General features: G+C 71.1%; 219 protein-coding genes and 4 pseudogenes (2 of these 223 cut by a window edge). 103 read left to right on the top strand and 120 right to left on the bottom strand.

The window, feature by feature from the left end; genetic code table 11:
- The 31 genes from EDC02_RS29140 to EDC02_RS29010 all read right to left on the bottom strand — a co-directional run.
- Positions 1-877: the 5' portion of a major capsid protein gene (locus EDC02_RS29140; protein WP_123605521.1), read on the bottom strand. The gene continues 125 nt to the left of window position 1, outside the view; the window shows 877 of its 1002 coding nt (coding positions 1-877); its start codon is at positions 875-877; its stop codon lies off the left edge, out of view.
- A 28-nt stretch (positions 878-905) separates the two neighbouring features.
- On the bottom strand, positions 906-1619 hold the full coding sequence (locus EDC02_RS29135) for a hypothetical protein (protein ID WP_123605520.1): 714 nt from the start codon (positions 1617-1619) through the stop codon (positions 906-908).
- A gap of 69 nt (positions 1620-1688) precedes the next feature.
- On the bottom strand, positions 1689-1850 hold the full coding sequence (locus tag EDC02_RS40480) for a hypothetical protein (RefSeq protein WP_158632349.1): 162 nt from the start codon (positions 1848-1850) through the stop codon (positions 1689-1691).
- Positions 1847-3901, bottom strand: a complete 2055-nt coding sequence (locus EDC02_RS41050; protein WP_199757957.1) for a phage minor capsid protein — start codon at positions 3899-3901, stop codon at positions 1847-1849. Before EDC02_RS41050 ends, EDC02_RS40480 begins: the two co-directional genes overlap by 4 nt.
- Positions 3902-3904: 3 nt before the next feature.
- The gene (locus EDC02_RS29125) at positions 3905-5488 is read right to left on the bottom strand and encodes a phage capsid protein (RefSeq protein WP_123605519.1); all 1584 of its coding nucleotides are present in this window, start codon (positions 5486-5488) and stop codon (positions 3905-3907) included.
- Positions 5489-5570: 82 nt separating this feature from the next.
- Positions 5571-6851: a PBSX family phage terminase large subunit gene (locus EDC02_RS29120; protein ID WP_233606499.1), complete on the bottom strand. Its 1281-nt coding sequence runs from the start codon at positions 6849-6851 to the stop codon at positions 5571-5573.
- Positions 6848-7366 (bottom strand): helix-turn-helix domain-containing protein, encoded by a 519-nt coding sequence (locus EDC02_RS29115; RefSeq protein ID WP_123605518.1) that lies wholly within the window; start codon positions 7364-7366, stop codon positions 6848-6850. The genes EDC02_RS29120 and EDC02_RS29115 overlap by 4 nt, the downstream gene beginning before the upstream one ends.
- 225 nt (positions 7367-7591) lie before the next feature.
- A complete protein-coding gene (locus EDC02_RS29110; protein WP_233606691.1) occupies positions 7592-7852 on the bottom strand; it encodes a hypothetical protein in 261 nt (86 codons plus the stop codon).
- A 148-nt stretch (positions 7853-8000) separates the two neighbouring features.
- Positions 8001-8798, bottom strand: a complete 798-nt coding sequence (locus EDC02_RS29105) for a hypothetical protein (protein ID WP_123605516.1) — start codon at positions 8796-8798, stop codon at positions 8001-8003.
- Between the two features lie 29 nt (positions 8799-8827).
- A complete protein-coding gene (locus EDC02_RS29100) occupies positions 8828-9025 on the bottom strand; it encodes a hypothetical protein (protein WP_148083678.1) in 198 nt (65 codons plus the stop codon).
- Positions 9025-9345, bottom strand: a complete 321-nt coding sequence (locus tag EDC02_RS29095; RefSeq protein WP_123605514.1) for a hypothetical protein — start codon at positions 9343-9345, stop codon at positions 9025-9027. Before EDC02_RS29095 ends, EDC02_RS29100 begins: the two co-directional genes overlap by 1 nt.
- A gap of 5 nt (positions 9346-9350) precedes the next feature.
- A complete protein-coding gene (locus EDC02_RS40475) occupies positions 9351-9521 on the bottom strand; it encodes a hypothetical protein (RefSeq protein ID WP_158632348.1) in 171 nt (56 codons plus the stop codon).
- Positions 9514-9681, bottom strand: a complete 168-nt coding sequence (locus tag EDC02_RS40470) for a hypothetical protein (RefSeq protein ID WP_158632347.1) — start codon at positions 9679-9681, stop codon at positions 9514-9516. Before EDC02_RS40470 ends, EDC02_RS40475 begins: the two co-directional genes overlap by 8 nt.
- Before the next feature lie 109 nt (positions 9682-9790).
- Positions 9791-10309: a hypothetical protein gene (locus tag EDC02_RS29090; RefSeq protein WP_123605513.1), complete on the bottom strand. Its 519-nt coding sequence runs from the start codon at positions 10307-10309 to the stop codon at positions 9791-9793.
- Positions 10310-10484: 175 nt separating this feature from the next.
- A complete protein-coding gene (locus EDC02_RS29085; protein ID WP_199757956.1) occupies positions 10485-10973 on the bottom strand; it encodes a RusA family crossover junction endodeoxyribonuclease in 489 nt (162 codons plus the stop codon).
- 2 nt (positions 10974-10975) lie between these two features.
- Positions 10976-11335, bottom strand: a complete 360-nt coding sequence (locus EDC02_RS39810; protein ID WP_148083677.1) for a hypothetical protein — start codon at positions 11333-11335, stop codon at positions 10976-10978.
- Between the two features lie 116 nt (positions 11336-11451).
- Positions 11452-14265: a hypothetical protein gene (locus tag EDC02_RS29080; RefSeq protein ID WP_123605511.1), complete on the bottom strand. Its 2814-nt coding sequence runs from the start codon at positions 14263-14265 to the stop codon at positions 11452-11454.
- 84 nt (positions 14266-14349) lie between these two features.
- Positions 14350-14631, bottom strand: coding sequence for a hypothetical protein (locus EDC02_RS29075; RefSeq protein WP_123605510.1), 282 nt, complete (start codon positions 14629-14631; stop codon positions 14350-14352).
- 83 nt (positions 14632-14714) lie between these two features.
- Complete coding sequence (locus tag EDC02_RS29070; protein ID WP_148083676.1) at positions 14715-15449, bottom strand: hypothetical protein; 735 nt, start codon at positions 15447-15449, stop codon at positions 14715-14717.
- 33 nt (positions 15450-15482) lie between these two features.
- On the bottom strand, positions 15483-16526 hold the full coding sequence (locus EDC02_RS29065; RefSeq protein ID WP_233606498.1) for a hypothetical protein: 1044 nt from the start codon (positions 16524-16526) through the stop codon (positions 15483-15485).
- Complete coding sequence (locus tag EDC02_RS29060) at positions 16523-16846, bottom strand: LuxR C-terminal-related transcriptional regulator (RefSeq protein WP_199757955.1); 324 nt, start codon at positions 16844-16846, stop codon at positions 16523-16525. Before EDC02_RS29060 ends, EDC02_RS29065 begins: the two co-directional genes overlap by 4 nt.
- Positions 16843-18249 carry an ATP-dependent RecD-like DNA helicase gene (locus EDC02_RS29055; protein WP_123605508.1) on the bottom strand — a complete coding sequence of 469 codons (1407 nt, stop codon included), beginning with the start codon at positions 18247-18249 and terminating at the stop codon, positions 16843-16845. Before EDC02_RS29055 ends, EDC02_RS29060 begins: the two co-directional genes overlap by 4 nt.
- On the bottom strand, positions 18249-18740 hold the full coding sequence (locus tag EDC02_RS29050; protein WP_123605507.1) for a hypothetical protein: 492 nt from the start codon (positions 18738-18740) through the stop codon (positions 18249-18251). Before EDC02_RS29050 ends, EDC02_RS29055 begins: the two co-directional genes overlap by 1 nt.
- Before the next feature lie 3 nt (positions 18741-18743).
- Positions 18744-19583, bottom strand: coding sequence for a hypothetical protein (locus tag EDC02_RS41045; protein WP_199757954.1), 840 nt, complete (start codon positions 19581-19583; stop codon positions 18744-18746).
- 1 nt (position 19584) lies between these two features.
- A complete protein-coding gene (locus EDC02_RS29040) occupies positions 19585-20112 on the bottom strand; it encodes a hypothetical protein (RefSeq protein WP_123605506.1) in 528 nt (175 codons plus the stop codon).
- Positions 20109-20324, bottom strand: coding sequence for a hypothetical protein (locus EDC02_RS29035; protein WP_148083675.1), 216 nt, complete (start codon positions 20322-20324; stop codon positions 20109-20111). Before EDC02_RS29035 ends, EDC02_RS29040 begins: the two co-directional genes overlap by 4 nt.
- Positions 20321-21292 carry a hypothetical protein gene (locus EDC02_RS29030; protein ID WP_123605504.1) on the bottom strand — a complete coding sequence of 324 codons (972 nt, stop codon included), beginning with the start codon at positions 21290-21292 and terminating at the stop codon, positions 20321-20323. Before EDC02_RS29030 ends, EDC02_RS29035 begins: the two co-directional genes overlap by 4 nt.
- Entirely contained in the window at positions 21289-21981 is a 693-nt protein-coding gene (locus EDC02_RS29025; RefSeq protein WP_123605503.1) for a hypothetical protein, read from the bottom strand. Before EDC02_RS29025 ends, EDC02_RS29030 begins: the two co-directional genes overlap by 4 nt.
- A 62-nt stretch (positions 21982-22043) precedes the next feature.
- The gene (locus EDC02_RS29020) at positions 22044-22880 is read right to left on the bottom strand and encodes a hypothetical protein (RefSeq protein ID WP_123605502.1); all 837 of its coding nucleotides are present in this window, start codon (positions 22878-22880) and stop codon (positions 22044-22046) included.
- An 83-nt stretch (positions 22881-22963) separates the two neighbouring features.
- Entirely contained in the window at positions 22964-23185 is a 222-nt protein-coding gene (locus EDC02_RS29015) for a hypothetical protein (RefSeq protein WP_148083674.1), read from the bottom strand.
- The gene (locus EDC02_RS29010) at positions 23182-23427 is read right to left on the bottom strand and encodes a helix-turn-helix transcriptional regulator (RefSeq protein ID WP_123605500.1); all 246 of its coding nucleotides are present in this window, start codon (positions 23425-23427) and stop codon (positions 23182-23184) included. Before EDC02_RS29010 ends, EDC02_RS29015 begins: the two co-directional genes overlap by 4 nt.
- A 99-nt stretch (positions 23428-23526) precedes the next feature.
- On the opposite strand from EDC02_RS29010, the gene EDC02_RS29005 reads away from it, so the two are divergent.
- From EDC02_RS29005 to EDC02_RS28970, 8 genes are all read left to right on the top strand, one after another.
- Positions 23527-23793, top strand: a complete 267-nt coding sequence (locus EDC02_RS29005; RefSeq protein WP_123605499.1) for a helix-turn-helix domain-containing protein — start codon at positions 23527-23529, stop codon at positions 23791-23793.
- Between the two features lie 160 nt (positions 23794-23953).
- A complete protein-coding gene (locus EDC02_RS29000; RefSeq protein WP_123605498.1) occupies positions 23954-25030 on the top strand; it encodes a BMP family protein in 1077 nt (358 codons plus the stop codon).
- Between the two features lie 155 nt (positions 25031-25185).
- Positions 25186-26715 carry an ABC transporter ATP-binding protein gene (locus tag EDC02_RS28995; protein WP_233606690.1) on the top strand — a complete coding sequence of 510 codons (1530 nt, stop codon included), beginning with the start codon at positions 25186-25188 and terminating at the stop codon, positions 26713-26715.
- Complete coding sequence (locus EDC02_RS28990) at positions 26712-27989, top strand: ABC transporter permease (protein ID WP_123605496.1); 1278 nt, start codon at positions 26712-26714, stop codon at positions 27987-27989. Before EDC02_RS28995 ends, EDC02_RS28990 begins: the two co-directional genes overlap by 4 nt.
- Positions 27990-27994: 5 nt before the next feature.
- A complete protein-coding gene (locus EDC02_RS28985; protein ID WP_370461614.1) occupies positions 27995-29272 on the top strand; it encodes an ABC transporter permease in 1278 nt (425 codons plus the stop codon).
- A gap of 100 nt (positions 29273-29372) precedes the next feature.
- Positions 29373-30194 carry a cytidine deaminase gene (locus EDC02_RS28980; RefSeq protein WP_123605495.1) on the top strand — a complete coding sequence of 274 codons (822 nt, stop codon included), beginning with the start codon at positions 29373-29375 and terminating at the stop codon, positions 30192-30194.
- Positions 30195-30319: 125 nt separating this feature from the next.
- Entirely contained in the window at positions 30320-31633 is a 1314-nt protein-coding gene (locus EDC02_RS28975; RefSeq protein WP_370461613.1) for a thymidine phosphorylase, read from the top strand.
- 123 nt (positions 31634-31756) lie between these two features.
- Complete coding sequence (locus tag EDC02_RS28970; protein WP_123605494.1) at positions 31757-32437, top strand: DUF4272 domain-containing protein; 681 nt, start codon at positions 31757-31759, stop codon at positions 32435-32437.
- Positions 32438-32441: 4 nt separating this feature from the next.
- Here EDC02_RS28970 and EDC02_RS28965 read toward each other — a convergent pair whose 3' ends face one another.
- The gene (locus EDC02_RS28965; protein WP_123607198.1) at positions 32442-33362 is read right to left on the bottom strand and encodes a putative RNA methyltransferase; all 921 of its coding nucleotides are present in this window, start codon (positions 33360-33362) and stop codon (positions 32442-32444) included.
- A gap of 101 nt (positions 33363-33463) precedes the next feature.
- Here EDC02_RS28965 and EDC02_RS28960 point away from each other — a divergent pair, with 101 nt between their 5' ends.
- The 5 genes from EDC02_RS28960 (at position 33464) to EDC02_RS28940 (ending at position 39971) form a co-directional block, all read left to right on the top strand.
- Positions 33464-34543: an adenosine deaminase gene (locus EDC02_RS28960; protein WP_123607197.1), complete on the top strand. Its 1080-nt coding sequence runs from the start codon at positions 33464-33466 to the stop codon at positions 34541-34543.
- A 420-nt stretch (positions 34544-34963) separates the two neighbouring features.
- Positions 34964-38485: a sensor histidine kinase gene (locus EDC02_RS28955; protein WP_123607196.1), complete on the top strand. Its 3522-nt coding sequence runs from the start codon at positions 34964-34966 to the stop codon at positions 38483-38485.
- Positions 38482-38886 (top strand): roadblock/LC7 domain-containing protein, encoded by a 405-nt coding sequence (locus EDC02_RS28950; RefSeq protein WP_123605493.1) that lies wholly within the window; start codon positions 38482-38484, stop codon positions 38884-38886. The genes EDC02_RS28955 and EDC02_RS28950 overlap by 4 nt, the downstream gene beginning before the upstream one ends.
- Before the next feature lie 118 nt (positions 38887-39004).
- Positions 39005-39382: a DUF742 domain-containing protein gene (locus EDC02_RS28945; RefSeq protein WP_123605492.1), complete on the top strand. Its 378-nt coding sequence runs from the start codon at positions 39005-39007 to the stop codon at positions 39380-39382.
- A gap of 1 nt (position 39383) precedes the next feature.
- On the top strand, positions 39384-39971 hold the full coding sequence (locus EDC02_RS28940; protein ID WP_123605491.1) for an ATP/GTP-binding protein: 588 nt from the start codon (positions 39384-39386) through the stop codon (positions 39969-39971).
- Positions 39972-40222: 251 nt separating this feature from the next.
- Here the strand turns inward: EDC02_RS28940 and EDC02_RS28935 are convergent, their stop codons facing one another.
- The 6 genes from EDC02_RS28935 to EDC02_RS28910 all read right to left on the bottom strand — a co-directional run bounded on the left by EDC02_RS28935 (position 40223) and on the right by EDC02_RS28910 (position 48826).
- A complete protein-coding gene (locus EDC02_RS28935) occupies positions 40223-42700 on the bottom strand; it encodes a transposase (RefSeq protein WP_123605490.1) in 2478 nt (825 codons plus the stop codon).
- A gap of 29 nt (positions 42701-42729) precedes the next feature.
- Positions 42730-43734, bottom strand: coding sequence for a DNA primase (locus EDC02_RS28930; RefSeq protein ID WP_370461579.1), 1005 nt, complete (start codon positions 43732-43734; stop codon positions 42730-42732).
- A 116-nt stretch (positions 43735-43850) separates the two neighbouring features.
- On the bottom strand, positions 43851-45692 hold the full coding sequence (gene cydC / locus EDC02_RS28925; RefSeq protein ID WP_123605489.1) for a thiol reductant ABC exporter subunit CydC: 1842 nt from the start codon (positions 45690-45692) through the stop codon (positions 43851-43853).
- Positions 45689-47479 carry a thiol reductant ABC exporter subunit CydD gene (gene cydD, locus EDC02_RS28920; protein WP_123605488.1) on the bottom strand — a complete coding sequence of 597 codons (1791 nt, stop codon included), beginning with the start codon at positions 47477-47479 and terminating at the stop codon, positions 45689-45691. The genes cydC and cydD overlap by 4 nt, the downstream gene beginning before the upstream one ends.
- Positions 47476-48438, bottom strand: coding sequence for a M56 family metallopeptidase (locus EDC02_RS28915; RefSeq protein WP_123605487.1), 963 nt, complete (start codon positions 48436-48438; stop codon positions 47476-47478). The genes cydD and EDC02_RS28915 overlap by 4 nt, the downstream gene beginning before the upstream one ends.
- 7 nt (positions 48439-48445) lie before the next feature.
- The gene (locus EDC02_RS28910; protein ID WP_123605486.1) at positions 48446-48826 is read right to left on the bottom strand and encodes a BlaI/MecI/CopY family transcriptional regulator; all 381 of its coding nucleotides are present in this window, start codon (positions 48824-48826) and stop codon (positions 48446-48448) included.
- 68 nt (positions 48827-48894) lie between these two features.
- Between EDC02_RS28910 and EDC02_RS28905 the strand changes: the two genes are divergently transcribed.
- Positions 48895-49644, top strand: coding sequence for a peptidase E (locus tag EDC02_RS28905; RefSeq protein ID WP_123605485.1), 750 nt, complete (start codon positions 48895-48897; stop codon positions 49642-49644).
- A gap of 4 nt (positions 49645-49648) precedes the next feature.
- Here the strand turns inward: EDC02_RS28905 and EDC02_RS28900 are convergent, their stop codons facing one another.
- On the bottom strand, positions 49649-49828 hold the full coding sequence (locus tag EDC02_RS28900; protein WP_123605484.1) for a DUF6767 domain-containing protein: 180 nt from the start codon (positions 49826-49828) through the stop codon (positions 49649-49651).
- 139 nt (positions 49829-49967) lie between these two features.
- Here EDC02_RS28900 and EDC02_RS28895 point away from each other — a divergent pair, with 139 nt between their 5' ends.
- Both EDC02_RS28895 and EDC02_RS28890 read left to right on the top strand, forming a co-directional pair.
- Entirely contained in the window at positions 49968-50378 is a 411-nt protein-coding gene (locus tag EDC02_RS28895; RefSeq protein WP_199757953.1) for a hypothetical protein, read from the top strand.
- A complete protein-coding gene (locus tag EDC02_RS28890; protein WP_158632346.1) occupies positions 50375-50962 on the top strand; it encodes a DUF4232 domain-containing protein in 588 nt (195 codons plus the stop codon). The genes EDC02_RS28895 and EDC02_RS28890 overlap by 4 nt, the downstream gene beginning before the upstream one ends.
- Positions 50963-50986: 24 nt before the next feature.
- On the opposite strand, the gene EDC02_RS28885 is transcribed toward EDC02_RS28890, so the two are convergent.
- From EDC02_RS28885 to EDC02_RS28865, 5 genes are all read right to left on the bottom strand, one after another.
- Entirely contained in the window at positions 50987-51457 is a 471-nt protein-coding gene (locus EDC02_RS28885; RefSeq protein ID WP_123605482.1) for a hemerythrin domain-containing protein, read from the bottom strand.
- A gap of 780 nt (positions 51458-52237) precedes the next feature.
- Positions 52238-53203 (bottom strand): hypothetical protein, encoded by a 966-nt coding sequence (locus EDC02_RS28880; RefSeq protein ID WP_148083673.1) that lies wholly within the window; start codon positions 53201-53203, stop codon positions 52238-52240.
- A gap of 306 nt (positions 53204-53509) precedes the next feature.
- Positions 53510-54070: a hypothetical protein gene (locus EDC02_RS28875; RefSeq protein WP_233606495.1), complete on the bottom strand. Its 561-nt coding sequence runs from the start codon at positions 54068-54070 to the stop codon at positions 53510-53512.
- Positions 54067-54837 (bottom strand): alpha/beta hydrolase family protein, encoded by a 771-nt coding sequence (locus EDC02_RS28870; RefSeq protein WP_123605479.1) that lies wholly within the window; start codon positions 54835-54837, stop codon positions 54067-54069. The genes EDC02_RS28875 and EDC02_RS28870 overlap by 4 nt, the downstream gene beginning before the upstream one ends.
- Before the next feature lie 60 nt (positions 54838-54897).
- Positions 54898-55839 carry an AraC family transcriptional regulator gene (locus tag EDC02_RS28865; protein WP_199757952.1) on the bottom strand — a complete coding sequence of 314 codons (942 nt, stop codon included), beginning with the start codon at positions 55837-55839 and terminating at the stop codon, positions 54898-54900.
- 207 nt (positions 55840-56046) lie between these two features.
- On the opposite strand from EDC02_RS28865, the gene EDC02_RS28860 reads away from it, so the two are divergent.
- Both EDC02_RS28860 and EDC02_RS28855 read left to right on the top strand, forming a co-directional pair.
- Positions 56047-56868 (top strand): NAD(P)H-binding protein, encoded by an 822-nt coding sequence (locus EDC02_RS28860; protein ID WP_123605477.1) that lies wholly within the window; start codon positions 56047-56049, stop codon positions 56866-56868.
- Positions 56856-57305, top strand: coding sequence for a DUF4345 domain-containing protein (locus EDC02_RS28855; RefSeq protein WP_158632345.1), 450 nt, complete (start codon positions 56856-56858; stop codon positions 57303-57305). The genes EDC02_RS28860 and EDC02_RS28855 overlap by 13 nt, the downstream gene beginning before the upstream one ends.
- Positions 57306-57328: 23 nt before the next feature.
- Here EDC02_RS28855 and EDC02_RS28850 read toward each other — a convergent pair whose 3' ends face one another.
- Together EDC02_RS28850 and EDC02_RS28845 are read right to left on the bottom strand one after the other, a co-directional pair.
- Positions 57329-58639 (bottom strand): hypothetical protein, encoded by a 1311-nt coding sequence (locus EDC02_RS28850; protein ID WP_123605475.1) that lies wholly within the window; start codon positions 58637-58639, stop codon positions 57329-57331.
- Positions 58636-59262, bottom strand: a complete 627-nt coding sequence (locus tag EDC02_RS28845) for a DUF1349 domain-containing protein (RefSeq protein ID WP_123605474.1) — start codon at positions 59260-59262, stop codon at positions 58636-58638. The genes EDC02_RS28850 and EDC02_RS28845 overlap by 4 nt, the downstream gene beginning before the upstream one ends.
- Positions 59263-59456: 194 nt before the next feature.
- Between EDC02_RS28845 and EDC02_RS28840 the strand changes: the two genes are divergently transcribed.
- From EDC02_RS28840 to EDC02_RS28825, 4 genes are all read left to right on the top strand, one after another.
- Positions 59457-60539 carry a MerR family transcriptional regulator gene (locus tag EDC02_RS28840; RefSeq protein WP_123607193.1) on the top strand — a complete coding sequence of 361 codons (1083 nt, stop codon included), beginning with the start codon at positions 59457-59459 and terminating at the stop codon, positions 60537-60539.
- Positions 60540-60623: 84 nt separating this feature from the next.
- Positions 60624-61214, top strand: a complete 591-nt coding sequence (locus EDC02_RS28835; protein ID WP_123605473.1) for a DUF1707 domain-containing protein — start codon at positions 60624-60626, stop codon at positions 61212-61214.
- A gap of 448 nt (positions 61215-61662) precedes the next feature.
- On the top strand, positions 61663-63726 hold the full coding sequence (locus tag EDC02_RS28830) for a family 43 glycosylhydrolase (RefSeq protein WP_123607192.1): 2064 nt from the start codon (positions 61663-61665) through the stop codon (positions 63724-63726).
- An 18-nt stretch (positions 63727-63744) separates the two neighbouring features.
- Entirely contained in the window at positions 63745-66501 is a 2757-nt protein-coding gene (locus tag EDC02_RS28825; protein WP_123605472.1) for a beta-L-arabinofuranosidase domain-containing protein, read from the top strand.
- A 167-nt stretch (positions 66502-66668) separates the two neighbouring features.
- On the opposite strand, the gene EDC02_RS28820 is transcribed toward EDC02_RS28825, so the two are convergent.
- From EDC02_RS28820 to EDC02_RS28800, 5 genes are all read right to left on the bottom strand, one after another.
- Positions 66669-67598 (bottom strand): diacylglycerol kinase family protein, encoded by a 930-nt coding sequence (locus EDC02_RS28820; protein WP_123605471.1) that lies wholly within the window; start codon positions 67596-67598, stop codon positions 66669-66671.
- Positions 67599-67682: 84 nt separating this feature from the next.
- Entirely contained in the window at positions 67683-71987 is a 4305-nt protein-coding gene (locus tag EDC02_RS28815) for a S8 family serine peptidase (RefSeq protein WP_148083672.1), read from the bottom strand.
- 193 nt (positions 71988-72180) lie between these two features.
- Positions 72181-73251 carry a protein kinase family protein gene (locus EDC02_RS28810; protein WP_123605469.1) on the bottom strand — a complete coding sequence of 357 codons (1071 nt, stop codon included), beginning with the start codon at positions 73249-73251 and terminating at the stop codon, positions 72181-72183.
- Positions 73248-73889: a hypothetical protein gene (locus tag EDC02_RS28805; RefSeq protein ID WP_148083671.1), complete on the bottom strand. Its 642-nt coding sequence runs from the start codon at positions 73887-73889 to the stop codon at positions 73248-73250. Before EDC02_RS28805 ends, EDC02_RS28810 begins: the two co-directional genes overlap by 4 nt.
- A 64-nt stretch (positions 73890-73953) precedes the next feature.
- Positions 73954-75273, bottom strand: a complete 1320-nt coding sequence (locus EDC02_RS28800; protein WP_123605467.1) for a hypothetical protein — start codon at positions 75271-75273, stop codon at positions 73954-73956.
- Positions 75274-75481: 208 nt separating this feature from the next.
- Here EDC02_RS28800 and EDC02_RS28795 point away from each other — a divergent pair, with 208 nt between their 5' ends.
- Genes EDC02_RS28795 through EDC02_RS28785 form a run of 3 tightly spaced genes read left to right on the top strand, consistent with a single transcriptional unit; the run spans position 75482 to position 77335 of the window.
- On the top strand, positions 75482-76108 hold the full coding sequence (locus EDC02_RS28795) for a GNAT family N-acetyltransferase (protein WP_233606493.1): 627 nt from the start codon (positions 75482-75484) through the stop codon (positions 76106-76108).
- Positions 76109-76146: 38 nt separating this feature from the next.
- The gene (locus EDC02_RS28790) at positions 76147-76932 is read left to right on the top strand and encodes a trans-aconitate 2-methyltransferase (RefSeq protein WP_123607191.1); all 786 of its coding nucleotides are present in this window, start codon (positions 76147-76149) and stop codon (positions 76930-76932) included.
- 40 nt (positions 76933-76972) lie between these two features.
- A complete protein-coding gene (locus EDC02_RS28785; protein WP_123607190.1) occupies positions 76973-77335 on the top strand; it encodes an MmcQ/YjbR family DNA-binding protein in 363 nt (120 codons plus the stop codon).
- 95 nt (positions 77336-77430) lie between these two features.
- Here EDC02_RS28785 and EDC02_RS28780 read toward each other — a convergent pair whose 3' ends face one another.
- Positions 77431-78480, bottom strand: coding sequence for a hypothetical protein (locus tag EDC02_RS28780; protein ID WP_199757951.1), 1050 nt, complete (start codon positions 78478-78480; stop codon positions 77431-77433).
- Positions 78481-78660: 180 nt separating this feature from the next.
- Between EDC02_RS28780 and EDC02_RS28775 the strand changes: the two genes are divergently transcribed.
- On the top strand, positions 78661-79710 hold the full coding sequence (locus EDC02_RS28775; RefSeq protein ID WP_199757950.1) for a hypothetical protein: 1050 nt from the start codon (positions 78661-78663) through the stop codon (positions 79708-79710).
- A gap of 78 nt (positions 79711-79788) precedes the next feature.
- Here the strand turns inward: EDC02_RS28775 and EDC02_RS28770 are convergent, their stop codons facing one another.
- Both EDC02_RS28770 and EDC02_RS28765 read right to left on the bottom strand, forming a co-directional pair.
- Complete coding sequence (locus EDC02_RS28770) at positions 79789-80232, bottom strand: hypothetical protein (RefSeq protein WP_123605464.1); 444 nt, start codon at positions 80230-80232, stop codon at positions 79789-79791.
- Positions 80233-80505: 273 nt separating this feature from the next.
- Positions 80506-80994 (bottom strand): hypothetical protein, encoded by a 489-nt coding sequence (locus EDC02_RS28765; protein ID WP_123605463.1) that lies wholly within the window; start codon positions 80992-80994, stop codon positions 80506-80508.
- Between the two features lie 83 nt (positions 80995-81077).
- Here EDC02_RS28765 and EDC02_RS28760 point away from each other — a divergent pair, with 83 nt between their 5' ends.
- From EDC02_RS28760 to EDC02_RS28750, 3 genes are all read left to right on the top strand, one after another.
- Entirely contained in the window at positions 81078-81815 is a 738-nt protein-coding gene (locus EDC02_RS28760; protein ID WP_123605462.1) for a hypothetical protein, read from the top strand.
- A gap of 33 nt (positions 81816-81848) precedes the next feature.
- Positions 81849-82145: a hypothetical protein gene (locus EDC02_RS28755; RefSeq protein ID WP_123605461.1), complete on the top strand. Its 297-nt coding sequence runs from the start codon at positions 81849-81851 to the stop codon at positions 82143-82145.
- Between the two features lie 71 nt (positions 82146-82216).
- Entirely contained in the window at positions 82217-83128 is a 912-nt protein-coding gene (locus EDC02_RS28750; protein ID WP_123605460.1) for an alpha/beta fold hydrolase, read from the top strand.
- A 46-nt stretch (positions 83129-83174) separates the two neighbouring features.
- Here EDC02_RS28750 and EDC02_RS28745 read toward each other — a convergent pair whose 3' ends face one another.
- Complete coding sequence (locus EDC02_RS28745) at positions 83175-84008, bottom strand: redoxin domain-containing protein (RefSeq protein WP_123605459.1); 834 nt, start codon at positions 84006-84008, stop codon at positions 83175-83177.
- Between the two features lie 93 nt (positions 84009-84101).
- On the bottom strand, positions 84102-84695 hold the full coding sequence (locus EDC02_RS28740) for a TetR/AcrR family transcriptional regulator (protein ID WP_123605458.1): 594 nt from the start codon (positions 84693-84695) through the stop codon (positions 84102-84104).
- Between the two features lie 110 nt (positions 84696-84805).
- Here EDC02_RS28740 and EDC02_RS28735 point away from each other — a divergent pair, with 110 nt between their 5' ends.
- The 3 genes from EDC02_RS28735 to EDC02_RS28725 all read left to right on the top strand — a co-directional run bounded on the left by EDC02_RS28735 (position 84806) and on the right by EDC02_RS28725 (position 86157).
- Positions 84806-85405, top strand: a complete 600-nt coding sequence (locus tag EDC02_RS28735) for a TIGR03086 family metal-binding protein (protein ID WP_123605457.1) — start codon at positions 84806-84808, stop codon at positions 85403-85405.
- A gap of 78 nt (positions 85406-85483) precedes the next feature.
- Positions 85484-85768 (top strand): helix-turn-helix transcriptional regulator, encoded by a 285-nt coding sequence (locus EDC02_RS28730; RefSeq protein ID WP_255500594.1) that lies wholly within the window; start codon positions 85484-85486, stop codon positions 85766-85768.
- The gene (locus EDC02_RS28725) at positions 85765-86157 is read left to right on the top strand and encodes a VOC family protein (RefSeq protein WP_123605456.1); all 393 of its coding nucleotides are present in this window, start codon (positions 85765-85767) and stop codon (positions 86155-86157) included. Before EDC02_RS28730 ends, EDC02_RS28725 begins: the two co-directional genes overlap by 4 nt.
- Before the next feature lie 240 nt (positions 86158-86397).
- On the opposite strand, the gene EDC02_RS28720 is transcribed toward EDC02_RS28725, so the two are convergent.
- Both EDC02_RS28720 and EDC02_RS28715 read right to left on the bottom strand, forming a co-directional pair.
- Positions 86398-86595: a DUF397 domain-containing protein gene (locus EDC02_RS28720; RefSeq protein ID WP_123605455.1), complete on the bottom strand. Its 198-nt coding sequence runs from the start codon at positions 86593-86595 to the stop codon at positions 86398-86400.
- Positions 86596-86620: 25 nt separating this feature from the next.
- Positions 86621-87475 carry a helix-turn-helix transcriptional regulator gene (locus EDC02_RS28715; RefSeq protein ID WP_123605454.1) on the bottom strand — a complete coding sequence of 285 codons (855 nt, stop codon included), beginning with the start codon at positions 87473-87475 and terminating at the stop codon, positions 86621-86623.
- A 165-nt stretch (positions 87476-87640) separates the two neighbouring features.
- Between EDC02_RS28715 and EDC02_RS28710 the strand changes: the two genes are divergently transcribed.
- The 4 genes from EDC02_RS28710 to EDC02_RS28695 all read left to right on the top strand — a co-directional run bounded on the left by EDC02_RS28710 (position 87641) and on the right by EDC02_RS28695 (position 89137).
- Entirely contained in the window at positions 87641-88267 is a 627-nt protein-coding gene (locus EDC02_RS28710) for a hypothetical protein (protein ID WP_123607187.1), read from the top strand.
- On the top strand, positions 88264-88479 hold the full coding sequence (locus EDC02_RS28705; protein WP_233606492.1) for a hypothetical protein: 216 nt from the start codon (positions 88264-88266) through the stop codon (positions 88477-88479). The genes EDC02_RS28710 and EDC02_RS28705 overlap by 4 nt, the downstream gene beginning before the upstream one ends.
- Before the next feature lie 137 nt (positions 88480-88616).
- Positions 88617-88823, top strand: coding sequence for a ribbon-helix-helix domain-containing protein (locus EDC02_RS28700; RefSeq protein ID WP_123605452.1), 207 nt, complete (start codon positions 88617-88619; stop codon positions 88821-88823).
- A gap of 11 nt (positions 88824-88834) precedes the next feature.
- Positions 88835-89137, top strand: a complete 303-nt coding sequence (locus tag EDC02_RS28695) for a type II toxin-antitoxin system PemK/MazF family toxin (protein WP_148083670.1) — start codon at positions 88835-88837, stop codon at positions 89135-89137.
- Between the two features lie 26 nt (positions 89138-89163).
- Here the strand turns inward: EDC02_RS28695 and EDC02_RS28690 are convergent, their stop codons facing one another.
- Both EDC02_RS28690 and EDC02_RS28685 read right to left on the bottom strand, forming a co-directional pair.
- The gene (locus EDC02_RS28690) at positions 89164-89829 is read right to left on the bottom strand and encodes a response regulator transcription factor (protein WP_123605450.1); all 666 of its coding nucleotides are present in this window, start codon (positions 89827-89829) and stop codon (positions 89164-89166) included.
- Positions 89830-89857: 28 nt separating this feature from the next.
- Positions 89858-91099 carry a sensor histidine kinase gene (locus tag EDC02_RS28685; RefSeq protein ID WP_123605449.1) on the bottom strand — a complete coding sequence of 414 codons (1242 nt, stop codon included), beginning with the start codon at positions 91097-91099 and terminating at the stop codon, positions 89858-89860.
- 193 nt (positions 91100-91292) lie between these two features.
- On the opposite strand from EDC02_RS28685, the gene EDC02_RS28680 reads away from it, so the two are divergent.
- Both EDC02_RS28680 and EDC02_RS28675 read left to right on the top strand, forming a co-directional pair.
- On the top strand, positions 91293-92291 hold the full coding sequence (locus tag EDC02_RS28680) for an NAD(P)-dependent alcohol dehydrogenase (protein ID WP_123605448.1): 999 nt from the start codon (positions 91293-91295) through the stop codon (positions 92289-92291).
- Between the two features lie 383 nt (positions 92292-92674).
- A complete protein-coding gene (locus EDC02_RS28675) occupies positions 92675-93580 on the top strand; it encodes a LysR family transcriptional regulator (RefSeq protein ID WP_123605447.1) in 906 nt (301 codons plus the stop codon).
- Between the two features lie 14 nt (positions 93581-93594).
- Here EDC02_RS28675 and EDC02_RS28670 read toward each other — a convergent pair whose 3' ends face one another.
- From EDC02_RS28670 to EDC02_RS28635, 8 genes are all read right to left on the bottom strand, one after another.
- The gene (locus tag EDC02_RS28670) at positions 93595-94449 is read right to left on the bottom strand and encodes an alpha/beta fold hydrolase (RefSeq protein ID WP_123605446.1); all 855 of its coding nucleotides are present in this window, start codon (positions 94447-94449) and stop codon (positions 93595-93597) included.
- A 2-nt stretch (positions 94450-94451) separates the two neighbouring features.
- Positions 94452-95225 (bottom strand): alpha/beta fold hydrolase, encoded by a 774-nt coding sequence (locus EDC02_RS28665; RefSeq protein WP_158632344.1) that lies wholly within the window; start codon positions 95223-95225, stop codon positions 94452-94454.
- 4 nt (positions 95226-95229) lie between these two features.
- The gene (locus tag EDC02_RS28660) at positions 95230-96843 is read right to left on the bottom strand and encodes an AMP-binding protein (protein ID WP_123605444.1); all 1614 of its coding nucleotides are present in this window, start codon (positions 96841-96843) and stop codon (positions 95230-95232) included.
- Positions 96840-97496, bottom strand: coding sequence for an iron-containing redox enzyme family protein (locus tag EDC02_RS28655; protein WP_123605443.1), 657 nt, complete (start codon positions 97494-97496; stop codon positions 96840-96842). The genes EDC02_RS28660 and EDC02_RS28655 overlap by 4 nt, the downstream gene beginning before the upstream one ends.
- A gap of 3 nt (positions 97497-97499) precedes the next feature.
- On the bottom strand, positions 97500-98213 hold the full coding sequence (locus EDC02_RS28650; protein ID WP_123605442.1) for a hypothetical protein: 714 nt from the start codon (positions 98211-98213) through the stop codon (positions 97500-97502).
- Between the two features lie 10 nt (positions 98214-98223).
- On the bottom strand, positions 98224-98787 hold the full coding sequence (locus EDC02_RS28645) for a carboxymuconolactone decarboxylase family protein (protein WP_123605441.1): 564 nt from the start codon (positions 98785-98787) through the stop codon (positions 98224-98226).
- Positions 98788-98796: 9 nt separating this feature from the next.
- Entirely contained in the window at positions 98797-100377 is a 1581-nt protein-coding gene (locus EDC02_RS28640) for a tryptophan 7-halogenase (protein WP_148083669.1), read from the bottom strand.
- A 95-nt stretch (positions 100378-100472) separates the two neighbouring features.
- Entirely contained in the window at positions 100473-101147 is a 675-nt protein-coding gene (locus EDC02_RS28635; RefSeq protein WP_233606686.1) for a GNAT family N-acyltransferase, read from the bottom strand.
- 424 nt (positions 101148-101571) lie between these two features.
- On the opposite strand from EDC02_RS28635, the gene EDC02_RS28630 reads away from it, so the two are divergent.
- The 3 genes from EDC02_RS28630 to EDC02_RS28620 are packed head-to-tail and all read left to right on the top strand — an operon-like array spanning position 101572 to position 104903.
- Positions 101572-102603, top strand: a complete 1032-nt coding sequence (locus EDC02_RS28630) for a DMT family transporter (RefSeq protein ID WP_199757949.1) — start codon at positions 101572-101574, stop codon at positions 102601-102603.
- Positions 102600-103415: a hypothetical protein gene (locus tag EDC02_RS28625; protein ID WP_148083668.1), complete on the top strand. Its 816-nt coding sequence runs from the start codon at positions 102600-102602 to the stop codon at positions 103413-103415. The genes EDC02_RS28630 and EDC02_RS28625 overlap by 4 nt, the downstream gene beginning before the upstream one ends.
- 6 nt (positions 103416-103421) lie before the next feature.
- A complete protein-coding gene (locus EDC02_RS28620; protein WP_123605437.1) occupies positions 103422-104903 on the top strand; it encodes a peptide ligase PGM1-related protein in 1482 nt (493 codons plus the stop codon).
- 108 nt (positions 104904-105011) lie between these two features.
- Here EDC02_RS28620 and EDC02_RS28615 read toward each other — a convergent pair whose 3' ends face one another.
- From EDC02_RS28615 to deoC, 3 genes are read right to left on the bottom strand one after another with little or no spacing between them, the layout of a single operon-like run.
- On the bottom strand, positions 105012-105854 hold the full coding sequence (locus EDC02_RS28615; RefSeq protein ID WP_123605436.1) for an aldehyde dehydrogenase family protein: 843 nt from the start codon (positions 105852-105854) through the stop codon (positions 105012-105014).
- On the bottom strand, positions 105847-107277 hold the full coding sequence (locus EDC02_RS28610; RefSeq protein WP_123605435.1) for an aldehyde dehydrogenase family protein: 1431 nt from the start codon (positions 107275-107277) through the stop codon (positions 105847-105849). The genes EDC02_RS28615 and EDC02_RS28610 overlap by 8 nt, the downstream gene beginning before the upstream one ends.
- A gap of 5 nt (positions 107278-107282) precedes the next feature.
- Positions 107283-108266 carry a deoxyribose-phosphate aldolase gene (gene deoC / locus EDC02_RS28605; protein ID WP_123605434.1) on the bottom strand — a complete coding sequence of 328 codons (984 nt, stop codon included), beginning with the start codon at positions 108264-108266 and terminating at the stop codon, positions 107283-107285.
- A 125-nt stretch (positions 108267-108391) separates the two neighbouring features.
- Here deoC and EDC02_RS28600 point away from each other — a divergent pair, with 125 nt between their 5' ends.
- Both EDC02_RS28600 and upp read left to right on the top strand, forming a co-directional pair.
- Positions 108392-109693 (top strand): glycosyltransferase, encoded by a 1302-nt coding sequence (locus tag EDC02_RS28600; protein WP_158632342.1) that lies wholly within the window; start codon positions 108392-108394, stop codon positions 109691-109693.
- Positions 109674-110306 (top strand): uracil phosphoribosyltransferase, encoded by a 633-nt coding sequence (gene upp / locus EDC02_RS28595; protein WP_123605432.1) that lies wholly within the window; start codon positions 109674-109676, stop codon positions 110304-110306. The genes EDC02_RS28600 and upp overlap by 20 nt, the downstream gene beginning before the upstream one ends.
- Before the next feature lie 8 nt (positions 110307-110314).
- On the opposite strand, the gene EDC02_RS28590 is transcribed toward upp, so the two are convergent.
- Genes EDC02_RS28590 through EDC02_RS28575 form a run of 4 tightly spaced genes read right to left on the bottom strand, consistent with a single transcriptional unit; the run spans position 110315 to position 116653 of the window.
- Positions 110315-110806 carry an 8-oxo-dGTP diphosphatase gene (locus EDC02_RS28590; RefSeq protein ID WP_123605431.1) on the bottom strand — a complete coding sequence of 164 codons (492 nt, stop codon included), beginning with the start codon at positions 110804-110806 and terminating at the stop codon, positions 110315-110317.
- A gap of 28 nt (positions 110807-110834) precedes the next feature.
- Entirely contained in the window at positions 110835-112808 is a 1974-nt protein-coding gene (locus EDC02_RS28585) for a hypothetical protein (RefSeq protein ID WP_123605430.1), read from the bottom strand.
- 56 nt (positions 112809-112864) lie between these two features.
- Entirely contained in the window at positions 112865-114619 is a 1755-nt protein-coding gene (locus EDC02_RS28580; RefSeq protein ID WP_123605429.1) for a phospho-sugar mutase, read from the bottom strand.
- A 3-nt stretch (positions 114620-114622) separates the two neighbouring features.
- Complete coding sequence (locus tag EDC02_RS28575) at positions 114623-116653, bottom strand: serine/threonine-protein kinase (RefSeq protein WP_123605428.1); 2031 nt, start codon at positions 116651-116653, stop codon at positions 114623-114625.
- A gap of 472 nt (positions 116654-117125) precedes the next feature.
- On the opposite strand from EDC02_RS28575, the gene EDC02_RS28570 reads away from it, so the two are divergent.
- A complete protein-coding gene (locus tag EDC02_RS28570) occupies positions 117126-118385 on the top strand; it encodes an amidohydrolase (protein WP_123605427.1) in 1260 nt (419 codons plus the stop codon).
- 8 nt (positions 118386-118393) lie between these two features.
- Here the strand turns inward: EDC02_RS28570 and EDC02_RS28565 are convergent, their stop codons facing one another.
- Positions 118394-119542, bottom strand: coding sequence for a DUF4349 domain-containing protein (locus tag EDC02_RS28565; RefSeq protein WP_158632341.1), 1149 nt, complete (start codon positions 119540-119542; stop codon positions 118394-118396).
- A 127-nt stretch (positions 119543-119669) separates the two neighbouring features.
- On the opposite strand from EDC02_RS28565, the gene EDC02_RS28560 reads away from it, so the two are divergent.
- From EDC02_RS28560 to EDC02_RS28550, 3 genes are read left to right on the top strand one after another with little or no spacing between them, the layout of a single operon-like run.
- Entirely contained in the window at positions 119670-120299 is a 630-nt protein-coding gene (locus EDC02_RS28560; protein ID WP_123607185.1) for an MBL fold metallo-hydrolase, read from the top strand.
- A gap of 11 nt (positions 120300-120310) precedes the next feature.
- Entirely contained in the window at positions 120311-121267 is a 957-nt protein-coding gene (locus EDC02_RS28555; RefSeq protein ID WP_123605425.1) for a hypothetical protein, read from the top strand.
- 55 nt (positions 121268-121322) lie between these two features.
- Complete coding sequence (locus EDC02_RS28550) at positions 121323-122081, top strand: hypothetical protein (RefSeq protein WP_123605424.1); 759 nt, start codon at positions 121323-121325, stop codon at positions 122079-122081.
- Positions 122082-122126: 45 nt separating this feature from the next.
- On the opposite strand, the gene EDC02_RS28545 is transcribed toward EDC02_RS28550, so the two are convergent.
- Positions 122127-122582 carry a gamma-glutamylcyclotransferase family protein gene (locus EDC02_RS28545; RefSeq protein WP_123605423.1) on the bottom strand — a complete coding sequence of 152 codons (456 nt, stop codon included), beginning with the start codon at positions 122580-122582 and terminating at the stop codon, positions 122127-122129.
- A gap of 133 nt (positions 122583-122715) precedes the next feature.
- Here EDC02_RS28545 and EDC02_RS28540 point away from each other — a divergent pair, with 133 nt between their 5' ends.
- The 9 genes and pseudogenes from EDC02_RS28540 (at position 122716) to EDC02_RS28505 (ending at position 130836) form a co-directional block, all read left to right on the top strand.
- Positions 122716-124119, top strand: a complete 1404-nt coding sequence (locus EDC02_RS28540; RefSeq protein ID WP_123605422.1) for an NAD(P)H-quinone dehydrogenase — start codon at positions 122716-122718, stop codon at positions 124117-124119.
- A 425-nt stretch (positions 124120-124544) separates the two neighbouring features.
- On the top strand, positions 124545-125756 hold the full coding sequence (locus tag EDC02_RS28535; RefSeq protein WP_158632340.1) for a helix-turn-helix domain-containing protein: 1212 nt from the start codon (positions 124545-124547) through the stop codon (positions 125754-125756).
- Positions 125757-126054: 298 nt separating this feature from the next.
- The gene (locus EDC02_RS40465) at positions 126055-126228 is read left to right on the top strand and encodes a hypothetical protein (protein WP_158632339.1); all 174 of its coding nucleotides are present in this window, start codon (positions 126055-126057) and stop codon (positions 126226-126228) included.
- Positions 126225-126614, top strand: coding sequence for a hypothetical protein (locus EDC02_RS28530; protein WP_123605420.1), 390 nt, complete (start codon positions 126225-126227; stop codon positions 126612-126614). The genes EDC02_RS40465 and EDC02_RS28530 overlap by 4 nt, the downstream gene beginning before the upstream one ends.
- Positions 126615-126839: 225 nt before the next feature.
- Entirely contained in the window at positions 126840-127130 is a 291-nt protein-coding gene (locus EDC02_RS28525; protein ID WP_123605419.1) for a type II toxin-antitoxin system Phd/YefM family antitoxin, read from the top strand.
- Positions 127127-127420: a type II toxin-antitoxin system RelE/ParE family toxin gene (locus EDC02_RS42560; protein ID WP_305036225.1), complete on the top strand. Its 294-nt coding sequence runs from the start codon at positions 127127-127129 to the stop codon at positions 127418-127420. The genes EDC02_RS28525 and EDC02_RS42560 overlap by 4 nt, the downstream gene beginning before the upstream one ends.
- Positions 127421-127593: 173 nt before the next feature.
- Positions 127594-129029 (top strand): annotated as a pseudogene (locus EDC02_RS28515) (circularly permuted type 2 ATP-grasp protein).
- Entirely contained in the window at positions 129023-129976 is a 954-nt protein-coding gene (locus EDC02_RS28510) for an alpha-E domain-containing protein (protein ID WP_123605418.1), read from the top strand. The pseudogene EDC02_RS28515 and the gene EDC02_RS28510 overlap by 7 nt, the downstream one beginning before the upstream one ends.
- The gene (locus EDC02_RS28505) at positions 129973-130836 is read left to right on the top strand and encodes a transglutaminase family protein (RefSeq protein ID WP_233606489.1); all 864 of its coding nucleotides are present in this window, start codon (positions 129973-129975) and stop codon (positions 130834-130836) included. Before EDC02_RS28510 ends, EDC02_RS28505 begins: the two co-directional genes overlap by 4 nt.
- Before the next feature lie 25 nt (positions 130837-130861).
- Here EDC02_RS28505 and EDC02_RS28500 read toward each other — a convergent pair whose 3' ends face one another.
- Together EDC02_RS28500 and EDC02_RS28495 are read right to left on the bottom strand one after the other, a co-directional pair.
- Positions 130862-132307: a GuaB1 family IMP dehydrogenase-related protein gene (locus tag EDC02_RS28500; protein ID WP_123607183.1), complete on the bottom strand. Its 1446-nt coding sequence runs from the start codon at positions 132305-132307 to the stop codon at positions 130862-130864.
- A gap of 31 nt (positions 132308-132338) precedes the next feature.
- Positions 132339-134084: a biotin carboxylase N-terminal domain-containing protein gene (locus tag EDC02_RS28495; protein WP_123605416.1), complete on the bottom strand. Its 1746-nt coding sequence runs from the start codon at positions 134082-134084 to the stop codon at positions 132339-132341.
- A gap of 106 nt (positions 134085-134190) precedes the next feature.
- Between EDC02_RS28495 and EDC02_RS28490 the strand changes: the two genes are divergently transcribed.
- The 3 genes from EDC02_RS28490 (at position 134191) to EDC02_RS28480 (ending at position 136711) form a co-directional block, all read left to right on the top strand.
- On the top strand, positions 134191-134838 hold the full coding sequence (locus EDC02_RS28490; RefSeq protein ID WP_233606487.1) for a PadR family transcriptional regulator: 648 nt from the start codon (positions 134191-134193) through the stop codon (positions 134836-134838).
- 118 nt (positions 134839-134956) lie between these two features.
- The gene (locus EDC02_RS28485) at positions 134957-135916 is read left to right on the top strand and encodes an ATP-binding cassette domain-containing protein (RefSeq protein WP_123605414.1); all 960 of its coding nucleotides are present in this window, start codon (positions 134957-134959) and stop codon (positions 135914-135916) included.
- A gap of 30 nt (positions 135917-135946) precedes the next feature.
- Positions 135947-136711, top strand: a complete 765-nt coding sequence (locus tag EDC02_RS28480; RefSeq protein ID WP_123605413.1) for an ABC transporter permease — start codon at positions 135947-135949, stop codon at positions 136709-136711.
- Positions 136712-136832: 121 nt separating this feature from the next.
- Here EDC02_RS28480 and EDC02_RS28475 read toward each other — a convergent pair whose 3' ends face one another.
- Genes EDC02_RS28475 through EDC02_RS28465 form a run of 3 tightly spaced genes read right to left on the bottom strand, consistent with a single transcriptional unit; the run spans position 136833 to position 138421 of the window.
- On the bottom strand, positions 136833-137486 hold the full coding sequence (locus EDC02_RS28475) for an O-methyltransferase (RefSeq protein ID WP_123605412.1): 654 nt from the start codon (positions 137484-137486) through the stop codon (positions 136833-136835).
- Positions 137487-137505: 19 nt separating this feature from the next.
- Entirely contained in the window at positions 137506-138150 is a 645-nt protein-coding gene (locus EDC02_RS28470) for a nucleoside triphosphate pyrophosphatase (RefSeq protein ID WP_123605411.1), read from the bottom strand.
- 49 nt (positions 138151-138199) lie between these two features.
- On the bottom strand, positions 138200-138421 hold the full coding sequence (locus EDC02_RS28465; protein ID WP_123605410.1) for an acyl-CoA carboxylase subunit epsilon: 222 nt from the start codon (positions 138419-138421) through the stop codon (positions 138200-138202).
- A 162-nt stretch (positions 138422-138583) separates the two neighbouring features.
- Here EDC02_RS28465 and EDC02_RS28460 point away from each other — a divergent pair, with 162 nt between their 5' ends.
- The 3 genes from EDC02_RS28460 (at position 138584) to EDC02_RS28450 (ending at position 141908) form a co-directional block, all read left to right on the top strand.
- Positions 138584-140824, top strand: a complete 2241-nt coding sequence (locus tag EDC02_RS28460) for a serine/threonine-protein kinase (protein WP_123605409.1) — start codon at positions 138584-138586, stop codon at positions 140822-140824.
- Positions 140825-140894: 70 nt separating this feature from the next.
- Positions 140895-141140 (top strand): hypothetical protein, encoded by a 246-nt coding sequence (locus EDC02_RS28455; RefSeq protein WP_123605408.1) that lies wholly within the window; start codon positions 140895-140897, stop codon positions 141138-141140.
- Positions 141141-141179: 39 nt separating this feature from the next.
- Positions 141180-141908 carry a M50 family metallopeptidase gene (locus EDC02_RS28450; RefSeq protein WP_123607182.1) on the top strand — a complete coding sequence of 243 codons (729 nt, stop codon included), beginning with the start codon at positions 141180-141182 and terminating at the stop codon, positions 141906-141908.
- 63 nt (positions 141909-141971) lie between these two features.
- Here EDC02_RS28450 and EDC02_RS28445 read toward each other — a convergent pair whose 3' ends face one another.
- The 3 genes from EDC02_RS28445 to EDC02_RS28435 all read right to left on the bottom strand — a co-directional run bounded on the left by EDC02_RS28445 (position 141972) and on the right by EDC02_RS28435 (position 148210).
- Entirely contained in the window at positions 141972-142385 is a 414-nt protein-coding gene (locus EDC02_RS28445) for a hypothetical protein (RefSeq protein WP_123605407.1), read from the bottom strand.
- A gap of 168 nt (positions 142386-142553) precedes the next feature.
- Positions 142554-146495 carry a helix-turn-helix domain-containing protein gene (locus EDC02_RS28440; RefSeq protein WP_123605406.1) on the bottom strand — a complete coding sequence of 1314 codons (3942 nt, stop codon included), beginning with the start codon at positions 146493-146495 and terminating at the stop codon, positions 142554-142556.
- Between the two features lie 122 nt (positions 146496-146617).
- Positions 146618-148210: an acyl-CoA carboxylase subunit beta gene (locus EDC02_RS28435; RefSeq protein ID WP_123607181.1), complete on the bottom strand. Its 1593-nt coding sequence runs from the start codon at positions 148208-148210 to the stop codon at positions 146618-146620.
- 160 nt (positions 148211-148370) lie between these two features.
- Here EDC02_RS28435 and EDC02_RS39805 point away from each other — a divergent pair, with 160 nt between their 5' ends.
- Positions 148371-148931: a hypothetical protein gene (locus tag EDC02_RS39805; protein WP_148083666.1), complete on the top strand. Its 561-nt coding sequence runs from the start codon at positions 148371-148373 to the stop codon at positions 148929-148931.
- Between the two features lie 199 nt (positions 148932-149130).
- Here EDC02_RS39805 and EDC02_RS28425 read toward each other — a convergent pair whose 3' ends face one another.
- Complete coding sequence (locus EDC02_RS28425; protein ID WP_123605404.1) at positions 149131-150093, bottom strand: hypothetical protein; 963 nt, start codon at positions 150091-150093, stop codon at positions 149131-149133.
- 338 nt (positions 150094-150431) lie between these two features.
- A complete protein-coding gene (locus EDC02_RS39800; protein ID WP_148083665.1) occupies positions 150432-150827 on the bottom strand; it encodes a hypothetical protein in 396 nt (131 codons plus the stop codon).
- A 38-nt stretch (positions 150828-150865) separates the two neighbouring features.
- On the opposite strand from EDC02_RS39800, the gene EDC02_RS28415 reads away from it, so the two are divergent.
- From EDC02_RS28415 to EDC02_RS28405, 3 genes are all read left to right on the top strand, one after another.
- The gene (locus tag EDC02_RS28415; protein ID WP_123601180.1) at positions 150866-151780 is read left to right on the top strand and encodes an IS982 family transposase; all 915 of its coding nucleotides are present in this window, start codon (positions 150866-150868) and stop codon (positions 151778-151780) included.
- A 241-nt stretch (positions 151781-152021) separates the two neighbouring features.
- Positions 152022-152924 carry a biotin--[acetyl-CoA-carboxylase] ligase gene (locus EDC02_RS28410; RefSeq protein ID WP_123605402.1) on the top strand — a complete coding sequence of 301 codons (903 nt, stop codon included), beginning with the start codon at positions 152022-152024 and terminating at the stop codon, positions 152922-152924.
- 95 nt (positions 152925-153019) lie between these two features.
- A complete protein-coding gene (locus tag EDC02_RS28405) occupies positions 153020-153616 on the top strand; it encodes a PH domain-containing protein (RefSeq protein ID WP_123607180.1) in 597 nt (198 codons plus the stop codon).
- A gap of 60 nt (positions 153617-153676) precedes the next feature.
- Here the strand turns inward: EDC02_RS28405 and EDC02_RS28400 are convergent, their stop codons facing one another.
- The 3 genes from EDC02_RS28400 to EDC02_RS28390 all read right to left on the bottom strand — a co-directional run bounded on the left by EDC02_RS28400 (position 153677) and on the right by EDC02_RS28390 (position 155466).
- Positions 153677-154168, bottom strand: coding sequence for a MaoC/PaaZ C-terminal domain-containing protein (locus EDC02_RS28400; RefSeq protein ID WP_123605401.1), 492 nt, complete (start codon positions 154166-154168; stop codon positions 153677-153679).
- A gap of 9 nt (positions 154169-154177) precedes the next feature.
- On the bottom strand, positions 154178-154861 hold the full coding sequence (locus tag EDC02_RS28395) for a GtrA family protein (RefSeq protein WP_123605400.1): 684 nt from the start codon (positions 154859-154861) through the stop codon (positions 154178-154180).
- Positions 154862-154929: 68 nt separating this feature from the next.
- Complete coding sequence (locus EDC02_RS28390) at positions 154930-155466, bottom strand: GtrA family protein (protein ID WP_233606486.1); 537 nt, start codon at positions 155464-155466, stop codon at positions 154930-154932.
- Between the two features lie 351 nt (positions 155467-155817).
- On the opposite strand from EDC02_RS28390, the gene EDC02_RS28385 reads away from it, so the two are divergent.
- From EDC02_RS28385 to EDC02_RS28370, 4 genes are read left to right on the top strand one after another with little or no spacing between them, the layout of a single operon-like run.
- A complete protein-coding gene (locus EDC02_RS28385; protein ID WP_123607179.1) occupies positions 155818-157665 on the top strand; it encodes a phosphoenolpyruvate carboxykinase (GTP) in 1848 nt (615 codons plus the stop codon).
- A gap of 20 nt (positions 157666-157685) precedes the next feature.
- Positions 157686-158543 carry a hypothetical protein gene (locus EDC02_RS28380; RefSeq protein ID WP_123605398.1) on the top strand — a complete coding sequence of 286 codons (858 nt, stop codon included), beginning with the start codon at positions 157686-157688 and terminating at the stop codon, positions 158541-158543.
- A gap of 12 nt (positions 158544-158555) precedes the next feature.
- The gene (locus tag EDC02_RS28375; RefSeq protein ID WP_123605397.1) at positions 158556-159728 is read left to right on the top strand and encodes a geranylgeranyl reductase family protein; all 1173 of its coding nucleotides are present in this window, start codon (positions 158556-158558) and stop codon (positions 159726-159728) included.
- Positions 159729-159738: 10 nt separating this feature from the next.
- Positions 159739-160509 carry an isoprenyl transferase gene (locus tag EDC02_RS28370; protein ID WP_123607178.1) on the top strand — a complete coding sequence of 257 codons (771 nt, stop codon included), beginning with the start codon at positions 159739-159741 and terminating at the stop codon, positions 160507-160509.
- Between the two features lie 78 nt (positions 160510-160587).
- On the opposite strand, the gene otsB is transcribed toward EDC02_RS28370, so the two are convergent.
- From otsB to EDC02_RS28355, 3 genes are all read right to left on the bottom strand, one after another.
- Positions 160588-161412, bottom strand: a complete 825-nt coding sequence (gene otsB, locus EDC02_RS28365) for a trehalose-phosphatase (RefSeq protein ID WP_123605396.1) — start codon at positions 161410-161412, stop codon at positions 160588-160590.
- 105 nt (positions 161413-161517) lie between these two features.
- A complete protein-coding gene (locus EDC02_RS28360; RefSeq protein ID WP_123605395.1) occupies positions 161518-161892 on the bottom strand; it encodes a hypothetical protein in 375 nt (124 codons plus the stop codon).
- Between the two features lie 174 nt (positions 161893-162066).
- A complete protein-coding gene (locus EDC02_RS28355) occupies positions 162067-162507 on the bottom strand; it encodes an XRE family transcriptional regulator (RefSeq protein WP_123605394.1) in 441 nt (146 codons plus the stop codon).
- Between the two features lie 264 nt (positions 162508-162771).
- Here EDC02_RS28355 and EDC02_RS28350 point away from each other — a divergent pair, with 264 nt between their 5' ends.
- The 5 genes from EDC02_RS28350 (at position 162772) to EDC02_RS28330 (ending at position 167237) form a co-directional block, all read left to right on the top strand.
- Entirely contained in the window at positions 162772-163116 is a 345-nt protein-coding gene (locus EDC02_RS28350) for a hypothetical protein (protein ID WP_123605393.1), read from the top strand.
- Positions 163117-163138: 22 nt separating this feature from the next.
- Entirely contained in the window at positions 163139-163510 is a 372-nt protein-coding gene (locus tag EDC02_RS41945) for a hypothetical protein (RefSeq protein WP_233606485.1), read from the top strand.
- A gap of 428 nt (positions 163511-163938) precedes the next feature.
- On the top strand, positions 163939-165381 hold the full coding sequence (locus EDC02_RS28340) for a PhoH family protein (RefSeq protein ID WP_123605392.1): 1443 nt from the start codon (positions 163939-163941) through the stop codon (positions 165379-165381).
- 382 nt (positions 165382-165763) lie between these two features.
- Positions 165764-166444, top strand: a complete 681-nt coding sequence (locus tag EDC02_RS28335) for a transglycosylase SLT domain-containing protein (protein ID WP_123607177.1) — start codon at positions 165764-165766, stop codon at positions 166442-166444.
- Between the two features lie 154 nt (positions 166445-166598).
- Positions 166599-167237, top strand: coding sequence for a rhomboid family intramembrane serine protease (locus EDC02_RS28330; protein WP_370461577.1), 639 nt, complete (start codon positions 166599-166601; stop codon positions 167235-167237).
- 12 nt (positions 167238-167249) lie between these two features.
- Here the strand turns inward: EDC02_RS28330 and glpX are convergent, their stop codons facing one another.
- Positions 167250-168284: a class II fructose-bisphosphatase gene (gene glpX / locus EDC02_RS28325; protein WP_123605390.1), complete on the bottom strand. Its 1035-nt coding sequence runs from the start codon at positions 168282-168284 to the stop codon at positions 167250-167252.
- 168 nt (positions 168285-168452) lie between these two features.
- Between glpX and EDC02_RS28320 the strand changes: the two genes are divergently transcribed.
- From EDC02_RS28320 to hpxZ, 5 genes are all read left to right on the top strand, one after another.
- Entirely contained in the window at positions 168453-169007 is a 555-nt protein-coding gene (locus tag EDC02_RS28320) for a DUF4245 domain-containing protein (RefSeq protein ID WP_123605389.1), read from the top strand.
- A gap of 83 nt (positions 169008-169090) precedes the next feature.
- Positions 169091-169756, top strand: coding sequence for a GntR family transcriptional regulator (locus EDC02_RS28315; RefSeq protein WP_123605388.1), 666 nt, complete (start codon positions 169091-169093; stop codon positions 169754-169756).
- Positions 169757-169876: 120 nt separating this feature from the next.
- Positions 169877-170566, top strand: a complete 690-nt coding sequence (locus EDC02_RS28310; RefSeq protein WP_199757948.1) for a cysteine hydrolase family protein — start codon at positions 169877-169879, stop codon at positions 170564-170566.
- Positions 170567-170589: 23 nt separating this feature from the next.
- Positions 170590-171261: a cysteine hydrolase family protein gene (locus tag EDC02_RS28305; RefSeq protein WP_233606484.1), complete on the top strand. Its 672-nt coding sequence runs from the start codon at positions 170590-170592 to the stop codon at positions 171259-171261.
- The gene (hpxZ, locus tag EDC02_RS28300) at positions 171261-171689 is read left to right on the top strand and encodes an oxalurate catabolism protein HpxZ (RefSeq protein ID WP_123605386.1); all 429 of its coding nucleotides are present in this window, start codon (positions 171261-171263) and stop codon (positions 171687-171689) included. Before EDC02_RS28305 ends, hpxZ begins: the two co-directional genes overlap by 1 nt.
- Positions 171690-172226: 537 nt before the next feature.
- Here hpxZ and EDC02_RS28295 read toward each other — a convergent pair.
- From EDC02_RS28295 to xseA, 3 genes and pseudogenes are all read right to left on the bottom strand, one after another.
- Positions 172227-173792 (bottom strand): annotated as a pseudogene (locus tag EDC02_RS28295) (carbohydrate-binding protein); the annotation flags it as partial.
- A 454-nt stretch (positions 173793-174246) separates the two neighbouring features.
- The gene (locus EDC02_RS28290; protein ID WP_123607175.1) at positions 174247-174438 is read right to left on the bottom strand and encodes an exodeoxyribonuclease VII small subunit; all 192 of its coding nucleotides are present in this window, start codon (positions 174436-174438) and stop codon (positions 174247-174249) included.
- A 132-nt stretch (positions 174439-174570) separates the two neighbouring features.
- Positions 174571-175803, bottom strand: a complete 1233-nt coding sequence (gene xseA, locus EDC02_RS28285; protein WP_123607174.1) for an exodeoxyribonuclease VII large subunit — start codon at positions 175801-175803, stop codon at positions 174571-174573.
- Positions 175804-175936: 133 nt separating this feature from the next.
- Here xseA and EDC02_RS28280 point away from each other — a divergent pair, with 133 nt between their 5' ends.
- Together EDC02_RS28280 and EDC02_RS28275 are read left to right on the top strand one after the other, a co-directional pair.
- Positions 175937-176944 (top strand): 4-hydroxy-3-methylbut-2-enyl diphosphate reductase, encoded by a 1008-nt coding sequence (locus EDC02_RS28280; protein WP_123605384.1) that lies wholly within the window; start codon positions 175937-175939, stop codon positions 176942-176944.
- A gap of 5 nt (positions 176945-176949) precedes the next feature.
- Complete coding sequence (locus EDC02_RS28275) at positions 176950-177414, top strand: hypothetical protein (protein ID WP_123605383.1); 465 nt, start codon at positions 176950-176952, stop codon at positions 177412-177414.
- 147 nt (positions 177415-177561) lie between these two features.
- Here the strand turns inward: EDC02_RS28275 and EDC02_RS28270 are convergent, their stop codons facing one another.
- Positions 177562-180819 (bottom strand): S8 family serine peptidase, encoded by a 3258-nt coding sequence (locus EDC02_RS28270; RefSeq protein ID WP_123605382.1) that lies wholly within the window; start codon positions 180817-180819, stop codon positions 177562-177564.
- A 192-nt stretch (positions 180820-181011) separates the two neighbouring features.
- Positions 181012-182211: a DNA recombination protein RmuC gene (locus EDC02_RS28265; RefSeq protein WP_123607173.1), complete on the bottom strand. Its 1200-nt coding sequence runs from the start codon at positions 182209-182211 to the stop codon at positions 181012-181014.
- A gap of 89 nt (positions 182212-182300) precedes the next feature.
- Here EDC02_RS28265 and EDC02_RS28260 point away from each other — a divergent pair, with 89 nt between their 5' ends.
- Both EDC02_RS28260 and EDC02_RS28255 read left to right on the top strand, forming a co-directional pair.
- Positions 182301-183071, top strand: a complete 771-nt coding sequence (locus EDC02_RS28260) for a hypothetical protein (RefSeq protein ID WP_123605381.1) — start codon at positions 182301-182303, stop codon at positions 183069-183071.
- Positions 183072-183131: 60 nt separating this feature from the next.
- A complete protein-coding gene (locus tag EDC02_RS28255; RefSeq protein WP_199757947.1) occupies positions 183132-183749 on the top strand; it encodes a hypothetical protein in 618 nt (205 codons plus the stop codon).
- Positions 183750-183795: 46 nt separating this feature from the next.
- On the opposite strand, the gene EDC02_RS28250 is transcribed toward EDC02_RS28255, so the two are convergent.
- Positions 183796-184548 (bottom strand): SGNH/GDSL hydrolase family protein, encoded by a 753-nt coding sequence (locus EDC02_RS28250; protein WP_123605380.1) that lies wholly within the window; start codon positions 184546-184548, stop codon positions 183796-183798.
- Positions 184549-184786: 238 nt separating this feature from the next.
- Between EDC02_RS28250 and EDC02_RS28245 the strand changes: the two genes are divergently transcribed.
- Positions 184787-185614, top strand: a complete 828-nt coding sequence (locus EDC02_RS28245) for a bifunctional 2-polyprenyl-6-hydroxyphenol methylase/3-demethylubiquinol 3-O-methyltransferase UbiG (RefSeq protein ID WP_123607172.1) — start codon at positions 184787-184789, stop codon at positions 185612-185614.
- Here EDC02_RS28245 and EDC02_RS28240 read toward each other — a convergent pair.
- From EDC02_RS28240 to EDC02_RS28220, 5 genes are read right to left on the bottom strand one after another with little or no spacing between them, the layout of a single operon-like run.
- A complete protein-coding gene (locus tag EDC02_RS28240) occupies positions 185607-187586 on the bottom strand; it encodes an ABC transporter ATP-binding protein (protein WP_123605379.1) in 1980 nt (659 codons plus the stop codon). The two genes, EDC02_RS28245 and EDC02_RS28240, sit on opposite strands and share 8 nt — an antisense overlap.
- Positions 187583-189367: an ABC transporter ATP-binding protein gene (locus tag EDC02_RS28235; RefSeq protein ID WP_123605378.1), complete on the bottom strand. Its 1785-nt coding sequence runs from the start codon at positions 189365-189367 to the stop codon at positions 187583-187585. Before EDC02_RS28235 ends, EDC02_RS28240 begins: the two co-directional genes overlap by 4 nt.
- Positions 189368-189397: 30 nt before the next feature.
- A complete protein-coding gene (locus tag EDC02_RS28230) occupies positions 189398-189922 on the bottom strand; it encodes a methylated-DNA--[protein]-cysteine S-methyltransferase (RefSeq protein WP_123605377.1) in 525 nt (174 codons plus the stop codon).
- Positions 189923-189925: 3 nt separating this feature from the next.
- On the bottom strand, positions 189926-191413 hold the full coding sequence (locus EDC02_RS28225; protein ID WP_123605376.1) for an AlkA N-terminal domain-containing protein: 1488 nt from the start codon (positions 191411-191413) through the stop codon (positions 189926-189928).
- A gap of 55 nt (positions 191414-191468) precedes the next feature.
- Complete coding sequence (locus tag EDC02_RS28220) at positions 191469-192713, bottom strand: MFS transporter (RefSeq protein WP_199757945.1); 1245 nt, start codon at positions 192711-192713, stop codon at positions 191469-191471.
- A 262-nt stretch (positions 192714-192975) separates the two neighbouring features.
- Between EDC02_RS28220 and EDC02_RS28215 the strand changes: the two genes are divergently transcribed.
- The 7 genes from EDC02_RS28215 (at position 192976) to EDC02_RS28185 (ending at position 198532) form a co-directional block, all read left to right on the top strand.
- Positions 192976-193878 carry an ABC transporter ATP-binding protein gene (locus EDC02_RS28215; RefSeq protein WP_233606483.1) on the top strand — a complete coding sequence of 301 codons (903 nt, stop codon included), beginning with the start codon at positions 192976-192978 and terminating at the stop codon, positions 193876-193878.
- A complete protein-coding gene (locus tag EDC02_RS28210) occupies positions 193875-195461 on the top strand; it encodes an ABC transporter permease (RefSeq protein ID WP_123605375.1) in 1587 nt (528 codons plus the stop codon). Before EDC02_RS28215 ends, EDC02_RS28210 begins: the two co-directional genes overlap by 4 nt.
- A 148-nt stretch (positions 195462-195609) precedes the next feature.
- Complete coding sequence (locus EDC02_RS28205) at positions 195610-196080, top strand: hypothetical protein (RefSeq protein WP_123605374.1); 471 nt, start codon at positions 195610-195612, stop codon at positions 196078-196080.
- Between the two features lie 83 nt (positions 196081-196163).
- Complete coding sequence (locus EDC02_RS40460; RefSeq protein WP_158632338.1) at positions 196164-196670, top strand: hypothetical protein; 507 nt, start codon at positions 196164-196166, stop codon at positions 196668-196670.
- A gap of 33 nt (positions 196671-196703) precedes the next feature.
- Complete coding sequence (ychF, locus tag EDC02_RS28195) at positions 196704-197789, top strand: redox-regulated ATPase YchF (protein ID WP_123605372.1); 1086 nt, start codon at positions 196704-196706, stop codon at positions 197787-197789.
- A 111-nt stretch (positions 197790-197900) separates the two neighbouring features.
- Positions 197901-198140, top strand: coding sequence for a hypothetical protein (locus EDC02_RS28190; protein WP_123605371.1), 240 nt, complete (start codon positions 197901-197903; stop codon positions 198138-198140).
- Positions 198137-198532: a DNA-binding protein gene (locus EDC02_RS28185; protein ID WP_123605370.1), complete on the top strand. Its 396-nt coding sequence runs from the start codon at positions 198137-198139 to the stop codon at positions 198530-198532. The genes EDC02_RS28190 and EDC02_RS28185 overlap by 4 nt, the downstream gene beginning before the upstream one ends.
- A 161-nt stretch (positions 198533-198693) precedes the next feature.
- Here EDC02_RS28185 and EDC02_RS28180 read toward each other — a convergent pair whose 3' ends face one another.
- Positions 198694-200187, bottom strand: coding sequence for an IS4 family transposase (locus EDC02_RS28180; protein ID WP_158632025.1), 1494 nt, complete (start codon positions 200185-200187; stop codon positions 198694-198696).
- Between the two features lie 393 nt (positions 200188-200580).
- Complete coding sequence (locus EDC02_RS28175; RefSeq protein WP_123605369.1) at positions 200581-201162, bottom strand: Uma2 family endonuclease; 582 nt, start codon at positions 201160-201162, stop codon at positions 200581-200583.
- A gap of 737 nt (positions 201163-201899) precedes the next feature.
- Between EDC02_RS28175 and EDC02_RS28170 the strand changes: the two genes are divergently transcribed.
- Positions 201900-202145 (top strand): GntR family transcriptional regulator, encoded by a 246-nt coding sequence (locus tag EDC02_RS28170; protein ID WP_233606482.1) that lies wholly within the window; start codon positions 201900-201902, stop codon positions 202143-202145.
- Positions 202146-202438: 293 nt separating this feature from the next.
- Here the strand turns inward: EDC02_RS28170 and EDC02_RS28165 are convergent, their stop codons facing one another.
- The 3 genes from EDC02_RS28165 to EDC02_RS28155 all read right to left on the bottom strand — a co-directional run bounded on the left by EDC02_RS28165 (position 202439) and on the right by EDC02_RS28155 (position 204371).
- Entirely contained in the window at positions 202439-203554 is a 1116-nt protein-coding gene (locus tag EDC02_RS28165) for an XRE family transcriptional regulator (protein WP_199757944.1), read from the bottom strand.
- Between the two features lie 56 nt (positions 203555-203610).
- Positions 203611-203973 (bottom strand): PH domain-containing protein, encoded by a 363-nt coding sequence (locus EDC02_RS28160; RefSeq protein WP_123605368.1) that lies wholly within the window; start codon positions 203971-203973, stop codon positions 203611-203613.
- 86 nt (positions 203974-204059) lie between these two features.
- A complete protein-coding gene (locus EDC02_RS28155) occupies positions 204060-204371 on the bottom strand; it encodes a 4a-hydroxytetrahydrobiopterin dehydratase (protein ID WP_123605367.1) in 312 nt (103 codons plus the stop codon).
- Positions 204372-204526: 155 nt separating this feature from the next.
- On the opposite strand from EDC02_RS28155, the gene EDC02_RS28150 reads away from it, so the two are divergent.
- On the top strand, positions 204527-204988 hold the full coding sequence (locus EDC02_RS28150; RefSeq protein ID WP_123605366.1) for a (deoxy)nucleoside triphosphate pyrophosphohydrolase: 462 nt from the start codon (positions 204527-204529) through the stop codon (positions 204986-204988).
- Positions 204989-205021: 33 nt separating this feature from the next.
- Here the strand turns inward: EDC02_RS28150 and EDC02_RS28145 are convergent, their stop codons facing one another.
- Positions 205022-206014 (bottom strand): AraC family transcriptional regulator, encoded by a 993-nt coding sequence (locus EDC02_RS28145; RefSeq protein WP_123605365.1) that lies wholly within the window; start codon positions 206012-206014, stop codon positions 205022-205024.
- 119 nt (positions 206015-206133) lie between these two features.
- Here EDC02_RS28145 and EDC02_RS28140 point away from each other — a divergent pair, with 119 nt between their 5' ends.
- Positions 206134-206796: an NAD(P)-dependent oxidoreductase gene (locus EDC02_RS28140; RefSeq protein ID WP_123605364.1), complete on the top strand. Its 663-nt coding sequence runs from the start codon at positions 206134-206136 to the stop codon at positions 206794-206796.
- 19 nt (positions 206797-206815) lie between these two features.
- On the opposite strand, the gene EDC02_RS28135 is transcribed toward EDC02_RS28140, so the two are convergent.
- The 8 genes and pseudogenes from EDC02_RS28135 to EDC02_RS28105 all read right to left on the bottom strand — a co-directional run bounded on the left by EDC02_RS28135 (position 206816) and on the right by EDC02_RS28105 (position 217267).
- The gene (locus EDC02_RS28135; RefSeq protein WP_123605363.1) at positions 206816-207598 is read right to left on the bottom strand and encodes a glycoside hydrolase; all 783 of its coding nucleotides are present in this window, start codon (positions 207596-207598) and stop codon (positions 206816-206818) included.
- Between the two features lie 283 nt (positions 207599-207881).
- Positions 207882-208088: pseudogene (locus EDC02_RS42940) on the bottom strand (succinate dehydrogenase/fumarate reductase iron-sulfur subunit); the annotation flags it as partial.
- Between the two features lie 93 nt (positions 208089-208181).
- Positions 208182-208934, bottom strand: a pseudogene (locus EDC02_RS28130) (succinate dehydrogenase/fumarate reductase iron-sulfur subunit); the annotation flags it as partial.
- A complete protein-coding gene (locus EDC02_RS28125; RefSeq protein ID WP_123605361.1) occupies positions 208934-210871 on the bottom strand; it encodes a fumarate reductase/succinate dehydrogenase flavoprotein subunit in 1938 nt (645 codons plus the stop codon). The gene EDC02_RS28125 and the pseudogene EDC02_RS28130, both read right to left, overlap by 1 nt.
- Before the next feature lie 13 nt (positions 210872-210884).
- Complete coding sequence (locus EDC02_RS28120) at positions 210885-211691, bottom strand: hypothetical protein (protein ID WP_123605360.1); 807 nt, start codon at positions 211689-211691, stop codon at positions 210885-210887.
- 416 nt (positions 211692-212107) lie between these two features.
- On the bottom strand, positions 212108-213517 hold the full coding sequence (locus EDC02_RS28115; protein ID WP_123607168.1) for a TldD/PmbA family protein: 1410 nt from the start codon (positions 213515-213517) through the stop codon (positions 212108-212110).
- A gap of 14 nt (positions 213518-213531) precedes the next feature.
- Entirely contained in the window at positions 213532-214968 is a 1437-nt protein-coding gene (locus tag EDC02_RS28110) for a TldD/PmbA family protein (RefSeq protein ID WP_123605359.1), read from the bottom strand.
- A gap of 160 nt (positions 214969-215128) precedes the next feature.
- Positions 215129-217267, bottom strand: a complete 2139-nt coding sequence (locus tag EDC02_RS28105) for a prolyl oligopeptidase family serine peptidase (RefSeq protein WP_123607167.1) — start codon at positions 217265-217267, stop codon at positions 215129-215131.
- 78 nt (positions 217268-217345) lie between these two features.
- Here EDC02_RS28105 and mshB point away from each other — a divergent pair, with 78 nt between their 5' ends.
- From mshB to EDC02_RS28090, 3 genes are all read left to right on the top strand, one after another.
- Positions 217346-218239: an N-acetyl-1-D-myo-inositol-2-amino-2-deoxy-alpha-D-glucopyranoside deacetylase gene (gene mshB / locus EDC02_RS28100; RefSeq protein ID WP_123605358.1), complete on the top strand. Its 894-nt coding sequence runs from the start codon at positions 217346-217348 to the stop codon at positions 218237-218239.
- Positions 218236-218709 (top strand): hypothetical protein, encoded by a 474-nt coding sequence (locus EDC02_RS28095; protein WP_233606481.1) that lies wholly within the window; start codon positions 218236-218238, stop codon positions 218707-218709. The genes mshB and EDC02_RS28095 overlap by 4 nt, the downstream gene beginning before the upstream one ends.
- Before the next feature lie 113 nt (positions 218710-218822).
- The gene (locus EDC02_RS28090; protein ID WP_123607165.1) at positions 218823-219287 is read left to right on the top strand and encodes a hypothetical protein; all 465 of its coding nucleotides are present in this window, start codon (positions 218823-218825) and stop codon (positions 219285-219287) included.
- Here EDC02_RS28090 and EDC02_RS28085 read toward each other — a convergent pair.
- On the bottom strand, positions 219256-220323 hold the full coding sequence (locus EDC02_RS28085) for a GNAT family N-acetyltransferase (protein ID WP_123605357.1): 1068 nt from the start codon (positions 220321-220323) through the stop codon (positions 219256-219258). The two genes, EDC02_RS28090 and EDC02_RS28085, sit on opposite strands and share 32 nt — an antisense overlap.
- An 80-nt stretch (positions 220324-220403) precedes the next feature.
- Between EDC02_RS28085 and fdxA the strand changes: the two genes are divergently transcribed.
- The 5 genes from fdxA to EDC02_RS28060 form a co-directional block, all read left to right on the top strand.
- Positions 220404-220730 (top strand): ferredoxin, encoded by a 327-nt coding sequence (fdxA, locus tag EDC02_RS28080; RefSeq protein WP_233606480.1) that lies wholly within the window; start codon positions 220404-220406, stop codon positions 220728-220730.
- A gap of 71 nt (positions 220731-220801) precedes the next feature.
- A complete protein-coding gene (gene dapC / locus EDC02_RS28075; RefSeq protein WP_233606685.1) occupies positions 220802-221875 on the top strand; it encodes a succinyldiaminopimelate transaminase in 1074 nt (357 codons plus the stop codon).
- 9 nt (positions 221876-221884) lie between these two features.
- Positions 221885-222547: an SIMPL domain-containing protein gene (locus tag EDC02_RS28070; RefSeq protein ID WP_123605355.1), complete on the top strand. Its 663-nt coding sequence runs from the start codon at positions 221885-221887 to the stop codon at positions 222545-222547.
- Positions 222548-222739: 192 nt separating this feature from the next.
- A complete protein-coding gene (locus EDC02_RS28065; RefSeq protein ID WP_123605354.1) occupies positions 222740-225862 on the top strand; it encodes a bifunctional diguanylate cyclase/phosphodiesterase in 3123 nt (1040 codons plus the stop codon).
- Between the two features lie 154 nt (positions 225863-226016).
- Positions 226017-227299, top strand: partial view of a S8 family serine peptidase gene (locus tag EDC02_RS28060; RefSeq protein ID WP_123605353.1) — the beginning only. It continues 2128 nt past the right edge of the window; only the first 1283 of its 3411 coding nucleotides appear in the window; the start codon lies at positions 226017-226019; its stop codon lies off the right edge, out of view.

Below are 227299 nucleotides of genomic sequence, written 5' to 3'. Positions count from 1 at the left end.
TGTACACCATCTGGGAGCCGACGGTGGTGACGCCGTGGAAGCCGTCCAGGCCGACCCGGTAGGCGTACAGGTCGGTCAGGTTGGTCTGCGCGCCGCCGATGTCGCGGGTCTCGACCGGGATGATCGGGTCGTTGGTGCCGGCCTTCTCTCCCGGGTCGGCGAAGACGACACCACCGTAGGACTCGCGGACGATCGGCCGACCGTCCTGCCCGACCAGCCCTTCGATCGGGTCGCGAACGTACAGGCCGGTGCGGCGGACGATGCCCCGGATCTTCGCCAGGAGCTGCTTGTTGCCGACGAGGACGGTCGGGGTGCCGTCGAGCAGCTGCAGGAACTCGTCGAGGGCGTCGAGGGCGGTGAACTTGGTCGCCGCCGAGGTGTCGAGGTCGGACCAGTTGGTAACCGACGCGGCCCGGAACTCGGTGGACGAGCCGGTGAGGGCCTTGTCGAGGCCGTCGAAGGAGTTGGTGTCGACGTTGGTGTCGCCGTTGATGACCTCGTCCTGGAACTTGGTGCGGGTCGCCTTGATCTTCTGCCGCATGTTCAGGGCGACGCCGGCGCTGGCCTGGGGGCCGATCCGTGCGGTCACCCGGTCGATCGAGAACGCGCCACCCATGACGGCGAGGGTGGTGGTGTAGTGCTGGGTGGTGACGTTCTGCGCCACGTACTCGGTGTTCAGCTCACGAGTCGCGGCGGTGGGCTGGGTGATCTGCCGGCGGTAGCCGTAGGTCATGGTGGCGCCGCCGCCGGCCGGGTTGACCGCGTCGTCGAACATCAGCGAATCCATGATGGCGGATTCCTTGCGGAATTCGTCGATGGCTGCGACGTCGAGGTCGGTCTGGGCGTTGCGGGACGCCTCTTCGAGGCTGACAGGCATCTCTGCCTCCAATGTGGTCGAGGGTCGGTCAGCCGCCGAACGCTTTCCGTACGGCGGCGTCGAGGCCGCCAGCCCGGCGGGGCTGGTTGTTGCCTCCGGTGTGGTCGGCTCCCTGGCGACCGGTGCCGGACCCTTGGCCGGTGGTGCCTGCAGCGAGCTTGGGGTTGGCCTTGACGGCGGCCTTGACCGCGTCGCGGACCTTGTCGGTGAAGTCGCGGTCCTCGGGGTCGAGGTCGGCGACAGAAGTTGCGAAGCCGCGTGAGTCGAGTAGGGCGTCGGGGTCTGCGCCGGCCTTGCCAGCGACCTTGTAGACGGCCAACTCGACGGCGGTCTGCCGGGCGGCCTGGGTGGCCTTCTCGGCCGCTTCGGTGGCGGCCTTGAGCTGCTCGGCCGGGTCCTTGGAGCCGTCGGGTGCGAGTCCGGCGGCCTTGAGGATGGCGGCGACCTGGTCCTTGGCGGCCTTGGCGTCGCCCTTGGCTTTCTTCTCTGCCTCGCGGGCGGCAGCGATAGCCTTCCGAGCGCGTTCGGGGTCGAAGTCGCCGTCGATCTTCGGCCCGTCGTCGTTGCCGGCCTTGCCAGCGTCGTCGTCCGAGCCGCTTCCGCCACCGTTGTTGTGGGCGGTGGTGTCGCCGGTGTCGCCCGGGTCATCCCGCCGCCAGCCGGCCCGTGGGGCACGCAGGGTGGGGATGCCGGACAGCGGACAGCAGACGGCTGCCCGGAGGGTGCGGTTGGTGCGGTGCATCGATCGGCCTCCTTGAGGCGGTCGCGGTTGGGGTGGTGCTCGCCGCGGCCTGCCTTGAGGCCACGGAGGTCAGTCGGCTTCGAGCCGCTCAACCAGGCGCCGGATAGGCTCCGGCAGCTGGTCGAAGGTGCGCGCCTGCTGGGCGGCGGCGATGACACGCTCACGCTGCTCGGGCGTGGCGGCACCGATGTCGAGGGCGCGGGCGAGCCGGCGGGACAGGTCGGGGGTCACGGCACGTCCTCCGCCCGTTGGATCAACATGACCGTCCGGTTGAGGATGACGTACTGCGGGGCTTGTGGGGCGCTGACGTCATCTTCCGACGTCTCCCAGCCGGGGTACAGGGCGCCGTCACCCTCACCAGTGATGCGGAGGATGTCGTAGCCGGCGCCGGCCGCGTACCGGCCGGGGTTGGTCAGCACTGCGGCGACCGCCGGATCAGTCGCGTCGACGCCGGACGCGCGGATCTGCCGCTGGATGTCGGCCAGGTCGACGATGCGCGCGTTGGGGTCGATGGCGATCCGCAGCAGACTGTCCGGCTCGACGTCGCCCTCGTAGTCGGACGGCTCGAAATCCAGCGCATCCGGGCGGGCCGGTTGGTCGGTGCGCGGGTCTCTGCCCCGATAGGTTTCGGCGGTCTGCCAGCGGGTGCTGGTGTAGTAGCCGTTGCCGTACATGCCCCGGCCTGGCTCGTACGGTCCGGCGCGCAGGTCGGCGTTGATCTGCGCAGCAGTCTTGCCGGTCCGAGAGGCGACGACACCGCGCCACACTTCCGTCCAGCCGGACGCCACGGCGACGTCCAATTCAGCGCGGGTGCCTACCTGCGGTAGGCCGTCGAAGCCCTGCATCTGGCCGACCCGGCGCAGGTGCAGGTCGACCGGAGTCGAATTGCCGCTGAGCTGCCGGAGTTCGACCTGTTCGGCGTCGGTGGTGAGTTGGGCGGCGATGTCCCACGGGTCGGTGGTGTTTGCGGGCTGTCGGCGGCTGACCGGCTGCGGTGTCGGGGCTGCCGCTGGCTGGGGTGCAGCTGGTGGAGGTGCCGGCGGTGAGGTGGGCGCGGGTGGTGCTGGTGCGGCCGGCTGCTGAGGATCTGGCAGACCGAGGTCTTCGGCGGTGATCGGACCGTCCGGGCGAGGCCTTCGCGGCATGTTCCCGGCGCCGATGGACTCGCGATAGCGCAACCGCTTCAGCTCCGGGTTGGCGTCGAGGTGCTGCCTCATCGCGCCCTGCCACTGGCGGACCTTCGCCCGGGCCGCCGTCTTCGCTTCCGGGGTGAGGGCGGCCTGCTCGCGTTCCTTCCACCGGCGGATGTTCCGTTCGATGGCGCGCTGCCGGTCCTTGGCTTCGTAGCCTTGCGGGTTGGAGGTGTCGCCGGCCGGGATGCGGGTCGCGCCGGGCAGGAAGCTGCGCGCACTATGAGTGCAATTAGGGTGAAATAGCCCGGCTGCGCGCGCTTCGGTCAGGGTGCCAGCGACGTCCACGGTGACCGTTCCAGGGCCGACCATCGACGGCAGCTCCTGCCGACCGCGCGGCGTGCTCCCGGAAATCGAGTAGATGCGGTTCTCGTGAGGTCTGCACAGTGGACATTCGCGCGGGCTGTTGCTGATGATCACCAGATCCACGCCACGGCTGGTGAGCCGGTCAGTCTGGCCCTGCACGGCGGCGCGTTGGGTGACCGTCCTGGTCGCCATCTCCACGTAGGAGGAGAGTCGCCAGCGGCGGCCGGACACGTCGCGGAAGCTGACCACGCCCTGGTCGACGAACTTGGCGTAGGCGTGCTGCGAGGCCTGCAGCCGGGTCATGCCGCCAGCGATGGACACAGCCGTGGCCTGCTGAATCACCGACCGGTACACGTCCAGCACGTTGCGCAGGACGTTGCCCGACTTGGCCCCGACGTCCGCCACCGTGGCGGCGGCGAGGGACTCCATCGCAGCCACCCGAGGCACCGTGGCCACAGCAGATCGGGCGCCACCGAGGTCCGGATCACCCGGCACCAGCCAGGACGGCAGCTGCGTGGTGGCGAGCGCTGTGCCGCTGCGGTAGGCGGATGCGATGGCGTCGCGGATCGACCAGCCGGCCGCCGTACTGGTGAGCTCGAGGATCCGCTCGACCGCGCGCCTCAGCTGGGCGACTGCGCCGAGCCGTTCCACCGCCCAGTCCGGAGCGTCGCCGGCTCCGGCGGCAAGCCGGCGGGTGACTTCCCGGACGATCGCTGACTCTGCCTCCCGGTAGAGGTCGGCGGAGGCGCGGGAGACGGCGTCGAGCTGGTCGGCGTCGAGCGCCATGGCCTACTCCTCAGGCTGCTCTTCCTGCTCGTCGCCCTGGCCCTCGTCGGCTGGCGGGCCGTTGCCGGCCAGCGCACCCAGCGCCGGACCGACCTCGACCGGTGCCGGCTGATCACCCTTGATCTCGGCGACCTCCTCGGCCACCTGCTCGGGTGTCCAGTCGGGATGCAGCATCATGACCTTGGTACGGGTCGACGCCGCCTCAGCCGCAGCCACCAGCTGCAGAGTGCGTGCGATCGTCTCCGGGCTTTCGGCGACCCCGTCAGGCCACGCGACACTCGGCCGCTCCGGCGTGGTACCACCGAAGTGAATGGCGTCGAGCATCAGGTGCAGTTCGGTGTAGTCGGCGATTCCCGGCTCAAAGCTGTTTTGCCGGTCGCCTTGCGTCACAAAGCTTTGGCGTTCGCGGGCGTGGGCTTCGGTGGCAGTCATCGCCACGTCGCCCTCTTCGCCGAGCGTCTGCGCGGAGAGGCCGGCGTGGCGCATCGCCGTCTGCATCAGCTCGTCGATGGTCGCCTTGTGCTCGACGTGGCGGATGGCGAACTGGGTGACCGTCAGCCCGACGTTCTGATCGGGTAGCGCGTTGACGGCGGAGTAGACCTCGCGGTCGGCGTCCCACGTCGCGCCAGCGCCCCGCCCGTTGGATTGCAGCATGTAGTCGGGGACGGTGATGCGTCCTCGGCCGTTGCGGATGTCCTGCATCCACGACGTCCACACTTCGTCGATGCGGTCGAACAGGGGTTCGTTGCCATCGAAATCGGACCTGCCGTGGTACTTCAGCGGTCCCAGCTTGCGCCAGCGGCGTTGTGGGCCGGCGTTGGCCACCCTCACGATGTCGAGCCGGTCGAGGCCGGTCGACTGGTAGCCGTCGGCGTCGACCAGGGCGGCAGCCCACTCGGCATCGGGGTGTTCGGTGAGCGGGATCGGCCGGCCGAGGTTTTCGGGGGTGCCTTCGAACAGCCGGTACTCGATCCGCCCGACACCCGACACTACGTCGTGGTGCTCGAGCAGGCGGACAACGGTGCCACCCGAGTCCGTGAGAGTCGACCACAAGGTGGCTTCGACGAGTTTGCCCCAGCGGATGGTGGGGATCACCGCGTCGGCCGGCACCGCGGTCGGGATGGCGGTGGTGGGTGAGATCTCGGGGTCGACGACCGGCCGGAGGTAGACGTCACCGAGGACGGAGCCGAGTTCGGCGGCGTGCCGGAGCATGACGGTGAGCCCGGTGGCGGCGAGCTGGTCGACGGCGTCCTGGGCCGCGGTCGACTTGCACGTCAGCGTAGGGGCCTCGCTGAACAGCATGCCGGCGCTCGTGGCGGCCAGGTCGGCCGGCACTGGGACGTGGAGGCGGGTGTCGCGTTGGTCGGAGCGGACGGGTTGGCCCCACATCCAGCGGGACAGCAACCCGACGAGTCCGCCGGCCATCTGGGATGGGCGGATGCGGTGTGTGGTGACGCCACGGCGTTGGTAGACGTCGGCCAACTCTGCGGGATCGCCAACGAACCAGGCGTCCCAGTCGGTGTATGCCTGGTAGGCCGGGGCGTGTGCGGCGGGTGGCCATTCGGAGCCGTTGGTGGGCATCGGCATGACGCTGCTGCCCTCCTCGGGTCCAGGGTGGATGACACCATAACGGTGGCTATGGTGTGTGGATGAAACGGTACGATTCGGGTCAGGGTGCGGCGAGGGCGTAGTCAGTGCGCAGCATCTTCCGCCACACCACCTCAGGGGTCTTGATCGCGTACCGGCCACCGTCAAGGCTGTGATCGCGCTGCTTGAGCGGCTTATCCTCGCCCAGCAGAGCGGCCTTGTCGTCCCACACGTAGCCGGGGGCTTCGTCGATCCAGCCCTCACACGACTCGTGGACGTACAGCAGCCCTTCGGCGAGCAGGCTGTTGACGAGCTGCACCCCAGCGACCACCGCGTTGTCCGCACCGACCGGAGTGAAGCCCTGATCGAACATCGCCCGGGTGAAGTAGGTTGCAGACGGGTCGACGCAGATCCACTCCGGGCGGACCTGCTGGTCGGCCAGCCACCGCGTGAGACGGCGGGAGTACTCGGCATCGGACAGCTGCTGCATCTGCTTCTTCGAGTCCCACCGCCACTCACGGACCAGGTACAGTTTTCCGTCGGCGCCGACGCCCAGGAGCAGCGCCGCGAACGGGGACACCACGCCGTGGTCGATCCCGAGGCTGACCCAGCGGACAATCTGCGGCAGGGTCTTGACGACGTGGGTTGCCGGGTCCCAGCTCGACAGCACAGCACCCTCAGCCAGGCACCACTCGCCCAGGATCATCCGCCGATACCACAGCCCCTTGTACTGGCGGCGGTACCGCTCCTTGCCCCGCTCGGATAGAGCCGGGTTGTCGTCGAGGAAGAACTTCAGCACGTACCAGTCGGCGGAGAGCCGACCGCCGGGTTTGGCTTCGTCGATGCCGTCTGCCTTCAGCCAGTGTCCGGGGTTGTCGGGGTTGGTGTTGCCGAAGATCTGGGCGCCGTCGACGGAGCAGCGGCCGAGGAGCTGCTCGTGGAACGGCTGCTGCATCAGTGACCACTCATCGACGTAGGCGCCGCGGCAGGTCATGCCTCGAAGGCGTTCCTCTGCGCGGGCGTCGTTGAAGGTGACGACTTCGACCGTGTGTCCGAGGATCTGCGCGGTCGACGCGCCTCGGGTGTAGCTGGTGGCCTTGGCGAGCGGGCCGAACAGGGCGGGGTCGCGGAGCGGGTTGAAGATGTTCCTGACGGCGGTGTCGTACGTCTTGGCGGTGACGAGGAGGTCGCCGGTGCGGGGGGTTTTCGGATCGGCCAGGTACATGAGCCAGCGAAGCAGGCCGGAGGCGGTCTTGCCGGAGCGGATGGCGCCTTCGGCGAGGTTGACGAAGTAGTTCGATTCGCAGACGTACTCGATCTGCTTTTCGCTGATCGGCAGGTTGCGGAGGTCGATGCCGCTCACGGTTCTGCCGGAGGAGCTGCGGTGCGGCGGACGACGAGGAGGGCTTCGCGGAGGTCGACGAGCATGGACTTGTCGTCTTCGGTGCCGGTGTCCTTGTCGTATTCGTCGAGCTTGACGGCGCGGTCGACGGCGATGCCGACCGATTGCATGATCTTGGCTTTGTCGGCGAAGGTCGGCTCGTCCATGGTCCAGTCGCGGCGTTCGAATTCTTTGCCGCCGTGGTCGACGTAGGAGGCCGCTTCCCAGAGTTGGGCGCGGAGGCGGGCGGCGTCGTCCAGCAAGGCCAGGGCGAGGGTGGCGCGGCGTTCGCGGGCGGTGGCCTGCTTGGCTGCGGTCGCTTCTCGCGTCCTCTCGGCGTGGAAGCTGAGGCCCATCTCGGCGGCGAGCCGGCTGACAGTGCGGGTGCCCCGCTGCATCGTCGTCGCGATCTTGTTCCGGCTGAGGCCTTGGGCGTGCAGCTCGCGGACCTGGTCGTAGTCGGCCTCGGTGACGGGGCGGGTAGGTGGTCGGGGCATGGGTCACCTCACGGGCGGCTCACCTCGCCGGTGTCGGGGGTAGGGGTGCTGGCTGGTGCTGCGGTGGTGTGGGCGGGCCCGGTTGCCGAGCCGGGGGGTCCGATGTGCCGGGCCCGCCGTCCCTCCACCACCACGTGGACGCCCTCAACGGCGGCGGCCCCGGGACCATCGCTGGTCGTCCGGGGCCGCTACCTGAAAACGGGCACACTGCACCTGATCGCAGTGTTATAGCGATCTTAGACCAGGCTCGGTCAGCTGCGCTACTCGGGCCACGTCCTGGAAGCGGTACAGGGTCGGCCCGGTCCTGGGTCCCTTACCGCGTACGGACGGGAGCAGGCCGGCGAGCCGGTCGCCCGGTTGCCTGCTGCGCCAGGCCCACTGTCGGATCACGAGCGCCGTAATCGGGCGGTTGGGGATGGCGAGGGCGGCGGCGCAGGCGGCGGCGGTGCCCCACTCCTCCCACGTAGGGGTGGGGGCGTGCAGCATGGTGGTCACCGGCCCTCGACCGCCCGCCGCTTGATCTCGTCCCGCTCCGCCTGCAACGCAGCGGCCAGGGCCTGCCGGTAGCCGGGTACGAACGCGACGGCGGCCATGACGCCAGCCTTGGCCAGTGGCGTGCCCGAAGTCAGCCGGGCTATGCGGGCGCCGAGCCGTATCCGAGGGACGTACAAGCTGCCACCCCCTCGACGTCGCCCCGGTCGTCGACGACCACGGTACGGCCGGACCGGACCCGGCGGCGGGGCAGCTGCCGCAGCAGCCCGTCGACCAGCTGCGTGCTGCGGTCCCAGATGTGGCCGGCGCCGAAACCCTGGACGGGCATGCCGCAGCGGCAGGACCGGTTGCCGGAGCACATGCAGTCCGGGTTGGTGCAGACGATCACCCAGCCGGCCGAGTCGGGGGCGGAGGTGACGATGCGCAGCATCCGCAGCCCGCAGGCTGGACAGGCGAGGTTGCCCGGCACCGGCAGATGGTCCGGCAGGAGGCCGAGGGTGCGGCGGATCTTGTCGTCGGCCTCGACCAGCCAGCGGCCAACGTGGGCGGCCGCTGCTGCTGGACGTCGCAGGTTGGGCAGGTCTTCCCGGATGACGGTCAACGGGTCGAGGTTTCCGTCGTAGTGTCCGCCGGTGACGATGCGGGCCAGCCACCCGATGGTGGTGTCAATGGAGTCGGCGAGTCGGGCCATCGGGCCGGCCCGGTCGCCGGTCGGCGTGGTGTCGATGCGTCCTGCGACGGGGTCGGCGTGGCCGCCCAGCTGGTGGCGGCGGCCGAGCACCTGGCTGCGCAACCCGTCACGGGTATCGGTAGCAGCGCGGGCGGCCCGGTCAAGTGCCTCCTCCTGGACGACGTGGGCGAGATGCTGCCGGCTCTTGGCGAGCTGGTGGCAGGAGGTGATCGCGTGTAGGACGGCCGGGTGGTGGTGGCTGCTGGTCATGCTGGGGTGGCCTCCTCGGGCGTTGGTGGTTACAGGGATCGGCCGGTGCGGGGGTCGTACGGCACCGGGATGACGCGGATGTCAGGCGGACCGGACGTGATGTGCAGGGTGGTCTGACCCTGGCTGGCCATCCGGTAGATCAGGTCAACGAGGCGGTCGTCGGGTTGGGGATGGCCGTGCTGGTCAGCCCAGTCACGTGCAGCGCGGTACACCGCCATTGGTGTCATCAGGCTGCTCCGGTCGGGGCCGGCGGTTGCATCAGCGGATCACCTGCTTCAAGCAGCTGCCCGGTTGTCGGGTGAATCTCGGCCGGCTGGTGCCCGTAGTGCAGGTTCCGGCCGGCTATGGCGTCCCACAGTGAGGTGCGGGCGTCGTACCACTCGGGTGTCCAGCGGTCGGCCGCCACCATGGCCATGTCGGCGCGGATGGGCAGGGTGACGGGGTGTGGCCGGCCAGGGCACGGCGCGAACCGGTCGCCGACGGGCGGGCGTCCGCAGCGGGGCTCCGATATCGGGCCGTGGTGCAGGTGCGGGGTGATGGGCAGCATGGCGGTCAGTCCTGGATGTGGTCGGCTGCGTCCAGCGCCATCACCCGTAGCGTCTCGATCAACTCTTGCTGCTCGTCGATGAGGGCGTCGCGGATGGCGCACTGGGCTTCGGCGATAGCGGCGGCCGCCCGTGCGAGGTCGCGCTCTTCGCGTAGCCGGGCGATTGGGTCATCCATGGCGGTACCACCCCTTTCGGAGATAGATGGGCTTGAGTTGGGCGAGTAGGGCGGCCCGGTCGGCGGTGCCCGACTCGGCCTGCGCGGCCAGGGCGGCAGCGCGCTGCCGGGCGAGCTGATCGACGGTCGGCCGGGATTTGGGCGGGCGGCGGCGTCTCACCGGGCACCCCACAGGACGGTGACCACGGCAGCGATGGCGGTCATCGCTGCGATCAGGAGCTCGCCGCAACCGCGGTTGTGGGGCACCTTGCCGGTGGGCTGGTTGGTGCTCATCGGGTGCTCTCCGGGGCGGTGCCGTGGGGTGTGGCTGCCACGCAGCGGACGTCGTGACGGTGACCGGCCATGCCGTCACCGGGGCAGGTGGCTGCCCGGTAGCCCTCGACGGTGCGGCCGGTGCCGGTGGTGAGCCGCACCGGCTCGCCGTCGAGGAGCCGGATGACCAGGGGGGTTTCGCCGATGGCGATGGTGCCGGAGACGGCCGGGGTGGTTTCGGCGGCCTGTTGCTCTCGGCGTGCGGTCGCCGGCGACGGCTCCCCGGTCCGCAGCCAATACCGGATCTCGCCGACCGTGATCGTCTCCTCGTCGAGCATCTGGTGGGTGAGGGAGTCGAGCAGCTGGATGCGGTGAGCGATCACGCCGTGGGCAGCCTGGACGGAGTGCATCAGCGTCTCTGCGGCGGTGAGGTCGGCGCGGAGGGTGCCGCTCGCCTTCCGGTAGCGGTCCCGGGTGGCCCGGCACACGTCCAACTCGTCGACCAGCACGTCACGCTGCAGGCGTAGCTCCTGCACCCTGGTAGCGATTATGGACGCAGCTGCCCCGGCGGGTAGGCCGGCGGCCTGGGCGATGTTGTCAGCACCGTCTCGGCGAGAGCGCGGTTCCAGCCATCCTGCGCGCGCCGCTGGAACCGATGCCGGCGCCGCAGTGGTGGGCTGTTGGGTGGTGGGTTCGGTCATGGCGGTCTCCTCAGAGCAGGTCGGACGACGGGCTGATGGTGGTGATCGAGATGTAGGGCTGGATGACGATCAGCGCCCCGGGCCGGTCCAGGGCTTCGGGGTCTTCGCCGCACCACACCTTCGCGGCGCGGGCGATCTCGACGAGGCGGGCGTCGTCGGCCCACACCCCTGCTGCGGTGAGTGCGTCTTCGGTGGAGCGGATGAGTTTGGACAGGTCGGGTGTGGTGGCCGGGCGGGGCGGCGCGTTGTCGCGGAAGAGGTGGGCGTTGCGGCCGGTGCGGTAGTGCGCCTTCGGCCGGGGCAGGCTGAAGATGATGCGGGCGGTGACCGGCCCGTTGATGCGCAGCTGCCGGTTCTCCCGCAGTGCCGTTTCGGCGGCGTTCTTGACGTCGGTGCGCCACGGCTGCACTTTCTTGCTGGATTCGACCATGACGCCTTTGCCGACATGCCGCTTGCTGCCTTGGGGTGCGGGCTGGCCGTAGACAACAATTCTCAGCATTGTCAGTTGCTCCATAGCTCGAGTTGGGCGGGGCGGGTCTTTCGCTGGCAGGTGTGTTGTTGGTGGAGGTCGCCTTTCAGTAGGCCGCCGCGGATGCGGTCGGGTTCGCGGTAGACGAGTTCGCCGCACTGCAGCCGGGTGTACGTTTTTCGGCCCGATAGGAGGGCGCGGATTTCTTCGGCCGGTGGGATGGCGGCCAGGTCGACGACGGCGCGCAAGCCTTCGTCCAGGGCGACGAGGACGGGTGTCTTGCAGCGGGGGCAGGTAGTCAGCTTGGCGGGGGTGGAGACGAGGTGCTTGGTGCGCCGGTCTTCAAGATCAACCGGGTTTCGACCTTTCTCGGGTTTTCTGCGGCCGGTCATGGAACGCACCCCACGACTCCGTTACGCGCTGTAGTTGCGTCGTTAGATCCCACGCGCGCGTAGGCTGAGAGAAACCGGAAAAACTCCGAAACCCGGATGATCATGGTCTGCCGCCCCTACTCCGTGTCCTGCTCTGTCCGGATCTGCCACAACTTGGCCTTATCCGATGCCTCGCCGACACAGCGGACCGCCAGACCACCCGCCCACCGGCCCTCTCGGTTGCGCAGCCACCACCCCAAGCTCTTCGCGATGCCCACCGGACCGCGCCCCGCCCTCGCCGCCTTCGCCGCCAACTCATCCGGCAACGCATCCGCAGGAATCGGCGCAGGATTCATCAGATTGCCCGTATCGACATCGGCGAGAAGTTCCTTCGCCGTCCACTTCCGTACCCCGTACGCCCGATGCACAGCGGCCAGGAACATGGCCCAGTCGTCATCATCGGTGCCGAGATCAACGCGCGTGGACGGGTGGTCGAACTGGCCGCCGATCCCGGCGTGCGTGACGATTCCTTCAACGGTCCGGGTCCATCTGCTGTACCCGTCCGATGCCCGTTCCGGCGGCAGCGGCCGGCCGGCGACGACCCAGGCGCGGATGATGGCCAGCAGCGCATGAAGCAGTTCCCCCCGCCGCTGTATCACCCACTCTTCCAAGTTCGGGATGGCGAATCCGGTACGCAACTCTGGGTTTGGTTGTTGGGGGTCGATGACGGTGCGGATGGTGCGGCGGGGCAGGTCGCCTCCGATGGCGAGGTTGTTGCCGGTGATGGTCCACAGCCGGTCGTTGCTGGCCCGGGTGATCGCGGTGGCGCCGAGGGGGCGGTCGTCCCACACGTCCGCGGTGAGGAGCCCGGCCAGGGTGGACGACTGCAGCTTGCCGGCGACGTTGTCGAGGATGACCACCGATCCGGTCGTTACCGTCAGGATCGCGGTGATCTGCTTCCGCAGCTCGGCGTCGTCTTCGGGCAGCTCGGCGCGGAACACGCCGCCGTGGATGTGTCGTGACAGCTGGGCGAGGAGGGTCTTGCCTGAGCCGGGTTGGTGGGCTTCGACGGCGTGCATCTTGTACGGCGGTGGGCAGACGGCGCGGAGCAGCGGGGTGAGCAGGTTCCCGATGTAGTTGGCCTTGTAGTGCTGGTTGACGAACGGGAACCCGGCGAGCATCTCGTCGACCAGGGCGACGGCGGCGGCAACGTCGGCGGCGGCCGGCTGGTCGGGTACCGCCGGTACGGTCAGCCCGGGTTCGGGCAGGTGCAGCAGTCCGGTGCCGGGGTCGTAGCCCGGTGCGACGAGGAGGGTGCCGTCGGCGCGGACGAGTGGGGTGTGGATGACGCCGCGGAGGTGCCGAAGGTTGGGGAGCATGTCGGGGACGTCGACGCTGATGCGTGCGGCGCCGCGGGGGAAGGTGGCCTGGACCGGTTCAGGTTTCCCGTCGCGTTTGACGATGCGGTAGCAGCCGTAGGTGAAGGTGATTCGGCTGGCGAGGGTGGAGTCGTTGACGGCGCGGATTTGGGCGGGTCCGTCGTTGTTGAAGCCGTTGGCGGTGAGGGGGATGTAGCCGTCTTCGCCTTCGCGGGGGGTGTGGACGACTTGGTCGTGTCGGATGAACAGGCCGGCGAGGCGGCCGCGGCCGGCTTCTTCGCGGAGCCAGTCGGCGGCGACGGCGGTGGTGGTGACGTCGACTTCGGGGGCCCAGATCCGGATCGGTGTCTCGGCCGGTGCGGCTGGTGCTGGCGGTGTGGTGGGCGCCGGCGGGTCGGCGGGCTGCTGGACCGGTGCCGGTACGGCCGGGCTGGTCGCCGGGGTGGGGCCGAGGATGTCGGCGATCAGCTGTGCCTGGTCCGCACCGGGCTCCGGTAGGGGTGTGCCGAAGCCTTGCCGGGCGAGCTGCTTGGCGGCGGCGTGGTGGTCTCCGCCGTAGTGCAACGCCGCGTACGTGCCGGCTTTCGAGTAGGACTCGCCGCCGTCGAGCGGTGCGGCGCCGGTGGTGAACACGTGGAGCCGGTCGGTGCCGAGCGCGTTGGTCGACGCGGAGATGCCGGTTTGCTTGCCGGGCCTGGTCCAGTAGGTGACGTCGTCTGCCCGGTAGTGCTCTCGCCAGCCGGCAGGCCCGAGCACCTGAGTCCAGGTGGCGCGGGCGTTGAAGTCGTCGAGGGGTGTGATCTCGCCGGGGCGGCGGTCCCGGTTGGGGGTGATCAGGCTGCTGCCGACCGTGGTAGCGGGTTCGGGTGCGATGCGCGTCTTGGCGGCGGCCAACGCGTCAGTGAGGTGGCGGGTGGTGTAGCGGTAGCCGGCGCCGCCGATGATGCGGCACGGCCGGGCCAGGCCTTCCTTGCGGTTGATGGTGCCGGGGATACGGAGGACGCGGGCGAGGTCGCCGACGCCGCGGCCGTACCGCCACCCGTGGGAGGCGGCGGCGTGCTCGATCACGGCCTGCCAGTCCTTCGCCAAGGCCTTCGCGGCGTCGAGCTGGTCGGAGTCGGTCAGCTGCCACGGCTGGTCGAGGAGCCAGATGGGGTACAGGCCGCCACCGGAGTGGATCCAGATGGACGGGTCGGGTAGGCCGCTGGTGGTGATGACCTGGCGGGCGGCTGTCTCGTCGGGGGGGAGGTCTTGTTCGGCGTGGCCGGGGCCGGCGATGTCGAGGTCAGCCCAGAGGGCGGGCAGGCTTGCTGAGTCGGTGGCGCCACCGCGGCGGCCGGGGGCGAGCGGTTCCTTGAGGCTGGTGATGCGGAGGTAGATGCCCTCACGGCCGTCGAGCTGGGCGATGTAGGCGGCGGCCTGGTCGAGTTGGTTGGTGGGGTAGGTGTGGCCGGTCCAGTCGCCGGTAGAGCAGATGTGCAGGTGTCCGGGGGTGGCCGCGTGGAGGATGCCGAGCCACGCGACCCATTGGGCCGGGTCTGCTGCGGCGGTTGGTGCTGTGATTGTGGTCAATGCGGCTCCCGTGGTGACACCGGGGCAGCACCGAAGGGTGGTCGGTGCTGGCCCGGCAGGATCGAACAGGTCGGCGACGGCTGGTTAGTCGGCGGCGGGTTGTTCGGCGAGCAGTGCCCGCCACCGGTCCACGTCGGCAGTAGCCGGCATGTCTTCGGGCTTGCCGGTGCACGACCGGTTGAGCTGGGCCAGGACCTCGCGTAGCGCCTGGTTGAGTTCGTCGGCGCGCTGCTCGGCGATGAGACGTCGGGCCGCGTCCTCGTTGCCGCCGCGCTGGAATGCGTCGGTGACGAGGGTGAGGTCGTTGTGCATGCGGTGGAGGGCGATGCGGGCGAGGGCGGACGCCTCAGCGGGACTGCTGGCCACGGTGCTCCCTTCCTGTCGGGTTGGCCGGCCTGGGGGTGACGTCACCCCCAGGCCGGCCGGACTCGGGCGGGTTAGAAGGCGGGTTAGAAGGCGGGCTGGCCGGCGGGGGCCATGGCGGCGAGGATGGCCTGCCGCTGAATGTCGGGCAGGGCGGCCCACGTCGCTGGGTCGATGCCGGCCGGGACCGGCGGCGGGGGTGCGGCCGGGGTGGCGGGGGCGACGGCGGCGAGGATGGCCTGCCGCTGGGCGGGGGTCATCTGCGCCCACACGTTCGCGTCGACACCCGGGGGCGGCGGCGGAACAGCGGCGGCCGCACCGTTGGTTGCCGGTGCCGGGCTGGTTGCCGCCGCCGGCTGCTGGGCGGGCAGCAGCGCCCCCGGATCTACGCTGGGCGGCGAGTACCGGCAGGTGTACAGCTTCGGTCCGCCGTCTTGGGTGCCGGCACCGGACGACCAGGTGACCGTGACGGTGCCGCCGATCGCGAGCCCCTTGGCTCCGGACGCCTTGACGGCGTCGCGCATCGCGCCCTGGATGCGGGAGTGGATGTAGAGGATGCGGCGGCCATCGTCGTCCGGGTCGGCCCGCTGCTCGGTCTGGACGGTGAGGACGATCTGCCGCTTCGTCTCCCCCGACGGCCACTTGTCGAGTTCGTCGGTGCGCTCCCAGCGGCGGGCCTGGGCGTCGAACTTCATCTTGTAGCAGTCCTCGACCTTGGGCTGGTCGACGATCTGACCGGTGCAGGTGTCGCCGAGCTGGTTGAACTGGAAGGAGCGGACCCCGCCGCCCATGAGAAGCTCATTCGCGTCATCGAGTGACATTTTGTTCCTTTCGCTTGTTGTGTTTGGTGGTGGTTATGCGATGAGTCCGGCCATGGTGGTGGCCGTGACTTTCTCGGTGGTGCGGTCTCCGGGGCAGCCGCCCCAGTTGGCGGGCTGGTCGGGGCGCAGGAACGGGCACCATTTGCAGGTGTCGCGGTTCGGGGTGGCGGGTACGGCGGCGACCAGGTCGCCGATGTTGGTCTTGCCGCCGAGCGCGCCGATCAGGTCGTGGGTGGCGTAGTAGCGGTCGATCGCGGCGATGGCGATGTCCGGGTTGTAGGCCTCGGTCCACTCAGCTGACTCGTCGAAGTTGTGGCTGCGGGCCAGCAGCACCAGCCGCACCCAGCGCACCGGTCGCCCTTTCTTGGCGTGCCCGTAGCCGTACAGATGCCCTTGGACGCGGTACTCCGGTGACACCTGCTCGGCCGGCGGCTTGCGCATCCGCTGGGCGCGGAGCAGCTTCTCCCGGGCGGTCTTCCCGGTGTGTTTCCAGTCGACGACCATGTCGTGGTCGGTGTCGAACGCGTCGCCGTTGCCTTCGACCGGGTCGACGCCGTCCATGCCGGGGTCGACGAGGAGCCGATCCTCGGCCAGCCACCGTTCCCGGCCGAGCTGCTGATTCCAGAACGCGACGACCTCTTCCATCGACCGGTGAACGGCGGTGCCCTGGAACGGCGCCCACGCCGGGGCGGTGATCGGCCGTCGTGGTGCGCCGACCAGCTTTCGGGCGATCTGCTGCTGGCACGGCGTGCCAAGCTCGGAGGGGCCGAGGGCGACTTGCATGGACCGGGGGCGGCTGTTCTCGTAGTCGACGAGGACGGGCCGGAGTTCGCCGATGGTGGCCGGTGGCGGGCCGACCGGCTTGGCCGGTGCGGGGGCGGCCATCGACGCGCCGCCGGTCGACCCGGCCATGTGCTCCACCGCCGACCAGCCGCACGCCTGCGCGGTGCCCGAACAGAACATGTCGTCGCACGGGTGCGGCCGCTTGACCGGTGCCGGGGCGTGCGGTGTGGTGGTGCCGGCGGTGAGCCGGCCGATCAGGGCTTGCAGGTCGGTGTCGCTGATACCGGTGGTCACCGCAGTGCTCCAATCTTGCGGAGTCGTGCCCGGTGTCGGACGACGGTCCGCTGGTCGATGCCGAGCCGGTCGGCGATCAGCTGGGAGGTGCAGCCGGCGGCCGTCATCTGCGCGACGGCGGCGGCCCGTTCGGCCAAGGTGAGCGGCTGGTTGAGGTCGCCGCGGATTGCACGTTGGACGGCTACGGGGTCGATGTCGGTGCTGACGGTCCGGCCGGCGTTGCGGTGTGCGCGTCGGGCGGCGACGGCGTCGGGGCAGCGGCATCCCCACCTTCGGTACATCCAGGCGGTGCCGTGCCTCTCGGCGATGCAGCTGGTCATGCGGTGATCACCCCGTTCAGGGACGGCACGATCACAGCCCGCTCAGCGGCACGGGTCACCGAGGTGTACAGCCAGCGGCGGCCGTTGACGTGTCCTTCGATCGCCGCGACTTCGCGGCCGGCCGTCTTCTCGTGTTCGCGGTACGCGGCGCCGTAGAACACGGACGACTCGTCGACGACCAGCACTGACGGCCACTGCGACCCTTGGCTCTTGTGGGTGGTGATGGCTTGGCCGTAGGTGGCGGCGACGATGGTGCCGCGGCCGTTGCGCTTGGCTTCGCGTTCGCCGTCGAGGTCCTTGAAGCCGGACGCCCAGGTGGTGAGGTGCCGGGTGTTGCCTTCGTCGTCTTGGACGATGAGGTGGTAGCGGTCGTTGCGTCCGGTCGGATCGTCGCGCCGGTCGAGGACGTCGAACTGCTGCCCGTTGAACACCTGACACTCAGAGCTGTTGGCGAGGACGATGATCCGGTCACCGGGCTGCGGCGGTCCGATCAGTCCGCGCAACGCCCGTAGAAGGTGGACGGCTTGCCAGCGGGTGGCGTTACGCCCGACGAGGACCTGGTCGAAGGTGAGCAGATCTTGCAGGGTGAGCTGGTTGACGCGTCCGCTGGTGCCGTCCGGACCGGACACCCCGTAGTCGCGTTCGCCCGGGGCCGAGTTTCGGATCGCGGTCGCCATCCTCGTCACCGGGGAGTCGAGGGCGGATCGGTGGAGTTCCGTCAGTAGATGGTTCGGCTGGGCGTTGATGAACCATCCGCCCCCGTCAACCGGGGGCAGCTGCGCCGGATCGCCGAGGCACAGGATCTTGCACCCGTAGCCGAGGAGGTCCTTGGCCATGCGTTCGCCCACCATGGACACCTCGTCCAAGACGAGCAGCTGGGTGTCTTCCAGCTCCGATGCGTCTTTGAGGATCCAGTCCGGGCTGTCGGCCTTGTGCTGCTGCCGGCGGATTTCGGCGAGGAGTTCGGCACGCTCGTCCGGGTCGTGGGTGTCCGGCAGCTGACGACGTAGCTTGTTGAGCTCTTCGACGACCTTCTCGACGGGCTGATAGATCAGCGAGTGGACGGTCGACGCCCCGAAGCAGCCGCGTTGGCGCAACACATAGGCGGCCTTGCCCGTGAAGGCGGCGTAGTGGACGGTGCGCAGTCCGAGCTGGTCGACGATGCTGCGCGCGGTGCTGGTTTTGCCGGTGCCGGCGTACCCGAACAACCTGAAGACCTGCGCGCTGTCGCTGTCGTCGGCGTACCAGTCGCGGATCTTGTCGGCGGCTTCGGTCTGCTGCCCGGACAGGACCAGGCCACCGGTGGCCGGTGTCGGCTCGGTGTCGACTGGTGGCGCCGGTTCGTGGTCGGTGTCGGTGCCGACGAGGTCGGCGAGCCGCAGTTCGTTGTCGGTGCTGATCATCAGGCGCGCACCGCCGGCATCTGCGCGGTGCTGTCGACCATGGCGGCGATCCGGTGCGGGCCGATGGGTGGCATCCAGCCGGCGGGGACGATCCGCATCTCGATGGACTCGTCGGAGTGCCGGCCCTCGTAGCGGGCGGTGGGCTGCAGCTGCGGGATGTCGTCGGCGATCAACTCCCGCCAGTCGTCCCGCAGCCGACGCTGCACGCGGGGCAGCTCCCGGGCCCGCTCCGTCACCGCCTGGTGCAGTACGCCGGCCCACTCGTCATCCGCCCCGGTGTGGTCCACGGTGCCGATGTGGGTGTCGATGCTGGCCTGTTGGGCGGGCAGCAGTTCGGTGGCGTCGCCGGCCTGGTCGACGTCGACAACCGGCCCGTCGTCGGGGGTGGGCAGGCTGGCGGTGACGATCGCGTTGGTGGCGTAGCCGAGCCCGCCGAGGATGAGCAGGCCGATGGCGACGATGAGCACGATGATGGGCAGGTCAGTCGACATGGGTCAGTCCTCCGTCGGCTGGATCATGCGGCGGTACAGGTCGATGGCGGACTGCTGCAGCTGGTCGACGGTGGGTGCGAGCCGCTCCCCGGCGGCCCCGGCGGCCCCGGCAGCCCTGGCGGCATCCCCGGCGGCGGCCCCGGCGGCCCAGGCGGCCCCGGCATCCCAGGCGGCGGCCCCGGCGGCCCAGGCGGCGGCCCCGGCGGCCCCGGCGGCGGCCCCGGCGGCCCCGGCGGCGGCCCCGGCGGCCCCGGCGGCCCAGGCGGCCCCGGCGGCCCAGGCGGCATCCCAGGCGGCCCTGGCGGCGGCCCCGGCGGCGGCCCCGGCGGCCCTGGCGGCATCCCCGGCGGCCCAGGCGGCATCCCAGGCGGCACGCGCCCGCTCACGGCCCGCACGCACCACCGGCCCGGCCACCTCAGCAGCAGCCAGGTCGACGATCCGCCGCAGATCCCGCAGCGCCTGCGCCTCCACCGACAGCCCGGCCAGGTCCAGCCAGGTCGGGGTGCAGGTGCGGATCAGCCAGTCCAGCGCCAGGTAGCCACGCTGCTCGTCCAGGCCGTCACCGGCCGTCCCCGCCAGCTGCGGGATCAGCGGGATCAGCTCTTGCCGGCGGGCGCGCGGCAAGACGTCGTTCAGGCTGCGGCCGCCGGCGGCCAGCACCCGCGACACGCAGGCCGGGCTGTCCGAGTGCGGCTCGTCGGCCCACCAGGCGACTGCCTCCAGCAGGCAGACGCCTTCGTCTCGGGCGGCGTGGCCGCCCTTGTCCAGGGTGATCGTGGTCAGGTCGATGCTCATCGGGTGGTGGCCTTTCGGGCGGTGGTGATCGGGCGGGGGCAGGGGCATGTCAGGACTCCTGCGGGGTGGTCGGGGTCGGGTGCAGCAGCTCGTCGGCGCGGCACGTCGCGGCGGCGTCGAGCTCGACCACCAGCAGCTCGCGCAGCTGGTCGGCGTCGAGGCGGTGGAGCTCGCGGTACGCGCGGGCCCGCCACTGGGTGGCGATGTCGTCGCCCAGGTCGAGCCGGGTCGCGACGATCGCGCTGGCGAGGTGTTCGATGGCGTCGGCGATGACCGGTCCGGGCTCGGCGGGTGGGCCGGGCACGACCGGCACCGCGTCGGGCAGGGCGTCGGGGGTGAGCGCGGCGGTCGCGGTGCGGGCCAGGTGCTCCGGGCTGGTGGCCGGGTCGAGCGCAGCGGTCGCGGCGTGGTCGGCCTCCCGCTCGTCGCGGGCGGTGTCGTCGGCGCGGGCGTCGCGCAGCCACAGCCACGCGAGGGCGAGCGCCCCGGCGGCGGTCAGCACCAGGCCGACGATCACCATGCTGTCGATGCCGCTGCCGAGCGGGCCGCTCGACCAGAAGTGCGAGGCGGCGCTCATCGGGTCAGCTCCCCGACCAGCGCCATCACCACGACGATGACGGCGAAGGGCGAGGCGACCAGGGCGGCTGCCGCGATGGACCACCGGCAGTCTCGGCGGGCGTCGTGCCAGCGCTGGCGCTCTCGCCAGCCGTACCGGCCGGCACGGTCGCAGCGGCGGCAGGGCCACTGGGCGCAGGTGGTGGTGGCGCGCCACCAGAGTCGACGGATCATCGCGGACCACCCAGGGCCGGGCACTGCGACGCCCGGTGCATCTGGCGCATCGTCTTCGCGCGCCGCATCGGGTGGTGCTCGCACGCGTGGTTGATGCTGTCGTCGGTCAGCTCGACCAGCCCGCACGCCGCGAGCCGGCAGCCGCACTGCTGCTCGATCACCGTGCCGGAACTGGCCCGCCCGACGTGCCACGGGTCCGGGTCGACGGTCGCGGGCGGTGCGGACACCGGCCGACCCGACCACGACGGCGGCGACGACACCGAGATGCCCTCGATGCCGGGCGGCGGCGGCGTGACGGTGATGCCGATGTCGCGGCCCGACGCCATCGGGTCCTCGGCCGGCGTCGGCACCGGGTCACCCGGCTTCCAGCCGGCCGCCACCAGCTCACGAACCGCGTCCTGCTTCGCGTTGTACGTGGCCATGTCCTCTTCGGGCACGTACAACGCGACGAAGGTCAGCCCGGCGAACTCGCGGGTCGTGTCCGGTCGGTACGCGCCCGCGTCGTGGTCGACGCCCAGGGCGGCGGCGACCTCGGCGACGGTCGCGCGGCCGGCGTCGTCGTCCTCGGTGTTCACGCAGTGGCGGAATTCCGGGTACTCCGGCAGCGGTGCGCCGGGGTTGGCCTCGTACCAGTCGGCGAGCTGCCGCAGGCCGGCGACCAGTTGGGCGCGGTGGTCGTCCGGCGCGGCGACGCTCTCCCCGTCAGCCAGGTCCGCCGCACCGCACCGCGAGCCGGTCGGCGCCCACGGCGGCGACAGCTCGTAGCCGGTCAGCTCGCCGGTGCCGCGCAGCTCGGTCATCAGCCGGTCCAGGTCGGCGGCGCACACCCGCACGATCGCGGCGGCGTCGGGGTCGGTGACTCCGGTCGGGTCGGTGTGGCCGGTGCGAACCAGCACGGTGCGGGCGGCCGGGCCGCCGCAGCACTGCCGCAGGGCGCTGCGCAGCGCGGACACGTGCCGGGCGCTCACCGGGTCACCGCCGGCCGCGTCGCCGTCAGGGCGATCCGCACCGCGCCGAGCACCAGGCCGGTCAGCGCGTCTCGGTCGGCCGGGTCCGGGCGGCGGCGAACCGCGCCGAGCACGGTCGACAGCGACACTCCGACGCCCGCGCCCAGCGAGCAGGCCAGCGGAAGCACGATGAACTGCTGGTCGGTGGTGACGTCCCGGACCGCGTCGCCGTCGAGGTCGGCGGCCAGGGCATGCCAGTCGACGGCGATGCGGGAGACGGTGCCGATCCGACGCACGATGGCCGGGTGCTCGTGCAGGTCGACGCCGATGAGGAGCTCGATCGCGGCGAGCTCGGACGGACTGTCCGCCTCGGCGCGCAGGTCGGTGGCGAGGTCGGCCGAGATGTCCTCGGCGCGCGGCTGGGCGGTGCGCTCGGCGTCGACCTCGGCCTGTGCCTCGGCGTCGTGCTCGCGGCCGGTGGCGGCGTCCTCCATCGACGTCAGGGTGTCGTGCAGGTCCGGGGCGGCCGGCCTGCTGGCCGCGTCCAGCGCCAGCAGGATCAGGCGGATCTCCGCGACCGTGGCGGCGTCCGGGATGTGCGGGCGCAGCACGGCCGACTCGATCAGGGCGAGCGCGTCGGCGGTGGCCAGCTGCCAGCTGCCCGCTGCCCGCTCCCGCAGATGCGCGGTGAGGTCGGATAGGGTGTGCATCGAGACTCCGTCTCTCTGGTGGTGGGCCCCGGTCGGTGACGTCGACCGGGGCTCGGTCTTTGTCAGGCGGTCAGAACGGCGGGACGGTCGTCGTAGTCGGCCGCGTACCAGCGCGACCAGACGGCGTCGAACAGCGGCCGGTGCCGCTCCGTCCACGCCCGGGTCTCCCGCAGCTGCCCGTTCGGCAGCTCCGACGTGCGGGTCTCCGGCAGTTCGATCCCGTCCGCCTCGGCGAGTGCGACCAGGCGGCGGCCGAACCAGGACTGGATCGACGCCAGGTCCCGCTTGCTGGTGACGCCGCGCTCGCGCAGGTAGTCGGGGACGTACAGCGGCTTGTCGGCGGGGTCGAGCTCCGGCTCTTCGCCGAGCCCGCGAGCGATGACGACCTTGGTCTTCGCGCGCAGCCACGCCTGGTCGACGAGTCCCTCGGCGGCGCGCAGCACCCGCACCTGCGCGTGGGAGATAGCGGCCCGTTCGATGGCCTCGTGGCGCAGGTCGGCGGGGGCGATCTCTTCGACGTCGAGGAGGTAGGCGCGAACGCGCTGGGCGATCGCGCTGCCGGTGAGGAGCTGACCGACGTTGAGAATCGTGCGGCGGGTGAACAAGGTCAGCGCCCGCCGGTTCTTCGACTCCGTCAGGTTGACGGAGTCGAACTCCCGCAGTTCGGTGCCCCGGATGACCCGGAGCCCGTTCTCCGCGAGCTCGTCACGGTTGCGGCGGACGACGCTCTCGACTGCATCGGCGTCGACACCGTAGTAGCCGGCGACGATGTCGATCGTGGCGTGCACGCCGTCCGGCAGCAGGGTCAGCGCCTTGACGCGGTCGAGCACGTCGACGCGGGTGGCGTGCTGCGCCCGCAGCGTGCGGGACTCGGTCAGTGCCTGTTCGGCGATGCTCACCGGTCTCTCCTCTCGCGGTGGGTGGGTGGGTTGGTGCCCGGCCGGTGCGCGGCCCTCCCTGGCGTGCGCGCACCGGCCGGGGGTCACAGGCCGTACGGCAGGCTGGTGGCGACCAGGACGGCGAGGATCAGCGCCTGCAGCAGCGCGGACAGGCGGCGCGGGTACGCCGCGTGGAGGCCGGTGAGCTTGGTGGGGCGCGGGTTCGGGCGCGGTTTGGGTCGGGGTGCGCCCTTGGGCCTGGGATTCGTGGGGCGGCCGGGGTCGGTGCCGGGCTTCATCCAGCCGGGCCACCAGGGAGGGCTCACGCGGCGTGCTCCCCGGTGTGAGCAAAGAAGTTCGTCACCGGTACGCCGAGCACCTCGGCGACCAGCGCCAGCTCCTCGGCCCTGAACGACCGGCGCCCGACCAGCCGGATCTGCAGCACCTGCTGCGGCATCCCCAGGGCGGCCGCCATGTCGCGTTGCGACTTCTGTTGCCGCGCCATCTCGGCGCGGACCTCGGCGGCGATCGCCTCGACCGTCCGTCTCAGGTCGTCGTTGGTTGGCATGCACTGATGCTGTCGCAAACACTGCGACATTGTCAACCCCACTAGTCCGTTCGTCTGGTTAGGGTTGACTTGACATCGTGGTGATGTCATCGTTTGGGCATGACGGACAACGCCAACGGAGCGCGGACGCGCCTGACTGACCTGGTAGCCGAGGAGATCCGCGCGCTGCAGGGACGTCGCAGAGTGAGCGGCAGGGAGCTGGCCCGCCGACTGGGCGAGACGCCCTCGTGGGTGAACTACCGGCTGACGGGGGTGACGCCCATCAACCTGAACGACCTTGAGCGGATCGCCACCGCACTCGGCGTTACCGTGGTGGACTTGCTGCCGACCCCCGCTACCTCGGCGGCAAGAGTTACGCGAGGGTAACGGCGGCTCAACAGTCGTGCACGATTGTCGGCCGGTGGACGGGACCGCGCGTACGCTCCCGTCCAAAGTACGTCCGGTCCGACCGGCCGGGTGGGGACGCGATGCCGCGACAGTCTGCGGTGTGCAATGGAAGGAGACCGTCTTGCGCGCTACGCGTGGGATGCGGATCGTCTCGATGTTCGCGGCGGGTGGGCTGGCGCTCACCGCTGCCGCGTGTGGCGAGGCACCCGATAACGAAGGCACGGACGGCACCGGTGGCGAGCCCACCGAGGCGTACTCGGCCTGCATGGTGACCGACGTCGGCGGCATCGACGACCGGTCCTTCAACGCCTCGGCCTGGGCCGGGATCGAGGCGGCGCAGAGCGAGAACGACGCGGTCAAGGGGGACTACGTCGCCTCCAGCGCCGAAGCCGACTACGAGCCGAACCTGACCGGCTACGTCAACGGGGACTGCGACTTCATCCTCGCCGTCGGCGGCCTGATGGGCGACGCCACCACCGCCGTCGCCGAGGCCAACCCGGACCAGCAGTTCGGCATCGTCGACGCCACGACCGGCCAGGCCAACGTCTACCCGATGCAGTTCGACACCGCCCAGGCCGCGTTCCTCGCCGGCTACCTGGCGGCCGGCTTCTCCGAGAGCGGCGTCGTCGGCACCTACGGCGGCCTGCCGATCCCGCCGGTGACCATCTTCATGGACGGCTTCGTCGACGGCGTCGCCCACTACAACGAGGTCAAGAGCGCCGACGTGCAGGTGCTGGGCTGGGACAAGGCGACCCAGAACGGCTCGTTCACCAACGACTTCGTCAAGCAGGACGAGGGCAAGAAGGTCGGCGACAGCCTGGTCGCCCAGGGCGCCGACGTGATCATGCCGGTCGCCGGTGGCGCCGGGCTCGGTACCGCCGCCGCCGCGCAGGCCGCCGGTGGCGCGTACAGCGTGATCTGGGTCGACGTCGACGGCTGCCAGAGCGCCGAGCAGTACTGCGACACCTTCCTGACCACCGTGGTCAAGAACATCCCGGACGCGGTGAAGCAGGCCGTGCTGGCCGGCGCGAACGGCGACGAGCTCAGCGCCGACCCGGGCTACCTGGGGAACCTGGAGAACAACGGCGTCTCGCTGGCCCCGTACAACGAGTTCGACGACCGCGTCTCCGACGAGCTGAAGGCCGAGGTCGAGCAGCTCAAGGCGGACATCATCGCCGGCACCATCGAGGTCACCTCCGACGCGCAGCCGGAGTAACCGGCGGCCGGCGTGCCGGGGCTGCCCGGGCACGCCTCGCGAGCGACACCCCGCCCCTGTCACCGGGGTCCACAGACCCCGGTGACAGGGGCGGCCTCAGCCATCGACCCCTCCGGGCACCCGCCGGTGGCCCGGAGTCTCCCCGGGAGGCTCCGCTGAGACTCGAACTGCGCGGCATCACCAAACGCTTCGGCGACCTGGTCGCCAACGACCACATCGACCTGACCGTCGAGCCCGGCGAGATCCACGCCCTGCTGGGCGAGAACGGCGCCGGCAAGTCGACCCTGATGAACGTCCTCTACGGGCTGCTGCAGCCGGACGAGGGCGAGATCCTGGTGGACGGCACCCCGATCAAGATCCGCAGCCCACGGGACGCCATCACCGCCGGCATCGGCATGGTGCACCAGCATTTCATGCTGGTGCCGGTGCTCACCGTGGCGGAGAACGTCATGCTCGGCGCCGAACGGACCCGGGGCGGGCTGCTCGGCTTCCTCGACCAGCGCCGGGCCCGCGCCGAGGTGGTCGACGTCTCCAACCGGTACGGCCTGGCGGTCGAGCCGGACGCGGTGATCGAGGACCTGCCGGTCGGCATCCAGCAGCGGGTGGAGATCGTCAAGGCGCTGACCCGCGACGTCGACCTGCTGATCCTCGACGAGCCGACCGCCGTGCTCACCCCACAGGAGACCGAGGAACTGCTGACCGTCATGCGGTCGCTGAAGGCGGCCGGCAAGTCGATCGTCTTCATCACCCACAAGCTCGGCGAGGTGAAGGCGATCGCCGACCGGATCACGGTGATCCGACGAGGCCGTACGGTCGCCACCGCCGAGCCGACCGCGAGCCGCGACGAACTGGCCGCGCTGATGGTCGGCCGCAGCGTCAGCCTCACCGTGGACAAGACCCCGGCGCAGCCCGGCGGCCCGGTGCTCGAAGTGGCCGGCCTGGTCGTCGACGACGAGCGCGGCGTACGGGTGGTCGACGGGGTCGACCTGACCGTACGGGCCGGTGAGGTGCTCGGCATCGCCGGAGTGCAGGGCAACGGTCAGACCGAACTCGTCGAGGCGATCATGGGTCTGCTGCCGGCGGCGGCCGGCACGGTCACCCTCAACGGCGAGCGCATCGACGGCTGGAGCACCAAACGGGTGCTCCGCGCCGGGGTCGGCTACGTGCCGGAGGACCGCAGCGTCGACGGCGTGGTCAAGGAGTTCAGCGTCGCCGAGAACCTGGTGCTCGACCTGTACGACCAGCCGCCGTTCGGCTCCGGTCTGGCGCTGCGGCCGGCGGCCATCGCCGCCTCCGCGGCCGAGCGGATCGCCCAGTTCGACATCCGTACGTCGTCGGGTCAGGCGGCGGTCGGCACTCTGTCCGGCGGCAACCAGCAGAAGGTGATCGTGGCCCGGGAGCTGAGCCGGCCGCTGAAGCTGTTCATCGCCGCCCAGCCGACCCGGGGCGTCGATGTCGGCTCCATCGAGTTCATCCACGGCCGGATCGTCGACGAACGCGACGCCGGCACCGGCGTCCTGGTCGTCTCCAGCGAGCTGGACGAGGTGATCGGGCTGGCCGACCGGATCGCGGTGATGTACCGCGGCCGGATCATCGCCGTGGTCGGACCGGACACCCCACGGGAACAGATCGGCCTGCTGATGGCCGGGGTCACCGGCAGGACCGAGCAAGAGGGGACGCAATGAGCAGCGACAACGGCTCGTCGGCCGGTTCGCCGGACAAGCCGCCCGCCCGCGACGGTGACTCCCTCGGCCAGCGCTTCCTGCACAACCTGTGGGCCGCCAACACCGTCACCGTGACGGTGCTCGCCCTGCTGCTGGCCGTCGTCATCGGCGGCGTACTGATGATCGTCTCCGACCCGGAGGTGCTCGCCACCTACACCTACTTCTTCGCCCGCCCGGGCGACGCGCTGTCCGCCAGCTGGACCCTGGTCAGCGAGGCGTACGCCAACCTGTTCAAAGGCTCGGTGATCGACCCCTCGGCGGTGCGGTCCTTCGCCGCCGGCGACGCCGAGTGGTCGACGGTGTTCCGGCCGATCTCCGAGACGCTGACCTACACCGCGCCGCTGGTCTTCACCGGGCTGTCGGTCGCGTTGGCGTTCCGGGGCGGCCTGTTCAACATCGGCGCCCAGGGGCAGGCGATCATCGGCGTCGTGGTGGCCGCGCTGGCCGGTTTCCTGCTGCCGCTGCCGCTGGTGCTGCACGTGGTCGTCGCGGTGCTGGCCGGGGCGCTCGGCGGCGCGCTGTGGGGCTTCTTCCCCGGTTTCCTCAAGGCCCGCACCGGTGCCCACGAGGTGATCACCACGATCATGCTCAACTACGTGGCGCTGTACTTCCTCACCTGGATCATCGTGCAGCCCGGGGTGCAGAACCCGGACCGGCCGGACGCGATCAGCCGGCCGGTGGACACCACCGCCCAGCTGCCCCGGCTGCTCGGCGACGGGCTGCGGGTGCACGCCGGCATCCTGCTGGCGGTCGTCGTCACCGCCGCCGTCGCGTGGCTGCTCAACCGGTCCACGTTCGGCTTCGAACTGCGCGCCGTCGGCGCCAACCCGGACGCCGCGCGGACCGCCGGGATCAGCGTCACCGGCACCTACGTACTGCTGATGGTGGTCGCCGGTGGGCTGGCCGGGCTGGGCGGCGCCAACATGGTGCTGGGCTCCACGGCGAACGCGTTGACCCCGCTGGTCGCGGCCCAGATCGGCTTCGACGGCATCCTGGTCGCCCTGCTCGGCCGGGTCAAACCGTGGGGTGTCGCGCTGGCGGCGCTGCTGTTCGGGGCGCTGCGGGCCGGTGGCAACGCGATGCAGTCGGGTTCCGGCATCTCGCTGGAACTGGTCACCGTGCTCCAGGCGTTGATCGTCATCTTCATCGCCGCCCCCGCCCTGGTGAAGGCGATCTTCCAGCTCCGGGCGGCGCGGTCCGCCCGGTTGCAGACCAGCATGGCGAAGGGCTGGTGACCGCGTTGTCCACCATGATCGCAACTGACGCCCCGGTGGCGGTGGTGCAACGGTTCTGGAACCGTACCCGGATCAGCGGCGCCGTCCTGGTCGCCGCCGGCGTGGTCGCGGCCGCCGTCTTCGGCTCGCTCGCCGCCGAGCAGCAGGCCCGGTTCACGCTCAGCGAGACCGCCGGCGGGGCCGCGCTGCGGATCCCCGGCAACCTGGGCGCGGTGCTGTTCGGCCTGGCGGCCCTCGCCGCCGGCGCGCTGCTGCTCAGCCCGTACGGTGCCCGCTGGTTCCGCTGGCTGCTCGGCGTCGGCATCGTCGGCTTCGTGGTCAGCTTCCTCTGCTGGCAGATCTCCACCGCGCCGACCGGGCAGAACTTCATGCCGATGGTCAACATCGTCCGGGGCACCTTCCTGCTGGCGTTGCCGCTGATCTTCGGCTCGCTGGCCGGGGTGCTCTGCGAACGCTCCGGGGTGGTCAACGTGGCCATCGAAGGACAGCTGCTGATGGGTGCGTTCGCCGGTGCGCTGATCGGCACCATGTCCGGCAACGTCTGGGTCGGGCTGATCGCCGCCGCGTTCGGCGGGGCGTTCATCTCGCTGCTGCTGGCCCTGTTCGCCATCCGCTACCTGGTCGACCAGGTGGTCATCGGCATCGTGCTGAACCTGTTCGCGATCGGTCTGACCGGTTTCCTCTACGAGCGGCTGATGCAGACCGACCAGCCGGCCTACAACCAGCCGCCGCACTTCGGCACCTGGGAGATCCCGCTGCTGTCCGACATCCCGGTGCTCGGGCCGGCGCTGTTCCGCGGCAGCATCTTCCTCTACCTGGCGCTGATCCTGGTCGTGGTGATCAACGTGGCGCTGTTCCGGACCCGGTGGGGGCTGCGGACCCGGTCGGTCGGCGAACACCCGATCGCGGCGGACACCCTCGGCGTACGGGTGCTGGGATTGCGTTACCGCAACGTGCTGCTGGCCGGCATGGTGGCCGGGATCGGCGGCGGGTCGTACACCCTGCTGCTCTACTCGTTCACCAAGAACATGATCGGTGGCAAGGGCTTCATCGCCCTCGCCGCGATGATCTTCGGCCGGTGGAGCCCGACCGGCGCGCTGCTGGCGTCGCTGTTCTTCGGCTTCGCCGACCAGCTCGGCGCCTACCTGGGGGCGATCAGCAGCGCCATCCCGAGCCAGTTCCTGGCGATGCTGCCGTACCTGGCGACGCTGCTCGCGGTCGCCGGACTGGTCGGCCGGGTACGGGCACCGGCCGCCGACGGCAAGCCCTACATCAAAGCCTGATCAACGCCGGTTACCGTTTACTACTGGCCGGTCAGGTCCGGTCGTACGAACCGGGCCGACCGGCCGGTGACGGTGGCCGGTGCAGGTGAGGAGGGCAGTCGTGGAGATCGACTGGGTGGAGCTGCGGCGGGCCGCGACCGAGGCGATGCGGCACGCGTACGCGCCGTACTCGAACTTTCCGGTCGGCGCGGCCGGACTGGTCGACGACGGCCGGGTGGTCGTCGGCTGCAACGTCGAGAACGCCGCGTACGGCGTGGTGCTCTGCGCCGAGTGCGGTGTCGTCTCGTCGCTGCACAGCACCGGCGGCGGCCGGCTGGTGGCGTTGTCCTGCGTCGGCGGGGACGGCCAGCCGCTGATGCCGTGTGGCCGCTGCCGTCAGTTGTTGTGGGAGCACGGCGGGCCGGAATGCCAGGTCGAAGCGCTGCCTGCGCCGTTGACCGTGGCGGAGTTGCTGCCGCACGCGTTCGGCCCGGCGGACCTCGCGGCCGCTGCGCTCGCCCCCAGCGGCGGCCTCGGTCGGGGCACCGCTCGTGGTGCCGGTCGCGGCGCGGCGGAGCGGGACCGGGTCGGCGCCGAGCACGTCGGGCGGGCCGACGCGGCCGGGCGCCCGGTGGTGGCGCCGGACACCGCGGTGCCGGCCCGGCTGGCCAAGTGGCGGGGCCGGGGCACCGTCTTCGTGCACCCCGATTCGGCCGGCGGCGAGCTGGTCTGGACCGGCTACTGGGAGCGGTCCGAATCCACCGGCGAGGCGGCCGGCTCGGGCATCCTGGAGGAGGCGCCGAGCTGGCCGTCTGCCGAGTCGGTGGTGGCCTGGGGCCGGGCGCGTACCCACCGGGTGGTGGTGGTCGACGCCGACGGCGGGGTCTCCTGGGCCGGCGAAGGCGACCCGCCGACCGAGGTGAGCACCCGCTGGACCGGCTGATCGAGCGCGGCAGCACCGTGAGCGCCCGGCAGCAGCAGCACCGCGAGCGCCCGGCAGCCGATTTCCTACCCCGCCCCTTCCAGAGTCGCCCGCGACCCTGGAGTCATCGTGAAGGTGTGACCGATTTGTCTAGTGACAGCGCCAAGATCGCCGGCGTCGTGGACGTCATCCGCACCAAACGCGACGGCGGCCGACTCAGCGACGCCCAGATCGACTGGACCATCGCCGCGTACACCCGGGGTGAGATCGCCGACGAGCAGATGTCGGCGCTGGCCATGGCGATCCTGCTGCGCGGCATGGACACCGCCGAGATCGCCCGGTGGACGGCCGCCATGATCGCCAGCGGCGAGCGGCTCGACCTGTCCGGCGTAGCCCGGCCCACCGTCGACAAGCACTCCACCGGCGGCGTCGGCGACAAGATCACCCTGCCGTTGACCCCGCTGGTCGCCGCCTGCGGCGCGGCCGTACCGCAGCTGTCCGGCCGAGGGCTCGGCCACACCGGCGGCACCCTGGACAAGCTGGAGTCGATCCCCGGCTGGCGGGCGGACCTGACCAACGCCCGCTTCGTCGGCCAACTGCGCGACGTCGGCGCGGTCATCTGCGCGGCCGGTGACGGACTCGCCCCGGCCGACCGCAAGCTGTACGCGTTGCGCGACGTCACCGGCACCGTCGAAGCGATCCCGCTGATCGCCAGCTCGATCATGAGCAAGAAGATCGCCGAAGGCACCGGAGCCCTGGTCCTCGACGTCAAGGTCGGCAGCGGAGCCTTCATGGCGTCGGTCGCCGACGCCCGGCAGCTCGCCCGCACCATGGTCGATCTGGGTGCCGCACACGGCGTCCGCACGGTCGCCCTGCTCACCGACATGTCCAGCCCGCTCGGTCGGGCGGTCGGCAACGCCGTCGAGGTGACCGAGGCGGTCGAGGTGCTCGCCGGCGGCGGGCCGGCCGACGTCGTCGACCTCACCCTCGCGTTGGCCCGCGAAATGCTGGACGCCGCCGGCCTGCCCGACGCCGACCCGGCCGCCGCGCTGCGCGACGGCCGGGCGATGGACACCTGGCGGGCGATGATCGCAGCACAGGGCGGGAACCCGCACGCCCCGCTGCCGGTCGCCGCCGAAGCCGAACTGGTCCGCGCCGACCGGGACGGCTACGTCGCCGCGGTCGACGCCCGCGCGATCGGGGTGGCCGCCTGGCGGCTCGGTGCCGGCCGGGCCCGCAAGGAGGATCCGGTCAGCGCCGCCGCCGGGGTGATCCTGCACCGCCGGCCGGGGGAGCCGGTCCGGGCCGGCGACCCCCTCGTCGAGCTGCGCGCCGACGATCCCGACCGGATCGCCGACGTGCTGCCGGCCCTCTCCGGCGGGTTCGGCCCGACGGATCCCGTTCAGCTCACCGACGCGCCACCGACGACCACCGAGCTGGTCGTCGACCGGATCGCCTGATCCGCCGCGACCGGCGTACCGACACCCCTTGTCGTGGTACCCGTGACACAGAGCGGATATCCTGCCTCGCCGGGGGGTCCGTTCAGGAGAGAAGCCGACGCCGACTAGCAGGGAACGAAGCCTGTGACCGTACTCGCTCCTGACCCCCGGGCCATTCGCGCGGAGAGTCTCGACGAGCTGCGCCGGCTGCGCCTACCGTTGCCTCCGGCCGGCTTTCCGCTGGTCTGGGAGCCGGGCGACGGGGTCGAGCTGCGGCCCACCCCGGAGATCGAGGCCCGCACCGCGATCCTGCATCTGGTGCTGGCCCGCTGCTTCGGGATGCCGCCGCAGGCCGCGATGAGCTGGCTGCTCAACTCGCACCTGGTCGAGCTGGTCACCCCGCCGGAGTGGCAGTTCGTCATCGGGGGGCGTGGCGACCACCGCTCGTTCGTCCTGCACCATGACGCGATCTTCGCGTTGGCCTGGGTGCTGGGGCTGACCCGGCACCTCGACCCGGTCGCGGTCTCCGACGACCGACTGATGGCGTTGCTGCCGAAGCTGGCGGCCGGCGAAACCTTCGCCCAATGGCGCTCCCGGACCCTCGTCGCCCCCCGCGACGCGGCCGAGGCCGCCGTACTGCTCGACTTCTACTACTGCCTGGACTGGGGCTACCTGGAGGCGGAACGGCGGGGCGACCCGTTACCCGGGGTGGTGGACGCCAACGCCATCGGGCAACGGCGGTGGGCCCTGGAATGGGCGGTCGTCTTCCGGGGCCCGTACCACGACGCACCGCCCGGCTGGGAAGAGGTCGACCTGTCGACCTGACCGGTCAGGCGCGTTGCCGGCAGCGGTAGACCGCCAGTTGGACGGCGGCGGTGACGGTGACCGGCTCCGGTAGCGCGGCGATCGCCGACGCCAGGTCGGCCGGGTCGGTGTGCCGGGCGCTCGGCCCCATCCGTACCAGCGCGGTGACGTCACGGTGCGACAGGCGCAGCCGTCGGCGCAGGACGTGCAGCGCGACCCGGTCGAAGTGGTGTCGTAGCGCCGCGCCGGTACGGTCGGCCTTCGCCGGGTCCACCCGGAGCAACCCCAGTGGGCCGATCACCTCGCCGAGGTGGTCGGGCAGCGGGGTGACCACGATCAGCGCGCCGCGCGGCCGCAGGATCCGGGCGAACTCCCCGCCGTTGCGCGGCGCGAACACGTTCAGCACCAGGTCGGCGCAGGCGTCGGCGACGGGCAACGGGCGCCAGGTGTCGCAGCGGACCGCAGCGGCCGACGGATGGGCGCGGGCGGCCCGGCGTACTGCCGCCTTGGACAGGTCCAGGGCGAGTCCGACGGCGCCGGGCAGTGCGTCGAGCACCGCCGCGAGGTAGGCCCCGGTTCCGGCGCCGGCATCGACCACGAACGGCCCGGCCCGGTCGTCCGGGTCCGGGCTGCCCACCGCCCGGACCAGACCCGTGGCGACCATGTCGAAATGCCCGGTCCGAAGGAACTCGTCGCGGGCGGCGACCATCTCGGCGGAGTCGCCGACGTGCCGGACCCGGCCGGTCACCAGATCCACGTAGCCCTGCCGGGCCACGTCGAAGCTGTGTCCGGCCGGGCAGCGCAGCGTCCGTACGGTGCCGTCGGCGTTGCCGTGGACGCCGCCATCGCGGGGGACGCCGCCATCGCGGGGGACGCCGCCCTCGTGGGCGGCGAGCGGTGCGCGGCAGACCGGGCAGCGAAGGTACGGCAGTACGTCGGCGAGCATCATAGACATCCTGCCTGGCCGCAGATCGGCATCCGCGCCGGCATCGGCCATACCCGTGTCCCGTGCCGGAGTACGCCGTCGGAACCTACTACCCTCCACCCATGGTGGCTGTTTCGTTGGCGGAGATCGTTCGGGCGCCGAAGGTGTTGCTGCACGACCATCTGGATGGTGGGTTGCGGCCGGCGACGGTGGTGGAGTTGGCGGACGAGGTGGGTCATGTGCTGCCGGTGACGGATCCGTCGGAGTTGGGTCGGTGGTTCGTGTCGGCGGCGGATTCGGGGTCGTTGGAGCGTTATCTGGAGACGTTTGCGCACACGGTGGCGGTGATGCAGACGGAGGCGGGGTTGTTCCGGGTGGCGGCGGAGTGTGCGGTGGATCTGGCGGCGGACGGGGTGGTGTACGCGGAGGTGCGGTTCGCGCCGGAGCAGCATCTGTCCCGGGGGTTGGGGTTGGGTCAGGTGGTGGAGGCGGTGTTGGCGGGGTTCGCGGCGGGGTGTGCGGAGGCGGCCCGGGCGGGTCGGGTGATCCGGGTGGGGACGTTGTTGACGGCGATGCGGCATGCGGCGCGGTCGCAGGAGATCGCGGAGTTGGCGGTGCGGTACCGGGATGTGGGGGTGGTGGGGTTCGATATCGCGGGTGCGGAGGCGGGTTTTCCGCCGACGCGGCATCTGGACGCGTTCGAGTTTTTGCAGCGGGAGAATTTTCATTTCACGATTCATGCGGGTGAGGCGTTCGGGTTGCCGTCGATCTGGCAGGCGATTCAGTGGTGTGGTGCGGATCGGTTGGGGCATGGGGTGCGGATCGTGGATGACATCGAGGTGGGTGGGGGTGGGGTGCGGTTGGGGCGGTTGGCGTCGTATGTGCGGGACAAGCGGATTCCGTTGGAGTTGTGTCCGTCGTCGAATGTGCAGACGGGTGCGGTGGGTTCGATCGGTGAGCATCCGGTGGGGTTGTTGCGTGATCTGCGGTTTCGGGTGACGGTGAACACGGACAACCGGTTGATGAGTGGGACGTCGATGTCGCGGGAGATGTGGTTGTTGGTGGAGGCGTTCGGGTGGGGGTGGTCGGAGTTGCGGTGGTTGACGGTGAACGCGATGAAGAGTGCGTTCATCCCGTTCGACGAGCGGCTGGCGGTCATCGACGACGTCATCAAGCCCGCGTACGCCAAGCTGATCGGCTGAGTTGATTCGGCTGACCGGGTAGCCGGCCCGCCGGTAGCGCATCGGCCGTCGACACCGGTCCCCCGTTCGGGCCACCGGTCTCCGGCCACCCGGTCGGTGGCTGGTCGCGGAGGGCTATGTCCGGCGGGTCCCATCGGTGGTGGTGGCTCGATGTGGTGGGCGTAAGATGCTCGTCGCGCTCCGAGAGCACAGTTGCTCTCGAAGCCGGCAACACGGACCGGAACGTTCACTTAGCGTGATCAGGCAAGTGCTATTTGTCATATGTCGGGATAACCATCGCATCACACTCGCAGTGACGAGCCACCTGGGCTTTCTCTTTGCGTGGCGTCGTGATGGAATCTCGGGGGTCCGATCCGCCCGGGTCGGCCGATGGGCGGTGTCCGGTGCAACCGGACCGGCACCGATGAGGAGGGCGGTGACGTGAGCGAGCGGCCGAGGACGGCAGATTCATTCCTGTCGCGTCTCCGCCGGCCGGTTGGCCGGCTCAACGATCTGCCGATCTGGTCCAAGCTCGGTCTGATCATGATCGTGCCTACCCTGGCGACGATCGTGGTCGGCACCAACGGCCTCATCGGGCACCTGGAGACCGCCGGGAACGCGTCCCAGGCACGCACGCTTGCCACGTTGGCCGCTGCCTCCGGCGACCTGGTGCACGACCTGCAGAACGAGCGGGCCGCCGCGGTGCTCCTGCTCGGCACCGGGAACGAGCAGCGACGGCAGGGCTACCTCGATGCGTACAACGCCCTGCACGGCACCGTCGACGAGGCCCGGACGCCGTACTCGCAACGCCGCGCGGAGCTGACCGACCTGCCGGTGAACTTCCGCAACCTGCTCTCCCGGATCGACCAGAACCTCGCCGACCTGCCCGGGGTACGCAGCCAGGTGGTCAACAGCGCCACCGCGGACGGCACCTACCGACTCACCGAGGCTGCCCGCGCCTACGAGGTGCTGCTCAGCGACCTGCTCGACATCCGCGACTCGGCCGCCCAGCTGGCCAACGACACCGAGCTCAGCGACCACATGCGGGCCGCCGCTTCGCTGGCCCGCAACAAGGAGTTCCTCTCCCGCGAGCGGATCGTCGTGCTGCGGGCGTTCAGCCAGAACGCGCTGACCCCGTCGCTGCGTACCGACTACATCAGTACCCGGGCCGGCCAGGCCCAGTCCCGGCAGAGCTTCGAAGCTGCCGCCACCCAGGACGACCTGGAGTTCTACAACCAGACGGTGGCCGGACCAGCGCTGCGGGAAGCGGACACCTACGGCGGTTTCATCCGTGGCCAGAGCGAAGAGTCGATGCGCGACACGCCGTTCGACGCCGACGCCTGGGACGCGGCGCTGACCGGACACGCGGACCTGATCCACACCGTCGAGCAGAAGATCGACAGCGACGTGGTCAACGAGGCCACCATCCTGCGCGACGACGTACAGCAGCAGTTGTTGGTCGAGACGATCCTGCTGCTCGTCGTCCTGCTGCTGGCGATCCTCTTCGCCGCTCTGGTCGCCCGGGCGATGGCGCGTTCGCTGCGTGAACTGCGGCAGGGCGCGCTCGCCGTGGCCCAGCACGGTCTCCCGCAGGCGGTGGCCCGACTGCGGGACCCGCAGGTCACCGCGCAGAGCTCACCGATGCAGCTGGCCAACCAGATCGCCGAGCCGCTGCCGGTGCGCAGCAAGGACGAGTTCGGTCAGGTGACCGAGGCGTTCAACGCGGTCCACCTGGAGGCGGTGAAGACCGCCGCCGAACAGGCCGCACTGCGATCCTCGGTGTCGACGATGTTCGTCAACCTCGCCCGCCGGTCACAGATCCTGGTCGACCGGCTGATCGGTCACCTGGACCGGTTGGAGCGCGGCGAGGAGGACCCGGACCGGCTCGGCGAACTCTTCCAGCTCGACCACCTTGCCACCCGGATGCGGCGTAACGACGAGAACCTGCTGGTTCTCGCCGGCGCGGACTCCACCCGGGTGCAGCGCGACCCGGCGGCGCTGATCGACGTGCTGCGCGCCGCGCAGTCCGAGGTCGAGCACTACACCCGGATCGAGTTCGGGATGGTCGACCGGGACATCGAGGTCGCCGCGCATGCCGTCAACGACCTGGTCCACCTGGTCGCCGAGCTGTTCGACAACGCCACGGCCTTCTCTCCGCCGGATTCGCAGGTGATGGTCGAGGCCCGCCGGGTCGGCGACCGTGCCGTGCTCTACGTCGAGGACCGCGGTATCGGCGTCAGCGCCGACCAGCTGCGGGAGCTCAACGACCGGCTGGCCAACCCGCCGATGGTCGACGTGGCGGTGTCCCGGATGATGGGCCTCGTCGTGGTCGCCCGGCTGGCCAAGCGGCACGGTGTCAAGGTCGAGCTGCGCCCGGCCGCCGACCGGGGCACCGTCGCCGACGTCACCCTGCCGACCTCGGTGCTGATCCCGCGGGCACTCGCCGGCCGCAACGCCGCTCCGGCCGCGTTCGGCTCCGGTGGTGGCCATGAGACGCCCGCCGTCGCCGGTCGCCCGTCGTTCGCCGCGCCCCTCGCGCTGGAAGGCGGCAACGGTCCGTTGGGCGGTGGCTTCGGTGGTCGACCGGCCGAGCCGCCGGCACCCGCTGGCCCACCGCCACGACCGTTCGAACCGGCACCCATCAACGGTGGTGGCCCGGCGGCACCGCCGGCCGCCCCGGCCCGCCCGATGCCAGCCTGGTCGGACCTGACCGGAGCGACCAACGGCACGAACGGTGCCAACGGCTCCGACGTGCTGGGAGCCCCGCCCGCCAACGGCCAGCAGCGCACCGGTCCGCTGCCACAGCGCCGGTCCAACGATCACTGGACAGTCGACGGCGAGGTGACCGGAGCGGCGCCTACCAGCGGAATCCCGCGTCAGGCGCCCACCTCGCCGGAGACCCACGGGGCGCCGACCAGCCACCAGCCGGTCAGTGGGCAGCCGTACGTCCCGCCGGTCTCCGCGCCCCCGGTGCGGCCGTTCTCGGCTCCGCCGGTGCCGCCGACAGCCGCCCCGCCGACAGCCGCCCCGCAGCCCGCCGCGTTCCAGCAGCCGGCCAGCTTCCAGCGCCCACCGCAGCCACCGGCGCACCAGCAACGGCCGGCGACACCGCCACCGGCACCTCCGGCCGCGCCGCCGCCCAGCACGGCGCCACCGGCCTGGCCGCCGGTCGCGGCAGAGCAGCGGGACACCCCGGCACCGCCGGTGCCGGAGAAGCTCGCTGCGGCGCTGGACATGACCGCCGAGCTGCCGAGGGTGTCCCGGTCGGGTCCGGACAACGCGGCGACCGCCCAACATCCGACGATCACCCCGCCAGCGGCGCCGAAGCAGTTCGCCGACGAGACCATGGAACTGCCGATCTTCCGCGAGCTGGAGTCGGCCTGGTTCCGGACCCGGCGCCCCACCGCGGACGAAGCGCGGGCGGCGGCGGGAGCGATGATCAAGCAGTCCGGTGGTTCCGCCTCGACCGCCACCACCCAGCCGATCGCCAAGGTGGACGCCTCCCGGCCTCCCGCTCCGGCGTCGGAAGCCGGGACGACCACGGCCGGCAGGCCCGGTTCGTCGTTGCCGCGTCGACCGGAGCCGGTGGCCGCCACCTCGCGGCCGGCCGCCGCCGCCGGCGGGGGTGGGGGTGGCGAGGGCCCGCCGGACAGCTGGCAGACTGCCGCAGACGACGGCTGGCGCGCGGCAAGCGCTGCGGCCGATGTCGAAGTGGCCGAAAAGACCCAGGCGGGCCTGCCGAAGCGGGTCCCGATGGCACAGCTAGTACCAGGTGGCGTAGACAAGGCGTCAAGTTCGGTACAGCGTCGTACACCGGAAGCGGTCCGTGGGCTATTGTCCGCGTACCACCGTGGTGTGCAACGCGGCCGTACTCAGCCCAAGGACGACGACCACTCGACCAACCCGGGGGCGACCCCGGGAGGGCAGCAATCCTCGCAGGCTGGCAAGGAGCATGAGGGATGACAACTACGCAGGATCTCGGTTGGCTGCTGGCCAACTTCGCCGATCGCGTGCCGGGGGTCGCTCACGCGATTGCGGTCTCAGCGGACGGTCTGCTCCTGGCGGCGTCCCGGGATCTTCCCCGGGACCGTGCGGACCAGCTCGCGGCCATCGCCTCCGGACTGGTCAGCCTCACCCAGGGCGCGGCGCGGTGTTTCGAGGGTGGTGCGGTGCTGCAGACAGTGGTTGAGATGGACAACGGCTTCCTCTTCCTCATGTCGATCTCGGACGGTTCGTCGTTCGCGGTACTGGCCGCCCGAAGCTCCGACGTCGGCCAGGTGGGGTACGAGATGGCCCTGCTGGTGGACCGGGTTGGCGAGGCGCTGACGCCAGCGCCCCGCTCGGCCGCTGGAATGCTGGGCTGACCACGCTGACGAGACCGGTGCCGGCGTCGACGACCGGCACCGGTCTGCAGGAGAAGAACTGGACGCTACGAGCTCCGACAGGTGGAGCTGCGGGCAGGACGAGAGGGGGTGACGGCAGATGACCGAGCGCGATGAACCGACCGGTGCTCTGGTCAGGCCGTACGCCGTTACCCGTGGTCGTACCCGGCCGAAGCTGGAAATCGCCCTCGAGGCGCTCGTGGAAACGACGGTGCGCGGCCGGTCCTCAGGCGCTGTGAAAGGCGGCTCCGGCCGGGAGCACCAATACATTGCCGCGCTGTGTGACGGCCGGCTGCAGTCGCTCGCGGAGATCGCGGCGCGGATGCAGCTCCCACTCGGAGTAGCCCGGGTCATCATCGCGGACATGGCCTCGGACGGCCTGGTCGCGGTGTACGAGCCGACATCCCTGGACGACACGAACGACGCGGTGGGCACGGAACTGCTGGAGAGGGTGCTGAGTGGACTTCGCAGGCTCTGACATGGCGCACCGCCCCATGGCCGGGCGCGTGACATCGGCGAAGATTGTGATCGCCGGTGGGTTTGGCGTCGGCAAGACGACGCTGGTCGGCTCGGTCTCGGAGATCACGCCGTTGACCACCGAGGCGATCATGACCTCGGCCGGTGTCGGCGTGGACGACACGCGACAGGTGCCGGGAAAGACGACCACCACGGTCGCCATGGACTTCGGACGTATCTCGATCGACCGAGATCTGATCCTCTATCTGTTCGGTACGCCGGGCCAGACTCGATTCTGGTTCATGTGGGACGAACTGGTGCGAGGAGCGATCGGGGCGGTGGTGCTGGTCGACACCCGTCGACTGGCCGACTGCTTCGCGGCGATCGACTTCTTCGAGCATCGGCGGCTGCCTTACCTGGTGGCGATCAACTGCTTCGACGGCATGCAGTACCACGATCCGCAGGACGTGCGAGACGCGCTGGCCATCTCCAGCGACGTCCCTGTCGTCCCGTGTGACGCGCGGAACCGTGAGTCGACGAAGCACGTGCTGATCTCGCTGGTCGAGTACGTGCTGACCATGCGGCGTCAGCGTGCGGTGGCACCGGCCTGACCGCCGACCCACCCGGCACAGACTCTCCCGATCTCCGACCCGAACCGGCGGCACCTGACCCAGGTGCCGCCGGTAGGTGTCGTTTGCGGCCGGCCTGCTTGTGGTGCCTGCCGACATCGGCGGGAGGCGTGGGCGACCGTGCTGCCTGCCTGCAGCACGATGGCTGTACCACGACGGGCGCGTACCGAGCGCACGCGGCACCGAGCCCGAGTACGCCCGGCACCCCGTCAGCGGCTCGGGTGGTGACCCCGTCAGGAGTGGTGACCGGCCGGCCGGTACTCGTACTCGCGGCCGTCGCCCTGCCCGCCCTGGTCCCGGCTGAAGTCCCACCCGCCGGCGGCTTCCCGGCCGGGTCGCCCGCCGACGGCGTACCCGCCGATTTCCTGACCTCGACGCCAGCCCCGGAAGTAGCCGTTGGTGTGCTCGGCGATGCTCGCCGCGTCCCGGACGATCCGCAGCGGGCGCTCGTCGCGCAGCGGTGAGCCCGGAACCAGGTTGGCCTGCGGTACCCGCTTCGGTAGCCCGGCGTTGGTCGCGGCACCGATGGACGGTTGAGCGGCCAACTCGGCGGCCCGCCAGCCGTTGTCCGCCTGCGTCGCGAACTCCGCCCCGTCGGCCTCCGGATGCCGGACGAACCAGGCCGACCGTGCCGCCGCGAAGATCAGCAGGTCGCCGTCACCCTCATCGGGTACGGGCGGGGCGCTCAGCGGCTCCACGGCGGCCCGACGGCCGCGACCGTACTCGGGGGGTGGTTGGGGAGCGTCCACGAGTCGCAGCGGTGGCGTCTCCACCGGCGCGTCGGGCCGGCTGTAGTCGTCGGGCTGTCGGTAACCGTCGGGCCGTCCGTAACCGTCGGGTCGGAAGCCGTCGTGCCGGACCTGGTCGGCGACCGGCGGCTCGACCAGACGCAGCATCGGTGGCTCCGGCGGCAGGTCGTCGGCCAGCCACGGAGGCTTGACCCGGCCGCTGTGCCCGTTGGATGCGGCCGGCCGGTGCTCCTCGTGCCCTCCCGGGTAGACCGGAGCGGGTTCGTCGCCGCCGTCGGGACCCAGCGGCACCAGCGGCCAGTTGGACCGGGAACCGGGTGGTGACGACGTCGGCGGACCGGGCCGCGGGGCGGGAACGGGCAGGCTGTAATCGGTCGCGGAGAAGCCTCCGGTCGGCGGCTCGGCGAGTGGCGAGCCACTGGCCGGCACTGCCGAGGTCGGCGCCCCCGACATCGGGCTGCCAGAGATCGGGTGCGCAGACACCGGGGTCCCGGAGACCGGTGCCGTACCCGCCGGTGGCGCCGACCGCGGGGTGGCTGCCGGGGCGTGGCCGGCCGGACCGGCACCTGCCCGGGTGTTGGGCCGAGGGGTGATCGGGGTCGGCCGGCGCTGTGCCCGCGCGTCGTTGATGGCAGCCGTGGTGAGCGTGGCGCGGAACGGCTCGCCGGCGTCCGCCGGCGCGATGCCGGGACGTTGCGCCGGCATCGGGGTCATCCCGGGCGGTGGCGGGGGAGGGGCGGACACTGGACGGTCACTGCCCGGATCGGCGGAACGGCGGGCCACCGGGGCGAGTGGGGTGAGCGGCGTCGGCGCGTTCGGCGGGGGCGCTACCGGTGCCGGTGCCACCGGCGGCGTGGTCATCGGCTGGGGGGAGGCGGGAGCACCGCCGCCGACCGGCTGGGGACGGGCCCGCCGGCCGCCGGCCGGGGTACGGCTCGGGCCGGCCTCCGTGGCCGGCGGTACCGCGTGCAGCCCGGGTGACGGCGGACCGGAGGTCGGGTCGGCGGCCCGGCGCGCGGCGTGCGGCGCGCCGATCGGTGGCGGGGTGACGACCCGGGCGGTCAGGGTGGCGACCAGAGCGTCGGCGGCGGCGTCGCAGGCCCGGACGGCGGCGACGGCGTGCCGCACCGTCTCGGCGGTGGCCGAGGTGAGCGCCTTGTTGACGGTGCCGCGGCGGGGCGACTCGACGATCGCCACCCGGAGGGCGGTCACCGCCGCGTCGATCGTCTGCGCGTCGGCCACCCCGTCGGAGGCGAGGTGGGCGGCGACCGCGTCAGCGGCGACGGTGAGCTCCCGGTTGCGGGAACTGGTGCCGCTGAGCATGCCCGGCTCCGGCAGGGCGTCGAGCACCGCGAGCGCGACCGGCTCGGCCGGGTCGGGGTAGGCCCGCAGCGCGGCCGGGTACAGCTCCCGGAGCACCTCGCGCAGCGCCACGGCGGCGGCCTGCCGGCCGTTGGCCAACGCGGCGTGCGCGGCCAGCACCGGTTTGTACGCGACGAGGTCGCGGGAGACGGGCAGGGCGACCGCGGACATCGCCCCGGCCTGGAGCGCCCGGGCCAGCCCGACGGCGCGCCGCTGGGCCGGCGCGGAGGACATCTCGTCCGGCGACTCGTCGTCGGCGAACCGTTCGGCGTAGTCGTCCGCAGCGTCATCGTCGGCCACCGCGAGTGGGCGACCGGCGGCGGTCAGCAGCGAGGTGACGACGTGGTCGTCACTGTCGGCGGCGATGGCCGCTCCGTTCGCGCCGCCCGACCGCTCGATGAGCATGCAGCTCAGCCGGGCGTAGCCAGCCGGGTCGTCGCCGATCTCGCAGACGTCGAGCAGCCGGCCGGCGTCGTCGACTATCGCGGCGGACAGGGCCGGACCGGTCGAAGCCGACCGGGCAGCCCGGTCCGCCGATGCCAGACCGCAGTACACCCGCACGAGCGCCACCGCGCCGTCCTCCTCCCGGACACCCGTCATGCCAAGGACTGATGGTCCCTGGTGAGGGGTCAGTCGCGCCAGTCCGCAGCGGCAGAGATCTTGCCGATAATCGTGCGCCAGCCGAGACTTGCCGTTTGTGCCCCGATTTTCTTCAATTTGCGGCGGGCCATGAAACCGCCGATGCCGCCGTCAACCGTCGACCTTAGCGCCTCGTCAAGATCGTCCAGCCTGGATCCGGTGGAGAGCATGTCCAGCACCGAGGGCATCCGCAGGGCGTAAGCGAGGTCCCTCGCGACCTCGCCGGACTGGATCAGCAGCGCCGCGTCCCAGGCGTCGTGGCCGCCCCGCAGGTTCTCCACCACGAGGTCGAGCTCGTAGGTGTCCTCCGGGAGCGCCGCGACGTCCGCCGGCTGCAGCCGGTCGACCAGATCCGGCCAGCTGTCCAGCTGCGCGAGGTCGTGCGACGCGCCGGACCGGACGAAGCTGACCAGCGCCTCGGGGTCGCGGAACAGCAGCAGTTTGCCCTGGTGGCTGAGGAAGATCGGCACCTCTTCACCGCTGTCGGCCGACTCGGTGTCGTCGACATCGGCGTCGGCGTCTTGGTCGGCGTCGTCACTCCCACCGGCTGCGTCACCCTTGCCGGTCTTGCCACCCTTGCCCGACTTGCTGGTTGACCCGTCCTGCTGCTCGTTCTCCTCCTCGGCGAGCGCTGCGGCGAACTCCTCGTCCAGGATGACCACGGACTCGTCGTCCTCGTCCTCCTCGGCGGCCGCCCGCTGCCGAGCGGCGAACAGATCGTCCTCCTCGCGCTCGGAGATGTCGGTCGGGGTCAACGCGGCGGACGACCGATAGGCGCGCAGCGTGTAGCCGACGCCACCCGGCAACGCGATCTCGACCGGGTCGATCCGTACGTCCTGCCAGAGCGACCGGTCGGCGGTGAGTACCGCGTCGTCAGCGGCATCGTCGAGGTCGGTCGCGTCGGCGTCGGCCGTCGCGAAGTCCGCTTCTTCGTCAGGACCGTCGGATCCGGCCGTGCGCCGGTCGGCATCGGGCTGGTTCGGCAACTTGGCCACGCTGACCTCCGTGTGTTCTCCGGTGACGGCGCCCAGACCCGGACTGTCGGGTGGGTGACTCTGCGCACACCCTAGTGGGCTGCCCGCCGCGTGGCATGCCCGCACCCCGTCCCGCCTCAGTTGGCTGCCGTCAGGTAACCCTGTTCGGCGGCCCGCTGCATGATCCACTGTTCCTGGTACCAGCCGGGCCGTCCGGTCAGCTCGGCGTGGTCGCCCCGTTGGACGATCCGGCCAGCGTCCAACACCAGGATCTCATCCATCGATTCGAGCCCGGTCAGCCGGTGGGTCACCAGCACCACGGTGCGGTCGTCGGCGGCGGCCAGCGCCGACGCCAGTACCGTGTCCGCCGCTGCCGGGTCGAGCCCTTCGGTGGGTTCGTCGAGGACCAGCACCGATGGACCGGCCAGCAGCGCCCGGGCGAGGGCGAGTCGCTGCCGCTGCCCACCGGAGATCCGGCTGCCGGCCGCCCCGACCAGGGTCTGCCAGCCATCCGGCTGGTCGCGTACCCAGTCGAACAGGCCGGCTGCGGCTGCGGCTGCGGCAAGGTCGTCGTCGGTCGCGGTGGGCCGGCCCAGCACCAGGTTGTCGCGAACTGTGGCGTTGAACACGTACGCCTCGGCGAGCAGCCCGCCGACCAACCGGTGCCGAACTCCGGCCGGCACGTCGGCCAGGTCCACGCCGTCGACCGTCACCCGGCCGCCGTCCGGCGGCACCGCCCCGGTGAGTACGCCGAGCAGGGTGCTCTTGCCGGCGCCGCTCGGCCCGACCACGGCGATCCGCCGTCCGGGCGGCAGCGACAGATCGAGCCGGTCCAACGCCGGTGACGTGCCGGCCCGGTACCGCACCGTGACGCCGTCGAGGACCGTCGTCGGCCGCTGACGGCCGTCGGCCGCAGCAGCACCGGCCGGGTCGGCCGCAGCCCGTCCCGTCGTACGCGACTCCGCGTTGGCCTGCTCGGTCTCAGCCCGCTCTGTCTCGGCCCGCTCCCCGTCGACCTGTCCCGTCGCTGCCTGTCCCGCTTCGGTCAGCAGGTCGGCGACCCGGCGCAGCCCGCCGCGTAACTGCGCCCACTGCCGGGCGGCGGCGACCAGCGCCAGACTCATCTCGACGGCGGCCAGGGCGCCGACCGCGAGGACGCCGACCAGTACCCCGCCGACGCCGTCGCGCAACGCGGTCACCGTCACCGCCGCCACGGTCAGCCCGGCGACGAGCACGCCGACACCGTCGACCGCCCAGCCGGTCGCCGCCAGCCGCCGCTCCAGCCGGGCGAGTTCCCGGGCCCGGCGGGTGCTCCGGCGCAGGGCGTCGGCGGTGCCACCGAACGCCGCCAGGTCGGCCGCCCCGTGGATCAGATCGGCGCCGTCCGCCGCGAACTCGCCGCGCAACGGCGCCACCCGGTCGGCGGTACGCCGGGTGAGCAGCGCCGCGACCGCAGGCAGACCGCCACCGGCGACCGCCAGCCCGGCTGCCAGCGCGAGCGCCGCCGCCGGGCTGACCGTCGCGGCACCGGCGACCGCGAGCACCGCGACGGTGGCCGCGGCGGCACCGGGCACCAGCACCCGCAGTAGCAGGTCCTGCACGGCCTCGACGTCGGAGACCAACCGGCTGAGGGCGTCACCGGACCGGTCCTCGGCGGTCGGCCGTCGCGCGGCCAGCGCGGTGAAGATCCGGAACCGTACGTCGGTGACCACCCGCAGTGTGGCGTCGTGACCGGCCAACCGTTCCGTGTAGCGCAGCACGCCCCGGCTGATCGCCAGTGCCCGTACGCCGACGATCGCCACGGTGACCGCGTCCAGCGGCGGCCGACCGGCGGCGGTGATCAGCAACCACACGGCGGTGGCCATCAACGCGAGCGCGGCCGCCTCGGTCGCCGCGGCCAGCAGACCGGCACCGACCAGCCGGCCGAGGTACGGCCGGGCCAGCGACAGCACGGTCCGCTCCGGCCGCGCGCCGATCACGGGGTGGCCGCCGCGAGGTCGCGTCCGGTGATCCGGCCGGCGTCGAGCCGGACGACCCGCTCGACGCCGTCGAGCAGCGCCGGCCGGTGCGCCACGATCAACGCGGTCCGGCCGGCGACCAGTTGCCGTGACCCGGCCAGGACCGCCGCCTCCGAGGCGCCGTCCAACCGGGCGGTCGGTTCGTCGAGCAGGACCACCGGCGCGTCCCGGAGGAAGGCGCGGGCCAGCGCGACACGTTGGCGTTGCCCGCTGGACAGCCCGTGGCCGCGTTCGCCGAGCCGGGTGTCCAGCCCGTCGGGCAGCGCCGCCACCACACCGGTGAGCGCGGCGGCGCGGACCGCCGCTGACAGCTCGGCCTGGTCGGCGTCGGGCGCGCCCAGCGCGATGTTGTCGGCGAGCGACGCGGCGAACAGATGCGCGTGTTGCGGCACCCAGGCGAGCCGTCGCCGCCACTGCTCGATGTCGAGTTCGGCGAGGTCGACCCCGTCGACGGTGATCCGGCCGGCGGTCGGTGCGACAAAGCCGAGCAGCAGGTGCAGCAGGGTGCTCTTGCCCGCGCCGCTGGGACCGATCACGGCGATCCGTTCCCCGGCCCGGATGGTCAGGTCGACGTCCCGCAGCGCCGTGGTCCGGGGGTAGGCCACGGTGACCGATTCGAACCTGATCTCCGCCGGCGGCGATCCGACGACCGCCGGTGCCGCTCGGCCCGCCCGCCCACCGGCGCTGGCGTCGCGGGCCGGCACGTCCTCGCTGACATTACGGGCCGGCACGTCCTCGCTGGGGGCGCGCGCCGGATCGTCCTCGCCGATCAGGGTGAGCGCCTCGTCCAGCACGGTCAGGCCTTCCATGCTGGCGTGGAACCGGCTGCCCGCGGTGCGCAGCGGCAGGTACGCCTCCGGGGTGAGCAGCAGCACCAGCAACGCGGTGGACAGCGCCATCCCACCGGTGAGCAGCCGCAGTCCGATCGGCACCGCGACCAGCGCCACCGCCAGGGTGGCGACCAGCTCCAGGACCAGCCCGGAGAGGAAGGCGATGCGCAGCGTACCCATGGTGGCGACCCGGTGCCGGTCGGCCATCCGGCGTACCACCTCGGCCTGCGCCCGCTGCCGCCCGAAGGCCCGCAGCGTCGCCAGCCCCGCCACCATGTCCAGGAAGTGGCCACCGAGCTGGGTCAACCGCCGCCACTGCCGTTCGGTCGCTGCCTGCGCGTGCCAGCCCAGCAGTGCGCCGAAGACCGGGATCAGCGGCAGGGTGACCGCGACGATCAGCGCGGAGCTCCAGTCGGCGAACGCCAGCCGGGCGAGCACCGCCACCGGTACGGTCACGCTCAGCACCAGCTGCGGCAGGTAGCCGGTGAAGTAGCCGTCGAGGGCGTCGACGCCCCGGCCGGTCAGGGTGGCGAGCTGGCCGGCGCGCTGACCGGACAACCAGGCGGGGCCACGGCGGTGGATCGCGGCCAGCAGGTCCGCCCGCAACTGCGCCTTGACCGTGGCCGCGGCCTCGGCGGCGAGGTAACCCTGCGCCCAGAGCAGCGCGGCGCGGCCGGTGACCGCCAGGACGAAACCGCCGAGCGCGGCCCGGTCCAGCTCGCCACCGGCGGCCGCGGCCAACACCAGTGCCAGCGTGGTGGCCTGGGCGATGATCAGGCCGGCGGCGATCACGCCGAGTACGCCGAGCAGCGCTAGCCGTACCCGCACCGCCGGCACCTGGCGCACCAGCCGTGGATCGAACGGCCGGCGGCGACCGGCCCGGTCGGCCGGTGCGGTGGCGGTGCCGGCGGTGCTCACCAGCTGAGGTACAGCGACGCGGGCAGCAGGAGCAGCGCGGCGGCGACCACACTCGCGGCCGCCGGCCGCAGCCGGGGTGCCGGACCGTCGAGCAGCAACCGCTGCACCCGGGCGTCGAGCTCCAGGTCGGCGGCGCCGAGGGCACCGGCCGGGGTGATCCGGCTGCCGGCGCTGGCGAACCGGCGCAGCGCGGTGGCCAGCGGCTCGTCGGCGTGCTGACGCCGGGCCTTGTCGTCGGCGCGCATCTCGACCAGCAGGGCGACCGCGTCGTGCGCCGCCCGCAGCCACCGCGCCCGGGGCAGTGCCCGGCACAGCGCGGTGAACGGCAGCAGCACCAGGTCGTGCCGCTCGTCGGCGTGCGCCCGCTCGTGGCTGAGCACGGCGGCGAGCTCGCCGGGGCCGAGCAGGTCGAGCGTGCCGGCGCTGACCACCACGGTCGGCCGGACCCCGGGCAGGCAGTAGGCGGCCGCGCCCGGGTGGTCGAGCACCAGCGCGCCCGGTGCGGCCGGATCGGCGCGGCCGACCAGGGCGAGCAGGTCGCGGTGGCGACGCTGGACCCGTACGGCGGCGAGCAAACTGCGTACGGTGGATCCGAGCAGGACGGCGGCGATCGCGGCGGCGAGGCCGACCAGCGCCAGCCGCACCGGCCCCAGCCCGGCCGGGAAGGTGCCCGCCGGCAAGCCGTTTCCGGTGGTCAGGCTGGTCACCCCGGCGGCCAGGTCGCCGATGAACAGACCGGCGGCGCGGCCCGGCCCGGTGCCGTACGGGTCGAGCCCGACCGCCAGCGGAACGCCGATCGCGGCCAGCCCGACCGCCAGGCCGAGCGCCTGCCAGCAGAGGATCGCCACCCGAGGGCTGCGCCAGGTCCAGCCGGGGCCGAACCAGACCGAGCGGGTCAGCGCCTGAGCGGTGAGGTAGCAGGCGAGGATCACCGCGGCGAAGTGCGCGCCGTAGGCCATGGCAGCGTCAACCCCGCCGGTCCGCCGCCTGCGCCTGGTCGGTGAGCGCGGCCCGGAGCACTTCGGCTTCGGTGCCGGTGACCGATCTGGCGAACCGGACCAGGGCCGCGTCCCGGCTGCCGGCCAGATCCAACGCGTCGAGCATCAACTGGGCGATGTACGCCTCGCGGCTGGCCGCCGGCTGGTAGTGCCACGCCCGGCCGGCACGCTCCCGGCTGACCATGCCCTTGCCGGCCAGCCGGTCCAGCACCGTCATCACCGTCGTGTACGCCAGGTTGCGGTCCTGCAGTGCTTCGGCGACATCGCGGACGGTGACCGGAGCGGCCGCCGGGTCGCGGTCCCACAGCACGTCCATCACCGCGCGTTCGAGGTCACCCAGTCGCGTCACCGGTCAAGCCTACCGCCGGTAGTAGATCCGCCGGTCAGCGGAGCGGACCGATGGCGCATCCTTGACCGATGGCACCCCTGCGTCAGATCTTCGCCGTTTCCGGCATCCTTCATCCGCCGACGGGCGAACCGGCTCCGCGACGCAGCGCACTGCTCGACCACGCGATCTCGTTGACCGGTGTGCCGGTGGCGAAGGTCTGCCTGGTGCCGACCGCCACCGGTGACCAGTCCCAGGTGATCGAGTCCTTCTACGCGGCCGTCAGCGACGCCGAGCAGGTGATCCCGTCCCACCTGCAGCTGTTTGTCCGGCCGAACGTCGACGACGTCGGGGCGTTCCTGCGCGATCAGCATCTGATCTGGGTGACTGGCGGAAGCGTGGTGAATCTGCTCGCCGTGTGGCGGGCGCACCGGGTCGACGCCATCCTCCGCGAGTGCTGGGCGGCCGGCGTGGTGCTGGGCGGGGGTAGCGCCGGCAGCATCTGCTGGCACACCGGCGGGGTGACCGATTCGTTCTCCGAGCGGCTCGACCCGGTCACCAACGCGTTGGGGTTGTTGCCGTACAGCAACGGTGTACACCATGACCTGGCGGAACAGCCGCGCCGGAGGCGGTACCTGGAGTGCGTCGCGTCAGGCGACCTGCCGGCCGGGTACGCCACCGACGACGGAGTCGGCCTGCACTACGTCGGCACCGAACTGGTCGAGGCGGTCAGCAGCCGGGCCGGTGCCGGAGCGTACCGGGTCGAACCGGGCGAACGGCACGGGACAGTGGTGGAGCGATCGATCCCGACCCGCCCGATCGGCCTCAGCCAGCGGACTTGATCCGCTAGGCCGTGACCCGGCGGTTCTCGTGCAGCCCGGCGCGGAGTTCGTCGTCGCTCATCACCAGGTAGACGAGGCCGCAGTCGGCCGGACCGGTGGCACCGGGCAGGCACAGCGTGCAGGGCTCGCCCGGCCGGATCGGGCATTTCGCCTCGGGGCGTCGGTGGTGCACTCGCGCGGTCATACCTCCACTGTCCCGGGTCGACGCGGTCGGCGGCAGGGCCGGACGGCACCCGGTAGGCCGGACCTCAGGCCCGGGACCGGACGTCCACGGTAGGTGCCTGGCCGTACTACTGTGCCGACGGCGACGCTGGGCGGAAGGGGTGGGCGGCATCAAATTCGGGGCGAGCTGGTCGCTGTGCGACCACGATGGCGTGCTGCTGGCTGATCTGGACGTGACCGACGGCGACTTCCCCTGGCTGTACGCCACCCTCCGGCCGACCGAGGCGTTCGCGCCGCTGCGGCCGATATTCGACGCGGAGCTGCGGGCGATGCAGGTGGTCGAGGACGCTCCGGACGGCGGCGCCTGGGAACGGGCGTACCAGCAGGTGCGGGCGGCAGTCGTGCTGATCGACCCGGACGGGGCGGCGGTGCCGGAGTTCCTGCTGCACGTCGAGGGCGACGAGGCCTGGTGGCGGTGGAGCGACGAACCATTCGACGAGGACGGCGACGAGGACGAGGACGGCGACGAGGACGGCGAGCCTGTCTCCGGGAACCAGACGGGCGACCGGTGATCCGCCGTCGGGCCGGTGCGCTGCTGCTGACGGCGGTGCTGCTCGCCGGCTGTGCCGGTCAGCTGCCGCAACCAGGTCCGCAGCCACCGGACAACGATCTGGCACCCGTCCCCACGCCGACGCCGGTGCCGTCGGCGGACCCGTCACCTGACTGCCCGGACTCCGGGGCACTGCTCAGCCTGGGTGAGGTTGACGCCGCGATGGGTTTGCGGGCGATGCCGATCCGGCTGGTCAACTGTGCCGAGGAACCGGTGCACGTCGATGGCTTCCCGGAGCTCACAGTTCTGGACGAGCAACTGCAGCCGCTGGCGGTCGAGGTGATCGAGGGTGCCGAGGTGGTCGCCCGGGTCGACACCGTGGCCGGCAGCCCCGTGCCGGTCACGGTGCAGCCGGGCGAGCGGGCCGGCGCGGTCCTGGTCTGGCGCAACACAGTGGACGACGTACGGGTGCCGCCGACGCACGGCACCTTCCTGTCCGTGGCGCCGGCCGTGGGCGAACCTGCGCAGGTGCTGGAGCCCGACGGCGGGCTCGACATCGGCACCACCGGCCGGGTCGCGGTCAGTCCGTGGGCCCCGGCCGACTGACCGGCCGGCGCCCAGCCTGCCGGGTCACAGCGGACCCAGCACGGTGCCCGGGTCCGCGTCCAGCGCCAGGGTCTCCAGCACCGTCAGCAGTTGGCGTTCCTCGTACCTGAAGTGGGACTCCATGATCGCGGCCAGTCCCTCCAGGTGCCGGTCCAGCTCGGCGGGCGGCGCGGCCCGCGCCACGGCGGCCTGCAGCCCGCTCAGCAGGTAGGCGATCATCGAGTGGTCCTGCCGCAGGTTGCGCAGCGTGTCGTGCAGCTCGGGATGCTGCGCGGCGATGACCGGGAACAGTCGACCGTCCTCACCCTCGTGGTGAGCGGTCAGGGCGGCGCAGAACCCATGACAGAACAGCAGCAGATCCCGGGTCGCCGGCTCCGCCGGCCGGCCGGCGGCCAACGCCTCCCGGGTGACGGTCAGCGCCTCGCGGAGCCGGTTGTGTACGCCGCGCAGTTCGCGGCTCCAGGCCACCAGCCTGGCTTCGTCGCCCTCACCCACGGGTGGAGGGCGAAGGGACGACGATCGTCATCGTCGTGCTCCCTTCGGTCCGGCGCCTCCATGCCTGACACGGACTGCCACCGGCACGCGACGCTGCGGAGAGATTATCAGATGTCGCCCCGGACCGACCGGCCTGACCGGACCGGCCAGCCTTGTGGACAGAGGACTGTGACCAGGTTGTCGCCGTATTTACGATGGCAAACTTGGCGGGCGGTGATAAGGTTACTGTACGGCGACTCACGGGGAGACAGATCATGATTAACCTTGAGCCACGTGCATTCATAGCCCGGTGCATTCATTGCCCGACGACCCGGCCCAGCGATTCGACGCTGTTTCGCTTGGCGGTCGACGGCCGTGCCGGCCAGGTCACGCTGTCGTAGCCTCGGTCAGCGGTAACTGACCTATCGGTGGCCGGAAGTCGGCCACGAGGAATCAGCGGTTCGTCGCGTTTGCGTGACGTTCCTGGTGTCCGCGCCCGCCGCCCGGCCCAGCCGGTCCGCGGTGCAGTCCATCTGTGTGCAGACCCCGGCCAGCGTCACACCCTGGTCGGGACCCGACCGCCTTGGCGTCGGCTGCCGGCACCCGCCGGGCCGATGCCGGGCAACCGTTGTCGACCACTACCTGTCCCGTCTGATCGGCGCGATTCCCGACACCGTCCGGAGAGTCGCAGCCGATCGCTGTATGCCAATGGCAGTTCCGCCGGATTCTGCCTTGTCGACGTCAGCGGAGGTGATGCGTGATGGAGACCGACTGACCCGTTTCGACCGTTCCGATCCTGCGTCACGGCTGAAGTGCCGGAAACCACTGGATGCCGTACGCGAGATACAGTTCCGGATCGTCGAAATCCGTGTACACCTCGCCGACCGCGTCCGGCTGCAGCAGTTCACTGCCGGGCTGCGGTGTGTCCAGTAACCGAACGGGCTCCCCGGTCACTCGCCGCACCCACTTGGGCAACCGGTCCGGGTCGAATCTCACTCGCAGCTCGAAGCGCCGGCACCGTCGGGTAGCCGTCAACACGTAGTGCGGTGAGGCGATCTGGCTCGGCCCCAGCCGGGTGACCACACTGAAGTCGCACGACTCACCGGCGGCGAGTGGCCGGGGCAGGCCCACCACCAACTGCGACCGCTGCGGCAGCGGTCGTTCGTGCCTGATCAGCCGCCCGCCCCAGTGCACGTCTGCCCGGATGTCGAGCCCGTCGCTGCCTGGCGGGCAGGGCAGCGACATGCCGAGCACGATCTCGTCGACGCCGTCCCGGTCGGCGACGATCCGCCGTTCCTCGTACGCCTCCATCGTCGGGGTGTCCAGCCGTACCAGCACCCGCAGCCCGGCGACGTGCCAGCCGGCGCCGACCGGGCTGGAGCTGCGCCGGCCCAGCTCCTGGCCGATCGCCTCGGCCAACAGCATTTCCGCTTCGTTGATCCGGCGCAGCGCGGTCCGGTCCTCGCGACCCAGCCGTCGGGCCAACCAGGCGACCCGGCCACGGAAATGCGCGTCCTGCGCCTGCGGGTGCAGCCCCAGCGCGACCCGCGCCGCCAGCGCCATGTCGTCCGGTAGGCGTCGGACCTGGCTGTTCAGCTCGGCTATCACCCGCTCGCGCAACTCGGCGGGCGCGTCGTCGCGGTTCACCGCACTGTTGCCGCAGAGCGTACGCAGGTGGTCACCGAGCCGACCGGACAGATCGGGTGCCGACACGCCGCGACCGACCCGCAGGGTGCGGAGCTCCGACTTGACCTCCACAGCGGACACGGATGTCACCGTCCTTCCTGGGCGAGTCACCTTGTCCTCGCCGTGACATCAGCACCAGATTCTGTCACGCGATGCGACTTTTGCGGACGTTCACAGTGGCCGAGACTGGTCACAGCGAGATCCGACGTGGTCCGCTCCTGCGCGGAAGGGCGTGAGCCGCCGTGCCTCCGTGTCCCGATCTGTGGGTGCCGGGACCGGTTCACGTGGTCAGCGCGTGGACAACGGGGATGGCTCCGGTACCCGCAGCGGGGGACGGTTCCGGTGCCCGCAGCAGCGGGATGGTTCGGCACCCGCCCCGCCGGGCGGTCATTCACCGCCGGGCGGCTCACCGTCGGCCGGGTCGAACAGGGGCGACGGAGGCCCGGCCACAGCCACTGGGCCGGGCCGGTGACTGGGCGGGGCCAACGGCCGCTCCGGCTGCCGGCTGAACAACCGTACGCCAGGTCGCGCCGCGGTCGTCCGGACGGTGACCGGCAGGGTGACCATGCGCACCGGCTCGGGCGGGGCGGTGAAGCCACGGCTGCCCCATCGGACCCAGATCGCCACCCGACCAGCCGCGGCCTCGGCGAGCAGTTTCTCCACCGTACGGTGCCGGTCGGTGTGGTCCACCTCGATCACCAGCGGCGGCGCGCCGGGCCGGGCACAGGCCACGTCGACGACCGAGTGCCGGCCCTGCATCGGCGGCGGCAGCGGCAGTACGCTGGCCGCCCGCCGGTACACCCGCCAGCCCTGCCCGGCACCCCACCGCACCACGGCGTCGATGATCGTCCTGGTGACCTGTTCGGTGCCGAGATCGGTGAAGGTCAGCGTGGCCAACTGGTCGCCCAGCCCGGCGGCCACCCGAGCCGCGTCGGTGCCGTCGGTCACAGCGGCAGCCAGGCGAGTACGTCCCGGATCTTGGCGTCCCAGTAGCTCCACACGTGGTCACCGGCTTCGAAGTCGACGGTGAGCGCAACGCCCCGGGCCGCGCATGCGTCGCGGAACCGGACATTGTCCGGGTACAGCACGTCCTCGGTGCCGCAGCACAACCAGAGCTGCGGCAACGCCGCCGGGTCGGCCCGGTCGAGCACCGCGAGCAGGTCGTCGTCGCTGCCGGCGATGTCCTGGTCGCCGAAGACCCGCCGCATCAGCGGGTCGGTGGCGGACACCGATGGTCCGTGCTGGCGGGCGGCCACGTCGAGTACGCCGGACAGGCTGGCCGCCGCCGCGAACCGCTGCGGCTGGCGCAGCGCCCAGCGCAACGCCCCGTACCCGCCCATCGACAGTCCCGCGACGAAGGTGTCCTCCCGCCGTCGGGAGACCCGGAAGAACGAGTCGACCACGGCCGGCAGTTCGGTGGACAGGAAGGTCCAGAACGGCGCTCCGTGCACTTCGTCGGCGTACATGCTGCGGTGCACCTGGGGCATCACCACGGCCAGACCGCGCTCCTCGGCGTACCGCTCGATGGAGCTGTACCGAGTCCAGGCGGTGGCGTCGTCGGTGAGCCCGTGCAGCAGGTAGAGCACCGGGGGATCGGTGTCGCCGGCCCGCGCCGGAGCGCCGATCCGGGTCCTGGTGTGCTGCGGCAGCAGGACGGTCATCGAGGTGGCCTGCTCCAGTACGTCGGAGTAGAAGTCGACCCGCAGATGTGCCATCCGCCCAGTGTGCCGGTTCGCCCAGTGTGCCGGTTCGCCGGACGGCGGCCTCTCGTCGGGTCAGTCGTTCCCGGCGCTGCGCCGTTCCCGACGGACCTGGCCCGGCGGTACCCCGTACGCCCGTTTGAAGGCCCGGCAGAACGCCGCCTCCGACTGGTAGCCGAACCGGCGGGCGACCATCGGCAGCGGGTCGGCGGACCGTTGCAGATGGTCGTGGGCCAGCTGCAGCCGCCAGGTCGCCAGGTAGCGGATCACCGGTTCACCGACCAGGTCGGTGAACCGGGCGGCGAACGCCGACCGGGACATGCCGGCCTGCTGGGCCAGGGCGCCGACCGTCCAGTCCCGGTCCGGCTCGCGGTGCAGCACGGTCAGCGCCCGGCCGATCTGGTCGTCGCGGAGCGCGGCCAGCCAACCCTGGCGCGCCTCCGGGGCGGCGTCCAACCAGGACCGGATGGCCTGGACCACCAGTACGTCGGCCAGCCGGGTCAGCATCGTCTCCCCGCCCGGCTGCAGCGCCTGGGCCTCCCGGGCGACCAGCCGCAACGTGCTGTGCAGCCACCCCGACTCGTCGTCGTCGAACCGGTCGAGATGCAGCACCGGCGGCAGCTGGGCGATCAACCGCCTGGCGGCGACGTGGTCCGGGCGCAGCACCGCGTACGTCACCTGGGTGAGCTCGCCGCCGCCCCCGTGCCGCATGATCTCGTAGCGGTCGCTGAGCTGTTGCACCGGAATGTCGAACAGCGGCCGCGTCGACGCGGCCGGGGCGCTGCGGAACCGGTGCGGGACACCGTCCGGGATCAGGGTCAGACTGCCCGGCCCGATCAGGTACGGCTCGGCGTCGCCCACCTCCAGCCAGCACCGGCCGGCGGTGACCACCTGCAACGTCATGCAGCCTGGCAGGGCCGGCACGTCGATGCCCCATGGGGCGGTCAACTCGGCCCGGCAGTAGAGGGTGCCGGTCAGCCGGAACATGTGCAGGGTCTCGCCGAGCGGGTCGCTCATCGCCGGGATCGCGCAACTGGGTGTCGTCCACACCCCGCCCAGCTTCCTGGAGAATTTGCCTGACGTCCACAAACCTGGACGATGAGCAAAGAAGTCAGGAATGAGGATCATTGTTCCGCCGACGCCGCCCCGGCAGGCTGGTCGGTAAGGCAGCGGGCGTTAGCAGGCCGTCCGCGACACCCCAGACCGAACGGGAGTTCCCACGCCATGTCACGACCGTCAGTGCTCGTCACCGGGGCGACCGGCAAGACCGGCCGGCGCATCGCCGACCAGCTCACCACGCTCGGCCACCCGGTGGTCCGGGCCAGTCGCCAGGGCGATCAGCCGTTTCACTGGGCCGAGCCGGCCAGTTGGCCCGCCGCGCTGCGCGGGGTGGACGCCGCGTACCTGTCGTACTACCCGGACCTCGCCGCGCCCGAAGCGCCCACCGTGGTCGAGAAGTTCACCGCCGCCGCCCGCGCCGCCGGTGTCCGCAAACTGGTCCTGCTCTCCGGCCGGGGCGAGACCAACGCCGGCCGCTGTGAGGCGATCGTCGCCGATTCCGGGCTGACCTACGGCATCGTGCGGGCCAGCTGGTTCAACCAGAACTTCACCGAAGGACACCTGCTCGGCCCGGTCCTGGCCGGGACGGTGGCGCTGCCCGCCGGCGAGGTGGCCGAGCCGTTCGTGGACGTCGACGACGTCGCCGACGTCGCGGTGGCGGTGCTCACCGACCGCCGGCACGACGGCCGGACGTACGACGTTACCGGGCCGCGCCTGCTCACCTTCGCGCAGGCGGCGGCGGAGATCGCTGCGGCCAGCGGCCGGGCCGTCGGCTACCTGCCGGTCACCGCCGAGCAGTTCCACCTCGCCCTGGTGTCGCAGGTCGGGCCGGACTACGCACGGCTGCTCACCGACCTGTGCGTCGAGGTGTTCGACGGGCGCAACGCGTCGCTCGGTGACGGCGTCGAGCGGGCGCTGGGCCGTGCGCCCCGGGACTTCGCCGCCTTCTGCCGACAGGCGGCCGCCGCCGGGGCGTGGCAGCAGTGACCACCGTCGCCGGCCCGGTGCCGGACGCGCCCCGCAGCCGCAGCCAGACGGTGATCCTCGTCGTCGCCGGCCTGGTCGTGGTCGGCATCGGGGGCGCGGTTCTGACCGCACCGGACGCCTTCCACGCCGGCAACGGCATCGACTTCGCCGGCAACAGCAGCCTGCTCAGTGAGACCCGGGCGGCTGGCGGGGCACTGCTGACCACCGGGATCCTGGTCACCCTCGGGGCGTTCATCCGCCGGCTGACCTTCGCCGCGGCACTGATCGGCGCGACCGTCTATTTGGCGTACGGACTGTCCCGGCTGCTCAGCATCGCTCTGGACGGAATGCCGGCCACCGGTCTGGTCGCCGCTGCCGTCGCCGAGCTGGTCCTCGGCACGGCCTGCGGATACGTCCTGCACCGTAACCGCCGCGCAGGTGCGAGTCAGGCACCGTAACCGCCGCGCAGGTGCGCGCCCGGTCACCGCAACCGGGCGCGCCATGCGTCGAAGTCGTCGGCAAGCGCGTGGTCACCGGCCGCCCGGCAGCTGTCGGTGGCCACCTCCAGCAGCCGCTGCCAGACCGGCAGGTACGCCGCCGGGTCCGGCGGCGGCCGGCCAGGGACGGCCCGGTACGCGCTGGCGAGCAACGCGTGCGCGGCCAGCGCCAGCCGCCGTCCGTCGGCGTACGCCGTGGGCAGCACCTCGACGGCGCCCGCCGCCAGCTGCACCGCCGCCTCCAACGGCAGCCCGGACAGCCAGCGCATCGACGTGGTCCAGAGCAGCGCCGGGTCGCCGCGCAGCGTCGATGCCTCCGGCAGCGTCGCCTGCCCGGCCCCGGCCCCGGCCGCGTGCCGCTGCACCACCGTTGTCAGGGCCGGCTGGGCCGCCCGGTCCAGCCAGTCGTCCGCCGGCACCCACAGCAGCCCTCGGTCCCGTACGGTCGGCAGCACCAGCCGGGCCAGACCGCGACCCACCTCCGGCGGGAACGGCACCGGCCCGCCGGCCGTCGAGAGCAGCCCGTCGACCACCCTCAGCTCGGCCTCCAGCGCCTGCCGGGCCTGGCCCGGCGGCAGGCCGGCGGCGATCACCGTCGCCGGGACGAAGCCTTCGACGACCCGGCCGTCGACGAAGTTCAGCAGCGCCGACACCACCGCCGCGCTGTGTACGTACCCACTGTCGACGGTGCCGTCCGGCCCGTCCGCGTCCGCGCTGTCCCCGCCTTCGTCGGCGTGGCCGTAGTAGCCCAGTGCCGCGTTGGCCGAGGCGATCGCGAGCCGCGGGTCGCCGTCCGGTGCCAGCGTCGCGGCGTTGGACGCCAGTACCCGGGCCAGGTTCCGGCGTCGCGGATGGGCCGGATCGCCGCCGGTCACCGACAGATAGGCCAGGACCGCCGCGTCGGCGTCGACCTCCGCCGAGGCGGCCCACCCCCGTACCGACTGGGCGAGACCACGGCGGGCCAGCACATCGGCCAGCGACAGCTCCGCGTCGGGCACGGTGGCGACCAGCCGGGCGTACGCGCGTACCGCGTCGTCCAGCGCCGCTACCGCCGCCGCCGGGTCCCGGTCGGCGAGGTGCAGCGCGCCGAGCCGGTAGCACAGCCCACCCAGCCCGGTCCGCCGGGACACGTCGTCCGGTGCGTCGTCGGCCAGCTCACCGGCCAGCTCGACGGCCTGCCGCTGGCAGCGGACCGCCGCCGACCAGTCGCCCCGTCGGCTGTGGTCGGCTGACTCGCCGACCAGCTCGTCGATGCGTGACCCGGCCGGCCGGTACGGGACCACCGTCCGGGTCACCGCCCACCGCGTAGATCGTCGGGGACCACGTCGACCAGGCTGATCTGCTCGAACGTGGCGGTGCAGCGGCCACCGGTGGGCGACTGGGCGAGGAAGCCGACCCGGGTCGGCGCGTCGGCGGCACCGGTGAGCCGGAACAGCCGGGCGAACTGCCAGGTGGAGCCGTCGAGTGAGTAGTGGAACGCGTACGCGGACCCTTTGCGCAGCACCCGGAGATGGACGCTGGATGCCTCGACGGTGACCGCATTGGCGTCGTCGGAGGTGCCGTTGGTCACCACGGTCACCACCATCGGCCGGCGCTGCGGCGAGTACTCGAAGCACAGCTTCGCCCAGTGTTCCTCGTCGATACGCAGACACAGCACACCGGCGTCGAACGCGGCCGCGAAGTCGACCGTGACCCGGGCGGAGAGTGCGAACTCGCCGTCCGGGCAGTCGAACAGCAGCGCCGGGGCGTTGTGGGTGCGGTACTCGCCGACCGGGTCGACGAACCAGTCGGTGCCGGCGCCGGCGGTGAGCGACAGGGCCTGCCGACCGGCGTGATGATCCGCCGCCACCGGCGTGTGCTGCCAGGCGAGCGGCGGCAGCCCGGCGATCGCGGGCGGTGGAGGTGCCTGCGGTGTCATCCTGCCTCCGGCGGGGCACGTCGGTCCTGTCGGACGCGGTACATCGATTTCGTTGGAACTGCCATGCTGCCACGGGTGGGCATCCCGCCGCTGGCCCGGCCCACCGGCTACGACGCCCGGCCGACCTTGACCCCGGCCGGGCCTTGACCCTCGACCTGGTCGAGGCCGCAGAGTCCATGGACGTGGAGAGCGACATGCACAGCATCGGCGAGACGGCCCGGACCAGCGGGCTGACCGTCAGCGCGCTGCGGTTCTACGACGCCGCCGGCGTGCTGGTGCCGGCTGCGGTGGATCCGCACACCGGCTACCGGTGGTACGCCGTCAGCCAGCTGCGCGCCGCCCGGCTGCTGGCCGGGCTGCGCCGGGTCGGCCTGCCGCTGGCCGAGATCACTGAGGCGGTCCGGGCGTTGCCCGACGTCACGGTGGCCCGGCGGCTGCTGGACGTACACCTGCTGCGCCTGGTCGACGGGCTCGCCGATGCCCGCCGGGAGCTCTCCCGCATCCATGCCCTGCTCGATGCCGAGGAGAACCGGACAACCATGACCACTACCACGACCCGGGTCACCGCCGACGCCGCCGACCTGGCCGGCGCGTTGGACGCCGTACGGTTCGCCGTCGGCACCGACCCCGAGATTCCCGCCCTGGCCGGGGTGCACGTCGAGGTCTCCACCGACGTCGTACGGTTCGCCGCGACCGACCGTTACCGCATGGCGGTCGCCGAACTCGTCCCGACGGCGGTCGACGGCCCGGCCGTGACGGTCCTGGTGCCAGGCGGCTTCGTGACTGGCGTGCGCAGCCAGGTCGACCGCAACCCGGTAGCGGAACTGGTCTTCGGTCCGGACGGCGTCGACGCCTCCGCGCCGGGCTGGCGGATCACCACCGCCCCGCTGGACCACGACTTTCCCGACTATCGGCCGTTGCTGCCGGTCCGGGGCGCCGAGGGCCGACGGCAGGTCACCGTGGACGCCGCCGAGTTGCGACGGGCGCTGGCACCCGACCGGGCGCCGAGGGTGCTGCGTGAACACCTCGGCGCCACGCACCCGGTCGCCGTACTGGCGGTGTCGGACACCGGCGTGGTCGAGCTCGCCGACGAGGCCGCCTGGCACGCCGCACCGGACCGGTACGTCGCGGTGAACCGGGAGTTCCTGTTGCAGGCGGTGGCGGCTGCCGGTGGCGGTCAGCTGGTGCTGGACCTGGACGGGCCGATCCGGCCGCTGGCCGTGCGGCTGCCCGTCGACGACCGGAGCTGTTCGTTGCTGATGCCGATCCGGCACTGACGTCGGCGCGGTGCGGCCCGGGGCCCCGGGCCGCACCGCGCCGCGGGCGGCCGGGGGTGGGCGGACGCGTCGTAGAGTGGTCTGATGAGTGGCGAGGTCGTGCCGTCGCGGCGGGAACTGCGGATGTCCGATGCGGACCGGGAAGCGGTCGTCGCCCGGTTGAACGCGGCCGTCGCCGAGGGCCGGCTGACGCTCGCCGAGTTCTCTGACCGGGTCGACGCGGTGTTGCGGGCGCGCACCTTCGGCGACGTGGAATCCCTCGTCGCCGACCTGCCCGCGGTCGATCCGGTCGCCTCGGTCGCCGCCGCCGATGCGGTCGAGCTGCGCAGCCAGGCGGGGCAGTTGCGGCGTACCGGCCGGTGGAGTGTGCCGCGGCGGCTCGTGGTTCTCGCGAAGGCGGGTTCGGTGCTGCTGGACATGCGGCATGCCGTCTTCGGCCACCGGGTGGTGGAGATCGAGTTGTTTACGCAGGCCGGGTCGGCGACCATCGTGCTGCCGCGCGGGGCGACCGCCAACATCGACGGGGTGACCACGTCGGCGGGCTCGGCGCGGGTGAAGGTGCCGGCGGTGCCGGAGCCGGGCGCGACGGCCCCACACGTCGTCATCACCGGTAGCACCGCCGCCGGCACCTTGTCGGTGCGGTACGAGTACCGGTTCTGGCGGTGGAGTTGGTAGCTGGCGGGTCCGCCGCCAAGCTCCCGCCGCGCATCGCCAATGGGCGATGTTATCGATAACAGCGGCGGCCTGTTGGCCGCCTGCCGTCCGGTACTGGGCTGGTGAAACGTTGCTGCCGTCCGAGCGAAACACCAGCCGGGTGGCGGCCACTGACACGGCAGCACGAAACACGCCTGTTACCTCTTGACGCCCGTGGTGTTATCGTTCACAGTCGATGGAACACCCGTTGGGGCGCGACCGGGAGTGAGTCGGCTGCCGCTGCCCCGACCGGGTGCCAGCTCCGCCAACCGGGCTGGTGGGGCCGCATGTTAACGCTCACTGGCTGGGCCCACAGCGGCCAGCGGGCCGGGTGGTGCCGCCAGACGTGCGGCCGACCGCCTGGCCCGCGGTGACGGAGGAAGACATGGCAGAAACAGCCCAGGTCGGTCGGACCACCGACCGGAAATGGATGCGCCGCATCGCGGCGGCGACCGCAGCGGTCCTGGTCGGCGGCGGCCTCGTCGCGCTGACGACGACCGCGGCATCGGCGGCGACGGTCGACACCAGCGCGTGGTACGTGCTGCTCAACCGCAACAGCGGCAAAGCCCTCGACGTGTACAACCTCGCCACCAACGACGGCGCCCGGATCACCCAGTGGTCCCGCAACAACGGCAACCAGCAGCAGTGGCAGTTCGTCGACTCCGGCGGCGGCTACTACCGGCTCAAGTCCCGCCTGTCCGGCAAGGTCCTCGACGTCTACGAGTGGTCCACCGCCAACGGCGCGGCCATCGTCCAGTGGACCGACCACAACGGCACCAACCAGCAGTGGCGCCTCGCCGACTCCGACGGCGGTCACGTCCGACTGATCAGCCGACACAGCAACAAGGCCCTCGAAGTCCAGAACGCGTCGACCGCCGACGGCGGCAACATCGTCCAGTACGACGACTGGGGCGGCGCCAACCAGCAGTGGCAGCTCGTCCGGGTCGACGGCGGCGGCAACCCCGACCCCGACCCGACGACACCACCGCCGTCGGGGGAGTACACGAATCCGGTGGTGTGGCAGGACTTCGCGGATGTGGAGGTGATCCGGGTCGATGACGTGTACTACATGACGGCGTCGACGATGCATTATTCGCCGGGTGCGCCGATTCTGCGGTCGTACGATCTGGTGAACTGGGAGTTCGCCGGGCATGCGGTGCCGAGGTTGGAGTTCGGGTCGAAGTACGACCTGTCGGGGGCGCAGCGGGGGTATGTGCGGGGGATCTGGGCGTCGACGTTGAACTACCGGCGGAGCAACGGGACGTACTACTGGGCGGGTTGTATCGATTTCAGTCAGACGCACATGTATACGTCGTCGTCGGTGGAGGGGCCGTGGGCGAAGCATGCGACGTTGCCGTGTTACTACGACGCGGGGTTGTTGTTCGACGATGACGACACGCCGTATGTGGCGTACGGCAACGGGACGATCAGTGTGGCGCAGTTGTCGGCGGATGGTCGGTCGCAGGTGCGGGCGCAGCAGGTGTTCCAGACGCCGTCGAGTGTGGGGACCTTGGAGGGTGCGCGGTTCTACAAGCGTAACGGTTCCTATTACATCTGGTTGACGCGGCCGGCGAACGGTCAGTATGTGTTGCGGTCGACGAACGGGCCGTTCGGGCCGTACGAGATGCGGCAGGTGTTGTTGGATCTGCCGGGGCCGATCTCGGGTGGTGGGGTGCCGCATCAGGGTGGTGTGGTGCAGACGCAGAACGGTGACTGGTACTACATGGCGTTCGTGGACGCGTATCCGGGTGGGCGGATGCCGGCGTTGGCGCCGATCACCTGGACGGGTGACGGGTGGCCGCGGTTGCGGACGGTGAACGGCCGGTGGGGGGTGAACTATCCGCGGCCCAACCTGCCGGCGCCGCCTCGGGTGGTGAAGCCGTTGACGGGGGTGGACACGTTCGCGGGGACCGCGCTGGGGCCGCAGTGGGAGTGGAACCACAACCCGGACAACTCGCGGTGGTCGGTGAACGACGGGCTGCGGTTGTCGACCGCGACGGTGACCAATGACCTCTACAGTGCGCGGAACACGCTGACGCATCGGATTCAGGGGCCGACGTCGACGGCGACGGTCGAGTTGGATTATTCGTCGATGCGTGATGGTGACCGGTCGGGGTTGGTGATGTTGCGGCAGTCGTCGGCGTGGGTCGGGGTGCGTCGGGACAGTGGTTCGACTCGGGTGGTGATGACCAACGGGTTGACGATGGACAGTAATTGGAACACGACCGGGACCGGGACTGAGGTGGCGAGTGCGCCGGTGTCGGGTGGTCGGGTCTGGTTGCGGGCGAATGCTGACATTCGGCCGGGTGTGGGGCGGCAGGCGCGGTTTTCGTACAGCACGGACGGGGTGAATTTCACGTCGTTCGGGCCGGCGTTCACGTTGAACAACGAGTGGCAGTTCTTCATGGGTTACCGGTTTGGAATCTTCAATTACGCGACGCAGGCACTCGGCGGCGCCGTCACCGTCCGACGGTTCGAACTCTCGACCCCCTGACCTCTGGAGTAGACGATCATGAGCTCGTCCTTTCTCAGCCGTCGTCGCCTGCTGCAGGCCGCCGGCGCGACTGCGGTGGTCTCCGCCACCGGCGTCACCACCACCACGGTCCTCGGCGCCGCTCCGGCCGCCGCGGCCCTGGCACCGGCCCGCCCGGACATCGGCGTGGGGGCCTACGGATTCGACGTCGGCCAGGCCCGGCTGAGCGCCAGCCGATGGCTGGACAACCAGAACCGCACCATCAACTACCTGCGCTTCGTCGACGTCGACCGGATGCTGCGCAACTTCCGGGCCAATCACCAGCTGTCCACCAACGGCGCCGCGTCCAACGGCGGCTGGGACAGCCCGACGTTTCCGTTCCGTACCCACATGCAGGGACACTTCCTGAGCGCCTGGGCGTTCGCGTGGGCGGTGACCGGCGACAGTGTCTTCCGGGACAAGGCCAACTACATGGTGGCCGAACTCGCCAAGTGCCAGGCCAACAACGGCGCGGCCGGCTTCGCCGCCGGCTACCTGTCCGGGTTCCCCGAGTCCGACTTCAGCAGCCTGGAGGCCCGGACGTTGAACAACGGCAACGTGCCGTACTACTGCATCCACAAGACCCTCGCCGGCCTGCTCGACGTGTGGCGCTACCTCGGCAACAACCAGGCCCGCGACGTCCTGCTCTCGCTCGCCGGCTGGGTCGACTGGCGTACCGGCCGACTGTCCAGCAGCCAGATGCAGAACATGCTCGGCACCGAGTTCGGCGGGATGAACGCCGTCCTGACCGACATCTACCAGCAGACCGGCGACAGCCGGTGGCTCACCACCGCGCAGCGGTTCGACCACGCCGCCGTGTTCAACCCGCTCGCCGCCAACTCCGACCAGCTCAACGGGCTGCACGCCAACACCCAGGTGCCGAAGTGGATCGGTGCCGCCCGGGAGTACAAGGCCACCGGCACCACCCGCTACCGGGACATCGCCAGCAACGCCTGGAACATCACCGTCGACGCGCACACCTACGCAATCGGCGGCAACAGCCAGGCCGAGCATTTCCGGGCACCCGACGCCATCGCCGGGTACCTGCGCAACGACACCTGCGAGGCATGCAACACGTACAACATGCTGAAACTCACCCGGGAGCTGTGGCTGCTCGACCCGGGCCGAGCGGCGTACTTCGACTTCTACGAGCGGGCGCTGCTCAACCACGTGATCGGCATCCAGAACCCGACCAGCAGCCACGGACACATCACCTATTTCACTCCGTTGAACCCGGGCGGCCGGCGCGGCGTCGGCCCGGCCTGGGGCGGCGGGACCTACAGCACCGACTACGACTCCTTCTGGTGCTGCCAGGGCACCGGTCTGGAGGTCAACACCGCACTGACCGACTCCATCTACTTCCACGACGGCACCACGCTGACGGTCAACCTGTTCATGCCGTCGGTGCTGAACTGGTCGCAGCGGGGCATCACCGTCACCCAGACCACCAGCTACCCGGCCAGCGACACGACCACCCTCACGGTCACCGGCAACGTCGCCGGGTCGTGGACGATGCGGATCCGGATCCCGGCCTGGACCAGCGGGGCGACGGTCAGCGTCAACGGTGTGCAGCAGGGCATCGCGACCACCCCGGGCAGCTACGCCAGCCTGACCCGGACCTGGTCGGCCGGCGACACGGTAACCGTTCAACTGCCGATGCGGGTGATCATGGTGCCGGCCAACGACAATCCCGACGTCGCCGCGATCACCTACGGTCCGGTGGTGCTCTCCGGCAACTACGGCAACAGCACCCTGAGCGGGCTTCCCTCGCTCGACACCGCGTCGATCACCCGGACCAGCGCCAGCGCCCTCGCGTTCACCGCCACCGCGAACGGCTCGTCGGTCGGCCTCGGCCCGTTCCACGACGCGCACGGGCACAACTACACCGTCTACTGGAGCGTCGGCTCCGGCGGCGGCAACCCCGGTACGGCCAGCTTCCGGCTGGTCAACGCCAACAGCAACCTGGTCCTCGGGGTGCAGAACATGTCGACCGCCGACGGCGGCCTGGCCCTGCAGTGGGACGACAACGGCACCGCCGACCACGACTGGGAGATCATCGTCGACGGCGGCGCGATCCGGCTGCGCAACGTGCACAGCGGCAAGGTGCTCGGCGTGGAGAACATGTCCACCGCCGACGGTGCCCGCATCCTGCAGTGGTCCGACACCGGCACCGCCGACCACCGCTGGACGGTCGTCGACGTCGGCGACGGCACCCACAAGCTGCGCAACGTGCACACCGGCAAGCTGCTGGCCATCACCGGCGGCTCGACCGCCCCCGGCGCCCAGGCGGTGCAGGACCCGGACAACGGCAGCCTGGACAACCAGTGGCGGTTCCTGCCGAACGGCACCCGGCGGATCCAGAACCGGGCCAGCGGGCTGGTGCTCGGGGTGCAGAACATGTCGACCGCCAACGGCGGGCTGGCCATCCAGTGGGGTGACACCGGCACCGCCGACCACCTGTGGACGGCGGTCACCGACACCGGCGGCTACCTGCGGCTGCGCAACTCGCACAGCGGCAAGGTGCTCGGCGTGGAGAACATGTCGACGGCGACCGGCGCCCGGGTGCTGCAGTGGGACGACAACGGCACCGCCGACCACCGGTGGCGGCTGCGGTACCGCAGCGACGGCTACTTCCGACTGCAGTGCGCCAACGGCGGCAAGGTGCTCGGGGTCAGCGGCGGGTCCACCGCGCAGGGGGCGCAGATCGTGACCTCGGACGACTACGGCCAGAACGACACGCTCTGGCGGTTCGTCTGACCCGTACCGGCTCGGGCCGGTCGCCCTCACCCGGCGGCCGGCCCACCCGGCGGCCGGCCCACCCGGCGGCCGGCCCACCCGGCGGCCGGCCCACCCGGCGGCCGGACACCCGACGGCCGGACACCCGACGGCCGGCCGGAGTCGCGCGGTCCGACCGCGCGGTCGGGTCAGTGGTCGACGGTCCCGGCCGCAGCCATCACCCGCAACGCGTTGGCGTCGACCCGCAGCCGGATCGGGGTCTCACCACACACCTCACCGTCGATCTCCACCGGCGCCGGCCGATCCGTCTCGACCAGCAGTTCGCCGACCGCGAGGAACGGGTCGTGCCGCAGGGTACGCCGGTGCCCGGTCGCCGCGTTGCGTACCGTCGCGCCCAGCAGGCTGTGCCGGGTCGCACCACCTACCGGGTACGCGACCAGCAGCCGGTCGTCGGCGTTGGCATCCGCGGTGATCGGCCGGCCGGCCTGGTGACCGCCGTTGGCGACGTACAACTGGTGGGTCTGGAAGTCCCGGTTGCTGCTGGCGGTACGGACGCTGACCCGTAGCGGACGGTGCCGGGCCATCAACGCCGCCGCCGTCGCCGGATAGGCGAACTTGCCGACCACGCGTTTCAGCCGGGGCGGGGTGCGCAGCATCACCTCGGCGGACAACCCGATGCCGACGTGGTTGGCGAACGGCAGGTCGCCGGCGAGGCCGAGATCGACGTCGATCACCTTGCCGGAGCTGATCACGCGGACCGCCGCGTCCAGGTCGATCGGGATCCCGAGGGTACGGGCGAAGTTGTTGGTGGTGCCCAACGGCAGCAGCCCGAGCGCGATGTCACGGTGGGCGAGCAGCCGGGCGGCGGCCCCGATGGTGCCGTCCCCGCCGCCGGCGATCAGCAGGTCCGGGGCCATCCGGACCGCCTCGTCCAGGCTGCGTTCCAGCTCACCCGGCTCGTCGACCGGGTAGCTGGCGATCAGCTCGAAGCCGGCGTCGGTCAGCCGCCGGACGGCGTCGGTGTAGAACTGGCGGCCCCGGCGGGACTTGGCGTTGACGATCAGCACCGCCCGCCGTCGCTGCCGGATGGCGTCGCTCAACTCCTGCTTGGTCCGCACGGCCAGACCTTATCCTCACCGGCCGCGCGACCCCCTGACCCGGGGGTCGCGCGGCCGGCGCGGATGCCTACCTGCCGGACATCATCAGCTCACCGTCACCGCCGAGCTGGCGGTCACCGCCACCGCACCACCGGTCAGCTGGTGGGTGAAGGTGAACTCGCCGGGCCGGCGGGTGCGGACGTGCAGCTCCCAGGTCAGGTCGGTGCCGGCGGTCAGTGCCACCTCCGGCGAGATGGTGCCGACCAGGGCGCCGTCCTGCACGGCCAGCGGAATCCGTACCCAGGCCCCGTCGACCCGCAGCTGCACCGCGACGTCGCGGGCCAGCAGGTCACCGTCGGGGTGGGTGACCGTCAGCGTCGACTCGGCGGTGCCCTGGTCGACCCCGCTCGGGTTGACCACCCGGACCTCCGGGTGGAACCAGCCGTCCACCTCGGCGGTCTGCGGGTAGGTCGAGGTGATCGTCGCCGCCTCGGCCAGCACCAGAGACGACTCGGCGTCGACCAGCCCGCTGTACCAGCCGGTGTCCAGCTCCAGTTGGAGCTGGTACCGACCGGGCTGCGGGTCGTCGACCTCGAACCCGTACGGCTGAGCCGACCAGTCGAGGTAGCCGGCCCGGATCTCCGCTCCGGTCGGGTCGGACAGCCGCAGCACCGGCCGGGCCTCGTTGGGCGCCAACGCCCGGACCGCCGGCACGACGTCCTCCAGGCGGGTCACCGCCGGCAGGTCGGCGAACGGCCGCACGTCGGTGGCGCGCACCGTCGCGAACGGGTGCCCGTGCGCGTCGGTCACCGACCAGTCCACCTCGACCGAGCCCGGTTCCGGCGTCGACGCGGCCAGCTCGACCTGCGCCGCGCCGCCGAAGCCGAACGTGGCGTCGAACGGGTCGATCCAGTCCATCTCCGGCAGGATCTCGCTGACCAGCCACCAGTCACGCTCCAACCGGGGCAGCTGGTGCACGGTGACCGCCTGGTAGCTGTCCAGCGTCGCGACCAGCGGTCCGGGCCCGAACGAGTACGCCCACGGCGCGGTGCCGGCCGGGCGCAGGTAGACGGTCGCCTCATGGTTGCCGCCGACCAGGTCGGCGGCGAGGTCCACCCGGGTCGACAGGTCCTGGGCCGCCTCGGCCCCGGCCGGCCCACCGGCCAGCACCCGGGGCGCGAACAGCACCTCGTCGTCGTCGAACACCGTGATCACCTTGTGCAGCAGGTACGACGTACCACCGTCGGTCGCGGCCTTGCGCACCACCAGGGTGTAGCGGTCGACGGCGGCCGGCGTCTCGAAGGTGAGGGTGCCGGCGTCGTCGGTGGCGCCGACCGGGATCACGACGCCGTCGTGGACCAGCTCGACCGCGGCGCCGGCCAGCGGGCCGGGCTCGGCGTCCGGAGCGTCGACGGTACGCGCGGTGAGGCTCACCCGGGGCGGACGCACCCGGAACGACCCGGTCAGGTACTCGAGCGTCACGGCGTAGCTGCCGAGCTCGGCCCGCTGCACCGTCCAGCTGACCGTCTGGTTGACGCCGGAGCCGAGGTTGACCGTGGTGGTCGCCGCCGACTCACCGTCGACCCGCAGCACCGCCTGGTACGGACCGGCCGCCGCGCCGATGTTCTTCACCTGGGCGGTGACCCGTACCGGTTCGTTGCTCTTCACCACCTCCGGGTCGACCGTCAACCCGTGCACGGCGAAGTACGGCTGCCCCTCCTCGGCCGGGCGGGCCGCCCAGTCGATCGCGTCGAGGAACAGCTGGGTGGCCTGCTCGGTCCAGTCGACCGGGCCGCGGGTCACCGACACACCGTGGGTGGACAGCAGCACGTGCCGGTTGGTGGCCCGCTGGTCGACGCCGATGCCGCCGCCGTAGATCCCGGTGGTGTCGCTGCGGCCCAGGTCGGCGAGGGTCTGCCGGCCGTCGCCGGAGTAGTCGCCGAACCAGGCGATCCACTTGGCCTGGGTGCTGTCGTCCAGCGGAATCCGGTCACCGACGGTGTACCCGTCGAGGATCGGGTGTTCGGCGGTCACCTCGTAGTACGACTCGGCGACACCGGTCCCGCCGGTGTTGGAGCCGGTCGAGACGGGCTGCCCGGTGTGCTGGGACAGCTGCCGGATGCCGTTGCCGGTGCTGTAGGCGTGATCGGTAAAGATCACCCCGGTGCCGGCGGCGTCGGTGGCGTCCAGGAACGCCTGGAAGGTCGCCTCGTCGTAGTCGCTGCTCACCCCGTAGCCGAGCACCACGACCGGATGGTCGGCGGCGGCCACCAGCTCGTCCCAGTCGTAGATCACCGTCTCGATGCCGCGCGGAGCGAAGATCTCGTCGGCGTACGTGTCGACGTAGCTGCCGACCAGGGCGACCGTCTGCGGCGGCGGGCTGAGCGTGAAGTCGGCGGTGACCGCGCCGCCCTCCGGAATGGTCACCTCGACGGCCGGGGAGACGTCGAACCGGGGATGGCCGGCGGTGATCCGGTAACTGCCGGCCGGCAGTTCGAGCCGGTAGCTGCCGTCGGTGCCGGTGACCACCGGGCTGCCGACCGGCGCGCCGTCGGCGGAGACCGTGACCGTCACCCCGGGTACGCCGTGGCCGCTCTCGTCGAACGTCGCGGCACCGGTGACCACCCCGATCGGCAGCGGCACCATCGCCAGTTCGACGGTGGTGAACGACTCCTCGACCACGACGACGTCGGCGACGCTGGCGGTCTCGTGTCCGAACGCGGCGGCGGTCAGCGTGTAGCTGCCGGGCGCCAGCCGCAGGGTGAAGGTGCCGTCGTCACCGGTACGTACCGAGGCCCCGCCCGGCGTGACGGTGACGGTGGCGTCGGCGACCGGGGCACCGGTGCCGGCGGTGGTGACCTGGCCGGTGACGCCACTGTCGAGCGCCACCTGCACGGCGGCGGCGTACGCGTCGATCCGGCCGTGGCCGTACCGGGTGTCCGGTGCCACGTCGGCGTACCGGTCGTCCCAGAACGCGGTGTCGATCAGTGCGGTGCGGGTGGCGTCGACGCTGAGCTCCGGCGCGCCCTGCAGCAGCAGCGCGGCGACCGCGCTGGTGTGCGGGGTCGCCATCGAGGTGCCGCTGGCGTAGCGGTAGCCGCCGTCCGGGCTGGCCGACCACACCTCGTCGCCCGGGGCGGACAGGTCCGGGGTGACCCAGCTGTCCGGCCAGTCCGCGGGCGGGCTGGCCCAGCTGGACTTGTTGACCACGTTGCCGCAGGAGAAGTCGGCGACGTTGTCGTCGATGTCGGTGGCACCGACGCCGACGGCCTCGTACACGTTGCCGGGGCTGGACGAACCGACGCCGCAGCTGCCGAGGATGTCCTCGTTGCCGATGGCGAACGACGGGAACGCGCCGGCGGCGACGATCGCCCGGGTCGGGGCGACCATCTCCGTCGAGTAGCTCGGTGCGCCGAGCGACATGCTGACCACGTCGGCCGGGCGGCCCGCCGGGTTGCCGGCCGAGTCGGTCGGTGCGACCGCCCACTGCATGCCGGCGGCGACCTGGGCGAAGGAGCCGCTTCCGCCGGGGATCACCAGGCCGTGCGCCATCTCGGCACCGGGCGCGCCGCCGATTATCACGCCGGACGCCGCACCACCGTGGATGGTGCCGGAGACGTGCGTACCGTGGGTGGACGAGTCGTGCGGCTCCGAGGCGACCAGACCGCCGGCGGAGCTGAACTCCATCCAGCCGCCCGGGTAGGTCGGGTCGGTCGGGTCGTCGGTGGCCATCTTGCCGACCAGGTCGGGGTGGTCGATGGCGACCCCGGTGTCGAGGGTGACCACCCGGACACCGGTGCCGTCCAGACCGAGTTCGGTCCACACCTGCTCGGCGCCGATGCGGTCCATGCCCCAGGTGATCCGGTCGTCGATGATCGACGCGGCCGGGTCGGCAGCGGCGGTCATCTCGGTCTCCGGCACGCTCAGGGTGAAGTTCGGTAGCACCCGTTGCACGCCGGGCAGGCTCGCCAGCGCAGACAGCCGGGCGGCGTCGGCGGTGAACTCGACGAGCAGCATGTTGGTGATCCAGAAGCGGTTGACCACCCGTACGTCGCCGGCGGTCTCGGCGTGTTCCTCCAGCGCCGTTTCGACCTCGGCCTGGATCTCCTCGGAGTGGGCGCGCAGCTGGTCGACGGCGGTGTCCGGGTTGGTCGGATAGCGCTGCGGGTTGGGCAGCATCAGCAGCGCCTGGACCCGGTCGCCGGTCGATTCGGCGACTGTGGCCTGTAGCTCCTCGGCAACTGCGGCGGTGCCGGCACCGGGGGCGTCGGCACCGCCGTCGGTGGGCGCGGCCGAGACGGGCAGCGGTACGCCGAGCAGCCCGCCGGCCAGCACGGCACCAGCGGTGACGGCCAGCAGGCGGCGTGCCCGGGGCAATAGTCGTGATAGGGAGGGCTTGCGTCCTGACATCGATCGTCTCCTGGATCGCAGGGCCGGGATCAACCGGTTGGCATCGAAGATCGCTGAACGCCAATGGCGAACATGTTGATGTCGATGACTCCCCGCCGTCAACCCCTCACGATCCGAAACGGGGATCTTCGACGTCGATCGGCGACCGGAGCCGGTACCGGTGGCCGACCGCCGTCGGTGTCCCAACCGGTGGTCACCGCGCCGCGAGCGCCGCTTCGAGTTCGACGTACGGGTAGGACGTCGTCCGGTCCTGGAGCATCCGGTGCCAGAAGCTCCCCATGGTCTCGGCGATCCGCGCGTCCCGCCGCACCAGTGCGCGGGCTGCCGCCGGCAGGTCCGGATAGCCGGCCGCCCGGCCGGCCCGCAGGTATTCGAGGCCGTCCGGCCAGGCCAGCCCGAGCGCGTTGCCGATCAGCGAGAACGTCAGGTGGGCGGCGGTGTAGCACCGGTCGTAGTCGCGGTGCCGGTGCAGGAAGTCCGACTCTGCCGGGCTGAGCTCGAATCCGGAGTGGACCGCCAGGCCGAAGTCGGCGAAGTAGATCCGCCGGCCATCCGTCAGCAAGTTGCGGAAGTGTGCGTCGAAGTGCACGAAACCGTGCGCCGACATGACCCGCGTCCCAGCCCGCAACGACCGGTCGACCAGGTCGTATGCGGCGGCGATCCGATCCGCAGGACCAGCCCGATCGTCGGAGCGGGCCTGCTCGGCCAGCCAGGTGTCCACCTGGTACGGGATGTGTTCGATGAACAGCACGAGGCTGGCCGACGCCTCGGCGATTGCGGTGAGCCGGTCCCGCACCGCCGCCGAGTCGCCCCAGCGGCGTACCCAGGTGTCGATCGAATCCTCCGTGGACAACGGTGTGGGCGCCGAAGCCACCGCCGGTCGCGGCAGTCTGCGCCAGTGGTGCAGCAGCGGGAAGCCGGCGAACCGGCCCTGCCGCACGCAGTCCGAGACCAACTGGTGCGCTGCCAGTTCCCGCCACGCGCCGAATCCGGTGGAGCCGAATCCGTACTGGTAGAAGGTCGGAAGCCCGAAGACGTTGCGGGTCGAGCCGAAGTTGCCTGGTCCCTGCTCCACCTCGGTCAGCGGCACCCGTTTGACGAACACCGGTACGCCGGCGACCGACATGGTCGCCGTCGTGCCGCCCATACCGGTGCCGACCGGGGTCGCTCCGGTCAGCAGGTCGGCAAGCTCGTCGTCGTCGAGCGCGGCCAGGCAGGCACCGACCGTACGGTCCCGGGCTGCCCGTGCCTGGTCGCGCCTCAACCTACCCACTGCCAGCCGTCACCCAGTGTCCATCGGACCTGGCAGGGGTCGGCGAAGCAGTCGAACCCGATGTCGTGCGCCGGCGCTGCCGTGCGGTAGAGGTAACCGACCCCGCCATCCGGAATCCCTGTCCACGTCGGAAGGAACAGTGCGCTTCGGTCCTCCCCGCGCGGGCCGATCCAGGCCGCCCTCCCCGTGACCGACAGGTGCCGCAGATCGTCTGGCAACAGGGCTCCGTAGTACTCGTCGGAGTCGAGCCCGCCGGCATCCGCGAGAGCCGCGATGGCAGCGAAGTCCTCGCGGTGGAGCCGGAACTGGCCGTGCGCGTAGGCGTACGTCCAGTCGACGGCGACCACACCCCCGCCCGCCAGAGCCGCGATGGCCACCGCGCCGGCCGCCGCCGCCCGTCGTCGCCGTCGCCGTCGCCAGGCGATCACTACGAACGTCGTCGTGGCCACCATGGCAAGCAGCCAGACCAGTCCGTACACCACTGGTGCGAGCAACCACAGGTTGGCGATCCGTACGCCGAACAGATGAACTCCGGCGACCACCGTCCAGGCCGCCACGACCATCGCCAGCTGAAAGAACTCGCGCCCCCGCGTGCGTGTCGGCTGGTCGTGGTCAGCCCTCTGCGCCATTGTCACATTGTGGACCGTGCCGCAACAAGACGTGCGCCCTGACATCGGTCAGTTTCGGTCCGCGTCAGGTGGCGGTCAGCACCTCGTAGAGGTCGGGTCGGCAGTCCAGCGCGGCCTGCCGAAGTGCGGCGACCCGGGCCAGTTGCTCGTCCGCCGGCAGCGACCGCAGCGTGGCCAGCGCCTCCTCGACCATGCCCTGTACGGGGTGCCAGAACTCGTCCGGTGCCGCGTCCCGGCCCTGCAGCCAGAGGCCGGCCGCCGCTCGGGCCGCCTGGATCGGCTCCCAACCGTCGACGTCGTCGAGGGCGGCACCGCACGCCCAGGTGCCGGCGCCGTCGAGAATCTCGGCTTCGAGCGTGGGCAGCCCGGAGGCGATCGTCCCGTCGCCGTAGATGAGCAGCTCGAAGTGGACGGTGTCCCGGCGCTGCGCGATCGCGGTGCCGTGCGGGCTGACCTGCTGCACCACGGCGGTCGGCGGGTCGGGCAGCTTGGCCAGGAGGGTCAACGCCCGCCGGGCCGGCCCGACCAGCTCGGGCAGCGCCGATGCGTCGACCCGGCTGACGCAGACCCGGGGCGTCCCGTCAGCGCAGACCAGCCCGGTGGCCTGCAGGTCGGGGTGGGCGGCCTCGTCGACCGGTGGCAGCACGATCAGGGCGACGAGCAGCCCGACGACGCCCGGTAGCACGGCGAGCAGCCGGGATCGGCGGGTGGCGGCGGCGTACAGCGCCCACCCGGTCGCCGCCAGGGCGACGAACCACACCAGCTTGCCCACGACGGCCCGGCCGTCGATCGTGGAGTAGCCGTCGGCCGGTCCGAGGAACGCCGGACCGAGCAGCGGGACCCGGCTGCCGGTGCTCTCGGCGAGCAGATGCAGTCCGACGACGACGGCGAGCGCACCTACGGCGAGCAGCGGGGCGGTCAGCCGGGACGGCAGCAGCCGACCCAGGCCGAGGCCGAGCAGACCTGCCGCCGCGACGCTCGCCGCGCCCAGCAGCACCGGCCAGACCCAGCCGGTCGGCTGATGGTCGGCGGCCAGCACCGCGCGGGCCAGCACCTCGATCACTCCGCCGGTGTATCCGCCGGCGAGGCAGCCGACGACCGCAACCGCCCGGGGCGCCACCCGGACCAGGCCCGGTCGGGCGCTCGTCGCGACCAGCTCGGCCATCCTGCTGGCCTGATCCCGCCGGCCATAGGTGGCACCGACCGCGAGCACGAGCGGCCAGATCAGGTCCAGTGCGCTGTGGTGGGCCAGCACCCCGGCCATCCAGTACCCGTCCCAGCGTTCGGGGTCGGTGGCCGACCAGGCCGCCACGATCGCCAGCCCGACACCGAACCACACCACTGCGGTACGGCGCAGTTCCACGAAGAGAATCCGACCCGTCACCGTCGTCGCACCGTCCTGTCTTCGTTCCTGTCGTCGTTCACAACCGGCAAGACGGACCGGGCGACGGGCCCGGCTTTGAGCGTCGGTGTGAGCTGGATCTCACCTCCGTCGACCGGCTGGCCTGACTGCTGGACAGCCCAGCAAATCGGATGGCGGCGGGTGTGGTGGCAGGGCGATCGACGGTGGGCGTGGTGGCAGGATGGGCGGCGTGCCGACCGTGCAGCCGTCCGCCCTGCATCCCGAATATTCTGCCCTGCATCCCGACTATCCGGTCCGCACCGAGCGGCTGCTGCTGCGTCCGCTGACCGGCGACGACGTCGAGGAGCTGTTCGCCTACCGTAGCCTGCCGGCAGTCTGCCGGTACGTGCCGTTCGAGCCGATGACCCGCGACGTCGTCGTCCAGCGGCTCGCCACCCAGTGGGCCAACACCGGCCTCACCGACGAAGGCCAGGCCCTCACCCTCGGTGTCGAGGTGGCGGCGACCGGTCGGCTCATCGGTGACGTCGTGCTTTTCTGGCGTAGCCGGGTCCATCGCGGCGGCGAGATCGGGTACGTCGTACACCCGGACGCCGCCGGCCAGGGCTTCGCCACCGAGGCGGCACGGGCGCTGCTCGCCCTCGGCTTCGACCAGCTCGGCCTGCACCGGATCGTGGCCCGGGTCGACGAGCGCAACGAGGCGTCGGCCCGGCTGGCCCGGCGTCTCGGGATGCGTCAGGAGGCCCGGCTGGTGCGCAGCGAACTGCTCAAAGGCGAATGGAGTACGGAACTCGACTTCGCGATGCTCGCCGACGAGTGGGCGGCGTACCGTGACGGTCGGACACCGGCCCGGCCGTGACAACGGTCGGACATCGGATCGGCCGGGAGGAGACAGCGATGTGGGATCCGGCCGCCTACCTGCGCTTCGCTGATCATCGCTCCCGCCCGTTCGCTGACCTGCTGGCCAGGGTCGCCGCCGCCGACCCGGCCGTGGTCGTCGACCTCGGCTGCGGGCCGGGCACCCTCACCGTCCACCTTGCGGACCGCTGGCCGGAAGCCGTCGTGACCGGGATCGACTCGTCGACCGAGATGATCACCGCTGCTCGGGCGCTCGGGTCACCGGTCCGGTTCGACGTCGGCGACGTGGCCGACTGGGAACCCGGCCCGGACGTCGACGCGGTGATCTGCAACGCCGTACTGCAATGGGTGCCCGAGCATCCCACCCTGCTCGACCGGTGGGCGGCCCGGTTGCGACCCGGTGCGGTGCTGGCCTTCCAGGTGCCGGGCAACTTCGACGCCCCGTCGCACCAGGCGATCCGTTCGGTCGCGGCGGACGCTCGCTGGCGGGATCGGCTGCCGGACATCCGCGGCGGCGACGCGGTGCTCGACCCGGCCGGCTACGCCGCCCGACTGCTGCGAGCCGGTTGTACGGTCGACGCCTGGGAGACCACGTACCTGCATCTGCTGCCGGCCGGGGACGCCGATCCGGCGGCGCATCCGGTGCTGGCCTGGGTCGAGGGGACCGCCGCCCGGCCGGTCCGGGCCGCCCTCGACGATGCGGGGTGGGCCGCGTTCTATCGACGGCTCGGCGAGGAGTTGACGGCCCGGTACCCGGCCCGGGACGGGCTCGTCGCGTTCCCGTTCCGACGGGTGTTCGTGGTGGCGACGAAGCCGGCTGGCTAACCTGTGGGTGTGCGCGGTGCGGTGCGGTGCGGGTGCCTCGATGGCTGACGCCGACGACGTCCGCCGGCTGGCGTCGGCGCTGCCGCAGGTCGTCGAGATCGACAGCGACGGCTTCGACTTCCGGGTCGCAGGCAAGGGCTTCGTCTGGTCCTATCCGGAGCGCCGGCCCGGCAAGCCACGGGTGATCCGGACCGACGTCGCCGTGCTGTACGTCGGCGACGAGGCGGAGAAGCAAGCGTTGCTGCTCGGCGAGCCCGACCTGTTCTTCACCACACCCGGCTACGACGGACTGCCGCTGGTGATGCTCCGGTTGGCGCGGGTCGACGTCGACCGGCTCGCCGAGCTGGTCACCGACGCCTGGCGGATGCGCGCCCCGGACGGGGTGGACCTGCCGTCGGGGTGAGCCCGCCTCGTGCCGGTCAGGAGTCCAGTGCGACGGTCACCGTGACCCGGCACGGCCGTCGCGGCGGGCGATGGTTGCCCGCCGAGCGACCGCCCTCACTGCATCACGGTGGCCGGCGGGTGCGTCGGTGAGGTCGGGCAGGCGAAGACGTGCAGGGTGTAACCCCGACCGATGAGTACATCAACCGGGTTGCCGTCCGGATCGTCGGCGGTCCGCCAGCGGGCGCTGCCGTTTTGTTCGCCCGAGCTCGCGGTGAGCAGCAACGTCATAGCCGCCCCGCACTCGGTGCAGTCGACCGGGTGCCAGTCGGAGAGTGACCAGTTGGCAAAACCGCCGATCTTCCAGCCCGGTGCGAGCGACAAGTCGGCCTGATAACTGTGCCCGGACTGCTTTTCCCAGGCGTACAACTGCTTTTTGAGATTCTCCGGCAGAAGTCCGACGTACTGGTACTCGCGGACCTGTTCCGGGCGCACCAGGCACGGCGTCGGCAGGTAGTTCTCGTTGACCACCACCGGCTCCGGCGCCGTTGCCAGCTGCTCGCCGAGGTCGGCGGTCCGCCGCCAGCGGAGCTCCACCCACGGGCTGTACCCGTTGTCGGGGTGGTCCAGTGGGCACCACAGTACCTGCAGCAGGTCCGCGTCCGGTGGGCCGGTGAGGTCCGCGACATCGTGCCGGTACAGCTGGGCCACCGGTACCAGCGCGATCGGCGTCTTCGCCAACGACACCGGCTCGGTGTAGTCGAACTCCGGCACGTCGGCATTCTCCGCGTCGGTCAGCCGGTACGGCTGGCCGGTGGCTGCCGCGCGTGCGGTGGCCGCCGCGTAGATCCGGCGCATCCGGCGTACCGTCTCCGGGGTCAGTAGCCGGTCGACGTAGTGCTCCCGGCCGGTGCAGTACGGCCAAAACTCGTCGGCCGGCCAGCGCAGCGGACCGCCGATCGAGCTGTCGTCCGGGCCCGGCTGCCCGGGGTGGGGGTGCAGCCGGGTGGCGGTGGCCGCGTGCTCCCTCAGCTCGGGAAACAGCTGCTCGATGTCGACCAGCGGTGAGCCGGCCGCAGGGTCCGACGGTGAATGGCGCGTTTCCGATCGCGGTGTGACAGTTTTCTTCGCTCGGCGAGCAGGAACCTGATTGTGCCCAGTAGTCACCGGGCCTGGTCGCAGACGAGAATGTTTTGTCACGTTTGCATTGGCGCGTGTATCCGGACTGTCTCAACATTGACATACCGCTATCGATCTTGTGGGTTCGTCGACTCTTATTCGAGAAGCTGCGGTATCCGGCCGCAAGCTGCGGTATCCGGCCGCAATGTATACGGAGGAATCATGTACGTGAGGAAGAGAGCGCTCGCCAGCGCCGTCGCTGCGGCTGCCGTCGCGCTGACCATGCTCGGCACCAGCGCGGCGCATGCCGCCCCGGACAGCGGCAAGCAGACCACGGGCTCAGCCGTCGCCCGGCTCGACGACCGGCTGGCTCCGGACCGGACCGCCCGTGCCACGGTGGCCGCGTCGGCCGCCGCGACCGCGACGTTGGAGACGATCCAACGCCGGATCGCCGACTACGTCGCCACCCACAGCACCAAGTACACGTTCGGCAGCTACCTCGACGCCACCACCGGCAAGATCGTCGTCGACACCGACGCGCCCGCCGACCTGGTGGCCGCGCTGATCAAGCCGGCCGGCACCTCAGCGGCACACCTGCGGGCGGCCAGCGAGGTACAGGTGGGCCGGTCCACCATCAGCGACTTCTGGCACCGCCGTGACGACATCCAGCCGTACTGGGGTGGCGGCGGCATCACCCAGACCGCCGGGGTGGCCTGGTGCTCGGCCGGGTACGCGGTGCGCAACGGTGCCGGCACCCGCTTCTCGGTCACCGCCGGACACTGCTTCGCCAACGGTGTCAACGTGCTCACCGAGTCGGGTGCCAACCCGTACGGCACCGTGTCGAACCGGCGGCTGCCCACGGTGAGCGGCCACGCCCAGGACATGGAGCTGGTCGGCGGCCGGTCCTACTCGGGTCGGATCTTCACCGGCGGGGTGACCAGCACCTCCAGCGCCCCGGTGGTGGCGGCGGGCACCGCGTACGTCGGCTTCTCCGACTACTGCCACAGCGGGCGGACCACCGGCGAGCACTGCGGGCACACCGCGACCAGCATCACCGGCCAGGTGTGCACCTCGACCGGCTGCAAGTCGCCGGTCATCGTCTTCAACGGCGGCACCCAGCCGGCGGGCGGCGACTCGGGCAGCCCGTTCTACGTCAAGGACACCTCGGGCGGCGCCTGGATCCGGGGCAACGTGATCGCCGGCAACGGCGTCACCAGCTACGCGGAGCGCTACATCGACGTCGCAGCCGCGTACGGCGTCAGCATCGTCACCGGCTGACCCCGTACCCACCGCTGAAAGGGCCGGGGACCATCCAGCGGTCCCCGGCCCAGCCTCGTCCGGCCCTCGGTCGCGTCCTCAGGTGACCCGTAGCGGCCACGGGCCACCGAAGGACACCAGCCGGTCCGTGCCGCCGTCCGGGACGATCACCACCCGCGCGTACAGCTCGTAGTCACCAGCCGGAACCGGTCCGCCGGCCGGTTCGCAGGAAACCAGCGGTACGTCGCCGGGCAACCGTTCGACGTCGCCGGCCGCCAGATCCCACTGGACACCGATCAGGTCCTGCGCCGTCGGAACCGCCGCCACCGCGCCCTGCCGGACCAGGAACACCTCGGCCCCCGGGCTGACCACGCCACGGACAGCGCGTCGACTGGTCACCTCGACGGTGCCGGTGACGGCGCGGTCGGTGCCGGACGCCGTCGACGGGAACCGCCCGTCGACGGTCAGCACGCCGTCGCCCGGCGTCTCGAACGGTTGCCCGCAGCCGAGCCGGTCGGTGCTGTTGGTCGGAGCGGGATTCATGGTCGCCCCCTCCTCGGGAACCGGTCCGGAGCTGGCCGCGCCGACCGGACCGGCAGACCCATCCGTGCCAGGTGAGCTACCTGCGCCGGGGCCCGCGCAGCCAGCGGCGGCGAGCGCCACGACGAGCGGGACAAGAGCGAGCCTTCCGGTGTACCTCCGATGGTGCTGCATGGCCACCTCCTTGGCGAGGGGCGTCGGATCAGACAGCGATTGGACGCGTACGCAGCGACTTCGGTTCCCTGGCCCGCGGGCTGCGGCCGTAACCTCAGCCGGTCAGAACGATCCCGACAGCGCGCCGACGACCCCGAAACCGCCGCAGCACAGCACCCCGAACACGACGAGCGCGACCAACGCGATCAGATAGTTCGACCACATCCCGAACTTCGTCACGTCGGTGCCGTACCCGTCGTGGACGCGGTTGCGCCAGCCGCCGAACCGGAACGACAACGGATGCGCCGCGCCGGGGTGCGCGACGACCGTCGTGGTGATTACCGGCACTCCCATGAAATCGGTGTACCGGACGTCGTGCTGGCCGGCCGGCACCGCCACGTGCCAGGTGCCCTCCCCGGGGATCGGGACGTCCCGGCCGTCGACCTTGAACCTGCCCGCCGCCGTCGCAGGCACCAGGTACGGTCCCCGGTTGACCGAGACGACCAGCACGGCACAGCCCGGCGGCGGTGCGATCGGATGTGGGTAGGCGATCAGGAGGGACACGGCACCGGGCATCTGCGGGTAGCCGGGATGGTGAGGGGGGTAGGACACAACCACATCCTGACATGCCCTGTTGCATCGATGCGTCACTGTGAGCGCAGAGCGGTCACCGGTGTGAAGGTGGGTCAGCGCCAATGGTCCGTGCAGCCGAAGAAGTGATATCGGGGTGGGCGGCGTTCGGGTGGGTCGTCGCGATCGCCGCCGGGGGCGGTCTCGTGGTGTTGGGGCTGATCTGGCTGCTCGTACGCGGTGAGCAGTTGCGCGACGCCCAGCTCGTCCAGCAGTTGCGGGCCGATCTGCTGCCGGAGGCCGCCCGGACCGGATGGGTCGAGTCCGAGCCCGCGCCGGAGCTGACCCGGTGGGGCCTCGGCACGGTGGTGCCGGACGAGAAACGTTGCTGTTCGCTCGCCAGCCAGCAGGCGGGCCATCAGGCAGCCCTGATCTGGTGCGTGCACGGCGACAACGACGGGACGTTGCGCTACACGGTGCTGCTCGTCGGGCTGGCCGTCCCGGTGCCGGCCATGGAGATCCGCCGCCGGTTCAAGGTCTTTTCCCTGCTCCGGCCCGGGTCGACCGGTCAGGAAGCCGACGAAAAGGCTCGGTTCGAGCAGACCTTCAAGATCGTGTCGTACGCCGGTCCCGATGCCCTCCGTCGGCTGTCGACCGGCCCGGTGCGTCGCGCCCTGCATCGACTGCGCGAGCTGGGTGGGCTGGACCATGAGCCGATCCGGGTCGACGGCCGGGCGATGCGTGTCGTCCTGTACGGCTGGCCACGGCTACCGGCAATCAGCGAACGGCTGACCGCCACCATCGAACTCGCCAGCGCGCTGTCGACGACCGGCACCGACGACCCGGCACCGGCAGGTACCTGACCGGCGGACGATCGAGGCAACGGAGCGGTGCCCGTGGAGATCATCGTCCTGGCCGTCCTCGCGGCCAGCGTGGTGACGCTGATGGTGTCCTTCTATCTGGGCTACCGGATACGGACGCTACGGAGGCTGACGGAGCTCGTCTCCAGTACGCCGCAGCTGACCGCCGGGGACGGCGCGTCGTCGTCGGCGGTGGCGGAGCGGGTGGCCGTGGCCGCCGCTGCTCCTCGGGACCGTCCTGTTCGTCGTCGGCTGCTGCCTGGTGAGTGCCTAGACCGGCCAGACCAGAGCAGCCCTTCACTCCCCATGCTTCCCTATCCTGTTGTTTCGTAGGGAAGTTTGAAGTATCTTAGCGCCATGGTGCTGCTGAAAAATGTCGCTCTTCGTCGACGTCGAGGTGGACGATGAGTCCGATCTACCGGTCCGAGGGTGCGCGCCGCGCGGTCGAGCAGCGGTACCGGGCGCTGCTGCGGCGCTGGCCGGTGCCGGCGACGGAGTCGACGGTTCCCACCCGGCACGGCGATACGTTCGTGATCGTCTGCGGTCCCCGGGACGCCCCGCCGGTCGTCCTGTTGCACGGCGGCAGCTTCAACTCGGCGGCGTGGATCGGGGACGTCGCGACCTGGGCGCAGACCCACCGGGTGTACGCCGTCGACGTCATCGGCGAACCCGGGCTCAGCGCGCCGTCGCGGCCCCCGCTCACCTCCGGCAGCTACGCCGAGTGGCTCGATGACGTGCTGGCCGCATTCGACATCGGTCAGGCGGCGTTCGTCGGTGCCTCGCTGGGCGGGTGGCTGGCGCTCGACTACGCGCAGCGCCGACCGGAGCGGATCACCCGGCTCGCGTTGCTCGTACCAGGCGGAATCGGGCGGCAGAAGTACGGTGCGGTCATCGGGTCGCTGTTCCTCCTGCCGTTCGGCGAGTGGGGTCGGCGCGCGGCCGTCCGACTCGTACTCGGCCCGCCCCCGCCCCCGCCCCCGGCGACGTCCGATGCCATGGCGGTGTCTGTGTCGGCGGAGCTGGCCGACTTCCTGCTGCTCATCCAACGGAGCTGTCGGTCGCGACGCAACCGGCTACCGGTCTTCGGCGACGACGGACTGCGCCGCCTCGCCGTCCCGTTGCTGGTCGTCGCCGGAGCGAAGGACCGGCTGCTGGATTCCCGGCACACCGCCCGCCGGGTGCGTCGACTGCTGCCGCAAGCGGCCGTCGTCCTGCTGCCCGGCACCGGGCACATCCCGATCGGGTACACCGGGTCCGTCCAGCGGTTCCTGGCCGGCGAGGAGGCACGCGTCCCCGAGCACCCAGCCGGAGTGTGACCGGCCATCGGATGCCCGCCGCCGGACACGACGGCGGGCAGCGGTGTCACCGCAGCAGCAGACCCCCGACAACCGCGACGATGATCAGTAGCAGCCCCGCCGCAGCTGGGCCGCGTCGGTCGGCGGGAAGCCGACGGAACAGCCGTGACAGCCGACCGAGGACCGCCAGCGGCGCCGCCGCGCGCCAGACGTCGCGTTCGACGCCGCGTCCGGCGAAGGCCACCACGCCGGGCAGGTGGCCGACCGCCCGCAGCAACGGTCGCACCATCGCCCTGCTGGCATCCCGTACGGGCGGTTGGCCGGCGGACGCCCGGGTGAGTGCGGACCGCAACCCGCGCCCGTCGTTTGCCCAGTGTGCTCGGTAGACGATGACGCCGGTAGGGCTCAGCAGGTAGGCCGAGTTGGGTTTCGGGGTCATGGCCCGGTGCAGGTCGCCGTCGATGTCGTCGACCGCGACCTCGAAGGTGAACCCGTGGTGGGTACGCAGTTCCTGGGCGTGTGCCCACTTCTCCGGCGTGGTCCGTGGCTGGGTGAACACCTCGCCGGGATGTGCTTCGCGGGTGTTGACCAGCACGAACCGTACCTGGCCGGCGAACTCGGCGTGCAGGGCGCGCAGGATCGGGCCGGCGCTCTCGGTGACCGGGCAGGTGCGTGATCCGAACACCATCAGCACCGGCAGCGGCCCCAGGTCGGCACTGCGGAACCGCCCACCGTCCAGGGTGGGCAGATCGAACTCCGGCACCCGGTTGCCGGCGCCGGGCGCGTCGGCGCGGAAGAACATGTCGTCGATGAGCAACGCGGTGGTGAAGCGGTCGAACCGGTACGCGGACCCTGGCGTGGCGGTGGGTCGGCTGCCGGTCGTCGATGCTGGCCTGTCCATGGCTGATTCTCCTCGTGTCGTCGAGCTGGCCGCAGTTGACCGATCAGTCAACTGGACGGGTACGCGAAACCGCACGTCGTCGTCGACGTGCGGTCAGTCGACCTGGTCGATGAGTGCTCGGACCGTGGTGCGGGCGTTCGCCATGAGGCGGGGATCGTCGTAGACCTTCGCCAGTAGCGCCAACCCCTGCAGGTAGGCAAGGACGCGTAGCGCCGCTGCGTCCGGGTCTGTGGTCCGGGCCAGCTGGCCACGGGCCTGAGCCTCCCGGATGGCGTCGGCGAAGTAGTGGGCCCAGGCTCGCAGGACGTCCTGCGAGCGGTCCCGGCCCGGCCCCGGCTGGGTGGACAACTCGGCGGTCAGGTCGCCCAGCGGGCAGCCGGGTGTCGCGCCCATCTTCTCGCGCATCAGCCCGAGCATTCGGGCGAACCCGTCGATGGAGCGGTCGATGCGGGCGAGTGGTTCGAACTCGGCCTGGAACGCCTCGTCCAGTACGGCCCGCACCATCGACCAGTTGAGGTCGAGCACCGCCAGGCCGAGCGCCTCCTTCGACGGGAAGAAGTGGTACAGGCTGCCCCGGTGGGCGCCGGCCCCCGCGCAGATGTCCTCGATGCTCACCTCGGCCAGCGAGGTGCCGTGCACGAGGTCGCGTGCCGTGCGCAGCAGGCGCTCCCGGGTGTCTCGTGCCATCAGGTGAACCGCCTTCTTGACCGTCTGGTCAACAGACTAGATAAACTTGACCGTACGGTCAAGAAAGCGGATGTGGAGTCCGGTCCAGATCAGCGGTATGGGGGTGCGACATCGCCACCGATTTCGTCAGGCTCTATGAGCAGGCCAGCCGGCACTTCTGCGACCTCGTCGCACGGATCGGCACCGACCAGTGGAGCGCCCCGACGCCGTGCTCCGAGTGGGACGTACGCGCGCTGGTTGATCACGTGGTCCGTGGCAACCTCGCGGTGGTCCCGGTGCTCGACGGCCTCCACCTGGCCGAACTCGGCAGGCTCGACATCGCCCGACCGGACTTCGACGTGCTGGCCGACGATCCGCTCACGGCGGTACGCCACTCGGTCGACGTCGCCGTCGAGGCGTTCTCCCGCCCCGGGGTGCTCGACACCGTCGTCCACCATCCGGCCGGCGACATGCGGGGCCGGCGGCTGGCCGGCCTGTGCTTCAACGACAACCTGGTGCACAGCTGGGACCTGACCCAGGCGATCGGCCTCGACACGACCCTCGACCCGGTGTCGGTCGAAGCCGCCCACGCGTATCTCGCGCCGGTGGCGGGCTCCCTGCCGGCGAGATACTTCGCGGCGGTGCCGGACGTCGGGCCCACCACGGACCGCCAGACCGAGTTGCTCGCCCTGCTGGGCCGGGACGCGTCGGCGTGGAACCGGGCGCGGTAGCCGCCCGACGATACGACGACGCCGGTTCCCACCGGTAGGACTTGATATGCAAGTACAGACTTGCCTATTGTGGGCCGGGTGGCGGTCCTCTACCGGGCACTCGCGGACCCGACCCGGCGGCGGATCATGGACGAGCTCGCCCGCAGGGGCGGGATGAGCCTGTTCGAGATCTGCACCCGCCTGCTCACCGAACACGGCACCACCTCCACCCGGCAGGCGATCTCGCAACACCTGGCCGTGCTGGAGGAGGCCGGACTCGTCCGCTCCGAACGGGTCGGCCGCACCAAACTCCACTACCTCGACACCCGACCGCTGCGCTCGATCATCGAGCGGTGGCCACTCAGCGATATGGAGAAGCCATGAAAGCCCGCATCTACGTGACCAGCGTCTTCGTCGACGACCAGGCCAAGGCGCTGGCCTTCTACACCGACAAACTCGGCTTCGTCCTCAAGACCGATTTCCCGGTCGGGGAACACCGCTGGCTGACCGTGGTCGGCGCCGACGCCCCGGACGGCGTCGAGCTGCTGCTGGAGCCCGACGAGAACCCGGCCGCCCAGGCGTACAAGCAGTCGCTCGCCGAACAGGGCATCCCGGCCGCCTCGTTCGCTGTGGAGGACGTCGCGGAGGCCTACCGGGAGCTGCAGGCCGACGGGGTCACCTTCGTCCAGACCCCCACGCCGATGGGCCCGGTCGTCGGCGCCGTCCTCGACGACACCTGCGGCAACCTCATCCAGCTGGTCAGCCCGGCGTGAGCCCTCACCTCGACGCGGCACTTCCCAAGTCAGGCGGTGCGGCGACGGTCCGAGACTCATGATCAGTTGACGTCCTGCCGGGCGACACGCCGGCAACCTCCCGGCAGAACATCAACTGATCATGGCCGTGGGGGAGATGCGCCGTTTGCTGCGAGCCACTGGCGGATGGCGGAGAAGTCAGCATCGGTGAGGCCGAGACGTGGGTCGACGCGGTCGCCCAGACGAGCTGGCAGTCGAGCGTCAGCGGCTGGACACCGTGGTGAGGAACGCGGTCCAGGCCCCGGTGGGGAAGAGGAGTGCCGGGCCGTGTGGGTCCTTGGAGTCGCGTACGCCGATCGTGCCGCCGGCCAGCGTGGCCACCTCGACGCAGTTTGACCCGCTCGCGCTGCTGCGGCTGCTCTTGCGCCAGTGGGCGCGGGAGTGGTCTGGGGCGGTCATCCCGCGTCTCCTCTGGCCGGTCGGGTCAGTCGGGAAGCTCCTCTGCCGCCCGAGCCAGGAACCGACCGGACTCGTCGGGATCCATGGCCTTGGCGCGGAGGTGGTCGAACATGAGTTTATATCGCGCGACCTGAGTGTCCTCCTCCAGCAACAGAGTGTTCGCATCGTTCTCGATGTAGACGATGGGCGGGTCGAGGACTGGGTCGGCGTAGGCGAGGATGGTGAACGGGCCGGCCATCGCGGCGTGCGCACCCGCGCCGAACGGCACGACCTGCAGCTCGATCGACGGCTGGGCGCAGGCTTCGCTCAGCCGGGTGAGTTGGTTGCGCATCACCTTCGGGCCGCCGACGACCCGTCGGATCACCGCCTCGTCGAGGACGATCCAGAGCTTCGGCGGCACATCCCGCGACAGCAGCGACTTGCGAGCCAGCCGGGCGGCGACCCGCCGGTCGATCTCGTCCGCGTCGGCGGTGCTGCGGCCGGCGTGGATGATGGCGCGGGCGTACTCCTCGGTCTGCAGCAGCCCCGGCACGTACAGACTCTCGAATGCGCTGATCGCGGTGGCCTCCGCCTCGAAGCCGACGTAGTCGTCGGGCAGCACATCACCGTACGCGCTCCACCAGCCCTTCTGTCGGGCCTGCTTGGCGAGCGCGCTCAACGACTCGCGGTCCTCATCGGACGTCTCGTAGAGGGCCAGCATTTGCTCGGTGTCCTTGAGCGTTATCCGTGAGTGGCCGTGTTCGAGCCGGATGACCTTGGTGCGGTGCCAGCCCAGGCGGCGGGCGACGTCTTCGGCGGTCAGGCCGGCCGAGTCGCGGAGTCGACGCAGCTCCCGGCGTAACCGGCGAGCGCGGATCGTCGGGCTCGGAACCTGTGCCACGAGAACACCTCCGGGGGATGCGGGTCTGGCAGCGGCGACGTGATTCGGATCGAAGTATGTACCACAGATCTCTCAAACGGAAGTTGATTGCGACGTTGTATTTTTGCAAACGTGGATGCATGCTGAGGGCTGATGACGCCGTCACCACTGCCCTCGGAGGTGTCCGTGACCGACAACCGTTCAGCACGCTGGACCGACCCGACCCTCAACCCGACCGAGCGCAACCGGGACCTGTTCGCCGTACTCGATCGGGCTGACCTGTCCGAACCGGCGCGGGCCGCCGTCGCGCACGCCCTCGGCCCCGGGGTTGGCCCGGTCGGGCACGCCGAGGCGCTGGTCAACCGCTACCTCAGCGAGCGTGAGCGCCGCCGCCCGGCGGCGCGGGCCAACGGCAGCGGCGATGCTCCGGGCGGGATCGGCAACCTGCCGGACTGGTTGCGGTACGACCGGCGCGGCCGGTACACGCTGCACCTGACGTTCGCCGCCGTCGACTTCGACACCGCGCGGGAGCAGGCCGTCGCGTACGCCGAAGGGTTGACCATCCTGTGCCCGGAGTTGGGGGAGCACGCGCCGCTGCTGTCGCGGGCGGAGGCGTGGAACTTCAACGAGCCGTTGTTCTGCGGGGTACGTGGTCCGGACTGTGAGGTGTGCGCGGAGGTCCGCCACCACCCGGGGTTCCACCGGGCGGCCGGGCTCGGCGGGCTGTGCTGGGGCGACGGCGACGGCGATGGTGGCGGCAACGGTGACGGCGACAGCGCCGGCACCGGCGACGCCGACGGCACACTGCCGTGACCGGCGCACCCATGACGCCGCCGTACCCGAGGGTCGCGCCGTGCCGGCACTGCGGCCGGCCGGTGCTGCGCGACAACGACGGTGTCTGGATTCACGCCGACCTGTCGTACGTGTGCCGCGACCGCTGGGGCGGGATCACCGCTACCACCGCCGCACCCGAACCGCCCGCCTGGTATGTCGAGCAGCACGGGACCGAGCAGCGGTCAGGGTAGGCAGCCGGGGGGCGGACCAGGCCGGCCACGTACGCGACCAGGACCAACTGGCGACAGCCTTGGATCGAGCCGACTCCCAACACGCCGATGCGATCGGTGATCCTGCTCCGGACACGATTGGTGGTAGTGTCAGCGGCATGACCATGAGCATCTCGATCACCCTTGACGACGATCTTGGCGAGGAGCTTGTCGCCGCCGTCGCTGGTGGCAACCGGTCGGCTCTGGTCGCTCAGGCGATCCGCGAGTACCTCGATCGTCGTGCCGTCGACGCCGCTGCTGCCTGGCACGCCTCCCTCACCGGCGAGGATGCTGCGGCGTTCGCGGAATTCAACGCCGCGTGGTAGCCACAGCAGGCGTGCCCGTACGAGGTGACGTGGCCGACTACACCCTCGGTAGCCGACGAATCCGGGTGCTGGTAGTGAGCTCGGACGTCTACACCCGTAAGTACCCGGTGATCGTGTTGATCCACGATCGCGCTGACGGAGACGTGCCCGGCATCCTCCTGCCGCTGCCCAACGACCTGGCCGGCGGCGGCACAATCGATCTGTCCCGGATCCGATTCGCTGACCCCGAAGCGTTCGGTCACCGGCATGGCCGGATCACTCCCGCGCTCGCCGCCAAGGTCGATCAGGGGCTTCGTCGCCTACTTGGTCTGTAACAAGCGCTCTGCTCAGGAGCGCGTGGTCAGGGCAGCCAGCCGGGGCGGACCAGGCCGGCCTCGTACGCGAACACCACCAGCTGGGCGCGGTCCCGGGCACCGAGCTTCACCATCGCCCGCGACACGTGCGTCTTTGCCGTCGCCGGGCTGACCACCAGCCGGGCGGCGATCTCGTCGTTGGACAGCCCGGTGCCGACCAACGCCACCACCTCCTGCTCCCGGTCGGTCAGCTCGGCCAACCGTCGAGGTGCGGCCGGAGCGGCGGTACGGGCCGCGAACTGCTCGATCACCCGCCGGGTCACACTCGGCGACAGCAGACCGTCGCCGGCGGCGACCACCCGTACCCCCTGGATCAGCTCGGCCGGCTGCGTGTTCTTCACCAGGAACCCGGCCGCCCCGGCGCGTAGCGCCTCGCCGACGTACTCGTCCAGCTCGAACGTGGTCAGCACGATGATCCGAACCTCGGACAGCCGCGGGTCGGCGGCGATCTGCCGGGTGGCGGTCAGCCCGTCCACCCCGGGCATCCGGATGTCCATCAGGACCACGTCCGGCCGGGTCTGCCCGGCCAACCGGACCGCCTGCGCGCCGTCGCCGGCCTCACCGACGACCTCGATGTCCGGCTCGGCGGCCAGCAGCGCCCGGAACCCGGCCCGGACCAGCGCCTGATCGTCGACCAGCAGCACCCGGATCACGAAGCGACCTCCACAGACAGCACCCGGATCACGCGGCGACCTCCTGCGGCGACGAATCAGGGCCGATCGGCAGGCGGGCCCGTACCCGCCAACCGCCGCTGCCGTCCGGTGCCGGACCGGCGGTCAACTCGCCGCCCAACGCGGCGGCCCGCTCCCGCATCCCGGTGATCCCGTTACCGGCCGGCGCGGGAGCCGCCGCCGGCCCCGGCACGCCAGCCGGCCCTGGTGCACCGGACGCACCGGCGCCGTCGTCGTCGATCTGCAGCATCAGCGCATCCTGCCGGTAGCCGATGGTGACAGTGGCGGCGGCACCCGGCCCGGCGTGCCGCCGCACGTTGGTCAACGCCTCCTGCACGATCCGGTACGCAGCCCGGTCCACGGCGGCCGGCAGCGGCCGGGCCGTACCGTCGATCACCGTCCGGGTCGCCACCGCCGCGTCGTCGGTCAGCTCGCCGAGCCGGTCCAGCCCCGGTGCCGGGGCGCGCGGCGCCGCCTCGCCGCTCGGGTAGAGCGTATCGAGCACCGCCCGGACCTCGCGCAACGCCTCCGCGCTGGACTGCGCGATCGCCTCCAGCGCCGCGCGCGCCTGCTCCGGGTCGCGGTCCATCAGGTGCAGACCCACCCCGGCCCGGACGTTGATCAGCGACAGATGATGACCGAGTACGTCATGTAGTTCGGCGGCGATCAGCAGCCGTTGCTCGGTGGCCCGGCGGCGCTGCCGCTCCTCGGCGAGCCGGCGCTGCTCCGCGACGCCCTCGCGGACCCGGTCGGCGACCAGAGTGCCGATCTCGGTGATCAGCCCGGCGGCGACGATCATCGCCAACGCCAGCGCCGCCTGACGCGGTGTCGCGCCGGTGACCAGGGCCCAGCTGCCGTACGCCGTCACCGCTGCCGCGCCGACCAGCCAGCGGTGGCCGGCGGCCCGTGCGGCCGACGCGGCGATCACCGGCGCCAGCAGGGTCACCCCGGCCGGCTGGTCCAGCAGGTGGTACGCCAGGGTCGCGGCGACCACGATCAGGAAGTTGCGCCGGGGGGACCGGTGCCGGTCGGCCAGCGCCAGCCCGCTGAACACCAGCAGCGCGTACCCGATGATCGAGACGCCGCCGGACTGCCAGCTCGCGGCGATCGCGGTGCCGACCGGCTGCCCGATCGCGGTCAGCACCGCCAGGCCCGGCCCGCGTCGCGACCCCGTCGGACCGTCACCCGGCGCTGCTGGTCGCCTGTCCGGCGCGGCCGGGCCAGCGTCGGTGTCGGGGTGCGACCTGCTCATGCCCGCACTGTAGGCCGGCCGGCTTCGACTGCGGCAGCCCCGACGGCGGCAGCCCGGCGTACGCCCGGGGAAGTAGGAGGTCGCCGGGCTACCGCGCCGGGCGCAGTCGCGGTGCCGCCGACGCGCCGACGCGCCACCCCGGCCGCCGCCGACATGCTGTGACCATCGGCGAATCCAGTGAGGAGATCCAGCGATGAAGGCGATGGTCCAGGACCGGTACGGCGCACCCGACGTGCTGCGGTTGCGCGACGTCGACACCCCGACCCCCGGTGACGGCGAGGTGCTGGTCCGGGTGCACGCCAGCTCGGTCAACGCGTACGACTGGCACATCATGCGCGGCGACCCGTACCTCGCCCGGTTGTCGTTCGGGCTGCGCCGGCCCCGCGCGGCCGTGCGCGGCCAGGACTTCGCCGGCCGGGTCGAGGCGGTCGGCGGCGCGGTGACCCGGTTCCGCCCCGGTGACGAGGTGTACGGAGAGGCCGGCCCCGACGGCGGCGCGTTCGCCGAGTACCTGTGCGTGGCGGAGAAGCTGGTCGAGGCGAAACCGGTGAACCTGAGTTTCGCGCAGGCGGCGGCGGTCCCGCTGGCCGCCACCACCGCGCTGGTCTGCCTGCGCGACGCCGCCGGCCTGCGGGCCGGGCAGCACATCCTGATCAACGGGGCGTCCGGCGGTGTCGGCACCTTCGCGGTGCAGCTGGCCAAGGCGTACGGCGCGCAGGTGACCGCGGTGTGCCGGACCCGCAACGTCGACCTGGTCCGGTCGCTCGGCGCGGACCACGTCGTCGACTACACCCGGGACGACTTCACCCGTACCGATGCCGTCCGGGCCGGCCGCCGCTACGACGTGCTGCTCGACCTGGTCGGCAACCGGTCGTTGAGCGACTTCCGACGGGTGCTGACCCGTGACGGGACGCTGCTGCTGTCCGGCGGCGGCGTGTCCACCGGCGGCAGTGTCTTCGGGCCGCTGGGTCTGCTGCTGCGCGGACCGCTGGTGGGGCGGTTCGTCAGGCAGCGCATCGTCGCGCCGTCGGCGACGGCGGGCGGTGGGCATCTCGCGGCGCTGCGGGAGCTGGTCGAGGCGGGCAAGCTGACCCCGGTCGTCGACCGGACGTTCCGGTTGAGCGAGGTGCCGGACGCCGTCCGATACGTCGAGACCGAACACGCCCGCGCCAAGGTCGTCGTCACCATGTGACCGCCTGACCGATGGAGAGGGCATGACGATCGTGCTGTTCACCGGTAACTGATGAGAAGGCCTCTACGGGTCGACCGCACCCTCGGGTCGTCGCCCTGCACCCGAGCACCAACACCGAGAGCACACTGAGCGTCGATGACCTGCAGGGAGGCTGAGTCCGGGATGGGACACGAATTCGAGGTACGCAGGGAGTCGAACTGCCGGCGACGCCAGACCAGGCGTCGTCAGCGGTCGCCGCCGCGCTCGGCGCGACCCATCCGGTGCCCCGGTGCCCCGGTGCCCCGGTGCCCCGGTGGCCGGGAGCGCGGCCGCCGGGCGACAGCGCCGCTGCGCGGCCGGCATGATAAAGACACAGATACGAGGGCTTGTCCCAAGGAGCCGCCATGTCCATCGGTGTGTCCCACCTGCGCGCCCTGGTGGCCGTCGTTGACGCCGGCGGCTTCGGCGCCGCAGCCACCCGGCTCGGAATCAGCCAGTCCGCCGTGTCGCATGCCATCGCTTCGTTGGAGCGCATCACCGGACGGCCGGTCCTGACCCGGTCCGGGATTCCGTCGCCCACCCGGCTCGGGGAACGGATCCTCGAACATGCCCGTGCCGCAGTAACCGCTGTGGCCGCAGTCGAGCAGTTAGCTCACCAGCGTGACGACCAGGTCGCCGGGCGGCTGGTGTTGGCCGCCCCGCCCACCGTCTGCCACGGGCTGGTGCCCACGCTGCTCAACCGGTGGCGTGTCGAGTTTCCCGACGTGCGGGTGACGTTGTTCGAAGGAGATGACGACGAGGTCGACGGGTGGCTGGAGCAGGCGACCGTCGACCTTGCCGTACTCGTTGATCCTGCAGCCCGCCACGACGACGGCGTACAGCTCGGCGCGGACAGCTTCTATGCCGTGCTGCGCGCCGACCACCCGTTGGCGAATCAGCCGAAAATTGATCTGCTGGATCTCAGCGACGACGATTTCCTGTTGTCGGCCGGTGGATGTGAGCGTCAACTGCGGATGCTTTACTGGAGGGCCGGCGTCCCGTTGACGCCGGCCCACCGGGTCAGGCAACTCAGCACCCTGTTCGCCATGATCCGCGCGGGCGTCGGCGTCTCCGTCGTTCCCGGGCTGGCTGACGGGATGCAGGGCGACGGCGTGCTCATGGTGCCGTTGACCGTGACGTTGCAGCGGACCCTCGTGCTCAGCGGTCCGCAGAACCGACCATGGCACCCGGCGGCGTCGGCCCTGGTGACGTCGGCATCAGTCGTGGCGGCGTCGACCGTGCCCGAGTTGGTGGGAGTCGCAGGTCGCTGACCATGCGGGTCCGGTCACCGGGCCCGCAGGAAGGCGGTGATCTCGGCGACGGTCTCGTCCGGCTTCTCTTCCTGCGGGAAGTCTCCGCACCCGGGCAGCACCACGAGCCGCGAGTCGGGAAGCAGATCGGCGAACCGCCGACCCGTGCTGGGCGGGACAAGGCGATCTTCCGCGCCGAACAACAGCAGCGTAGGGGTACGAAGCCCAGCCAACGGACCTACCAGGACATCGAACGACGGACCGTAGCTGCGGCGGATGCCGAGACCGAACCGAGCTATTGCTGGCCCTCGCATACGCAACTGCCGGTGATAGCTGACGACGGCGTCCGGTTCTGGCCGGAATCCGGGTCCGTGCGCCGCAGCCCACCTCGCCGCGAACAGCCGGCGCGGAAATACCCGGGCCACGACGCCCCCAAGCACCGGCATGGCGAGCAGGCGGTATAGCCACAGATTGCCCGCCTCCTCACCGAGCGCCCCGGCGGCCATCACCACTAGCCGGGAGACCCGCGTCGGATGCCTGGCCGCGAGCCACGCGGCTAACGATCCGCCCATCTGGCTACCGATGACGACCGGGGAGGCGAGGCTGAGCACGTCGAACAGCTCGGCCAGCATGTCGGTGCAGCGGTCCGCCGTCCAGTCGCCCGTCCGGGGATCCGGTGACCGACCCGATCCAGGAAGATCCACCAGGACGAGTCGGTGATTCTCGGCGAGGGCTGCGTGGACGTGCCGCCACGTCGCCGAGTTGGTCAGGAACCCGTGGAGCAGCACCACCGGCTGGCCGTCCGGAACGCCTGTGTCGTAGACGTGTACGTCCGCCGTGCTGAGCGCGATCGTCCGCCCTTGTCCGAGTTCCCGCAGGCCCGACACCATCGCTACCGTCCGAACATCTGTAGTAGGAGTTGGTTGAACGGGCGCGGCGTCTCGACCGGGGGGATGTGAGCTGCCGGTAGCATGACGAGCCGCGAACCGGGCACCTGCCCGGCCAGCCGTTCGGCGAGTATCGGCGGGAACAGCATGTCCTCCGCGCCGCCGACCACGACGGTCGGGCAGGACAAGCCGCCGAACCAGTCCCGGCTGTCGTGTTCGATCGCCTGGCCGTAGATGCTGCGTAGACTGGCCGTCTGGTACTGGTCGAACATCGCCTGTTTGAGCCCAGTTTCGCGGCGCAACAGAAATCCGGCGTTACGGGCGGTGAACAGAAAACATCTCAGCACTTCCCAGAAATTGGCCAGATCGTCGCGTTCCAGGAACCCGTAGAGCATGCGCAGCAACAGTTGGGTCGGCCCGTGCGGGGCGGCGAAGGTCGCTACCAGCCCGAGACCGACCAACCGTTCGGCGTACTTGGCCGCGAAGTGCTGCGCGACAAGTCCACCGTGGGACATTCCGACAACGACTGCGGTCGGGAGGCCCAGGTGGTCGAGCAGCACCGTCAGATCATCGGCGTGTTCGGCGTTGCTGGGAAAACCGGTCGACGACGGCGAGTCACCGAAACCGCGCATGTCGTACGTCACGACCGTGAACTCGCGGCTCAGCTCGGGCACCTGGCGCGTCCAGCCACCAGACAACGTCGACAGCAGAATCAGTGGTGGCCCGTCGCCCCGTACCCGGTATCGGAGGACACCTCCCGGCACATCGACCCGATCCATCGCCTCACTCCGTTCCAATGGGTGCCGCCTTCCGACTGCCGAGGGGCAGCCAGCGCGCTGTCCGGCCATGAACGCCCTCGATGGCATGGCGGCGTGGTTTGGTTGTTTCGGTAAGGCAGCCTTCCTCCACGGTCGGCATCCTGCCGATGATCGCGTACGCCTTCGGCCGTTCCCATGGATGCAGCGACCGGCTGACCCGCTGTAGTCGGTCGACGAGGTCGGCTTCGTCGACGTCGCCCCCATCGGCGAAGAACAGCAGCACGCCCAGGCGGCCGTCGGCCAGCTTGACCAGCTGGGACATCCCGGCGCCGCACTCCCGCTCGACGGCGGTCTCGATAGGCCGGGCGAAGACCTTCTCGCCGCTGCTCAACACCAGGAAGTCACGCAGCCGGCCACGGACGACGAGATAGCCGTCGTCGTACTCACCGACGTCTGCGGTCGGCTCGAAACGCTCCGGCGCCCACTGGTGCGGCTCGACATAACCGTCGACGAGCCGGCCGTAGAGGAACGGGGTAGGGGTGCGAACCTGGATCTCCCGGGTGTCCGGATCGAGGCGGACCTGGCCCCAGGGGATCGGTCGGCCGACCGTACCCGGCCTGCGGTGGGTCGGGGTGTTGAGGCCGATCATCCCCAGCTCGGTGGTGCCGTACACCTCGAAGACCGGTAGCCCGGCGGCGAGCAACTCGGCCATAAGCGCCGGATCGGTGGGTGCGCTGCCGACGAAGATCGACCGAATCGCCGGACCGAACGCCTGTCGGTAGGCGTCGGCCCGGGCCCCGGGACTGTCAGCGCCGGCCCGCTGCACGGCGTTGACCACCCGGCGGTGCAAGTATTCCAGGACCCGCGGCACGGTCACATGCAGCGTAGGCTGATGGGCGCCGTCGGCCACGATGTGGGCCGGGTCGGACAGGACGAAGTCCATCTCCGCGCCGAGACCCCAGTAGAGCATCATTCGTTGCGGCAGGTGTGACAGTGGCAGGTAGAGCAGGAGCCGGTCGCGTCCACTGATGCCGTAGATCTCGGCGAAGCGGTCCATCGTGAACATTAGCGAGGCCGCCGCGACCGCGAAGAGTTTCGGTTCCGCCAGCGTCCCGCTGGTCGACACGATCGTGAACGGCCCGTGTCGGGGTGCGGCCGATCGACGACCTGTGTCACCGATCTTGTCCAGCAGTGTCGACACTCCGACGGTGCCCTCCGGTGACTCCTGCTCGGAGTCGAGAAACAGCACGTCGAGGCCGGCCGCCCGGAACAGCGGTACGGCGTCCGCCCGATCGGTGAAGATCAGCCGGCACCGGCTCTCCATCGCCGCGTCGAGTACCCGCTGCGGCGGTGCGCTGGCGTACAACGCCACCGAAACCGCGCCAGTCCGCACACAGGCGAGGTCGGCTAGTACCCACTCGTAGCTGGTCGCGCCGTGGATCGCGACCCTCGTGCCGGTGCCGATTCCACGGCTGGACAGCGCCGTCGCGAGCAGATGCACGTCGAACCAGCAGCGGTCGTAGCTGACCGAGGTAGGGACGCCGCGGCGGCGGAACCGCAGGATGCTGGAGGTGTTGCCGGCCATCGCGTCGACGATGGCCGGCAACGGGCACGTCGCCGACACGATGTCCGCACTCATGCCGGCCGCATCGCGTCGGTGAACAACTGCCCGTACGCGCGCAGCGTGTAACTCCACGTGGCCACCATCAGGTCGTACCGGCTCTGTGTGTGGGCGGCCCGGTCGAACGCCTTGCGTACCAGCGCGATGTGCTCCTGGTCCTCTTCGGCGTGCACCTTGAGGAAGTTCAGCGCGGGTACGGCGAATGGATAGCGAACCATCGCTTCGGCGACCTTGGGGCCGAGGGTGGATCCGAGACCTTCCGTGGCGGCAGCGAACCCGATGATGGCCGCCGGATCCTTCATTGTCACCAGCCAGTGGTTCTGCCCGACCATGGTCCAGGTGCCCAGACCCGGCAGGCCGGAGAGGTAACTGTCGGTGTCGTAGCCGAGTCGGCGCAGGTCCTGGACGCAGAGGCGGTCGTGGTGCCGTTCCTCGATGGCCAGGTTGAGGAACCAGTCCTGCAGCCAGCCCTCCGCGCTGCGCGACGCGGCGGCCGACAGGAAGTACGGCGTCTGCTGTACCAGGTGGTATGTCTCTCGGAGGTAGGCGGCGTACACGGGTTCGGTGAGACCGTCGTTGAGGATCAGCTCGATGAACGGGTGTTCCAGGACGGCGGTCTGTAGGACCGGCTCCGTCTCGATGAGTGCCTTCTCATAGAGGCTTCCGGACATGGTTCAGTTCTCCTCAATTCCGATCTTGGACATGACGTCGGTGAACCGCTGACGCGTGCGTTCCACGTAGTCGTTGGAGACGAACCCGACCTCCATGGCCCATCCGATGGACTCCTTGAGTTGCCCACCGAGATAGTCTTCAAGGTGTTCGCGATACCACTTGCAGTGTTCCACCGCGCGCTTGCGCGCCTCAGCGTTCTCCTCGAGTACGCGGTTGGCCACGGTGATGCCGAACGCGACGTGTCGCCGCTCCTCCCGTTCGATCCGCTCAAACTCGTAGAAGTATCGGGATCGGCTCCGTCCGAGCTGGTACAGCTCCTCCATCGCCAGTACGCCCTCGGCGTAGAGGTTGAGTCCAATCAGCACCTCTACCTCGTCGTCACTGTAGAACAGTTTCGCGAAACGATCGCCAATATCGTCGATTCGGTACGGCTCGTGATCGAAGCTGCGCCACTGTTGGCCAAGCCGCTCCACGCCCTCCCGGAACAAGCGCGCATGCACTACCTCGTCGGCGGCGTGTCGGATCAGATAGTTCTTCTCCTTCAAGCTGGTGCGCCGCGGCAACCAACGGGCGCAAAGATCGATGATCTCAAGCTCTGAGTAGTAAAAGTTGACATAGACGGTGAGGATCAAGTCCCAGGCCTCGCGGCCGTAGGTGTCGATGATTTCCTGCTTGAGGGACGCTTGCTGATTGGTTGCCGTGGATGGGGTTGTCATTACGCCTCCTTCATCCGGACCGTGCCGCGCCGACCTCGCTGAAGATCGTCTCTACGTCGATTGCGAGGGCTTTCAAGAATCGGCTCGTCAGGTTGTACATGCCGATGGCGAGCACGATGTTGACGATTTCGTCGTCGGTGAACTCTGCGGCCAGCCTCGCCCGCAGATCACTGGTCACCCCGTCCGGGTCCCGGGTGAGGGCGTCAGCGGCCTCAAGAATCAACGCCTCCCGCGCATCAAAGACAGAGCGTTCTTCGGCCGCGTCGCCGATCGCCACGAGCTCGGCGTCGACGAGCCCTGCCTGACGGGCGGACCGTGTCATGTGGGCGACGCAGTAGGTGCAGTCCTGGGCCTTCGCGGTGCCGAGCGCCGCGAGTGCCCGCAGTCGCGTGCCGATCGTCGGTGATCGGTAGACCTGAGCCCACAGCGGCACGAACACCGCGAGGAGGTCGGGGCAGTTCGCCATCGCGCGCAGAATGTTGGGTACGAAGCCGTACTCCTGCTCGACGCTTGTGAAAAGCCGAGCGATTTCCGGCGGTACGGACTGCTCGTCAAGCAACTGGACCATCGCCATGCTGGGCTCCTAGCTGTTGAGGGTGCCGGTCGATTCCAGTGAGTCGTCGGAGTGCGGAACCAAAAAGCCGTAGCTCACCGCCTCATGTACCATGCTGTGGGCCATGTCCCGGCTCTGTCCGTGTTCGACGAGCCGATCGACAAGCTGGATGCTGGTGGCCCCGTCGGCCATCGCAAGCAACGACTCCAACGGTTCGGTCAGTGGTAGCGAGATACCGTCGCGGGACTGCACAGACTGGGCTAGTCGCAGGTACGCGCCATCGACAGCGAGTTCCTCGGTGATCGAGTACGTCCGCGAGCGGAACAGCGGTTGCTGAGGGTCGACACCCAAGCCGGTCGACTTGCCGTCGAAGATCTGCTCGATAGTGCTACGCAGTTCGTTCGGCACGTCGAGGTGGCGTAGATAGCGGCTGTACCAGGATCGGTGCTGGAACGCGCCGGCGATCAGCGAGATGAATGCCTTTTCTGGCGCGATTCCCGGGACGTCGAACTGACTGCGGGCGTGCCAGAAGTACGAGTCCTTGTCGGCACCATGCCCGCCGTAGAGAAAGTACACCTGGGCTCGAAGGCGAGCGAACTCCTTGCGATAGGCGGTCTCGTAGAAGTCGAGAACTCGACTGCGGTCCAGTTCTCGTTTGTCCAGCACGGTGTTGACGGTGGCAGCGGCCAGGAAGCCGCTGAGCATGGCGAGGTGCACCCCGGTCGAGAACAGCGGATCGATGAAGCAGGCGGCGTCCCCGACGGCGATGTAGCCTTCCCCGGCGAACCGGTCGTAGCTGTAGGACCAGTCGCGGGCGACCCGTACCTCATCGACCATTTCGGCGTCCCGGAGCCGCTCGGCCAGTTCCGGGGTTCGGGCCAGGCAGTCGGCGTAGTACGCCGTCATTCCCGCTTCCCGATGCCGGTGCAGTACCTCGCTGTCGACGACGGCACCGACGCTGGTGATGTCGTCCCGCAGCGGAATGAACCACCACCAGCCGTCGTCGAAGGCCGGTAGGAAGGTGTTGCCGGCGTCGAGGCCCGGCGGTCGCTCGGCGCCTCGCCAGTAGCTCCACACGGCGAGGTTCTTCAGGTACGGGTCCCACTGCTGCTGATGTAGCCGCTTGGTGACGGTGCCGCCCTGGCCGGATGCATCCACGATCCAGCGGGCCCGTACCGTCGCGGTGGCTCCCGCGGCATCGCGGTAGGTGACGAGAGCTCCGGCGTCGTCGAGCGCGAAGTCGGTCACCCGGTGCTGCTCGCGGACGTCGACCCCGTGCTCCCGGGCGTTGTCCAGCAGCATCTTGTCGAAGGCGTCCCGTTCGACCTGGTAGCCGTAGTCGTAGGGCATAGCCAGGGCGTCCTTGAAGTACACCGTCCAGGGTTCGCGGCTCTCACCCCAGATCCACTGGACGCCGTGTTTCTTGATGTATCCCTCGTCTTCCAGCCGGTTGAGTACGCCGATACGCTGCAGAAGATCTGCGGTGCCGGACAAGAGCGACTCGCCGATGTGGTACCGGGGGAACTTCGCCGCCTCGAGAAGGATGACCTGCTTGCCGGCGTCAGCGAGCAGCGTTCCCGCCATGGCGCCGCCAGGGCCACCGCCGATCACGACGATATCGTACGATTCCGATTTCGAGGACACGATTCATCCCTTCGGGAAGGCGGACGAGATCTGTTTCTTGCATCGTCTCGTGCGTGGACCTGTCAGGTGTATACGTCGATGGCGTCGTCGGGTGCCATGAGGTATCTGTAGAAGGCGCTGTCGCTACGGAACGACCTGGAGAAGAGTTCGCCGATGTGGAGTAGCAGTGCGATGCTGCGATCGGGCTCGTTCAACTGGGTGTCGATGAACTCGAGGCCGGTCTCAGTGAACCCGAGCGCCAGTAGTGGTGACAGGGGAGTGGTCTGTGTCCCAGTGAAGAGGTCGGCGACCACATGACTGACGTCGTTCTGGATGCACCAGTGCAGACAGCCCTTGACGAGTGCGGCAAGGATCCCGAAGGGCATCCTGGACAGCCTCTGGTTGCGGTACGCCTCAAGGATCATCAGTCGCTGACATTCGACTAGGCGGCGGCCTGGCTCTGCGCGGATCTTGTCGATCGGGACGAACTGTTCCACGGGAAGACCTTGTTGTGCATCGCGGACCAGGCGCATCGTCCCGACGACGCTGCCGCCAACTGTTGCGAGCAGATAGACCGAATGCGGATGGTACCGATCACCATAAAGCGTGCCTTTGTCTGCATGAAGCCAGCCGAGTTCGCGCCCGTACACTTCGCGCCACAGTCGATCGACCTCATGTAAGTCGGACAGGGAGCTGGCCAGGTAGATGGCAGCCTCGTTGGATCTGATCTTCTGGACAGGATCAAAGCGCCAATTCATGATCACCCCAGGACCCATCGTGTTCGTCGATGCTAAACGGCATGGCTCAGAGGTGTCAATGGTTGGATGCGATGTGATTGACCGATCTGGATCAATCAATAGTTGATCTCTTTTCTGTCTTTGGGATCATCATGGCAGCTCTCGAACGGCGGTAGGCATCGGGCTGCTGTCTGATTGGTCGTGGTTTGGGAGCGTAGCTGCTTATTGCGTAGTCTCACAACCGTGGCGACGCACACCTATGACCGCCCGCTACGGGGCGGGGCGCGGAGTCGGCGGCATGAGCGTGACTCATATGTGAATGCGGTGCGGTTGTTGGACAGCTTGCCCGGATGTCCTCCATCATGTGGTCTGTATCGAGTTCGCCCTGCGATCGGGTTGAGTTGCGGGGGTGCGGTTCCTCTCGGAGCGAAGAGACAAGAAAAGTATGGGAATTTCGCGAAAAGCTGCTGTGGCGTCGATGGGGCAGTGGGGTAGCGGTGCCACCTGGCTTCCTGATTTTTTGGTACTGTCCCTCATCTGGGGGTCGAGCTTTGCTCTTATCAAGGTGGCTGTGGACGCCGGGGTGCCTCCCGTCTGGGTGGCGTTGGCCCGCTGCTTCTTTGGGATGCTAGCGCTGGTCGGTATCTGCGTCGTCCGGCGTGTGAAGCTCCCGTCGGCTCCGCGTACCTGGGGCCACGCCGTCATCGTGGCGGTGCTGCTCAACATGCTGCCATTCACCTTCCTGGCCTACGGCGAGACTCAGGTGAGCTCGATTATCGCCGGAATATTGAACGCTACCGTCCCGTTGATGACACTGCTGTTCATCCCGCTGTTTGTGCCGCACGAGCGGCTGACCCGACGTCGTCTCATGGGCCTGCTCCTCGGATTCGGTGGCGTGCTGGTCGTGCTCGGGATTTGGGGTGGACTTGGCAGCGCAACTCTGGTCGGGAGCATGGCCTGCCTGGCATCGACGTTCTTCATCGGAGCTGGCTTCGCCTACACGCGGCGCTTCTTCACTACCGGCCGCGAGTCGGCCACGGCGTTGTGCGCTGCCCAGCTCACCTGCGCCACGGCGGGATTGTCAGTCGTCGCCCCGGCGATCGACGGAGTACCTGTTTGGCCCGGTTGGGGACCGGCGGTGAGCCTGATCGCTCTCGGCGCGGCCGGCACCGGGATCGCGTACGTGCTGAATCTTCGAGTGATCTCCACGGTCGGGCCGACCATGGCCTCCACCGTCACCTATGTCATCCCGCTGTGGTCGATCGGCATCGGCATCGTCCTGTTGTCTGAGCCGCTGAGCTGGAACGCCATAGTGGGGACGGCACTCGTGCTGGCTGGCGTGCAGCTGACCCGGCCACCCCGCCGTACCGAATCGACAACGCCTCGGCCTGACCCCACAGCGTCGGCGCCCAGCGGCGTCACCGGGGCCGAGGCCGTCGCCTCCCATCCCGGCCCAGACACGGAGAGGATCACGTGATGTCGACCCAAACAGCCTCGTGGGACCGCGTCGTTCGCCAGATCGGCGTCGATTCGATTGACAACGGCCTGCTCCGTCAGCTGATCGACGGTGACATCGCGGTGTTGGTCCTGCGCGGGTTACTGCCCGACGAGCTGTTCGAGCAGCAGCGCGAACGCGCGATGAGCCTGTACGACCGCGCGGCGACCACCTACTACACGAACGGCAAGCTCACCACCATCGGCTCGTACGTGGCCAAGCACCTCACCGACGTCGATGACTACTTCACCGCAGCGCGGGAGATGAACGCCCTTGCTGCCGACACCTCCTTTACGATCGCAGACGATGTCCGCGCCGCCATGGCCGACGCGTTGGGCCTGCAGGAGATGACCGTCGCGGCCGAGCCCGACGGCCGCCGCTACGCCGGTACGGTAGTGCGAATCCACCCTGACGGCGTCGCGAACCCGATGCACAACGACAAGATCATGCGCGACGCGGCCGGTCTTGGCTTGGTGGTGTCCGATCTCACGTACCAACTGAGCTGCGTCATCTGTCTGCAGGAGTGTGTCTCCGGCGGCGAGTTGAAAATCTACGCCAAGCAATGGGAGCAGGCGGACGAGCGCTTCAAGATTCCCGGAGGTCTCGGATACGAGTACGGGGTCGTAGCCGGCGTGCCGGCTCACGAGTTCAAGCCACAGGCCAAGGACGTCTACCTGATCAATCCCACCTACTATCACGAGATCCTTGAGGTCACCGGCGATGACCGGCTCACCGTGGGGTTCTTCGCTGGCTTCCACGGCGAGGCACTGGACCGCGCAATCACCTGGGGCTGACCACCCATGAACACGTGGGACGAGGGCGGATCACAAGGCGCCCAGCGTCGACTGGCATCCCTGCTTGACCGCGATCCGGACGTTGAGGACCTGACCGTTGTCGGGGTCCCCAGCATCACCCTGCGGCCCGAGGAGCTTGAAAAGATCCCCGGGGCGGTGCACTTCGAACAACGCCTGCTGTACCTGGTGCAAGTCCTGCGCGCGCGGCGGGCTCGGCTGGTGTACGTCAGCAGTCAGGCGATCGAGCCGGCAGTCGTCGACTACGTAATAGGCATCCTGCCGTCGCTGGATGCGTCCGAGGCGTACCGGCGGCTGACGCTGCTTGACTGCGCGGACAGCTCGCCGGTGCCACTGGCGGACAAGATCCTGCAACGCCCGGCACTGGTGGCCGGCATCAGGCAGGCCATCGCCGACCCGGCGGACGCCTATCTCGTTACTTACACGAGTACCACCGTAGAACAGGAGCTTGCGTCGCGTCTGGGGATCCCCTTGTTCGCCTGTGACCCCCGGCTGAGTCAGCTCGGGTTGAAAAGCGGCGCCCGGAAGTTGATGCGCTGTGCCGGGGTGCCGATCCCGGACGGCTTCGAGGACCTCCGCAGCGAGACCGACGTCGTCGATGCCCTCGTAGCACTCAGGTCGGCGCATCCGGCTCTGTGCGGTGCCGTGGTCAAGCTCAATGACAGCTTCGCCGGTGCCGGTAACGCGTTGTTTTCCTATCGCGGGGCGCCGTCTGCCGGCCTTCGGACCTGGGTGCGGGCCAACCTCTTGTCGAGGTTGCGGATCCCTCCCACCGAGACTTGGACGAGCTTCAGAGAGAAGCTTGGCGCATCCGGGGGAGTCGTCGAGGTGTACGTCGACGCTGCCGGGACCCGCTCCCCGTCCGTCCAGCTCGAGCTGCGACCGGACGGCGTCGTGCGGACCATCTCCACGCATGACCAGATCCTCGCCGGGCCGACTGGACAGACCTTCGTCGGATGTACGTTCCCAGCGAACGGCATGTACCGGCGGCAAATCGGGGAACTTGCCCAGCGGACCGGGCGCGAACTCGCTGCGATCGGTGTCGTCGGGCCGGTCAGCATCGACTTCATCGTCGACGCGGACAATCCGGACACCGCCTCCTTCGCACTGGAATGCAACCTGCGCATGGGTGGCGCGAACGCGCCCTTCATGTTCATGCACGGGCTGGTGCAGGGGCGCTACGATCATGCCACCGGCAGCTACCTGACGCGCGACGGCGAGGAGCGCTGCTATCGGGCGGCGGACCGCCTGCACCTGCCGAGACTCTCCGGTCTGTCCCCGCAGCAGGCGATCGATGCGGTCACCAAGGCTGGGTTGCGCTTCGACCACCAGCGATGCACCGGCGTTCTGCTCTACGCCCTCGGTACCGTCCGGGAGTTCTCCAAGCTGGGTGTGCTTGCGATCGGCAGCACTCCCCAGGAGGCCGAACAGCTTTTCGACCGTACGGTCAGCGTCCTGACCGCGATCTGAGCGGCTGGGTGAGAATGCCAGTGATCCACTGCGTCCCATCGACTCGACACGCCGGGGAGCGGTCCGATGGCGCGCATCCGATCGCACATCGGCTGACGGCCGATCCGGTCAGCTGCCCTTCGGGTGCCAGACGGTCTTGGTCTCCAGGAAGGTGGTCATCCGCCGGGTGCCCGGATCGGCGGACCAGTCGACCGACCCGACGGCCGGGCGCAGCACCCGTTTGAGGTTGCCGGCGGCGGCCTGCTCCAACTCGACCGCCAACTGCGGGTCGGCTACCCCGGTCAGGTCCAGCGCGTCGACGTCCAGATGCGACGCCAGCCACGGCGCGGTCTCGGCGAGCGCACCGGTCAGCACGTTGACCACCCCGCCGGGCAGATCGCTGGTGGCCAGCACCTCGGCCAGGGTGACCGCCGCCAACGGGCGGGTCGGCGACGCCAGCACCACCGCCGTGTTGCCGCTGACGATCACCGGGGCGACGACGCTGACCAGGCCGAGCAGCGACGGCTCGGCCGGCGCGACGACCCCGACCACTCCGGTCGGCTCCGGCGTCGACAGGTTGAAGTACGGGCCGGCGACCGGGTTGACGCCGCCGTACACCTGGGGGAGCTTGTCGGACCAGCCGGCGTACCAGACCCAGCGGTCGATCGCCGCGTCGACCTCGCCGGCCGGCTCGCCGAGCGCGACGAACTGCTCGCGCCGGCCTTCCAGCATCTCGGCGACCCGGTAGAGGATCTGACCCCGGTTGTACGCGGTCGCGCCCGACCAGCCTTTCACCGCCGACCGGGCGGCGACGACGGCGTCGCGGAGGTCCTTGCGGGAGGCGAGCGCCACGTTGGAGTCCTGCACCTGGTACGTCCGTCCCGACTCGCTGCGCGGGAACTTCCCGCCGATGAACAGCTTGTACGTCTTGCGCACCGCCACCCGGGTGGAGACGCCGCCACTGTCAGACATCGAGGTACGCCTCCAGCCCGTGCCGGCCGCCCTCACGGCCGTAGCCCGACTCCTGGTAGCCGCCGAACGGCGACGTCGGGTCGAACTTGTTGAACGTGTTCGCCCACACCACCCCGGCGCGCAGCCGGTCGGCGGCCCACAGGATTCGGGAACCCTTCTCCGACCAGATGCCGGCGGACAGCCCGTACGGCGTGTTGTTGGCCTTGGCGATGGCCTCGTCCGGGGTGCGGAAGGTCAGCACGGACAGCACCGGGCCGAAGATCTCCTCGCGGGCGATCCGGTGCGCCTGGCTGACCCCGGTGAACAGGGTCGGCGCGAACCAGAAGCCCTGCTGCGGCAGGTCGCACGGCGGCGACCAGACCTGTGCGCCCTCATCCGTGCCGGCGGCGGCCAGGGTACGGATCCGGTCCAGTTGGGCGGCCGAGTTGATCGCCCCGACGTCGGTGTTCTTGTCCAGCGGGTCACCGACGCGCAGCCGGGCCATCCGCCGCTTCAACGACCCCAGCAGCGGTTCGGCGATCGACTCCTGGACCAGCAGCCGGGACCCGGCGCAGCAGACGTGGCCCTGGTTGAAGAAGATGCCGTCGACGATGCCTTCGACGGCCTGGTCGATCGGGGCGTCGTCGAAGACGATGTTGGCGGCCTTGCCACCCAGCTCCAGAGTGAGTTTCTTGCCGCTGCCGGCGACCGTACGGGCGATCTGCCGGCCGACCTCGGTGGAGCCGGTGAAGGCGACCTTGTCGACGCCCGGGTGGCCGACGACGGCCTGCCCGGTGGCGCCGGCCCCGGTGACGATGTTGACCACGCCGGGCGGCAGGTCGGCCTGCTGGCAGATCTCGGCGAACAGCAGCGCGGTCAGCGGGGTCGTCTCGGCCGGTTTGAGTACCACCGTGTTGCCGGCCGCCAGCGCCGGGGCGATCTTCCAGGCCAGCATCAGCAGCGGGAAGTTCCACGGGATGACCTGCCCGGCGACGCCGAGCGGGCGCGGATCGTGGCCGAAACCGGCGTACGGCAGCTTGTCGGCCCAGCCGGCGTAGTAGAAGAAGTGCGCGGCGGCCAGCGGCAGGTCGACGTCGCGGGACTCGCGGATCGGTTTTCCGTTGTCGAGTGATTCGAGCACGGCGAGCTCGCGGCTGCGTTCGGCGAGGATCCGGGCGATCCGGAACAGGTACTTGGCCCGGTCGCGGCCGGGCATCGGACCCCAGACCCGCTGGTACGCGGCCCGCGCGGCGGCCACCGCCCGGTCCACGTCGCCGGGGCCGGCCTCGGCGACCTCGGCGAGCACCTCCTCGGTGGCCGGGTTGACGGTCTTCCTCGCGCTGCCGTCGGCCGGGTCGATGAACTCGCCGTCGATGAACAGACCGTACGAGTCGCGGATGGTGACGACCGAGCGGGACTCGGGTGCCGGTGCGTAGTCGAACACGCTGATCAGTCCAGGGTGACGTAGTCGGGACCGGAGTAGACCCCGGTGTGCAGCTTCGACCGCTGCATCAGCAGGTCGTTGAGCAGGGTGGAGGCGCCGAACCGGAACAGGTCGGGGGTGAGCCAATCGTCGCCGGCGGTCTCGTTGACCAGCACCAGGTACTTGATCGCGTCCTTGGTGGTACGGATGCCGCCGGCCGGTTTGACGCCGATCCGCCGCCCGGTGGCGGCGTGGAAGTCCCGGACCGCCTCCAGCATGATCAACGTGACGGGCAGCGTCGCCGCGACCGGCACCTTGCCGGTGGATGTCTTGATGAAGTCACCGCCGGCCAGCATCGCCAGCCAGGAGGCGCGGCGCACGTTGTCGTAGGTGGCCAGCTCCCCGGTCTCCAGGATGACCTTGAGGTGGGCGTCGCCGCAGGCCTGCTTGACCGCGACGATCTCGGCGTACACCTGCTCGTAGCGGCCGGCGAGGAACGCCCCCCGGTTGATCACCATGTCGATCTCGTCGGCGCCGGCGGCGACCGCCGCCCGGGTGTCGGCCAGCTTCACCTCCAGCGGCGCCTGCCCGGACGGGAAGGCGGTGGCCACGCTGGCCAGGTGCACGCCGGAGCCGGTGAGCGCCTCGGCGGCGGTCGGCACCATCGACGGGTAGACGCAGACGGCGGCAACCGACGGGCAGTCCGGGTCGGCCGGGTCGGGGCGGCGGGCCTTGGCGCACAACGCGCGGACCTTGCCGGGGGTGTCGGCACCTTCGAGAGTGGTCAGGTCGACCATCCGGATCGCCAGGTCGATCGCCCGCGCCTTGGCGGTCGTCTTGACCGACCGGGTGCCGAGCATCGCGGCCCGCTGCTGCGCCCCGATCTGGTCGACGCCGGGCAGCCCGTGCAGGAAGGCGCGCAGGGTCGCCGCGCTCCGCCCCACCTCGGCCAGATCGTGGCGCGCGGGTGCCGGTGTGCTCACCGCTGTCCTGCCCGCGTGTCCTGTCATGCCCGCGAGTCTACGTCGCCAGCGAGTTCACGATCTTGGCCGTCGTCCGATCGGACGAGCAGACTTAACGGCGCTGTTGGCCTACCGTTACATCATGTTGGCCCCGGTGACCCACCGTGCCTGACGTGCGAGCAGTGCACTTCACCGACACGTACCTGCCCCGCCGCGACGGGGTGGTCACCTCGCTGCGGACTCTCGCGGCGGCGTCGGCCGCCGCCGGGCATCCCGGCCTGATCGTGGTGCCCCGGCATCCGGACCAGCCGGCCGAGGCGGACGTGCTGCGGCTACGCGCGCTGCCCTGCGGAGTCGCCGACCTGCGGTTGTCGCCGTGGCTGCTGCGCGGCGCCGCCGCCACCGGCACCATCGCCGAGATCGCCGCCCACGCCCCGGAGGTGGTGCACGTACACACCCCCGGGCCGGTCGGGCTGCTCGGCGTACTCACCGCCCGCCGGCTCGGTCTGCCGCTGGTCCAGACCTACCACACCGACCTGCACGCGTACGCCGACGCGTACCGGGTGCCGGCCCGCGCGCTCAGCGCCGGCGTCCGGCTGTACGCCCGCCGGCTCGGCGTGCCCCGCCCGGCGGCGGCACCGGCCGGCCACGCCCGCGACCACCGGCCGATGGCCAGCGGCGCGGTCGCCCGCCGCCGGGCCGCCATGGACGCCACCAACACCTTGCTGCTCGGCGGCGCCGACGCGGTGGTGGTGCCGACCCGGGCGGTGCTGGACCGGATCCATCTGCCGGTGCCCGCCGACCGGGTGCACCTGGTGCCGACCGGGGTCGCGGCCCGCCGCACCACCGCCGACGAGGTCAACGCCTTCCGGTACGGCCACGGCATCACGCCCAGCGACCGGGTGGTCCTCTATGTGGGTCGGATCAACCGGGAGAAGGGCATCGACCTGCTGATCGCCGCGTTCGAGCGGGTGCTGGCCGGCTGCCCGGCCGCCCGGCTGGTGCTGGTCGGTGCCCTGTACGAGCCGCGCTGGCTGGCCGGGCTGCTGCGCTCCATCGACCCTCGGGTGGCTGCCCGGATCACCCTCACCGGCCAGCAGGGCCCGGAGGTGGTGGCTGCGGCGTACGGGGCCGCCGAGGTGTTCGCGTTCGCCTCGCAGACCGACACCCAGGCGTTGGTCCTGCAGGAAGCCGGCCTGGCCGGGGTGCCGGTGGTACTGGTCGACCGGGCGTTGCACGCGCACGGCGCGCTCGCCGGTGCCGCGCTGCGCACCGATCCGCAGCCGGGTGCGCTGGCCGGCGGGGTGCTGCGGCTGCTGCTCGACCCGGACCCGGCCCGCCGGCAGGCCGCCATGGCGGCGGCCCGCTGCGCCGAACACACCCCGGCCCGCTACGCCGAGGCGATCCGTGAGGTGTATGCGTCGGCCGCCGGGCTGGCGAGTAGGTTCAACGACCGTGGACGTACTCGTAGTTGATCACCCTCTCGCCCAGTCCCGGCTGACCGCGATGCGCGACGCCCGGACCGATTCGGCGGCGTTCCGCGCCGCGCTGCACGAACTCACCACCATGCTGGTGTACGAGGCGGCCCGATCCTTCCCGGTGGAGTCTTTTCCGGTGACCACCCCGGTGGCGCCGACCGACGGGGCCCGGCTGGCGAACCCGCCGCTGCTGGTGCCGGTGCTGCGCGCCGGGCTCGGCATGGCCGACTCGGCGTTGGCGCTGCTGCCTGAGTCGTCGATGGGCTTCGTCGGACTGGCCCGCGACGAGGAGACCTACCAGCCCCGGGCCTACCTGGAGTCGCTGCCGGTCGACCTGGCCGGCATCCCGGTGCTGGTGCTCGACCCGATGCTGGCCACCGGCGGTTCGCTGGAGCACTGCTGCCGGCTGCTCGCCGACCGGGGTGCCACCGAGATCACCGTACTGTGCGTGCTCGCCGCGCCGGCCGGCATCGACCGGTTGGACCGCTCCGGCCTGCCGTTGCGGCTGGTGACCGCGTCGATCGACGAACGGCTCAACGAGAAGATGTTCATCGTGCCGGGGCTCGGTGACGCCGGTGACCGCCAGTTCGGCGGGATGCCGCGCTTCTGACCGGACCTTCAGCCGGCGGCGGTCCAGCTCCAGCTGGTCGCCACGCCGTCGACGAACGGCATCACGCCGTGGAAGACGGTTGGCTGCTCGGCGAAGACCAGCGGCAGGAAGTGCCGGTCGCTGGGCCACATCGGCACCCGGCCGGCGAGGACGTCGGCCAGGTCGGTCCAGACCAGGGTGCCTTCCGGGCAGTCCGGCCGGGGCTCGCCGGACCAGGTCGGCACCCGGAACAGGAATCCGAACCAGTTTTCGCTGTGCCGACCGAAACCCGGCCAGGAGATGGTCCCGGCCAGCTCGACCCGCCCGCACTCCAGCCCGGACTCCTCCCGGATCTCCCGGCGCATGCCGGCGATGACGTCCTCGTCCGGCTCCAGCTTGCCGCCCAGCCCGTTGTAGTAGCCGTAGTGGATGTCGTCCGGCCGGGTGTCGCGGCGCAGCATCAGCACCTGACGTCCGTCGGGGGAGAGTACGTAGCCGAGGGTCGCGATGATCGCCTGCACCTGGTCACCATAGGTACCCGGTCGCCGGTCAGCCGCAGCGGTGTCCCACCAGCACCTCGGTGGCCGGGACCGGGTCGGCCGCCGCCAGCGGGTCCGGCTGTGCGGGATACCCGGTGTCGCGGTGGCGGGTCTGCTGTTGCGGCGCGGCGGCCAGCCGTAGCTGCGGGCCGACCGGGAACCGGCCGACCGGCGGGCGCAGCAGGCGCTGCGCCAGCTCGGTCGCGGTGAACGGGGCGCGGGCCGCTGCGGTCTCCGGGTCGACCTCGTACGGTGACGGGGTCGGGAAGTAGCGGTTGAGGAACTCGACCCGCAGCCGGCGGGCGACGGAGTCGACCGCGTCGGTGAGCTCGGTGTCCAGCCCGAACGCGTCCACGTCGCGCCGGTCGAGCAGCCGGTGCAGCCGCAGCGCGGCGTCGGGGGCGGCCGGGTCGACGCGGTGCCGGCGCAGTGACCCGGGGATCGCGGTGCCCCGCAGGTACGACCAGTGCGGGTGCAGCGAGCGGATCAGTGACACGTCGTCCGGATGCCGGATCTGGTGGCTGCGGATCCGGGCGACCATCTCGGGAATGCTGGTGCAGATTTCGGCCAGTGTGGAGCGGCGCACCGGTAGCGGTACGCCGACCGGGGTGCCCGGGTCGACGAGGCGGTCGAACTGGTCGGCGAAGACGCGTCGCGCGGCGGCCACCGCCGGGTTGTCTCCCGAGACGGCCGGCTGGCCGTCTCCCCGGACCGGCCCGGGCGGCGGGCTGAGCAGCACTTTCGGGATCCCGTTGGCTTCGAAGAAGGTGGTCCGGTCGACCGGCCGGCCGAGAAAGACGTTGCCGGGCAGGTAGAGGAACCGTTCGGCCAGGCCGTCGATCTCGTGCACTGCGGATTCGACGGCGTACGGGTTGAAGGTGGGCAGCACGGTGTGGCCACCGAGCAGGTCGCGGTGGTCGACCACGGTCAACCGTTGATCGTCCACGTCGAGCCAGCCCGGCACCTGGTCTGCGGTGATCAGGAAGATCTGCCGGATCCAGGGCGCGTGCAGGTGGACCGAGCGGAGCAGGTGGCGCAGCTCCTCGGTGCCGTCCCAGCCGACCCATTCGTCGCCAACGTGGCCCGCCGGGCTGGCACCGCTGTCACCGCGGCGGTGGCGGTGCCGGTCGGCGCGCCGGGCCGGTGGCACCGGCCCGGCGGCGCGGGCCATGGCCCGCTGTCGGCGGGACCGCCACCGCGGGTCGGTCGGGTCGGTCCAGCAGCAGACCAGGTCGACCGGGAAGTCGGGCCAGGTCGCCGGCCGACGGGTGAACGAGGTACGGGTCACATGCCGGGCGATCCGGTCCTCCGGCGCGAAGGCGCAGGCCTCAGCCTCGGTCAGCCGTACCGGGGCCGACCGGGCCGGGACCACGGCGGTGACGTCGTTGCTCCGTGGCGCGTGCAGCCGGTCACCGTCGACGGCCCAGAACTCGACCTCGCATGCGGCCTGCCCGCCGTACGTGAGCTGACCGTCGACGCTGGTCACCGCCTGGAAGACGCGGATCGTCGGGGCACGGCGCAGCCGCCAGCGTGGCCGGGTCGGCAGCCGACGGTGCCGGCGCTCGGCGACCGCCGCCCTTAGACCGCCGACACCGCCGAGGGCCCGCAACGCGGCGGTACGCTCGCCGGCCGGCACCCCGACCCGGCTGCGGAGCCCGGATGCGGCCGGGATGACGAAGTGGTCCACCCCGGCCCGGGTCAGTGCGTCGGTGACGAGGTGCAGGTTGCGCCGGTGGGCGTTGAGCGGGCTGATCGTGTCGTCGACGACGGCCAGGACGGGTCGCCCGTCCAGTACGGACCATCGGCGGGGGAGGCCGGCGGCGGTCGGTCGGGCCGGTCGCAGCCGTCTGGCCAGCCAGCATCGGGCGGCCTGGCCGGGCCGCCGGGTCAGCCGGAACAGGGCGGTCTGCCGGTGGAAGGGGAGCAGCGCGTACCGCCGGTGCGTCGCGGCGGTCAGGTAGGCGAAGCAGCGGCTAGCCAGCATAACCTGCTAAACGAGCAGCAATATGAATTGGTCGCGCCTAACGGGTCAAACGGACATTATTTGATGTTCAGGGCGGCCGATGTCTCCGAACGCAGCCGTGCCAACGCCCGATCGGCCCGTTCGCGGGCCGCAGCCGGGTCGCCGTCGCGTACCGGCTGGACCACCTCCAGGTACGCCTTCAGCTTCGGCTCCGTCCCGGAAGGACGGACCACGACCCGGGCGGTGCCGGTACGCAGGATCACCACGTCGGCGTCGGGCAGCAGATCCTGCGTCGCGGTGACCGGCTCGCCGAGCAGCGTCGTCGGCAGGTTCGCCCGCAGGTACGCCATCGCGGTGGCGATCTCGCTCAGCTCGTCGACCCGCACGGCGAGCTGGTCGGTCTGGTACACCCCGAACTCGGTGGCCAGTTCGTCGAGCCGGTCGGCCAGGCCCCGACCGGCCGCCTTGAGCTCGGCGGCCAGCTCGGCGGTGAGCAGCGCGGCGGTGATGCCGTCCTTGTCGCGTACCTGGTCGGGTGCCACGCAGTAGCCGAGTGCCTCCTCGTAGCCGTAGACCAGCGGCACGTCGGTCCCGTCGGTGAGGTCGCTGCCGGCCCGGACGATCCACTTGAAGCCGGTGAGGGTCTCGGCGTACGGCTCGCCGCGCGCCGTGCAGAGCGCGCCGAGCAGCGACGACGAGACGATGGTGGTGGCGTAGCGGCCGTGCCGGCCCTGGCGCATCAGGTGGTCGGCGAGCAGCACACCCAGCTCGTCGCCGCGCAGCATCCGCCACCCGGCGCCGGGGTCGCCACCGGCGTCGGGGTCACCGTGCGCCGGTACGGCGACGGCGCACCGGTCGGCGTCCGGGTCGTTGGCGATCGCCAGGTCGGCTCCGTGTGCTCGGGCCAGCGCGACGACCCGGTCCATCGCGCCCGGCTCCTCCGGGTTGGGAAACGCCACGGTCGGGAACTGCGGATCCGGCTCGGCCTGCTCGGCGACGACCAGCGGTGCCGGGAATCCGGCACCGACGAACGCCTCCCGCAGCACCGCCCCACCGACGCCGTGCAGCGGCGTGTACGCCACGGTCAGCGCCCGGGAGGTCGCCCGGTCCACCACCGCCACGGCGGTGCGCAGGTAGCCGGCCACGATCTCGTCGTCCAGTGTCTTGCCGGGGCCGCCGAGCGGCACGTCGACGAGCTTGCCGACCGCCCGGATCGCCGTCTCGATCTGCTGGTCGGCCGGCGGCGCGATCTGCGCGCCGGCACCGGCCGGTCCGCCGAGCTGAGCGCCGAGGTAGACCTTGTAGCCGTTGTCCTGCGGCGGGTTGTGGCTGGCGGTGACCATCACTGCCGCCACCGCGTCGAGGGCGCGGACCGCGTACGCCAGCACCGGGGTGGGCAACGGGCGGGGCAACAGGTAGGCGTCCCGCCCCGCACCGGTGACCACCTCGGCGGTGCGCACCGCGAAGGCCCGTGACCCGTGCCGGGCGTCGTAGCCGATCACCACCGGTCCGGTGCCGCCCTGCTCGGCCAACCAGCTCACCAGCCCGGCGGCGGCCCTGGTGACGACCTGCAGGTTCATGCCGTTCGGGCCGGCCCGCAGCGGGCCGCGTAGCCCGGCGGTGCCGAACGTCAACGGCCCGGCGAACCGGTCGGCCAGCTCGGCCGCGCTGCCCGGCAGTTGGTCCAGCAGGGTCAGCAGTTCGGCGCGGGCGGCCGGGTCCGGCTCGTCGCCGAGCCAGGCCGCCACCCGCGCCGGTAACGCCGCCGAGTCGCTGGCTGCCGCTGGCAACGTCGCCGGGTCGCCGGCTGCCGCCGGCTGGTCGATGGGCATCGGTCAGCCGGCCTCGGCGAGCTGGAAGGTCCGGACCATCTCCTCGAAGACCGGCAGGCTCTCCTCGAACCGCGCGTCCGGGGTGGTGAGGAAGAACGAGTACGCCTTGCCGTTGGCGACGACCGCCCGCCACACGCCGTGCCGTTTGTTGTCGCCGTCACCGCAGGTGTACTCGAACTGGACGGCCTGCCGACCGGCCAGCTCGACGTCGGTGGTCATGTCGAGCTGGGCGTACGGCCGGGCGCAGGACTGTGATTCCGGCCGCTTCAGGCCCTTCTCGGCGACCTCGGCCCAGCGTTGCACCGATGAACCGGACGGCTCGACCACGATCCGGACCTTCCGGCCCGCGTCGTCCGGATCGGTGAAGTCGGTGTACAGCCCGCCGCTGGCCTTCTCCCAGTTCTCCGGCACGTCGACGGTGACGCCGCGCTCGTTGACGGTCTTCGTCGGGATGGCCGGCGCGGGCTCCTCGGTGATCTGCGGCGCGGTCAGCGTCGGCTGCTGGGGCTCGCCGGAGCCGCTGTTGAACAGCACGGTGGAGATCAGCAGGATCAGCAGGGTGGCGCCGGCCGCCGCGCCGATCTGCACCTTCCGGTCCCAGCTCTTCACCTTGTCGACGGCGCTGCCGGTGCCCTGCCGGAGCCCGGCGATCGCCTTGTCCAGCATCGCGCCGGCGGTGGTGGCACCTCCCGGTGCCGGCCGAACGGCCGGCGGTTGGTCCCAGCCCTGCTGCCCGTCACCCCAGCTCGGCGCCGGCATCGTCCCGGTCGGGCTGAGCAGCGCGTCGCCCTGGCCGCCCTGCTGTCCGTGACCGCCCTGCTGGCCGTGGCCGTGTCGACCCGGCTGCTGCCCACGCGGACCGGGTACGCCGGCCTGACTGATCGGCATCGCGGCGGTCGCCCCGGCGACCGGTGAGGTCGGGTTGGCGTTGTCCAGCCCGGCGGCGGACCACTGCGCCGCGCTCGGCATCTGCCGGCCGGCCTTGCGTAGCTCGGCCAGGCGGTCGGTGAGTGACTCGTCCGGGCCGATCATCGCCCGGCCGCCGATCTTGCCGGTCGGCTGGGGCTGCGCCGGTGGCGCCTGCTGCTGCCAGCTGGGCGGCCGCTGCACCGAGACCACCGCGTACGGGTCGGTGACCAGGTTGGCCGGGGCCTTGCTGGCCAGCGGCCCGGCCAGCAGCTCGCGCAGCATGCTCCGGGCGGTCGGTACGTCGAAGCGCCGGGACGGGTCCTTCTCCAGCAGGCCGAAGAGTACCTCGGTGAGCGGGCCGGAACGCACCGGGACGGCGGGCGGGTCCTCGACGACGGCGTGCATGGTCTCGATCGGGTCGCCCTTGTCGAAGGGCGGGCGCCCCTCGACGGCGGTGTAGAGCGTGACGCCGAGGGAGAACAGATCACTCGGCGGCCCGAAGTCCTGGCCCATGGCCCGCTCCGGGGAGATGAAGTGCGGCGAGCCGAGCACCATCCCGGGCGTGGTGAGCTGGACGTCGGTGGGCATCCGGGCGACACCGAAGTCGGTGAGTACGCAGCGACCGTCGGTGCAGATCAGCACGTTCGCCGGCTTGACGTCGCGGTGCAGGACGCCGATGGCATGGGCGACCTCCAACGCGCCGAGCAGCGCGATGCCGATCTTGGCGACCGCGCGCTGGGCGACCGGGCCGTCCTCGATGACCATGTCGGCGAGGCTGCGGGCGTCCAGCAGCTCCATCACGATCCACGGGCGGCCACCCTCGGTGACCACGTCGTAGACCTGGACCACGGCCGGGTGCTGCAGTGCGGCCGCCGCGCGGGCCTCCCGCAGGGTGCGTTCGTACATCGCGTCGCGGTCGCTGGGGGCCAGCCCTGGGGGGAGGACTACCTCCTTGACCGCCACGTCGCGTCGGAGCAGGGTGTCGGTGGCGCGCCAGACGGTGCCCATGCCACCGTGCCCGACCGCGGCACGCAACGAGTACCGGCCACCGATGGTGGCGCCGGGTGCCGCCCGTGCGCTGGTAGAGCTGACTGGTCCGCCACTCCACGTCGGAATCTGAGTCACAGGAAATGCCGCCGAGAGAAATTGAGGGGCCGGGGAACCAACCCCTCTATCTTGCTGGGTCGCTCGGCGGAACGAAAGCTACGCGCCGAGGTTGGTGAGAAGTCCACTCTGTGTCGTTGTGTGGTAGCCCAATGTACACCGGATCGGACTCTAGGTGCGCAACCCGTCACGGTGTCGTTATCAGATGGCATGCCCGGACCGGGGGGTGTCACGACAGTCAGATATCTGTCAGTTTTTGGTCGAACCGGCTGCCGGGTCGCTGCGTGGCTCGTTACTCGGCGTAGGAGGTGTGGGACCCATGGCTGCCTACGATGGTGACATTCGGGGCGGACCGCAGCGGTCCGATCGCCTCTACCAGGCATTCCATGACAATACGCGATGCGGTCACTACCCGAATGACGTTGCGCAGCGTTACCGTCCCCGGTCTAGGCTGTCGGAGTCCCATCCCATCCACAGTGATCGAGAATCTGACGTGACGAGTGCGTTGACGTTGCCCACCGGCAGCGAGATGGCGTCGTCCTGGCCCGATCCACTGCCAGGTGCCCAACCCCTGCCGGCCGGGCTGGACCAGTTGCTCGATGTCCGCGGGCGGCAGTTGACCGCGATCCGGCGGCACCTGCACGCCCACCCGGAGCTGTCCGGCCACGAGTTCGAGACCGCCGCGTTCATCGCCAACCAGCTCACCAGGATGGGGCTCACCGCCCGGCTGCTGCCCAAGGGCAACGGCGTCATCTGCGACATCGACGCCGGCCCCGCCGACGGCCCGGTGGTCGCGCTGCGCGCCGACATCGACGCGCTGCCGCTGGCCGACGTCAAGGACGTGCCGTACCGGTCGACCGTGCCGGGCGTCTGCCACGCCTGCGGGCACGACGTGCACACCACCGTACTGCTCGGCGTGGCGATGCTGCTCGCACAGCTCGCCGACCGCGGCGAGCTGCACCAGCGGGTCCGGCTGATCTTCCAGCCGGCCGAGGAGATCCTGCCCTGCGGCTCGCTGGAGGTCATCGCCGCCGGCGGGCTCGAGGACGTCACCCAGATCTTCGCGCTGCACTGCGACCCGAACCTGCCGGTCGGCCGGGTCGGGCTGCGGGTCGGCCCGATCACCGCGGCGGCGGACAACATCAGCGTGCGGCTGACCGGCCCGGGCGGTCACACCGCCCGCCCGCACCTGACCGTCGACCTGGTCAACGCCCTGGGCCGGCTGGTCACCGAGGTGCCCGCGCTGGTCAACCGGCGGGTGCCGGCCAACGCCGGCCTGCTGCTGGTCTTCGGTCAGGCGTCCGCCGGCACCCAGTACAACGTGATCCCCAACGAGGCGAGCGCGGCCGGCACCCTGCGGGTGCTCGACCGGCCGACCTGGGACGCCGCGCCGGACATCGTCACCCAGATCATCCGGGAAGTGGTCGCCCCGACCGGCGCGACGGTCGACATCGAGTACCTGCGCGGTCGCCCACCGGTGATCAACGATGCCGCCGCGATCGGCGCGCTCACCGCCGCTACCGCAGCGGCCCTCGGCCCCGCCGCCGTCGCCGACACCCCGCAGAGCATGGGCGGCGAGGACTTCTCCTGGTACCTGGAGTACGTGCCGGGTGCCCTGGCCCGCCTCGGCGTCGGCCGCGCCGAGGCCGGTAGCGACCTGCACCGCGCCTCGTTCGACGTGGACGAGCGGGCGATCGCCGTCGGCGTCCGCCTGCTCGTCCACACCGTGCTGCAGCTGGCCGAGGCCGACTGACCGGCGGATCAGCGGGCCGGCGCGTCGCCGCCGACCCGGCCGCCGTCCGTGCTGTTGTCGCCCGCGCCGTTGCCGTCCGTACCGTCGTCGTCACGTCGCGGTGTCGGCACCGCGGCGCCTCCGGCCGCCGCTGCTGCCGGTGCGCCGCCGGCGGGTGCGGTGGCGGCCGCGACCGGCCGGGACCGGCCCCGCGTCGTGCGTACCAACCAGAACACCCCCAACGCGGGTACGCCGAGAGCGATCAGCCACGGCAGCAGCGCGCCGACCACGGTGACCAGCACCTGCATCGACCCGACGAACGCCCGCCAACCGGCCCCCAACCCGGCCAGGAAACCCAGCTCCGACTCATCGTCGACCGGCGGCGTCGCGTCCGGGCCGATCAGCTCGACGGTGATTCGCGACAGCGTCACCAGATCGTCCAGGCCACGTTTGCGGGCTTCCAGCGACGCCAGGTCCGCCTCCCGCTTGGCCAGCTCCGACTCCAGCATCACCAGGTCGGCCAGGGTTTCCGCTTCGGCCAGCAGCGCCCGGCCGCTGCGTACCCGGGCCTGCTGGGTGGTGATCCGGGCGTCCAGGTCCAGCACCTCCTCGGTGACGTCCTGGGTGGTCAACTCCCGGCTGACCTCCTCGCCCAGGCGGGACAGCCGGTCGACGACCCGGTCGAACTGCTCCGCCGGCACCCGCAGCTCCAGCGTGGCCCGGCCGTACGACTCGTACTCGGAGCGCTGGTCGCGCCCGACGAACCCGCCGACCGAGGTGGCGATCGTCGCCGCCTCGCCGGCCTTCGCCGGCACGTCGGTCACCTGCACGGTGATCGACCCGGAGTAGATGATCGACCGGTTGCCCACCGCCAGGTCGACCGGTGAGGTCCCGTCCGGCCGGTCGGCCTGGCCGCCCCGCTCACCGCCGCCGGCCGTGTCCGCACCGGCCGCCTCCTCGCCGCCCGCGTCGTCCCCGCCGGTCAGTCCGCCGTCGCCCGGCGCACCACCCGCCGGCGCCGGCTCGGCCCGCTGCGGCATGTCGGCGGAGCTGCTGACACCGGAGTCCTCCGACCCCGAGCAGCCGGCGAGGATCAGCAGGGCGAGCAGGGCCGCCGTGCCGGTCGCCGTGCCGCGCCGGCCACCGGTGCGCCACCGGCCTCGTCTTCCGTTGTTCACAGTCAAGGGGTGCTCCTCGAAATCGTCATACGCGTTCACCAGGTGTCGGTCAGACGCGCGGCGCGAGCCGGCCGGTTCCGGCAGACTGCGAGGCGGCAGATCACGATTCGGCTCACAGGGGGTCACGGTGCGACTGACCAAGTTCGGGCATTCCTGCGTACGGGTGGAACGCGACGGCGGGGTGCTGGTGATCGACCCGGGCGCGTTCAGCGAGCCGGCCGCGCTCGACGGCGTCGACGCGGTCCTCGTCACCCACGAACACTTCGACCACCTCGACGTCGGCCAGTTGACCGACGCGCTCGCCCGACGACCCTCGGTGACCATCCACACTCACCCATCGGTGCTGCCCAAACTGGACGGGCTCGGCGAGGTGGCGACCGCCGTCGAGTCAGGGGAGCGCTTCGAGGCCGCCGGCATCCCGGTCCGGGCGTACGGGGGATGGCATGCCGAGATCCACCCCGACCTGCCCCGGGTGCCCAACCTCGGCTTCCTGATCGCCGACTCGGTCTACCACCCGGGCGACTCGTTCGACGTGCCGACCGACGCCGAGGTGGACACCCTGTTCGTGCCGGTCTCCGCGCCCTGGCTGAAGCTCTCCGAGGCGGTCGAGTTCGTCCGCGCGGTGGCCCCGCGCCGGGCGCTCGCCCTGCACGACGGGCTGCTCAACGACGCCGGGCACAAGGTCACCGACGGCAACATGACCAAGCTGGCCGGCTGCGACTACGCCCGGCTGCCGGCCGGCACCTCGGTACGCTGAGCCGGGGCGCCGTGACCGGCAGTGGGGTGCCCGCCGAGGTGGTGCGACAGCTGTACGCGGTGCCGCCCGCGCGGTTCGTCGCGGCCCGTACCGAGGCCGTCTCGGCCGTCCGGGGCAGCGACCCGGACACCGCCCGGGCCATCGGGAAGCTCCGCAGACCGACGGTGGCCGCCTGGCTGGTCAACCTGCTCGCCCTGCGCCGCGCCGACCTGCTCGACGGCCTGATAGAGCTGTCCGGGCAGTTGCGCGCCGCCCAGCGGGAGCTGCGGGGTCCCGCCCTGCGGGAGCTGTCGATCCGGCGGCGGGCGCTGGTCGACGGGCTGGTGGCCGAGTGCCGGGAGCTGGCCGTCGCCGAGGACCCGGCGGTGGCGTCGACGAAGCTGCCGTTGGGCGAGGTCGAGGCGACCCTGTCCGCTGCCCTCGCCGACGAGGAGATCGCCGCCCAGGTGCGGTCCGGCCGGCTGGTCCGCGCGGTCGACTACGCCGGTTTCGGTGAGGTCCCGCGGCCCCGCCTGCGGCTGGTCGGCCCGGACGACGAGGTGGCCGCCGCCGATCAGCCGACCCGGGCGGCCGGACCCGCGCGGGAGGCGGAGTCTTCGCGGGCGGGGGAGTCTTCGGCAGCGGCGCAGCGGGAGCGCGAGCGGGCGGCGGACAAGGCCGCTCGCGCGCTGGCCGCCCGCCGGCAGCGGTTGGTCGACGAGCTGGACAAGGCCGAGGCCGGCCAGCGGGCTGCCCACACCGAACTCGACCGGGCCGTCACCGCCGAGCGGGATGCGGCCGACGCCGTCGCCGAGGCACAGCGTCAACTGGCCGAATGGGAACGGCGACGCTCAGCAGCCGAGCGGGAGCATGCCCGTCGTAAGGTGGCGCGCAAGACTGCGGAACGGGCAGCCGTCGCCGCCCGACGGTACGCCGGCGACGTGGCAGCCGCGCTGGAGGACCTGCCCGGGCCGCAGACCGACCGCTGACCGGTGAGTCGGTGGCGGTGACCGGCCGGGCGGGTGGGCGAAAGGCGATGACGCGGTGATTCCCGATCAGGCGGCCGGCGCGTGCCGGCGCAGCCTGCACGAGTTGAGTACGGCGTACCAGGAGTGTCCGCGCACGTTGAGCCGGGCGCGTCAGTTGGGGCTCAGCGGCTGGGCGTTTCACATCGCCGGCCGGGCCGGGGTGCTCGGCGGCGTACCGGCCGAAACGGTCGCGGCCGCGCTCGGGTTCATCGGCACCGACGCGGTGGCTGACGGCTGGCAGGCCGCCGGCGCGGTGACCGACCCGACCGGGGTGGCGGTGGTGAGCATGGCCGAATGCTGCCGGTGGGGTGCCGAGCAACTCGGCGACTGTCCGCAGGTGGACCGGCTGGTCGAGCTGGCCGAGGCGGTGGTGGGGGCGGCGGACGCGACCGCGATGCCGCTGTTCGCTGCCTGGCGGGCGATGCCCCGGCCGGACGACACGGCCGGGGCGCGGGCCGCCGTCGCGGTGCGGCTGCTCGCCGAGCACCGCTCCGGGGCACACCTGATGGCGGTACGGGTGGCCGGGCTGACGCCGGTGGAGGCGCTGCTGGGCGGCCCGGACGGGACGAAGGCTGCGGTCGCGGCCGGGTGGTCGCCGCCATGGCCGCCGGTCGGCCCGCTGATCCGCCGCCGGTTGTGGGCGGACCGGGTGACCAATCGGATCACCGGTCAGGCGTTCGCCGTGCTGCGTGCCGAGCAGCGGCGGGAACTCGTCGAGCTGCTGCACGCCGCGCTGTCCCACGTACGGCCGGCGACCGGTCGCCCGGCCGACTGACGACCGTACGGCCGGCGCCCTGCTGCTCGGCCGGCGGTAGGCAGGTCAGGCGGTGGCGGTACGGGTGGGTCGCTTCCGTAGCTCGGCGACGTAGTCGTCCGGCGCACCGGCCTTTTCGGCGGCGTTGGCGATCTCCGACAGGTACCAGGCGGTGGGCAGCCCGCCTTCGTACCCGTCGAAGACGTAGACCCAGGCGGTGATCGCACCATCCAGGGTGACCGCCCGGACGGTCAGCCGCCGGTAGGTGCCGGACAGCGCGCCCTCGACCTCGTCGAGCTGCGCGGCGTCCCACGGGTGTACGTCGTAGAGTGCGACGAAGACCCGGTCGCCGGGCGACTCCACGATGGTGGTGACCGCTCCCTCCCAGCCGATCACCCCCTCACCGGCGAAGGTGAGCCGCCAGCCTTCCAGCCAGCCGGTGCCCACCATCGGCGAATGCGGACAGTAAGCACGCATCCGAGCAGGGTCGAGGTTTGAGCCATACGCGGCGTAGTGACGCACGGCGATGACGATAGCCCGGCCGAGGGGTGGGGGAGAATACGAGTGAGCGTGTCGCGTGTCGGGCAACTGGCCGGCGACCGCCGTCAGCCGGGTGTTTCGTCAGCATAAGTTCAAGTTTGGGGAGAGAGTCGTTTTGAAGCGGATAGTGATAATCGGCGGTGGCCCGGCCGGTTACGAGGCGGCGTTGGTCGCGGCGCAGCTGCGGGCCGACGTCACGGTGGTCGAGGCGGACGGGGCGGGTGGCGCCTGCGTGCTGTCCGACTGCGTCCCGTCCAAAACCTTCATCGCCAGCTCAGAGGTGGTCACCGGGTACCGGGACACCGAGGAGTTCGGCATCGACTCCGATGGGCTGGAGGCGGTCACCGTCGACGCCGCCGCAGTGCACGCCCGGGTCAAGCGGCTCGCGCTGGCCCAGTCGGCCGACGTGCACAGCAAACTCGTCAAGGCCGGTGTGACATTCGTCGCGGGGCGGGCCCGGCTCGGTGAGGACACGCTCGGTCACACCCACCGGGTGCTCGTCAGCCCCGACAGCGGTGACGGTGAGTACCCGATCGAGGCGTCCACCGTACTGGTCGCCACCGGCGCCACGCCCCGGCAGCTGCCCACCGCCGTGCCCGACGGCGAACGCATCCTGACCTGGCGGCAGGTGTACGACCTGCCGGCGCTGCCCGAGCACCTGGTGGTGGTCGGCTCCGGCGTGACCGGTGCCGAGTTCGCCAGCGCGTACCTGGCGATGGGGGTGCCGGTGACCCTCGTCTCCAGCCGGGACCGGGTGATGCCGCACGAGGACGCCGACGCGGCGATGGCGATCGAGCAGGTGTTCCGGGCCCGGGGCATGACGATCCTGAACAACTCGCGCGCCGACGCGGTCACCCGGGTCGGCGACGGTGTCGAGGTGCGGCTCAGCGACGGCCGTACAGTGACCGCCTCGCACGCGCTGATCGCGGTCGGCTCGGTGCCGAACACGGCGGACCTGGGGCTCGCCGAGTACGGGGTGACCGTCGCGGACGGTGGGCACGTGCCGGTGGACCGGGTGTCGCGTACCAACGTGCCGGGCATCTACGCCGCCGGCGACTGCACCGGGGTGCTGCCGCTGGCCAGCGTGGCGGCGATGCAGGGCCGGATCGCGATGTGGCACGCGCTCGGCGAGGCGGTGGTGCCGCTGCGGCTGCGTACCGTCGCGGCGAACGTCTTCACCGATCCGGAGCTGGCCACCGTCGGGGTGTCCCAGGACGAGGTGGACGACGGTCGGGTGCAGGCCCGGCAGGTGATGCTGCCGCTGGCCGGCAACGCCCGGGCGAAGATGGCTGACCTGCGGGACGGCTTCGTCAAACTGTTCTGCCGCCCGGCCAGCGGGCAGATCATCGGCGGGGTGGTGGTGGCCCCCAAGGCCAGTGAGTTGATCATGCCGATCACCGTCGCGGTGGAGAACCACATGACGGTGAGCCAGTTGGCGCACACAATCACAATTTATCCTTCGTTGTCCGGATCAGTCGCTGAAGCCGCACGTCAGCTCATGTGGCATGACGAAGAGTGATTGATTGGGAACTTTCGGGGGCGGCGCGGATCGGCCAGGAAGGCGTACGGTTGACACGGCAACATCCGCTACCCCCGGATCCCCCCGTTCCCGGTGGTCGCGGACGACGCCCGGGCTGCCGGCAGGTCCCGTGCCGGCAGCCCGCCCCGCCTCGCGGTGCTGGTCGAACCAGCGAGGGCGAGCCTGCGTCGCGTGGCCATGCGCCGAGGGAACCGTCATTGTTGTCTCGGGCCAGCTTTGACAACAATGACGGTTCCCTCGACGGCCCGAAGCAACTGCCGGGCACGCGGACGGGACGGTGGGGTCGGCGTGCAGGCGACCCCTGCCGAGCAGCGTAGCGGCGGTGGCCGGTCCGGCGTACCGTCGCGATGAGAGCGCTGGCCGGTGCGGTGGCCAGCCATCAACCCTCGTGCGGGAGGGCGACGATGAACATCGGGGAGGCTCTGGCTCGGAAGCGTCGACGGGCTGGATTCACTCAGGAGGGCCTCGCGGAACGAAGCGGCGTCAGCACCTCCGTGATTCGCAAGCTGGAACGCGGCGACCGGGACTCCGCCTCGCTTCCGACCCTGCGCCGCCTCGCCGCCGCACTCGGTGTGACCACAGTCGACCTGTTCCACCCCGGACCGGTCCAGATGCAACCGCCGACCGACGACCGTGACGAGCTCTACCAGATCCGCCGAATGTTGCAGCCAGCCAGAACTGCCACCGGTGACCTGGTTGCCCTGGCAGACGATGCTCCGCCGAGCCTCGACGATGTCGTTGATTCCGTGCGCGAGATCAACGGCATGTTCCGAGACAGCGACTACGCCGGTGCTGTAGCGGCACTTCCCACGGCCATCAGTCATGCCCGCACTGGTGTGGCCGAGGCTGACGAACAGCAGAAGCACAGCATGTGGGGTCAGCTTGCGCAGGTCTACCAGACCGGCGCTCTGGTGCTGACCCAGCTGCGGAAGGACGATCTCGCCTATCACGCGCTCGGGCTGGCGATGGACGCTGGCCGCCGCGCTGGCGACGATGTCCTGACGGCCTCCGTCGTGTGCAGCGAGGGGTGGCTACTGACCCGCCAGGCTCGGTTCGACGACGCCGAACGCGCCGCGCTCGACACTGCGGAACAGATCGAACCGAGTCTGACGAAGTCACCGGCGAGCCAGGTCGCGGTGTGGGGGTGGCTGAACCTCGGTGCGGCGGCTGCCGCCACCCGCAACAACCGGATGGATGTGGCCGCAGACGCCCTTCGCCGTGCGCACGCGGCCGCGCACGTCGCCGCTGGTTACATCTCGCCGCACGTCGCGCACTGGACCACGTTCGCGCCGGCGGTTGTGGCCATGCGTGAGGTCGAGTTGGCGATGGTGACCGGGGACGCCGGCCGCGCGACCCGGGTTGCGCGCACCGTTCCACCAGGTGCGCGGCCGGCCGTGACGTATCAGCGGTTCCGGTTGGACGTCGCCGCTGCCGCGATCGATCGCCGTCACCGGGACGAGGCTTTGGCGATTCTCCTGCAACTGCGTGAAACGGCGCCGGAGTGGCTGCGCTATCAGCGGTACGCCCATCGCCTGACTGATCGTCTGCTGCATGCCAACTCCAGAACTGTGCCGCGCAAACTGCGCGACCTAGCGGACTTCCTGGACATCACCTGACCAGGACCGCTGCCCCGTAGCGGGTCAGTTCACGTTTGAGCGTCCGTCGAATTGTCCCTTCCTGTACATGTCGCCACCAGCCGTGCGGTGACAGTGTGTGTGCGGAGCGCATTCATGCGTGGTCCGAGAGGTAGGTGGGGCCGGTCCGCGCAGCGCCTGTACGGCCCGGTCCTGCCCGGTACCCCGCGTATGCCCTCGCGTGGGATCCGCGGGGCCGGGCCACCCAGATCGGCGGCGGTCCGGCCGGGTCCCCCCGTGCCCGCCGGGCCGCCGCCCCCGCTGACAGAGGAGCGCGAAGATGATCGGCAAGTGGTTTCTCCGCGTCGACGCCGTGGTCGACGTCGTCCGTCCGGTGCCCGGCCGTCGCCGGTACGTCGACCAGCCGACCCGGCCCGGGACCGGTCGGCCGGCGACCCGTACCGACCGGGCTGACCGGCGGGGCGGCAACGGCGGCCGGTACTACCTGTCGTGACCGGCCGACCCGGGCCGGTGCACACCCCGCAGCGCCCGGCGTGGACGTGCGCGGTCTGCCCGGTGGACACCCCGTGGCCGTGCCCGCCGGCCCGTGTTCAGCTGGCCGAGGCGTACGCCGGTGAGCCGCTCGCGTTGTCGGTCGACCTCGGCGGGATGCTGCCGCTCGCCGTCGCCGAGGCGGGTATCACCGATCCGCGCGAACTGTACGAGCGGTTCGTGGCATGGACCTGGATCGACGAGGCGGCGGCCCGCGCGGTGCAGGCCCATGACGCCGGCCGCCGCTGCCACACTGAATGTCCCGGCACCACCGACTGCCGGCAGTTGTCGTGGGCGCGGATCCGCCGGGCCGCTGCCGAATACCGCCGCATCCGACGGTCGATCTGAGTCGTGGGGCACGATCTGATCGACTACGACGGGGTGCCGGACCTAACGGCGCCGCCGGACCCATGGTGCTTTTCAAGCCTGATGCCACAGGCGCATCTTGATGCACCTGTGACATCAGGCTCGGTCGGACAACCCGACCCAGCGAGGTGACGCTGCGTAGTTCGTCGGACCCTGGAGAGATCGGAAACTGTACAGAATTCGCGCCAGTTCTGCTAGGCTGACGACATGACGATCATGCCGTTCACTGATGCCCGCAACAGGCTCTCGGAGCTGATCGAGGAAGTCGAACGTACCCACGAGCGCATCGAGATCACGCGCCATGGACGCCCGGTCGCAGTTCTCATCTCTCCGGACGATCTCGCCGCGCTGGAGGAGACTCTGGACGTACTTTCCAGCCCGGAGGCCATGCGCCAGCTCGCCGAGTCCCGGGCTGCCATCGCGGCCGGTGACGTACTGGATGCCAGCCAGGTAGCCGCGCTGATGGCCAGCCGGGCTCCGTCATCTGGTGACCAGTGAGTCAGCCCTCGGACCAGCGGCCCTATCAGATCCGTATCGCCGGACCGGCGGCCCGTGCCCTTGCCGGGCGGCTGCCGGAGAAGGTCGCCACAGCCGTCTACGAGTTCGTCACCACTGTGTTGATCAACAACCCGCACCGGCTCGGTAAACCGCTAATGCTCCCGCCCTACGAAGGGACCTGGTCGGCCCGGCGCGGCGCCTACCGGGTCCTCTACGAGATCGATGATGAGCGGTACGTGGTCACGGTCACCGCCGTCGAGCATCGCGGCGATGCCTACCGGTCGCGCTGACCGGCGCGACGGACACGTCCGGTCGCGTTACCCGTACGCAACGAGTCCGGCGTACCGTGCGGGGACCGTGAAGATGCAGGCTGCCGCGCTCCGTGGTGTGATGCATGCAGGTGTGATAACCATCGGGGACAGGGAGCGGACCGCAGTCGTCGGATGAAGGGCGGGGCTGGCCGATGGCCGATCTGTTCGAGGACTACCACCTCGGCCCCGGCTGGGACGAGATGTTCGGCGAGCCGGGCATGCCGCGGCAGACCTACGAGGCGTTGCACGCCACCCTGCAGCCCCTGTCCAGCGCCGAGCTGGAGGTACGGGCCGACGTCCTCGCCCGGGCCTTCCTCGACCAGGGCATCACCTTCGCGCTCAAGGGCGTCGAGCGGCCGTTCCCGCTGGACATCGTGCCGCACAACGGGGTGCGCATCCACGTCGCCGGGGTCGACCTGATCCGCGACGAGCAGGGCACCTTCCGGGTCCTGGAGGACAACGTACGGGTGCCGTCCGGGGTCAGTTACGTGATGGAGAACCGGCGGGCGATGGCCCACGTACTGCCGGAGGTCTTCGCCTCGACCCGGATCCAGCCGGTGGAGTCCTACCCGGCGCAACTGCTGCGGGCGCTGCGGGCCGCCGCACCGGCGGGCGTCGTCGACCCGACGGTGGTGGTGCTCACCCCTGGGGTGCACAACTCGGCCTACTTCGAGCACGCGCTGCTGGCCCGGGAGATGGGCGTCGAGCTGGTCGAAGGGCGCGACCTGGTCTGCGTGGGCAACGAAGTGGCGATGCGCACCACCGGCGGTGAGCAGCGGGTCGATGTGATCTACCGGCGGATCGACGACGAGTTCCTCGACCCGGTGCACTTCCGGGCCGACTCGGTACTCGGCGTCGCCGGGCTGCTCAACGCGGCCCGCGCCGGCCGGGTCACCATCGCCAACGCGGTCGGCAACGGTGTCGCCGACGACAAGCTGCTCTACACGTACGTCCCGGAGCTGATCCGCTACTACCTGGCCGAGGATCCGATTCTGCCGAACGTCGAGACGTACCGCCTCGACGACGGCCCGGACGTGCTCGACCACGTCCTGGACCGGCTCGACCAACTGGTGCTCAAGCCGGTCGACGCTCCGGCGGCGCCGGCATCGTGATCGGTTCCCAGGCCAGTGACGAGGAGCTGGCCCAGGTCCGGGAGCGGATCCTGATCGACCCCCGTGGCTGGATCGCCCAGCGGGAGGTGGCGCTGTCGATGGTGCCGACGCTGATCGGTAACCGGCTGCGGGCCCGGCATGTCGACCTGCGTCCGTTCGCGGTCAACGACGGAGACCGGGTCTGGGTGCTGCCCGGCGGGCTGACCCGGGTGGCGTTGCCCGAAGGCGCCCTGGTGGTCAACTCCAGCCAGGGCGGTGGCTCCAAGGACACCTGGGTGCTTGCCTCGCCGACCGCCACGCCGCACCCGGACGACGCGCCGGTGCTCGCCGACCTGACCGTCAGCGGTGCGGACCCGTCGCCGGCCGCGCCGACCCCGGACCCCGGCCCCGGCGTCGCCGAGACCTCCGCCCGACGACAGCAACAACAACAGCAACAACAAGGACTACAGGTACGCGGGGAGGGCGGTCGATGCTGAGCCGGATCGCCGAGTCGCTCTACTGGATCGGCCGGTACGTGGAGCGGGCCGAGGACACCTCCCGCATCCTCGACGTACACCTGCACCGAATCATCTCCGATCCGTGGGTGGCCGAGGAGACCGCCTGCCGGTCGCTGCTCGGCGTGATGGGCGTCGACGTCGACGACCAGCCGGTGTCGTCGGCGCGGCTCGTCGGCCTGCTCGGCCTCGACGGACACGGCGCCAGCTCGGTCGTCGGATCGCTGGCCGCCGCCCGGGAGAACGCCCGTGGCGCCCGGGAGACGATCTCATCGGAGATGTGGGAGTGCCTCAACGCCACCTGGCACGGGCTGCCGGACGCCCGCCGTCGGGTCGAGCAGCAGGGGGTGCACGCGTTCTTCCGCTGGACCCGGGAACGGTGCGCGTTGATGGCCGGGCTCACCGACGCCACCATGAGCCGCGACGAGGGCTGGCTGTTCCTGGTGCTCGGGCGCAGCATCGAACGGGTCGACATGACCGCCCGGCTGCTCTCCACCCACGTACGGGCTGGCGGCAGCATCCCGTCCTGGCTGACCCTGCTGCGCTCGTGCGGTGCCTGGGAGACCTTTCTGCGCACCTACCGTGGCTCGCTGGACGACCAGCACGCCGCCGAGTTCCTGCTGCTGGACCGGCTGTTTCCCCGGTCGGTGTTCGCCGCGTTGACCGCCGCCGAGTCGTGCCTGGCCGAGCTGGAACGGACCGCCGGCACCGGGTCGACCGGCCGGTCCGGGGCGGTCACCGACGCGCAGCGGATCATCGGGCGGGCCCGGACGAACCTGGAGTTCCGGGGCGCCGACGAACTCCTCACCGACCTGGCCGCCGTACTGGACAGCCTGGAGCGCACCTGTTCACACCTGAACGACGCGGTGTCCCGGCGGTACTTCCGGCAGACCGCGGCGGTGCTCTGGCTTCCGGAGGCGGTGGCGTGAGCGTGCACTCCTGGCGGCTGAAGGTGGAGCACCGCACCGGGTTCAGCTACGCCGGCCAGGTCGGGTCGTCGTACAACGAGGCCCGGATGGCGCCGCGGAACGAGGCCCGTCAGGCGGTGCTGGAGGCCCGGGTCGAGGTCTTCCCGCCGGCCCGCACCTACCGGTACGAGGACTACTGGGGCACCGGGGTGACCGCGTTCGACGTGCACTCCCCGCACGACGCGCTGGAGGTCGCCGCGATCTCCACGGTGGAGACCCTGCCGCCGGGCGACCTGCTCGACGCGGCGGACTCGGCCGGCTGGACCGATCTCGGCCGCCCCGAGCAGGTGGACCAGTGGCACGAGTTCCTGCTGCCCACTCCGCGTACCGCTGTGGACGAGGAGCTGACCGCGTTGGCCGAGTCGGTGCGGGCCGCCCACCCGACCCCGCACGCCGCCGCGTTGGCGATCTGCGAGCAGGTCCGCGAGCAGGTCGCCTACACCACCGGTTCGACCGGGGTGCAGACCGACGCGGTGCACGCCTGGCGGCAGCGCAAAGGCGTCTGCCAGGACATCAGCCACCTGGTGGTGGGGCTGCTGCGGGTCACCGGCACGCCGGCCCGGTACGTCTCCGGCTACCTGCATCCCAGCCCGGACGCGGCGACCGGTGAGCGGGTCGTCGGGCAGAGCCACGCCTGGGTGGAGTGGTGGGCCGGCCGGTGGACGGCGTTCGACCCGACCAACGGGATCCCGGTCGGCGAACGGCATGTGGTGGTCGGCCGGGGCCGGGAGTACGGCGACGTGCCGCCGCTCAAAGGGGTGTACGCCGGCCCGGCGAACACCGGTCAGGGCGTCGAGGTGGCGATCACCCGGCTGCGCTGAACCGCGACTTCGGTGACCAGCCCGGTCACCAGCTGCCGGCCACCGGCAATCCTTCCGTGTAGCCGGCCGCGCTCTGCACCCCGACGACCGCCCGGTCGTGGAAGTCGGCCAGGGTCGCCGCCCCGACGTAGGTGCAGGCACTGCGTACCCCGGCGACGATCTCGTCGATCAGGTCCTCGACGCCGGGCCGGGCCGGGTCGAGGAACATCCGCGCCGATGAGATCCCTTCCTCGAAGACCGCCTTGCGGGCCCGCTCGAACGGGCTGTCGTCGGCGGTGCGGGCGCTGACCGCCCGGGCCGACGCCATGCCGAAACTCTCCTTGTAGCGGCGGCCGTCCGGGTCGGTGTACATGTCGCCGGGCGACTCGTAGGTGCCGGCGAACCAGGACCCGATCATCACGTTGGCCGCTCCGGCGGCCAGGGCGAGTGCCACGTCGCGCGGGTGCCGCACCCCGCCGTCGGCCCAGACGTGCCGCCCGCGTCGGCGGGCCGCCGCAGCGCATTCCAGTACGGCGGAGAACTGCGGTCGGCCGACCCCCGTCATCATCCGGGTGGTGCACATCGCGCCCGGCCCGACGCCGACCTTGACGATGTCGGCACCGGCGTCGATCAGGTCGTCGACGCCGGCGGCGGTGACCACGTTGCCGGCCACCACCGGCACCGCCGGGTCCAGTTTGCGCACCGCGCGGACTGCGGCCAGCATCCGTTCCTGATGGCCGTGCGCGGTGTCGACCACGATGGTGTCCACCCCGGCGGCGAGCAGCGCGGTGGCCTTGCCGGTGACGTCGCCGTTGATGCCCACGGCGGCGGCCACCCGCAATCGGCCGTCGGCGTCGACCGCCGGCCGGTACAGGGTGGCGCGCAGCGCGCCGGCCCGGGTCAGCACCCCGACCAGCCGGCCGGCGTCGTCGACCACCGGCGCGGCCCGCCGCCGGCCCTGTGCCATCAGGTCGAACCCGGTACGCGGGTCGGTGGTCTCCGGCACGGTCAACGGCTCGCGTGACATCACGTCCCGCAGCTGGGCGAAGCGGTCGACGCCGGCGCAGTCGGACTCGGTGACGATGCCGACCGGACGCCCGGCCTCGACCACGATCACCGCGCCGTGGGACCGCTTGGGCAGCAGGTGGATCGCGTCGCCGACGGTGTCGGTGGGGGCCAGGGTCAGCGCCGTGTCGTGCACCAGGTGCCGTCGCTTGACCCAGGCGACCACCTCGGCGATCACCTCGATCGGGATGTCCTGCGGGATCACCGCCAGGCCGCCCCGCCGGGCGACGGTCTCGGCCATCCGCCGGCCGGCCACCGCGGTCATGTTGGCGGCGACGATCGGAATCGTGGTGCCGGTGCCGTCCGTGGTGGCCAGGTCGACGTCGAGTCGGGACGCCACGTCGGAGCGGTTGGGCACCAGGAAGACGTCGTTGTAGGTGAGCTCGTGCCCGCCGGGCACGTCGGAAGTGAACCGCACTCGGCCCATCATGCCCGGCCGGCGGGCCAACATGGGTCCGTCAGCTGATCGAGCAGATCATGGCACCGGCGCTGACTACGGCGCCGACCTCGGCGGACAGGCCGCTGACCGTGCCGGCCTTGGGCGCGTTGATCGGCTGCTCCATCTTCATCGCCTCCAGCACCACGACCAGGTCGCCCTCGGCGACCTGGTCGCCGTCGGCCACGGCGATCTTGATGATGGTGCCCTGCATCGGCGAGACCAGGGCGTCGCCGCTGGCCGCCGCCGCGCCGGCACCGCCTCGGCGGCGGGCCGGCTTACGGCCGGCGGTCGGCGCGGTCGGCGTACCGCCGCCGAAGCCGGCGGGGAGGCTGACCTCCAGTCGCTTGCCGTCGACCTCGACCACGACGGTCTCGCGGGCCTCCGGCGCGTCGGCCGCCGCCGGTGCGGTGAACGCCGGCACGGTGTTGTCGAACTCGGTCTCGATCCACCGGGTGTGCACGGTGAACGGCTCACTGGTGAACGCCGGGTCGCGGACCACCAGCCGGTGGAACGGCAGGGCGGTGGCCATCCCGTCGACGATCATCTCGTCGAGGGCCCGCCGGGCGCGTTCCAGCGCCTCGGTGCGGGTTTCGCCGGTGACGATCAGCTTGGCCAGCAGCGAGTCGAAGTTGCCGCTGACGACGTCGCCGGCGGTGACGCCGGTGTCCACCCGTACCCCGGGACCGGACGGCAGCCGCAGCGCGGTGATGGCACCCGGCGCGGGCAGGAAGTTACGGCCGGGGTCCTCGCCGTTGATCCGGAACTCGATGGAGTGCCCGCGCGGGGTCGGGTCGTCGGTGAACCGCAGCGGCTCGCCGGCGGCGAGCCGGAACTGCTCGCGGACCAGGTCGATGCCGGCGGTCTCCTCGGTGACCGGGTGCTCCACCTGCAGCCGGGTGTTGACCTCCAGGAACGAGATGGTGCCGTCGACGCCGACCAGGTACTCGACGGTGCCGGCACCGTGGTAGCCGGCCTCCCGGCAGATCGCCTTGGCGCTGGCGTGGATCCCGGCACGCTGGGCGTCGGTGAGGAACGGCGCCGGCGCCTCCTCGACGAGCTTCTGGTGGCGGCGTTGCAGGGAACAGTCCCGGGTGCCGACCACGATCACGTTGCCGTGCTGGTCGGCGAGGACCTGCGCCTCGACGTGCCGGGGCCGGTCCAGGTAGCGCTCGACGAAGCATTCGCCGCGACCGAACGCGGCGACCGCCTCACGGGTGGCCGACTCGAACAGGTCGGCGATCTCGGCCATTTCGCGGGCCACCTTGAGGCCGCGCCCGCCGCCGCCGAACGCTGCCTTGATCGCCACCGGCAGGCCGTACTGCTCGGCGAAGGCGACCACCTCGTCCGGGCCGGCGACCGGGTCGGCGGTGCCGGGCACCAGCGGCGCGCCGGCCCGCTGGGCGATGTGCCGGGCGGTGACCTTGTCGCCGAGGTCACGGATCGCCTGCGGGCTGGGGCCGATCCAGGTCAGCCCGGCGTCGATGACCGCGGCGGCGAAGTCGGCGTTCTCGGAGAGGAACCCGTAGCCGGGGTGGACGGCGTCGGCACCGGACCGGGCGGCGACGTCGAGCAGCTTGTCGATCCGCAGGTAGGTATCGGCGGCGGTCTCCCCGCCGAGGGCGTACGCCTCGTCGGCCAGCCCGGCGTGCACCGCCGAGCGGTCCGGGTCGGCGTACACGGCGACGCTGGCCAGGCCGGCGTCCCGGCAGGCGCGGATCACCCGGACCGCGATTTCGCCCCGGTTTGCGACGAGAACTTTGCGCACGCCCTGTTCTCCTTTGCTCACGGATCAAGCCGGAGTCTAACGGCCTGCTTGATCAACTAAACCGGCGCTCAGTGTGGGATGGCGCACTGGCGATTAGGCTCCGGATGTGTCTGCCACCCGGATGATGATTCTCGGTCTGGTCAAATGGATGCAACCGGTGCACGGCTACGACGTGCGCCGTGAGCTGCTCAGTTGGCGGGCGGACAGTTGGGCCAACGTCGCACCGGGGTCGATCTACCACGCGCTGCGCAAGCTCGCCGACGAAGGGCTGCTCTGTCAGGTCGGCACCGCCCAGGTGGGTGCCCGGCCGGCGCGGACCAGCTACGAGATCACCCCCGCCGGGATCGACGAGTTCGACTCGTTGCTGCGGCAGCACTGGCACGACTGTCGGCCGTCGGCCGATCCGTTCCTCAGTGCGTTCGCCTTTCTGCCGGCGATGCCCCGGGCGGAGGCGGTCGCCATGTTGCGGGGTCGGGCCGCGACGCTGCGGGCCGGCAACGCGGCGACCCGCAGCGACCTGACCGCCGGGTGGTTGCGGCAGAAACCGTCGTACGTCGGCTGGATGCTGGAGCTGACCATCGCCCGGGTCGACGGGGAGATCGCGTGGTGTGACCGGATCGCCGCGCTGATCGAGTCGGGAGCGTCGTATCACCCGGCGGAGGAGCCGGCTGACGGCACCTGGGCGGGGTGGCAGGCTGACCTGGACGCCGCCGACCGGGAGTCGGCCAGATCACCCAGTAATAATCAACGTTGACTAGCCCGATCGCCGGGGTCTAGCGTGCCAGACGCAGCGTGGGGAGCTGGGCGGCCCGGCCTGCCCACGGGGGAGAGCGGCCGGCGGCCGGCCGGCTCGGCAAGCCAGGAGACACTTAATGATCGAGACCAAAGGGCTGCGGAAGTCGTTCCGCTCCCGGCAGGGTCGTGGCGCCAAGACCGTGGACGCGGTCCGTGGCGTCGACATGTTGGTCGAGGAGGGGGAGATCTTCGGCTTCCTCGGGCCCAACGGCGCCGGCAAGACGACCACGCTGCGGATGCTCGCCACGCTGATTGAGCCCGACGGCGGGGAGGCCGTGATCGCCGGGGCCGACCTGCTGCGCAACCCCGGCGAGGTGCGCCGACGCATCGGCTACGTGGCCCAGGGCGGCAGTACCTGGGACGAGGTCACCGGCCGCGAGGAGCTGGTGATGCACGCCCGGATGTACGGCATCGGCAAGGCCGAGGCGCAACGTCGGGCCACCCGGGCGCTCGCCGCGTTCCAGCTGACCGAGTACGCCGACCGCAAGTGCAAGACCTACTCCGGTGGCCAGCGGCGGCGGGTCGAGATCGCGCTGGGCATCATCCACGAGCCGAAGGTGGTCTTTCTCGACGAGCCGACCACCGGGCTGGACCCGCAGAGCCGGGCCCACATGTGGGACGAGATCCGCCGGTTGCGCGCCGAAGGTATGACCGTCTTCATCACCACCCACTACCTCGACGAGGCGGACGCGCTCTGCGACCGGATCGCGATCATGGATCACGGCGAGATCGTCACCGAGGGCACCCCGGCCGCGCTCAAGCGCGAGGTCGCCGGCGAGGTGGTCACCGTCGGGCTGCGCCCGGACGAGTCGGCGGCCGCCGCGCAACTGCTCGACAGCCAGCCGTACGTCAGCAAGCTGGAAACCCCCGACGACGGTGGCGTACGGCTCTTCGTCGACGACGGCGCCACCGCCATCCCGCAGATCCTGCGCACCCTGGACGGCGCCGGCCTCGAACTGGGCTCGATCGAGCTGCACCGGCCCAGCCTCGACGACGTGTTCCTCACCAAGACCGGCCGCTCGCTGCGCGAGTCCTGAGCCGGCCGCCCCGATGACGGAGACCGTACGATGAAATTCGCCCGCGACACCTGGCTGATCTTCCAGCGGCAGGCGTTGCTGCTGCTGCGCAACCCCGTCTGGATCTTCGTCGGGGTGTTCCAGCCGATCATGTACCTGGTGCTGTTCGCCCCGCTGCTCAAGCCGGCGCTGGCCCCGATGGGCGCGACCACCGACGCGGAGATCTACCGCATCTTCGTGCCCGGTCTGCTGGTGCTGCTGGCCATCTTCGGCGGCCTGTTCCAGGGCTTCGGCCTGATCGCCGAGCTGCGCGCCGGCGTGATCGAGCGCTCCCGGGTCACCCCGGTCAGCCGGCTCGCCCTGCTGCTCGGCCGCAGCCTGCGCGACGTGGTGTCCCTGCTGCTGCAGGCCGTCATCATCACGGTGCTGGCGATCCCGTTCGGGCTCACCGTGCAGCTGGGCAACCTGCTGCTGGCGTACCTGCTGCTCGCCCTGATCGCGCTGATGACCTCGGCGGTGTCGTACGGCGTGGCGCTGCTGGTCCGCAGCGAGGACGCGCTCGCCCCGCTGATGAACACGGTGGCCCAGCCGGTGCTGCTGCTCTCCGGCATCCTGCTGCCGCTGGCCTTCGCGCCGCTGTGGCTGCAGCGGGTGGCGCAGTGGAACCCGTTCTCCTGGGCGGTCGACGGCACCCGGGCCTTGTTCGCCGGCAACCTCGGCGACGACGCGGTCTGGCAGGGTCTGCTGATCACCCTGGCGCTGGCCAGCCTCGCGGTCACCTGGGCGGCCCGCGCCTTCGCCCGCAGCGTCCGGTAGTCCCCGCTTTTCGATAGCCGGCCACGGGGCTGCCCTCTGCGCACGGCAACGGCACAGAGGGCAGCCGTTCCAGGCTACCGCCGGACCGGCCGGCCCGCTGTCACCCGCGTCGGCCCGGCTGTCACCTGCGCCGGGCCAGGGTCAGCCCGTCGGCGATCGCCAACATCACCACGTCCACCCGGTCGTCGGCGGCCACCTGCTTGTTGAAGGCGACCATCGCCTCGTCCTCTTCGCTCTGCGGGGCCAGCACCCGACCGTGCCGCAGCACGTTGTCGATCACGATCAGCCCGCCGGGCCGCATCCGGGGCACCAGCTCACCCCAGTAGACCGGGTAGCTGATCTTGTCGGCGTCGATGAACGCCAGGTCGAGGTGCGGCTCGCCCGGCAACGCCCGCAGCGAGTCGGCCGCCGGGCCGATCCGCAGGTCGATCCGGCCGTCGACCCCGGCCCGCTGCCAGTAGCGCCGGGCCACCGCGGTGAACTCCTCCGACACGTCCAGACAGATCAACTGCCCGTCCGCCGGCAGACCACGGGCGATGGCCAGCGCGGACAGCCCGGTGAAGGTGCCGACCTCCACCGCCCGGCGGGCGTTCACCAGCCGGGTCAGCAGGGTCATCAGGGCCGCCTGCTCCGGTGCGACCTGCATCTGCGCGTTCTCCGGCAGCGTGCTGGCGGTCTCGGCGATGAGGTCACTGACGATCTCGTCCGGCGGGGTGCCGTGGGCGATGACGTACGCCTGCAGGGCATCGGTCATCGGCAAGGTCTTGGTGGTCATGGGCATGACGCTAGTCCGGCTACCGCCCGGTGTCGGGCTCGCCCCACAGATCCGTGATCCGGTAGCCGACCTCGGTGACCAGCCGGCGCAGCAACGGCAGCGACAACCCCACCACCGTGCCGTGGTCGCCTTCGATCCGCTCCAGGAACGGCCCGCCCAACCCGTCGATGGTGAACGACCCGGCCACCTGCAGCGGTTCGCCAGTCGCCACGTACGCGGCGACCTCGTCGTCGGTGACCTCGGCGAAGTGCACGACGGTCGCGGCGGCGGCACCGGCGTACCCGCCGGTGGCCAGACTGGTCAGCGCGTGGCCGGTGTACAACACCCCGGACCGCCCGCGCATCCGCCGCCACCGCTCGGTCGCGTCGGCGGCGTCGGCCGGCTTGCCGAGAATCTCCCCGTCGAAGTCGAGCACCGAATCGCAGCCGAGGACCAGCAGGTCGGTGTCGTCGGCGGCGAGGTCGGGCCGGAGCCGATCGGCGACGGCGGCCATCTTGCGCCGGGCCAACTCCAGGCACAACTCGTCGGCCCGGTCCAGCGTCACCGACTCCTCGTCGACGCCGCTCACCAGCACCTGAGGGGTGATGCCGGCGGCCTGCAGGAGTTTGTGCCGGGCCGGGCTCGCCGAGGCGAGCACCAGACGCGGACGCAGGGAGGTAGCCACGGGTGGTCAGGCTACCGGCCCGGGCATGCGATACCGATGATCAGTGTGATCAGTGGGGCAGCGCGCTGGCCCGCCAGGCGTCCGGACCGAGCCGGCCGGGGAAACCCGGCGTGGGTCGGGCGCTGCGGGCCCACCGCGACGGTGCCGGCCGGTCGGTGCCGCTGTCGGCAACCGGACGGGTACGGGCGACGAGCACGCCCACCAGCGCCGCCAACTCCTCGGGGGTCGGGGTGCCCCGGACGATCCGCCAGGCCGGCTCCGCGTCGCTCATCGGCCGAGCGTACGTGCCGAACGGGCCGGCCGGCGAGTGGTGATCATTACTGGCGCGCTACCGTCGGCGTCAGGTTGCCACCCCGGTACCATATGACGCGCGGCTCACACCGGCCGCGTGCCGATCGTGTGGCACCCAAGCCTTCCGGGTACGGTCATTTGGATGTCCGTTGTGCCCCCGCAACTAGTTGCAGACCGTTACCGGCTGGTCGAGCCGCTCGGTCAGGGCGGCATGGGCCGGGTCTGGAAGGCCCGCGACGAGGTGTTGCACCGGGACGTGGCGATCAAGGAGCTGGTGCCGCCGCCGGGACTCACCGACCAGGAGCGCCGCGAGATGCGGGAACGCTCACTGCGCGAGGCGCGGGCGATCGCCCGACTCAACCACATCAACGTGGTACGCGTCTTCGACGTGCTGCGCACCGACGGCGACCCGTGGATCGTGATGGAGTACGTGCCGTCCCGGTCGCTGCAGGACGTGCTCGCCCAGAACGGCCCGGTCCCGGCGACCCGGGCCGCGGAGATCGGCCTCGGCGTGCTCGGCGCGCTCCGGTCCGCCCACCTGTCCGGGGTGATGCACCGGGACGTCAAGCCCGGCAACGTACTGCTCGGCCACGACGGCCGGGTGGTGCTCACCGACTTCGGTCTGGCCACCGTGCCGGGTGACCCCAACGTCACCCGTACCGGGCTGGTGCTGGGCTCACCGGCGTACATCGCCCCGGAGCGGGCCCGGACCGGCAGCGCCGGCCCGGAAGGCGACCTGTGGTCGCTCGGCGCGACGCTGTACGCGGCCGTCGAGGGGCAGTCGCCGTACGCCCGGCAGACCGCCATCGCGACGCTCTCCGCGCTGGCCACCGAGCCGCCGCCGCCCGCCCGCCGGGCCGGCCCACTCAAGCCGGTGCTGGCCGGGCTGCTGCGCAAGGACCCGTACACCCGGATGAAGGCCGACGAGGCGGAGCGACTGCTGACCCGCGCCGCAGGTCGCGGTCCGCGGCGCGGTCGCTCACTGCTCGACGGGGTACGCCGACCCAGCCCGTACGGCAGCCGGGAGGTCCGCCCCGGCGAGTCCCGGTCGGGGATCGTGCCCGGTCCGCGCGGCGGGACGCCGCGCACCCCGGTCCCGTCGGAGCCGGTGTCTCCGCCGGTGGCCCCGTTGCCGACCGCGTTGCCGGTCGTCCCCGGCCCGGCCAAGTACGGCCCGCCGGTCACCCGCCCGACCAACTCGGCGGACCCGACCAGGGTGGTGCCGTCGACCGACCAACCTGCCGGCGCGGCGACCGCAGCCGCAGCCGAGACGAGCGTGCTGCCGACCAAAGCCGGTGAGCCGCCGTCGGAGACCACCGTGCTGCCCCAGGCGGAGCGTACCCAGGTGGTGCCGGGCCGCAAGGAGACCACGCCGGACCGTAAGACGGCCGAGCGGTCGCCGACCGCCGAGCCGGTCAAGCAGCCAGCGGCTGCCAAGGCGACGGAGCAGCCGACGGCGGCCGAGCCTGTCAAGCAGCCGGCGGCGGCCGAGGCAGCTGAGCAGCCGACGGCCGCCGAGCCCGCCGAGCGGCCACCGGTCCAGGAACAACCCGAATCGGTGGCTGCTGCCGCCAGTGCGTCGGACCGGCGAAACTGGTCCGCGCCGGCCCTGCTGTTCGACCGCGCCGCGCGGGCTGTCCGGTCCGTGACCGAGCTGCCGCGTACCTGGCTGATCAGCGGTGTGGCCGCTGTGGTCGTACTGGCGCTGCTGGTGACCGTCGTGCTGCTGGCCGCTGGCGACGAGGACGAGCCCGACGGACAGCTCGGCACCGGTCCGGCCGCCTCGGCCACGCCGTCGGCCCCGGCACCGACCTCCGGCGCGCCGAGCGCCGAGCCGAGCGCCGAGCTCAGCTCCCCAGCGGCCGAGCTGTCGCCCGAGGTGCCGGCGGTGCCGCCGCAGAACGGCGAGTCGCCCCAGCCGCCGGACCCGCAGTCGCCGTTGCCCGACGGCTGGCGGCTGCACGAGGACCAGACCGGGTTCTCCGTGCCGGTGCCGGAAGGCTGGTCGGTCAGCCGCGAACGAACCCGGGTGGAGTTCCGGGAGAACGGTCGACTCGGTCGCCTGATCATCATCGACCAAACCGACAACCCGAAGCCGGATCCGGTCGCCGACTGGCAGAACCAGGAGCAGGCGCGGCGGGGCACCTACAACGACTACGAGCGAGTACGGATCGAAGCCGTCGACTACTTCCTCGACGCCGCCGACTGGGAGTTCCGCTACACCAGCAACCAGGGCAACCGACTGCAGGTGCGCAACCGGGGGTTCGTCACCGCACCGGACAAGGCGTACTCCATCTACTGGTCCACCACGGCCGAACGCTGGCAGCAGGACCTGGTCTACTTCGAGCTGATGGCGAGCAGGTTCCAGCCCGCCGGGAGCTGAGCCACGACTCACCCGCATGAACTTCCGATCTTCCGGGTACAACCGGAGCGCGACGGAAGGAGAGTGCGACATGGTCAACCGTCGACGGATCGTCAAGCCGAGCGTGGCACTGTGGATGCTGGTGGCTTTGGCCGATGCGGCCCTGCTGGTCGTCAGCGTCGGTCTGATACCCGTACTGCTGGTGCTGTCCGGTGGTGCGGCCGTGACGATCGCCGCCGTGGCGGCGTACCGCATGACCGTCAGTGATCGGGCCGGCGCCGAACCTACGGTCATGCCCGCCGGCGGACGGTGGTCTGGTGGGCGTGGCGAGCGGTGAGTAGGCTCGCTGGCTGTGTCGATCACCGGGCTGACGGAAATGTGGGACCGCCTCTTCACGGCCCAGACCGACCCGCCGCCACTGCTCGTGCTCATCACCGCCGCCGTCGCGCTGGTCGCGGTGCTCACCCGGCTGCCCTGGCGGATCGGCCGCAACGCGATCACCATCGCCCACGAAGGCGGGCACGCGCTGATCGCCCTGCTCACCGGCCGCAAGCTCAAAGGGATCCGGCTGCACTCGGACACCTCCGGGCTGACCCTGTCCGCCGGTCGGCCGACCGGGCTGGGCATGATCCTCACCCTGCTGGCGGGCTACGTCGCGCCGTCGCTGGTCGGGCTGGCCGGTGCCCTGCTGCTCGGCGGCAACCGGATCACCCTGCTGCTCTGGATCGCCGTGGCACTGCTGCTCGCCATGCTGGTGATGATCCGCAACCTCTTCGGGATCGTGTCCATCCTGGTCACCGGGGGCGTGGTCTTCGCCGTCTCGTGGTCCACCGGCCCGGAGGTGCAGGCCGCGTTCGCGTACACCGGGGTGTGGTTCCTGCTGATCGGCGGGGTCCGGCCGGTCGGTGAGCTGCAGCGGCTGCGTGCCCAGGGCCGCTCGCCGGAGTCGGACGCCGACCAGCTCGCCTGGCTGACCCGGGTGCCCGGCCTGGTCTGGGTGGGGTTCTTCGGCCTGATCAACCTTGCCGCGCTGTTCATCGGAGCACTGCTGCTCGCCAGCCCGTGGCTGGCCGACCTGGACCTGCCGACGCCGCCGGGCGGGTGACCGTCGGAGGCAGAGGCCGTTGGGGGGTGGAGCAGCGCTCCACCCCCCAACGGCCCAGGTGCCTCAGGTGCAGATGTCGATGCCGGGGATCCAGCTGGGGTGGGTGGTGTCCATGTAGTAGTCGGAGACGAAGCCCTCGCCACCCGAGTAGACCACGTAGTCCCACACGTTGTTGCCGTAGATGTTCTGTCCGGAGCGTTGGCAGACGACGTGGACGTTGGTGTACCGGGGCAGGTACTTGATGAATGTGCAGTTCTGGCTCGGCGGCAGCTGCACTGTCGGGTGGTAGCAGTCACGCAGACTCAGGCCGGGGTTCTCGGTCCAGTAGCCGACCGAGGCCGGGTGCCAGCTGGCCGCGGCCGGCGCGGCGGAGAGCCCCACCAGGCCGGTCACCGAGACGAGGGCGAGGGCGATCGTGGCGGCGACCCGACGGAGTGCTCGGCGGTTCGGCGGCGGTGACGATGGTGCACTGGTCATGTGTCGTTCCCTCCTGACGGTCGGACGCCGATGTGCGTCCATGTCCAGGGAAGCGGCGCGGCGGGTAGCGGGGGAAGCCTCCTGGCGGCGGTTCGGACAAGCCCGGACGCGCCGGCCGGCGGCTCCGTACAACTCCGTACGGCGTTGAACTGGGCGGCCATCGAGACGTCAGCACGGTGGATCGTATTGAAGATCGGGAACGTACTGGTCCCACTCGGCTTCCGTCAGCGGGTCTCCAGCGGCGGAGCAGATCCAGGATGCCACCCGTGCCGGCTGGACGTCCCAGAGCCGGATGATGCCGTCGGTGCCCGCTGCCACGAGACCGCGCCCGTCCGAGGTGAAGGTGACTGCGTTGACCGCGTCCGCTACCCGATTCAACACCGCGACCGGCTGCGGCGGGCCAGGACTGTCGAGTGCCCAGAGCCACACGGTCCCGTCGATGGAGGCCGCGGCGAGTGTGTGCCCGTCGGGACTGAAGGCGACCGCGAGGACGCCGCCGACCGGACCGCTGACGGGTGAGCCGACCGGAGCCGGTCGGCCCGGGTTCGAGACGTTCCAGATCCGGATGGTCCGGTCGGCACTGCCGGCCGCGATCCGCTTCCCGTCCGGGCTGAAAGCAACGCTCTGCGCATAGCCCGTGAAGCCGGTCAACGCCCGGCCGGTCGGTACCGGGTGTCGCGGGTCGCTGATGTCGAACATCCGTACGTCGGCGTCGGTCGTCGCCGCCGCGAGCAGGGTGCCGTCCGGACTGGTCGCGAGCGAGAGCACGATCGCCGTATTGCCCTCGATCACGCCCACCGGGTCGGTGCCGGTCGGCGCCGCGACCGACCAGAGATAAATGTCGCCGTCGTCTCCGCCAGCGGCCAGGACGGCACCGTCGGCGCTGAAAGCGAGCGCTTGCACCAGGGCGTCGGGACCCTCCAGCGCCCCGTCCAACAACTGTGGCATAGCCGGTTCGCTGATGTCCCAGAGCTGCACCGGGCCAGCCCGGGTAGCTGCTGCGAGCAGAGTTCCGTCCGGACTGATCGCCACCGTGGCGGCGAGTTCCCCGTGGGCTGCCAGACTTCGTAGCGGCTTCCCTACCGGTTCCGGCCGTCGCGGATGCTCGATGTCCCACAAACGGACCGTGCCGTCGCGGCTTGCCGCAGCCAGCAGCGGGCCGGCGACAGCTAAATTGAAGATCGCGTCGGCCGCGCCGCGCAGCACCGGCCCGGGATACCGCCAGAACCGCACGACTCCGTCGATGCCGGAGGTGACCAGGCCGTGGCCGTCGCGGCTGATTGCCGCGCCGGTGACCGGGGCGGGGTGGGGCAGTGTCGCGGTCACCGCCCCGGACGAGAGGTCGTGAAGGCTCACGGTCCGGTCGGATGAGCCGGTCGCGAGAGTGCGGCCATCCGGCCCGAAGACGACCGTGTTGACCCAGCTGGTGTGTCCTGTCAGTACCCGTTCCAGGATCGGTGGGTCCGGATGGGCGATGCGCCAGACCTGAGTCGACTTGTCGGTGCCCGCCGAGGCAAGACGCTGGCCGTCCGGGCTGAAGGCTACCGCCGTGATCCGTCCCGTGTGCCCTGATGGGAAAGGGCCCAGCGGCGTGGCAGCTCCGGTGCCATCGATCCGCCATAGTCTGACGGCCCCGTCACCACCGGCGGCCGCCAGCATCGTCCCGAGCGGATGCCACGCCACGGACTGGACAGCATCGGCGAAGCCGCGCAGTTCGGGCAGGGCGACCGGGTGCTGCGGATCGGCGATGTTCCAGCGGTGTACCAGCTGATCCGCCCCACCGGCGGTGAGCGTCTGTCCGTCCGGACTGAACGCAAGGGAATAGGTCGTCGATCCGGGGCCGACGATCTCGCCGACTGGCCGGAACCGGTGCTCTGCGGAGGCCCGCAACAGGTGGATCACCTTGTCGGCGCCGGCGGCTGCGAGCAGCTTCCCGTCCGGGCTGAACGCGACCGAGTACAGCGCCGACGGTGACTGCACCACGGGCACGTCTTCCAACAACGCCGGCGGCCGCACCGTCGCGTCCCAGAGCCGTACCGCACCGTCGGCACCGACCGCAGCGAGCAGCCGCTCGTCCGGGCTGAACGCGACGGCCTGCGCCGCCGCCTCGAAAGCATGACTGCGAGCGACCTCCGGAGTGACCGCGGCATCCAGCAGACTGGACCGGGCCTCGACGGTCTCGGCGATTCCGTACGCCGCGAGACTCAACTGCATGGCCAGCGCCGGATCGCTGTCCCGGACGCGATCAGCCCGACCCGCGATCAGCCGGGACATCGCCTCGTTACGCTGCTTCACCGCTTCCCTGCTCCGGCTCTCGGCGTGACTGCGCTGGTCGAAGGCGTACGCGGCGAGCGTCGCGGTGGTCAGAGTCAGCACGATCAGCGCAGCCACCACCTGGTACAGCGCCCGGGTCCGCCGCCGGGCGTGCACGCTGCTGGCGCTGATGAACTCCCTGGTGAGCGGCGATACATCGGGAGCGTGCTGCTCGGCCCAGTCCTGGGCGGCGGTCAGCTTCACGCCGCGGTACAACGTCGCAGGGTCCCGCTCCTCCGCCTGCCAGTTCGCTGCGGCCGCGTCGAGGCGCTGACCGATGATGAGATCCGCCCGATCGTTGTCGATCCAGTCCCGTAGCGTCGGCCATGCGTTGAGCAGCGCCTCATGGGTGATCGTGAGGGTCTCGGCGTCGACGGTGACGAGCCGTTGGCTGACGAACCGGTCGAGTACGGCCTGACCGTCTGCCTTCTCCGATGCCTCGAAGACGGCGTCGAAGGCGCGTATCGTCATCCGGCGTCGGGTGTCTGCGGCATCGATCGATACCTGTACCAGATTCAGCAAGAGCCGGCGGGCCAGCCGCTGTTGTCCGGGATCGAGACTCTGGTAGACCTCGTCCGCGGTGGCGGCCAGCGCGCCGTCGAGGGCTCCAGCCCGCCGGTACGATTCCACGGTCAACTGTTTTCCCTGCTCGTACTGCCAGGTGGCGTGCAGGGCATGGGAGAGCAGCGGGAGGACTCCGGGATCATGCGCCCCGGTACTCGTCCGGTTCTCCGGGGACACCTCACGCAGCAGCAGTTCAACCAGAGCGTTGTCGACGTCGACGCCGCTACGGCGGGCAGGTTCGACGATGGCCAGCCGTAGTTCCGCCTCGCTCATCGGGCCGACGGTGACCTGGTGGGTGCGGACAGCTTCGACGAGTTGCGGGAAGCGCAGCAGGCTGGCGTAGAAGTCGGCACGGACGCCAAGGACGACGACCACGGCGTCTCCACCGGTTGTCAGCTCGGCGAGCATCCCGACGAACTGCTGTTGGGCGGCGGCGGTGGTGGTCAGCGCCTCCTCGAACTGGTCGATTATCACGACGGTGCCCGGCGCGGGCCGGCCCTGCGGGCCGGTGCGTCCCAGCTGCTCGCGAAGGGTCTGTACGGGCTCGGCGGTGGGTGTGAGGAGCAGCAGTCGGGTCGCTCCGGTGGTGTCGTCGGAGCGGCCCGGCATCTGCTGGCCCTCGGCGTGGTCGCCGGACGGTTCGCCCCGTGACGGATCGACGTCGGGCCGGGACCGCAGGGCCGGTACCAGTCCGGCCTGCAGCAGCGACGACTTGCCCGCCCCGGAGGCGCCGACCACGACCACGATCCCGCCGCCGGCGACCAGCGCACTGCGGACCTCGGCCACCAGGATGGCGGTGAGGCGGGCGCGGCCGTGGAACCAGTCCGCGTCCTCGGGCCGGTACGCCGCCAGCCCGCGGTACGGGGTTGGGCCGTCCGGCCTGCGACCCGGCTCCCGGCGTACCCGGTGCCATGCCGAGATCCACTGTTCGACGAGTTCACGGTCGCTGACCCCGCACGCTGCCAGCACGGCGTTGAACAGCTCGCCGGAGGCCAGCGACGGCAGGCCTCGTCCGGCGAACCAGTCGCCAACCGTGCTGTGCGCGCTACGGGCACCCACCTTCGCGGCGACCTGGCGCACCGTGACGCCGGCGGTCACCCTCAGCCTGGTGAGTTCGCGGGCGAAATCTCTGCGGGTGTGGATGCCGGCCGGGTCGACGAACCGTTCGGAGCGGCCAACAGACGACGGGTGGTTCGGATCCGAAGGGTCCGGTCGTCGCCGGTGATCAGCCATGGTGCGCCCTCCTCACAGACTGCGTCGCATCGACAACGTAAAGTATCGATGCGATGACTCGCAGTCCCTGGCAGGGCAGGATGCATGACCGCTGTCGGAATCCGGGTTCCTAGAGCGTCTCCTTAGAGCGGGATGTTGCCGTGCTTCTTCGGCGGCAGGGTCTCCCGCTTGCCGCGCAGCATCCGCAACCCGCGCGCCACCTGCACCCGGGTCTGCGACGGCGCGATGACCGAGTCGACGTAGCCGCGCTCGGCGGCGATGTACGGGTTCGCCAGCCGCTCCTCGTACTCGGCGATCCGCTGCGCCCGCACCGCTGCCGGGTCGTCGGCGGCGGCCAGCTCGGCGCGGTAGAGGATGTTCACCGCGCCCTGCGCGCCCATCACCGCGATCTGCGCGGTGGGCCAGGCGAAGTTCAGGTCCGCGCCGAGATGCTTCGACCCCATCACGTCGTACGCACCGCCGTAGGCCTTGCGGGTGATGACGGTGACCTTCGGGACGGTCGCCTCGGCGTACGCGTAGATCAGCTTCGCGCCGCGCCGGATGATGCCGTCCCACTCCTGGTCCGTGCCGGGCAGGAAACCGGGCACGTCGACGAAGGTCAGCACCGGGATGTTGAACGCGTCGCAGGTGCGCACGAACCGGGCGGCCTTCTCCGAAGCCCCGATGTCCAGGCAGCCGGCGAAGTGCATCGGCTGGTTGGCGACCACCCCGACCGGTCGGCCTTCGATCCGGCCGAAGCCGACCACGATGTTCTGCGCGTACAGCGGCTGGACCTCCAGGAACTCGCCGTCGTCCAGGACGTGTTCGATCACCCGGTGCATGTCGTACGGGTGGTTGGCCGAGTCGGGGACGATGGTGTCCAGCTCACGGTCGGTGTCGGTGACTGCCGGCTCCGCCTCGGTCGGCAGCGTCGGCGGTTCGTCCAGGTTGTTGCTCGGCAGGTACGCCAGCAGCGCCTTGACGTAGTCGACGGCGTCCTCTTCGTCGGTCGCCAGGTAGTGGGCGTTTCCGCTGGTGGCGTTGTGGGTGCGGGCGCCACCGAGTTCTTCCATGCCGACGTCCTCGCCGGTGACCGTCTTGATCACGTCCGGGCCGGTGATGAACATGTGCGACGTCTGGTCGACCATGATGGTGAAGTCGGTGACCGCCGGGGAGTACACCGCGCCACCCGCGCACGGCCCCATCACCAGGGAGATCTGCGGGATGACGCCCGAGGCGCGGACGTTGCGGAAGAAGATGTCCCCGTACAGGCCGAGGCTGACCACGCCCTCCTGGATGCGCGCGCCGCCGGAGTCGTTGATCCCGACAACCGGGCAGCCGATCTTCATCGCCAGGTCCATCACCTTGACGATCTTCTCGCCGAAGACCTCGCCGAGCGAGCCGCCGAAGATGGTGAAGTCCTGCGCGAAGACGCACACCTGCCGGCCGTCGACGGTGCCGTAGCCGGTCACCACCCCGTCGCCGTACGGGCGGGTGCGCTCCAGCCCGAAGTTGGTCGACCGGTGCCGGGCCAGCTCGTCCAGCTCGACGAAGGAACCCTCGTCGAGCAGCATCGCGATCCGTTCCCGGGCGGTCTTCTTACCCCGGGCATGCTGTTTCTCGATCGCGCGGGCCGAGCCGGCATGCACCGCCTCGTCGACTCGGCGCTCCAGGTCCGCCAGCTTCCCGGCGGTGCTGTGGAGGTCGGTTCCGGTTCCGGACTGCTCACTCGTCACGCCCACACCGCGGATGCTATCGACGTCGCGACCGCCGGTCAGGGGCCGACGGTGTGCGGTTTCCCTCAGTGCGCCGCTGTCGCCCCGGCCCCGGTCCGGCTCGATCGACCCCGGGACGACGTTTCCTGCTTGTTGCCCGATTCGTTACCACCACGTGACAGTGTTGGGAGTTGCGCTGATCGCGTCCGGTCTGACGGTGCTGCTGGTGATGCGGCGGACGCTCTGGCCGGCGCGAGCGGCCACCGTTGGCAGCCGCAGGGCCGGAAGTCTGGACGCCGCGCCGCATCGGCGCCGTCGAGGGCGGGGGCGGGGGCGACGTCGGGCCACCCGCACCGGGCTGTTCCGTCGCCGGGCGACGCCCAGTGGACGCCACACGGTCGGCGTGGTCGTGCCGCGCCAACGTCGGGGCGGCCGGCCCGCCGTCGTGCTGCCGGAGCCGCCGGTGGCCGCTGTGCCGCCCGCCGCTGTGCCGCCGGTTGCTGCTGTGCCGCCGGTTGCCGCGCCGCCGGCTGCTGCTGCTGACGAGGATTTTGACTGGTTCGACCGGCCGACGGACGCGTACGCACAACCCGTACGAGCGTCGGACCGGGCCGTTCCCGCGTCGGACTCGGCCGTTCCCGCGTTGGACCCGCCGGTAGCAGTGCCGGTGGTCGGTACGACCGTCACCGGGCATCCGTTCCGCGGCGTGGCACCGGTGCCGCAGTGGCGCGACCACTGGTAGCGCGACGGAGCGACACCGGCCCAACCTGAAAGACTGCTCCGCTGCGGAGGGAGGCGGCGGAGCAGCCACGATTCCGGGACCCGCGTCTCGGTGAGAGGGCCTGGGTCAGGGTTGCGGTGGCCCGGATGGCTGGGTGGTGGTGAGGAAGGCGGCGGGCACGCCCGAGTCGATGAGACGACCGCGCATCCGGTCAAGCGCGTCAGGTGTCCAGTCTGGATAGGCGGACAGGAACAACAACCGCTGGGCGGCGCGGCGATCGGTTCGGGCTTCGGCGATCGAGTCCTTGACCATGTTCGCCGCCACCTCGAAGTCGTCGTCGATGCGGACGCCGCCAGTCGGGATGCCGACTGGCGGCGAGTCGGGCCGGCTGCGGTCGGGCGGCGAACACGACGGTGACGACGACGAGTAGCCCGCCGACGGCGCTGAGGGCGGGAAGCAGCCACGGCGGTGCCGCTGTCCAGTACGGGACGGGCGACAGCGCGTGGTGCACACTGGGGAGCGGGCCGCCGGTGTGAGAGTGCGGACGTATCGCGTGCGCGAGGCTGACATACAGGGCGATGACGGGTGCCGCGAGGACGAGGACGGTGGCGGCGGACAGCGCAGCCACGGTGATCCGGTGCGTGGGGTGTGTTGAGTGGATCCGCCGTGCTACCGCCGCCGCGAGCAGCCATCCGGCGGACAGCCCGAGCGCCACGCCTGCGACCAGCAGGATGCGCAGCACTGGTGAGCCTGCGGCCCAGGTGTCCATCCCGACCGTGGTCTTGCCGCCGACGGACATGCCGGCGATCGCGACGACCAGTCCGTGATGCTCGGCGGTGAACCGGTCGTAGCGGGAGGGGATGTAGTCGCTGGTCCAGGCAGCGGGGTCCGCCACGCCCGCCTGGTCGTGTACGACCTCGATCTCTGAGACCGACCAGCCGGCGGCGGCGTAGCGCTGCCGGGCCTGCGACGCGTCCCACCTGCCGTCCAAGGTCACCGCAGTGAATACCCGGTCCGCTGTTTGTGCCGAGGTCTGCCGCAGCACGACCGAAGGAGCCTCGACGCCGCTGGCACGTCTGGTCAGGTCGACCATCGCGGTGTCGCTGGGAAGATCGGTCAGGGTGGTTGCCCCGAGCATGGAGCCGGTCGCCGCGCCGAACGCCCCGAGCACCGCCGTGACCACGACCGCTGCCGCTACCGTGACGGGACGACGGTCGGGAAGCGAAAGCCACCGACGGAGGCGTCCACCGCGTGGAGCCGAGCTGGTTCCGGCGATCGCCGAGGTGCTCACCCAGCCACTCCTGCCATCGACAGCAGTAGGTCAAGCGGGCGGCTCGCCATGCCCCATAGGGTACGGGTGCCTTCAAGCTGCGTCCATCGGATCGCAAGCAGCGGCCCGCTGTCGTCCCCGCGACGGGAATCCGTCGAGCACGGGGCGACCATCTCTTGCCGTCTGTCTGCTGTGGATCGCCTGCCGGCGATCCACGCCGGCAGGCGATCATGATCTTCGGTCTGGATATTCTACTCGCCCGGCATGCTTCCCTGCGGCTGACGGCAGACGCTGCAGTACGAGACCGAGTTGACCAGGAAGGAGAAGGACGCCCTGTCCTGCCCCGGGTCGACAACCGATGCCGACCCGCCGGAGTTCTCGCAGCGGTTCTGGTTGGCGCTCAGGGTCAGGCTGGTGCCGTTGCTCATCGAGCGCGTTCCGACCGGCATGTTGATGCACCAGACGGACGTGCCCGGCAGCGGGATGCCCTGGAACAGCGTGCCGGAGAAGTTTGTGCCGGTCCAGTTGCAGAACCGGCCAGAGGTGCACAGGGCCAGCGCCGATCCGGCGTCGGCCTGCGCAGCTGGCGGAACTAGATGATCGATTCCAAGGGATACGGGGTAGCAAGCGGACGCGAGGGCATCCATGATCAACGTTGCCTAGGCAGCGAAACCATGGAGGCCACGTGCACGTCGATCTGGACACCCTCGCGACCGCACTGTACGTCAGGATCGACGACGAACTGAAGGCGTCCCCGCACCTCAACCGGTGGCGTCCAGCGGTCGGCATCACCGCCCGGATCACCGACGCCGAACTCATCACGGTGTCAGTGATGCAGGCACTACTCGGCTACCACAACGAGACCCGCTGGATCCGCTACGCCCGCAAATCCATCATCCACCTGTTCCCCCACCTGCCCAAACAGCCCGGCTACAACAAACGGCTGCGAGCGCTGACCACCCAACTGGCCCACTTCATCACGGTGCTCGCCACCGACACCGACCTGTGGCGGCACCCGATCCGGATCGCCGACTCCACACCCGTGCCCTGCGGCACATCCCGCGAGACGGTGCAGCGTTCCGACCTGGCCGGCTGGGCCGGCTACGGCTACTGCGCCTCCCACTCCCGGCTGTTCTGGGGACTACGCCTGCACCTGGTCACCACGGTCCACGGACTGCCGGTCGCGTTCGCCCTCACCAACGCCAAGACCGACGAACGTGAAGTCCTCATCGACCTGGTCACCCTGCAACCCGGCATGTTCCACCACCCCGACGGGGTGATCCTGGTCGTGGACAAGGGCTACCGCGACCGCGACACCGAAATCTGGCTCAACGACAACGATGTCACCGTCGTACGCCCCGCGTACCGCACCGAACCCGCACGACCCGGCCGGGGCCTGCTCCGCGCCGTCCGGCAGACCATCGAATCAGTCAACCAGACCTTCAAAAGCCAACTCGACCTCGAACAGCACGGCGGCCGGACCATCACCGGCGTCGCCGTCCGGGTCCTGCAACGCGTCCTCGCCCTGACCGCCGCGATCTGGCACAACTGGCACACCGGCCAACCGACCCTGCGCTCCCTGACCGCATTCGACCACTGACCCCTTGGAATCGATCATCTAGCAGAGCGGCCCCGGCTGTGGCGGCGACCGCCAGCATGGCGAGCAGTGATCGGCTACGCAAGAATCGACCGTCACGAATTCTGGAGATCCCGTTGGTCTCCGCCACGACCCCAGGCGGCGGCTGGACCCCTTGTATCAGCGGCGCGATGCTCCTTCCCGGAGCATGCCTGGTTCTGTGGCAGACGCGGTGCGCTGCCAGGTGCCGCCGTAGGGTGGGCGGATGGCCGGCTCACCGTACACCGATCTGGACCGTCCGCCGCTCGACGAGCGTGGGCTGCGTCGCGCGCTGATCGTTCCCGACGGCCTGTGGACCGACGTGCAGGTCCGGGCGCAGACCGGCTCCACCAACGCGGACGTGCTCGCCGCCGCGCGAGCCGGTGCCACCGAAGGGCTGGTGATCACGGCGGAGCAGCAGCACGCCGGGCGCGGGCGGCTCGGCCGCGACTGGACCTCGCCGCCGCGGGCCGGCCTCGCCGTCAGCGTGCTGCTGCAGCCGGCGGCGGCCCGGCCCGCCCGGTCGTGGCCGGCGGTGCCGGGGTCCCGGTACGGCTGGTTGCCGCTGCTTGCCGGCGTCGCGCTGGCGGAGGCGGTCACCCGGCTGGCCGAACTGCCGGCCGCGCTGAAGTGGCCCAACGATCTGTTGATCGACGAGGCGAAGTGCGCCGGAATCCTCGCTGAGGCGGCCCCGGACGGGGCGGCCGGACCGGCCGTGGTGCTGGGCATCGGGCTCAACGTGACGCTGCGCGCCGACGAGCTACCGCCGCCCGGTAGCGGTCTGCGGGCCACCTCACTGCAGCTGGCCGGAGCAGCGGCGACCGACCGGGACCCGCTGCTGCGGGCGGTGCTGCGCGGGGTGGCCGACTGGTACGGGCGGTGGCGCGCCGCCGGCGGCGACCCGGTCGCGTCCGGTCTGCGGGCGGCGTACCTGCGGCACTGCGTGACGGTGGGCCGGCAGGTGCGGGTCTCGTTGCCGTCCGGAGCGGCGCACACCGGGCTGGCCGGCACGGTCGACGAGGACGGTCGTCTGGTGGTCCGTACGGCCACCGGCGAACTGGCGGTCGCGGCCGGGGACGTGGTGCACGTGCGGTCCGGCGACGCGCCGGGAAACGGTACGCCCGGTTGACCGTCCGGGTGGCGGTCAACCGCTACGGTCACCCCGGCGGCCGGTGTACGGACCGCCGGCCGGGTCCCCTGCCCGGCCCGGGCAAGGAGGTTGCCGTGGCATTTCCCGAAGACATGCTCACCGCCGACGAGCATGTCGTGTTGCACCTGCACCCGCACTGGAAGGCACTGGTGCGGCCGGTGGCGGTGACGGTGCTGGCGGTCGCCGCCGTGGTGGCCGGGTTCCTGCTGCTGCCGGAGAGCACTGCGGCCACCGTTGTGTGGTATGTGATTCTCGCGCTGGCGCTGGTCGCGGTGCTCTGGTTCGCCGTCCGGCCGTTCGCGGTCTGGCGCAGTACGCACTACGTGTTCACCAACGAGCGGGTGGTGCTGCAGCACGGGGTGTTCTCCCGGGAGCGCCGGGACATCCCGTTGAACCGGGTCAACGACCACTCCATGACGCAGCGGTTCAGCGAACGGCTGCTCGGCTGCGGGACGTTGACCATCGAGTCCGCCGGTGAACGTGGGCAGACCGTACTGCCCGACCTTCCGGGGGTCAGCCAGGTGCAGACGCAGCTCTACGAGCTGGTCGAGGCGCACCACGATCTGCACAGCCTGGGCGACGGTGAGCTGCGGGAGATTCTCGACGAGGCACGCACCGGGCCGGACCAGGCAGCCCGGGCGCGACCGGACAACGCCTCGCCCGGCCACTGACCGGGCGACGGCTGGCCAGCACTGCCAGGCGGGCCTGGCCCGCTGGCCAGCCGGCTCAGGTCAGCGCCCGGCGCCGCGTAGCGCGAACCAGCCACGGAACCGGGTGCGCAGCACCTCGCGCTCCGGCCGGTCGTAGGTGTCGAGCCGGGTCAACGACCCCAGCAGGGTCACCGTGCCCAGGCCGGGCCGGGCGTCGGACAGCTTCCTGGTGAGCACGTCCAGCCGTCCGGCGAGCCGGTCACCGGCGTACACCGGGGCCAGCCAGCGCAGCTCCTCCAGGCCGGGGGAGGTGTCTGCGGCGGCCCGGGACAGCACCGCGTCCACGTACGCCCGCATGAACAGGCTGACGGTGAAGAATCCGCTGGCGATCACGGCGCCGTACGGGCTGGCCTGGGCGATGTCCGGCTCGACGTGGTACCACTGCGGGTCGAAGCGTTCGGCGAAGCTGACCATTTCGACGCCGTCCACGGTGGTGATGCCGAGGTCGAAGGAACCGCCCGGGGCGAGGTCCTCGAAGAACAGGTCGGCGTCAGCACCGGTGCCGGAGCGCACGGTCGTCGGTCAGCGCCTGGCCGGGCGGGTCGCCGCGTCGATCTCCGCGTCGATCTCGGCGGCGATCCTCGCGTCGATCTCGGCGGCGAGCGGGTCGGCCAGTGGTGCCGGGCTGTCCGGGGCCTGTGTCGACTGGCCGGCCGGCGGCTGCCCGTCCCGCTGGATCTGCTGCGGGACCCGGTCGCCCGCCGCCGGTTCGGTCCCGGCCACAGGCGCGGTCCCGGTGGTCGGGCTGGTCTCGGTGGTCGGGTGGGCGGCGGGTGCCGGGCGGAAGACGAACGTGCGGTACGCCCAGAAGCGGAACACGGTGCCGAGCACCAATCCGATGATCTTGACGATGTTCAGGGCCAGTAGCCCGCTGATGCCGAAGCCGTACTTGGCCAGCCCCAGCACCCCGACCTCGATCGCCAGGCCGGTGAGGTTGAACAGGAAGAACAGTACGTACTCCCGCCGGATGGCCGACTTCGGCCGGTCCCGGTAGGTCCAGTGCCGGTTCATGAAGTACGAGCTGGTGGTCGCCACCAGCGCGGCGACGACAGTCGCCTTCAACTGACCGTCGGCGAGCACGGTCAGCGCCAGAGCGTTGAACACCGCGAAGTTGACGGCGGTGTTGATGCCACCGACGGTGCCGAATTTCAGCGCCTCGCGGATGAACCTCTGCCAGCGCTCGGGCAGAAGGCGAAGTATTCGCATCAGATCACCATACGGCAGGTCGACGGGCCGTTCGGGTTGACCGGCGGGTAGGGCGGCACCGGGTGGGGCTAGTCACGGTCGCTGGCGGCGGCCGCCACCACGGCGGGTGCCGCGACGGTGAACACGAACCTGCGGTACGCCCAGAACCGGAACAGGGTGCCGACCGCCACGCCGACGATGTTGGCCGCGATGTTGTCGGCGAGCAGCGTCTGGAACACCCCCGGCCAGATGCTGCCCAGCCCGTAGTGGCTGATTCCCAGGCAGGCCAGGCCGATGCCCAGGCCCACGGCGTTGAAGAAGAAGTAGAGGCCGTACTCGCGGGCCAGCCCGGACCTGACCGAGTGCCGCCAGGTCCAGAACCGGTTGCCGACGAAGGCCACCGAGGCAGCGATCACCGTCGACAGCGTCTTCGCGCTGAGCGGGCCCATCCCGAGCAGGCCCGACGCGATGTTGAACAGGGTGATGTCGACGATGAAGGCGATCCCGCCGACCACCCCGAACTTGCCGATCTCGCGGACCAGCAGACCGAACCGGTCCCGGATCCGGCGGATCAACCCCGGACTGGAGGCGGGCGCGGACGGCTCGCCGGCGGCGTGGACGGGCACGTGGTCGAGCGTAGCGGGTTCCCGCCCGCCGATGTGTCGGCACCATCCGAGTTTCCGGCCACGCCACGCTTTCGCCACCCGAATCGTGAACACGCAGAGTGACTGAGGTCGGAGCTGGACGAGCGCCGGAGGATCTTGCGTACAACTGCGCGTGGGAGCGAGAAACAGCTCGTCAGATTGCATGCGGCGACAACTTGTGCACTTCTTCACAAGCTCCTCGGCTGCCCTGAACGATCAATCGGTTTACCCTGAGTCCAACTCCCGGACTTGTATCCCGGCGGCTGGGCCCGACCATCCGCCGGTGCCGTGCACTCCAGGAACGAGGTCAGCGCCGACCACGAGGAGATCGCCATGACTGCAACGGCCACCGCGTCCGTACCGTCGAACGTTCCCGGCCCCGCCCCGACCAGCCACGCCCGCCTGCTCGACTGGGTCCGGCAGATCGCCAACCTCACCACACCGGACCGGGTCGTCTGGGCCGACGGTTCGCTCGCCGAATGGCACCGGCTCACCGACGAACTCGTCGACTCCGGCACCCTGGTCCGGTTGGACAGCGAACGCCGTCCCAACTCGTTCTGGGCCCGCACCGACCCGACCGATGTGGCCCGGGTCGAGGAACGTACCTTCATCTGCTCACCCGACGAGTCCGACGCCGGACCGACCAACAACTGGATGGATCCCGCCGAGATGAAGCGGGTGATGACCGAGCTGTACCGGGGGTGCATGCGCGGCCGGACCATGTACGTGGTCCCGTTCTGTATGGGCCCGTTGGACGCTCCGGAGCCGATGTTCGGCGTGGAGATCACCGACAGCGCGTACGTCGTCGCCTCGATGCGGATCATGACCCGGATGGGCGCCGAGGTGCTCGCCGCGATGGGCGACGACGCCGCGTTCGTGCCGGCCCTGCACTCGGTCGGCGCACCGCTGGAGCCGGGCCAGGCCGACGTGCCGTGGCCGGCCAACGAGACCAAGTACATCTCGCACTTCCCGCAGACCCGGGAGATCTGGTCGTACGGATCCGGCTACGGCGGTAACTCGCTGCTCGGCAAGAAGTGTTACTCGCTGCGGATCGCCAGCGTGATGGCCCGCGACGAGGGCTGGCTGGCCGAGCACATGCTGATCCTCAAGCTGACCGCGCCGGACGGGCGGGTCCGCTACGTCGCCGGCGCGTTCCCGTCCGCCTGCGGCAAGACCAACCTGGCCATGCTGGAGCCGACCATCCCCGGCTGGAAGGTCGAGACGATCGGCGACGACATCGCCTGGATGCGGTTCGGCGACGACGGCCGGCTGTACGCGGTCAACCCCGAGTACGGGCTCTTCGGCGTCGCCCCCGGCACCGACTGGCGGACCAACGCCAACGCGATGCGTACCCTCGACCGGGGCAACTCCCTCTTCACCAACGTCGCGCTGACCGACGACCGCGACGTGTGGTGGGAGGGGATGGGCGAGCCACCGGCGCACCTGACCGACTGGCGGGGCGAGGACTGGAACCCCGACCGGGGCACCGACGCCGCCCACCCGAACAGCCGGTTCTGCACCCCGATCACCCAGTGCCCGATCCTCGCCGACGAATACCACGACCCGCGCGGCGTACCGATCGACGCGATCCTGTTCGGCGGCCGGCGCCGTACCACGGTGCCGTTGGTCACCGAGGCCCGCGACTGGGTGCACGGCGTCTACCTGGGCGCCACCCTCTCCTCGGAGACGACCGCGGCGGCGGCCGGCAAGGTCGGGGTGGTCCGGCGGGATCCGATGGCGATGCTGCCGTTCATCGGCTACCACGCCGGGGACTACTTCCGGCACTGGATCGAGATGGGCAAGGGCACCGACGGCGACGCGGCCAAGCTGCCCCGGATCTTCTACGTCAACTGGTTCCGCCGCGACGACGACGGCCGGTTCCTCTGGCCCGGCTTCGGGGAGAACTCCCGGGTGCTCAAGTGGATCGTCGAGCGGCTGGACGGCACCGGCGCGGCGGTGGAGACCCCGATCGGCAACGTACCGACCGTCGACGCGCTCGACCTGTCCGGCCTGGACGTCGACCCGGCCGACGTGGCTGCCGCGCTCGCCGTCGACCCGGCGCAGTGGCGCGCGGAGCTGCCGCAGATCACCGAGTGGTTCGAGCGGTTCGGCGACAAACTGCCCGGGGTGCTCTGGGCGGAGCTGGACGCGCTGCGGGCCCGGTTGGACGCCGCCGACTGACCGTTGGATAACCTGCGCCGGTGGCGGCAGACCTTCCAGCTCCGGTCCGCCGGCTGGTCGGGTTGCTCGCCGTCACCGCCGCGGCCACCGTCGTGGTCGACCTGCTCAACTGGTGGTACGCCCCGGATCGGGACGTCGGTGTGGCGGTCCGCTCCGGCTGGGCGCTGCTGCGGGCATTCGGCTTCCTGGTCCTGATCCGGCAGGTACGCCGGGGCCGGGCCGGGGCCCGACCGTTCGGGCTGATCCTGGCGGTCACCACCGTCTTCGCGCTCGGCCGGCTGGTGGTGCCGCGCTCCGGCGTACCGCCGCTGCCCGGGGTGGCCGGGTTCGGCCTGCTCGCCGGGCTCTGCCTGGCCGTGGTGTGGCTGCTGTACCGGTCCCCGGCGGTCGGTGCGCAGTTGACCCGGCATCCGCCCCGGTTGGTCCGCGACGGCCGGCGGCTGACCTGGCGCGAGGCCCCGCCCCGCCGGCCGCCGGTCGCCGCCTGGCTGCTCGTCGCCCGGGTCTCGGCCTTCACCTATCCGCCGTTGATGCTGGTGCCGGCGCTGGTCTCGATCGGGGTACTGCTCGACGGCCGGCTGGTCGCCACCCCGGCGGTGGTGGCCTGGATCGCGGTCGCCACCGCCACCAGCTGGCTGGTGCTGCTGGTGTCGTTCTTCATGCTGCGCGGCCGGCGCTGGGCACGATGGCTGCTGGTCCTGGTCAGCCTCGGGGTGCTCGCCGTCGACCTGCCGCTGTGCTGGTGGCTGCTCGGCGTGGACGGTCTGGTCCGCGACGGCGCGCCGCTGGTGGTGGCGGTGGCGCTGGCCTTCTACGGTGTGTGGCGGGCCGGTCGCGCCGAGCGCGGCCGGGAGGCGACCGGCACCGAACCGGCCTGACGGGAGGTCCAGGTGGACGGTACGTCGGTCGTCGACGTCGCGGTGGTCGGTGCCGGGCCGGCCGGTGCCGCCGCAGCGATCGCAGCCCGCCGGGCCGGTGCCCGGGTGCTGCTGCTGGACCGGGCCGACTTTCCCCGCGACAAGCCGTGCGGCGACGGCATCGCACCGCACGCCCTCGACGTGCTGGCCGGGCTGGCCGTGCCCGACCCGGTCGACGGGTTCGCCCCGGTCGGCCGGCTCCGGCTGGTCGCCCCGCACGGCGGGCAGGTCGCCGCCGAGCTGGTCCGTCCGGCGTACACGGTGCCCCGGGCCGTCTTCGACGCCCGGCTGGTCGCCGCCGCGGTCGCCGCCGGCGCGCGGCTGCGGCGGCACACCGTACGTCAGGTCACGGTCCGCGACGACCTGGTGCTGCTCGACGGCGAGATCGCGGCGCGGGCGGTGGTCGGCGCGGACGGTGCGGGATCGGTGGTACGCCGGGCGTTGGGCCACGGCCCCAACCCGGACGGCCACCTGGCCCTGGCGATTCGCGGCTACGCCCCGGTCGGGGTCGTCACCAGCCCCGGCGAACAGCGGATCGTCACCACGGCGGCGGGTTGGCCGGCGTACGCCTGGGCCTTTCCGATCGGTGACGGGCGGGCGAACATCGGGTACGGGGAGGTGCTGCGCGGCCGGCCGTTGACCCGGGCCCGGCTGCTGGACCGGTTGTGCGCGCTGCTGCCCGGCACCGACCTGGCGCAGGTCACCGACCTGCGGGCGCATCATCTGCCGCTGTCCACCCGGCGGCCGCCGGTGGGTGCGGGTCGGCTGGTGCTGGCCGGCGACGCGCTGTCGCTGATCAACCCGTTCACCGGCGAGGGCATCTTCTACGCGGTGCTGTCCGGTGCGCTGGCCGGTGCGGCGGCGGCCGGTACGCCGGCGGTCGCCGCCCGCCGCTACCGGCAGGCGCTGCGTCGACGCCTCGGCGGGCACCTGCGGCACAGCGCCTTCGGCGCCTGGCTGGCCCGGCGGCCGACGACGGTGGACGCCGCCGTCGCGGCGGCGGCGCGGGACCGGCACGTCTTCGACACCATCGTCGAACTCGGTCTCGGTGACGGCCGGCTGGACGGGGTCACGGTGCGCCGGCTCGCCGCGCAACTGACGATCCGCCGGGCGGCCGATACCGCGCGACGGCGTTCCGGTCGCTAGTCTGCTTGTGATGACTCTGCGGGAGCTGCTCTACTCGGTCTATGAGCGACGGCTCATGACGAGACTGGCGGGCAAGCCGGTGCCCGGCCACGTGGGCGTGATGTGCGACGGCAACCGCCGATGGGCCCGGGAGATGGGGTTCGTGGACCCCAACGACGGGCACCGGGTCGGCGCAGCGAAGATCAAACATCTGTTGAACTGGTGTGACCAGGCCGGCATCGGTCACGTCACGCTGTACCTGCTGGCCACCGACAACCTGCGTCGGCCGGCCCGCGAGCTGGATCCGCTGCTGAACATCATCGAGGATCTGGTCACCGAGTTGGCCGAGGAGGGCAACCCCTGGCGGCTGCGCATCGTCGGCGCGCTGGACCTGCTGCCGGGTGCCACCGCGACCGCGTTGAAGGCCGCGCAGGAGCGTACCCAGACCCGGTCCGAGGGCGCGCAGGTGAACATCGCGGTCGGCTACGGCGGCCGCCGGGAGATCGCCGACGCGGTCCGGTCGCTGTTGCACGAGCACGCCAGGTCCGGCGGCACCCTGGAGGAGCTGGCCGAGGTGCTCGACGTCGACCACATCGCCGAGCATCTCTACACCCGAGGTCAGCCGGACCCGGACCTGGTCATCCGGACCAGCGGCGAGCAGCGGCTCTCCGGCTTCCTGCTGTGGCAGTCGGCGCACTCGGAGTTCTACTTCTGCGACGTCAACTGGCCCGACTTCCGTCGGGTGGACTTCCTGCGGGCGTTGCGGTCGTACGCGAACCGGCAACGCCGGTACGGCGCCTGACCGTCGCCGGAGCCCGCCCGCCGGTCGACCTGCCGGCGTCAGCCTCGACCTGCCGGCGTCAGCCTCGACCTGCCGGCGTCAGTCGAGGGCGTGCACGGCGGAGGTCAGGAAGTCGCCGAGCGCTTCCGGCGAGTCGATGGTGAGGTCGGCGGCCGCCGACACGTCGTGCCCGGTTTCGGCGTTGGCCACCGCCACGCAGACGCCGAAGAAGTCGGGATTGGCGCTGGCGTGTGCCCGCAGGGCGGCGAACGCCTTGATGTCGGAGACGTCGTCACCGAAGTACCAGGCGCAGCCAGCGGTGCCGACCGCGTCGCCGATGACCATGCCTTTGTCCCGGTCGACCGGCGGCTTGATCTCGATGACCATCCGCCCGCTCTGCACCCGCAGACCGAGCTGTTCGGCCTGGGCCTGCCCCCACGACTCGACGGTCTCGGCGAGCTCGGGCGCGGTCCGGTAGTGCAGCGCGACGGACAGCCGCTTGTACTCGACCAGGGCGCCGGCGGGCAGCTCGGCGCGGGCCCGGTCGGCCAGCTCCTGCATCGCCGGGATCCAGGGCAGCGCGGCCGGCTCGGTAACCGTCGGCCCGGAGCCGTGGCTGTGCTCCAGCCCGTACAGTCCGTACAGGTCGACCTCACTGATCGAGGCGAACTGGCCTCGGAGGAAGTCGACCGGTCGGGCCGACACGATCGCTATCCGCTGCACCACCCCGGCGAGTGACTCGATCGCCGCCAGCACCTTGGGCGCGGGCTGCACCGACGTGGGATCGTCGCCGACCGGGGCGAGGGTGCCGTCGAAGTCGAAGAACAGCACGCACCGGTCGGCGCGATCGATGGTGGCTCGCCATGCCTGCTCCGCGGTCAGCGGACGGGCCAAGCGCTGGTTTCCTACCTCGAACGACCGCACGGGCGTCAGCGTACCTGCTGCCGACCCGGGTGCCAGACCTCTCGGCGGATGAACGTTCGGGGGACGTCGGCGCTGGTGGCTACGGTCCGCGAACCACCTGGCGGGTCAGTCGTCACCGCCGCTCATTAGCCGCCGACCGTGCATCCGCGGTGGAAATTGCACGACTGCCGCGTCGTGTTGCTGTCCCTGCCGGAGCAAATAGCCTTCGACGAAGCCGGAGTTGCGGTCGGCGACGTGTGAATCGACTTCATTGAGCCGGGCGACCAGAAATTCGGTGAGCGCGGTCAGCCGTCCCTGCTGCCGGTCGTTGAGGTGCGCGATGACCGCCACCAGCGTGGCGACGGACGCGCAGGCGATGACGAACAGGTTCACCACCGCCGGCACCTCGCCGGTGCTCAGGACGGCGACCACGATATTCGTGGTGCCGTAAAGCGTGATCGCGACGGCCGCGATCACGACTGCCGACCATTTGAGGGTCATCGGGTTTCGACCCTCCCTCCTGTCCCGCAGGGCTGTGTCCGGGCTGTGTCCGGCCTTGTCCCGTCCCCCGTGGATGACGAGCCCAAGCAGTACGGAGAGGAACGCTATCGTGACTCAGCGTGCAAGTGGGACGGAATCGGGCCGCTTGATCGGCTTTCTTTCGCCATCTGAGAACTACCCTGCCCGCTTGGGTCCTTTGCGAGGTTCGGCCGGCAGTGGGGGCCGGTAGGCGAGATAGCGGATCGTCTCCCTGATGTGAAACTTCTCCGCATCTGACACGTTCGGGTCGACCAGCCGACGGAGCAGCGCCTCCACGTCCGGGTCCATCGGCGGTGCCGAGGGCGCCGGCCGGGCACTGGTGGCGCGGTCCCAGCCGAGTACGCCGAACGCGACCGTCGGGCTGATCCCCAGTCCTTCGCAGAACGAGACCACCCGCTCGGCCTCCGGATCGCTGGACCACTCGCCGCGTACCCACCGGTTGATGGTCTGGCGGGACACACCGGTGCGCCGGGAGACCTCCGAGCCGGTCCAGGCGCGGGTCGCGCGCGCGTCGGCGAGCGCCTTGCGTACGAAGGCGGCGAAGGCGATCTTCCGCGCGGCGGAGCTGTCCGGCACCGGCCGACGGTACGGCGAATCACCGCTTTTCCTGGGGGCAGGAAGCCTTCTGTACTGCGTTTGTGACAGAGCTTTGTGAATCTCTGTCGGGAAATCTTCCCTTGTCACGAGGGGTGCCACGGGTGCAGTCTAAGGACGAAGCGGGGTGGCGCTAATCACCCGAAAAGATGATGCTGTCACTTGCGCGTGACGCTTTACTCTACGTCACGTGCTTGAGACGCTAAGCGAGTGGAGTTGTCGCTTACACGTGACGGAGACGGTGCGGTGACCGAACTCGCCACCCGGGCCCAGGCCTTCGGCCTGATCGCGGACGCCGTCGCCGGCGGCCTGAGCGCGCCGTGGCGGCTGTACCTGGCCCGGGGGTGTCGTCACCTGTCGCTCAACGTGGGGGACCGGACCGAGTGGAACGCGTGGCGGGCGCACCTCGGCTGTCCGGAGTTGAGCGTGCGGGTGTACGACGCCGGCGGGGAGATCCGGCGGGCCTCGGTGGCCGAGGTGGTGCTGGGCGGTTGCCGGATCAGCGTCGAACTGGTCGAAGAGGTGCGGACCGACGACATCGATCGGCTGCTCACCGACGACCCGACGTCGTTCGAGTCGGAGGAGACATGATCCCAGAGATCGGGGCGACCGGATGAGCTCGTTCTTCGCGGTCTTCCTGGTGTTGCTGCTGGCCTCGGCCAGCTACGCCGCCGGCCGGCTGCACGGCCAGCTCAGCTACCGGATCGGCTACCGGTTCGGCTACCGGCAGGGCTACTTCGACGGCGACCGCGGGGCGTGGACCCGGCGGCGCCGGGAGACCCGGGCCGCGATCGCGTCGGTGCTGCCGGAACCAGCCCGTCCGGAGATCCGTCCGGTGGCCACCGGGGTCGACCTGGCGGTCCGTCCGGGCACCACCTACACCGGTGCGGCCTTCGTCGGCGGCCCCGGACTCGGCGGGACCGGTGGCCTCGGCGGGCCCGGTGGCCGGCACTCGACGGAACTGCTGGCCGGCCGACATCCCTGACCGGCTGCGGCCGCAGCGATGAGCTTTCCCGAGTGCGGTGTCGTGTTGAGGCGGACGCGACACCGCCTGGGAACCCCGGCGTCACCGCGCCGGAGTTCCTCCCGGCCGGGATGCGTGCAGGGGGTGCGCATCCCGGCCGGCCGCCTGTGCGGCCCGGATGTGTCTGTCGCGTGACCGGCGTGTGTCGGACCTGGGTACGGATCACCATCTGCCCCGCTCACCTCCGGTGTGTGGGCCGAAGATCGGCCCTGACGCCTAGCCGAGGTCGGGATCCGGCGGCTAGCGTCTAGTCATGGTCCGGGGTCGTCCCGGGCCAGCCGGACGGTCCGGACCTGCAGTCGCATGGGTTCCGCATCCGACCCGTGCCTTCGGGCCCCGGTGGAGCCGGATCGCGGGCGGATCGGGTGCACGCCCGACGGAGCAGGCCTGTGACGAGTCGACGTACCACCCCCCGGGCCGATCAGGGCCCGACCGCCGCCACTGTCCCGTCCAGCCGTAGCCGGACCCGCCGAGCCCCGGACGCCGCCGCGTCCGAGCCGGCCGACCGGTCCGCCGGCCCAGCCCAACCGGAGCCGCCAGTCACCGCTCGTGCGTACGTCCTGGACACCTCGGTCCTGCTGTCCGACCCGGGGGCGTTCCACCGGTTCGCCGAGCATGAGGTGGTGATCCCACTGGTGGTCATCTCGGAGCTGGAGGGCAAGCGGCACCATCCGGAGCTCGGTTGGTTCGCCCGGCAGTCCCTGCGGATGCTGGACGAGCTCCGGGTCCGCCACGGTCGGTTGGACCAGCCGGTGCCGGCCAACGAGTCGGGCGGCACGTTGCGGGTCGAGCTCAACCACGCCGACACCGACGTACTGCCGCCGGGCTTCCGCAACGAGTCCAACGACACCCGGATCCTGTCGGTCGCGCTCAGCATGGGCGCGGAGGGCCGGGACGTGGTGCTGGTCAGCAAGGACATGCCGCTGCGGGTCAAGGCCGCCTCGGTCGGTCTGGTCGCCGACGAGTACCGGCACGGCCAGGCCAGCGACCCGACCTGGACCGGAATGGCCGAGCTGGAGTCCACCGACGAGCAGGTCAAGCAGTTGTACGCGGGCGAGGCCGTCGACCTGGACAGCGCCGCCGGGCTGCCCTGCCACACCGGCCTGGTGCTGCACGGCACCGGCGGCGCCGCGCTCGGCCGGGTGATGGCCGACAAGACGGTACGGCTGGTACGCGGTGACCGGGAGGCGTTCGGGCTGCGCGGCCGCTCCGCCGAGCAGCGGATCGCGTTGGACCTGCTGCTCGACGAGTCGATCGGGATCGTCTCGCTGGGCGGTCGGGCCGGCACCGGCAAGTCGGCGCTGGCCCTGTGCGCCGGCTTGGAGGCGGTGATGGAACGGCGCCGGCACAAGAAGGTCGTCGTCTTCCGCCCGCTGTACGCCGTCGGCGGTCAGGAGCTCGGCTACCTGCCCGGGTCCGAGTCGGAGAAGATGTCGCCCTGGGCCCAGGCGGTCTTCGACACCCTCGGCGCGGTGGTGCACGAGAACGTGATGGAGGAGGTGCTCGCTCGCGGCATGCTGGAAGTGCTGCCGCTGACCCACATCCGGGGCCGCAGCCTGCACGATGCCTTCGTGATCGTGGACGAGGCCCAGTCGTTGGAACGCAACGTCCTGCTCACCGTGCTGTCCCGGATCGGACAGGGCTCCCGGGTGGTGCTCACCCATGATGTCGCGCAGCGGGACAACCTGCGGGTGGGCCGGCACGACGGGGTGACCGCGGTGATCGAGGCGCTGAAGGGGCATCCGCTGTTCGCCCATGTCACGCTGACCCGTTCGGAGCGTTCTCCCATCGCCGAAATGGTTACTGATCTGTTGGAGGACATCCCGCGCTGACCCCACCCGGTGCGGGGCTATGCCCCACTTTCGGGTGAAAATTGTCGTGACCAATATCACATTCAAAGTCCCGCGTTTCCCAACAGCCTCACCGTGAGCGATGGTGGTCGACGAGCGCGCGCACCGGCGACGACCGATATCCGGGTCGTCGGTGGTGGTGCGTCAGCCGACCACCATCGCGGCCGGCCGACGTACGACCCACCCGGTCGGGCGCTCACGGCGTGCCCGGGCCATCCGCACCGCCGCACCGCACGTGACGGTCGCACCGCACCTGGCAGCGGCCGCCGCGAGCCGGCCGCTCATGCCGGCCGGCCACGCGGGCGCGAGCGGTGCCGACCGGCCCGGCCCGCCGTGTCCTTGCCCCCGACGAAGGGACCACTTCGTGAGTCGGCTGTGGAGCCGGTTCGGTGTCCGGGCACTCGCCGTCGGCCTGCTCGTGACAGGCGTCGCCGGCGGGTTCTACCTGGAGAGCGACCGGGAGACCCAGCAACGCATCAGCGACGCCCGCTTGGCCGCCGAGGCCGAGCAGGTCGAGCTCGAACTGCTGCGCCAGCGCCGGGCCGAACACCAGCGGATGACGGTGCAACGCCGTACCGCCGAACGGGAAGCCACGGAGAAGGCCCTCGCCACGGCCAAGGCCGAGGCGGCCAAGGCCAAGCGGGCGGAGCAGGTGACCCAGCAGAAGCAGCAGGAGGCGGCGGCCCGGCCGCCGGCGGCGACGGTGCCCTACACCGGCGAGATCCCGGAGTCCTGCGACGAGTTCAGCGGCAACCGGGCGATCGGCTGCGCCCTCACCCTGGAGAAGGGGTGGGGCCTCGACCAGTTCGCCTGCCTGAACAAGCTCTGGAACAAGGAGAGCGGCTGGAACCACAAGGCCTACAACGCGGCCTCCGGTGCCACCGGTATCCCCCAGGCGGTGCCGGGCAACAAGATGTCCTCGGCCGGTGCCGACTGGCAGACGAACCCGGCGACCCAGATCAAGTGGGGCCTCGGTTACATCAAGAATCGCTACAGCACCCCGTGTGGCGCGTGGCAGCAGTCACAGAACGCCGGCTACTACTGATCCGGCCCTGACCGTCGGCAGCACCTGTCGCACTCGTCACCGGCGGCGGTACGGACCATCAGGTCCGTACCGCCGCCGGTGTTTTTGTGCGGTTTCGCCAGCTGTCGGCTGGCGTCGGTTGCGCGGACCTGATAGCTACTAGGAGATGGCGTACATGGGGACCTCCGGTGGTGACCCGAACCGCTTCGGCACCGAGGCCTTCTACGCCTCGCTCGGCCGGGCGTTCGTCGCGATGTGCGCGGTCGTCCCGGTGCTGTTCGTCATCGAGGCGTTCGACGTCTGGCTGAGCGCCGGCTTCGATCTGGCCGCCGGCATCATCCCCCGGCGTATCGACGGGCTGGACGGGGTGTTCTTCGCCCCGTTCCTGCACCACGGCTTCGACCACCTCTACAGCAACAGCGTCCCGTTGATCCTGCTCGGCACCTTCGTCCTGGCCGCCGGAGTCCGCCGGTTCCTCTACTCCACCCTGGTGATCATCCTGGTCAGCGGGCTCGGCGTGTGGTTCACCGGCGCGCCGAACACCGTCGTGGTCGGCGCCAGCGGGGTCGTCTTCGGCTACCTCGGTCTGGTGCTGATGCGCGGCATCGTCGAGCGCACCTGGTGGAACCTCGGCGTCGTCCTGCTGGTCGGCCTGCTCTACGGCTGGCAGTTGGTCGGCATCCTGCCGACCGACGCGTTGATCTCCTGGCAGGGCCACCTCTTCGGGTTCGTCGGCGGGGTGCTCGCCGCGATCCTGTTCCGCCGTCGGCGCGACTACGACCCGTACGACCCGGATCCGCTCACCATGCCCTGACCGCGCCCCGGGTCAGAGGTCGAGCTCGGCGATCGGCCGGCCGTCGAAGTCGACCGCCGAGTACAGCGCCAGCTTCTCCAACCGGTGATGCGAGTCGATCACCCGGATCGTGCCGCTCTTGGAGCGCATCACGATCGACTGGGTGTACGCCCCACCCGAGCGGTACCGCACCCCGTGCAGCAGGTCACCCGAGGTGACCCCGGTGGCGACGAAGAAGCAGTTGTCGCCGGTCACCAGATCGTCGGTGCGCAGCACCCGGCCCAGGTCGTGTCCGGCGGCGACGGCCTTGTCCCGCTCCGCGTCGTCGCGTGGCCAGAGCTTGGCCTGCATCGCGCCGCCCATGCACTTCAGCGCGCAGGCGGCGATGATCCCCTCCGGGGTGCCGCCGATGCCCATCAGCACGTCGACGTCGGACTCCTCGCGGGCCGCCGAGATCGCGCTGGCGATGTCACCGTCGGACAGGAACCGGATCCGGGCACCGGCGTCGCGGATCTCCTGCACCAGTTCGGTGTGGCGGGGCCGGTCGAGGATGCTCACCGTCACGTCGGAGACGCTCGACTTCTTGACCCGGGCGATCCGCCGCAGGTTCTCCCGCACCCCGGCCTCGATGTCGATGACGTCGGCGCAGTCCGGGCCGACCGCCAGCTTCTCCATGTAGAAGACCGCGCTGGGGTCGAACATGGCGCCCCGCTCCGCCACCGCCAGCACCGCGAGAGCGTTCGGCATGCCCTTGCTCATCAGGGTGGTGCCGTCGATCGGGTCGACCGCGACGTCGACCTCCGGCCCGGAGCCGTCACCGACCCGTTCACCGTTGAACAGCATCGGGGCGTTGTCCTTCTCGCCTTCGCCGATCACGACGACGCCACGCATCTGGATCGAGTTGATCAGTTTGCGCATCGCGTCGACCGCGGCGCCGTCGCCGCCTTCCTTGTCTCCCCGACCCACCCACCGGCCGGCGGCCATCGCCGCGGCTTCGGTCACCCGGACCAGGTCCAGGGCCAGGTTACGGTCGAGATTCTGCGGGCTGCGGGTGCCGGTCCCAGTCATCGGTGCTCCTCCTCGCGACGGTGCGGGGCGCATCCCGGAGCACGGCGTCGCCAGCTCCGGTCCTGAGGGAATCCTGGCACGTCACGACGGTGCCAGGTGGTCGCGGGGTGGTCGCGGAGCGGCCCGGCCGTGCGTCGGTCCGCGCTGGCGAACTGGGAGGATGGGCGGATGGAGACGACCGGGCCGGCGAGACCGGCGCGCGACCGGGCCGAACGCACCCCGAAGGACATCACCCTGTCGCTGCTCGTCCTGCTGGTGCCGATCCTGCTGGTCTTCGGGTTCTACCGGGTCTTCCTCGGTGCCGACGACCCGGTGGCGGTCGACCCCGGGCCGGCGTACGAGCAGGCCGGCGCGGCGGGCGAGTTCCCGGTGCGCTCGCCGGACGGCCTCGGACCGGACTGGGTCGCGGTGAGCGCGGTCTTCCGGCCGGCGTCGGCGGCGGACGGCCCGACGCTGCGGGTGGGCTATGTCACCCCGGCCGGCGCCGCCGTCCAGGTGGTGCAGAGTTCGCGGCCGGCACCAGAGCTGCTGGTGGCGGAGCTGACCGCGACCGCGCAGCCGCAGGGCGACGTGGCGATCGGGGCGACGACCTGGCAGCGGTACGCGGCCCGGCCCGGCGAACGCGCACTGGTGTGGCTGGCGCCGCAGCACAGTGTGCTGGTGGTCGGCGCGGCCGACGCCGACGAGCTGCGGGTGATGGCCGAGGCGCACACCCCACACTGATACGTCGGCGGGTCCGGCCCGTCCAGGGCGGTTGCCTGGGCCGGGAATCCGGTTTCCGGGCCGCGGGTGGCAGACTCGACGGGGTGAGCGACGTGGCCGCATCGTCGGTGGATGGTGAGCTGGAGAGCCTCAGCCTGGTGGAGTTGGCGGTGCGACGGCTGCGTCGCGAGATCCTCAGCGGCAAAACCGACCCGGGGGAACGGCTCGTCGAGGAGCATCTGACCCGCCGGCTGGGCATCAGCCGGGCGCCGCTGCGCGAGGCGCTGCGGCTCCTCGCCGAGCAGGGCCTGGTGGAGCACGTACCACGGCGTGGGGTGCGGGTGGCGACCTTGTCCGACCGCGACGTCCAGGAACTGTACGCCGTGCGCGACCTCCTGGAGCGGCACGCGGTGGAGGCGGCGCTGCCGGTACGCCGGGACAGCGCCCTCGGTGGCCTGCGGGCCGCAGTCGACCAGATGCGGCTGGCCACCACGGTCGGTGACCGGCTGCGGGTCGCCGAGGCGCATCGGCGGTTTCACGTAGAGCTGGTCGGCCTGGCCGGCAACCGGCAGCTCACCGGGGTGTACGAGTCGGTGCTGTTGAAGCTCCAGCTGTACATGGCGATCAATCTGCGGCGGGAGGCTGAGGTGGCGCAGCCGGTCGACGGGGTGCACCGGCACGAGCGGCTGCTCGCCGCGATCGAGGCGGGGGATCCGACGGAGGTGCTCCGTGAGCTGGCTGAGCACGGTGCCCGTACCTATCTGAGCTGAGCCGACCGGTGACCGCCTCGGGCCGGCCCGACCAGTGATCACGTCACACGTTCGTTACCAGGGAAGACGCTTCCGGAAACAGTTCGGTCGACAATCGACTGTATTGACGAAGGAGGCGCGATGGCCCTGATCGGCCCGGTCAAGGCGGACCCCTACGCCTGGCCGTACGACGGAACCGTACCGGTCGAGCGGGCCGCGCTGCTCTGCATCGACTGGCAGACCGACTTCTGCGGCCCCGGCGGGTACGTCGACGCCATGGGCTACGACATCGGCCTGACCCGGGCCGGCCTGCCGGCCACCGCCCGGCTGCTGGCGCACGCCCGCTCCCTCGGCATGCTGGTGGTGCACACCCGCGAGGGTCACGCCCCCGACCTGTCCGACCTGCCGGCCAACAAGAAGTGGCGGTCGGCCCGGATCGGCGCCGAGATCGGCGGGCCCGGGCCGTGCGGCCGCATCCTGATCAAGGGCGAGCCGGGCTGGGAAATCGTGCCCGAGGCCGCCCCGGTCGACGGCGAGGTGATCGTCGACAAGCCGGGCAAGGGCGCCTTCTACGCCACCAACCTGGACCTGGTGCTGCGTACCCACGGGATCACCCACCTGCTGCTCACCGGGATCACCACCGACGTCTGCGTGCACACGACGATGCGGGAAGCCAACGACCGCGGCTACGAGTGCCTGATCCTCGCCGACTGCACCGGCGCCACCGATCCGGGCAACCACACCGCCGCCCTGAAGATGGTGACCATGCAGGGCGGGGTCTTCGGCGCGGTGGCCACCGCCGACGACGTGATCGCGGCGACCGGGCGGTGAACGGTCCGGCGGCGGAGCAGCCGGTGCGGGTACCGGCCCGGCCAGCCACGTACACCTTCGAGCCGGCCACCACCGCGTTGCTCGTCATCGACATGCAGCGCGACTTCCTGGAGCCGGGCGGATTCGGCGAGAGCCTCGGCAACGACGTCACGCAGCTGCGCCGTACCATCGCTCCGCTGCGGCGGGTGCTCGCCGCCGCCCGCGCGACCGGCCTGACCATCGTGCACACCCGGGAAGGGCACCTGCCGGACCTGTCCGACTGCCCGTCGGCGAAGCTGCGGCGGGGCGGGCCGAGCCGGCGGATCGGCGACCCCGGTCGGTTCGGTCGGATCCTGATCCGTGGCGAGTACGGCCACGACATCGTCGACGAGCTCGCGCCGGTCGGCGGCGAGCTGGTGATCGACAAACCGGGCAAGGGCGCCTTCTACGCCACCGAGCTGGACGGCCTGCTCGCCGAGCGGTCGATCACCAGCCTGCTGGTCACCGGGGTGACCACCGAGGTCTGCGTGCACACCACGGTCCGGGAGGCCAACGACCGCGGCTACGAGTGCCTGGTGCTGGCCGACTGCGTCGGGTCGTACTTCCCCCGGTTCCACTCGGTCGGCCTGGAGATGATCGCCGCGCAGGGCGGCATCTTCGGCTGGGTCACCGACTCGGCGGACCTGCTCGCCGCCCTCACCCCGGTCACGCCGTGATGGGCGAAGTGAACCGTCCGGACGTGCTCGCCGAGGTCCGGGCGGCCTTCGACAGCTACGAAAAGGCGTTGGTCGACAACGACGTCGCGGCGATCGTCGACTACTTCTGGCCGTCCGAGCACACGGTGCGGTTCGGCGTCGCCGACCACCAGTACGGCATCGAGGAGCAGCGTCGGTGGCGGGCGGCGCAGCCGCCGCTGCCGCCCGGCCGGCGGCTGCACGACGTGGTGATCACCACCTTCGGCACCGATGTCGCGGTGGTGACCTGCCGGTTCGACTATCCCGGCGGCACCGTCTCCGGCCGGCAGTCACAGACCTGGGTACGCTGCACGGCCGGCTGGCGCATCGTCAGCGCCCACGTCTCCGAGCCGGCCGCCCCGCCTGCCACCGACCCTGCCACCGACCCTGCCGTCGATCCGACGGCATGAGCCGAACACCAGACACCTGATCCGATGCGGGAAAGGTATCTGGTGTTCGGCTCATTCACGCGTGGAGCGGGTCAGCGGTAGCGTGTGCCCGCCGATCAGGCGCAGGTCTTGTCAGGCGTACGTTTCGAACTCGGCGATCTGCGGGGTTCCGGACGCACCGGTGATCTCGAAGCTGATCTTGCGTAGTGTGGTCGGCGCGAAAGTGATCACGCCGGCACCGCTGCCGGTCGCGAGGGTGGCGCCGGTGTCGTGGTTGTACAGCCGCCACGACCCGACGTTGCCGACGGCACCCGACGCCTCCCGGATGTTGACCGCGGAGACGGTGGTGTCCGAGCCCCACTTGATCGAGATACGTCCGGTGGAGCCGCTCGGCGACCAGTAGGTGCCCAGGTCGCCGTCCCGGACATCGCCGTAGCTGGTCCCACTGGCCTTGCTGGAACCGTCCGAGCCGGCTCCGATGCTCAAGTTGGTGCCACCGGGTTGGGTCGGGGACGAGGTGGGTTGGGGGGCCGTCGGGCTCGGCGTCGGGTCGGGCCCGGTGCCACCGGACACCTGCAGATAGTCGATGTTGCTCAGGCCCTCGGCGTCGGCGGCGACCAACCGGATCGTGTTGGTCCCGCTGTTGAGAGGTACAGACACGGAAACGTTCGACCAGCTGGTCCACCCCCCGGTCGGGCTGAACGCGACCCCTTGCCGCACGGTCGAGCCGTTGACCACCAGGTTCGCCGGCCGGTTGCCTGAGCCGCCGTTGGCATGCCGGATGGTCAGGTCCGTGGTGCCTCCACTGGAGCTGACCAGGAACTGTGACGCCGCGCCCGAGGCGTTCTCGGTGTTGCAGTACCCGCCGCCGGAGTATCCGGAGTGCTCCGACTCGATGTCACCGTCGCAGGAGGCCGGCGAGTACTCCGCCTCGTACCGTCCGTCCGGGCCGGGCGTCGGCGGCACGGTCGGCGTGGGGCTCGGCGGGTTCGACGGGGGCGGCGAGGTCGGCGAGGTCGGCGTGCAACTGCCGTCCGAGATGCGGTTGCCCTTGTTGGCACCGGCCAGTTGACGGACCAGATTCGGCACGCAGCTGGCCTCGTCCAGGCTGTACGGGTACGGGATGCTGACGCTGGTGTTCGACGTAGGGTTCGGCCCGGCCGGGTTGGTGTCGCCGCTGCGGGACGACCAGGTCACGTTGTCGTAGATGTTCCCGCTGACCTGCCAGTAGCCGGCCTCGCTGGTGTAGAACGTGCCCAGCACGTCCTTCGAGTCCTGGAAGTAGTTGTTGTCCACCTTGGCGCGTCCGCCGGCCCGAGAGTTGATGCCGGACTCGTGCAGGTCGACGTAGTAGTTGTTGTAGATGTGCGAGATGCCGCCGCGCAGCAGCGGCGTGCGGGAGTCGATGTTCTCGTACAGGTTGTGGTGGAACGTCACGTAGCCGTTGGACCGGTCACTCTCGCTGGACCCGATCAGGCCGCCCCGGCCCGAGTTGCGCAGGGTGCTGTACGACAGGGTCACGTACTGCGTGTTGTTCTTCATGTCGAACAGGCCGTCGAAGCCCGCCGACTCGCCGCCGGAGGCCTCCAGCGTGACGTGGTCGACCCAGATGTTGCGGACGTCGGCCTCCATGCCGATGGCGTCCCCGCCGTTGGAGGTCGGCGAGCCCGACTTCTTGACGTTACGGACCGTCACGTTCTGGATGATGATGTTGCGGGCCTCGCGGATGTGGATGCCGATCTGGTCGAAGACCGCTCCGCTGCCGACGCCGATGATCGACACGTTGCTGATCTGCTTGAGCTCGATCACGTCGTCGGCGGTGTTGCAGCTGTCGCCGGAGACCTTGCTGGTGTTGCCGTGGTTGATCGTTCCCTGGACCTCGATGACGATCGGGGTGCTGCTGCTGGCCCGGTTGCACAGGGCTGTGTGCAGGGCGGTACCGGTGCTGACCCGTACGGTCTGTCCACCTGTGCCACCGGTGGTGCCGCCGTTCTGGGTCGCGAAGCCGGTGGCGCTGCCGGTTGCCGCCGAGGCCTGCGGGATCGCCAGTGCCAGGCCGACCGTGCCGGCCACGGCCGTGGTGGCCAGCCCTGCGAGGAGTCGCAGTGCGACTGGTCGTCTCATCGTTGTCTCGCCTTCGTCTTGACTGCTGGAATCGGTTCGACTGCTGGAGGATTCGTGCCGCCCCGGCGAACTGGTGCGGCACGCGGTTGCAGCCCGTGGTCAACCTGCCGGCAGCGCCGGTGTGGCCGTTGCCCGGCCGTCGACGGACGGCCATCGGCCCGCGACGGCGGCGGCTGGGGCAGGGACGCCTCGACCCAGGTGCGGTGCTCTTGGTGCTGTGGACGAGTCGGCGGCTCATCGGGCCCCGTGGACGCGGGGTCGTCAGCGCTGAGGGCGCGAGGTCACCCGGACCGTCCTCACGTCCCCGCCGCCCGGTGTGCTGCAGCACACCGTTGCCCAGTGCTTCGGAAAGCGCTTTCCCCTGCGAGGATAGGGTGACGTCTATCAAGTTTGCAAGATCGTGACCGGATTGCGGCGAAATGCCGTTGTACGTGGGTGAGCTGCCCCGGACGGCTCAGCCGTCGGTGGAGCGGGCACTGCGGGCGGCGTCGAGTCGCTGGCGAGCCCCGTCCAGCCAGCGCTGACAGGCGGCGGCCAGCTGCTCGCCGCGCTCCCACAGCGCCAGCGACTCCTCCAACGTGGTGCCGCCGGACTCCAGCCGCTCCACCACCGAGGCCAGCTCGGCGCGGGCCTGTTCGTAGCTCAGCGAATCCGCCGCCGGCGGTCCGCCGGCCGGCCCGGTCGCCGCAGCGCCCGCCGGTCCAGCCGCCGCGGCGTTCCTCGGTCCGGTCGCCGTACCGCGGTCAGCTGCCTTCTTGGTGGTCACCTGATGCCTCACTCATTCGGGTCGGGCGGCGGCGACGGCCGGCAGCTCGCCGCCGGCCAGTCGCAGCCGCAGCGGGTCGCCGACGGCGACGTCGTCGGGGGAGCGGACCACCGCGCCGGCGGTGTCCTGCACGATCGCGTACCCCCGGTCGAGGGTCGCGGCCGGTGACAGCGCGCGCAGCCGGGCCAGGGTGTGCCCCAGGCCGGCGGTGCCGGCGGACAGTCGGTGCTCAAGACACCGGGTGGCCCGGTCCCGTAGCGCGTCGACCTCGCCGGCCCGTCCGTCCAGCAGCACCTGCGGCCGGGCCAGCACCGGGCGGGACCGGACCATCTCCAGCCGGTGCGTCTCCCGGTCGAGCAGGCCGGCCACCGCCCGGTCAAGCCGGTGCCGGGCCAGGGCGATCAGTCGCAGTTCCTCGGCCAGGTCGGGCACCAGCCGTTTGCCGGCGTCGGTCGGCGTGGACGCCCGTACGTCGGCCACGTAGTCGAGCAGCGGCGCGTCGGTCTCGTGACCGACGGCGCTGACCACCGGGGTGCGGCAGCCGAACACCGCCCGGCACAGCGCCTCGTCGGAGAACGGCAGCAGGTCCTCGACGCTGCCGCCGCCCCGGGCGATGACGATCACGTCGATCGACGGATCCGCGTCGAGCACCGCCAGCGCGTCGATCATCTGCGGCACCGCGCCGGACCCCTGCACCGCCACGTTGACCACCCGGAAGTCGACCGCCGGCCAACGTCGGCGGGCGTTGGTCAGCACGTCCCGTTCGGCGGCCGATGCCCGGCCGGTGATCAGCCCGATCCGCTGCGGCAGGAACGGCGGGCGGCGCTTTCGGGCCCGGTCGAACAATCCCTCGGCGGCCAGTAGCTTCTTCAGCTTTTCCAGCCGGGCCAGCAGCTCGCCGAGGCCGACCTGGCGGATCTCGTCGGCGCGCAGGCTGAGCGTGCCCCGGGCCGGGTAGAACTCCGGCTTGGCGCGCAGCACCACCCGGGCGCCGTCGGTCAGCTCCGGCGCGCCGAGGTCGAGCACGTCGCGGTTGGTGGTGACGGTCAGGCTGAGGTCGGCCGACGGGTCACGCAGGGTCAGGAACACCGTGCTCGCGCCGGGCCGTCGGCTGATCTGCGCGACCTGCCCGTCGACCCACACCCAGCCGAGGCGGCCGATCCAGGCGCTGATCTTCTGGCTGACCACCCGGACCGGCCACGGCTCGTCCGCGCTGCTGCGCGGCGTCGCGTCGGTGTCGGTCACCGGGCAAGGGTACGGGCGGGCGGTGACACCATCGCCGCTCGCCCCGCCGGTCGGCGAATGCCGGTCGGCCCCGGTCCGGTCCCGCCGGTCGGCCACGCTGCCGTCGTGGTCGACGGCACGTAGACTCGGCCGGGTGAGCGAGCCTGACGCGAAACCGGTCCACCGCAAGCGGGTGCTGCTGGCCAACCCCCGTGGCTACTGTGCCGGCGTCGACCGCGCGGTACAGACCGTGGAGGAGGCGCTGAAGCTGTACGGCGCCCCGGTCTACGTACGCAAGCAGATCGTGCACAACAAGCATGTGGTCTCGACCCTGGAGGCCAAGGGCGCGATCTTCGTCGAGGAGAACGAGGAGGTCCCGCACGGCTCGACCGTGGTCTTCTCCGCGCACGGTGTGGCCCCCGAGGTGCACCGGCAGGCGAAGGCGCGGTCGTTGAAGGCGATCGACGCCACCTGCCCGCTGGTGACCAAGGTCCACCAGGAGGCCCGCCGGTACGCGGCGCAGGACTACGACATCCTGCTGATCGGCCACGAGGGCCACGAGGAGGTGGTCGGCACCTCCGGCGAGGCCCCGGCGCACATCCAGCTGGTCGACGGCCCGGAGGACGCCGACAAGATCACCGTACGGGACCCGGAGAAGGTGGTCTGGCTGTCGCAGACCACGCTGTCGGTCGACGAGACCATGGAGACGGTCGCCCGCCTCAAGCGGCGGCTGCCGATGCTGCAGTCGCCGCCGACCGACGACATCTGCTACGCCACCCAGAACCGCCAGCAGGTGATCAAGCAGATCGGGGCCGAGTGCGACGTGGTGCTGGTGGTGGGTTCCCGTAACTCGTCCAACTCGGTGCGGCTGGTCGAGGTGGCGATCGACGCCGGGGCCCGCGCCGGCTACCTGATCGACTTCGCCCACGAGATCGACGACGCCTGGCTGGCCGACGCGACCACCGTCGGGCTGACCTCCGGTGCCAGCGTTCCCGACGAACTCGTTCACCAGGTGGTCGACCACCTCGCCGACCGGGGCTTCACCGACGTCGAGCAGGTCACCACGGTCGAGGAGACGATCACCTTCTCGCTGCCGTCCGAGCTGCGCCGGGACATGAAGGCAGCGGCGGTGGGAACGGACGTCCCGGCCACCGCGTCCTAGCCGGTATGAGAGTCACTCGGATCGGCGTACCCCTGTTGCTGACCTGCCTGGCGCTGCCGGCGTGCGGCACCGGTGAACCCACCACCGAGCCCGACCCCGACCCGGTGCCGACCGTGACGGTCGCACCGTCCTCGCCGCCGGCAGCCGAATCACCGAGCGGAGGTGCCACGGTGACCCCAGCACCGCAGACCCCTGGACCGCCTGAGGACCTGCCCACCTCTGTCCCGGGGGGCACCCCGGGGCCGGAAAAGTCGACCGGGTCGTCACGGCCGATGACCCTGACCGGCACCGTGGAGGCCGGGGTGGAGCACGACTGCTACCTGCTCGACGGCTATCTGCTGGTCGGCGGGTCGCGTGACCTGATCCGCCCGGGTGCCCGGCTGAGCGTCACCGGTCACGTTCAGGCCGACCTGATGACCACCTGCCAGCAGGGCACCCCGTTCATGGTGCAGCGGGTCGAGCCCGCCTGACCGGCGACGCGACCACCGACCCTGACCCCCGCCGAGCATCGACCCTGGCGCCCGCGCCGGCCACCGGCTTCGGTGCCGGTAGACACAGCGAAGGGCCCACCCCGAGCCGGGGTGGGCCCTTCTGCCGTCGTACGGCCGAGCCGAAGGTCAGCTCACCGAGCTGACCGAGACCCCGCCGCGGCCGACGACCGCGCCCTGGTCGGTGACGACGAGCATCTCACCGAACAGCTCCCGGCCCGCCTCCGGAGTGGCGTCCACCGTGACGCTGCCGCTGAGCGTGGCGCTGGCGCCGTTGGCCAGCTCCGTCGAGCCCGACTCGACCGAGATGGTGCCCAACCCGGTCGAGTAGAACACGTCCAGGTAGTCGTACTCGGTGGTGCCGGCCGGCACCGAGTACCCGTCGACCTCGATGTCGTAGACACCGGGTGCCGGGTTGTTGATCGTCACGGCCTCCTCGGAGTCCCCGTCGGCGGTGTACGCGATCAGCGAACCGTCCCGGTAGACGAACAGGTCCAGGTCGGCGCTGAGATCGCTGGTGTTGCCGATCTTCGCGAACAGCTGGGTCGCCCCGGCCGGGACCGTCACCTGGAAGGTCTGCACCTCCAGGTCGGCGATGGTCGGCCGGTCGCTGTTCGCCGAGCCGAGCGAGCCGCCCTGCCCGGAGACCATCACCGGGCCGAAGGTGTTCTCCACCGTCCAGCTGAGCGGGGTGGACTCACCGAGGGTGACGTCCTCCAGCACCGTGGTGGCCGGGTCGACGGTGACGCCCTGCACCTGAACGGTCAGCTCGAACGGGTTCTGCAGCATCGGCGAGGTCCGCCGCGACTCCACCTCGATCTCCCAGACACCCGGCAGCGGGTTCTGGTAGTCCCGCTCCTCCGGCTTGCAGATGCTCGGGTCGGAGAAGTTGGTGTAGCAGCGCAGACTGCTGGAGCTCTCCAGCGGTACGCCGTACGGGTCGATCGCGATGAACCGGGTCTGCGATCCGTCCGCGATGCCCGACAGGCTGACCTGCAGCGCCGTCGCGCCTTCCGGCACCGTGACGAAGTACGACGTGTACGCGTTACGCGCCACCTTGCCGGAGGTGCTGAACTCGTACTCCGGGCTGGTCATCGCGGTCGACGCCACCACGGTGTTCATGATCTCGAAGTCGACCGTGGCGGTGAACGGGTTGTCCACCCGGAGGATGGCGCTGTGCACGCCGGCGTCCGGGGTGGCCCGCACGTTGAACGTGACGGCCTCGTTCAGCGGCAGCACCACCTGGCCGGGAGCGGCGAAGGTGCCGTCGTTGCCGACCCACTTGAGCTTGTGCAGCAGGTCGACGTCCGGGCCGCTGGTCCGGGTGATGGTGACCGGGTAGGACTTGAACTGGCCCGGCCGGTGACCACCGGCGTCGGCGGCGCACCGGTTGTAGACGCCGGTGCCCTCGTGCGGGGTGGCCAGGTACTCCGAGATCGGCGTGCAGACCGGAGCGGTGACGTCGTAGCCGTTGACCTCGATGCCCTCGCGCAGCAGCTTCCAGGTGTCGGCCACGTGCAGCATGCCGTTGCCCTGCTCGTGGGCGGAGGCACCGTTGATCCAGCGGGCACCGCTGTACAGCGCCCGACGCAGCTGCACCGGGGTGACGTCGAGATCCTTGGCCTTGACGCCCGACATCAGCAGGGCGACCGCGCCGGTGGCCTGCGGGGCGGCCATCGACGTGCCGTTGTACATGGCGTAGCCGGGCGGCAGCGGGTAGCCGGCCTCGGGGACCGGACCGCCCTCCTCCCAGCCGGCGACGGTGGAGATGGCCGCGCCGGGGGCACTGATGCTCGGCTTGAACCCGCCGTCCTCGGCCGGACCGCGCGACGAGAACGGGAACAGCGAGTTGCGGGTGCGCACCTCGGAGCCGTAGTTGGCCAGCCAGGTGTCCCGGCTCACGCTCGCGGCGACGCTGACCACGCTGGAGGCCACCGACGGGTCACCGATGGTGTTGGTGCCCGGGCCGGAGTTGCCGGCGGAGATGAACATCTGCACGCCGTACACGTCGATCAGGATGTTGTACAGCTCGGCGCGGGCGTTGTTGCCGTCGTTGAGCGCCGGCAGACCACCGATCGACATGTTGATGATGTCGACGCCCCGGTTGATCACCAGGTCGATCATGCCGTCGGTCAACGCGGCGGCGGTGCAGCCGCCAGCGAAGGTGCAGGCCCGCGAGGAGACCAGCTTGGCGCCGGGCGCGGCGCCGTCGAAGTCCTCGTTGCCCAGCATGTCGTTGGCGGCCACGATGCCCGCCACGTGGGTGCCGTGCGACGACGAGATCAGCCCGATGTTGACGTAGTCGATCAGGCCGGGGCCGCCGACCGGAGCGGTGTCGACGTCGGTGCGGAACTCGACGACGAACGGCACCTGCTCGGCGATCGGGGTCGCCGGGTCGTCCGTGCCGAAGTGGCCGATGTCGAAGTTCTCCTGGTACGGGCGCATCACCGGCTCGTCGGTGAAGTCGAAGTCCTGGTCGACGTCGACCCGTACGTCGTTGGTGGCCGGGTCGTACAGCACGCCGAACCGGTCGTTGGTGTCGCCGTCGCGGTTGACGTCACCGTCGGCCGCCCCACCGGCGGTGATCGACTCCGAGAACAGGTTGATCATGTAGTCGCCGGCCGGCGCGGACCAGCTGACCCCGGCGTAGCTGAAGCTCGGGCCGCTCACGCTGGTGAGCATCGGCCGCCAGCTGCCGTCGTTCTCGTACACCGGGTCGATGGGGGTGACCCAGTCGATGACCTTCCGCTCCCCGGTGGTGGTGGTCTGCAGCGCGGGGTGGTCCAGGTCGATCCCGGAGTCCATGATGCCCACGACGACGTTGCGGCCGTCCCAGCGCGGGTGGCTCTTCTTGAACGAGACCGCGCCGGTTTCGCTGGTCGGCATGTAGGGGTTGACCGCTCCGGTGTCCGGCCCCGGGCCGGTGGTCGTGCTCGCCACGGAGGAAGCCGCCGCCATGCTCTCCGGCGCCGGGTCCGGCATCGGGATCGTCTCGTTGAGGTCGACCGCCGAGACCCCGGGCAGCTTCGACGCCGCGATGACGTTCTTGACCGGGACGCGGGCCCGGACGTAGCCGACCTCGTCGACCTGGTTGCCGATCACGCCGCCGAGCTTCTTCAGCTCGGCCGCGACCTTCGGCGCCTGGCCCTGCTCGGTGGCGACCAGCAAGGTGACACTCTGCTCGCTCTTCGCCTCCGCCTCGGCGAGCAGGTCGAGATCGTGCGACCCCAACGTATCGGTAGGGGTGTCCTTCAGTACGTCGGCCTTGGTCGACGGGTTGGCGCTCGCGGTGGACGCACCACCCGCCAGCGTCACGGCACCGGCCACCATGACGGATGCCAGGAGCGCGGCAGAGGTTCGCCGTCTCCAGATGCGGGGTTTACTCACGTTCTCTTCCTCCGGAAGAACTGGGCCCTGTGGTGCAGGGCACGTGTGACCGCATCCTTTGTGTTCCGGTGGATCGCTGTCACTACCTAGCCAAGCGTTGTGACCAGCCCGTGACATGCACTTCCCTGAATGGGTGGTGTGGTCGTAGTGAAATGCCTGCAATGAGTAATGTCAATCCGGGGTTTTTCCAGCTCAACCGGTCCACTCGGGACGTGTCCGATGCGCCCGGTCGTCGCCGGTCGACGGCGTTTCCAACTCCGGTGCCTGCACCTGACGCGGCGCCACTTCGACCTGTGGCGGTGGCGTCAGATCGGTGCCGGAGACCCCGAGATCGGCGAGTTTGCGCGCACTCACCAGGACCCGTCCTTCCAACGATCCCACCGCCCGGTTGTACGCGGTGACCGCGCCACCCAGCGCGTTGCCCAGTTTGGTGACGTGCTCGCCCAGCGTGGCCAGCCGCCCGTACAGTTCACGGGCGAGTCCGTGCACCGCCACCGCGTTGCGGGCCAGCGCCTCCTGCCGCCACGAGTACGCCACCGTGCGCAGCAGCGCCACCAGCGTCGCCGGGGTGGCCAGCACGATGTCCCGGCTGAACGCGTGCTCCAGCAGAGCCGGGTCGCGCTGCAACGCGGCGTCCAGGAACGGGTCGGCCGGCACGAACAGCACCACGAACTCCGGAGTCTGATCGAACGCGGACCAGTACTGCTTCGCGGCGAGTGCGTCCACATGGGTCCGCAGCTGCCGGGCGTGACTGTCCAGGTGCTGGTCCCGGCTACGCTCCTCGCGGGCCTCCATCGCGGACAGATAGCCGTCGAACGGCGCCTTGGCGTCGACCACCACACTGCGCCCGCCGTGCAGCCGAACCACCAGGTCCGGACGGACCGTCTGCTGCTCGGTCCGCGAGGTCACCTGCTCGGAGAAGTCGCAGTGCTCCAGCATTCCGGCCGCCTCGACGATGCGCCGCAGCTGGTGCTCACCCCACCGGCCACGCACCTGGGGCGCGCGCAGCGCCGCGACCAGCTGCTTGGTCTCGGTACGCAGCTCAGCGGAGACCCCGCCCATCGCCCGGACCTGCTCACGCAGTTCGGCGTACGCGTCGACCCGGTCGTGCTCCAGCTCGGCCACCCGCTGCTCGTAGCGGCGCAGCGCGTCGTGCAGCGGTGCCACCGCCCGCGCCACCGCCTCCTGCGACTGGGCGGTCGCCTCGTACGACAACGCCCGCATCGACTGCTCCAGCCGCCCCTCACCCTCGCGGGTGGCGCGCAGCGTGGCATCCAGACGCGCGATCTGGGTCGCCGACCGGGCCTGCGCGGCGAACCACCCCAGCGCCCCACCACAACCCAGACAGACGACCACCACCGCCACCGTCGCGACATCCACGCCCGGAAGCATGTCAAACAGGTACGCCACCCGCCCGCCGACGCCCGGGTACCGCCCGTCGTTGTGGCTGGTGGTGGATCAGGGCGGCTAACGTCGTAGCCATGGAATTTCTTCTGCTCCTGGTCTTGGTGGCGTTGTTCGCCGGCGGCCTGCTGTGGTGGCGGGGGGAGAGCGCCGCCCGCAAGGAGCGGGCGCTGGCCGACGCCCGGGCCGAGGCACAGCGCTGGTACGAGCGGCTCGGCGGCCAGGTGATGAACCTGCACGGCGACCAGCCGGCGGTCCGGCAGTCGCTGCTCGACGCCGGAGAGCGCTACACCGCGGCCGGCTCCCAGCTGGAGCAGGCCCGCAGCGTCAAGCAGTTCGAGCTGGCCCGGGAGACCGCCCTGGAGGGCCTGGCCTACGTCCGGGCGGCCCGGGTGGCACTCGGCATCGACCCCGGGCCCGAGCTGCCTCCGCTGGCCGCCGCCCGGGGCGCCGGACAGCTCACCAAGGAGCGGGAGGTCGACGTCCAGGGGCAGACCTTCCGGGCCGGGCCCAACCCGGGCCCGCAGACGCCGCACTACTACCCGGGCGGCTACCACCAGGGCCGGCCGGTGCCCGCCGGCTGGTACTCCCAACCGCTGTGGAAGCCGGCGCTGGCCGGGGCGGCCGGCGCGATCGGCGGCATGCTGGTCTTCAGCGCGTTGTTCTCCCCGGCGTTCGGCGACCCCGGCTACGACGCCGGGTACGCCGCCGGAATGGAGGACGGCGGCGGCGGTGACGAGGACTTCTCCGGCGGCGAGGACTTCTCCGGTGGCGAGGATTTCGGTGGCGGCGACTTCGGCGGTGGGGATTTCGGTGGCGGCGACTTCGGCGGGTTCGGGGATTTCTGACCTTCGGAAGTAGGGCTACCCGGATGGTCCGCCGACCGGTGAACGGGCAGGCTCGTCGTCGTGGACACCAAGCGACAGATTCAGCGCGGCTGGCTCGCCGGTCTCGGCGCGGCGGCCCTGGCCACCGGGGCGGCGACCGCCGCCGCCCAGTCGTCCGGGCGGTTCCACTGGTGGGCCGGGTTCGTCCTGGTGCCCGGCGCGTTGATCGCCGCCGCCGGTGGCCCGCTGCTGGCCCGCGGTGGCGGCCGGGCCTTCGGCGGGTACGTCATCGCCGGCATCGGCGCGATCGTCTTCACCGTGGGCGCGCTGCTCATGCTGGGGCTGATGGGTGACGGCTGGCCGTTGCTCGTCGTGCTGCCCTGCCTGGCGGTGGCCGGCACCTACCGTTGGCGTCCGGACCATCCGCTCGCCCGAGGGCTGCACCGCACCGTGGCCCTGCTGGCCGTCACCGGTGCCGGGGTCGGTGTCACCCTCGGGCTGATCGTGACCGGTCTGGTCGACGTCGGCGACACCGGCTGGTGGGGCGGTTTCATGATGCTCGCCGCCGCCGTGGTGTTCGCCAACGCACTCGAACTCGGCCGGCACCGGATGCCGTACCGGCTGCAGGCGGTGACGCTGCTCGTCGGGCCGTCGGTGGTGGCCTGCCTACTCGGCCTGCGCTTCCTGCGTGGCTGGTGACGGCAGGCGCCGGCGGACCACCTGTCGGCGAACGGGTCCGACACGGTCAGCCGGCCTGGACCGGCACCCAGTCGACGTACTTCGCGGTCCGCCCGTCACCGGACGAGCGGCCGCGCAGCCGGCGGTGCACCCAGGGCACCACGAACTCCCGGTAGTAGCGGGCTTCGGCGAGCAGGCTGCGCCGTCCGACCGGTGCCGGGTCGACCACGTGCGCCTCGGTCGGGTGGCCCAGCCCGTCCAGCACCAGGCTGGCGACCCGGCGGTGGCCAGCCGAGTTGAGGTGCAGGCGGTCGGGCGACCAGTACTGTTCGCGGCGGATCTCCACGTCGCTGAACACGTCGATGAAGTCCAGGCCGTGCCGGGCGGCGAGCTCGGCGGTGGCGGCGGTCAGCGCCGACCCGCGTCGCCGCATCGTCGCGCCGAACGGCAGCCGGGCACTCGGGTCACCGCCGCTGAGCAGCACCAGCCGTACCCCGGCATCGGCGCAGCGGCGTACCGCGCCCTCGGTCAGCGCGACCAGCCGGCCCAGGTCCGTGCCGGCGCGCATCATGTCGTTGCCGCCGCCGTTGAGCGTGATCATCGTCGGGAGCGGGGACAGCGACAGCGCCCGGTCGAGTTGGTCGGTGACGATCGGCTCCAGCAGCCGTCCCCGGATCGCCAGGTTGGCGTACTGCACGGGGCCGCCGTTGGCGGCGGCGAGCCCGGCGGCGACCAGATCGGCCCAGCCGCGCACGGTGCCGTCCGGCAACTCGTCGCCGAGCCCTTCGGTGAAGCTGTCCCCGATCGCCACGTACCGCACCCGCGACCTCCCCGTCCCGCGAAACCAGCGGCACCAAGTTACCTCCCGGTACCGGCCGGTGCTGTGACGCGGATCCCGTCCGGTCGATCGCCGACCGTGAACCACCTGCATAGGTGGCAAACGGTGGATCTAGAAGGATCTGGACGGTATATCGACCACAATACTTCTAGATCGCGACGGCCAGCGCGTGCCGGATATCCGGATGCCGAGGAGTCAACGGTGTGCGATGGTCGGCGGCGTGACCGACTATCTTGCGCTCAACCGGGCCAGCTGGGACGAGCGCGCGCCGGCGCACGCCGCCTCACCGGACTACCGGGTGGCGCAGCTGATCGCCAATCCGGAGCTGCTCAGCGAGGTGGTGCGCTTCGACCTGCTGCGGCTCGGTGACCTGACCGGCGTACGCGGGGTGCATCTGCAGTGCCACATCGGCACCGACACGCTGTCACTGGCCCGGCTCGGCGCGACCATGACCGGCCTGGACCTTTCCGGCGCGTCCCTGGCCGAGGCCCGGCGGATCGCCGCCGCAGCGCAGACCCCCATCGAGTACGTCGAAGCCGATGTCTACCGCGCCGTCGAGGTGCTCGGCGCGGGCGGTTTCGATCTCGTCTTCACCGGGATCGGCGCGCTCTGTTGGCTGCCGAGCGTGACCCGGTGGGCGGAGACGGTGGCCGGGCTGCTGCGCCCGGGCGGACGGCTGTTCCTGCGGGAGGGGCACCCGGCGCTGTGGGCGGTCGACGAGACCCGCCCGGACGGCCTGCTCGTGCTCGACCTGCCGTACTTCGAGACGGACCGCCCGCTGGTGTGGAACGAGGACGGCACCTACGTCGACACCGACGCCAGCTTCACCCACAACCTGACCCACTCCTGGAACCACGGCATCGGGGAGATCTTCACCGCGCTCACCGGCGTCGGGCTGCGGGTGACGATGCTGATCGAGCATGACAGTGTGCCGTGGAACGCGCTGCCCGGCCGGATGACCAAGGGCGACGACGGCGAGTGGCGGTTGACCGAACGACCGGAGCGGTTCCCGCTCAGCTACACCCTGCAGGCGGTCCGGGTCAGCTGAGGCTGTCCCGCCACTGGTGGTGCAGCACGGCGTACCGGCCGCCGTCGGCGATCAGGTCGGCGGGCCGACCGTCCTCGACGATCCGACCGTCGTCGAGGACCAGCACCCGGTCGGCGATCTGCACCGTCGACAGTCGATGTGCGATGACCAGCGCGGTACGCCCGTGACCGGTCGGCCGCCCGGCGCCGTTGTGGCCGGCGTCGTTGTGGCTACCGTCGTTCTGGCCGCCGTTGAGCATGGTCTGCAACGCCCGCTGCACCAGGCGCTCAGTCGGCACGTCGAGCGACGAGGTCGCCTCGTCGAGGATCAGCACCGCCGGGTCGGCCAGCACCGCCCGGGCGAAGGCGACCAACTGCCGCTGCCCGGCGGACAGCCGCCCGCCGCGCCGGTGCACGTCGGTGGCGTACCCGTCGGGAAGTCCGGAGACGAACTCGTGCGCGCCGATCGCCCGCGCCGCGGCCTCGACCTCGGCGTCGGTCGCGTCCGGCCGACCGAACCGGATGTTGTCCGCGACGCTGCCGGCGAAGAGGTGGTTCTCCTGCGTCACCATGATCACGTTCCGCCGCAGGTCGTGGCCGGCGATCTCACGCAGGTCGACGCCGTCGAGGGTGACCGACCCGCTGACCGGGTCGTAGAGCCGGGCCACCAGCTTGGCGATCGTCGACTTACCGGCCCCGGTGGCCCCGACCAGCGCGACCGTCTGCCCGGCCGGGATCCGCAGGCTCAGCTCGGGCAGCACCAGACGGTCCGGCCGGTAGCCGAATGAGACGGCATGCAGCCGCACCGCGCCGCGTACCGGCTGCGGCAGCGGACGCGGCCGTACCGGCTCGGGCACGTCCGGCCGTTCGTCGAGTACGCCGGAGAGCTTCTCCAGTGCCGCGGTCGCCGACTGCAGCGAGTTGTAGAACTGGCTCAGCTCCTGCATCGGCTCGAAGAACCGGCGCAGGTACAGCAGGAACGCGGCGAGCACGCCGATCTCGGTGCGGCCCTGCAGCACCTGCCAACCGCCGAAGGTGAGCACCATCGCGATAGCCACGTTGCCGATGCCCTTGAGGCTCGGTGAGTAGATCGCGATCAGCCGGAACGCGTGCAGGCTGGCCCGCTGGAAGCCGGTGTTGACCTCGGAGAAGATCTCCTGGTTGCGGGGCTCGCGCCGGAACGCGTGCACGGCCCGGACCCCGCCGAGCGACTCCACGAAGTGGACGATCAGCAGCGCCACGGTCTCCCGGGTACGCCGGTAGGCGACGGTGGAGGCGCGGGCGAACCAGATCGACATCCACACCAGGAACGGGAACGCCAGCAGCGTCACCAGAGCCAGCGGCAGATCCAGCCAGAGCAGGATCGCCGCCACCGAGACCACCGACAGCCCGGCGAGCACCAGATCGTCGATGCCGCCGTTGACCAGCTCGGAGATCGAGTCCATGTCACTGGTCAACCGGGCCACCACCCGGCCGGAGGTGTAACGCTCGTGGAAGCTGACCGACAGATTGAGGAAGTGCCGGTACACCCGCTGACGCAGGTCGAGCAGGATCGCCTGACCGATCCGGGCAGACAGGATCAGGAAGCTGCGCTTGCCGACGTACTCGGCGACGGTGGCGACCGCGAAGGCGACGGCGATCGCGACCAGCGGCCCCGCGTCGCCGTCGTCGGTCAGCGGCGGGATGGCCCGGTCGATGCCCAGCATCACCAGGTACGGACCGGCCATCGCGGCAGCGTTCTGCAGCAGCAGCAGGGCGACCGCGACGGCGATCATCCGCCGGTGCGGCCGGGTCAGCGAGCCGAGTAGCGCCCGGCTGCGGGCCCGGACCCGGGCGTTGTCGACCGGACCGCCGCCGTCGTCTCCGCCGCTGACCTCGTCCGCCGCCCGGTCGGAGACCCCGCGCCAGTCGGGCTGCCCGTGGTCTGACCTGGTCGCGTCACGATCCCTCGCGTCACGATCCGTGGTGCCGCCGGCATCGTCGGTCCGGCTCACCGGGACCTGACCAGGCCGGGTCCGTCGGCGGAGAGTACGGCCCGGTAGGCGGGCACGGTGGCGAGCAGTTCGGTGTGGGTGCCGACGGCCGTGATCCGGCCCGCGTCCAGCAGCGCCACCCGGTCGGCGAGCGCGACCGTGGACGGCCGGTGCACCACCAGCAGCGCGGTGGTGCCGATCAGCACCCGGCGTAGCGCCTGCTCCACCAGCGCCTCGGTGTGCACGTCCAGGGCGGACAGCGGGTCGTCGAGCACCAGCACCCGGGGCCGACCCAGCACCGCCCGGGCCAGCGCCAGCCGCTGCCGCTGCCCGCCGGACAGCGAGAGCCCCTGCTCGCCGATCCGGGTCCGCAACCCCCAGGGCAGGTCGTGGACGAAGTCGGCCTGCGCCAACCGGACGGCGGCGTGCACCTCCGCGTCGGTGGCGTCCGGCCGACCGAGGGTCAGGTTCTCCCGAACCGACATCGAGAACAGCGTGGGATCCTCGAACGCCACGCCCACGCACCGGCGCAGCTCGTCGAGGCGCAGGTCGCGCAGGTCGTGACCGTCCAGGGTGATCCGACCGCCGGTGACGTCGTACAGTCGCGGCACCAGCGACACCAGGCTGGTCTTGCCGCTGCCGGTCAGGCCGGCGATGGCCAGCGTCTCACCCGGCCGTACGGTGAGGTCGATGCCGCGCAGCACCGGCTCCGGCGTACCCGGGTAGCCGAAGGTGACGTTGTCGAAGCGCAGCTCACCGCGGACCTCACCGACCCGGAGCCGGACGGCCTCCGGCCGGTCGACGATCGACGGCGGGGTGTCCAGCACCTCCTGGATCCGGTCGGCGGCGGTCATCGCCTCCTGGGCGTGCGAGATGATCCAGCCCAGCGACTTGATCGGCCAGATCAGCATCAGCTGCAGGGTGACGAAGGCGACCAGCTGACCGATGGTGAGCTGCTGGTCCGCGACGGCGACGGCCCCGACGACCAGCACGACCGCGAGGCTCGCGTTCGGCACCAGGTCGTAGCGGGCCGACGCGTGGGCGAGCAGCCGGCCCTTACCGACCGCGGTGTCGTGCAGCTCGCGGGCCAGGCCGGTGAAGCGCGCGGTGAGGTACGGCGCGCGCCCGAACGAGATGATGGTCCGCAGCCCTTGCGCCGACTCCTCGACCAGGGTGGCCAGGTCGCCCTGCTGGTCCTGCATCCGTCGGGAGACCCGCAGGTAGGCGTGGGTGAACTGGCGGCTGAACAGGTAGAGCGGCACGGCGCTGGCCGCCACCACCAGCCCCAACGGCCAGTACAGGTGCAGCAGCAACGCCACCACGGTCAGGTAGGTCGCCGAGTTGAGGATCAGGAACAGCAGTCCGAAGGAGAGGAAGCGTCGGATAACCGACAGATCGCTGATCGCCCGGGACAGCAACTGCCCGGACTGCCACTGGTCGTGGAAGGTGACCGGGAGCCGCTGCAGGTGGGTGTAGATGTCGTCGCGGATGGTGCCTTCCATCCCGATCGACGAGGCGCTCTGTGTCCACCGCCGGATGAAGATGAGCACCGCCTCGACGACGCCGAGCAGCAGGGCGAGTCCACCGAGCAACAGCAGACCGGCGGGATCGCCGGCGGCCACCGGGCCGTCCACCACCTCGGCGATGACCAGCGGGATGGCGATGCCGGCTCCGGTCGCCGCTGCGGCGGCGGCCAGCAGCCAACCGAGTTGACCGAGGTACGGGCGCAGATAGCGGCGCAGCCGCCAGAGATTGTGGACGGCGCGCCGCCGGGGCGCGGATCGGTCGGGTACGGCGTCCACACCACGACGGTAGCCGGTGCCGGCACCGGTTCACTGCCCCGCGAAGGTCACCTGCGATTCATGGTCGAGCAGCCACTTCTTGATCGGCAGACCCCATCGGTAGCCGCCCAGCGTGCCGTCGCCGCGCAGCACCCGGTGACAGGGGACCACCAGCGCGACCGCGTTGCGGGCGCAGGCGCCGGCCGCTGCCCGGACCGCTGCCGGCCGGCCCGAGCGCAGGGCGAACGCCGTATAGCTGACCGGCTCGCCGGGCTTCACCTCACGCAGCGCCGACCAGGCGGTGCGCTGGAACGGGCCGCCGTGCTGGCAGACCGGGAGCTGGTCGATCGCGGTCAGCTCACCGGCCAGGTAGGACCGTACGGCGCGGGTGACGTCGCCGAGGTCGGCCCGGCGGCGGACCGGCCCGCGCAGGTCGGGGTGGATCAGGGCGAGCAGGTCGTCCGGGTCGGCGGTGAAGCCGGCGGCCCGTAGCGCCCCGTCCGGGTCGGCGATCAGCGTCAGCGGCCCGACCGCCGTGGCGACCGTACTCGTGTCCAGTGTCGAAGGCGTTGTCATGGTTCACTCCGATGTAGATTTCGTTGGCGTGGCGGACCGCCACAGCCGCAGGTTGGCGTAGGACCGCCAGGGCCGCCAGCGGTCTGCGTGGGCGGTCAGGTCGGCGGGGGCGGCGGGCAGGCCCAGCGCCGCCGCGCCGCGACGTACCCCCAGGTCGGTGCCGAGCAGCACGTCCGGGTCGCCGAGCGCCCGCATCGCCACGTACCCGGCGGTCCACGGGCCGATGCCGGGCAGTGCGGTGAGCCGGTGCGACAGCTCGGCCCGGTCGCTGCCCGGGTCGAGCCCGATGTCGCCGTCGGCGACCCCGGCGGCCAGCGCGCGCAGCGTGCCGCGCCGGGCGGCCGGCATCGCGAAGGCGTCGTCGGGCAGGGCGAGCAGTTCGGCCGGGCCCGGGAACGGCGCCAGGCCGTCCGCCGGCGCCGCTGTTCGCGACCCGGTCGCAGGCGGGGCTGTTCGCGATGCGGTCGCCGCGCAGAGGCGGGCCAGCACCCGGCGCGCGGCGGACACCGAGATCTGCTGCCCGACCACGGCCCGTACCGCCAGTTCGAAGCCGTCCACCGCGCCCGGCACCCGGACCCCGGGCTCGGCGGCGACGGCAGCGGCGAACGCCGGATCGGCACCCAGCACGGCGTCCACCGCCGCCGGATCGGCGTCCAGGTCGAACAGCCGGCGGCAGCGGGCCACCGCCGGCGCCAGATCGCGCAGGTCGGTGAGGCGCAACGCGGCGGCGAGGAAGCCGTCGTGCGGGGTGAGCGCCACCATGCCGGTGCCGTACGGCAGCCGCAGCGCGCGCCGGTATCCGCCGTCGTCGGCGCACTCCACGCCGGGCACGGTCCGGTCGGCCAGGAATCCGAGTACGGCGTCGACCGCCATCGGCCGGCGGAAGGCCAGCCGTACGGTGATCATCCCGGCCCGGTCGGTCGCACCGGGCCGTACGCGGCCGCGCAGCGTCGACGGCGGGCCGCCGTACACCGTCCGGAACGTGTCGTTGAACTGCCGTACGCTGCCGAACCCGGCCGCGAACGCGATCTCGGCGACGGTCAGGGCGGTCCGCTCCACCAGGATCCGGGCCGTCTGCGCACGCTGCGCCCTGGCCAACGCCAGCGGGCCGGCCCCCACCTGCTCGGTCAGCACCCGGGTGAGATGCCGTTCGGTGTAGCCGAGCCGGCGGGCCAGCCCTGGCACGCCGTCGCGGTCCACCACGCCGTCGCCGATCAGCCGCATCGCCCGTCCGACGAGGTCGGCGCGGCGGTCCCAGTCGGGCGAACCCGGGGTGGCGTCGGGGTGGCAGCGCCGGCAGGCGCGTAGCCCGGCCTGTTGCGCGGCGGCCGCCGACGCAAAGAACCGGACGTTGCCCCGCTTCGGGGTGACCGCCGGGCAGGACGGCCGGCAGTAGATGCCGGTCGACGTCACGCCGGTGTAGAACCAGCCGTCGAAGCGCTGGTCGCGGCTGTCCACCACCCGGTAGCACCGCTCGAAGTCGAGCTCCATGGGTCGATCCTGCCCGCTGCCGGGCCCGGTCGGCTGGCGGAAATCGGACCTGCAGTCACGAGCCCTGGCCCGTGCCGCCCGGCTGCGTCACGCCGGCCGTGTCGCCCGTGCTGCCCGTGCCGGCCGGCCGGGTCGCGCCGGCGGCCAGCAGGCCGATCGCCAACGCCCCGAGCACCACCAACAGCGATCGCAGGATGCCTACCTGCTCGGCCAGGAAACCGACCAGTGGCGGACCGGCCAGGAACGAGGTGTAGCCGATCGAACTGACCACCGACACCCGTACCGCCGCCCGGTCGGCCTCGTCGGCGGCCGCGCTCATCCCGACCGGGAAGCCGAGCGACGCCCCCGCGCCCCACAGCAGCGCCCCGAGCAGCGCCAGCGGCAGCGTCGGCCCGAACACCACCAGGGCCAGGCCGACCAGGGCGAGCACCGCCGTCGCCCGCAGCACCGTCACCCGTCCCCAGCGTTGCAACGCCGTGCCGCCGACCATCCGGGCGGCGGTCATCGCCGCGACGAACACCCCGAACGCCACCGCGCCGACCGCGTCACCGACCCGGTAGCCGTCGACCACGGCCAGGGTGAGCCAGTCGTTCGCCACCCCTTCGACGAACGCGAAGGCCAGCACCAGCAGACCGATCAGCAGGGTGCGCGGCTCCCGCCAGGCCCGCAGCACCCCGGACCGGGGTACGGCCGCGCCGGGCACCCGGGCCGGGACCGGCAGGAACATCCGTACGGCCGTGGCGATCGAGGCGATCACCAGCAGCGCGGTGACGGCGAGTTGCCAGTCGACCGGCACCCCGAGCCAGGCACACCCGGCCCCGAGGAGCGCGCCGGTCACCGTACCGAGGCTGAAGCCGGCGTGGAACCGGGGCATCAGCGGGCGGTCGAGCCGGCGCTCGACGTCGGCACCCTCGACGTTCATCGCCACGTCCCAGCTGCTCAACCCGGTGCCGGTCAGCAGCAGCCCGGCGCCGGCCAGCGGCGGTGAGACCACCGCCACGCCGACCGCGACGGCGAGCATCCCGACGGTCACGGCCGAGGCACCCAGCAGGACCGTGCGGTGGGGTCCGATCGCGTGCACCAGCGGCCCGGACAACGGCAGCGCACTGACCGCGCCCACCGACGTGCACAGCAGCAGCAGCCCGAACTGGGCGTTGGTCAGATCGAGGGCATCGCGGATCGCCGGCGTACGGGAGATCCACGACGCGAACGCCAGACCGCTGACCCCGAACGCGATCGCGACCGCGATCCGGGCCCGTTCCACCACCGGCCGCGCCAGCGTCGCCGCCTTGTCCGCCACCCCGCCACCCGCTCCCCGTTCGCCCGGACCTTCCCGTTCGCCCGGACCTTCCCGTCCGCCCGGACCTTCCCGTCCGCCCGGACCTTCCCGTCCGCCCGGACCTTCCCGTTCGCCCGGACGCCCGTCCGGGCGGCAACGGTACGCTGCCCGCACCGGTGGCCGCCCTGCGCAGACGGTCTGGCGCCCAGCGCAGACGGTAGAGCAGCCGACACCGGTAGGTAACATGACGATGCTCACCATCGGTCGCTGACGGGAGGCGCAGGTGCCCACGTCAGTGCCCGCGCCGCCAGCTGCTGGGCGGCCTCCGTCGATCGTCGTGGACGGCCTGCGGGTGCGGTACCGGGGCTCGTCCCGCTACGCCGTCGACGGGGTTTCGTTCACCGCCGCCGCCGGTGAGATCCTCGGCCTGCTCGGGCCGAACGGCGCCGGCAAGTCGACCACCGCCCGGGTGCTCACCCGGCTGCTGCGTGAGCACGAGGGCCGGGCCGACGTCCTCGGCCGCCCGGTGCGTGACTGGAACGCCGACCTGTACCGCCGGATCGGGGTCAGCTTCGAACTGCCGGCGCACTTCGCCCGGCTGACCGCACGGGAGAACCTGCAGGCCGTCGCCGGCCTCTACGGCACCGCGACCGAACCGGCCGGTCCGCTGCTCGACCGGGTCGGGCTCGGCGTCGCCGCTGACCAGCCGGTGGTCGGCTTCTCCAAAGGCATGCAGCTGCGGCTCAACCTGGCGCGCGCGTTGATCCACCGGCCCGAGGTGCTCTTCCTCGACGAGCCGACCTCCGGGCTGGACCCGGTGCACGCCCATCTGGTCCGCGATCTGATCCGCGAGCAGGCCGAGCAGGGCCGTACCGTGCTGCTCACCACGCACGACATGACCACCGCCGAGAACGTCTGCGACCGGGTCGCGTTCATCGTCGACGGCCGGGTGGTCGCCGTCGACACGCCGCGCGGCCATCGGCTGCGGTACGGCCGGCCGACGGTGGTCGTCGAGTACCGGACCGGCGACCGGCTCGCCCGGCGCGAGTTCGAGCTGTCCACTCTCGGCACCGACCCCGACTTCGGCGAACTGCTGCGCGGCGGGCGGATCGAGACGATGCACACCCGGGAAGCCAGCTTCGAGCAGGTGTTCATCGCCGTCACCAGCGGCGGGCCGGCGGCGTGAGCCGGCCGGCCCGGTGGCGTCGGCTGGTGGCCGCAGTGGCGCTGGAGACGCGGATCGAATGGCGTTACCGGATCGTCCCGGTGGCGCTGGCGTTCGCCGCAGTGTGGACCCTGCTGCTGCTGATCGTGCCGGCCCCGGCCGCCCGGGTCCTCGGCCCGATCCTGCTGCTCGTCGACACCGCCGCCTTCGGGGCGTTGTTCATCGCGTTGCTGCTGCTCAACGAGCGTGCCGAGGGGGCGCTGGCCGCGTTGCGGGTCACCCCGCTACGCACCGGCGAGCAGCTGGCGGCGAAACTCGGCGTACTGACCGCGTTGTCGGTCGTCGCGGCGGTGCCAATCGCGATCGCCGCCGCGCGGCCCGGCCGGCCCGGGGTGTCGCTGCCCGGCAGCCTTGCGGCGATGTCGCCCGGCAGCCTTGCGGTGATGCTGTTCGGCGTCGCGCTTACCGCGCTGCTGATCCTGTCGGCGGCGCTGCTGCTGGTGCTGTCGCAACGGACCGTGACCGGCTACCTGACCACGATGCCGCTGGTGCTGCTGCCCGGTCTCGTCGCACCACTTGTCTATCTCGCCGGGCTGCTCGACCATCCGGCCGCGTACCTGGTGCCGACCACCGGCACCGCCGAGCTGATCCGCGCCGGTGCCACCGGCCAGCCGTGGCCACCCGGCGGCTGGTGGCGCGGTGCGCTGCTGGTCGGGTACGCGGTGGCCTGGGCCGGCGGGTCGACGCTGCTCGCGGTGCGACGGTTCAGGTCGGCATTCGCCACCCCGGCGGCCGGTACGCGTCGCGGGGCGACCGCCGCCGGCCGCCCCTCGGCGGGGCCGGGGTGGCCGCCGGGCTGGTTGCCGGCGCTGATCCGGTTGGATCTGCGGCTGCTCGGCGCGGACCGGCTGCTGCTGGTGCTGCTCGGCGCGCCACTGCTGCTCGCGGTGGCGCTGCGGGTCGGTCTGCCGCCGCTTGCCCGGTTCGTCGACCAGCGGTACGGCGTCGACCTGATTGGTCACGGTGACCTGCTCCTCGCCCTGCTGGTGCTGGCCCACGTACCGGTGATCGGCGGGATGATCGGGTCGCTGCTGCTGCTCGACGACCTCGACGAGCGGCGGCTGCTGCTGTTGCGGGTCACCCCGGTCACTGTGGAGCGCTATCTCGGGTACCGGGCCGGTGTCACCGGGCTGCTGACCGGGGCCGGCCTGCTGGCCGCCGTACCGCTGAGCGGGTTGGCCGGCGGTGCGGCGGGCCGGTTGGTCCCGGCGGCGTTGCTCGCCGCCGGCCTGGCGGTGCTGATCCTGCTGGTGGTGGCCGGGCATGCGGCCAACAAGGTGCACGGGCTCGCCCTGCTGAAGCTGCTCGGCGGTGGCCTGATGGCACTCGCCGCGCTGCCCTTCCTGCCGGTCGTCGCCGAGGGCCCGTCGGCTGTCCGGTGGCTGGTGGCGGTGTTTCCGCCGGCGGCGGTGAGCCTGACCCAGCGGTCGGCCGCCAGCGGCGAGCCGTGGCCGGGCTACGGGTACGCGGCGGTCGGCGCGGTGGTGGCGGCGGTTGCCGCCGGGCTGCTGGCCCGCCGGGCGTTGGCCCGGCTGACCAGCTGACCGGCTCACCTGCCGGCCGGCTCGCCCCCGCCGGCCCGGCTGAGCCCCACCATCTGTGCCGGTCGATGGGCTCCGCTCGGCGGCCGGTCGCCTGCGTCGATAGAGTGGCACAGTTTGGTGCACCTCGATAAAGGAGTCGGTAGATATCATGCGTCGCCTACTGGCCAGCGCCGTCCTCGGCTCGGCCCTGATCCTCGGATTCACCGGCTGCGGCACCGAGCCGCCGCCGACGGGCACGCCGTCGCCGACCGGCGGCAGCACCACCGCCAGCGAGGCCGACATCCTCGCCGCCACCAACGCCGCCTGCAATCAGGCGGTATCGATGAGCAGCGACTTCGCCGCCGGTTTCCAGCGTGACGTCAACCAGTTCGCCGACCCGACGGCCAGCGCGGAGGCGCCGGCGGACGCGAAGGACAACTTCGAGGCGCAGATGCGCGGCTGGTCGGCGACGCTCACCTCACTGGCCACCGGCCCGGTGTCGGACGAACTGCGGACGGTGCTGACCGAGAGTACGGCCGCGATCGAAGCCGCCACCGAGATCGGTGAGACTCCGCTCAGCGACGAGCAGGTCGCCGCCGTGGTGGCGATCCCGGACAACTTCCGCGCCGTCTGCGAGTGACGTCCATGGAGGGCCGGGCGGGCCGGGAGCAGGCGTCCGTTAGCCTGCTCCAGTTTGCTCGCCTCTCAATGGACGGATTTTCGATGCGACGTACCTTGATCACCGCCGCCGCTGCCACGGCGCTCGCGTTCACCCTGGCCGGCTGCGGCGGTGGCGACAGCGAAACCGACACCGCCGCCGGTCAGACGTCATCGCCGACGGCGACCGCGTCGGCCGACGCGGAGTCGGCCGGCTCCGCCGAGGACGGGGCCGCCGCGGCCACGAAGACGGCATGCGACACGGCGGTACCGGTCAGCGAGGAGAACGCCGCGAACATCGAGGACGACTTCGGCAAGCTGATCGCCGCTGCGGTCGAGGGCGGGTCAGCGGCGGAGACCGCCGAGTCCGAGTTCCGGAGCAAGCTCGCCGGCTGGTCCGGGATGCTGCAGTCGCTCGCCGTCGACCCGGTGGACGCCGACGTGCAGCAGGCGCTGACCGAAACCGCCGACGTCGTTGCCCAGATCAACGACCCGGACGACAACACCCCGATGGGTCAGGTGGCCGACCTGCTGGCAGAGGCGACCGGCAAGCTCAAGACCGCCTGCGCCTGACCCGCCACCGGACGCTGCGTAGACTCGACCGACGTGAGTCTCACCATCGGCATCGTCGGCCTGCCCAACGTCGGCAAGAGCACCCTGTTCAACGCGCTCACCAAGAACGACGTTCTCGCGGCGAACTACCCGTTCGCCACGATCGAACCGAACGTCGGGGTGGTGGGGCTGCCGGACGGGCGGCTGGGCAGGCTCGCGGAGATCTTCGGCTCGGAGAAGATCATTCCGGCAGCGGTGTCGTTCGTCGACATCGCCGGTCTGGTGCGGGGCGCGTCCAAGGGGCAGGGCCGGGGCAACGCGTTCCTGGCCAACATCCGGGACGCCGCCGCGATCTGCCAGGTCGTGCGGGTCTTCTCCGACCCGAACGTGGTGCACGTCGATGGCAAGGTCTCGCCGGGTGACGACATCGCCACGATCAACACCGAGCTGATCCTGGCCGACCTGCAGACCTTGGAGAAGGCGCTGCCCCGGCTGGAGAAGGAAGCCCGGCTGCGCAAGGACCGGGCGGCGATCCACGCCGCCGCGAAGGCCGCCGCCGCGCTGCTCGACGGCGGGACCACGCTGTACGCGGGTGCGACCGCCGCCGGCATCGACGTCGCCGAGCTGCGCGAACTGCACCTGCTCACCACCAAGCCGTTCCTGTACGTCTTCAACGTCGACGAGGACGAGCTGGGCAACGCCGAGCTGCTCGCCGAGCTGCGGGCGCTGGTCGCCCCGGCCGAGGCGGTCTTCATGGACGCCAAGATCGAGTCCGAGTTGATCGATCTGCCGGACGACGAGGCGATGGAGTTGCTGGAGTCGACCGGGCAGAGCGAGCCGGGGCTCAACCAGCTGATCCGGGTCGGTTTCCGCACTCTCGGGCTGCAGACGTACCTCACCGCCGGGCCGAAGGAGGCGCGGGCCTGGACCATCCCGGTCGGGGCGACCGCGCCGGAGGCCGCCGGGGTGATCCACTCCGACTTCCAGCGCGGCTTCATCAAGGCCGAGATTGTCTCCTACGACGACCTGGTCGCGGCCGGCACGATGGCGGCGGCGAAGGCGGCCGGCAAGGTCCGGATGGAGGGCAAGGAGTACGTCATGCAGGACGGCGACGTCGTCGAGTTCCGCTTCAACGTCTGATTCCGGCATGCTGGGCACGAGCCGGCGTGTGGCGCGTCCCAAGGTTCGCGGTGTCTGCCAGGGGGTAGCAGCTGTGCCCAGTTTGCGGTAATACCGTGGTATGGTTGCTGGGTGGCGAGGACGAGGAAGGTTACGATCACGCTGCCGGTGGAGCTGCTGGAGAGCATGAAGTCGCACACCGACAACGTCTCCGGCTACCTCACCGAGCTGGCCGAGCGGGCTGAGCGGCGAAGGCTTCTCCGGGAGGAGTTGGACCGCTATCAAGCTGAGTCCGGGGCGTTCACCGATCAGGAGATGGCCGAGGCCCAGGCGCTTCTGTACGGGACCAGGGAGACGGACCGGGCGGCGTGAGCCTCGAATCGCTTGTGCTCGACTCGCGAGGCTTCTCGGGATGGATCGGCCGGGATCGCATGGTGATGCGACTGCTGGAGCAGGCGGAGCGTGACGGGGCTGATCTGGCCATGTCGGCTGCCACGATCATCGAGGTTTCCCACACCGGTGTGGACACCGCTCGGCTGACCTGGCTGTTGTCCCGCATTCGTGTGGAGGCGGTGACGAAGGAAAGCGCCCGTCGCAGTGCGGGGCTGTTGAAGGCGGCGGGGCTGCACGGGCACAAGTACGCCATCGATGCCATGGTCGCCGAGATGGCGCTACGACTACCCGCGCCGGTCGCGGTCTTGACGTCGGATGTCGACGACATGACCAAGTTGTGCGGGCATCGGGTTCGGGTCATCAGGCTGTAGATCGGCCCTGCGGTCATCAGATGCCTTCCGTGGATACTCCGGCCTGCCGGCCGGGGAGGAAACGGACTCCTGCGGAGCAGGACAGGGAAAGTCGATTCGCCGCCGAGGCGGATCGACGTCCACTACTCGCGCACCGGGACACCGGCATACGGACCACTGACCTAAACTTTGGCCGTTTTGCTGGCTTTGGGTAGGTCGGTCTGGGTGATGGTTATCTCGTAGGTGACGTCGCGGGTGCGTTGTGTTCGTCGTTGTCGTTTGGTGCGGGGGCCGGTGCGGGTGCGGGTGTGTCGGTTGTGGGGTTGGGCGGCGATCGCGGTGAGCAGGGTGGTGGTGGGGTCGGGGTCGTCGTGTCCGCAGTTGACGCAGGGTGCGGGGTCCTGGCTTGCGAGGTGTGCGCGGGTCAGGGCGAGGACGGTGGCGAAGCTGACCGCGTCGGGGTCGATGTTCAGGTCGACGGCGGTGGTCACGGCGAGTCGGACGAGGGCGTTGTAGACGGTCAGTAGCGCCCAGAGTTCCTGGTAGGCGAGTTCGGGGGTGTGTCCGCGTGGTCGGGTGCGGGGTCCCCGCAGGGTGGTCTTCAGTCGTCCGTAGGTGAGTTCGATCTGCCATCGTTCGGCGTAGAGCGCGGCGAGTGTGGTGGCGGGGTGACGGTGGTGGTCGAGCAGGGTGGTCAGGACGCGGTAGCGGCTGTGGGTGGTGCGGCCGGCGCGGTCGCGGGTGGTGACGGTGAACTCGACCAGACGGGCGAGTGTCGGACGGAGTCGGGGCAGGGTGCGGTCGGCGCGGGTGGTGCGGCGGCGGGACAGCATCGCGTCGGACTCGGCGAGTTGCACGAGCGCGGAGCCGTCGGGGAGGACCTCGACCAGTCGGGCGGGCAGGCTCCGGGCGCCGTTCTTGACCCGCCACAGCAGGTGCGCCCCGGTGGCGGCCGCCCGCGTCCAGCGGTCCATGGAGAAGAAGCCCCGGTCGGCGAGGTTGATGGTGCCGGGTTGGAGTTCGCCGATCAGGTCGTCGGCGAGGGCCTGTTCGCTGGTCCCGGAGGAGGCGATGCGGGCGGCGAGGATCCAGCGGGTGCCGCAGGCGACCAGGGCGACCATCCGGGCCTGGGGGAACCGGCCGCCGGTCGGGGTGGTGAACCCGGCCCGTGTCCGTGTCGTGTCGGCCAGGTCGAACACGGTGCCGTCGATCGCGGTGACCAGCAGACCGAACGCGTACGACTCGGGCCCGAACGTCGGTGTGGACCGGGCGGCGTCGGTGAACACCCGCTGGTGCACCGCTGCGGGGAGTCTGCCCCGGGCTTTCGACACCGCCGCGGCGGTCGGTGCGCCCTCCACCCGGGTCCGGGGGAGCCGTGAGGTCACCCGTGCGGTCACCACCGATGTGCTCTCCCGCCGGAACAGGCACAGCCCGAGCACGATCATCACCGTGACCGCTCCGGTCAGCACCCGCCGCCGGGCGTCGACGTGCCCGACCGTGGCCCGCGCCCGTTCGATCAGTGCGGCATCGGCCAGGAGTGGCCACAACCGGCCGGTCACCTGCTCGTCGAGGGTCCCGACACCGGCGGGCCCGGCGATCACCGCTGCCCGCAGCGTCTCCCGCTGATCGGCGGCCTGTCGCACCGCGCTGGCGGACAGCATGGCAGAATTCGACACCGAAGCTCCTGGTTGGAACATGTTGATCTAGTCAATCCATGTCCTACCAGGAGCTTCTTCACGTCCCGCACCCGACCCACACCCACCCCGAAACCGGCGCTATTACCCACAAAACGACCAAAGTTTAGGTCAGTGGCATACGGACAGGTGTGCTAACGTGACGTTGCCCTTCCGGTGACAACCAAGCCGGTCGGGCCTACCGCCGGGCTGGTGGGAAGTGACGTCTGTGGAGACTGTGTAAGACCGATGGGCGGTACCCCGTCCCTTGCCGTTGATTCGGGTCGGCAGTGGTCGGCGAAGCAGAAACTCGACCCGTGAGGGCCGAATCTCCCTGCTTTAGCAGGGAGAGATGTCAAGGCAGAGATGTGTCAGGCAGTTGAGCGGCTGCCCGGCTCAGCTCATGCGGCCGGGCACCAGCGCGTCCAGATCCAGCTTGAGCTCGAACGGCGTGGTGGTGTGCAGCTCGTGACGGTGAATCCCGGTCGCTACGTACGACCGGGTGGGTCCGTCGAGCTCGTAGGCGTGGACCACTGGTGATCCACCCTCGTCTTCGACGCGCCAGTAGTGCGGGATGCCGGCTTCCGCGTACTTACGCAGTTTGACTGTGCGGTCGCGGTGAGCCGACTCCAGCGACACCACCTCCACGACCAGGAGAGTCTCCTCAGGCGTGTAGAAGGTCCGGGACGGATCGTAGGGTGCTGTTGCGGCTAGGAGATCGGGCTCGGGACGATTCCATCTGTCGAGTCGGATCGTGATCTCCCGGTCGACCTCGACGCCCGGCGGTGCCTGGTCAGTCAGGCTGTTCACCAGTGCGGTGACCATGCGTGCGTGCCAGACCCGCTGGGGAGACATCATGAAGACGAGTGCTCCATCGATCAGCTCGGTGTGACGGGGCGCTTCGCGGAGCTGGTCGAGGTCGTCGGCGTACCACCCTTCCGGGCGGGGCGGTCGCATCCACTCGGGCACCGCAGTCATGTTCCTCACCGTAACATCCGGCTTCTGTTGACCTACCGTCGTTCAGTCTCGATGTCTGCGCCGCATCGAGGTGAGGCTCAGACACCTTACGAGGCGGTTTTGAGGTGCGTGAGCCTCACCTCGACGCTGAACGGAGGGGTCAGCCTTGGTGGTGGGACGGCTCCAGTCGGTATAGGGTCCACCAGGATTCCCGGCTCCTGAGGAGGCGTCGCATCGCCGCGCGCTTCGTCTGGGAACTCGCGGTGCGGGTGGGTTTTGGGCTGATCGTCGGGCGGCGGTGTTTCAGGCAAAATGTTCACGGGCGCGACCTCGATTCGCGTCAAGGCCCTCGGCAAGCGCTGCCACGCGAGCCGAGGGCCGCTCTAGTTGCCCCAAGGATAGAGGTTAAGTGGCCACCTGTAAACCAAACGAGTGGCCTCCCTGGCGTATCAGCAGGTGGGATATGGGTAACGTGCCAAAGTGGCCACGTGGCAGGTGACCTTGCGGCGGCAGCGGAGGCGTACCGGGCTGCGCTCCAACGCGTGCAGGATGGGCTCGCGGAGGTCGCTTCAGCGCGTGCCGAGGTGCCACAGGTACGGAAGCGGCTTGCGGCCGCAATCGTGACTGCATACCAAGGCGGTGCCCGCGTGGGCGAGATCGCTCGGGTGACTGGCTACGGCCGGGAACAGGTCCGGCGGATCCTGCGAGCCGGCGGTGTCGAGCCGGAGAAGCCGGAAACCACTTAGGTTGAGCGCGGGATGGACATGATCGACCCTTGGTCACCGCGTTCGTTCGCCGAGCAGGTGGCCGATGCGCTCAAGGTGAGGATCGACAGCGGCGATTGGCTGCCGGGGCGCAAGCTGCCTGGTGAGGTGACGTTGGCGCAGACGTACGGCGTGGCGCGTGGCACCGTGCGGGCCGCGCTCGACGTGCTCCGCGAGGAAGGCCGAGTGGTCACCTTCGCCGGCCGCGGCACGTTCGTCACGCCAGACCCGAAGCCCTGAGGCACCTTCCGCCGTGGCAGGTGACCTTGCGGCGGCAGCGGAGGCGTACCGGGCTGCGCTCCAACGCGTGCAGGATGGGCTCGCGGAGGTCGCTTCAGCGCGTGCCGAGGTGCCACAGGTACGGAAGCGGCTTGCGGCCGCAATCGTGACATCCGGTATGAGTGCTTGGCGCTGGCCGACGACCGCCTTCAGGACACCGAGCCAGTTTTGCCGTGCGAAGTGCGTCAGCGGACTGGTGTCGAAGACCAGCGTCTCCACCGGCTGTTCTCCGAGCATGGAGATGGACTCCTCGCTCAGACGAGGTTCCGTACCGCACTCTCCGGCAGGTTCGGCAGGCCGGGGAAGTCGTCCTCGTTCCAGGTGCCGAACAACAGGTCGGTGGCGCGGGAAATCGAGATGGTCTCCTGCCTGTAGAGCCGCACCACTGCCTCTTCGTACGCCCTGGCTAGATGCGGTGCCGCCAATTCGTCGTGTACCAGCAGGTTGAGTTCCACGATGTCCGCCCGAGTGGTGCGGAACTGCCGGATCTGTTGTGCCGTACCCTGGCTGACCAGGCAAAGTTCGAACAGGCGCCGGGCCAGGGTGGACATGTCGACCCGGAAGCGGCTCGCGGCCTTCACCGCAGCCGTACGCAGGTCGTGCTGCGGACGGAGCAGATTCCAGTGGTGCTGGATTCCGGCGGACGGTAGGAGGAAGGCACGAGCGAAGCGGTCGACGCGTGCCTCCCACATGTCGTCGTCGTCCCGCTCGCCTATTTGCCAGTCGACCGAGTAGTCCTCGGCGAACAGGTAGTGACCGAGTTCGTGCACTGCGGCAAGTCTGCGACGTCCCACCTGAAGGTGACCGTTCACGACGGCCACTCCACCCTGGCGCAGGTGCATCACGGCGGCGTCGGCGGCGTCCGGTCCGAGATCGAGGGCGAACGGGAGTAGACCGGCATCGGAGAAGCGGCTCGACAGGTTGAATGCGGGCTCGGTGGTGTCGAAGCCCAGCGTCCGTCGAGCGAGGGCGGCGGCTTCCTCGGCGTCGTTGAGAGTGTGTGGCTTCGGCTGGGTGGCGGGTGAGGTGAGGTCGAGTCGGTCGTCGTGCGACAGGATGAACTCGGTGTTCCAAGCCGCTCGTTCGAGGATTCGGTCGATGAGCGGGCTCGCGGTCCCTGGAGCGCTGAGGTTGCGGTGGGAGACGACGGCCGGTGGGGCCTCGATCACGAACCACTCGATCCGCTCGCCGACGGTGTTCGCGATCCGGGCCAGCTCCAGAGCGGAGACGCGGCGCGTACCGTTCTCGATCTTGGCCAAGGCAGATCGGTCGATGCCAACCGCCTTGGCCAGTTCCTCCTGGGTCAGGCCGGCGCTACCTCTCGCCTGTGCGATCCGCCGGCCCATGGACCCGCTGTCGGTTGCCACCACATGTGCGATTTTAGAACAAGGCGATGGTCGGTGTCACTGGAACGACGCGGCTGCCGTCACGAGATATAGTGCAGGATCACGTTGTGCACGTGGTGGGACTTCTGGTCGCCACGGAACTCGACCTCGTAGGTGTGGGTGCCGACGTTGATCGCGATGGCGCCGGAGGAGAAGTACGAGCCGCCCCAGGACTTGTTGCTCACCACGCTCACGCTGGTGATCTTCGAGTACGGGATGCTGGTGATGGCGACCTTCTTGCCGACGAACGACTTGTCCTGGATGATCACGCGGCGGTTGGTCAGCCCGATGAAGCCGGTGCCGGTGCCGATCGCGTCGTAGACCGCGATCACCTGCTCCCCGTCGAGCAGCCCGCTCTCGATCTGCCGAAGTTGCTCCCGCCGGTCGTACGCCACGTTCGCCATGTGCCCGAGGATAGGCGGCGGGCACAACCGCGCCAGCGAGCGCGACGTCGCTGCGGCCAGCGGTGATGCGGGCGCAGGATGCGGGGTCAGCGCAGGTCGACAACCGTACGGTAGGCGTCCTCGATGCGGGCCGCAAGCGCAACATCGCCCTCAGTGATCTTGTCGCCGTCGGGGGAGCCGAGGCGGATCTGGGTCTGCCCGTCGGCCCGGCGTACGTCGGGCCGCAGGTGCAGGGCATCGGCTGCTACCTTGATCCGCTCGGTGAGCTCGGCGTGCTGGCTGTCGTCGAGCAGCAGGGTTCGCCGGAGCTGGTGACCGTCCTGCGTCCACCCGTCCAGTTGGGTCAGGGCATCGCTAAGGTAGTCGCGGCCGGTCCGGCTGGACCAGAGTGCTCGCAAAGCCACACCTCCCAGGCGTCGTTGCCGGCTTGTGGCCAAATCGTCGCCATCCTGTGTCTTGGTCGGTGGTCCCCAGTCTGGCCGCTAACTGGCTGGTGTGTCCACGTCCACCCTTCCGTCATCTGCTGTCCTAGCAGTCAGCAGGGTTACCCGAAATGCTGATTGATCTGGCAGGCTCATCTGCTGTGCGGAGCGGGCGGGCGAGGCGTCAGGTGGTGGTCGGGGCGGCGATCGTCCTCGACGGGCGGGTGCTGGCGTGTGCCCGGACCCATCCACCGGGCGCGGCCGGCAAGTGGGAGTTTCCCGGCGGCAAGGTGGAGAGCGGCGAGACCGAGACCGACGCCCTGATTCGCGAGTGCCGCGAGGAACTCGGGGTCGCGATCACGGTGGGTGACCGGGTCGGTCCCGACCAGCCGCTTGGCCACGGCAGGTCGGTGCTGCGGGTCTACCTCGCCGGGCTGCTCGGGCCGGCGCAGCCGACCGCGCTGGAACACTCCGCCCTGCGCTGGCTGGCGGCCGACGAACTCGACCAGGTCACCTGGCTGCCCGCGGACCGGCCGATCGTCGCCGAGCTCCGTCCGTTGCTGCACGCCGGCAGCAGGCGGCATGACGGCTGATGCCGGGTGCTGTGGTCCGGTACGGGCTGGGGTTCAGTACCGGCCGGCACTCGGGTCGCGACCACCGCGGACCGAGCCGGGAGCGACTCCGACCATGCGTTTGAACGCCCGGCTGAACGCGGCCTCCGATCCGTAGCCGGACTGGCCGGCCAGTTCGCGAACCGTCGTCTGGCCCTGTTCGAGCCTGGCGAGCGCGACGTGCATCCGCCACCGGGTGACGTACTGGAGCGCCGGTTCACCGACGAGCCGGGTGAACCTGGCCGCGAACGACGACCGCGACATCGCGGCTACGCGCGCCAGCGAGGCGACGGTCCAGGTACGGCTCGGTTCGCGGTGGATCGCCGCGATGGCCCGCCCGATCAGCGGGTCTGACAGCGCGCCGAGCCATCCGGCTCGCGCTCGCGGGTCGTCGCTGTCGATCCATGACCTGATCGCCTGGATCACCAGGATGTCAGCGAGCCTGGTGGTGACGGCTTCCCCGCCCGGGCGAAGGTCCGACACCTCACTGGTCAGCAGCGCGAGGGTGGCACCGATCCAGCCGCTGGTACGCGGGTCTGACCCGGTCGCGTGGATGACCGGTGGCAGCAGCCGTACGAGTTGGTGAGCTGCCGGCCCGTCGAACGACACCACCGCGCAGACCAGCGTGGACGTCTCGCCGCCGCCACCGTGACGGAGTATCGAGTAGTGCGCGTTGAGATGTTCCTGTGGTAGCAGATCGACCCGTCCGGCCCGCCCAGTCTGTCCGGCCGGTGGGCTGCTCAGCAGCAGATGTCCACGGCCATGCGGCACGAGCGCGAGGTCACCGGCGCTCAGCTGCAGTGGTGGCGCGTCCCCGACACGTAGCCAGCAGCCACCGGACGTCACGACATGGAAACTCAGACAATCGCCGAACGGCGGCATCTCCAGCGCCCATGGGGCGCTGACCTCGGTCCGGCAGTAGAAGATCCCGGTCATCCGCAGCAGGTGCAGCGCTTCCCCGACCGGGTCCACCGACACCCACGGCGCATCGACCTCGAGTTTCGCCATCGCGGTCCCTGGACGATCGAGCATACTTTCGCGTTTCCCGATCATATCCTCGCCGGCCCGGAACTGATGTTGTCGATGGGGAGCCGCGCACTGGCGGCAACGACGACAGGGGAGCAGCGATGAAGGTACTGGTGGTCGGTGCGTCCGGTGGGTCCGGCCGTGCCACGGTGCGGGAACTCGGCCACCGGGGCCATGAGGTCACCGCGTTCTCGCGGCACGCGACGACGGTGGCCGGGCAGGTCGATGGCGGCCCGCTGCGCGGGTTGAACGGCGACGCCACCGACCCTGGCGACGTCGACGATGCGGTGCGTGGTCAGGATGCGGTGATCATCACGCTCGGTATCAGCGAGAACCCGGTGCGGGTCAGGCTGCGTGGCCCGGCGCACACGTCGCTGGATGTCCGTTCCCGGGGGACCGCTGTCGTTGTCGAGGCGATGCGTCGCCACGGCGTACGCCGGTTGGTGGTGCAGACGTCGTACGGCGTCGGACCCACCCGAACGCACCTGCCCATGCTCCAGCGTCTGGTTTTCTGGGTGCTGCTGCGACCGCAGATCGTCGACACCGAGCGGCAGGAGCGGATCGTACGGTCCAGCGGCCTGGACTGGACCGCCGTTCAACCGGTGAACCTCACCGACGACGACCCGGCCGGGCCGCCGTTCGTCTCGACCACCGGCGCGACCCGCAGTATGAAAGTGGCTCGTACGCAGGTCGCGTGGCTCCTGGCGGAGTCGGTCGAGAGCGACGACCACATCGGCTCGACACTCTCCCTATCGGCTCGATGACCGACGGCGCGACGGACGATCAGAGGTTGATCGCGACCTGGAACGACCGGGAGGTGAGCCCGGCGCCGCCGTGCCAGATCTCGAAACCCGCCTCGACCCCGCTGAGGTACCAGTCCCGGTCGAGGTAGCCGCGGCCCACCGCGTCCCGGGTGAACGCCGCCAACTCCAGGTCCCGCGCCTCGTCGACCGGCGTGGTACGCACGTACGCCACGTAGTTCCAGTGCCAGTCGGCGTAGTAGACGTCCCAGGCCGCCCCGGCCAGGGTCACTTCCCGCGCCACCAGCGTCCCGGCCGGCTCGGCCCCGCCGGCCCGATCCAGCCAGACCATCAGTTCGGCGCCGTCGGGGGAGCGGTGGGCGTTGGCGTCGGTGTGGAACCACAGGTCGTACGTGGCGTTCCAGCGGCCGGTGACGTCCTGGGTGTCGATCGTCCAGTCGGACCGGGCGGAGCGCAACTGCCCTACCTTGATCGGCAGGCCGCTGCCGACGGTGCAGTTGCCCCAGTGGCAGCCCTGGTAGATGGTCGGGTAGGCGGCGGCGGAGCCGTCCCGCTTGTCGTGCTCGGTGTGGGTCACCTCGTACCGGCCGGCGGCGTCGACCGTCAGGCACTGCGGGGTGTCCGCACCCCAAACGTTGTTCATCACCACGTACCGCTTGTCGGTGATGTCGATCGTGTCGGCTCGCCCGCAGAGCTCACTGGCGTCGGCGTCCGGTGCCAGCCAGACGACGGTCACGCTGGCGACGACGAGGGCGGCGACGACGAGCGCGGGCAGGCGGTGGTGCCGGAGCCGGGGCGGGATCATGGTGGCGGAGTCCTTCGGCGAGCAGCCCGCAGTACGGACTGGTGCCGTGGGGCCCGGCGGCCCGGCACCGCCCCACGACGGAAACGGTGGACAAGGTCCGTTCCCGGCTCCGCGCAGGATGTTACGACCGTCGATGGCTGGTCGGCAACCCCGGAGAGCAGCCGGCGACCCGGGGGGCAGCGGCAACCCCGGAGAGCAGCCGCCCCTCCCGGCGCGAGCAGCACCGGAAGGGGCGGTCAGCGGGGTGAGGCCGCGCTAGCGGCCCAGGTCGGGTGAGGCCGCGTCAGCGGTCCTGGTCCGGGTGGTGGTAGTTGAGCGACTTGTCCGGCAGCGGGAAGGTGACGTCCTCACCGAACGGCGACGGCGCCGCCGGCTTGTCGAACGCCAGCTCGCTGATCGGCAGGTGGCCCTTCTCGTCCACCGCCGCCGCCTGCGGGCGGGGCACCTGGCGGTGCCAGTTGACCCCGCGCTCGGCGTCGGCCGCCGCGCTGTGGTCGCCGTCGGCCGGCAGCCCGGCCGTCGTACCGGCCGGCTGGTCCAGGCCGGACTGGCCGAGCCCTGGTCCGGTCGCCGCCGCGCCGTTCTGCCCCCGCCGGAAGATCTTGCTGCCGAGCCACACGAGGGGATCGTACCGTCGGTCGACGACGCGTTCCTTCATCGGGATGATCGCGTTGTCGGTGATCTTGATGTGCTCGGGGCAGACCTCGGTGCAGCACTTGGTGATGTTGCAGTAGCCCAGCCCCTGCGACGCCTGCGCGTACTGCTTGCGGTCGGTCCTGGTGTCCAGCGGATGCATGTCCAGCTCGGCCGCGCGGATGAACACCCGGGGACCGGAGAACGCGGTCTTGTTGTCCTCGTGGTCACGCACCACGTGGCAGGTGTTCTGACAGAGAAAGCATTCGATGCACTTGCGGAACTCCTGCGAGCGTTCCACGTCGACCTGCTGCATCCGGTACTCACCCGGAGCGAGGTCCTCCGGCGGGCTGAACGCCGGCGTCTCCAACGACTTCTGGTAGTTGAACGAGACGTCGGTGACCAGGTCGCGGATCACCGGGAAGGTGCGCAGCGGGCTGACGCTGATCGTCTCGTTCTCCTCGAACGTCGACATCCGCGTCATGCAGCCCAGCTTCGGCATGCCGTTGATCTCCATGGAGCAGGAGCCGCACTTGCCGGCTTTGCAGTTCCACCGGCAGGCCAGATCCGGAGCCTCGGTGGCCTGCAGCCGGTGGATGACGTCGAGGACGACCTCGCCCTCGTTCACCTCCACCTGGTAGTCCTGCAGGTCGCCGCCGGCCTCGTCGCCCCGCCACACCCTGAAGTGGCGCTTGGTGCCCATCAGTTGTCCGCCTCCTCAGCGAGCGCGTCCTGCGCCAGCGCGTCGAACTCCGCCAACTCCTCGTCGGTCAGATACTTGGCCAGCTCCGCCCGGTCGAAGAGCTTGATCAGCTCCGGGCGCATCTTCGGCAGCGGCTGGTGCTCCAGCTTGACCGTCTCGCCGTCCAGCGAGCAGACCAGGTTGACCGTGCGCCACTGCGGGGCCATGGTCGGGTGGTCCTCGCGGGTGTGTCCGCCCCGGGACTCGGTGCGCTCCAGCGCGGCCTTGGCGGTGCACTCCGACACCACCAGCATGTTGCGCAGGTCCAGCGCCAGGTGCCAGCCCGGGTTGTAGCGCCGGCCGCCGGCGGCGCTGACCTTGGCCACCCGCTCGCGCAGCTCGGCCAGCCTGACCAGCGAATCCGCCAGCTCACCCTCGCGGCGGATGATGCCGACCAGGTCGCCCATCACCGCCTGCAGGTCCTGCTGCAGGGTGTACGGGTTTTCCCCGGTGTCGCGCGACAGTGGCGCCAGGGCCTGGTCCACCGCCTCCTCGACCTCGTCGGCCGAGACCTTCGGCCGTCGGTCCAGCCCGCCGACGTACGCGGCCGCGTGCTCGCCGGCCCGCTTGCCGAAGACCAGCAGGTCGGACAGGGAGTTGCCGCCGAGGCGGTTGGAGCCGTGCATGCCGCCGGATACCTCACCGGCGGCGAACAGGCCGCTGATCCGGCCGGCCGCCGCGGCGGTGTCCGGGTCGACCTCGACGCCACCCATCACGTAGTGGCAGGTCGGCCCGACCTCCATCGGCTGCTTGGTGATGTCGACGTCGGCCAGCTCCTTGAACTGGTGGTACATCGACGGCAGTCGGCGACGGATCTCCTCGGCCGGCAACCGGCTGGCGATGTCCAGCAGTACGCCGCCGGACTCCGTACCGCGACCGGCTTTGACCTCGCTGTTGATCGCGCGGGCGACCTCGTCACGGGGCAGCAGCTCCGGCGGACGCCGGTTGTTGTCCGGGTCGGTGTACCAGCGGTCCGCCTCTTCCTCGGTCTCCGCGTACTGCTTGCGGAACACGTCGGGGACGTAGTCGAACATGAACCGTTTGCCGTCGGTGTTGCGCAGCACCCCGCCGTCGCCCCGGACCGACTCGGTGACCAGGATGCCCTTCACCGACGGCGGCCAGACCATGCCGGTCGGGTGGAACTGCAGGAACTCCATGTTGATCAGGGTGGCGCCGGCCCGCAGGGCGAGCGCGTGCCCGTCGCCGGTGTACTCCCAGGAGTTGGAGGTGACCTTGTACGACTTGCCGACCCCGCCGGTGGCCAGCACCACGGCCGGCGCCTCGAACAGGACGAACTCGCCGCTTTCCCGGTAGTAGCCGAACGCGCCGGCGACCCGGGGACCGTCCGGCCCGTCCTCCAGCATCAGCTCGGTGATGGTGGTCTCGGCGAAGACCTTGATCCGGGCGTCGTGGACGCCGTACTCCCGCTTGTCCTCCTGCTGCAGCGAGACGATCTTCTGCTGCAGGGTGCGGATCAGCTCCAGGCCGGTGCGGTCACCGACGTGGGCCAGGCGCGGGTACTCGTGGCCACCGAAGTTGCGCTGCGAGATCTTGCCGTCCTTCGTACGGTCGAACAGCGCGCCGTACGTCTCCAGCTCCCAGATCCGCTGCGGTGACTCCTTGGCGTGCAGCTCGGCCATCCGGAAGTTGTTCAGGAACTTGCCGCCGCGCATGGTGTCGCGGAAGTGCACCTGCCAGCTGTCCCGGCTGTTCACGTTGCCCATGGCGGCGGCGGCGCCGCCCTCGGCCATCACCGTGTGCGCCTTGCCGAACAGCGACTTGGAGATGATCGCGGTGCGTTTGCCGGCCAGTCGGGCCTCGATCGCCGCCCGCAGCCCGGCGCCGCCGGCGCCGATGACCACGACGTCGTAGTGGTGTCGTTCGATTCGGGTAGTCATATCGTCCAAGCCCTCAGTTGAAGAACCGCAGGTCGCTGAACCAACCGGCGGACAGCGCCATCACGTAGAAGTCGGTCAGCGCCAGGGTGCCGAGCGTGATCCAGGCCAGTTGCATGTGCCGGACGTTGAGCTTGGAGATGAACGTCCAGGCCCGGTAGCGCACCGGGTGCTTGGAGAAGTGCTTCAGCCGACCGCCCGCGATGTGCCGGCAGGAGTGGCAGGACACGGTGTACGCCCAGAGCATGATCACGTTGCCGAGCAGGATGACGTTGCCCAGTCCGACGCCGAAGCCGTTCTCCCCGTCGAAGGCGAGCACCGCGTCCCAGCTGTTGATCAGCGAGATGATCACCGCGGCGTAGAAGGCGTAGCGGTGCGCGTTCTGGAAGATCAGCGGGAAGCGGGTCTCACCGGTGTAGCGCTGGTGGCCGTCCGGCACCGCGCAGGCCGGCGGGGAGAGCCAGAACGCCCGGTAGTACGCCTTGCGGTAGTAGTAGCAGGTCAGCCGGAACAGCAGCAGGAACGGCAGGGTCATCGCCGCGTCGGGGATGATCCACCAGCCGGGTAGGAACCGGCCGAAGTGGGCCGCCTCCGGTACGCAGCGTTCGGTGACGCACGGTGAGTAGAACGGGGTGAGGTAGTGGTGCTCCTGGACCCAGTAGAAGTCGTGCATGAAAACACGGACAGTGGCGTAGGTGACCCAGGCACCGAGTCCGATCACGGTGATCAGCGGGGGTAGCCACCACCGGTCGGTGCGCAACGTCTTCGCCGCGATGGCGGCGCGCGCCCGCGCCTGCCCCGGCATCGTTGCCGTAGTCGTCATCCTGTCTCCCTGACGGGGCCCGACCCGTGCAAGGGCGGACCCGGATATCTTCGGCCGGTCTGTGGCGATGCAGGGCAGAGCCCAGAGGGCCGTGCGACCGCGTGCTCCGGAACCCGCACCACGCATCGGCGGGCGCTGGTCCGGTGCACACGTTACGCCCAGTACCGGCGGCCGTATGCGCAAGGGAGTCTCGCCGGTATCGCGTCGGTTACGAAAGCCCGGCCCGCCGCTAGGGGGGTGGATGTGCAGAAGCTCACTGGATCCCGAGCGGCGTCGGTCACAGATTGACAGCGGACCCGTCGTCAGGGGTGACGGGCGGTGCGGTCGACCAGCCCGCACCGCCCATCGCGGACCCACCAGAAGTGAGGTATGCCTAACCTAAGCGGCGCCGCGGGGTGTCGTCAATACCGCCAGGGTCAGCCGGTGGCACCGCCGGTGATCTGCCAGCCCGCCAAATGCAGGGCCGGCGCGTGCCAGGAGGTGTCGTCCCAACTGTCCGGCAGCCGGCTCAACTCCGAGCCCAGACCCAGCACCGCACCGGGCGCCAGCGCCTGCGGATACGACTGGGTGAACCGCAGACTGCGGACCGCCGCCACGACCTCGCCCGACTCGACCAGCCACGCACCGTTACGGGTCAGGCCGGTCACCACCAGGCTGCGTGGATCGAGAATCCGGGTGTACCAGAGGTCGGTGACCAGCAGACCGCGCTCCACACCGCCGAGCAGCGTCGCGCTGCCGCCAGCCGCCGGCCCGCCGCCGCCGGCGGACTGCCCGCCGTCGGCGGACTGCCCGCCGTCGGCCGGAAGCAACCGTAGATGCTGACCCACCGGCCCCCACGAGACGCTGCCCGGTGCCGCGTGCCCGGTCGAGGCGGTGCCGGCCGCCGCCGCGGTCCGTCGGTCGTGGGTGAGCGCCGTCGACCGGCCGGCGTCCACCAGCACCGTACGGCCGGTCGGGGTGCCCTCGGCGTCGAACGGCAGCCCGCCGCCGGTGGCCGGGTCGTCGACCAGCGAGATGGCCGGGTCGAACTGGGCCTCGCCGAGCCGGACGAACGACCGCCGCTCGTGGTGCGCCTTGCCGGCGAAGCCGTGCCGGGCCAGCATCTGCAACAGATCCAGCACCGCGGTCGGTTCGAGCACCACCGGGTAGCGCCCCGGCGGCAGATCGACCGGGTGCCGGCCGGCCCGGGCCTTCACCGCCGCTCGGGCACCCAGCGCCGCGCCGTCGATGTCGGTCAGCCTGCCGGCCGCCTGCCGGGCCACCCCGTCGGCGCCGTCGGTCCGGGCGATCCCGTCCATCGCGGCCTCCGCCGACCGGCCGCCGGCGGTCTGCCCGGCGCTGTTGGCGAACCCCGTCGACCGGTGCACGGTACGGCAGAAGCCGGCGCATTCCAGACCACCGGCGGCCGCGACGAAGTCCCGCACCCGGGCCGCCCGCTCCGCCGGACCGGCCTGCGCGGTCGCCTCGTCCCATGAACCGGCCGCGTGCAGCGGTGCCGGCCCGGCCAGCCCCGGCCAGGCCGGATCCGGCGGGCAGAGCCGGGCCGCCGCCAAAGTGCGCTCGACCAGGTCGGCCAACCCGTCCGGGCCGGTCAGCGTGGTCGAACCGATCGCGGTACGGCCGTCGACGTGCAACCGCAGCCACACCGTGGTGACCGCCTCGGCGACGTTCTGGTGGATGAACGAGTTGGCGAACCGGGTCAGTGCCAGCGCCCGATGGCTGACGTACGCCTCGGCCTGCGCGCTCGGCCCGGCGGCCCGCCGGACCAGCTCCACCACCCGGAGGGCCAGGTCGGTTTCGGCGGGCGACGTCGCCGCGCCGGTCAGCCCCGCGTCCAGACTCACCCGCGTACCCCCACCCGGACGTTGGTGAACCGGGCCGGCGCCGCCGGATGCCCGGTGTGCCCGACCTGGCCGGGCTGGCCCTTGCCGCAGTTCGGCGTCCCCCAGGCGACGCTCTCCGACGACAGCATGTCCATCGACTGCCAGAACACCGGGCCGATCCCGGTGTACGTCGGGTTGCGCAGCATCCGCCCCAACTTGCCGTTGCGGATCTCCCAGCCGATCTCACACCCGAACTGGAAGTTGAGCCGCCTGTCGTCGATCGACCAGGACCGGTTGATGTCCATCAGCACCCCGTGGTCGGTCGCCGCGATCATCTCGTCCAACGTGTGCGGCCCCGGCTCCAGACCGACGTTGGTCATCCGGACCATCGGCAGCCGCGACCAGCCGTCCGCCCGTACGCTGCCGCCGTGGTCCAGGCCGGCGACGGCCGCCGAGTCCCGACCGGCCAGTACGCCGACCCACCGGCCCTGCCGGACCGCGTCCCGCTTGACCGCCGGGCTGCCCTCGTCGTCGAACCCGAAACTGCCCAGCGCGCCCGGGATGGTCGGGTCGATCGTCACGTTCATCAGCTCGGATCCGTACCGCAGGCTGCCCAGCTGGGCCAGGTCCAACCAGGACGTGCCGGCGAAGGCGGCCTCCCAGCCGAGGATCCGGTCCAGTTCGATGGCGTGCCCGACCGACTCGTGGATCTGCAACGCCATCTGCTCCCCGCCGAGGATCAGCGTGGTCTCCCCGGCCGGGCAGGCCGGCGCGGTGAGCAGCGCCCGTGCCTCCTCGGCGATCCGGGCGGCGTGCGCCGGCAGGTCCAGGCTGTCGACCAGTTCCCAGCCGCTGGTGCCGTACTGGCCGCGGTGGCTCGGATAGGAGCGGCGCTGGGTCTCCCCGTCACCGATCACCGTCGCCGACAGCCCCGCCCCGCACTCGCGGATCCGCTGGTCGATCCGGTGCCCCTCGCTGGAGACGAACCACTTCTCGGTGTCCCAGATGTGGTACAGCCCTTCGGCCAGGTCGGCACCGTGGTCGAGCATCGTGCGGGTCGCCGACACCAGCAGATCGCCCTTGTCCGGCAGCGGCACCGACAACGGGTCGACCCGGCACGGGCTGGACCAGCTCGCGGTGCCGGCCCCGGCCGGCACCAGGTCGATCGGCGGCCCGGGCACCTGGGCGCTGGCCGCGGCGATCTTCGCCGCCCGACCACCGGCGGCCCGCGCCGCCGCCGGCGACGGATCCGGTACGGCGTAGAAGCCCCAACTGGAACCGACAAGTGCGCGGACGCCGAGACCGGCGTCGCTGTGCTGGACCAGCGCCTCGATCTCGCCGTTGCGCGCGGTCATCGACTCGTAACGGCGGTGCATCACCCGCGCGTCGGCGTACCGGGCGCCGGCGTCGAGTGCCGCCTGTACGGCGGCCGTCGCCACCTCGAACTGGGTCACCCTGTGACCTTATGCGACATCGGCTCGGCCGAGCGATCCCGATGCCCCTGGCGGCCGCTCAGCCGAGCGTCTCCGATGCCCCTGGCGGCCGCTCAGCCGAGCGTCTCCGATGCCCCTGGCGGCCGCTCAGCCGAGCGTCTCCGATGCCCCTGGCGACCGCTCAGCCGAGCGGTCCCAACGCCTGCCGGATGAACCCGAGTTCGGCGCGCAGCACGGTGGCCGCGTCCGGGTCGGTGCCGGCGGCCAACGGCAGCACCGCGTGCGGTCGGCCGGCGGCCAGCAGCGCGGCGGACAACCGCAGGGTGTGCGCCACCGGTACGGCGCCGTCGGCCAGCCCGTGCACCAGCAGCAGTGGGCGGAGCTCGTCGCTGCCGGTCACCGGTTCGGCGGCGACCTCCACCAGGCTGTGGTGCGGGTAGATCTCGCCGCCCTCCTCGGGCAGGCCGAGGAACCGCTCGGCGTACCCGCTGCGCAGCAACGCCCAGTCGGTGACCGGGTCACGCGCCACGGCGGCCCGGAACACGTCCGGGCGGCGCAGCGCGGCCAGCCCGGCCAGCCAGCCGCCGAACCCGGTGCCCCGCACCGCCACCCGGTCCAGGTCGAGGTCGGGATGTTTCTCCGCGATCGCGGTCAGCGCGTCCACCTGGTCGGCGAGCAGCACGTCGGCCAGCCGCCGGTGCACCACCTTCTCGAAACTCGGCGCGACACCCGGCGTACCCCGGTTGTCGACGGTCACCACGGCGAAGCCGGCGTCGGCCCACCACTGCCGGGCCAGCCAACCCGCCCGTTCGGCACGGACCTGCTGGTGGCCCGGGCCGCCGTGCACCTCCAGCAGCACCGGCAGCCGCCGGCCGGCGACATGCGACTGCGGGTACAGCACACCGGACGGCAGCCGGCGGTCGGTGACCCGTTGCAGCGTGGGCCGGGGCGTCACCGCCGGGGTGGCCGCCAGGCTCCGCAGCACGCCGAGTTCGGTGTCGTCCCGACAGATCGTCCAGCGCACCCCGGGCTGGTCCAGGGTGGCCGAGCCGACGGCCAGTACGGCACCGCCGACCGCGGCGACGTGCCAGCCGGGGCTGCTGGTGAGCCGGACCGCGTCCAGACCACCCGAGGAGGCCGCGGTGCGGACCCGGTAGAGGTGCTGTTCGCTGGGTTCCCCGTCACTCGCCTCGATCAGCAGGTCCGGGCTGGTGTGCCGGCCAGGCAGCCGGCCGACCACCCGGCGTACGTACAGCGCCGCCGGGGTGAGCAGGGTGCCGTCGGCGAACAGGCAGCGGGCGTCGTACCCGTCGTGGGCGAGCTCCCCGCCGACCAGCACCCGGCCGTCGGACAGGTGGCAGGGGGTGCCGGGGATCGGCTCCACCCACCGGGGGTCGGCGAGCTCGGCGTGCACCTGGGTCTCCCCGGTGCGCGGGTCGATGGACAGCACCAGACCGTGCTGCTGCAACCGGCGCAGCACGGTGATCAGCGGGCTGCCGTCGGACCAGTCGACCGACACCAGGTACGGGTAGGTCTCCCGGTCCCAGTGCACGTCGACCCAGCCGCCGTCGAGGTCGAGCAGGTGCAGGGTCACCTCGGCGTTGGGGCCACCGCACACCGGGTACGGCCGGCTGCGGGCCGGCCGCTGCGGCTGCGCCGGGTCGGCGTACTGCCAGCGGGGCAGCCGGGAACGGTCGGCCCGGGCGGCGAGGATGCTCTGGCCGTCCGGTGACCACCAGTAGCCACGGTCCCGGCCGAAGTCGGCCGCCGCCGGGTCGGGCAGCGCCCAGGTGATGTCGCCGTCCTCACCGGCGAGCAGCACGTCGTGGCCGTCCGGGTGGACGACCCGCAGCTTGCCGGATCGGTCCCGGCCGGTCGCGCCGGCCGGCCCGACCGGGTCCGCGTCGCTGTCCGACACGTACGCGATCCGGCTGCCGGTCGGGTCCGGCCGGGCGTCGGTGACCGAGCCGACCACCGGTACCTCGATCACGTCGCCGGTCACCAGGTCGGCCCGGAACAGTCTGCCGGCCAGGACGAACACGGCGACCCGGGCGGCCGGGTCGGTGGCATACCGGGTGATCCCCGCACCGGCGGTGTCCCCGGTGCCGGCGGTGCTAGCGGCGCCGAGCAGGACCGTCGGGTCGGCGATCCGGCGGTGCTCGCCGCTGTCGACCTCGAACGACCAGAGACCAGCGGCCGGGTCGTGCGGGCCGGTGGAGCGCAGGAACACCACGCGGGCGCCGTCGGCGCCCACGGTCACCGCGTGCGGGGCGCCCCGGACGGGTACACGGGTACGGGCGGCAGGTTCCGGAGATTCCACTCTCGGATCGTAGAACCGGCTGATCAGCGATGAGACCGGTAATCCACTCCGGTGCCCATCCGGCGTAAAGTTGCCGGAGTGACCGACCCCGCCGCCGCGCGACGGCTTCTCCTGGTTCATGCCCATCCGGACGACGAAACGATCGGCACCGGCGCCCTGATGGCCCGGTACGCCGCCGCCGGAGCGCAGGTCACCCTGGTCACCTGCACCCTCGGCGAGGAAGGCGAGATCCACCTGCCGCGCCTGGCCGGGCTGGCCCCCGATCAGGCCGACCAGCTCGGCGGGTACCGGATCGCCGAGCTCGACGCCGCCTGCGCGGCGCTCGGGGTGACCGACCACCGGTTCCTCGGCGGTGCCGGCCGGTACCGGGACTCGGGGATGATGGGCCTGCCGACCAACGAGCACCCACGGGCGTTCTGGCAGGCCGACCTGGACGAGGCCGCCGGTCTGCTGCTCGAGGTGCTGCGGGAGACCCGGCCGCAGGTGGTGGTCACCTACGACGACAACGGCTTCTACGGCCACCCCGACCATATCCAGGCCCACCGGGTGACGATGCGCGCCGCCGAGCTGGCCGCCGCCGAGGGCGTCGCCCCTGACAAGATCTACTTCACCGCGATGCCGAAGAGCGTGCTCGCCGCCGGCATCGACGCGTTCCGGGGCGCGTCGAACAACCCGTTCGCTGGCGTCGAACACGTCGACGACCTGCCGTTCGGCACCCCCGATCCGCAGATCGCGGCGCGGATCGACGGCACCGCCCACTACCAGGCGAAGCAGGCCGCCATGCGGGCGCACGCCAGCCAGATCCCGGACGATTCCTGGCTGTACGCGCTGGCCGGCAACGTCGGCGGCGAGTTCATGGGCTACGAGTACTTCGTGCTCGGCGCCGGCCGGCCGGGTCCGGGCGACGGCCCGTACGGCTGGGAGACCGACCTGTTCGCCGGGCTGCCGGCCGCCGAGGTGCCGCTGCCGTGACCTCGCCCGGTGTCTCCGGCCAGGTGTCGGCGGTGGAGCCGCCGCCGGTAGCGTCGGCTCCGGCCCCCGCCCGCCTGCGTGAGCTGGTGGATCTGGGGATGCGGACGGTCGGCGGGGTGGTCGCGGTGGTCGCGGCGGTGCTGTCCGCGGTTCTGGAGCTGCTGCTGGCCACGGTACGGGTCGGCGGGCACCTGGTCGGAGTGTCGGTGCTGCTGGCGATCGCCGGCAACGTGCTGGTGAGCTGGTTCGCGATCCGCGCGGTGGGCGCCCGGTGGGCGATGACGTTGCCGGCGGCGGCCTGGTTCGCGGTGATGGTGCTGGCCGCTGGCGGCACCACCGAGGGGGACATTCTGCTGGCCGGCGACAACTGGGTGGGCTTCGCGGTGATCTTCACCGGAGCGATCGCCTTCGCCGTACTCGCGTTCCGGATGATCCTGGCCCAACCGGCCCGCCGCAGCGACGGAGGCTGACGCGGCCGGGTGCCGGCTCCTACAATCTTCGGTACGAAAATTGTGGTCCGGAGGACACCTGTGCGGTCCGGCGTGCTGTGGACGCGGTGCGGGTCTGGGTGCGGGAGGTAAAAATGAGGCAGCGCTGGCTGCCGGTCGGCGTACTCGCCGGGGTGCTGTTCGCGGCCAATGTGGTGGCCCGGCTGGTGGTCCGCTTCTGGTTCGACGCCGACCCGCAGATGCAGGACCGGCTCTCGTTGGCGATGTTCGTGGTGATCGGTGTGGTGCTCGGCTCGGTGGCCTTTGTCTGGGGGCGGGACCGGCCGGTGGAGCGGTGGAGCGGTGACGTCGCAGCGGCGATCCTGGCGGCGCTGGTGCTGACCGTTTTCGTCGGGCCGTTCGTCAACGGTGACCATCCGTTCTCGGCCGGGGCGGGTGCGTTCTTTTCCCAGGTGTGGCTGTACGGCGGCTTTTCCATCGGTGGGGTGCTGCTCGGCTATCTGGTGCTGATCACACTGGGCTGGGACCACCGGTCGAAGTCGCTGGAACGGTACGCCGAGACCAAGCTCAACAAGCCCCGTCGGGTGGTCCGCCGCTGACCGCCGGCTGCCACGGCAGATAGACGTGGTGGGTGGTGAAGCCGAGCCGGGCGTACAGGGCGGTCGCCGGGTTGTGCTGCTCGACCTGGAGGAACGCGGTCGGCGCGGCCAGTTCGTCGGCGGCCCACCGGCCGACGGCCCGCAGCACCCGGGTGGCGTGCCCCTGCCGCCGGGCCGTCGGCTGCACCTCCAGCAGCGCGATCTGACACCACCGGTGGTCGGCGTCGACGGCGCCCCGGGCGATGGCGACGAGCTCGCCGTCGGCGTACAGGTGGGCGAAGCGCACCTGCGGTGCGTCGATGAGCAGCCGGTGGGCGGCGGCCGGCAGCGGGTCGCCGGCCGATTTGCGGGCCGCGACCAGGGCGAGCCACTCCTGCGACGGCGCGGGGTCCAGCCGTACTGTCGGCGCGTCGCCGGGTGAATCGTCCGCGTCGCCGGGTGGACCGTCCGCCGCGTCGTCGTCCTGGCCGGCGGTACGGGCCAGCAGGTCGGCCAGCGGCACGGTCTGCACCAGCACCAACGGTCCGCTGCGCCATCCTCGGCGGGCGAGTTCGCCGGCGACCTCGGCGGCGGCCGGCAGCGGCACGTTGACCTGTGCCGGCAGGCCACGCTCGGCGTACCAGGCGGTGACCGCGTCCACCGCCGCCGGCAGTGGGCAGCCGGGGTCGCCGAGCGGCAGCGCCGAGTTCGCCCGGCCGGTCCAGCCGTCGGCGGCGCGCAGCAGCCAGTCGCCGAGCCGCTGCTGTACCGGCGCCGCCCAGGTCTGGCTCGCGGCCCGTTCCAGCTCGGTGACGGCGGCGGATTCGCGGTCCGCCGCCCGACGAGCCGCCGGATTGGCGGTCGGCGGCACCAGCTTGCTGCGGTGCACGTCGGCGAGTGCGACCCGGCGCGGCCCGTCGCGGGTCAGCACCGTGAGTTCGGTCTCGGTCAGCTCGGCCAGCAGACCGAGTAGGTCGGTATAGAGCGGACGATCTCCGCCAACACCTATAATTTTTCGGACTACCACGCGGTGTCCCACATCTTGTGGCCGGAGCACGATCGACCCCCTCCCCGGCGAGATACTAGGCTCGTCAGTGCCGCGGGCGATCGCGGCATGTCGTGCGGGAAGGAAGGCCAGTGACCTACATCATCGCCGAGCCGTGCGTCGATGTGCTCGACAAGGCGTGCATCGAGGAATGCCCGGTCGACTGCATCTACGAGGGCAACCGGATGCTGTACATCCACCCCGATGAGTGCGTCGACTGCGGTGCCTGTGAGCCGGTCTGCCCGGTGGAGGCGATCTTCTACGAGGACGACGTGCCGGAGCAGTGGAAGGAGTACACCACCGCGAACTACGAGTTCTTCGAAGATCTCGGCTCGCCGGGCGGTGCTTCCAAGGTCGGCAAGATCGAGAAGGACACCCCGTTCGTCGCGGCCCAGCCGGCGCGCGGGGACGCGCACTGACCGGGCCGCGGGCGGGTCTAGCCGCCGCCGGACGGCCCGCGCCGACCGGCGGCGGGTCACCGGCCGCCGGTCTGCCGGACTTTCCCTGGGACCGGCTGGCACCGGTCAAGGAGCGGGCCGCCCGGCACCCCGACGGCATCGTGGACCTCTCGGTCGGTACGCCGGTCGACCCGGTGCCGGCCGTGGTCCAGCGGGCGCTGGCCGCCGCCACGGACACCCCGGGTTATCCGCTGACGGCCGGCACCCCGCGACTGCGCGAGGCCATCCGGCAGTGGTGCGTACGGGAGTGCGGCGCCGTCGGCGACCGGATCGGCGTGCTCCCGACGGTCGGGTCCAAAGAGCTGGTCGCCTGGCTACCCACCCTGCTCGGGGTCGGTCCCGGTGACGTGGTGGTGGTGCCGTCCGTCTGCTACCCGACCTACGAGGTCGGTGCCCGGCTCGCCGGGGCCGAGGTGGTACGGACCGACTCGCTGACCGCGCTCGGGCCGTCGAGCCGGGTCCGGCTGGTCTGGGTGAACTCCCCGGGCAACCCGACCGGCCAGGTGCTGCCGAGCGGGCATCTGCGCAAGGTCGTCGACTGGGCGCGTGAACGCGGGGCGGTGGTGGCCAGCGACGAGTGCTACCAGGCCCTCGGCTTCGAGGCGCAGCCGGTCTCGGTGCTCAGCGAGGACGTCTGCGGCGGTGATCCGACCGGCCTGCTCGCCGTGCACTCGTTGTCCAAGCGGAGCAACCTGGCCGGCTACCGGGCCGGGTTCGTCGCGGGTGATCCGCGGCTGGTCGGTGACCTGCTCGCGGTGCGCAAGCACGCCGGCATGATCGTGCCGGCTCCGGTACAGGCGGCGATGGTCGCCGCGCTCTGTGACGACCAGCATGTGGCCGACCAGCGCCGGCGGTACGCGGCCCGCCGGGACCGGCTCCGGGGGGCGCTCACCGCGGCCGGCTTCACCATCTCCCACTCGACCGCCGGTCTCTACCTGTGGGCCAGTCGGGACGAGGACAGCTGGTCGACCGCCGACTGGTTCGCCGCCCGCGGCATCCTGGTCGCGCCGGGTGCCTTCTACGGCCCGGGCGGGCAGCGCCATGTGCGGGTGGCATTGACCGCCACCGACGAGCGGGTGGCGGCGGCGGTCGCCCGGCTCGACTAGGCTGACCGGATGGATGCTCCGGTGGTGGCGGTGCGCGGTGAGGTGACCCGGGAGGTCCCACCCGAGTTGGCCCGGTTCGGGGTGACCGCCGTCGCCCGGGGCAAGGACCGCTCCGGCACCCTCGCCCGGCTCGCCGAGCGGGGCGAGGCGGTCCGCACACTGATCGACGGGTACGGGTCGGCGATCGAGCGCCGGGAGTCCGGCGCGCTGCTGGTGCGGCCCGAGTGGCGACGCTCCGGGGAACGGGGCGTCGCCTACCACGCCAGCGTCACCACCACCGTCACGGTCGTCGACTTCACCGTGCTCGGTGAGCTGATGATGCGGCTGGCCGGCCAGGACCAGGTCCAGGTCAGCGGGCCGTGGTGGTCGCTGCGGCCGACCAGCCCCGAGCTGGGCCAGGCCCGTCGGGCGGCGATCGCCGAGGCGATCACCCGGGCGCGTGACTACGCCGACGCGCTGGGGGCGGAGGTGACCGGCCTGGTGGAATTGGCCGACCACGGGATGTCCGCGCCGCAGCCGGTGATGTTGCGCGGTGCCACCCGGGCGTTCGGCGCGACCGAGATGGCGGATTCCGCGCCGCAGCTCGATCTCGACCCGCAGGTGCAGACGGTGCATGCGGTCGTGGAGGCCCGATTCACCATCTCTGCTCCGGCGGTACTGCGTCCATCGTGACCGGCGAACTGCCCGATCCGGATCGACGTCTCATCGTTGCCGACCATTGCCCGGCAGAAGTATGGCCAACGCGTTGTCGGACTGGTAAACCGAGCGGTGGATGTGTTGCCCGGCGGTGAATGGATCGCCCGGGCGTCGACGGGTCAGTTGTAGGCGTTGCCGCGCGTTGACGTCCGGCCTGAGGGGAGGCCCGTGTCGGTCCGGAAGCTCACCAGTGGATATGCCACGGTGATGATCCTGCTGTCCGCCGGGATCCTTCTCGCCCCCGGCTGGCATCCGGTGCTGTGGCCGGCGCTCGGTATGATGAGCGCCGGTGGAATCTTCTTCGGTATCCGCCGCTACCGGCCGAAACGGGCCGCGGCGTGGTGGAGTCTCGCCGGCGCGGTGGTGATGCTCGCCGCTGGCGACACCACGTACGCGATTCTTCCCGGATCAATCGTCACCGAGCTGTGCTATCTGACGGTATTCGCCCTCACCGCCGTCGGCCTGTTCATGCTGACCCGGGGCAACCGGATGCTCGGCGACCGGTCGCGGCTGCTCGACGTCCTCACATTTTTGTGCACCGCCGCGCTTCTGGCCTGGATCTTCATCATCGGTCCGTACATCACCGCTCCTGGGATGGATCCGTTCGAACGGTCGATCCTCGCCGCGTACGCCCTCGGTGATCTGTTGATTCTGGCCGTGATGATTCGTCTGCTGGCGACGAATCCACGGACCCCGGCCCTGGTGCTGCTGCTCGTCGGGGGCGCCGGCATGCTCACCGGCGATATCCTGTACGGACTGACGACGCTCGGTGAGCAGTGGCAGCCGGGCGGCCCGATCGAACTCGGCTGGCTGCTGACGTACCTGACCTGGGGAGCGGCCGGGCTGCATCCGTCGATGGCGCAGCTGTCCGAGCCGGTGGAGATCGAGCCGGGCAAGATCAGCCGGCCGTGGGCGGTGCTGCTGGTCCTGGCGACCATGATCTCGCCGTCGATTCTGCTGATCGAGGCGATGACCGGGCGGATCCGCGACGGGGCGATGCTGGCCATCACCTCGGCGGTGGTCTTCGCGCTGGTGCTCAGCCGGTTCGGTGACGTGCTCGCGGCCCACCGTCAGACGGTCCGCCGGGAGCAGGGGCTGCGGGACGCGTGCGCCGCCCTGGTCTCGGCGGCCGACGCGGCGCAGGTGGATCGCGCGGTGCGGTCCGGGCTCGCCCGGATCGTCCCGGAGGGTGTCGACCACCGCCTAGTGCTGGTGCTCAACCGCACCGGCGGGGTACCGGCGCTGGCCAGCAGCGTCTGGGGTCCGTCGGTGCCGGTGACGGCGACCGGCACGTTGCTGCCGTCGACCGCGGCGGTACGGCGTACCCGGCTGCTGCGTCGGCCGACCCTGACACCGATGCTGGCCCACCAGCTCGGGTCCTTTCCGTTCGCGTTGCTCTGCCCGTTGGTGCTGCCGGAGCAGCGGCCACCCGGTCCGGTGCCGGCACAGCTGCGGCCCGACGTGACCGGGCCGCGGGCCGGGGTGCTGCTGGTCTCGGCCGAGACCGGCGTCCTCAACGCGTTACGCGACGCCATCGAGGTGCTGGCCAGTCACGCCACGATGGCATTGGAACGGATCCGGCTGGGTGACGAGATCAACCGGCGGGACGCGGAGGTGTACTTCCGTGCCCTGGTGCAGAACAGCGTGGACATCATCCTGATCGTCGACGACGGCGACGCGGTCCGGTACGCCAGCCCGGCGGTGCAGACGGTGCTCGGTCGGCCGGCACCGGACGGCGGACCGCTGACCGACCTGGTCGATCCGCCGGACCACGGGCGGGTGCTCGAAGGGCTCGCCCTGGTCCGCTCCTCCGGTGAGCCGCACGACTGGCCGGACTGGCGGCTGCGGCACGCCGACGGTAGCACCGTGCAGGTCGAGGTGAGCTGCCGTGACCTGCGGTCGGACCGGGCGGTACGGGGCCTGGTGCTCACCCTGCGGGACGTCACCGAGCGACGTCGGCTGGAGCAGGAGTTGACTCACCGGGCGTTCCACGATTCGTTGACCGGGCTGGCGAACCGGGTGCTGTTCCACGACCGGGTGCAGCAGGCGGTGGCCCGCGCCCAGCGCGGCGGGCACGCGGTCGGCGTACTGTTCATCGATCTTGACGATTTCAAGGTGGTCAACGACACGATGGGCCATCAGGCCGGCGACGAGCTGCTGGTCGCGGTGGCGAACCGGTTGGCGGCCACGCTGGGGTCGGCCGACGCGACGGCCCGGCTCGGCGGTGACGAGTTCGCCGCGCTGGTCGACGACGCGACCGACCCGGCCGAGGTGGAGCAGACGGCGCAGCGGGTGGTCGCGGCGTTCGCCGAACCGTTCCGGCTCGCCGGACGGATGGTCGGTGGCGCGGTCAGCGTCGGGGTCGCGACCACCTCGGACGCCGAGGGCACCGATGAGCTGCTGCGGCACGCGGATCTCGCCCTCTACGTCGCCAAGGGGGCGGGCAAGGGACGCTGGCGGCGGTACCAGCCGGCGTTGCACGTGAGCCTGATCCGGCGGATGGAGCTGCGTACCGCGTTGGAACGGTCGGCGCCGGAGTCCGACTTCGCTGTCGTCTACCAGCCGGTTGTCGAGCTGGCCAGCGGAAACGCGGTCGGGCTGGAGGCGTTGCTGCGCTGGCGGCACCCGAGCCTGGGGCTGCTGCGGCCGGACCAGTTCATCGACGTGGCCGAGGAGACCGGGCTGATCGAGCCGATCGGCGACTGGGTGCTGGGTCGGGCGCTCGCCGGTGCCACCCAGTGGCGGGCCGCTCTGCCGGTGGGGGAGGCCCCGTATGTCAGCATCAACGTCTCCGCCCGGCAGTTCCGGGTCGCCGGCTTCACCGGCAAGGTCCGTCGCGAGTTGATCGCCGCCGGGTTGCCGGCGGACTCGGTGATGCTGGAGCTGACCGAGAGTCTGCTGCTGCAGAACGACGACCAGATCTGGTCGGACCTGGCGCAGCTGCGCGAGCTCGGTGTCCGGCTGGCCATCGACGACTTCGGTACGGGGTTCTCCTCGCTCAGCTACCTGCGTCAGTTGCCCATCGACGTGCTCAAGATCGACCGTTCGTTCACCGCGGAGATGGCCTTCTCGCAACGGCAGCGGTCGTTGGTGGACGGGATCATCCGGTTGGCGCACTCGCTCGGTCTGCAGGTGGTGGCGGAGGGCATCGAGACGGTCGCCGACCGGAACCTGCTCGGTGACCTGGGGTGCGGCTTCGGGCAGGGTTATCTGTTCTCCCGGCCGCTCGACGAGGCGGACGCGGCGGCCTGGCTGGCCGGTGGCCGGCCGGTCGGGTTGACCCACCCTTAGATGATCTATAAGTAGTCGCGCTGCGACTTTGGGTGTAAATCATGTCCATATTGCCCCGAGTTTCGGGCCGGGTAAGTGCATACCAGGTATGCAATCCTGGGGCTTCGGAATCACGACCCTGACGCCGCTCCGGCGTCTACCGGGGAGGTTCACGATGTCCAATCCATCCAGGAGAGTCCAAGCCGCCGCTCTGGTCGCCGTACTGGCCGCGACGCTGATCGGTGCCGGACGGCCGGGACCGGCCGCCGCCCAACCGGCACCGACCCCCGACGACCCGGTCAGCCCGGTCCGTACCGACCCCGCGACCGCGGTCACCCTGATCACCGGAGACCGGGTCGTCGTCACCAGCGCCGGCACCGCCGTCCAACCCGCCCCAGGCCGTAACCACCTGCGGTTCCACACCTACCAGAGCTCCGACGGCCGGTACGTCGTACCAACCGACGCGCAGCCGCTGATCCGCACCGGCGTGCTGGACCGGCGACTGTTCAACGTCACCGACCTGATCTCGTCCGGCTACCACGACGCCGCCACCGCTCGGCTGCCGCTGCTCGTCGAGTACGCCGCCCCGGCCGACGCCGCCGGCCGGGCCGCTGGCGGCCTCGCCGGCGCGCGGATCACCCGGGACCTGCCGGCGATCGGCGGTGCCGCGCTGAGCGCCGACAAGAACGCGGCGACCGACTTCTGGGCGGCGGTCACCGGCGCCGACCCGGCCGCACCCGGCGAGGCCACCGGCCGTGCCGAGACCCTGGCCACCGCCTCCGGCCTGGCCCGGGTCTGGCTGGACGGCCGACGGCGACTGCTGCTCGACCGCAGCGTCGGGCAGATCGGCGCGCCGGCCGCCCACGACGCCGGATTCACCGGGGCCGGGGTGACCGTCGCGGTGCTGGACAGCGGGGTCGACGCCGACCACCCCGACCTGACCGGCAAGGTGGCCCGGTCGGAGAACTTCACCGACGATCCGGACCCGGCCGACCGGGTCGGCCACGGCACCCACGTCGCCTCGATCATCGCCGGCAGCGGTGCCGCCTCCGGCGGGGCGAACCGTGGGGTGGCCCCCGACGCCACCCTGATCTCCGGCAAGGTGTGCGAGTCGTCCTGGTGCACCGAGTCGGCGATCCTGGCCGGCATGCAGTGGGCCGCCACCGACCAGCGGGCCACCGTCGTCAACCTCAGCCTCGGCGGCCGGGACACGCCGCAGACCGATCCGCTGGAGAAGGCGGTCGACACGCTCACCGCGCAGACCGGCGCGCTCTTCGTGATCTCGGCCGGCAACTCCGGCGCGGACCGTACCGTCGGCTCGCCGGGCAGCGCCGACGCGGCGCTGACCGTGGGCGCGGTGGACCGCGACGACACGCTCGCCGACTTCTCCAGCCGTGGCCCACGCGTCGGTGACGACGCGGTCAAGCCGGACCTCACCGCCCCGGGCGTCGGGATCGT

Origin of the sequence: Micromonospora sp. Llam0 (assembly GCF_003751085.1) — a bacterium.
Classification (GTDB): domain Bacteria; phylum Actinomycetota; class Actinomycetes; order Mycobacteriales; family Micromonosporaceae; genus Micromonospora_E.
This window is presented reverse-complemented; position numbering and strand designations above follow the sequence as displayed.

Coding starts and splice junctions, on each gene's coding strand:
- EDC02_RS28655 (WP_123605443.1), bottom strand. CDS start 97,496: ATGTCCGGAAGCCTCTATGAGAAGGCACTCATCGAGACGGAGCCGGTC.
- EDC02_RS28450 (WP_123607182.1), top strand. CDS start 141,180: ATGTGGGACCGCCTCTTCACGGCCCAGACCGACCCGCCGCCACTGCTC.
- EDC02_RS28635 (WP_233606686.1), bottom strand. CDS start 101,147: ATGAATTGGCGCTTTGATCCTGTCCAGAAGATCAGATCCAACGAGGCT.
- EDC02_RS28760 (WP_123605462.1), top strand. CDS start 81,078: ATGGTCCGTGCAGCCGAAGAAGTGATATCGGGGTGGGCGGCGTTCGGG.
- EDC02_RS29105 (WP_123605516.1), bottom strand. CDS start 8,798: ATGACCAGCAGCCACCACCACCCGGCCGTCCTACACGCGATCACCTCC.
- EDC02_RS28830 (WP_123607192.1), top strand. CDS start 61,663: ATGCGCCGCATCGCGGCGGCGACCGCAGCGGTCCTGGTCGGCGGCGGC.
- EDC02_RS28580 (WP_123605429.1), bottom strand. CDS start 114,619: ATGCCCATCGACCAGCCGGCGGCAGCCGGCGACCCGGCGACGTTGCCA.
- EDC02_RS29055 (WP_123605508.1), bottom strand. CDS start 18,249: ATGATCAGCACCGACAACGAACTGCGGCTCGCCGACCTCGTCGGCACC.
- EDC02_RS29100 (WP_148083678.1), bottom strand. CDS start 9,025: ATGACACCAATGGCGGTGTACCGCGCTGCACGTGACTGGGCTGACCAG.
- EDC02_RS29040 (WP_123605506.1), bottom strand. CDS start 20,112: ATGAGCGCCGCCTCGCACTTCTGGTCGAGCGGCCCGCTCGGCAGCGGC.
- glpX (WP_123605390.1), bottom strand. CDS start 168,284: ATGACTGGGACCGGCACCCGCAGCCCGCAGAATCTCGACCGTAACCTG.
- EDC02_RS28950 (WP_123605493.1), top strand. CDS start 38,482: ATGACAACTACGCAGGATCTCGGTTGGCTGCTGGCCAACTTCGCCGAT.
- EDC02_RS28935 (WP_123605490.1), bottom strand. CDS start 42,700: ATGACGGGTGTCCGGGAGGAGGACGGCGCGGTGGCGCTCGTGCGGGTG.
- EDC02_RS28645 (WP_123605441.1), bottom strand. CDS start 98,787: ATGGCGATGGTCCAGTTGCTTGACGAGCAGTCCGTACCGCCGGAAATC.
- EDC02_RS28260 (WP_123605381.1), top strand. CDS start 182,301: ATGGAATTTCTTCTGCTCCTGGTCTTGGTGGCGTTGTTCGCCGGCGGC.
- EDC02_RS28455 (WP_123605408.1), top strand. CDS start 140,895: ATGGTCAACCGTCGACGGATCGTCAAGCCGAGCGTGGCACTGTGGATG.
- EDC02_RS28865 (WP_199757952.1), bottom strand. CDS start 55,839: ATGAGCGACCCGCTCGGCGAGACCCTGCACATGTTCCGGCTGACCGGC.
- EDC02_RS28990 (WP_123605496.1), top strand. CDS start 26,712: ATGAGCAGCGACAACGGCTCGTCGGCCGGTTCGCCGGACAAGCCGCCC.
- EDC02_RS28670 (WP_123605446.1), bottom strand. CDS start 94,449: ATGGTGTCGGGCCTGCGGGAACTCGGACAAGGGCGGACGATCGCGCTC.
- EDC02_RS28395 (WP_123605400.1), bottom strand. CDS start 154,861: ATGCGAATACTTCGCCTTCTGCCCGAGCGCTGGCAGAGGTTCATCCGC.
- EDC02_RS29025 (WP_123605503.1), bottom strand. CDS start 21,981: ATGCACACCCTATCCGACCTCACCGCGCATCTGCGGGAGCGGGCAGCG.
- EDC02_RS29010 (WP_123605500.1), bottom strand. CDS start 23,427: ATGCCAACCAACGACGACCTGAGACGGACGGTCGAGGCGATCGCCGCC.
- EDC02_RS28740 (WP_123605458.1), bottom strand. CDS start 84,695: ATGGCACGAGACACCCGGGAGCGCCTGCTGCGCACGGCACGCGACCTC.
- EDC02_RS29005 (WP_123605499.1), top strand. CDS start 23,527: ATGACGGACAACGCCAACGGAGCGCGGACGCGCCTGACTGACCTGGTA.
- EDC02_RS28805 (WP_148083671.1), bottom strand. CDS start 73,889: ATGGCGCAGAGGGCTGACCACGACCAGCCGACACGCACGCGGGGGCGC.
- EDC02_RS29085 (WP_199757956.1), bottom strand. CDS start 10,973: ATGCTGAGAATTGTTGTCTACGGCCAGCCCGCACCCCAAGGCAGCAAG.
- EDC02_RS28225 (WP_123605376.1), bottom strand. CDS start 191,413: ATGGAGCTCGACTTCGAGCGGTGCTACCGGGTGGTGGACAGCCGCGAC.
- EDC02_RS28835 (WP_123605473.1), top strand. CDS start 60,624: ATGAGTGGCGAGGTCGTGCCGTCGCGGCGGGAACTGCGGATGTCCGAT.
- EDC02_RS28900 (WP_123605484.1), bottom strand. CDS start 49,828: ATGACCGCGCGAGTGCACCACCGACGCCCCGAGGCGAAATGCCCGATC.
- EDC02_RS29125 (WP_123605519.1), bottom strand. CDS start 5,488: ATGCCGATGCCCACCAACGGCTCCGAATGGCCACCCGCCGCACACGCC.
- EDC02_RS28140 (WP_123605364.1), top strand. CDS start 206,134: ATGAAGGTACTGGTGGTCGGTGCGTCCGGTGGGTCCGGCCGTGCCACG.
- EDC02_RS28070 (WP_123605355.1), top strand. CDS start 221,885: ATGGATGCTCCGGTGGTGGCGGTGCGCGGTGAGGTGACCCGGGAGGTC.
- EDC02_RS28370 (WP_123607178.1), top strand. CDS start 159,739: ATGACTCTGCGGGAGCTGCTCTACTCGGTCTATGAGCGACGGCTCATG.
- EDC02_RS28460 (WP_123605409.1), top strand. CDS start 138,584: ATGTCCGTTGTGCCCCCGCAACTAGTTGCAGACCGTTACCGGCTGGTC.
- EDC02_RS28275 (WP_123605383.1), top strand. CDS start 176,950: ATGAGAGTCACTCGGATCGGCGTACCCCTGTTGCTGACCTGCCTGGCG.
- EDC02_RS28440 (WP_123605406.1), bottom strand. CDS start 146,495: ATGGCTGATCACCGGCGACGACCGGACCCTTCGGATCCGAACCACCCG.
- EDC02_RS29050 (WP_123605507.1), bottom strand. CDS start 18,740: ATGTCGACTGACCTGCCCATCATCGTGCTCATCGTCGCCATCGGCCTG.
- EDC02_RS28480 (WP_123605413.1), top strand. CDS start 135,947: ATGAAATTCGCCCGCGACACCTGGCTGATCTTCCAGCGGCAGGCGTTG.
- EDC02_RS28745 (WP_123605459.1), bottom strand. CDS start 84,008: ATGGACAGGCCAGCATCGACGACCGGCAGCCGACCCACCGCCACGCCA.
- EDC02_RS28700 (WP_123605452.1), top strand. CDS start 88,617: ATGACCATGAGCATCTCGATCACCCTTGACGACGATCTTGGCGAGGAG.
- EDC02_RS28510 (WP_123605418.1), top strand. CDS start 129,023: ATGCTGAGCCGGATCGCCGAGTCGCTCTACTGGATCGGCCGGTACGTG.
- EDC02_RS28410 (WP_123605402.1), top strand. CDS start 152,022: ATGGCCGGCTCACCGTACACCGATCTGGACCGTCCGCCGCTCGACGAG.
- EDC02_RS28785 (WP_123607190.1), top strand. CDS start 76,973: ATGGCTGACGCCGACGACGTCCGCCGGCTGGCGTCGGCGCTGCCGCAG.
- EDC02_RS28615 (WP_123605436.1), bottom strand. CDS start 105,854: ATGTCTGACAGTGGCGGCGTCTCCACCCGGGTGGCGGTGCGCAAGACG.
- EDC02_RS39800 (WP_148083665.1), bottom strand. CDS start 150,827: ATGGATGCCCTCGCGTCCGCTTGCTACCCCGTATCCCTTGGAATCGAT.
- EDC02_RS41050 (WP_199757957.1), bottom strand. CDS start 3,901: ATGGCGCTCGACGCCGACCAGCTCGACGCCGTCTCCCGCGCCTCCGCC.
- EDC02_RS28870 (WP_123605479.1), bottom strand. CDS start 54,837: ATGGCACATCTGCGGGTCGACTTCTACTCCGACGTACTGGAGCAGGCC.
- EDC02_RS28685 (WP_123605449.1), bottom strand. CDS start 91,099: ATGAGCAGGTCGCACCCCGACACCGACGCTGGCCCGGCCGCGCCGGAC.
- EDC02_RS29115 (WP_123605518.1), bottom strand. CDS start 7,366: ATGCCCCGACCACCTACCCGCCCCGTCACCGAGGCCGACTACGACCAG.
- EDC02_RS28675 (WP_123605447.1), top strand. CDS start 92,675: ATGTCCATCGGTGTGTCCCACCTGCGCGCCCTGGTGGCCGTCGTTGAC.
- EDC02_RS28535 (WP_158632340.1), top strand. CDS start 124,545: ATGAACATCGGGGAGGCTCTGGCTCGGAAGCGTCGACGGGCTGGATTC.
- EDC02_RS28465 (WP_123605410.1), bottom strand. CDS start 138,421: ATGAGCGACGCGGAGCCGGCCTGGCGGATCGTCCGGGGCACCCCGACC.
- EDC02_RS28310 (WP_199757948.1), top strand. CDS start 169,877: ATGGCCCTGATCGGCCCGGTCAAGGCGGACCCCTACGCCTGGCCGTAC.
- EDC02_RS28650 (WP_123605442.1), bottom strand. CDS start 98,213: ATGACAACCCCATCCACGGCAACCAATCAGCAAGCGTCCCTCAAGCAG.
- deoC (WP_123605434.1), bottom strand. CDS start 108,266: ATGACAGGACACGCGGGCAGGACAGCGGTGAGCACACCGGCACCCGCG.
- EDC02_RS28945 (WP_123605492.1), top strand. CDS start 39,005: ATGACCGAGCGCGATGAACCGACCGGTGCTCTGGTCAGGCCGTACGCC.
- EDC02_RS28500 (WP_123607183.1), bottom strand. CDS start 132,307: ATGGGCCGAGTGCGGTTCACTTCCGACGTGCCCGGCGGGCACGAGCTC.
- EDC02_RS41045 (WP_199757954.1), bottom strand. CDS start 19,583: ATGCCCCTGCCCCCGCCCGATCACCACCGCCCGAAAGGCCACCACCCG.
- EDC02_RS40465 (WP_158632339.1), top strand. CDS start 126,055: ATGATCGGCAAGTGGTTTCTCCGCGTCGACGCCGTGGTCGACGTCGTC.
- EDC02_RS28205 (WP_123605374.1), top strand. CDS start 195,610: ATGCGTCGCCTACTGGCCAGCGCCGTCCTCGGCTCGGCCCTGATCCTC.
- EDC02_RS28150 (WP_123605366.1), top strand. CDS start 204,527: ATGCTGATTGATCTGGCAGGCTCATCTGCTGTGCGGAGCGGGCGGGCG.
- EDC02_RS28965 (WP_123607198.1), bottom strand. CDS start 33,362: ATGCTCGCCGACGTACTGCCGTACCTTCGCTGCCCGGTCTGCCGCGCA.
- EDC02_RS28385 (WP_123607179.1), top strand. CDS start 155,818: ATGACTGCAACGGCCACCGCGTCCGTACCGTCGAACGTTCCCGGCCCC.
- EDC02_RS28790 (WP_123607191.1), top strand. CDS start 76,147: ATGTGGGATCCGGCCGCCTACCTGCGCTTCGCTGATCATCGCTCCCGC.
- EDC02_RS29035 (WP_148083675.1), bottom strand. CDS start 20,324: ATGATCCGTCGACTCTGGTGGCGCGCCACCACCACCTGCGCCCAGTGG.
- EDC02_RS41945 (WP_233606485.1), top strand. CDS start 163,139: ATGAGCTCGTTCTTCGCGGTCTTCCTGGTGTTGCTGCTGGCCTCGGCC.
- EDC02_RS28630 (WP_199757949.1), top strand. CDS start 101,572: ATGGGAATTTCGCGAAAAGCTGCTGTGGCGTCGATGGGGCAGTGGGGT.
- EDC02_RS29000 (WP_123605498.1), top strand. CDS start 23,954: ATGCGGATCGTCTCGATGTTCGCGGCGGGTGGGCTGGCGCTCACCGCT.
- EDC02_RS28680 (WP_123605448.1), top strand. CDS start 91,293: ATGAAGGCGATGGTCCAGGACCGGTACGGCGCACCCGACGTGCTGCGG.
- EDC02_RS40475 (WP_158632348.1), bottom strand. CDS start 9,521: ATGGATGACCCAATCGCCCGGCTACGCGAAGAGCGCGACCTCGCACGG.
- EDC02_RS28585 (WP_123605430.1), bottom strand. CDS start 112,808: ATGCTGGCTAGCCGCTGCTTCGCCTACCTGACCGCCGCGACGCACCGG.
- EDC02_RS28525 (WP_123605419.1), top strand. CDS start 126,840: ATGACGATCATGCCGTTCACTGATGCCCGCAACAGGCTCTCGGAGCTG.
- EDC02_RS29095 (WP_123605514.1), bottom strand. CDS start 9,345: ATGCTGCCCATCACCCCGCACCTGCACCACGGCCCGATATCGGAGCCC.
- EDC02_RS28915 (WP_123605487.1), bottom strand. CDS start 48,438: ATGGCCTACGGCGCGCACTTCGCCGCGGTGATCCTCGCCTGCTACCTC.
- EDC02_RS29070 (WP_148083676.1), bottom strand. CDS start 15,449: ATGTCACTCGATGACGCGAATGAGCTTCTCATGGGCGGCGGGGTCCGC.
- EDC02_RS28120 (WP_123605360.1), bottom strand. CDS start 211,691: ATGACGACTACGGCAACGATGCCGGGGCAGGCGCGGGCGCGCGCCGCC.
- EDC02_RS28840 (WP_123607193.1), top strand. CDS start 59,457: ATGCACAGCATCGGCGAGACGGCCCGGACCAGCGGGCTGACCGTCAGC.
- EDC02_RS28770 (WP_123605464.1), bottom strand. CDS start 80,232: ATGAATCCCGCTCCGACCAACAGCACCGACCGGCTCGGCTGCGGGCAA.
- EDC02_RS28330 (WP_370461577.1), top strand. CDS start 166,599: ATGGGGACCTCCGGTGGTGACCCGAACCGCTTCGGCACCGAGGCCTTC.
- EDC02_RS28145 (WP_123605365.1), bottom strand. CDS start 206,014: ATGGCGAAACTCGAGGTCGATGCGCCGTGGGTGTCGGTGGACCCGGTC.
- EDC02_RS28960 (WP_123607197.1), top strand. CDS start 33,464: ATGGTGGCTGTTTCGTTGGCGGAGATCGTTCGGGCGCCGAAGGTGTTG.
- EDC02_RS28485 (WP_123605414.1), top strand. CDS start 134,957: ATGATCGAGACCAAAGGGCTGCGGAAGTCGTTCCGCTCCCGGCAGGGT.
- EDC02_RS39810 (WP_148083677.1), bottom strand. CDS start 11,335: ATGACCGGCCGCAGAAAACCCGAGAAAGGTCGAAACCCGGTTGATCTT.
- EDC02_RS29135 (WP_123605520.1), bottom strand. CDS start 1,619: ATGCACCGCACCAACCGCACCCTCCGGGCAGCCGTCTGCTGTCCGCTG.
- EDC02_RS28860 (WP_123605477.1), top strand. CDS start 56,047: ATGTCACGACCGTCAGTGCTCGTCACCGGGGCGACCGGCAAGACCGGC.
- hpxZ (WP_123605386.1), top strand. CDS start 171,261: ATGGGCGAAGTGAACCGTCCGGACGTGCTCGCCGAGGTCCGGGCGGCC.
- EDC02_RS29110 (WP_233606691.1), bottom strand. CDS start 7,852: ATGCTGCACGCCCCCACCCCTACGTGGGAGGAGTGGGGCACCGCCGCC.
- EDC02_RS28905 (WP_123605485.1), top strand. CDS start 48,895: ATGGCACCCCTGCGTCAGATCTTCGCCGTTTCCGGCATCCTTCATCCG.
- EDC02_RS28360 (WP_123605395.1), bottom strand. CDS start 161,892: ATGACCCTCAAATGGTCGGCAGTCGTGATCGCGGCCGTCGCGATCACG.
- EDC02_RS28815 (WP_148083672.1), bottom strand. CDS start 71,987: ATGTCAGGACGCAAGCCCTCCCTATCACGACTATTGCCCCGGGCACGC.
- EDC02_RS28170 (WP_233606482.1), top strand. CDS start 201,900: ATGGACATGATCGACCCTTGGTCACCGCGTTCGTTCGCCGAGCAGGTG.
- EDC02_RS28230 (WP_123605377.1), bottom strand. CDS start 189,922: ATGACAACGCCTTCGACACTGGACACGAGTACGGTCGCCACGGCGGTC.
- EDC02_RS28940 (WP_123605491.1), top strand. CDS start 39,384: ATGGCGCACCGCCCCATGGCCGGGCGCGTGACATCGGCGAAGATTGTG.
- EDC02_RS28665 (WP_158632344.1), bottom strand. CDS start 95,225: ATGGATCGGGTCGATGTGCCGGGAGGTGTCCTCCGATACCGGGTACGG.
- EDC02_RS28720 (WP_123605455.1), bottom strand. CDS start 86,595: ATGACCGCCCCAGACCACTCCCGCGCCCACTGGCGCAAGAGCAGCCGC.
- EDC02_RS28750 (WP_123605460.1), top strand. CDS start 82,217: ATGAGTCCGATCTACCGGTCCGAGGGTGCGCGCCGCGCGGTCGAGCAG.
- EDC02_RS28160 (WP_123605368.1), bottom strand. CDS start 203,973: ATGGCGAACGTGGCGTACGACCGGCGGGAGCAACTTCGGCAGATCGAG.
- EDC02_RS28620 (WP_123605437.1), top strand. CDS start 103,422: ATGAACACGTGGGACGAGGGCGGATCACAAGGCGCCCAGCGTCGACTG.
- EDC02_RS29060 (WP_199757955.1), bottom strand. CDS start 16,846: ATGACCAGCTGCATCGCCGAGAGGCACGGCACCGCCTGGATGTACCGA.
- EDC02_RS28845 (WP_123605474.1), bottom strand. CDS start 59,262: ATGACACCGCAGGCACCTCCACCGCCCGCGATCGCCGGGCTGCCGCCG.
- EDC02_RS28320 (WP_123605389.1), top strand. CDS start 168,453: ATGGAGACGACCGGGCCGGCGAGACCGGCGCGCGACCGGGCCGAACGC.
- EDC02_RS28175 (WP_123605369.1), bottom strand. CDS start 201,162: ATGACTGCGGTGCCCGAGTGGATGCGACCGCCCCGCCCGGAAGGGTGG.
- EDC02_RS28725 (WP_123605456.1), top strand. CDS start 85,765: ATGAAAGCCCGCATCTACGTGACCAGCGTCTTCGTCGACGACCAGGCC.
- EDC02_RS28265 (WP_123607173.1), bottom strand. CDS start 182,211: ATGCTTCCGGGCGTGGATGTCGCGACGGTGGCGGTGGTGGTCGTCTGT.
- EDC02_RS28475 (WP_123605412.1), bottom strand. CDS start 137,486: ATGACCACCAAGACCTTGCCGATGACCGATGCCCTGCAGGCGTACGTC.
- EDC02_RS28445 (WP_123605407.1), bottom strand. CDS start 142,385: ATGACCAGTGCACCATCGTCACCGCCGCCGAACCGCCGAGCACTCCGT.
- EDC02_RS28825 (WP_123605472.1), top strand. CDS start 63,745: ATGAGCTCGTCCTTTCTCAGCCGTCGTCGCCTGCTGCAGGCCGCCGGC.
- EDC02_RS40460 (WP_158632338.1), top strand. CDS start 196,164: ATGCGACGTACCTTGATCACCGCCGCCGCTGCCACGGCGCTCGCGTTC.
- EDC02_RS28135 (WP_123605363.1), bottom strand. CDS start 207,598: ATGATCCCGCCCCGGCTCCGGCACCACCGCCTGCCCGCGCTCGTCGTC.
- EDC02_RS28125 (WP_123605361.1), bottom strand. CDS start 210,871: ATGACTACCCGAATCGAACGACACCACTACGACGTCGTGGTCATCGGC.
- EDC02_RS28090 (WP_123607165.1), top strand. CDS start 218,823: ATGAGGCAGCGCTGGCTGCCGGTCGGCGTACTCGCCGGGGTGCTGTTC.
- EDC02_RS28660 (WP_123605444.1), bottom strand. CDS start 96,843: ATGAGTGCGGACATCGTGTCGGCGACGTGCCCGTTGCCGGCCATCGTC.